The 227,684-nt window shown below is 62.5% G+C and carries 211 protein-coding genes and 3 pseudogenes (2 of these 214 cut by a window edge); 76 read left to right on the forward strand and 138 right to left on the reverse strand.

Annotated features, from left to right (window positions below; genetic code table 11):
- The 6 genes from AC07VY_RS03020 to AC07VY_RS03045 all read right to left on the reverse strand — a co-directional run.
- Positions 1–424, reverse strand: the beginning of a protein-coding gene (locus tag AC07VY_RS03020; RefSeq protein WP_495096242.1) for an ABC transporter permease. 491 nt of this gene lie to the left of the window's left edge; the window shows 424 of its 915 coding nt (coding positions 1–424); the start codon lies at positions 422–424; the stop codon falls past the left edge of the window.
- A complete protein-coding gene (locus AC07VY_RS03025) occupies positions 411–1,214 on the reverse strand; it encodes an ABC transporter ATP-binding protein (protein WP_495075705.1) in 804 nt (267 codons plus the stop codon). The genes AC07VY_RS03020 and AC07VY_RS03025 overlap by 14 nt, the downstream gene beginning before the upstream one ends.
- Positions 1,215–1,352: 138 nt before the next feature.
- Positions 1,353–2,342, reverse strand: coding sequence for a response regulator (locus AC07VY_RS03030; RefSeq protein WP_495075704.1), 990 nt, complete (start codon positions 2,340–2,342; stop codon positions 1,353–1,355).
- A gap of 3 nt (positions 2,343–2,345) precedes the next feature.
- The gene (locus tag AC07VY_RS03035; RefSeq protein WP_495096243.1) at positions 2,346–6,725 is read right to left on the reverse strand and encodes a response regulator; all 4,380 of its coding nucleotides are present in this window, start codon (positions 6,723–6,725) and stop codon (positions 2,346–2,348) included.
- 204 nt (positions 6,726–6,929) lie between these two features.
- Positions 6,930–7,472: a single-stranded DNA-binding protein gene (gene ssb / locus AC07VY_RS03040; RefSeq protein ID WP_495075702.1), complete on the reverse strand. Its 543-nt coding sequence runs from the start codon at positions 7,470–7,472 to the stop codon at positions 6,930–6,932.
- A gap of 24 nt (positions 7,473–7,496) precedes the next feature.
- Positions 7,497–8,663 (reverse strand): MFS transporter, encoded by a 1,167-nt coding sequence (locus tag AC07VY_RS03045; protein WP_495075701.1) that lies wholly within the window; start codon positions 8,661–8,663, stop codon positions 7,497–7,499.
- Here AC07VY_RS03045 and AC07VY_RS03050 point away from each other — a divergent pair.
- Positions 8,605–8,772: a hypothetical protein gene (locus tag AC07VY_RS03050; protein ID WP_495096418.1), complete on the forward strand. Its 168-nt coding sequence runs from the start codon at positions 8,605–8,607 to the stop codon at positions 8,770–8,772. The two genes, AC07VY_RS03045 and AC07VY_RS03050, sit on opposite strands and share 59 nt — an antisense overlap.
- A 91-nt stretch (positions 8,773–8,863) precedes the next feature.
- Positions 8,864–11,797: an excinuclease ABC subunit UvrA gene (gene uvrA / locus AC07VY_RS03055; protein ID WP_495096244.1), complete on the forward strand. Its 2,934-nt coding sequence runs from the start codon at positions 8,864–8,866 to the stop codon at positions 11,795–11,797.
- Positions 11,798–11,863: 66 nt separating this feature from the next.
- Here the strand turns inward: uvrA and AC07VY_RS03060 are convergent, their stop codons facing one another.
- The 5 genes and pseudogenes from AC07VY_RS03060 to AC07VY_RS03080 all read right to left on the reverse strand — a co-directional run.
- Entirely contained in the window at positions 11,864–12,193 is a 330-nt protein-coding gene (locus AC07VY_RS03060; RefSeq protein ID WP_495096245.1) for a YqjK family protein, read from the reverse strand.
- On the reverse strand, positions 12,174–12,575 hold the full coding sequence (locus AC07VY_RS03065) for a phage holin family protein (RefSeq protein ID WP_495075698.1): 402 nt from the start codon (positions 12,573–12,575) through the stop codon (positions 12,174–12,176). The genes AC07VY_RS03060 and AC07VY_RS03065 overlap by 20 nt, the downstream gene beginning before the upstream one ends.
- 29 nt (positions 12,576–12,604) lie before the next feature.
- Entirely contained in the window at positions 12,605–12,916 is a 312-nt protein-coding gene (locus AC07VY_RS03070; RefSeq protein WP_490591984.1) for an ElaB/YgaM/YqjD family protein, read from the reverse strand.
- 107 nt (positions 12,917–13,023) lie between these two features.
- Positions 13,024–14,649, reverse strand: a complete 1,626-nt coding sequence (locus AC07VY_RS03075) for a methyl-accepting chemotaxis protein (protein WP_495096246.1) — start codon at positions 14,647–14,649, stop codon at positions 13,024–13,026.
- Between the two features lie 182 nt (positions 14,650–14,831).
- Positions 14,832–15,234, reverse strand: a pseudogene (locus AC07VY_RS03080) (methyl-accepting chemotaxis protein); the annotation flags it as partial.
- Between the two features lie 74 nt (positions 15,235–15,308).
- On the opposite strand from AC07VY_RS03080, the gene AC07VY_RS03085 reads away from it, so the two are divergent.
- On the forward strand, positions 15,309–15,500 hold the full coding sequence (locus tag AC07VY_RS03085) for a hypothetical protein (RefSeq protein WP_495075696.1): 192 nt from the start codon (positions 15,309–15,311) through the stop codon (positions 15,498–15,500).
- A gap of 56 nt (positions 15,501–15,556) precedes the next feature.
- Here AC07VY_RS03085 and pyrF read toward each other — a convergent pair whose 3' ends face one another.
- From pyrF to tsaB, 4 genes are read right to left on the reverse strand one after another with little or no spacing between them, the layout of a single operon-like run.
- Entirely contained in the window at positions 15,557–16,384 is an 828-nt protein-coding gene (gene pyrF / locus AC07VY_RS03090) for an orotidine-5'-phosphate decarboxylase (RefSeq protein WP_495096247.1), read from the reverse strand.
- 33 nt (positions 16,385–16,417) lie between these two features.
- Positions 16,418–17,230, reverse strand: coding sequence for a uracil-DNA glycosylase (locus AC07VY_RS03095; RefSeq protein ID WP_495096248.1), 813 nt, complete (start codon positions 17,228–17,230; stop codon positions 16,418–16,420).
- Complete coding sequence (gene rimI / locus AC07VY_RS03100; protein WP_495096249.1) at positions 17,227–17,712, reverse strand: ribosomal protein S18-alanine N-acetyltransferase; 486 nt, start codon at positions 17,710–17,712, stop codon at positions 17,227–17,229. Before rimI ends, AC07VY_RS03095 begins: the two co-directional genes overlap by 4 nt.
- Entirely contained in the window at positions 17,709–18,416 is a 708-nt protein-coding gene (gene tsaB, locus AC07VY_RS03105) for a tRNA (adenosine(37)-N6)-threonylcarbamoyltransferase complex dimerization subunit type 1 TsaB (protein WP_495096250.1), read from the reverse strand. The genes rimI and tsaB overlap by 4 nt, the downstream gene beginning before the upstream one ends.
- 103 nt (positions 18,417–18,519) lie before the next feature.
- Here tsaB and dacB point away from each other — a divergent pair, with 103 nt between their 5' ends.
- The 3 genes from dacB to AC07VY_RS03120 all read left to right on the forward strand — a co-directional run bounded on the left by dacB (position 18,520) and on the right by AC07VY_RS03120 (position 21,963).
- Positions 18,520–19,959, forward strand: a complete 1,440-nt coding sequence (gene dacB / locus AC07VY_RS03110; protein WP_495096251.1) for a D-alanyl-D-alanine carboxypeptidase/D-alanyl-D-alanine endopeptidase — start codon at positions 18,520–18,522, stop codon at positions 19,957–19,959.
- Positions 19,960–20,072: 113 nt separating this feature from the next.
- A complete protein-coding gene (locus AC07VY_RS03115) occupies positions 20,073–21,269 on the forward strand; it encodes an SGNH/GDSL hydrolase family protein (RefSeq protein WP_495096252.1) in 1,197 nt (398 codons plus the stop codon).
- Between the two features lie 25 nt (positions 21,270–21,294).
- Positions 21,295–21,963, forward strand: coding sequence for an OmpW/AlkL family protein (locus AC07VY_RS03120; protein WP_495096253.1), 669 nt, complete (start codon positions 21,295–21,297; stop codon positions 21,961–21,963).
- Between the two features lie 65 nt (positions 21,964–22,028).
- On the opposite strand, the gene AC07VY_RS03125 is transcribed toward AC07VY_RS03120, so the two are convergent.
- From AC07VY_RS03125 to purE, 4 genes are all read right to left on the reverse strand, one after another.
- The gene (locus AC07VY_RS03125) at positions 22,029–22,985 is read right to left on the reverse strand and encodes an SGNH/GDSL hydrolase family protein (protein ID WP_495075688.1); all 957 of its coding nucleotides are present in this window, start codon (positions 22,983–22,985) and stop codon (positions 22,029–22,031) included.
- A gap of 62 nt (positions 22,986–23,047) precedes the next feature.
- Entirely contained in the window at positions 23,048–24,052 is a 1,005-nt protein-coding gene (locus AC07VY_RS03130) for an L-threonylcarbamoyladenylate synthase (RefSeq protein WP_495096254.1), read from the reverse strand.
- A gap of 2 nt (positions 24,053–24,054) precedes the next feature.
- Positions 24,055–25,215 (reverse strand): 5-(carboxyamino)imidazole ribonucleotide synthase, encoded by a 1,161-nt coding sequence (locus AC07VY_RS03135; protein ID WP_495096255.1) that lies wholly within the window; start codon positions 25,213–25,215, stop codon positions 24,055–24,057.
- Complete coding sequence (gene purE / locus AC07VY_RS03140) at positions 25,212–25,715, reverse strand: 5-(carboxyamino)imidazole ribonucleotide mutase (protein WP_495075685.1); 504 nt, start codon at positions 25,713–25,715, stop codon at positions 25,212–25,214. The genes AC07VY_RS03135 and purE overlap by 4 nt, the downstream gene beginning before the upstream one ends.
- 74 nt (positions 25,716–25,789) lie before the next feature.
- Between purE and trxA the strand changes: the two genes are divergently transcribed.
- Positions 25,790–26,749 (forward strand): thioredoxin, encoded by a 960-nt coding sequence (trxA, locus tag AC07VY_RS03145; RefSeq protein ID WP_495096256.1) that lies wholly within the window; start codon positions 25,790–25,792, stop codon positions 26,747–26,749.
- A gap of 10 nt (positions 26,750–26,759) precedes the next feature.
- Complete coding sequence (locus tag AC07VY_RS03150) at positions 26,760–27,266, forward strand: hypothetical protein (protein WP_495096257.1); 507 nt, start codon at positions 26,760–26,762, stop codon at positions 27,264–27,266.
- Between the two features lie 77 nt (positions 27,267–27,343).
- On the opposite strand, the gene AC07VY_RS03155 is transcribed toward AC07VY_RS03150, so the two are convergent.
- From AC07VY_RS03155 to AC07VY_RS03195, 9 genes are all read right to left on the reverse strand, one after another.
- A complete protein-coding gene (locus AC07VY_RS03155) occupies positions 27,344–27,709 on the reverse strand; it encodes a ribbon-helix-helix domain-containing protein (RefSeq protein WP_495096258.1) in 366 nt (121 codons plus the stop codon).
- A 62-nt stretch (positions 27,710–27,771) separates the two neighbouring features.
- Positions 27,772–28,353: a DJ-1/PfpI family protein gene (locus AC07VY_RS03160; RefSeq protein WP_495096259.1), complete on the reverse strand. Its 582-nt coding sequence runs from the start codon at positions 28,351–28,353 to the stop codon at positions 27,772–27,774.
- A gap of 91 nt (positions 28,354–28,444) precedes the next feature.
- The gene (locus AC07VY_RS03165) at positions 28,445–29,722 is read right to left on the reverse strand and encodes a glucarate dehydratase family protein (protein ID WP_495096260.1); all 1,278 of its coding nucleotides are present in this window, start codon (positions 29,720–29,722) and stop codon (positions 28,445–28,447) included.
- 12 nt (positions 29,723–29,734) lie between these two features.
- Positions 29,735–30,655 carry an aldose 1-epimerase gene (locus AC07VY_RS03170; protein ID WP_495096261.1) on the reverse strand — a complete coding sequence of 307 codons (921 nt, stop codon included), beginning with the start codon at positions 30,653–30,655 and terminating at the stop codon, positions 29,735–29,737.
- A complete protein-coding gene (locus AC07VY_RS03175; RefSeq protein ID WP_495096262.1) occupies positions 30,648–31,844 on the reverse strand; it encodes a mandelate racemase/muconate lactonizing enzyme family protein in 1,197 nt (398 codons plus the stop codon). Before AC07VY_RS03175 ends, AC07VY_RS03170 begins: the two co-directional genes overlap by 8 nt.
- 38 nt (positions 31,845–31,882) lie before the next feature.
- Complete coding sequence (locus AC07VY_RS03180) at positions 31,883–33,601, reverse strand: ABC transporter ATP-binding protein (protein ID WP_495096263.1); 1,719 nt, start codon at positions 33,599–33,601, stop codon at positions 31,883–31,885.
- A gap of 2 nt (positions 33,602–33,603) precedes the next feature.
- Positions 33,604–34,752 carry an ABC transporter permease gene (locus AC07VY_RS03185; protein ID WP_495096264.1) on the reverse strand — a complete coding sequence of 383 codons (1,149 nt, stop codon included), beginning with the start codon at positions 34,750–34,752 and terminating at the stop codon, positions 33,604–33,606.
- A gap of 6 nt (positions 34,753–34,758) precedes the next feature.
- On the reverse strand, positions 34,759–35,745 hold the full coding sequence (locus AC07VY_RS03190) for an ABC transporter permease (RefSeq protein WP_116608440.1): 987 nt from the start codon (positions 35,743–35,745) through the stop codon (positions 34,759–34,761).
- A 108-nt stretch (positions 35,746–35,853) separates the two neighbouring features.
- The gene (locus AC07VY_RS03195) at positions 35,854–37,812 is read right to left on the reverse strand and encodes an ABC transporter substrate-binding protein (RefSeq protein WP_495096265.1); all 1,959 of its coding nucleotides are present in this window, start codon (positions 37,810–37,812) and stop codon (positions 35,854–35,856) included.
- Positions 37,813–38,042: 230 nt separating this feature from the next.
- On the opposite strand from AC07VY_RS03195, the gene AC07VY_RS03200 reads away from it, so the two are divergent.
- Complete coding sequence (locus tag AC07VY_RS03200; RefSeq protein WP_495096266.1) at positions 38,043–38,963, forward strand: dihydrodipicolinate synthase family protein; 921 nt, start codon at positions 38,043–38,045, stop codon at positions 38,961–38,963.
- Between the two features lie 24 nt (positions 38,964–38,987).
- Positions 38,988–39,743 (forward strand): FadR/GntR family transcriptional regulator, encoded by a 756-nt coding sequence (locus tag AC07VY_RS03205; protein WP_495096267.1) that lies wholly within the window; start codon positions 38,988–38,990, stop codon positions 39,741–39,743.
- 38 nt (positions 39,744–39,781) lie between these two features.
- Here the strand turns inward: AC07VY_RS03205 and AC07VY_RS03210 are convergent, their stop codons facing one another.
- The 6 genes from AC07VY_RS03210 to AC07VY_RS03235 form a co-directional block, all read right to left on the reverse strand.
- Positions 39,782–41,017: a cytochrome P450 gene (locus tag AC07VY_RS03210; RefSeq protein WP_495096268.1), complete on the reverse strand. Its 1,236-nt coding sequence runs from the start codon at positions 41,015–41,017 to the stop codon at positions 39,782–39,784.
- On the reverse strand, positions 41,014–41,706 hold the full coding sequence (gene bioD, locus AC07VY_RS03215; protein WP_495096407.1) for a dethiobiotin synthase: 693 nt from the start codon (positions 41,704–41,706) through the stop codon (positions 41,014–41,016). Before bioD ends, AC07VY_RS03210 begins: the two co-directional genes overlap by 4 nt.
- A 64-nt stretch (positions 41,707–41,770) precedes the next feature.
- Entirely contained in the window at positions 41,771–42,988 is a 1,218-nt protein-coding gene (gene bioF, locus AC07VY_RS03220) for an 8-amino-7-oxononanoate synthase (protein ID WP_495096269.1), read from the reverse strand.
- Complete coding sequence (gene bioA, locus AC07VY_RS03225; protein ID WP_495096270.1) at positions 42,954–44,315, reverse strand: adenosylmethionine--8-amino-7-oxononanoate transaminase; 1,362 nt, start codon at positions 44,313–44,315, stop codon at positions 42,954–42,956. The genes bioF and bioA overlap by 35 nt, the downstream gene beginning before the upstream one ends.
- Before the next feature lie 13 nt (positions 44,316–44,328).
- On the reverse strand, positions 44,329–45,222 hold the full coding sequence (locus tag AC07VY_RS03230) for a phosphoribosylaminoimidazolesuccinocarboxamide synthase (protein WP_495096271.1): 894 nt from the start codon (positions 45,220–45,222) through the stop codon (positions 44,329–44,331).
- A 118-nt stretch (positions 45,223–45,340) separates the two neighbouring features.
- The gene (locus AC07VY_RS03235) at positions 45,341–45,976 is read right to left on the reverse strand and encodes a LysE family translocator (RefSeq protein ID WP_495096272.1); all 636 of its coding nucleotides are present in this window, start codon (positions 45,974–45,976) and stop codon (positions 45,341–45,343) included.
- Positions 45,977–46,062: 86 nt separating this feature from the next.
- On the opposite strand from AC07VY_RS03235, the gene AC07VY_RS03240 reads away from it, so the two are divergent.
- Positions 46,063–47,028 (forward strand): helix-turn-helix transcriptional regulator, encoded by a 966-nt coding sequence (locus tag AC07VY_RS03240; RefSeq protein ID WP_495096273.1) that lies wholly within the window; start codon positions 46,063–46,065, stop codon positions 47,026–47,028.
- On the opposite strand, the gene metW is transcribed toward AC07VY_RS03240, so the two are convergent.
- The 3 genes from metW to AC07VY_RS03255 form a co-directional block, all read right to left on the reverse strand.
- Complete coding sequence (metW, locus tag AC07VY_RS03245; RefSeq protein WP_495096274.1) at positions 47,009–47,593, reverse strand: methionine biosynthesis protein MetW; 585 nt, start codon at positions 47,591–47,593, stop codon at positions 47,009–47,011. The genes AC07VY_RS03240 and metW overlap by 20 nt on opposite strands.
- The gene (gene metX / locus AC07VY_RS03250; protein WP_495096275.1) at positions 47,590–48,711 is read right to left on the reverse strand and encodes a homoserine O-succinyltransferase MetX; all 1,122 of its coding nucleotides are present in this window, start codon (positions 48,709–48,711) and stop codon (positions 47,590–47,592) included. Before metX ends, metW begins: the two co-directional genes overlap by 4 nt.
- Positions 48,712–48,889: 178 nt before the next feature.
- A complete protein-coding gene (locus tag AC07VY_RS03255) occupies positions 48,890–49,504 on the reverse strand; it encodes a glutathione S-transferase C-terminal domain-containing protein (protein WP_495096276.1) in 615 nt (204 codons plus the stop codon).
- 120 nt (positions 49,505–49,624) lie between these two features.
- Between AC07VY_RS03255 and purB the strand changes: the two genes are divergently transcribed.
- Both purB and AC07VY_RS03265 read left to right on the forward strand, forming a co-directional pair.
- Positions 49,625–51,028: an adenylosuccinate lyase gene (gene purB / locus AC07VY_RS03260; protein ID WP_495096277.1), complete on the forward strand. Its 1,404-nt coding sequence runs from the start codon at positions 49,625–49,627 to the stop codon at positions 51,026–51,028.
- A 69-nt stretch (positions 51,029–51,097) separates the two neighbouring features.
- Positions 51,098–51,658, forward strand: a complete 561-nt coding sequence (locus AC07VY_RS03265) for a YaeQ family protein (RefSeq protein WP_495096278.1) — start codon at positions 51,098–51,100, stop codon at positions 51,656–51,658.
- Between the two features lie 172 nt (positions 51,659–51,830).
- On the opposite strand, the gene AC07VY_RS03270 is transcribed toward AC07VY_RS03265, so the two are convergent.
- Complete coding sequence (locus AC07VY_RS03270) at positions 51,831–52,256, reverse strand: DUF3717 domain-containing protein (protein WP_495075660.1); 426 nt, start codon at positions 52,254–52,256, stop codon at positions 51,831–51,833.
- A gap of 383 nt (positions 52,257–52,639) precedes the next feature.
- Here AC07VY_RS03270 and AC07VY_RS03275 point away from each other — a divergent pair, with 383 nt between their 5' ends.
- Together AC07VY_RS03275 and AC07VY_RS03280 are read left to right on the forward strand one after the other, a co-directional pair.
- Positions 52,640–53,335 (forward strand): TerC family protein, encoded by a 696-nt coding sequence (locus AC07VY_RS03275; protein WP_495075659.1) that lies wholly within the window; start codon positions 52,640–52,642, stop codon positions 53,333–53,335.
- Between the two features lie 33 nt (positions 53,336–53,368).
- Positions 53,369–53,704 (forward strand): phage holin family protein, encoded by a 336-nt coding sequence (locus AC07VY_RS03280; protein WP_495096279.1) that lies wholly within the window; start codon positions 53,369–53,371, stop codon positions 53,702–53,704.
- A 27-nt stretch (positions 53,705–53,731) separates the two neighbouring features.
- Here the strand turns inward: AC07VY_RS03280 and AC07VY_RS03285 are convergent, their stop codons facing one another.
- The gene (locus AC07VY_RS03285; RefSeq protein WP_495096408.1) at positions 53,732–55,213 is read right to left on the reverse strand and encodes a M48 family metalloprotease; all 1,482 of its coding nucleotides are present in this window, start codon (positions 55,211–55,213) and stop codon (positions 53,732–53,734) included.
- Between the two features lie 77 nt (positions 55,214–55,290).
- Positions 55,291–56,049 (reverse strand): TfpX/TfpZ family type IV pilin accessory protein, encoded by a 759-nt coding sequence (gene tfpZ, locus AC07VY_RS03290; protein WP_495096280.1) that lies wholly within the window; start codon positions 56,047–56,049, stop codon positions 55,291–55,293.
- Between the two features lie 56 nt (positions 56,050–56,105).
- Here tfpZ and moaC point away from each other — a divergent pair, with 56 nt between their 5' ends.
- Together moaC and AC07VY_RS03300 are read left to right on the forward strand one after the other, a co-directional pair.
- On the forward strand, positions 56,106–56,594 hold the full coding sequence (moaC, locus tag AC07VY_RS03295; protein WP_495096281.1) for a cyclic pyranopterin monophosphate synthase MoaC: 489 nt from the start codon (positions 56,106–56,108) through the stop codon (positions 56,592–56,594).
- A 60-nt stretch (positions 56,595–56,654) separates the two neighbouring features.
- Positions 56,655–57,737: an adenylate/guanylate cyclase domain-containing protein gene (locus tag AC07VY_RS03300; RefSeq protein ID WP_495096282.1), complete on the forward strand. Its 1,083-nt coding sequence runs from the start codon at positions 56,655–56,657 to the stop codon at positions 57,735–57,737.
- Between the two features lie 12 nt (positions 57,738–57,749).
- Here AC07VY_RS03300 and AC07VY_RS03305 read toward each other — a convergent pair whose 3' ends face one another.
- The 9 genes from AC07VY_RS03305 to sucC form a co-directional block, all read right to left on the reverse strand.
- Entirely contained in the window at positions 57,750–59,279 is a 1,530-nt protein-coding gene (locus tag AC07VY_RS03305) for a PglL family O-oligosaccharyltransferase (protein WP_495096283.1), read from the reverse strand.
- A 9-nt stretch (positions 59,280–59,288) separates the two neighbouring features.
- The gene (locus AC07VY_RS03310; RefSeq protein ID WP_495111282.1) at positions 59,289–60,899 is read right to left on the reverse strand and encodes a PglL family O-oligosaccharyltransferase; all 1,611 of its coding nucleotides are present in this window, start codon (positions 60,897–60,899) and stop codon (positions 59,289–59,291) included.
- Between the two features lie 219 nt (positions 60,900–61,118).
- Positions 61,119–61,547: a pilin gene (locus AC07VY_RS03315; protein WP_495096285.1), complete on the reverse strand. Its 429-nt coding sequence runs from the start codon at positions 61,545–61,547 to the stop codon at positions 61,119–61,121.
- Positions 61,548–61,739: 192 nt separating this feature from the next.
- Positions 61,740–62,528, reverse strand: a complete 789-nt coding sequence (locus AC07VY_RS03320) for a 3',5'-cyclic-nucleotide phosphodiesterase (protein ID WP_495096286.1) — start codon at positions 62,526–62,528, stop codon at positions 61,740–61,742.
- 116 nt (positions 62,529–62,644) lie between these two features.
- On the reverse strand, positions 62,645–63,325 hold the full coding sequence (locus tag AC07VY_RS03325) for an FHA domain-containing protein (RefSeq protein WP_495096287.1): 681 nt from the start codon (positions 63,323–63,325) through the stop codon (positions 62,645–62,647).
- Between the two features lie 46 nt (positions 63,326–63,371).
- Complete coding sequence (locus AC07VY_RS03330; protein ID WP_495096288.1) at positions 63,372–64,157, reverse strand: Stp1/IreP family PP2C-type Ser/Thr phosphatase; 786 nt, start codon at positions 64,155–64,157, stop codon at positions 63,372–63,374.
- Between the two features lie 237 nt (positions 64,158–64,394).
- Complete coding sequence (locus AC07VY_RS03335; RefSeq protein ID WP_495096289.1) at positions 64,395–65,093, reverse strand: TerC family protein; 699 nt, start codon at positions 65,091–65,093, stop codon at positions 64,395–64,397.
- Positions 65,094–65,182: 89 nt separating this feature from the next.
- Positions 65,183–66,079, reverse strand: a complete 897-nt coding sequence (sucD, locus tag AC07VY_RS03340; protein ID WP_495075646.1) for a succinate--CoA ligase subunit alpha — start codon at positions 66,077–66,079, stop codon at positions 65,183–65,185.
- Between the two features lie 9 nt (positions 66,080–66,088).
- The gene (sucC, locus tag AC07VY_RS03345; RefSeq protein ID WP_495096290.1) at positions 66,089–67,255 is read right to left on the reverse strand and encodes an ADP-forming succinate--CoA ligase subunit beta; all 1,167 of its coding nucleotides are present in this window, start codon (positions 67,253–67,255) and stop codon (positions 66,089–66,091) included.
- Positions 67,256–67,380: 125 nt separating this feature from the next.
- Here sucC and argC point away from each other — a divergent pair, with 125 nt between their 5' ends.
- Positions 67,381–68,292 carry an N-acetyl-gamma-glutamyl-phosphate reductase gene (gene argC, locus AC07VY_RS03350; RefSeq protein WP_495096291.1) on the forward strand — a complete coding sequence of 304 codons (912 nt, stop codon included), beginning with the start codon at positions 67,381–67,383 and terminating at the stop codon, positions 68,290–68,292.
- An 80-nt stretch (positions 68,293–68,372) separates the two neighbouring features.
- On the opposite strand, the gene recX is transcribed toward argC, so the two are convergent.
- Both recX and recA read right to left on the reverse strand, forming a co-directional pair.
- A complete protein-coding gene (gene recX, locus AC07VY_RS03355; RefSeq protein ID WP_495096292.1) occupies positions 68,373–68,837 on the reverse strand; it encodes a recombination regulator RecX in 465 nt (154 codons plus the stop codon).
- A 54-nt stretch (positions 68,838–68,891) separates the two neighbouring features.
- Positions 68,892–69,995, reverse strand: a complete 1,104-nt coding sequence (gene recA / locus AC07VY_RS03360) for a recombinase RecA (RefSeq protein WP_495096293.1) — start codon at positions 69,993–69,995, stop codon at positions 68,892–68,894.
- Between the two features lie 148 nt (positions 69,996–70,143).
- Here recA and AC07VY_RS03365 point away from each other — a divergent pair, with 148 nt between their 5' ends.
- From AC07VY_RS03365 to fusA, 3 genes are all read left to right on the forward strand, one after another.
- Positions 70,144–70,617 carry a MarR family winged helix-turn-helix transcriptional regulator gene (locus AC07VY_RS03365; RefSeq protein WP_495096294.1) on the forward strand — a complete coding sequence of 158 codons (474 nt, stop codon included), beginning with the start codon at positions 70,144–70,146 and terminating at the stop codon, positions 70,615–70,617.
- Positions 70,618–70,651: 34 nt separating this feature from the next.
- A complete protein-coding gene (locus tag AC07VY_RS03370) occupies positions 70,652–71,326 on the forward strand; it encodes a response regulator (protein ID WP_495075640.1) in 675 nt (224 codons plus the stop codon).
- 439 nt (positions 71,327–71,765) lie between these two features.
- Complete coding sequence (fusA, locus tag AC07VY_RS03375; RefSeq protein WP_495096295.1) at positions 71,766–73,772, forward strand: elongation factor G; 2,007 nt, start codon at positions 71,766–71,768, stop codon at positions 73,770–73,772.
- A gap of 86 nt (positions 73,773–73,858) precedes the next feature.
- On the opposite strand, the gene AC07VY_RS03380 is transcribed toward fusA, so the two are convergent.
- Positions 73,859–74,524, reverse strand: a complete 666-nt coding sequence (locus tag AC07VY_RS03380; RefSeq protein WP_495096296.1) for a pyridoxamine 5'-phosphate oxidase family protein — start codon at positions 74,522–74,524, stop codon at positions 73,859–73,861.
- Positions 74,525–74,774: 250 nt separating this feature from the next.
- On the opposite strand from AC07VY_RS03380, the gene pdxR reads away from it, so the two are divergent.
- Complete coding sequence (gene pdxR / locus AC07VY_RS03385; RefSeq protein ID WP_495096297.1) at positions 74,775–76,226, forward strand: MocR-like pyridoxine biosynthesis transcription factor PdxR; 1,452 nt, start codon at positions 74,775–74,777, stop codon at positions 76,224–76,226.
- A 1-nt stretch (position 76,227) separates the two neighbouring features.
- Here pdxR and AC07VY_RS03390 read toward each other — a convergent pair whose 3' ends face one another.
- The 7 genes from AC07VY_RS03390 to AC07VY_RS03420 form a co-directional block, all read right to left on the reverse strand.
- The gene (locus AC07VY_RS03390) at positions 76,228–77,292 is read right to left on the reverse strand and encodes an ABC transporter ATP-binding protein (protein WP_495096298.1); all 1,065 of its coding nucleotides are present in this window, start codon (positions 77,290–77,292) and stop codon (positions 76,228–76,230) included.
- 25 nt (positions 77,293–77,317) lie between these two features.
- The gene (locus tag AC07VY_RS03395; protein ID WP_495096299.1) at positions 77,318–78,145 is read right to left on the reverse strand and encodes a carbohydrate ABC transporter permease; all 828 of its coding nucleotides are present in this window, start codon (positions 78,143–78,145) and stop codon (positions 77,318–77,320) included.
- The gene (locus AC07VY_RS03400; protein WP_495096300.1) at positions 78,138–79,001 is read right to left on the reverse strand and encodes a carbohydrate ABC transporter permease; all 864 of its coding nucleotides are present in this window, start codon (positions 78,999–79,001) and stop codon (positions 78,138–78,140) included. Before AC07VY_RS03400 ends, AC07VY_RS03395 begins: the two co-directional genes overlap by 8 nt.
- 82 nt (positions 79,002–79,083) lie before the next feature.
- Complete coding sequence (locus AC07VY_RS03405) at positions 79,084–80,400, reverse strand: extracellular solute-binding protein (RefSeq protein WP_495096301.1); 1,317 nt, start codon at positions 80,398–80,400, stop codon at positions 79,084–79,086.
- A gap of 20 nt (positions 80,401–80,420) precedes the next feature.
- Positions 80,421–81,335, reverse strand: a complete 915-nt coding sequence (locus AC07VY_RS03410) for a dihydrodipicolinate synthase family protein (protein WP_495096302.1) — start codon at positions 81,333–81,335, stop codon at positions 80,421–80,423.
- Between the two features lie 42 nt (positions 81,336–81,377).
- Complete coding sequence (locus AC07VY_RS03415; protein ID WP_495075630.1) at positions 81,378–82,058, reverse strand: GntR family transcriptional regulator; 681 nt, start codon at positions 82,056–82,058, stop codon at positions 81,378–81,380.
- Entirely contained in the window at positions 82,058–82,483 is a 426-nt protein-coding gene (locus AC07VY_RS03420; RefSeq protein ID WP_495096303.1) for an RbsD/FucU family protein, read from the reverse strand. Before AC07VY_RS03420 ends, AC07VY_RS03415 begins: the two co-directional genes overlap by 1 nt.
- Positions 82,484–82,655: 172 nt before the next feature.
- On the opposite strand from AC07VY_RS03420, the gene AC07VY_RS03425 reads away from it, so the two are divergent.
- From AC07VY_RS03425 to AC07VY_RS03435, 3 genes are all read left to right on the forward strand, one after another.
- Positions 82,656–83,258: a TetR/AcrR family transcriptional regulator gene (locus AC07VY_RS03425; protein WP_495096304.1), complete on the forward strand. Its 603-nt coding sequence runs from the start codon at positions 82,656–82,658 to the stop codon at positions 83,256–83,258.
- Between the two features lie 73 nt (positions 83,259–83,331).
- The gene (locus AC07VY_RS03430; RefSeq protein ID WP_495075627.1) at positions 83,332–84,219 is read left to right on the forward strand and encodes an alpha/beta hydrolase; all 888 of its coding nucleotides are present in this window, start codon (positions 83,332–83,334) and stop codon (positions 84,217–84,219) included.
- Positions 84,220–84,304: 85 nt separating this feature from the next.
- The gene (locus tag AC07VY_RS03435) at positions 84,305–85,789 is read left to right on the forward strand and encodes a M20 family metallopeptidase (RefSeq protein ID WP_495096305.1); all 1,485 of its coding nucleotides are present in this window, start codon (positions 84,305–84,307) and stop codon (positions 85,787–85,789) included.
- 69 nt (positions 85,790–85,858) lie between these two features.
- Here the strand turns inward: AC07VY_RS03435 and AC07VY_RS03440 are convergent, their stop codons facing one another.
- The 3 genes from AC07VY_RS03440 to pyk form a co-directional block, all read right to left on the reverse strand.
- Entirely contained in the window at positions 85,859–86,380 is a 522-nt protein-coding gene (locus AC07VY_RS03440; protein ID WP_495096409.1) for a YidB family protein, read from the reverse strand.
- A gap of 45 nt (positions 86,381–86,425) precedes the next feature.
- Complete coding sequence (gene fba / locus AC07VY_RS03445; protein WP_495075625.1) at positions 86,426–87,490, reverse strand: class II fructose-bisphosphate aldolase; 1,065 nt, start codon at positions 87,488–87,490, stop codon at positions 86,426–86,428.
- Positions 87,491–87,771: 281 nt separating this feature from the next.
- Positions 87,772–89,205 (reverse strand): pyruvate kinase, encoded by a 1,434-nt coding sequence (gene pyk / locus AC07VY_RS03450; RefSeq protein ID WP_495096306.1) that lies wholly within the window; start codon positions 89,203–89,205, stop codon positions 87,772–87,774.
- Positions 89,206–89,467: 262 nt separating this feature from the next.
- On the opposite strand from pyk, the gene AC07VY_RS03455 reads away from it, so the two are divergent.
- Together AC07VY_RS03455 and AC07VY_RS03460 are read left to right on the forward strand one after the other, a co-directional pair.
- Positions 89,468–90,574, forward strand: coding sequence for a fatty acid desaturase (locus tag AC07VY_RS03455; protein WP_495096307.1), 1,107 nt, complete (start codon positions 89,468–89,470; stop codon positions 90,572–90,574).
- A gap of 128 nt (positions 90,575–90,702) precedes the next feature.
- On the forward strand, positions 90,703–91,293 hold the full coding sequence (locus AC07VY_RS03460) for an OmpW/AlkL family protein (RefSeq protein WP_495096308.1): 591 nt from the start codon (positions 90,703–90,705) through the stop codon (positions 91,291–91,293).
- 65 nt (positions 91,294–91,358) lie between these two features.
- Here AC07VY_RS03460 and AC07VY_RS03465 read toward each other — a convergent pair whose 3' ends face one another.
- From AC07VY_RS03465 to AC07VY_RS03475, 3 genes are all read right to left on the reverse strand, one after another.
- The gene (locus tag AC07VY_RS03465) at positions 91,359–92,660 is read right to left on the reverse strand and encodes an ABC transporter ATP-binding protein (protein WP_495075621.1); all 1,302 of its coding nucleotides are present in this window, start codon (positions 92,658–92,660) and stop codon (positions 91,359–91,361) included.
- Between the two features lie 9 nt (positions 92,661–92,669).
- Positions 92,670–94,403 carry an ABC transporter permease gene (locus AC07VY_RS03470; protein WP_495096309.1) on the reverse strand — a complete coding sequence of 578 codons (1,734 nt, stop codon included), beginning with the start codon at positions 94,401–94,403 and terminating at the stop codon, positions 92,670–92,672.
- A gap of 131 nt (positions 94,404–94,534) precedes the next feature.
- On the reverse strand, positions 94,535–95,725 hold the full coding sequence (locus AC07VY_RS03475) for a phosphoglycerate kinase (RefSeq protein WP_495096310.1): 1,191 nt from the start codon (positions 95,723–95,725) through the stop codon (positions 94,535–94,537).
- Between the two features lie 129 nt (positions 95,726–95,854).
- On the opposite strand from AC07VY_RS03475, the gene AC07VY_RS03480 reads away from it, so the two are divergent.
- Positions 95,855–96,448, forward strand: coding sequence for an RNA polymerase sigma factor (locus tag AC07VY_RS03480; RefSeq protein WP_495096311.1), 594 nt, complete (start codon positions 95,855–95,857; stop codon positions 96,446–96,448).
- 19 nt (positions 96,449–96,467) lie between these two features.
- Complete coding sequence (locus AC07VY_RS03485) at positions 96,468–97,250, forward strand: anti-sigma factor (protein WP_495096312.1); 783 nt, start codon at positions 96,468–96,470, stop codon at positions 97,248–97,250.
- Between the two features lie 12 nt (positions 97,251–97,262).
- On the opposite strand, the gene AC07VY_RS03490 is transcribed toward AC07VY_RS03485, so the two are convergent.
- The 4 genes from AC07VY_RS03490 to def are packed head-to-tail and all read right to left on the reverse strand — an operon-like array spanning position 97,263 to position 99,818.
- Positions 97,263–97,601, reverse strand: coding sequence for an AzlD domain-containing protein (locus tag AC07VY_RS03490; RefSeq protein ID WP_495096313.1), 339 nt, complete (start codon positions 97,599–97,601; stop codon positions 97,263–97,265).
- Positions 97,598–98,332 carry an AzlC family ABC transporter permease gene (locus AC07VY_RS03495; protein ID WP_495096314.1) on the reverse strand — a complete coding sequence of 245 codons (735 nt, stop codon included), beginning with the start codon at positions 98,330–98,332 and terminating at the stop codon, positions 97,598–97,600. The genes AC07VY_RS03490 and AC07VY_RS03495 overlap by 4 nt, the downstream gene beginning before the upstream one ends.
- The gene (gene fmt, locus AC07VY_RS03500) at positions 98,332–99,297 is read right to left on the reverse strand and encodes a methionyl-tRNA formyltransferase (protein WP_495096315.1); all 966 of its coding nucleotides are present in this window, start codon (positions 99,295–99,297) and stop codon (positions 98,332–98,334) included. The genes AC07VY_RS03495 and fmt overlap by 1 nt, the downstream gene beginning before the upstream one ends.
- Positions 99,297–99,818: a peptide deformylase gene (gene def, locus AC07VY_RS03505; protein WP_495096316.1), complete on the reverse strand. Its 522-nt coding sequence runs from the start codon at positions 99,816–99,818 to the stop codon at positions 99,297–99,299. The genes fmt and def overlap by 1 nt, the downstream gene beginning before the upstream one ends.
- Positions 99,819–100,089: 271 nt before the next feature.
- Between def and AC07VY_RS03510 the strand changes: the two genes are divergently transcribed.
- Genes AC07VY_RS03510 through AC07VY_RS03520 form a run of 3 tightly spaced genes read left to right on the forward strand, consistent with a single transcriptional unit; the run spans position 100,090 to position 103,010 of the window.
- A complete protein-coding gene (locus tag AC07VY_RS03510) occupies positions 100,090–101,304 on the forward strand; it encodes a LysM peptidoglycan-binding domain-containing protein (RefSeq protein ID WP_495096410.1) in 1,215 nt (404 codons plus the stop codon).
- Between the two features lie 11 nt (positions 101,305–101,315).
- On the forward strand, positions 101,316–102,461 hold the full coding sequence (dprA, locus tag AC07VY_RS03515; protein ID WP_495096317.1) for a DNA-processing protein DprA: 1,146 nt from the start codon (positions 101,316–101,318) through the stop codon (positions 102,459–102,461).
- A gap of 45 nt (positions 102,462–102,506) precedes the next feature.
- A complete protein-coding gene (locus AC07VY_RS03520) occupies positions 102,507–103,010 on the forward strand; it encodes a Smg family protein (RefSeq protein WP_495096318.1) in 504 nt (167 codons plus the stop codon).
- 22 nt (positions 103,011–103,032) lie between these two features.
- Here AC07VY_RS03520 and AC07VY_RS03525 read toward each other — a convergent pair whose 3' ends face one another.
- The 6 genes from AC07VY_RS03525 to AC07VY_RS03550 form a co-directional block, all read right to left on the reverse strand.
- Entirely contained in the window at positions 103,033–105,465 is a 2,433-nt protein-coding gene (locus tag AC07VY_RS03525) for a DUF1631 family protein (RefSeq protein WP_495096319.1), read from the reverse strand.
- 14 nt (positions 105,466–105,479) lie between these two features.
- Positions 105,480–106,430: a protein translocase subunit SecF gene (gene secF / locus AC07VY_RS03530; protein WP_495075609.1), complete on the reverse strand. Its 951-nt coding sequence runs from the start codon at positions 106,428–106,430 to the stop codon at positions 105,480–105,482.
- A 12-nt stretch (positions 106,431–106,442) separates the two neighbouring features.
- Positions 106,443–108,323 (reverse strand): protein translocase subunit SecD, encoded by a 1,881-nt coding sequence (gene secD / locus AC07VY_RS03535; protein WP_495075608.1) that lies wholly within the window; start codon positions 108,321–108,323, stop codon positions 106,443–106,445.
- 27 nt (positions 108,324–108,350) lie between these two features.
- A complete protein-coding gene (gene yajC / locus AC07VY_RS03540; RefSeq protein WP_495075607.1) occupies positions 108,351–108,686 on the reverse strand; it encodes a preprotein translocase subunit YajC in 336 nt (111 codons plus the stop codon).
- Between the two features lie 195 nt (positions 108,687–108,881).
- A complete protein-coding gene (locus AC07VY_RS03545) occupies positions 108,882–112,430 on the reverse strand; it encodes an indolepyruvate ferredoxin oxidoreductase family protein (protein WP_495096320.1) in 3,549 nt (1,182 codons plus the stop codon).
- Positions 112,427–112,582: a hypothetical protein gene (locus tag AC07VY_RS03550; protein ID WP_495096321.1), complete on the reverse strand. Its 156-nt coding sequence runs from the start codon at positions 112,580–112,582 to the stop codon at positions 112,427–112,429. Before AC07VY_RS03550 ends, AC07VY_RS03545 begins: the two co-directional genes overlap by 4 nt.
- A gap of 130 nt (positions 112,583–112,712) precedes the next feature.
- On the opposite strand from AC07VY_RS03550, the gene AC07VY_RS03555 reads away from it, so the two are divergent.
- Positions 112,713–113,183 (forward strand): Lrp/AsnC family transcriptional regulator, encoded by a 471-nt coding sequence (locus AC07VY_RS03555; protein ID WP_495096322.1) that lies wholly within the window; start codon positions 112,713–112,715, stop codon positions 113,181–113,183.
- 192 nt (positions 113,184–113,375) lie between these two features.
- Positions 113,376–113,684 carry a BON domain-containing protein gene (locus tag AC07VY_RS03560; protein WP_495075604.1) on the forward strand — a complete coding sequence of 103 codons (309 nt, stop codon included), beginning with the start codon at positions 113,376–113,378 and terminating at the stop codon, positions 113,682–113,684.
- 108 nt (positions 113,685–113,792) lie between these two features.
- Here AC07VY_RS03560 and AC07VY_RS03565 read toward each other — a convergent pair whose 3' ends face one another.
- From AC07VY_RS03565 to hppD, 5 genes are read right to left on the reverse strand one after another with little or no spacing between them, the layout of a single operon-like run.
- Positions 113,793–115,043: an amino acid aminotransferase gene (locus tag AC07VY_RS03565; protein ID WP_495096323.1), complete on the reverse strand. Its 1,251-nt coding sequence runs from the start codon at positions 115,041–115,043 to the stop codon at positions 113,793–113,795.
- 9 nt (positions 115,044–115,052) lie between these two features.
- A complete protein-coding gene (locus AC07VY_RS03570) occupies positions 115,053–115,757 on the reverse strand; it encodes an SDR family oxidoreductase (RefSeq protein ID WP_495096324.1) in 705 nt (234 codons plus the stop codon).
- Between the two features lies 1 nt (position 115,758).
- Positions 115,759–116,646 carry a phenylalanine 4-monooxygenase gene (phhA, locus tag AC07VY_RS03575; RefSeq protein WP_495096325.1) on the reverse strand — a complete coding sequence of 296 codons (888 nt, stop codon included), beginning with the start codon at positions 116,644–116,646 and terminating at the stop codon, positions 115,759–115,761.
- Complete coding sequence (locus tag AC07VY_RS03580; protein ID WP_495096326.1) at positions 116,643–116,984, reverse strand: 4a-hydroxytetrahydrobiopterin dehydratase; 342 nt, start codon at positions 116,982–116,984, stop codon at positions 116,643–116,645. The genes phhA and AC07VY_RS03580 overlap by 4 nt, the downstream gene beginning before the upstream one ends.
- Positions 116,981–118,069, reverse strand: a complete 1,089-nt coding sequence (gene hppD, locus AC07VY_RS03585; protein ID WP_495096327.1) for a 4-hydroxyphenylpyruvate dioxygenase — start codon at positions 118,067–118,069, stop codon at positions 116,981–116,983. The genes AC07VY_RS03580 and hppD overlap by 4 nt, the downstream gene beginning before the upstream one ends.
- Positions 118,070–118,331: 262 nt before the next feature.
- On the opposite strand from hppD, the gene AC07VY_RS03590 reads away from it, so the two are divergent.
- Positions 118,332–118,931 (forward strand): SIS domain-containing protein, encoded by a 600-nt coding sequence (locus AC07VY_RS03590; protein ID WP_495096328.1) that lies wholly within the window; start codon positions 118,332–118,334, stop codon positions 118,929–118,931.
- 107 nt (positions 118,932–119,038) lie between these two features.
- On the opposite strand, the gene AC07VY_RS03595 is transcribed toward AC07VY_RS03590, so the two are convergent.
- Positions 119,039–120,382 carry an MFS transporter gene (locus tag AC07VY_RS03595; protein ID WP_495096329.1) on the reverse strand — a complete coding sequence of 448 codons (1,344 nt, stop codon included), beginning with the start codon at positions 120,380–120,382 and terminating at the stop codon, positions 119,039–119,041.
- A gap of 166 nt (positions 120,383–120,548) precedes the next feature.
- Here AC07VY_RS03595 and cyoA point away from each other — a divergent pair, with 166 nt between their 5' ends.
- From cyoA to AC07VY_RS03630, 7 genes are all read left to right on the forward strand, one after another.
- Entirely contained in the window at positions 120,549–121,622 is a 1,074-nt protein-coding gene (cyoA, locus tag AC07VY_RS03600) for a ubiquinol oxidase subunit II (RefSeq protein WP_495096330.1), read from the forward strand.
- A gap of 87 nt (positions 121,623–121,709) precedes the next feature.
- Positions 121,710–123,713, forward strand: a complete 2,004-nt coding sequence (gene cyoB / locus AC07VY_RS03605) for a cytochrome o ubiquinol oxidase subunit I (protein ID WP_495096331.1) — start codon at positions 121,710–121,712, stop codon at positions 123,711–123,713.
- Positions 123,706–124,341 (forward strand): cytochrome o ubiquinol oxidase subunit III, encoded by a 636-nt coding sequence (gene cyoC / locus AC07VY_RS03610; RefSeq protein ID WP_495075594.1) that lies wholly within the window; start codon positions 123,706–123,708, stop codon positions 124,339–124,341. Before cyoB ends, cyoC begins: the two co-directional genes overlap by 8 nt.
- Positions 124,338–124,757 carry a cytochrome o ubiquinol oxidase subunit IV gene (gene cyoD / locus AC07VY_RS03615; RefSeq protein ID WP_495075593.1) on the forward strand — a complete coding sequence of 140 codons (420 nt, stop codon included), beginning with the start codon at positions 124,338–124,340 and terminating at the stop codon, positions 124,755–124,757. Before cyoC ends, cyoD begins: the two co-directional genes overlap by 4 nt.
- Positions 124,758–124,759: 2 nt before the next feature.
- Positions 124,760–125,551, forward strand: a complete 792-nt coding sequence (locus AC07VY_RS03620) for an SURF1 family protein (protein ID WP_495096332.1) — start codon at positions 124,760–124,762, stop codon at positions 125,549–125,551.
- An 8-nt stretch (positions 125,552–125,559) separates the two neighbouring features.
- Positions 125,560–126,891 carry an ATP-binding protein gene (locus AC07VY_RS03625; protein ID WP_495096333.1) on the forward strand — a complete coding sequence of 444 codons (1,332 nt, stop codon included), beginning with the start codon at positions 125,560–125,562 and terminating at the stop codon, positions 126,889–126,891.
- Positions 126,881–127,417, forward strand: a complete 537-nt coding sequence (locus AC07VY_RS03630; protein ID WP_495096334.1) for a response regulator transcription factor — start codon at positions 126,881–126,883, stop codon at positions 127,415–127,417. The genes AC07VY_RS03625 and AC07VY_RS03630 overlap by 11 nt, the downstream gene beginning before the upstream one ends.
- A 54-nt stretch (positions 127,418–127,471) precedes the next feature.
- Here the strand turns inward: AC07VY_RS03630 and AC07VY_RS03635 are convergent, their stop codons facing one another.
- The 10 genes from AC07VY_RS03635 to AC07VY_RS03680 form a co-directional block, all read right to left on the reverse strand.
- Positions 127,472–128,677 carry a DUF2252 domain-containing protein gene (locus AC07VY_RS03635; protein WP_495096335.1) on the reverse strand — a complete coding sequence of 402 codons (1,206 nt, stop codon included), beginning with the start codon at positions 128,675–128,677 and terminating at the stop codon, positions 127,472–127,474.
- 125 nt (positions 128,678–128,802) lie between these two features.
- Positions 128,803–129,156 (reverse strand): H-NS histone family protein, encoded by a 354-nt coding sequence (locus AC07VY_RS03640; RefSeq protein ID WP_495096336.1) that lies wholly within the window; start codon positions 129,154–129,156, stop codon positions 128,803–128,805.
- Positions 129,157–129,300: 144 nt separating this feature from the next.
- The gene (locus AC07VY_RS03645; RefSeq protein WP_495096337.1) at positions 129,301–130,215 is read right to left on the reverse strand and encodes a helix-turn-helix domain-containing protein; all 915 of its coding nucleotides are present in this window, start codon (positions 130,213–130,215) and stop codon (positions 129,301–129,303) included.
- Between the two features lie 124 nt (positions 130,216–130,339).
- Positions 130,340–130,702, reverse strand: coding sequence for a helix-turn-helix domain-containing protein (locus AC07VY_RS03650; RefSeq protein ID WP_495096338.1), 363 nt, complete (start codon positions 130,700–130,702; stop codon positions 130,340–130,342).
- On the reverse strand, positions 130,699–131,535 hold the full coding sequence (locus AC07VY_RS03655; protein WP_495096339.1) for an alpha/beta fold hydrolase: 837 nt from the start codon (positions 131,533–131,535) through the stop codon (positions 130,699–130,701). Before AC07VY_RS03655 ends, AC07VY_RS03650 begins: the two co-directional genes overlap by 4 nt.
- A gap of 236 nt (positions 131,536–131,771) precedes the next feature.
- Entirely contained in the window at positions 131,772–132,767 is a 996-nt protein-coding gene (locus AC07VY_RS03660; RefSeq protein ID WP_495096340.1) for an SLAC1 anion channel family protein, read from the reverse strand.
- Positions 132,757–133,164, reverse strand: coding sequence for a DoxX family protein (locus AC07VY_RS03665; RefSeq protein WP_495096341.1), 408 nt, complete (start codon positions 133,162–133,164; stop codon positions 132,757–132,759). The genes AC07VY_RS03660 and AC07VY_RS03665 overlap by 11 nt, the downstream gene beginning before the upstream one ends.
- Positions 133,164–135,047, reverse strand: coding sequence for an amidohydrolase (locus AC07VY_RS03670; RefSeq protein ID WP_495096342.1), 1,884 nt, complete (start codon positions 135,045–135,047; stop codon positions 133,164–133,166). The genes AC07VY_RS03665 and AC07VY_RS03670 overlap by 1 nt, the downstream gene beginning before the upstream one ends.
- Positions 135,048–135,106: 59 nt before the next feature.
- Positions 135,107–135,760 (reverse strand): isochorismatase family protein, encoded by a 654-nt coding sequence (locus AC07VY_RS03675; RefSeq protein WP_495096343.1) that lies wholly within the window; start codon positions 135,758–135,760, stop codon positions 135,107–135,109.
- Between the two features lie 171 nt (positions 135,761–135,931).
- Positions 135,932–136,633 (reverse strand): pirin family protein, encoded by a 702-nt coding sequence (locus AC07VY_RS03680; protein WP_490591959.1) that lies wholly within the window; start codon positions 136,631–136,633, stop codon positions 135,932–135,934.
- Positions 136,634–136,815: 182 nt separating this feature from the next.
- On the opposite strand from AC07VY_RS03680, the gene AC07VY_RS03685 reads away from it, so the two are divergent.
- The 4 genes from AC07VY_RS03685 to AC07VY_RS03700 all read left to right on the forward strand — a co-directional run bounded on the left by AC07VY_RS03685 (position 136,816) and on the right by AC07VY_RS03700 (position 143,589).
- On the forward strand, positions 136,816–137,751 hold the full coding sequence (locus tag AC07VY_RS03685; RefSeq protein WP_495096344.1) for a LysR family transcriptional regulator: 936 nt from the start codon (positions 136,816–136,818) through the stop codon (positions 137,749–137,751).
- A 111-nt stretch (positions 137,752–137,862) separates the two neighbouring features.
- Complete coding sequence (gene hsdR, locus AC07VY_RS03690) at positions 137,863–140,346, forward strand: EcoAI/FtnUII family type I restriction enzme subunit R (protein ID WP_495096345.1); 2,484 nt, start codon at positions 137,863–137,865, stop codon at positions 140,344–140,346.
- A gap of 67 nt (positions 140,347–140,413) precedes the next feature.
- Positions 140,414–141,883 (forward strand): type I restriction-modification system subunit M, encoded by a 1,470-nt coding sequence (locus AC07VY_RS03695; protein WP_495096346.1) that lies wholly within the window; start codon positions 140,414–140,416, stop codon positions 141,881–141,883.
- An 8-nt stretch (positions 141,884–141,891) separates the two neighbouring features.
- Positions 141,892–143,589: a restriction endonuclease subunit S gene (locus AC07VY_RS03700; RefSeq protein ID WP_495096347.1), complete on the forward strand. Its 1,698-nt coding sequence runs from the start codon at positions 141,892–141,894 to the stop codon at positions 143,587–143,589.
- A 2-nt stretch (positions 143,590–143,591) separates the two neighbouring features.
- Here the strand turns inward: AC07VY_RS03700 and AC07VY_RS03705 are convergent, their stop codons facing one another.
- From AC07VY_RS03705 to dnaA, 5 genes are all read right to left on the reverse strand, one after another.
- On the reverse strand, positions 143,592–144,083 hold the full coding sequence (locus AC07VY_RS03705) for a PIN domain-containing protein (RefSeq protein ID WP_495096348.1): 492 nt from the start codon (positions 144,081–144,083) through the stop codon (positions 143,592–143,594).
- A complete protein-coding gene (locus AC07VY_RS03710) occupies positions 144,080–145,138 on the reverse strand; it encodes a helix-turn-helix domain-containing protein (RefSeq protein WP_495096349.1) in 1,059 nt (352 codons plus the stop codon). Before AC07VY_RS03710 ends, AC07VY_RS03705 begins: the two co-directional genes overlap by 4 nt.
- Before the next feature lie 93 nt (positions 145,139–145,231).
- Entirely contained in the window at positions 145,232–147,847 is a 2,616-nt protein-coding gene (gene gyrB / locus AC07VY_RS03715) for a DNA topoisomerase (ATP-hydrolyzing) subunit B (protein WP_495075576.1), read from the reverse strand.
- Between the two features lie 110 nt (positions 147,848–147,957).
- Positions 147,958–149,064: a DNA polymerase III subunit beta gene (gene dnaN, locus AC07VY_RS03720; protein WP_495096350.1), complete on the reverse strand. Its 1,107-nt coding sequence runs from the start codon at positions 149,062–149,064 to the stop codon at positions 147,958–147,960.
- Positions 149,065–149,227: 163 nt separating this feature from the next.
- Complete coding sequence (dnaA, locus tag AC07VY_RS03725) at positions 149,228–150,640, reverse strand: chromosomal replication initiator protein DnaA (RefSeq protein WP_495075574.1); 1,413 nt, start codon at positions 150,638–150,640, stop codon at positions 149,228–149,230.
- Between the two features lie 377 nt (positions 150,641–151,017).
- Here dnaA and rpmH point away from each other — a divergent pair, with 377 nt between their 5' ends.
- From rpmH to mnmE, 5 genes are all read left to right on the forward strand, one after another.
- Positions 151,018–151,152 (forward strand): 50S ribosomal protein L34, encoded by a 135-nt coding sequence (rpmH, locus tag AC07VY_RS03730; RefSeq protein WP_092757190.1) that lies wholly within the window; start codon positions 151,018–151,020, stop codon positions 151,150–151,152.
- A gap of 63 nt (positions 151,153–151,215) precedes the next feature.
- Positions 151,216–151,662, forward strand: a complete 447-nt coding sequence (locus tag AC07VY_RS03735; RefSeq protein WP_495096351.1) for a ribonuclease P protein component — start codon at positions 151,216–151,218, stop codon at positions 151,660–151,662.
- Positions 151,659–151,922 (forward strand): membrane protein insertion efficiency factor YidD, encoded by a 264-nt coding sequence (yidD, locus tag AC07VY_RS03740; RefSeq protein WP_495075572.1) that lies wholly within the window; start codon positions 151,659–151,661, stop codon positions 151,920–151,922. Before AC07VY_RS03735 ends, yidD (AC07VY_RS03740) begins: the two co-directional genes overlap by 4 nt.
- Before the next feature lie 8 nt (positions 151,923–151,930).
- Positions 151,931–153,637, forward strand: coding sequence for a membrane protein insertase YidC (gene yidC, locus AC07VY_RS03745; protein ID WP_495096352.1), 1,707 nt, complete (start codon positions 151,931–151,933; stop codon positions 153,635–153,637).
- Between the two features lie 95 nt (positions 153,638–153,732).
- Positions 153,733–155,106 (forward strand): tRNA uridine-5-carboxymethylaminomethyl(34) synthesis GTPase MnmE, encoded by a 1,374-nt coding sequence (gene mnmE, locus AC07VY_RS03750; RefSeq protein ID WP_495096353.1) that lies wholly within the window; start codon positions 153,733–153,735, stop codon positions 155,104–155,106.
- A 20-nt stretch (positions 155,107–155,126) separates the two neighbouring features.
- Here the strand turns inward: mnmE and AC07VY_RS03755 are convergent, their stop codons facing one another.
- On the reverse strand, positions 155,127–155,681 hold the full coding sequence (locus AC07VY_RS03755; RefSeq protein ID WP_495075569.1) for an adenine phosphoribosyltransferase: 555 nt from the start codon (positions 155,679–155,681) through the stop codon (positions 155,127–155,129).
- A 64-nt stretch (positions 155,682–155,745) separates the two neighbouring features.
- Entirely contained in the window at positions 155,746–157,731 is a 1,986-nt protein-coding gene (locus AC07VY_RS03760) for a monovalent cation:proton antiporter family protein (protein ID WP_495075568.1), read from the reverse strand.
- Between the two features lie 74 nt (positions 157,732–157,805).
- Between AC07VY_RS03760 and AC07VY_RS03765 the strand changes: the two genes are divergently transcribed.
- From AC07VY_RS03765 to AC07VY_RS03780, 4 genes are read left to right on the forward strand one after another with little or no spacing between them, the layout of a single operon-like run.
- Positions 157,806–158,804 (forward strand): KpsF/GutQ family sugar-phosphate isomerase, encoded by a 999-nt coding sequence (locus AC07VY_RS03765; RefSeq protein ID WP_495075824.1) that lies wholly within the window; start codon positions 157,806–157,808, stop codon positions 158,802–158,804.
- On the forward strand, positions 158,804–159,352 hold the full coding sequence (locus AC07VY_RS03770) for a KdsC family phosphatase (protein WP_495096354.1): 549 nt from the start codon (positions 158,804–158,806) through the stop codon (positions 159,350–159,352). Before AC07VY_RS03765 ends, AC07VY_RS03770 begins: the two co-directional genes overlap by 1 nt.
- Entirely contained in the window at positions 159,349–159,975 is a 627-nt protein-coding gene (gene lptC / locus AC07VY_RS03775) for an LPS export ABC transporter periplasmic protein LptC (protein WP_495075566.1), read from the forward strand. The genes AC07VY_RS03770 and lptC overlap by 4 nt, the downstream gene beginning before the upstream one ends.
- Before the next feature lie 4 nt (positions 159,976–159,979).
- Complete coding sequence (locus AC07VY_RS03780; protein WP_495096355.1) at positions 159,980–160,774, forward strand: SDR family oxidoreductase; 795 nt, start codon at positions 159,980–159,982, stop codon at positions 160,772–160,774.
- A 79-nt stretch (positions 160,775–160,853) separates the two neighbouring features.
- Here the strand turns inward: AC07VY_RS03780 and rbp (AC07VY_RS03785) are convergent, their stop codons facing one another.
- The 11 genes from rbp (AC07VY_RS03785) to AC07VY_RS03835 all read right to left on the reverse strand — a co-directional run bounded on the left by rbp (AC07VY_RS03785) (position 160,854) and on the right by AC07VY_RS03835 (position 172,833).
- Positions 160,854–161,393, reverse strand: coding sequence for an RNA-binding regulator (rbp, locus tag AC07VY_RS03785; RefSeq protein ID WP_495096356.1), 540 nt, complete (start codon positions 161,391–161,393; stop codon positions 160,854–160,856).
- Positions 161,394–161,654: 261 nt separating this feature from the next.
- Positions 161,655–162,014, reverse strand: coding sequence for an RNA-binding regulator (gene rbp, locus AC07VY_RS03790; protein WP_495075563.1), 360 nt, complete (start codon positions 162,012–162,014; stop codon positions 161,655–161,657).
- 220 nt (positions 162,015–162,234) lie between these two features.
- Positions 162,235–162,444: an anti-sigma factor family protein gene (locus tag AC07VY_RS03795; protein ID WP_495096357.1), complete on the reverse strand. Its 210-nt coding sequence runs from the start codon at positions 162,442–162,444 to the stop codon at positions 162,235–162,237.
- Positions 162,441–163,010, reverse strand: a complete 570-nt coding sequence (locus AC07VY_RS03800; RefSeq protein ID WP_495075561.1) for a sigma-70 family RNA polymerase sigma factor — start codon at positions 163,008–163,010, stop codon at positions 162,441–162,443. Before AC07VY_RS03800 ends, AC07VY_RS03795 begins: the two co-directional genes overlap by 4 nt.
- 11 nt (positions 163,011–163,021) lie before the next feature.
- Positions 163,022–165,844, reverse strand: a complete 2,823-nt coding sequence (locus AC07VY_RS03805) for an ATP-binding protein (protein WP_495096358.1) — start codon at positions 165,842–165,844, stop codon at positions 163,022–163,024.
- Positions 165,845–165,848: 4 nt separating this feature from the next.
- Positions 165,849–166,529, reverse strand: a complete 681-nt coding sequence (locus AC07VY_RS03810) for a hypothetical protein (protein ID WP_495096359.1) — start codon at positions 166,527–166,529, stop codon at positions 165,849–165,851.
- Positions 166,526–167,860 (reverse strand): hypothetical protein, encoded by a 1,335-nt coding sequence (locus AC07VY_RS03815; RefSeq protein ID WP_495096360.1) that lies wholly within the window; start codon positions 167,858–167,860, stop codon positions 166,526–166,528. The genes AC07VY_RS03810 and AC07VY_RS03815 overlap by 4 nt, the downstream gene beginning before the upstream one ends.
- 2 nt (positions 167,861–167,862) lie before the next feature.
- The gene (locus tag AC07VY_RS03820; RefSeq protein ID WP_495096361.1) at positions 167,863–168,573 is read right to left on the reverse strand and encodes a 16S rRNA (uracil(1498)-N(3))-methyltransferase; all 711 of its coding nucleotides are present in this window, start codon (positions 168,571–168,573) and stop codon (positions 167,863–167,865) included.
- Positions 168,574–168,786: 213 nt separating this feature from the next.
- Positions 168,787–170,592 carry an ATP-binding protein gene (locus AC07VY_RS03825; protein ID WP_495096362.1) on the reverse strand — a complete coding sequence of 602 codons (1,806 nt, stop codon included), beginning with the start codon at positions 170,590–170,592 and terminating at the stop codon, positions 168,787–168,789.
- Complete coding sequence (locus AC07VY_RS03830; RefSeq protein WP_495075823.1) at positions 170,519–171,655, reverse strand: ABC transporter substrate-binding protein; 1,137 nt, start codon at positions 171,653–171,655, stop codon at positions 170,519–170,521. Before AC07VY_RS03830 ends, AC07VY_RS03825 begins: the two co-directional genes overlap by 74 nt.
- Positions 171,656–171,744: 89 nt before the next feature.
- Entirely contained in the window at positions 171,745–172,833 is a 1,089-nt protein-coding gene (locus AC07VY_RS03835) for an aminoglycoside phosphotransferase family protein (RefSeq protein ID WP_495096363.1), read from the reverse strand.
- 87 nt (positions 172,834–172,920) lie between these two features.
- On the opposite strand from AC07VY_RS03835, the gene AC07VY_RS03840 reads away from it, so the two are divergent.
- The 3 genes from AC07VY_RS03840 (at position 172,921) to rsmA (ending at position 177,571) form a co-directional block, all read left to right on the forward strand.
- Positions 172,921–175,308: an LPS-assembly protein LptD gene (locus AC07VY_RS03840; RefSeq protein WP_495096364.1), complete on the forward strand. Its 2,388-nt coding sequence runs from the start codon at positions 172,921–172,923 to the stop codon at positions 175,306–175,308.
- 72 nt (positions 175,309–175,380) lie between these two features.
- Entirely contained in the window at positions 175,381–176,766 is a 1,386-nt protein-coding gene (locus AC07VY_RS03845) for a peptidylprolyl isomerase (RefSeq protein ID WP_495096365.1), read from the forward strand.
- A 13-nt stretch (positions 176,767–176,779) separates the two neighbouring features.
- Positions 176,780–177,571, forward strand: coding sequence for a 16S rRNA (adenine(1518)-N(6)/adenine(1519)-N(6))-dimethyltransferase RsmA (gene rsmA, locus AC07VY_RS03850; protein ID WP_495096366.1), 792 nt, complete (start codon positions 176,780–176,782; stop codon positions 177,569–177,571).
- Between the two features lie 70 nt (positions 177,572–177,641).
- Here the strand turns inward: rsmA and AC07VY_RS03855 are convergent, their stop codons facing one another.
- From AC07VY_RS03855 to AC07VY_RS03895, 9 genes are all read right to left on the reverse strand, one after another.
- Entirely contained in the window at positions 177,642–177,848 is a 207-nt protein-coding gene (locus AC07VY_RS03855) for a hypothetical protein (RefSeq protein ID WP_490591848.1), read from the reverse strand.
- Positions 177,827–178,249 carry a barstar family protein gene (locus tag AC07VY_RS03860; protein ID WP_490591847.1) on the reverse strand — a complete coding sequence of 141 codons (423 nt, stop codon included), beginning with the start codon at positions 178,247–178,249 and terminating at the stop codon, positions 177,827–177,829. Before AC07VY_RS03860 ends, AC07VY_RS03855 begins: the two co-directional genes overlap by 22 nt.
- Positions 178,250–178,296: 47 nt before the next feature.
- The gene (locus tag AC07VY_RS03865) at positions 178,297–178,701 is read right to left on the reverse strand and encodes a guanyl-specific ribonuclease (protein WP_495096367.1); all 405 of its coding nucleotides are present in this window, start codon (positions 178,699–178,701) and stop codon (positions 178,297–178,299) included.
- Positions 178,702–178,859: 158 nt separating this feature from the next.
- Positions 178,860–181,193 carry an NADP-dependent malic enzyme gene (locus AC07VY_RS03870; protein ID WP_495075550.1) on the reverse strand — a complete coding sequence of 778 codons (2,334 nt, stop codon included), beginning with the start codon at positions 181,191–181,193 and terminating at the stop codon, positions 178,860–178,862.
- A 121-nt stretch (positions 181,194–181,314) separates the two neighbouring features.
- Complete coding sequence (infA, locus tag AC07VY_RS03875; RefSeq protein WP_092757223.1) at positions 181,315–181,566, reverse strand: translation initiation factor IF-1; 252 nt, start codon at positions 181,564–181,566, stop codon at positions 181,315–181,317.
- A 48-nt stretch (positions 181,567–181,614) separates the two neighbouring features.
- Entirely contained in the window at positions 181,615–181,860 is a 246-nt protein-coding gene (locus tag AC07VY_RS03880) for a hypothetical protein (protein ID WP_495111281.1), read from the reverse strand.
- Positions 181,861–182,148: 288 nt separating this feature from the next.
- The gene (locus AC07VY_RS03885) at positions 182,149–183,534 is read right to left on the reverse strand and encodes an aminopeptidase P N-terminal domain-containing protein (protein ID WP_495096369.1); all 1,386 of its coding nucleotides are present in this window, start codon (positions 183,532–183,534) and stop codon (positions 182,149–182,151) included.
- An 11-nt stretch (positions 183,535–183,545) separates the two neighbouring features.
- Positions 183,546–184,274 (reverse strand): N-acetylmuramate alpha-1-phosphate uridylyltransferase MurU, encoded by a 729-nt coding sequence (murU, locus tag AC07VY_RS03890; protein ID WP_495111280.1) that lies wholly within the window; start codon positions 184,272–184,274, stop codon positions 183,546–183,548.
- Positions 184,275–184,346: 72 nt separating this feature from the next.
- Positions 184,347–184,721 carry a tautomerase family protein gene (locus AC07VY_RS03895; RefSeq protein ID WP_495096371.1) on the reverse strand — a complete coding sequence of 125 codons (375 nt, stop codon included), beginning with the start codon at positions 184,719–184,721 and terminating at the stop codon, positions 184,347–184,349.
- Between the two features lie 243 nt (positions 184,722–184,964).
- On the opposite strand from AC07VY_RS03895, the gene tkt reads away from it, so the two are divergent.
- The 3 genes from tkt to AC07VY_RS03910 all read left to right on the forward strand — a co-directional run bounded on the left by tkt (position 184,965) and on the right by AC07VY_RS03910 (position 189,112).
- Positions 184,965–186,968, forward strand: coding sequence for a transketolase (gene tkt, locus AC07VY_RS03900; RefSeq protein WP_495096411.1), 2,004 nt, complete (start codon positions 184,965–184,967; stop codon positions 186,966–186,968).
- 69 nt (positions 186,969–187,037) lie between these two features.
- Positions 187,038–188,036 carry a type I glyceraldehyde-3-phosphate dehydrogenase gene (gene gap, locus AC07VY_RS03905; RefSeq protein WP_116607738.1) on the forward strand — a complete coding sequence of 333 codons (999 nt, stop codon included), beginning with the start codon at positions 187,038–187,040 and terminating at the stop codon, positions 188,034–188,036.
- Between the two features lie 113 nt (positions 188,037–188,149).
- A complete protein-coding gene (locus tag AC07VY_RS03910; RefSeq protein ID WP_495096372.1) occupies positions 188,150–189,112 on the forward strand; it encodes a hypothetical protein in 963 nt (320 codons plus the stop codon).
- 116 nt (positions 189,113–189,228) lie between these two features.
- On the opposite strand, the gene AC07VY_RS03915 is transcribed toward AC07VY_RS03910, so the two are convergent.
- Together AC07VY_RS03915 and AC07VY_RS03920 are read right to left on the reverse strand one after the other, a co-directional pair.
- Positions 189,229–190,761: an amino acid permease gene (locus AC07VY_RS03915; protein ID WP_495096373.1), complete on the reverse strand. Its 1,533-nt coding sequence runs from the start codon at positions 190,759–190,761 to the stop codon at positions 189,229–189,231.
- Between the two features lie 34 nt (positions 190,762–190,795).
- Positions 190,796–191,563: an SDR family NAD(P)-dependent oxidoreductase gene (locus AC07VY_RS03920; protein WP_495096374.1), complete on the reverse strand. Its 768-nt coding sequence runs from the start codon at positions 191,561–191,563 to the stop codon at positions 190,796–190,798.
- A gap of 123 nt (positions 191,564–191,686) precedes the next feature.
- Here AC07VY_RS03920 and AC07VY_RS03925 point away from each other — a divergent pair, with 123 nt between their 5' ends.
- From AC07VY_RS03925 to AC07VY_RS03965, 9 genes and pseudogenes are all read left to right on the forward strand, one after another.
- Positions 191,687–192,676 (forward strand): helix-turn-helix domain-containing protein, encoded by a 990-nt coding sequence (locus tag AC07VY_RS03925; RefSeq protein WP_495096375.1) that lies wholly within the window; start codon positions 191,687–191,689, stop codon positions 192,674–192,676.
- Positions 192,677–192,776: 100 nt separating this feature from the next.
- Positions 192,777–192,881, forward strand: a pseudogene (locus tag AC07VY_RS03930) (Lrp/AsnC family transcriptional regulator); the annotation flags it as partial.
- A gap of 116 nt (positions 192,882–192,997) precedes the next feature.
- The gene (gene rarD, locus AC07VY_RS03935; RefSeq protein ID WP_495096376.1) at positions 192,998–193,876 is read left to right on the forward strand and encodes an EamA family transporter RarD; all 879 of its coding nucleotides are present in this window, start codon (positions 192,998–193,000) and stop codon (positions 193,874–193,876) included.
- Positions 193,877–194,038: 162 nt separating this feature from the next.
- Positions 194,039–195,001, forward strand: a complete 963-nt coding sequence (locus AC07VY_RS03940) for a TerC family protein (protein WP_495096377.1) — start codon at positions 194,039–194,041, stop codon at positions 194,999–195,001.
- The gene (locus AC07VY_RS03945; RefSeq protein ID WP_495096378.1) at positions 195,001–195,579 is read left to right on the forward strand and encodes a DUF2062 domain-containing protein; all 579 of its coding nucleotides are present in this window, start codon (positions 195,001–195,003) and stop codon (positions 195,577–195,579) included. The genes AC07VY_RS03940 and AC07VY_RS03945 overlap by 1 nt, the downstream gene beginning before the upstream one ends.
- A gap of 115 nt (positions 195,580–195,694) precedes the next feature.
- Entirely contained in the window at positions 195,695–195,838 is a 144-nt protein-coding gene (locus AC07VY_RS03950; protein WP_495096419.1) for a hypothetical protein, read from the forward strand.
- Between the two features lie 129 nt (positions 195,839–195,967).
- Positions 195,968–197,161: an efflux RND transporter periplasmic adaptor subunit gene (locus AC07VY_RS03955; RefSeq protein ID WP_495096379.1), complete on the forward strand. Its 1,194-nt coding sequence runs from the start codon at positions 195,968–195,970 to the stop codon at positions 197,159–197,161.
- A 50-nt stretch (positions 197,162–197,211) separates the two neighbouring features.
- Positions 197,212–199,158, forward strand: coding sequence for a MacB family efflux pump subunit (locus tag AC07VY_RS03960; RefSeq protein WP_495096412.1), 1,947 nt, complete (start codon positions 197,212–197,214; stop codon positions 199,156–199,158).
- Positions 199,155–200,519 (forward strand): efflux transporter outer membrane subunit, encoded by a 1,365-nt coding sequence (locus AC07VY_RS03965; protein ID WP_495096380.1) that lies wholly within the window; start codon positions 199,155–199,157, stop codon positions 200,517–200,519. The genes AC07VY_RS03960 and AC07VY_RS03965 overlap by 4 nt, the downstream gene beginning before the upstream one ends.
- 204 nt (positions 200,520–200,723) lie before the next feature.
- Here the strand turns inward: AC07VY_RS03965 and AC07VY_RS03970 are convergent.
- The 7 genes and pseudogenes from AC07VY_RS03970 to AC07VY_RS04000 form a co-directional block, all read right to left on the reverse strand.
- Positions 200,724–200,918: pseudogene (locus AC07VY_RS03970) on the reverse strand (bestrophin family protein); the annotation flags it as partial.
- 150 nt (positions 200,919–201,068) lie between these two features.
- Positions 201,069–201,440, reverse strand: a complete 372-nt coding sequence (locus tag AC07VY_RS03975; RefSeq protein WP_495096381.1) for a hypothetical protein — start codon at positions 201,438–201,440, stop codon at positions 201,069–201,071.
- A 16-nt stretch (positions 201,441–201,456) separates the two neighbouring features.
- Entirely contained in the window at positions 201,457–201,930 is a 474-nt protein-coding gene (gene yidD / locus AC07VY_RS03980) for a membrane protein insertion efficiency factor YidD (protein WP_495096382.1), read from the reverse strand.
- A gap of 122 nt (positions 201,931–202,052) precedes the next feature.
- Entirely contained in the window at positions 202,053–202,619 is a 567-nt protein-coding gene (locus tag AC07VY_RS03985; protein ID WP_495096383.1) for a hypothetical protein, read from the reverse strand.
- A gap of 77 nt (positions 202,620–202,696) precedes the next feature.
- Positions 202,697–202,993, reverse strand: coding sequence for a hypothetical protein (locus tag AC07VY_RS03990; protein ID WP_495096384.1), 297 nt, complete (start codon positions 202,991–202,993; stop codon positions 202,697–202,699).
- Between the two features lie 263 nt (positions 202,994–203,256).
- A complete protein-coding gene (locus AC07VY_RS03995) occupies positions 203,257–203,709 on the reverse strand; it encodes a DUF6678 family protein (protein ID WP_495096385.1) in 453 nt (150 codons plus the stop codon).
- A 314-nt stretch (positions 203,710–204,023) separates the two neighbouring features.
- Positions 204,024–204,320: a cupin domain-containing protein gene (locus AC07VY_RS04000; RefSeq protein WP_495096386.1), complete on the reverse strand. Its 297-nt coding sequence runs from the start codon at positions 204,318–204,320 to the stop codon at positions 204,024–204,026.
- Positions 204,321–204,561: 241 nt separating this feature from the next.
- Here AC07VY_RS04000 and AC07VY_RS04005 point away from each other — a divergent pair, with 241 nt between their 5' ends.
- Positions 204,562–204,942, forward strand: coding sequence for a VOC family protein (locus AC07VY_RS04005; RefSeq protein ID WP_495096387.1), 381 nt, complete (start codon positions 204,562–204,564; stop codon positions 204,940–204,942).
- A 477-nt stretch (positions 204,943–205,419) separates the two neighbouring features.
- Here the strand turns inward: AC07VY_RS04005 and AC07VY_RS04010 are convergent, their stop codons facing one another.
- Genes AC07VY_RS04010 through AC07VY_RS04035 form a run of 6 tightly spaced genes read right to left on the reverse strand, consistent with a single transcriptional unit; the run spans position 205,420 to position 211,855 of the window.
- Positions 205,420–206,196, reverse strand: a complete 777-nt coding sequence (locus AC07VY_RS04010) for an ABC transporter ATP-binding protein (protein WP_495096413.1) — start codon at positions 206,194–206,196, stop codon at positions 205,420–205,422.
- Between the two features lie 29 nt (positions 206,197–206,225).
- Positions 206,226–207,092 (reverse strand): ABC transporter ATP-binding protein, encoded by an 867-nt coding sequence (locus AC07VY_RS04015; protein WP_495096388.1) that lies wholly within the window; start codon positions 207,090–207,092, stop codon positions 206,226–206,228.
- Positions 207,093–207,103: 11 nt separating this feature from the next.
- Positions 207,104–208,003, reverse strand: a complete 900-nt coding sequence (locus tag AC07VY_RS04020; protein ID WP_495096389.1) for an ABC transporter permease — start codon at positions 208,001–208,003, stop codon at positions 207,104–207,106.
- The gene (locus AC07VY_RS04025) at positions 208,003–209,004 is read right to left on the reverse strand and encodes an ABC transporter permease (RefSeq protein ID WP_495096414.1); all 1,002 of its coding nucleotides are present in this window, start codon (positions 209,002–209,004) and stop codon (positions 208,003–208,005) included. The genes AC07VY_RS04020 and AC07VY_RS04025 overlap by 1 nt, the downstream gene beginning before the upstream one ends.
- A gap of 57 nt (positions 209,005–209,061) precedes the next feature.
- A complete protein-coding gene (locus AC07VY_RS04030) occupies positions 209,062–210,663 on the reverse strand; it encodes an ABC transporter substrate-binding protein (RefSeq protein ID WP_495096390.1) in 1,602 nt (533 codons plus the stop codon).
- A gap of 37 nt (positions 210,664–210,700) precedes the next feature.
- Positions 210,701–211,855 carry a mandelate racemase family protein gene (locus AC07VY_RS04035; protein ID WP_495096391.1) on the reverse strand — a complete coding sequence of 385 codons (1,155 nt, stop codon included), beginning with the start codon at positions 211,853–211,855 and terminating at the stop codon, positions 210,701–210,703.
- Between the two features lie 183 nt (positions 211,856–212,038).
- Between AC07VY_RS04035 and AC07VY_RS04040 the strand changes: the two genes are divergently transcribed.
- The 3 genes from AC07VY_RS04040 (at position 212,039) to AC07VY_RS04050 (ending at position 215,583) form a co-directional block, all read left to right on the forward strand.
- A complete protein-coding gene (locus tag AC07VY_RS04040; protein WP_495096392.1) occupies positions 212,039–212,815 on the forward strand; it encodes a FadR/GntR family transcriptional regulator in 777 nt (258 codons plus the stop codon).
- Between the two features lie 261 nt (positions 212,816–213,076).
- The gene (locus AC07VY_RS04045) at positions 213,077–214,132 is read left to right on the forward strand and encodes a porin (RefSeq protein ID WP_495096393.1); all 1,056 of its coding nucleotides are present in this window, start codon (positions 213,077–213,079) and stop codon (positions 214,130–214,132) included.
- Positions 214,133–214,500: 368 nt separating this feature from the next.
- Positions 214,501–215,583 (forward strand): GTP pyrophosphokinase, encoded by a 1,083-nt coding sequence (locus AC07VY_RS04050; RefSeq protein WP_495096394.1) that lies wholly within the window; start codon positions 214,501–214,503, stop codon positions 215,581–215,583.
- 44 nt (positions 215,584–215,627) lie between these two features.
- Here the strand turns inward: AC07VY_RS04050 and mltA are convergent, their stop codons facing one another.
- The 5 genes from mltA to AC07VY_RS04075 all read right to left on the reverse strand — a co-directional run bounded on the left by mltA (position 215,628) and on the right by AC07VY_RS04075 (position 224,462).
- Complete coding sequence (mltA, locus tag AC07VY_RS04055; protein ID WP_495096415.1) at positions 215,628–216,854, reverse strand: murein transglycosylase A; 1,227 nt, start codon at positions 216,852–216,854, stop codon at positions 215,628–215,630.
- 110 nt (positions 216,855–216,964) lie between these two features.
- Entirely contained in the window at positions 216,965–217,591 is a 627-nt protein-coding gene (locus AC07VY_RS04060; protein ID WP_495096395.1) for a response regulator transcription factor, read from the reverse strand.
- Positions 217,592–217,603: 12 nt separating this feature from the next.
- The gene (locus AC07VY_RS04065) at positions 217,604–219,598 is read right to left on the reverse strand and encodes a two-component system sensor histidine kinase NtrB (RefSeq protein WP_495096416.1); all 1,995 of its coding nucleotides are present in this window, start codon (positions 219,596–219,598) and stop codon (positions 217,604–217,606) included.
- Positions 219,599–219,603: 5 nt separating this feature from the next.
- Positions 219,604–220,419, reverse strand: a complete 816-nt coding sequence (locus tag AC07VY_RS04070) for a carbon-nitrogen hydrolase family protein (protein ID WP_495096396.1) — start codon at positions 220,417–220,419, stop codon at positions 219,604–219,606.
- Positions 220,416–224,462 (reverse strand): YhdP family protein, encoded by a 4,047-nt coding sequence (locus AC07VY_RS04075; protein WP_495096397.1) that lies wholly within the window; start codon positions 224,460–224,462, stop codon positions 220,416–220,418. Before AC07VY_RS04075 ends, AC07VY_RS04070 begins: the two co-directional genes overlap by 4 nt.
- 34 nt (positions 224,463–224,496) lie before the next feature.
- Here AC07VY_RS04075 and glnE point away from each other — a divergent pair, with 34 nt between their 5' ends.
- Together glnE and AC07VY_RS04085 are read left to right on the forward strand one after the other, a co-directional pair.
- Complete coding sequence (gene glnE, locus AC07VY_RS04080; protein ID WP_495096398.1) at positions 224,497–227,271, forward strand: bifunctional [glutamate--ammonia ligase]-adenylyl-L-tyrosine phosphorylase/[glutamate--ammonia-ligase] adenylyltransferase; 2,775 nt, start codon at positions 224,497–224,499, stop codon at positions 227,269–227,271.
- Positions 227,272–227,393: 122 nt separating this feature from the next.
- On the forward strand, positions 227,394–227,684 hold the 5' portion of the coding sequence (locus AC07VY_RS04085; protein WP_495096399.1) for a sensor domain-containing diguanylate cyclase. The gene runs 1,353 nt beyond the window's last position; only the first 291 of its 1,644 coding nucleotides appear in the window; the start codon lies at positions 227,394–227,396; the stop codon falls past the right edge of the window.

Raw genomic sequence — 227,684 nt, forward strand, 5'->3', positions numbered from 1 at the left:
AAGCCACGATCCAGGGCATCAGGGCCTTGTCCAGCGTGCGGGAGTGCACGATGCCGGCGGACAGCAGCAAGCCAAACAACGTGCCCATCACAAAGCCCAGCAAGCTGGACTGGGCGGTAACGGCCACGTGGTACAGCAAATTGCGTGGCGAATCCACCGGCCAATCGACCAGGCTGGACCAGAAATCCAGCGCCACCTGCTGCGGTGCGGGCAGCACCGGGCGCTGCATGGACAACGTGGTCTGCACCAGATCGGTCCAGGTCCAGCTGACGCCGGGCGCCAGGCGGGGCGTGATGACGCGCTCGATAGCACCGGCTGCGTTCAACCACACAGCGCCTGCGTACCAAAGCAAGATCACCGCCAGCAGCACGGTGGCAATGGGTATGCCGCTATCGAAAGCGGAGCGGCGTTTAATGGTGGCCATCTGCCAGCGACTCCCGCACGGCGTGCGCCAAGGCCATGAATTCCGGCGTGTCGCGCAAGCCCAGGTGGCGTGCATCGGGCAGGGTGGATTCGATCACCTTCACGATGCGCCCTGGCCGCGGCGACATCACCACGATGCGGGTCGACAGGTACACCGCCTCGGCAATCGAGTGGGTGACGAAGACCACGGTACGGCGCTCGCGCTGCCAAAGCTGCTGCAGCTGCTCGTTGAGCCGGTCGCGGGTGATTTCATCCAATGCGCCAAAGGGCTCGTCCATCATCAGGATACGTGGCTCGAAAGCCAGCGCACGGGCGATGGACACGCGCTGCTGCATACCGCCAGAGAGCTGCCAGGGGTATTTCTTCTCAAAGCCTTTCAGGCCCACGCGCTCCAGTTGCTCCAGCGCGATGCGCTGGCTCTCGGCCTTGCCGCGGCCCTGTATCTGCAGCGGCAGCACCACATTGGCCAGCACCGTGCGCCATGGGAACAACGCCGGGGCCTGGAACACATAGCCATAGGAGCGGGCCAGGCGCGCATCATGCGGGCTGACGCCGTTCACCAGCATGGTGCCGGAACTGATAGGCTCCAGGTCTGCAATGGCACGCAGCAAGGTTGTCTTGCCGCAGCCGGAGGGGCCAATCAAGGAGACAAATTCCCCCTGGCGCACCGTCAGGTCGATGTCCTGCAATGCATGCACCGGCGCATCGGCGGCGGGGTAAACCACGTTCGCCTTGCGCACCTCTACGGCGGGCAGGACGGCAACGCCGACGGAAGGATCAGATGGCTTCATGGATACGTGGCTAACTGATGGATGGACATGGGAACCCACTATAAAGCTAACCAAACGGTCAGCTTCTTGGGGTTTAAGCTAGTTTTGTGCCAGTTTCTGGCCGTCCATTGCACCGCCCGGGTGCATACGCCACGTAAATTAGCCAGCCTCTACCCGCATCCAATGGGCCCGAATGTCCAGCAGCTCTGGGAGAACGCTCTTGAAGGCCCGCACGATCTCCGGGTCAAAGTGGCATTCGGCGTCGGCATGGATGTAGTCCAGGATCTGCTCCACCGTCCAGGCTTCTTTGTAGGGACGACGCATGCACAAGGCATCGAACACGTCGGCCAGGGCCACGATGCGCGCGGACTGGGGAATTTCACGCCCGCGCAAGCCACCGGGGTAGCCGCTGCCGTCCCATTTTTCATGGTGCCGCAATGCCACCTCGGATGCCAGCTGGAACACCGGCGCGTCGCTTTTACTGAGGATGTCGTAACCAATCTGGGGATGGGTCTTCATGACCTCCCATTCCTCATTGCTCAGCGGCCCAGGTTTGCGCAGGATGGAATGCGGTATACCCAGCTTGCCTGTGTCGTGCATAGGCGCAGCCAATTCCAGCTGCATGCTGCTTTCGGTATCCCAGCCCACGGCCTGGGCCAAGGCACGGGCGTACGCCGCCATACGCCAGATATGGGAGCCAGTATCGGTGTCGTTGTAATGCCCGGCCTGGCCCAGCATCAATACGGCTTCGCGGTAGCTCTTTTCCAGCGCAGTAGCCCGCACCAAAGACAAATGTGCGGCCACACGGGCTCGCACAATCGGCGGCGACACCGGCTTCACGATGTAGTCCACGCCACCGGCATCAAAGCCTGCAGCCTCGTGCGCGACATCGGTATAGCCCGTGACAAAGATCACCTGCACCGCATGGGTGGGGTCGGTTTGCTTGATCTGCCGACACAGGTCGTAGCCATTGGTATCCGGTAAACCCACGTCCAGCAACACCATGGCGGGCAGGTGCTTTTGCACCGCCGCCAGGGTCTCCATTCCATTGCGTGCAAACACCAGCTTGTAGCTGCTGGCCAGGATATCGCGCATCACGGCCAAATTGCCGGGTTCGTCATCCACAACCAGAATGGTGGGTAAAAGCATGGCCTACTCCTTCAAAGGAATACCCTGTACCCGGGCCAAGGTGTAGACGGCGGCCTCGGCTCCTCGAAAATCGAATCCCTGCACGCAGGCCTGGATTTCTTCCAGCGCATGGGCTGGCATTTGTTGCGCCAATTGCGCCAGCAACGGCTCCACAGGCGTGGGGTCATCAGCATCCAGTGCCACCAATATTGCCCGGAACATATCTTTCAGATTGAGCTCGCCCGCTGCCGATGCTGCGGCCTGCGGCACGATCTTGGCCGGCACCACAGGCGGTACAAAGCGGCCAATCGCATACACCGCGTCTTTGATCGCCTCGTCCAGGCGGGCCAGCACGTGGGTGGGGTCGTAGCCAGCGGACAGTACGCGCTCGGCCTCACCCGCCAGACGGGCGGTTTCGGGCAACGCCATGTTCGCCGCCGCCCCCATCAGTTTGTGCGCCAGAGCGGCGGCGGCGGGACGGTCCGCAATTGCCAGGCTGGCATTCATCACGGCAACAGCACCACCGTAGCTGTCCACAAAACGCCGCAGGTAGCCCCGGTAAATATTGACGTCAGACCAGAGCTGCAGTCCCTGGGCAACATCCATCACATTCAAAATCGCAGGTGCGGGCATTTCGGTATGCACAAGCAGAGGAACTGCTGCGGCATCGGTATCAGCAGGCTTGCGCAACTGCGGGCGGCGACGCAGCCGCTGGATCAAGGCAATGGTGGACGGTACGTCAAAGGGCTTGCTGATGAACTCTGTCATACCCGCAGCAAATGCCGCTTCCTGCTGCGATTTGAAGGCTCCCGCCGTCAGCGCCACCACCGGCAAGTCCTTGAAATGGGGAACACGGCGCAGCCTGCGTGTAGCCTCGATCCCGTCCATGACGGGCATTTGCACGTCCATCAGCACCAGATCCACCTCGTCGGGGTGTGCCATGAGCCACTTCAACGCTTCCTCGCCGTCTTCGGCCAGTGCCACGATGGCACCCTGGTCCGCCAGAATGCGCTGCGCGACCTCGCGGTTGATGTCACTGTCGTCCACCACCAGCACCCGCACGTCCACCAGATTGCGCCCCTCCGCCTGCTGCATCGCATGCGGTATGCCCACTGTGGCAGCCCGCCGGCGCTGCGCTTCGATGACGGCGTTGTACAGGGTCGAGGTAGTCACAGGCTTGTTCAAGATCGCATCCACCAGTTCTGCTCCCGGTTGGCTGGCCAGACTGGACAGAGAGTAGGCGGTGGCCATGATCACAATGGGGCATTCGTCGGGCGGCACGCTGGCCCGTATGGCGCGCGCAGTGGCCAGCCCGTCCAGACCCGGCATCTTCCAGTCCAAGACCACCACATGGGGAAGCTTGCCACTCTTGCGCTCCAGCACCTGCGACAGCACGGCCTCGCCAGAGTCCATCGCATCCACCTGCCAGCCAAGGCCCTGGGCAATCGCCACCACGGCCTGCAAGGCGATCTCGCTGTCATCCGCCACCAGGGCATCTATGCGCACCATGTCGGGCGACGAAAAGTCGGTATGGGGCACCTGCTGCATAGGCAATGTGAACCAGAATTCACTGCCCTCCCCTGGCGTGCTGGTCAGCCCAATCTCGCCACCCATCAAGCCCACCAGTTGGCGGCAGATGGTCAGCCCCAATCCAGTACCGCCATAGCGGCGCGTAGTAGAGCTATCGGCCTGGGTGAAGGCAGAGAAAACGTCTTTTTGCAATGCCGGCGCAATGCCTATGCCGGTGTCCTTGACGCAAAAATGCAGGACGAGCTTGTTGTCATACATGGACAACAACTCGGTACGCACCTCGACCCTGCCCGCATGGGTGAATTTGATGGCGTTACTGGTCAGGTTGGTTAGCACCTGCTCCAGCCGCAAGGCATCGCCTTTGACGACAGATACGCCAGGAGGCAGCGGCTGAATCACCAATTCGATATTTTTGTCCCCGGCATTGATGCCCATGGTGCCGGCCAGGTTGTCCATCACGTCACCCAACCGGAATGGCGTTTGCTCAATCACCATATGGCCGGCATCGATCTTGGAGACGTCCAGGATGTCGTTGATGATGCCCAGCAGCGAGCGCCCGGAGCCGCGTATCTTGCGCACCATGTCCAGCGCGTCTTTCTCCAGCCGCCCCTGCTCCAGCAGGTAGGCCAGGCCCAGGATCGCATTCAGCGGCGACCGTATTTCATGGCTCATATTTGCCAGGAATTCAGCCTTGCTGCGGTTTGCCGCCTCTGCCACATCGCGGGCCTGCAACAGTGCTGCCTCCGCCTGTTTCTGGGCCGAAATATCCTGGGCGAACACCAGCGTGGCCGGCCCATCGGCCAGGTCAACGCGGGTTGTGGTCTTGAATACCGATACCAACCGTCCGTCCTTACCCAGGCTCATTGCCTCAAACATCTGCTCTATGGGCGAATCCTCGTTAACGCGGGCTTCCTCGACCAGCAGGTCAGCCCGCGATTTCGGAGCAATCATGGTGCTCCACATAGAGCCGACAAGGTTGTCCGAATCCTCGTAGCCATGCAAACGGCGGTAACGCGGATTCGCGTAGATAAAGCGACCCGCCCGAAGAATCGCAATCGCCAGTGGCGCATCTTCAATCAAGGTTCGGAACCTTGCCTCGCTCTCCCGCAGGGCATTGGTCAGCCGACGTTCCGTTGTGTCGTGGCAGGTCAGGATTAGCTGGTCAATCTGCTTCGCCTCGTCCAGGATAGGCGCCGAATTCAGCTCCATATAGATCGCTTTGTCCGAGCCTTTGCGCTGAATTTTCATCTGGAAATCCTGCACATACTCACCATGGAGGCCGCGATGGCTGGGCCACTCTGCTGGAGAAAGTATGTCGCCGTTGGGCAGGAATACGTCAATGCTCGTAATCAGCTCTTCAAATGGCGTGTCCTCGTCAAATAGACCCCACAGCGAACGCGCCGCGCGGTTGCTGCGCACCAGTTGGTGCTGGCGATCCAAGACATACACAGCGTCGGCCATGTTCTCGAACACGGCCTGCAATTCATTGCGGGTGCGCAAGACCTCTTGCTCGGCAAGCTTGGCCGCCGTGACGTCCATGTGCGTTCCCATGATGGTGATGGCCCGGCCATCACCATCCCGTGCAATCGCCTGGGCCCGGCACATCACCCAAACCCAGTGACCCAGCTTGTGCCGGATACGGTAAGTCACCTCAAAAAAGGGCACACTGCCGTCAATGCAGCGCTCCTTCGCAGCCATATAGGCCGGCAAATCCTCTTCACAAATGCGGCTGCGCCAAAAGTCCGGGTCCTTCTCCATGTCCTGTGGAGAGTGCCCCAACATGGCAAAGGAGTTCGCATCAAAAGTACGTGCGAAGGTAGGCACATGGAAACTCCATAGCCCCAAGTTTGCCCCACGCAAGGCCAGCTTCAACCTATCGGCCGCCTCCAGGCGTTCACGGTCACGCTCGGCCTCCATCGTTTCTATACGCGCTCTACGCAGCTGGGTCCAATACAGCGCCATGCTGCACAAAAAAACCAGGGCGGCATAAAACACACCATAGACGATGGCCTGGCGCCTTAGCGGTTGCGCGATCACCGCCAACTCACGGCTGACGCCGACGACCAAAGGCTTGTCCATATCCAGCACCGCCGGCTGCACGGTATAGGTGGCGACCTGCCGCTCCCCGCCCCCTGGAAACAAGGCACCAGTCAACTCACTGCTGATATGGCCACTCTGCAAGTGCTGGCTGAAGAGACTGCCCGCTGAGGTGAAATTCGAGCTTTGAAAACTCTTTACAGGCGGATAGCTGAGCAAAGGCAGGCCACCGCCGTGAATTACAAAAGACAACACATCCGGGGCATACATGATCGGCCGAAAAATGCCTGCAAAGTAAGCCGGGTCCAGGGTAGCAAAAACCACGCCCATGAACTGTCCCTCGGCATTCGGCACCATACGAGCCAGAGTGATCACCACCTCTTTCTGGACGGACACGAACGGCGCTGAAACATATAGCGTAGATACACTGGGTTGGTCGCGCACAGTCTTGAAAAAATCCCGGTGGCTGAGATCCATGCCCACGTACTCAGTGCGGTGGGCCGCAATGGACATGCCGCTGGCATCCAGTACCACCATGGATCGAACGCCCGGCATGGCGTCAACCAAGGCCCGCAAACGCATAGCAAGCTCTTGACTACGCACCGGCCCAGGCCCCGTCATGTAGTCCTTGATAACCTCTTGCAGAGCAAGGCTAGCCACCGTCAAATTGCCCTGGATGTCATTGGCGACCACATTGGCCTGCGTGCGTAAGCGCTCACGCTCCGTCGCATTGACGCGGTCTGCTTCGGCTGTATAGATATAGGCAATGAAAATGCCGACCAAGCCCAGCACCACCACCAAGGAGCGCCATTCAAAGGCCACACGTCGTGAAAGCAAGCGGGGTGTAGAAGGTGCCATTAACTTCATGCTATCGCCTCCACCACACCCGCACAATCAGGGATGTAATACCGTGCTCTGCGCTAAGTTTAAACATCCACCATTTGTGGGACAGATGCAAAAATAAACACACAAAAAAAATGCCCGTACGCTATGAGCACACGGGCGATTAAAAGTTGAGCTTGGGTGCCGCAACAGAACTGGTTAGAACGGGATATCGTCGTCCATGTCATCGAATCCGCTCGAAGAGCGCGCAGCGGGTGCTGGCGCGGGTGGACGTGACGGAGGAGCCATGGCAGGTCGGGCGGCGGGTGCCATTGGGCGACGGGCCGGAGCTGGCGGCGGGCTGTTGTCGTAGCCACCGTCGTCATAGCCGCCATCATTGCCACCACCTTGGGGGCCACCCATGCCCTGGCGACTGCCCAGCATGGTCATTTCGTTGGCGATGATTTCAGTGATTGACTTCTCCATACCGGAGGCGTCGTTGTACTTGCGGCTGCGGATGGAGCCTTCGACATACACCTGCGAACCCTTGCGCAGATATTGCTCCACGATGCCGGCCAAACCGCCACGGAACACCACACGGTGCCATTCGGTAGCCTCGCGGCGTTCGCCGGTTTGCTTGTCTTTCCAGGTTTCGGTAGTGGCAATGGTGACGTTGGCGACCCGGTCGCCACTGGGGAAGGTGCGCACTTCGGGGTCTCGACCCAAATTGCCGACGATGATGACTTTGTTGACGGATGCCATGGTGATTTCCTCTAAGGGGGTAGATTATGCTTTGCCAGGAGCCTGCATAGGCCAGGCAAGCAGCAACCAGACCAGCATAGCCACGCAGCAAACCGCAAACAAGCCCTGGGGCCCGGCGTGCTTGAGCAAGGCCCCGCCCGCCAGTCCTCCGACAAAAAAACCGAGAGATTGCAACGTGTTGTACACCCCCAATGCCGTACCACGCACATGGGCCGGCGCCAAACGTGACGCCAGGCTGGGTTGGCTGGCCTCCAGCACATTGAAACCACAGAAAAACAGAAACAATAAAGTCGCCAGGCTGCTGACCTGCGGCGCCTGAGCCGCCCACAGCAAGCCAAGCTGTACCAACGCAATCAGGCCAATCGCCAGCAAAAACACGGCCCGCAGATAACCACGCCGTTCCAGGGGAAACAGCCCGCCCCCCATGACCACGAACGAGCCCAGCACCGCTGGCAGATATACCCACCAATGGTGCACCTTGCCCAGCCCGGCCTGCACCAGCAAAGCCGGCACCGCCATCCACATGGCCAGCTGCACCGCATGCAAGATGAATACCCCCGCATCCAAGCGCAGCAAGCCCGCATGCGATAACACTTCAGACAATCTGCCGCGCGGCTGCAATGCATGCTGCAAAGGCTCTGGCGGCACGACCCACAACACCACCGCTGTGCCGATCAGGGCCAGGCAACCCGTCAAGACAAATAGCCCACCCAAGCCAATCACCGCATCTAGCGCCGGCGCCAGCACCAAAGACAGCGCAAACACCAACGCAATACTGCCGCCGACCAAGGCCATGGCCTTGGTGCGCACCACGTCACGGGTCTGGTCGGCCAGCAAGGCGGTTACGGCGGCCGAGATAGCCCCCGCACCCTGCAGAGCTCGGCCCAGCGTCAACGCAGTCAGGCTATCGGCCCAGGCGGCGACAAAACTACCGGCGGCAAACAGCAACAGCCCCAACACGATCACACGCTTGCGGCCAAAGCGGTCCGACGCCATGCCAAACGGCAGCTGCAGCAAACCCTGGGTCAGCCCGTAAATCCCCATGGCCATGCCCACCCGGGCAGGGTCATCGCCACCGGGGAACTTGGCGGCTTCCAAGGCAAATACCGGCAGCACCAGAAACAGACCCAGCATGCGCAAGCCAAAAATGCATGCCAGCGACACACTGGCACGCCGCTCCAGCGGTGTCATGGCGGCAGACGCAGCAGACGTTGAAACAGAAGGAGAAATGGAAGCAGAAGGCTGGGACACGCAAGACACCATGGACAAGAGCAAGCACGAAGTGTGCGATTCTCTCTGATCTTCACTATCATGGCGGGTTTACTCTCGCTCTCAGGCTCCATGGGCGCAAGCCCTGGCCTGCAACTGATCTCTCCCAAGGCCGGCCCACTTTGAACCCAGCTCACCCCGAAGTCTCGTCTGAAGGCACTTATTTGCGCAATGCCTTGCAGCTGCAACGCATCAGCATCCGTGGTGCCCGCACGCACAACCTGAAGAACATCGACCTGGACATCCCCCGCAACCAGCTGGTGGTGATCACCGGCCTGAGCGGCTCGGGCAAGTCCAGCCTGGCCTTTGACACCCTGTACGCCGAAGGCCAGCGCCGCTATGTGGAGAGCCTGAGCACCTACGCCCGCCAGTTCCTGCAGCTGATGGACAAGCCGGATGTGGACCTGATCGAAGGCCTGAGCCCGGCCATCTCCATCGAGCAAAAAGCCACCAGCCACAACCCGCGCTCCACCGTGGGTACGGTGACCGAGATCCACGACTACCTGCGCCTGCTATTCGCCCGCGTCGGTACGCCCTACTGCCCCGACCACGACCTGCCGCTACAGGCCCAGACGGTCAGCCAGATGGTCGATGCCGTGCTGGCCCTACCGGTAGACACCCGCCTGATGGTGGTCGCCCCCATCGCCCGCGAGCGCAAGGGCGAATACGCCGACGTATTCACCGAAATGCAGGCCCAAGGCTATGTGCGCTTCCGGGTGGATGGGGAAACCTTCGAGTTCGACCAGCTGCCCAAGCTGAAAAAGACCGAGAAGCACAACATCGACGTGGTGATCGACCGCGTCAAAGTGCATGGGGACAGCGAGCCCCAGGCCGTGGCCGCGCAGCGCCAGCGTCTAGCCGAAAGCTTTGAAGCCTCGCTGCGCCTGGCCGAGGGCAAGGCCATCGTGGTGGAGATGGCGTCTGGCCAGGAACACCTGTTCAACGCCAAGTTCGCCTGCCCGGTGTGCAACTACTCCATCGCCGAGCTGGAGCCGCGCCTGTTCTCGTTCAACTCACCCGTCGGCGCTTGCCCCACCTGTGACGGGCTGGGCATGCAGGAGCTATTCGACCCGACACGGGTCGTGGCCTTCCCGTCGCTGAGCCTGGCCAGTGGCGCCATCAAGGGCTGGGACCGGCGTAACGGCTATTACTTCGCCATGCTGGAAAGCCTGGCCAAGCACTACCAATTTGACATCGAGGCGGCTTTTGAATCACTGCCTACACCCGTACAACAGGCCCTGCTGTATGGCTCGGGTGAAGAGGAAATCAAGTTCAGCTATGTGATGGACTCGGGCGCGTCCCAAGGCAAGAAGGTCAGCAAGAAGCACCCGTTCGAAGGCATCATCCCGAATATGCAGCGGCGCTACCGCGAGACCGACTCCAACCTGGTGCGCGAAGACCTGGCCCGCTACCGCACCAGCCAACCCTGCGCCGGCTGCAATGGCTCGCGCCTGCGCCGCGAAGCGCGCCACGTCAAAGTGGGTGAAGGCACGCAAGCACGCGCGATATTTGAGATCAGCCACACCACGCTGCGCGAAAGCTTCGAGTACTTCAACCAGCTGACCATGGGCGGCGCCAAGGGCGAGATTGCCGGCAAGATCGTGCGCGAAATCGGCCTGCGCCTGAAGTTCCTGAACGACGTAGGCCTGAACTACCTGAGCCTGGACCGCAGCGCCGAAACCCTGAGCGGCGGCGAATCGCAACGTATCCGCCTGGCCTCGCAAATCGGCTCAGGCCTGACAGGCGTGATGTACGTACTGGACGAGCCCAGCATCGGCCTGCACCAGCGCGACAACGACCGCCTGATTGCCACGCTGCAGCACCTGCGCGACATCGGCAACAGCGTGCTGGTGGTCGAGCACGACGAAGACATGATGCGCGCCGCCGACCATGTGATCGACCTGGGCCCCGGCGCCGGCATCCACGGCGGCCGCATCATGGCCCAGGGCACGTTTGACGAAGTCAAGGCAAACCCGGATTCGCTGACCGGCCAGTACCTGGCAGGCACGCTGAAGATCGAGGTCCCTACCGAGCGCCACACCCAGAAGCAGCCCGCCCCGGGCGAGGGCTGGCTGTCCATCGTGGGCGCCAAGGGCCACAACCTCAAGGGCGTCAACGTGGACTTCCCCGTGGGGCTGCTGACCTGCGTGACCGGTGTGTCGGGCTCGGGCAAATCCACCCTGGTCAACGACACGCTCTACACCGCCGTGGCGCGCCAGCTATACCGCGCGCACAACGAGCCCGCCGAGCATGAGGAAATCATTGGCATCGAACAGTTCGACAAGGTCATCAACGTGGACCAGTCGCCGATTGGCCGCACGCCACGCTCGAATCCAGCCACCTATACCGGCCTGTTCACGCCCATCCGCGAGCTGATGGCCGAAGTGCCCATGGCGCGTGAACGCGGCTACGGCGCAGGCCGCTTCAGCTTCAACGTAGCCGGCGGCCGCTGCGAAGCCTGCCAGGGCGACGGCATGGTGAAGGTGGAGATGCACTTTCTGCCCGATGTGTACGTGCCCTGCGACGTGTGCAAAGGCCAGCGTTACAACCGGGAGACCTTGGAGGTGCAGTACAAGGGCAAAAACATTGCGCAGATCCTGGAGCTGACGGTCGAGGCTGCGTACGAATTCCTGAAGGCCGTGCCCACCATCGCCCGCAAACTGCACACCCTGCTGGACGTGGGTCTAAGCTATATCAAGCTGGGCCAGTCGGCCACTACCTTGTCGGGCGGCGAGGCCCAGCGCGTCAAGCTGGCGCTGGAACTCAGCAAGCGCGATACCGGCCGCACGCTGTACATCCTGGACGAACCGACGACCGGCCTGCACTTTGCCGATATCGCCCTGCTGCTGAAAGTGCTGCACCAACTGCGCAGCGCGGGCAACACCATCGTGGTGATCGAGCACAACCTGGACGTGATCAAGACTGCCGACTGGCTGATCGACATGGGGCCCGAAGGCGGCGCCGGTGGCGGCACCGTGGTGGGCGTGGGCACGCCGGAGCAGATAGCTGCCAATCCCGCCAGCCATACCGGCAAGTACCTGGCGCGCATCTTATAGATAAAAAATGCCCCCAGCGCAAGTAACACCTGCGCTGGCAGCTATTTATTTAATAGCAAAAGTAGATTAGATGAAGCGGCGCAGCAGCTGCAGCAAAGTGCCGGGCTGCCACTGTTGCACCACACGCCAGCCACGCCAGATGGCGAAACCGCGTTTGGCCCAACGCCAAGCCATGCGCGGCTTGAACACCAGCACGACGGCAGCGACGGCCCCCAGGGTCAATGGGTTCTGCCGCGCAAAAGACAACAACTCGGCCGCCAACCCCGCCAGGTGATCACCCTTTTGGGCCACGCGCTGCAGCGGAGCACACTCGCGCGCGAGCAAGCTGCGCTGGTACTGGATGCGTTCCAGCAAGCGCCCGCGCTCGTAAGCCAGCTCAGTGTGGGTCTTGCCCATGGCCCGCTTCGGCTTTGAGTTGGCGCAGGTCTTCCTGCAGTTCGGCCAGGCTGGCTGCAAACATATTGTCGGACACCACGGTAGAGCGACGCAGCATGGCATAACAAGCGACCGCCAGCCCCACAAACAACACGGACAAGCAAGACAGCACGATCACCCGTTGGTCCCACAGCAAACTCAGTACCAACACCACGGCCAACACGATGCCCAGACCCGCAAAGGCCACCATGGCCAGCACCAGACTGAGCTCACGCAATACATGGAGTTTGGCGGTCTGCAGCTCGTTGCCGAATAGCTGCAGACGCGTTCGTACTACGGTCAGCAAGGTGACCGGAATACCTTTCAAAGCGGCGTACAGCCCGCCGCCGAACACGTTACGCATGGAAATCCAGGCCCGCAGCGGGCCGGGATTCAGCGGCGGCCAATGATGAGACCAACCAGCAGGCCTACACCAGCGGCCACGCCCACGGCCGTCCAGGGGGACTCATGCACGTAGTCGTCGGCGGCACGGGCCGCTACCTTGGTGTTGTGGCGCAAAGCCGCTTCAGCGTCGATCAGGCGTTCACGGGCGTCGCTCAGGCGGGCCTTGACCCGGGCACGCAGGCTGGCGAGCTTCTCACCGGTCTGGTCGGCAGTCGCGCTGAGCATGTCTTCAGCGTCTGAGATGACCGACTTGATATCACTGACCAGTTGCTCTTGGGATTCGATGCTGGTTTTAGCCATGGCGGTTCTTTCAAGTAGGTTGTACGAATAAAGGTTATCAGATTGGTAAGGGCAAATCCGACAATCACAAGCGCCTTATGACATTTTGAAACACTTTACCGTAGGCCTCAGGCGATACGTAGCGGCCTGGCGCCTTCCATAACCCTCTCGGCAGGTGCAGACACTGCTGCAGGTCGCCCGTGCACGCCATGCCCCAGCTTGAAGACCGAAACTGCCGACACCAGCTCTTCGGCCTGGGTCCGCATGCTGTTGGCTGCCGCTGCCATCTGCTCCACCAGCGCGGCGTTCTGCTGGGTCGTGTGATCCATCTGTGACACCGCCTCTCCCACCTGAGAGACTCCCTGGCTCTGTTCGCTGCTGGCGGCGCTGATTTCGCCCACGATGTCGGTCACGCGGCGGATGGAACTCACCACCTCGGTCATGGTGATACCGGCCTTGTCGACCAACGCCGTGCCCTGCTCCACGCGCTCCACGCTGGTAGAAATCAGTTGCTTGATTTCCTTGGCCGCGTCGGCGCTGCGCCCGGCCAGGCTGCGCACCTCGCCAGCAACCACCGCGAAGCCCCGGCCTTGTTCGCCTGCCCGGGCGGCTTCCACGGCAGCGTTCAGCGCCAGGATATTGGTCTGGAAGGCAATACCATCAATGACGCCGATGATGTCACTGATCTTGCGGGAGCTTTCGTTGATGCCCTTCATGGTGCTCACCACCTCGGCCACCACGTCGCCACCTTGCATGGCCACCTTGCTCGCGCTCAAAGCCAGCTGATTGGCCTGCTGCGCGTTATCGGCGTTTTGCCGTACGGTGGAGCCCAGCTCGTCCATGGAGGCCGCGGTTTGCTGCAAGGCGCTGGCCTGCCGCTCGGTGCGGTCGCTCAGATCATGGTTGCCCTGGGATATTTCGGCGCTGGCGGTCGCCACCCCATCGGAGCCCTGGCGTACCGTGCTGACAACACTGGCCAAGCTTTGCTGCATGCGCTGCAACTGGGCCATCAGGCTCGTGCTATCGCCATCCCTGAGATGGATGGGCACGGTCAAATCACCCTGCGCCACAGCGCGGGCCAAGTTGGCGGCAACACCGGGCTCACCACCCAGTGCGCGGACCAGGCTGCGGGTAATGAAAAAGCCCATGCTCAGGGCGGCCGCAATCGCCAAGGCACCGGCCAGCAAAAGCAAGGTGCGTGCACGGGTATAGCCGCTGCCTTCGTCCAGGCCTCCTGTGCTGCCGCCCTGGCTGGCTTTCACCAAAGCCACTAGCAGCGGGCGGCATTCCTTGTTGATCATGGCAATCGCCTCTTCGGTCTTTCCGTCTACCGCCAACTGGGTGATTTTCAAAGCCACGGGTCCGTACAAACCTTCAATACGGGTCATTTCGGCCACCATGCGGACATCGTCAGGATCTGGGCTTGGGTTGCTCCGGATGGCGTCATTGAGCTTGGCCATGAATTCCTGGGTGGCTTGGTGCGACTTGACCACTTCCTTGTATTCCAGGTCCTTGTCTTCCGGGGTGCTTGCCAGCACCAGGTTGCGCGCCGCGATCGCCCGGGCGCTGATGGCGGCCCGGAGCTGGTCCACCAACTTGTTTTGCGTCACCACATCGTTGTTGTAGTGCGTGAATTTGTCGTGGGCGCTATCAAGTGAACTGAGCCCTACGGCAGCCACCACCAGCACCAGGGCGACCAACAATCCAAACGCCCAGGACAGCTGGTTTTTGACCGTCATATTGTTGAAGCTCATCAAATGTCCTTTCAATATTTCCCAACGACCACGATGCCTGTTACATGGAATTTTCAAAGCATGCGCCCGCTACGCAAACGCTGTAAAGCGTGAGCCCACGGCAGCATCCTCCATATTGAGGAAGGGTTTTCCTGAAGCTTCGCGGCCTGGATAAACCAGGCTTGGCAGCCGTCTTTTCGGAGTCAATGGCGGGCAGAAAAAGCCAGCCGTACATGGGCTGCCACCGATGACAGCACACGCTGTGTCACGCCTTGCCCCAACTTGAAAACAGACACGGCGGGCACCAGTTCGTCCGCCTGGCCCTTGATGCTGCTGGGTGGCATTGTCCATCTGGGGAACGGCTTCGCCGATTTGAGACACGCCGGCACTTTGCTCGTTGTTCGCGGCACTGATTTCGCCCACCACCTCGGTCCTGGTGGCACCGGCCTTATCGACCAGTGCCGTACCTTGCTCGCCCACGCGCGCTGCTTCGACCACCGCATTCAACGCCAGGAGATTGGTCTGAAAAGCGATGCTGTCGATGACACCGATGATTTCGCTGATCTTGCGGGAGGATTCGCTGATGCCGTGCATGGTGCTCACCACTTAAAAACAGCTCAGCACAAACCGCTGAAAAATTGCCGGCAGCGCACTACACTTCGCAAAAGAAGAGGCCCCCTATGCCAAACAGACCGCCGGAACGATTTTGGGAAGTAGACCTGCGCGTACTACTGCTGCAGTGGTGGAATGACATTGCCGCGTTCGCCATGACCACGCTGATGTTTTGCGCACTGTCGCTGCCTGTGGTCATCCCCACCCTGATCCTGTGGTTCATGTTGGCCAACGACATCAGCTTCCAAGCCACACCCTGAGCTTGGAACAAAAACGGCTCTAGCGCAGGCGTTATCTGCGCAAGAAGCTATTCTTTTTATAGTACCCGTGCTGCCTGCAACTGGTCGCGGGTCTGTTGCGCGGCACTGCGTGCGGCATCGGCGAAGTCGCCGCCGGACGATGCATACAGCACGGCACGCGAAGAGTTGACGATGAGCGGGCCGTTGGCGGTCCAGCCGGCTCGCACCGTGGCATGGGCATCGCCGCCCTGTGCACCCACGCCGGGCACCAGCAGCGGCACAGTAGGTGCCAAGGCGCGCACACGGGCGACTTCCGCCGGGTAGGTCGCTCCCACCACCAAGCCGAGCTGGCCGTTCAAGTTCCACGGGCCTTGGGCCAATTGGGCGATGTGCTCGTACAACAAGGGCTGGCCGGGCACACTGGCCAGGCGCTGGTTTTGCAGGTCGTCACCACCGGGGTTGGAGGTGCGGCACAGCAGGAAAGCGCCCTTGCCGGGGTATTTCAAATAGGGCTGCACCGAGTCAAAGCCCATGAAAGGCGACAGGGTGACGGCGTCGGCCTGGTAGCGCTCGAAGGCTTCAACGGCGTACTGCTCGGCAGTGGAGCCAATGTCGCCGCGCTTGGCGTCCAGGATGATGGGCACATGCGGCGCAACACGGCGGATATGGGCCACCACACGTTCCAGCTGGTCTTCGGCGCGGTGCGCGGCAAAGTAGGCGATCTGCGGCTTGAAGGCGATGGCCAGGTCGGCCGTGGCGTCCACGATGCGGTTGCAAAAGTCGGCAATCTTGCTGGCGTCGCCACGCCATGCGCCCGGAAAGCGGGCCGGATCGGGGTCGAGCCCCACGCAGAGCATGGAGGCATTGCGCTGCCCAGCGTTTTGGAGCATGTCTAGAAAGGTCATGCTCCGATTTTACGGGCCGACGTTAGAACGTATTTACGCTGAAGCCGACATCGCCAGGCACAGGTCGGCCCAGGCCTTGGCCTTTTCAGCGGGATTGCGCAACAAGGTGGCCGGAGCGTAAGACACCACCACCGGCACCCCTTGGTAACGGTGCACCCGGCCGCGCAGCTGCCCCAAAGGCGTGGCGTCGCGCAGCAGCAGCTGGGCTGCGAACGGGCCCAGGGCCAGGATCAACCGGGGCTGCAGCAGGCGCACATGGCGCTCCAGGTAAGGCGCATTGAAGGCCAGGGGGTCGGCATCAGGCTGCTCCGCAGGGCGCATTTTCACCACGCTGGTCAGCTGGGCCGAGCGCAGTGGCGTCTGGGCGCGGATGCCCACCGCACGCAGCATATTGTCCAGCAGCACGCCGGCATCGCCCACAAACGGCGCGCTGGCAGAGTCGTCGCTGATGGCCAGCGCTTCGCCCAGCACCAGCCAGTCTGGCGACGCGCCGGCCGCAGCCCCCAGCGCGCGGCTGGCCTGGCATGCGCTCCAGGCCGCACGCAGGGCCGCCATGTCAGCATCACCCAGATCGGCGCCAGAAGATTCTGAGTCTTTTCCGGCTCCAGCGCTGGTAAAACCTGCGCGGGCAGCTATTAATTCAGGAGCATTCTGCATGGCCTCGGCCAGGCTGTGCATGCCACTGCGGGTGGGTGCCGGTGCCTCCGGCGCGGGGGCGGCCACCGCTACAGGCGGCGCTGCCCGCGCCGGTGCTGCGGCAACGGGCACTTCTGCGGCCGGCCACCAGACCGGCACCTGCATTTCGGCCAGCATGGCGCGCTGGCGGGCGTCCAGGTCCAGGCTCATAGCGGCAGACTCATCACCACCGCGTGCTCGCGCTGGCCCGGCCCGTTGGGGTAGTAGTCCTTGCGTAGGCCAACGCGGCTGAAGCCGAACTGGGTGTACACATGCAGCGCCCGCAGATTGCTGACGCGTGCCTCCAGCCACAGCCACTGCGCACCCTGGCCGCGCGACCACAGGGCCAGCGCGTCCAGCATCAGGTGCGACCAGCCCTGGCGCAGGTAAGGGGGGGCAACGGTGATGTTCAACAGATGCACCTCATCCACCCCTTTCATGGCCACGAAGTAACCCAGGACGGTGCGCCCGGCCAGCAAAATTTGGCATTCATAGCCGGCGGCCAACGTGTCCTTGAAGTTGGTAAGCGACCAGGGGTGGGCATAGGCGGTCTGCTCTATGCGCACGATCTCGTCCAGCCACAGCTCGGTCAAAGGCTCGAAGCTGACCTCGGTCGGCTCCGGTGCTTGTGGCACTTGCAGTTGGGCGCTCATGACAGCAACGCCCCGGCCGCCGCCTTGGCGGCCATGCGCTCGTCGGTGGTCTGGGCCACTTTGTCGCGGATATAGCGTGGCAGGGCCCGGTCGGCGGCCACGGCCTGGCCGGCGGCCAGCAGCACTGGGGCCAGGCGCAGCATGGCGCTGGCCGTGGGCAGGGCCGCACAGCGCAGGCCACTGGAGGCGGTAGCGGCAGGAATGCGGTCGACATAGACCGCCAGCGCATTGCCGGCCAGGGCCCAGCCCTCCTCCTGCACCACGGCTTCTGGTCGCAGCAGCTGGAAGTCGGCGCGTTGCTGCCAGCGGCCTTGCGCATAGGCATAGAAGCCGGTGTAGATCTCGTCCATGCGCGCGTCCAACAGGGCCTGCACCTGCTCCACGCCGTGCTGCACGCGGGCCTCTTCGGCCACAGCCATCAGCGTGTCGATGGGCAGCACCGGCTTGCCGGCGCCAAAAGCCAGGCCCTGCGCCACCGAACAGGCGGTACGCAGACCGGTGAACGAGCCCGGGCCGCTACCAAAAGCGATCGCATCGAGCTGGTCCAGCCGCAGCCCGGCCTGGGCCAGCAACGCCAGGATGGCCGGGATCAGCGTGGTCGATGCCTGGGCGCCGCCCGCACCGCTGTGCAACCACACCTGAGCACCATCGCCCACGGCGATGGAAAGGGTGTCGGTGCTGGTGTCAAAGGCAAGAAGCGGCATGGGCAATAAGTTACACAAGAAATAGGTGTGCGGCGCAGGATTATCCTGCGCAAGCTGCTACTATTTCTATAGCTATTTTGATAAATATCTGCAGATCGGAACCATGGCTATTTTCACTCCTATTAAAGCGGCGCTGGCGGCCCTGGCTTACAGCACGTTGTTACTGGCCTTGCCCAGCCAGGCGCAGCGCCTGCCACCCGACATCGCCACAGCCCTAGCGCGCGCCAAGGTACCGCCCGATGCCGTCAGCCTGCTGGTACAGGCTGCCGACGGCAATGCCCGGCCGCGCCTGAGCCACCGGGCCGAGGTATCCGTCAACCCGGCTTCGGTGATGAAGCTGGTCACCACCTTTGCCGCACTGGACCTGCTGGGGCCCGACTACACCTGGAAGACCCGCTTCTACGCCGATGGCCCGGTGCGCGACGGCGTGCTGTACGGCAACCTCTACATCCGGGGGGGTGGCGACCCCAAGCTGGTGCTGGAACGCATCACCGCCATGTTCCAGGCCCTGCAGGCGCGCGGCGTACAGAAGGTACGCGGCGACATCGTGCTGGACCACAGCTTCTTCGAGCCGGTGGCGCGCGACCCGGCGGCCTTTGACGGCCAGGCCCTCAGCCCCTACAACGCCACGCCGGACGGACTGCTGGTCAACTTCAAGTCGCTGATCCTGAGCTTTACGCCCGAGCCCGGCAGCCGCACGGCGCAGGTGCGCAGCGAGCCCCCGATGGCCGGCGTGAGCATAGACGCGCAGGTGCCGCTGGACAGCCAGGTCTGCGGCGACTGGCGCGGCAGTCTGCAGGCCGACTTTTCCGACCCCAACCAGGTGCGCTTTCTGGGTAGCTACCCGGTGCGCTGCGGCGAACGCAGCTGGCCCGTGGCCTACAGCGACCCGGCCAGCTTTGCGCGCCGGGTGCTGCAGGCCCTGTACCTGGGTGCCGGCGGCACGCTGGACGGCATGGTGCGCGACGGCCGCACGCCGCCCACCGCCGAGTGGCTGATGGACGCACCGTCTCAACCGCTAGGCGAGCTGATCGCCGACGTCAACAAGTTCAGCAACAACGTGATGGCGCAACAGGTCTTTCTGACCCTGGGCGCGCACGACGACCAGCCCGGCAGTTTTGCAGCTTCCCGCGCGGTCATCGCCGCCTGGTGGCCGCGCGCCATCGGCCGTGAGGTGCCCGCGCCCACACTGGAGAACGGCTCCGGCCTGAGCCGCGAAGAGCGCACCAGCGCCCGCGCCCTAGGCCAGCTGCTGCGCCGCGCAGCCAGCCATCCGAATGGAGCGGTGTTTGCCCAATCCTTGTCCATCGCCGGGGTGGACGGCACCACGCTGCGCATGCGCGAGCGCGGCCTGGCCCCTGAAGCCATGGGCCGCGCCCAGCTGAAAACCGGCACGCTGGACGGCGTCGCTTCGGTAGCCGGCTATGCCACCGGACGCAGCGGGCGGCGCTATGTGGTGGTGGGCATCGTCAACCACGCCAACGTGGCCGCCGCTCGGCCGGCACTGGATGCGCTGGTCGAATGGGCAGTGAAAGAGGAATAAATCACATATGGATACCCGATTTATCCGTACTAACCCTTTGGGAAGTTTTAAGCGACCCGCGTAACATCCAGCACAAACGAACGACCGTTCTTTTTTACTACAGGAGCCCCCCAATGCATTGGAATCCCACAAAACTCGCCGCCGTGACTGCGGCCCTGCTCTTGTCCGCTTGCGGCGGCGGCGGCAGTGAAACCAGCACCAAAGTTACCTTCACGTCCTTGGTGTCCTTCGGCGACAGCCTGAGCGATGTGGGTACGTACAAAGTAGGCACCATTGCGGCCGTAGGCGGTGGCAAGTGGACCGTCAACGACAACACGTCCACCGCGTCGCGGAACTGGACCGAATTCCTGGCTGGCCAACTCAACCTGAGCGCACCTTGCGCAGCAGAAACCGGCATATTGCCGAGCTCCGCTTTTGTCACAGCGGGCATTGTTTCGGTCGCCGTCACTGAACACACCAGCTGCACCAACTACGCACAAGGCAGTGCCCGGGTAACGTCCACCTTTGCCCCCAGCAGCGTCGGCCTGCAAAGCCTGGGCCTCTCCACGGTGGGCCTGCTAGCCGTACCAGTCAAGACCCAGATCGCCAACCATTTGTCGCGCGTCACCCAGTTCTCGGGCACCGAGCTGGTCACCGTGCTAGCTGGTGCGAATGACGCCTTCATGCACCTGAACGCTGTCTCGGCCGCCACCACGCTGCTCACTACCGACAACACGACCACCCGTACGGCCGCCCTGGGCGCCGCGATTGCCGCGGGCTGGTCCACCACCATGCAAGCGACCATCCAGAGCGGCACCGCCGCCGCTGTCGCCTCGGCCGCACCGACCGAAGCCGTCACCGGCATGGCCACTGCCGCAGCAGAATTGGCCGGCTACATCACAACCTCGGTGGTGGGCAAGGGCGCCAAATACGTGGTGGTAGTGAATGTGCCCAACATTGTGCAAACACCCAGAGGCCAAAGCCTGACCGCTTCGGGCCAAACTCTGCTGGGCACCATGGTCACCACCTACAACAGCGCCCTCAAGGCCGCCCTGCCCAGCAGCGTGGTGCTGGCAGATGCTTACACCCAAGGTATGGACCAATACGCCAACCCAACGCAGTACGGTCTGACCAATGTCACCACCCCCACCTGCTCTGCCACCGGCAACATATTGGCCGGCTCCTCCTTGGTGTGCAATTCCAGCAACCTGACTTCAGGCGTAGACGTCAGCACCTACCAGTTTGCCGACGACGTGCACCCCACACCCGCGGGCTACAAGCTGCTGAACCGCTTCGTCGCCCTGAAATTGGCCGCCGCTGGCTGGCTGTAACCCGTCAAGATAGAAGGACAACCCCATGAAATTCCAAACCACCTGCCTAGCAGCAGCCTTGCTGCTGCTGGCTGGCGCAGCCCAAGCCCAAACCGCAGGTACCTGGATGGTGCGCGCCGGTATTACCAACATTACGCCGGCCGTGGATAGCGGTGATCTGTCGGCCTCCAGCCTGCCCCATACCAAGATCGACTCCAATGGCAACACGCAGCTAGGCGCCGGCATCACCTACATGGTGGACGACCACTGGGCCGTGGATCTGCCTCTGGCGACACCATTCACACACAATCTGTATGGCGCAGGCGCCATCTCCGGTGCCGGCAAGATCGGTGAGACCAAGGCGCTGCCCATGTCTTTGTTTGGCCAGTACCGCTTTGGTGAACCCAACGCCCAGTTCCGACCTTACATCGGCGGCGGCCCCACCTATGCCAAGTTCTACAAGGAAAAGGGCACGGCTGTGCTGACCGCCATCACGGGTGGTTCGTCCAGCAACCCCACGACCCTGTCGCTGGAATCCAAGCTGGGACTGACAGTGCAGGTGGGTGGCACGGTGACCTTGAATGAACGCTGGTTCATCGACGGCATGATTGCCAAGACCTTCGTGAAGACCCGCGGCACGCTGTCTACCGGCCAGACCATCGACGTGACGCTGAACCCGGTGACCGTCGCGGTCGCCGTCGGCTACAAGTTTTAAATAGCTGAGCCCAACAAAAAGCCGACCCTAGGGTCGGCTTTTTTACGTCTGGATTATCTGCAAGCTTACCAGCGTGCGTGCACCTTGCCATAGGCATACACACCGAACAGACGCTGCACGGTCGGGGTGACGTACAGGCGGTCAGCGAACATATACAGATCGTAGGTCGTGCCCGCCGAATTGGCCGTGATCGCAGCAATCGTGGAGGTGGTGCACAGGGATGAATTGACCTGGCCCGTGCCGGTGCCAATGCCAGCACCCGAATCCGTAGAGGTACACGCCAAGTCGGTGCTATTGGACAGCCCGTACGACGAGGGCGTGGCCTGCACCAGGTTGAAGTAATAGGCCGCGTCCACGTATAGCACTGTTTCACCCAGGTCCACGATGGACACCAGCATGGCCTCATTAAAGGCACTGCTAGCGCTCTTCAGCAAGTCGTTCTGACCGATCGCCGTCGCCCAGGGGCTGACACCCAGGTTGTAAGGGCCAACCACCACCACGTGCTTGCCGCCGGCATTCACCAGGCGTCGCACTTGCGCGCCCAAGTCTTTACCGTATTGCTTGGCGTTGGCCAGCATCGTGTCAGAGGTCTCCGTACCCGCAGTGACGGCCGCCATTTCGACCACCAAGTCGCTGATACCGCCGTTGATCACCACCACATCCTCCGAACCCAGGGAATTGGCGGCCAAGAAGCTGTCTACCTGCTGCGCCACGGTCAAGGTACTGCTACTGCCGGCCGCGTCGGGTGTGGCACTGATGCGGGCATTGCCTTGCGCGTACACCAAAGAGGTATCCAAAGTCTTGCCATAGCTGGAGGCGAATTGCGTCAACCAGGTATTGATAGCCGAGTCATTCACCGTATAGCTGGCACCAGACTTGACCACATTGAACGCATCGCCAAAGCCGATGATGCGCGACGGCGTGAGTTGCGACTCCACCGTGCTGGAACCGCAGGCGGTCAGCAGCGTTGCTGAGGCACATGCCAGCCACACAAAGGCCCGGCGCAAACTAGAAATAGCCATGAGGACTCCAAAAATCAATCGGGTAGTTTAACGAGGCACGGGTAACGGAGCGTAAAGACAGGTCAAGCCGCTGCGGCACGCTGTAAACGGTCGCGCACGCCTTCCCATTCCGGGGTATCTGGCGGGGTTTCTATCCAGATCAGCCGCACACCTTGTGCATCGAAATTGCGCAGCGCGGCAAACAGCTCTTGTGCCGCCGCCGCCGCATCGTCCGGCATAGAACGCAGCAGAGCCTGGCGCGAATGGTTGTGCAACGCGCTGCGCGCATACACACCGATCGAGCCGGGCACGCCGTCCTGCACCTGGCCCAGCAGGTCCAGCGCGGTCTGCAGCACCTTGGTGTCCATCAGCCGCACCTTGGCGCTGGGTGCGTAATGCGCCTCCAGCGTACCCGACGCACGCGGATCGGGCGCTGCCAGGTCTTCCTTGGAGCGCAGCGGCTGGCCGCAGGCCTGCTCAATCTGGTCACGGCTGATGCTGCCAGGGCGCAGCAGCACCGGCACGCCACGGGTGCAGTCCACGATGGTGGACTCAATCCCCATGGCGCAGGGCCCGCCGTCCAGCACCAGCAGGCCGTCTTCAAACTCGGACTGCACATGGGCCGCCGTGGTCGGGCTCACGCGGCCAAACTTGTTGGCGCTGGGCGCCGCCACGCCAGCCACGCCCAGGGCCGCTGCGGCACGGAACACCGCTTGTGCCACCGGGTGCGAGGGGCAGCGCAGGCCGATCGAATCCTGCCCGCCCGCTGCTGCCGCACCCACGCCTTCGCGGCGCGGCAGGATCAGGGTCAGCGGGCCGGGCCAGAACGCATCCATCAGCTGCTGGGCGAATGCTGGCACCTGGCTGGCGAAATGCGCCACGCCAGGGCCGTCAGGCGCGATGTGCACGATCAGCGGGTGGTCGCTAGGTCGGCCCTTGGCGGCGAATATCTTGGCCACCGCAGCGTCGTTCGACGCATCGGCCGCCAGCCCGTACACCGTCTCGGTGGGCAGGCCCAGCAATTCGCCATCGGCCAGCGTCTGTGCAGCTTGCTGGATGGCGGTCGGGTCGCGTCCGTCCAAAAGCATGGTCAAAACGCTTCTATGCCCAGCAGCGCCGCTGCCTGCAAGGCGGTGGCACGCACTGCTTCCACCGAAGCGCCGGTGATGGTCAAGTGGCCCATCTTGCGGCCGCGCTTGGCGGCGGTCTTGCCGTACAGGTGCAGATGCGCACCGGGCAGGGCCAAAATTTCAGCCCAGGGGGGCGTGGCGGCTTTTTCAGAGCGCACAAACCACAGGTCGCCCAGCAGATTCAGCATCAGCGCCGGGCTGTGCTGGCGCGGCTGCACCAGGGGCAGGCCAGCCAGGGTGCGCACCTGCAGCTCGAACTGCGACACATCGCAGCAGTCCATGCTGGCGTGGCCGCTGTTATGCGGGCGCGGCGCGATCTCGTTGACCACCAGGCTGCCGTCGTCCAGCACGAAGAACTCCACGCACAGCACGCCCACATAGTTCAGGCCGTTTGCTATGGATTTCGCAGCTTCCAGCGCTTGTTCTGCTTGCGCTGCAGGCATGTTTTCTTCATAAACTTCGGTGACGGCCAGAATCCCGTCGCGGTGCAGGTTGCGCTGCACTGGCAAGTTGACTATCTGGCCATCGGCGCCGCGCGCCACGATGACCGAGCACTCTGCGGCCAGCGGCAGCATCTTCTCTAGCACGCAGGGCACGCCCTTCAGGTCCAGCCAGGCCTGGGCCAGCTCGGCGTAGCTGGAAACGCGCACCTGGCCCTTGCCGTCGTAGCCCATGCGGGCGGTTTTCAGGATGCCGGGCAGCAGCTCGTCGGTCACGGCGGCCAGCTGGGCCGCAGTTTCAATCACCGCATAGGGTGCGCAAGGCACGCCGCAGGCCACAAAGTGGGCTTTCTCCTGCGCACGGTCCTGGGCGATGGCGACGGACGCGGCCGCGGGCGACACCGTGGTGTACACCGCCAGACGGGCCAGGGCCGGCGCCGGCACGTTCTCGAACTCGGTGGTGATGGCGTCGCAGGTCTCGGCCAACTGGCCCAGGCCGGGGGCGTCCATGTAGTCGGTGGCAATGTGGTGGTGGCTCACACGGCCAGCGGGGCTGTGGGCATCGGGGTCCAACACGGCGGTGAAATAGCCCATGCGCTGAGCCGCGTGGATGAACATGCGGCCCAGCTGGCCGCCGCCCATCACGCCCAGCGTGGCACCGGGTAGTAGGACCTGGCTCATAGGGCGTGGGGCGCGGGTGGCAGGGTCATATTGCGCGCCACTTCGGTCTGGGCGGCACGGAAGGCCTCCAGCTGCGTGCGCAGCGCCGGGCTCTCGTTGGCCAGCAGGGCCACGGCGAACAGCGCCGCGTTGGCCGCACCGGCCGTGCCGATGGCAAAGGTGGCCACGGGAATGCCCTTAGGCATCTGCACGATGCTGTGCAGCGAATCCACGCCCTGCAGATGGCGGCTGGCCACCGGCACACCCAGCACCGGCACCGTGGTCTTGGCGGCCAGCATGCCGGGCAGGTGGGCGGCGCCACCAGCGCCGGCGATGATGGCTTTCATGCCCCGGCCGGCGGCGGCTTCGGCGTAGGCGAACATATCATCGGGCATGCGGTGGGCGGAAACCACCTTGGCCTCGAAGCTGATGCCAAACTGTTGGAGAATCTGCACCGCGTGCTGCATGGTGTCCCAGTCGGAGCTGGAACCCATCACCACACCAATTTGAATGGAAGTCATAGGGCTTTGTTCTAAGAGCGCCCACGATGGGCGCCAAAACCTCGATTTTACTTTTTGCCCCCAGAGACCCCACCATGATCAACGTCACCGTCGAAAACTTTGAAACCGAGGTCATTGCCGCCTCCATGTCCACCCCGGTGCTGGTGGACTTTTGGGCCCCCTGGTGCGGCCCCTGCAAGGTCATAGGCCCGCTGCTGGAAAAGGTCGAGGCCGAATACGGCGGCCGCTTCAAGCTGGTCAAGATCGACTCCGACCAAGAGCAGCAGCTGGCCGCCGCCTTTGGCATCCGCAGCATCCCCACCTGCATCCTGCTGATCAACGGCCAGCCGGTAGACGGCTTCCAGGGTGCGATTCCCGAAGGCCAGATCAAGGAATTCCTGAACAAGCATGTGCCCGAAGGCGAGCCGCTGGACGCCGAACCCACGGAAGCCGAGCAAGCCCAGGCCCTGCTGGAATCCGGCGACACCGACGCCGCCCTGCACAAGCTGCACGAAGCCCTGGCGCTGAACCCGGCCAACGACGACGCCCGCTATGACTATGTGCGCCTACTGGTCGAAACCGGCAACCTCGAAGAAGCCGAGGCCGCACTGCAGCCCACTCTCAAATACATCCCGCTGCAGCTGCGCTTCGAAGCCCTGTCGCAATGGATTGGCGCTCTCAATTTCGCAGCTAGTGACGAAGCACAGGCCAGCGGCATAGCCGGTTTTGATGCCCAAATCAGCACCAACAAACGCGACTTTGACGCCCGCTTCGCCAAGTCCCAAATCCTGATGGCCCTGGGCGACTGGACCGCCGCCATGGACGAGCTGCTGGAAATCATCATGCGCGACAAGAAATGGAACGATGAAGCCCCGCGCAAGCTCTTCGTCGCCATCCTGGAACTGCTGACCCCGCCCAAGCCCAAGGCCAGCGCCGATGCCGGCACCAAGAGCGCCGGCGGCATCGAAATCTCCGGCAAATCCGTCACCGAGCAAGACCCGCAGGCCCAGTTGGTATCCACCTACCGCCGCCGCCTCAGCATGATGCTGAACTGAGCGAAACGCCATGAAATCCGCGTGGATCGCCCTGCTGCTGGCCGCCCTGTGCGGCCCCAGCTGGGCCGTCGTCAAATGCCAGGACGCCAAGGGCAGGATCACCTACCAGCAGACCACGTGCCCGGACAGCCTGCAATCCCAGTCCATCCCCACGCTGCCGCGCGCGCCACGCACAGTCACGCTGGACCCGGCCCTGCTGTCGATGGAAAAAGACGCGTCACCCACCCTCACCCCGGACCCATCCGCGCTGCCCGCGCCGGTCGCTACGGCCAAGCCGGGCCTGGAGCCAGAGGGCGATATGTGCCTGGAATATCTGAAGCCACTGCTCAAAGACCCTGGCAGCCCGTACTACCGCAATTTGCAGAAAGACGGCACCGTGCTGTCCATGGAGCTGTTTGCAAAAAACACCCTGGGCGGCTACACCAGCAAGCCCGCCGCCTGCGAGATCAAGAACGGCCGGTTAGACGACGGCTGGACCAAGATCCACCTCAAACGCCTGGGCTGGGCAATCCAGTAGCCCTGAGGGATTTATAAGAAATCCGCCTCCAGCGCAGGTACGACCTGCGCCAGCAGCTATCTTTTGCATAGCGGCCCTCAGGCGGCACGCGCCAGCAGGCTGCGGTGGCCCTCGGTCGCCAGCACCTGCGGCGCGTTCAGGCTGCGGATGGAGATCGAGGTGTCCTGCGGAATCCCACCCGACAGCTGCAGCGCCAGGTAGCGGCCGCAGCTGACGCGCAGGAACGAGGCGAAGTTGTCCACCTCGCCGCGCTGCGCCACCAGTTCGTCGTACAGCTTGGCGCACAACTGCGGCACGCCCATGCCGTCCCGCTGGGCGATTTCATCCAGCACCTGCCAGAACAGGTTTTCCAGCTTGATGCTGGTGGCCACACCGTGCAGGCGCACCGAGCGGGCGCGGCTGTCGTAGAGGGTGGGGTCGGCGCTGATGAAGACTTGGCACATGGTGGATTCCCTGGATGCAGCCCCACATCATCGGAGGCTGCATACCCAGCGTCAATGCCTGGTCACAAACTGACACGCGTGCCCAGCAGGGCCAGGAACTGGGCGATCCAGGCCGGGTGCGCGGGCCAGGCCGGGGCCGACACCAGATTGCCCTCGGTCACCGCTGCATCGATGGCGATCTCGGCATAGGTACCACCGGCGATCTCCACTTCGGCGCGGCAGGCCGGGTAGGCCGAGCAGGTACGGCCTTTCAGCACGCCGGCGCCGGCCAGCAGCTGAGCACCATGGCAGACGGCCGCCACCGGCTTGTTGGCCTCAAAGAAATGCTTGACCGCCGAAACCACCGCCGGGTAGGTGCGCAGGTACTCGGGGCCGCGGCCGCCGGGGATCACCAGCGCGTCGTAGCTGGCCACATCCAGGCCGGCAAAGGTAGCGTTCAGGGTGAAGTTGTGGCCGGGTTTTTCGCTATAGGTCTGCGCGCCTTCAAAATCGTGGATCGCCGTCTTGATCGAGTCGCCGGCCTTCTTGTCCGGGCACACCGCATGCACTGTGTGACCCACCGCCAGCAGCGCTTGGAACGGCACCATGGTCTCGTAGTCTTCGCAGTAGTCGCCGCACAGCATCAGAATTTTTTTTGCCGCCATATTCGTCTCCTCAAGGGTGGTTGGGAGTTCATTGTTGGCCTGCGGCGCACGTGCTGGGTGTTAGCCGGCTACTACATGCGGGACGGTTAGGCTAGAACCGGGGGCACTGGGGGTTGAAGTCGGGTTGGTGCTTGCGCATTTCTTTCGCATCGTCGCGCTTGCGGATGCCGCAGTCCAGGTAGTTCTGGTGCAGTCGGGCCAGCGCCTGGCGGTCCAGGGTGACGCCCAAGCCGGGGCCTGGCGGAGGTGCCAGCACGCCGTTGCGGATAGACAGCTTGCCACCTGCAATCACTTCGTCTTCCTGCCAGGGGTAGTGGGTATCGCAGGCATAGCTGAGGTTGGGCAGCGTGACGCCGACATGGGTCATGGCGGCCAAGCTGATGCCCATATGCGAATTCGAGTGCATGGAAATGCCGATGCCGAAAGTGCGGCAGAGGGTCGCCAAGTGCTGGGTGGCCCGCAGGCCGCCCCAGTAGTGGTGGTCGGACAAGATCACCTGCACAGCATCCAGCTGAACCGTTTTGGGGATGTGGCCAAAAGCCACGGTCACCATATTGGTCGCCAGGGGCATGGGCGAGAACTGGGCCACTTCGCCCATTTCCTCCAGCGTGCTGACGGGGTCTTCCAGGTATTCCAGCAAGCCTTCGGCAGCCAGCAGGGGCATGATGCGGCGCGTGGTTTCCACCGACCAGCCTCCATTGGGGTCGATCCGCAAGGGGTAACCCGGGAAAGCGGCCCGCAAGGCCTTCAGGCCGGCAATTTCTTCTTCGGGTGGAAACACACCCGCCTTGAGCTTGATGGAGCCAAAGCCGTAGCTGTCAATCATGCGGCGGGCTTGCTGCACCAGCTGCGCTGGCGTGAGTGCCTCGCCCCAGTCGTCGGTCGGGTAACCGGGGTCTTCCTTGTGCTGGGCAAACTTGTAAAACAGATAGGCGCTATAGGCTACGTGGGGGCGAACCGCTCCCCCCAGCACCTGGTACAAGGGACGGTCCAGAATCTGGCCCTGCAGGTCCAGGAAGGGCACCTCAAATGCGGCCAGTGCACTGGCACGCGCCTTGTCGCCTTCGGGTGCGAATGTAGCGCCGGTATCGGGGTTGTTGCCCACCAGGCCGTAGACCACGCGGGTCAGGGCGTTGAGATCAAAAGGGTCCAGCCCCACAAGCTGCGGCGCGATCTTTGCCAGGTGCTCCAGTGTTTCCAGATTGCCATAGCTTTCGCCCAGGCCCACGCGGCCATCGGCGGTTTCAAGCTCGATGATGCTGCGCAGTGCCCAGGGTTCATGCACACCGGCCACATTCAGCAGCGGTGGGTCACGGAACGCGATGGGGGTCACACGGGCCGCCAAGATGCGGGTGGTCGACAGGCTCATTCCAATATCCTTTCAGGGGCGATTTGGCAGGGTCGCAAAGCGTATCTCGCCGCTCAGGCTGCCTCCAGGTTCCAACAGATGCATGCCGGTGTCTGCTACCCCGCGGGCCGCGAGGTTGAAGCCGTCTGCCACATGGCTGACAGGCTCCAGGCACAGATAAACAGGCGGGTCTGGCCGGTGCACCACCAGGTGGCCAAACAAGGGGTCGGCCTGCATGCTGATTAGCGCACCCTGTGGCAGTTCGACCAGCGCCGTGCCATCCCATCCCCCCAGGTAGGCGTTCACAGCCCCCTGCGGCAAACGGCGTGGCGTTGCATGCTGTTCATCGGCCCGCAGTGGCCGCGCGGTACCGGCCAGGTAGTCCGGCGTCACCGGCCATAGCTTGGTGGCGCGGTAGCTGAGCTGCGCTGCAGGATGGTGCCGAAAGAAGGGGTGCAGACCCATGCCGGCCGGCATGCTGCGCTGGTCTGCATTGCGCAGCGTCAGGCCGACGCGCAGCTGCGAAGGCGTCAGTTCGAAGCGCAGGCTGGCGGTGTAATGCCAGGGCCAAGCCGGACCAGCTGGGCTGTCCAGAGTCAGAGTGGCGGTGTCGGGGCCTGATTGCGCGGCCTGCCAGGGCTGCGCGTGGGCGTTGCCGTGCAGGCTGTGGGGCATGGCACCGGGGTGCGGGCGCAGGGCATGGGTTTCGCCCTGCACATGCAGCAGTGCGTTGGCAATCCGGTTGGAATACGGCATCAGTGGATAAATGCCGCCTTTGGCCCACGCTATGGGGTCGAAGAAGTCTTCGGGGTACGGGTGAAGAACGTCCACCGCCTCGCCCCCGCCGCTTTCCAGGCGCAGTGCGGACACCCGTCCGCCCGCATGCGGAACAAGGCGGGCGGATGCGCCACCTGCGTGCAAGGTGATGACGGGGTGCAGGGCGGCTTCAGGCATAGCCGGTCGAACCGTCCGGCTTGACCGGCACCTTGCGTTCCCAGTGGATGTATTCCTCGGTACCCAGCAGTTCCTCGTTCATCTCGACCCCCCAACCCGGACGATCCGGGCGCAATTCGAGGTAGCCGTCCTTGGGCAGATACGGATCTTTCACGTACCAGGCGCCTTCATCGCGGCTTTCTGCGCTGACGGCGGCCTCGGTGCCGTACACATAGCCGGCACCCTGCGGCAGGCGGTACTCCAAAATGCGGAAGTTGGTCTGGGCGGCGCTGAAATGCACATTGATGGCGGTGGCCAGCGGGCCCATGGGGTTGTGCGGCGCAATGGTCACAAAATGGGCTTCGGCGAGCGCGGCAATCTTGCACATCTCCAGCAGACCACCCACGACGCACACATCGGGCTGGATGATGTCGCACCCGCGGACCTGCAGCAGCCGCAGAAACTCAAAGCGGCTGTACAGCGACTCCCCCGTGGCCAATGTGCACTGCAGACCCCGCTTGAGCTCGCCCCAGGCCTCAAAGTTCTCGGGCCGGATCGGCTCTTCAAAAAACAGCGGGTCGTAGGGCGCGAGTGCGTTGCCTAGCTGCATGGCCTGGGCCGGCTCGAAAATCTTGGCGTGTGCGTCAAAGGCGATTTCATACTCGGACTTGACCGTTTCGCGCAGGGTGCGGAAGTAGTCTGCCGAGGTCTTGACCACCTCGCCCCAGCGATGGCGGTGCATGTCAATGCGGTAAGGGCTGAGCTTGAATGCCTTGAGCCCCCATTGTTCGTTGAGCGCGTCCATTTCGTCGCGCGCCTGGGCCGCGTCGGGCGCGGTGTACATACCCGCGTAGACCTGCACCCGGTCCCGCACGTGGCCGCCCAGCAGCATGTACACAGGCACGTCAAGGGCCTTGGCCGAAATGTCCCACAGGCAGTGGTCAATCGCCGCGATTGCGGCCAGACCCAATGCGCCCGGTGGAAAGCGCGTCTGCTGCATCAGATAGTGCACCAGAAACTCGATGCGGCGCGGGTCCTGGCCCTTGAGAAAGGTGACCAGGTAGTCAAACAACGGGAACAGCGCCTTGTCTGGCCCGTGGTTGTAGCACTCGCCCCAGCCGGTGATGCCCTCGTCCGTGTCCATCGCCAGAATGACCCGTGGCCGGTTCTTGTCGCGCGACATGAACACGCGCAATCGGTCAATTTTCATGCTGTATCTCCGTAATGAAAAAGGGCACCCGCGCAGTACTAGGCTCCTGTGTAGCGAAACCGCATGTGCATGCTGCGCGCACGCGGGTCAGGTTTCGGTATGGCCGATAGCAGGGCTTGCGTGTAGGCATGGGTCGGTGCATCGCACACCTGCTCGGTAGGGCCGGTTTCCACCACCTTGCCCCGGTACATCACGGCAACCCGGTCGCAGAAGTAACGGATCACCGCGATGTCGTGGCTGATAAAGATAAAGGACAGGCCCAGCTTGTCCTGCAGGTTCAGCAGCAGATCCAGCATCTGGGAACGCAAGGACACGTCTAACGCCGCCGTGGCCTCGTCGGCCACGATGATGCGCGGATTGAGCGCAATGGCGCGCGCAATGCCGATGCGCTGGCGCTGGCCGCCCGAGAAGGCATGGGGGTAACGCTCGCGCCAGGCCGGCTCCAGCCCCACGCTCTGCAGCAGGTCGGCCACGCGTTCATCCAGCTCCTTGCCAGTGGCCAAGCCATTGACCAGCAGTGGTTCACCCACAATTTGTGCGACCGTCATGCGCGGGTTGAGGGAGCTCACCGGGTCCTGAAAAATCATCCGCATTTCACGCCGGCACTGCTTGAGCATATGTTTGTCTGCCGTCACCAGATCGATCACGGTGCCGTCGGGCTGGCGGTAGTTGATGGCGCCCGCCGTCGGGTCGTAGACCCGCAACAGGCAGCGGCCCATGGTGGTTTTACCGGAGCCAGACTCGCCCACAATGCCCAGTGACTCCCCCGGCATGAGACTCAGCGACACCCCGTCCACGGCCTTGGTGGAAGATTTGGGGCCACCAAAATGCATGCTCAGATCGTTCACCTCCAAAATGGGCTGCTGCGCAGGATCTGGTGCCTTGCGCCGCACCCGGATATCGGCCTTGCGCCCCAGTTTGAGCACGGAGCCGATCAGCATGCGGGTGTAGTCGTGCTGCGGCGCATGGAAGATCTGGTCCACCGGGCCGGTTTCCACGATCCTGCCGTTGTGCATCACGATGACCTGGTCGGCAATCTCGGCCACCACGCCCATATCGTGGGTGATGAACATCACCGCCATACCGTGGCTTTTCTGCAGGCGCTTGATCAGGTCCAGAATCTCGGCCTGCGTGGTCACGTCGAGCGCGGTGGTTGGCTCATCCGCTATCAAAAGTGATGGATTGCAAGCCAGGGCCATGGCAATCATCACGCGCTGGCGCATGCCGCCCGAGAACTCAAAGGTGTAGCGGTCCACGGCCTTGTCGGGGTGGGGAATCTCCACCTGCGCCAGCAGCTCGATGCAGCGGGCCCGTGCCTCGAGCTTGCCCATCTTGATGTGCAGCCGCAGTACCTCGATGATCTGGTTGCCCACGGTATGTACCGGCGACAGCGATGACATGGGCTCCTGAAAAATCATGGCGATCTCGGCACCCCGCACGGCTCGGATTTCTTTGCCGCGTGGATGGAGCTTGGCCAGGTCCACGCTGGAACCGTCGGCCCGGTTCAGCACCATGGAGCCGCCAGCAATGCGCCCGGGCTCGTCGACGATCTGGAGGATGGAGCGGGCGGTGACACTTTTGCCACTGCCGCTTTCGCCCACCACACACAGCGTACGGCCGCGCTCCACATTGAACGAGATGCCGTCCACGGCCTTGATGCTGCCGTTGCGCACGGCGAAGTGCGTACTCAGGTTACTGACCTGCAGCAGAATGGGCGACACGCTGGTCGCGCTTGGGGTGGAAGTTCCTGGAGTCATGGTCATTTGTTGTACGGGTCGGAGGCGTCACGCAAACCGTCCCCCAGAAAGTTGAGGGCAATCACGGCCAACACCACGGCAGCACCGGGTGCAAACAGCCAGGGCGCTGTGGCGATGGAACGGATGTTCTGGGCTTCACGCAACAGCACGCCCCAGGAAATGGTGGGCGGCTGCAGGCCCAGGCCCAGGAAGCTGAGCGAGGTTTCGGCCAGAATCATGGCCGGAATGGCCAGGCTCACCGAGGCAATGACGTGGCTCGAAAAGCTGGGCAGCATATGGCGGAAGATGATGCGGCCTTCAGATGCGCCATCCAGCCGTGCAGCGGTCACAAATTCTTCGGTGCGCAAGCTCAGGAAGCGTCCGCGTACTACGCGTGCCAGCTGCGCCCACCCGGTCAGCGACAAGATCAGGGTGATCATCATGTAGTTCAGGGTGGCGGGCCAATCCTGCGGCAGGGCCGCCGCCAGCGCCAACCAGATCGGGATGGTGGGCAGAGACAGCACCAGCTCGATAACGCGCTGGATCGCAAAGTCGATGCGCCCGCCGTAGTAGCCGGAAATACCGCCCAGAATAATCCCCAGCGTGAGCGACAGAATCACGCCCAGCAAACCGACCGACAGCGAAATCTGGGTCCCCACCATGATGCGGCTGAACACACAGCGCCCCAACCGGTCGGCGCCAAACAAGAACAGCGGTTGGTCGGCATCCTGCGTGGCAAACAGATGGATGCGCGAGCTGAACAGGCCGAACACCGAATATTCGTAGCCCTCACCAAACATGCGCAGGGGCACCTTGCGCTCCTTGTCCTCCTGGTACACCGATGCCAGCGTGACCGGATCACGCTTGAGTACGTAAGGATGAATGTAGGGATGGATCGACCAGCCATCCGCACCGGTATCGATGAAGTGCACGGTCTGCGGCGGATAGAACACGGCACGCCGGTTCTGTTGCGATGGATCGTTGACCGCAAAGAAGCCGGGCACCACGGCAATCACGTACAGCCCGATAGTGACAAACAGGCCCACCATGGCCAGCCGGTGGCGTTTGAAGGCCCACCAGACCAGTTGCCATTGGGATGCAACGGCAAGTCGGCTGGCCGTCTGTCCGACTATGCCGTCGATGACGGGGGAAGATGCAGCAGGGGTGTTCAAGATGCGTTACTCAAGACGGATGCGCGGGTCCACCAGCGCCAGAAGAATGTCACTGATCAACGAGCCCGTAACTGTCAGCACGCAGATCAGCAGGATGAAGGCTCCGGCCAGGTACATGTCCTGGCTCATCAGCGATTGCAGCAGCAGGGGGCCGGCCGTGGGCAGGCTCAGCACGATGGCCACGATGATGGAGCCCGAAACCAGGTTGGGCAGCAGCCAGGCGATGGTGGAGATAAAGGGGTTGAGCGCCATGCGCATCGGGTACTTGACCAGCAGCGTGAACTCCGACAAGCCCTTGGCGCGGGCCGTGGTCACATAGGGTCGGTTCAGCTCGTCGAGCATATTGGCGCGCATCACGCGGATCAGGCTGGCCGTACCCGACACGGCCAGGATGATCACCGGGATCCACAAGTGCTGCATCAGGTCCACCACCTTGGCCATGCTCCAGGGCGCCGTCAGGTACTGGTCTGAAAACAGGCCACCCACGTTCTGCCCGAATTCGACCGCTGCGACATACATCAGCACCAGGGCCAGCAAAAAGCTCGGCACGGCCAGGCCGAGAAACGAAAGAAAGGTCACCACATAGTCGCCAATCGAATATTTCTTTACCGCAGAGAACACGCCGATGGGCAAGGCAATACCCCAAGTCACCAGCAGCGTCGAGAAGGTGAGCAACAACGTCAAGGCCATGCGCTCCCAGATCAGATCCCCTACCGGCTGCTGCCACTCGAAACTCAGGCCGAAGTCACCGTGCAAAACGATGTTGGAGATCCACTTCCAGTACTGGATGATCATGGGCTGGTCCAGGCCAAACCGGTTGCGCAGATCTGCAGCCGTGGCCTGGTCCACCACCTCGTTGGAGGCCGCCAGCGTGGCGATGTAGGTGGTAACGTAGTCGCCGGGTGGCAGCTGGATCAACACGAACGATAGAAAGCTGATGGCCAGCAGAAACGGCAGCATCCACAGCATCCGCTTGACGATGAAAACGAACATATCGGTATCCCTTGAAAGCGGCGCACGAACCTGCCGGTGGCGTCAACCACCAGCCGGCTCGCTGCCTGTACACGTCCCGGGTGTCGGCTGCAAACGCGGTGTGCCGGGTCAAGTCCGGGTGAAGAAGAACTGCTGTGGCAGCGCAGGCCCCGGGTTGGGCCAGGTCCACGAATTGGGATACTTCTTGGGCACGTTTTGCAGATTGTTCTTGACGATGCCGAAGGTGTTGACGGCAAGGCAAACGCCAATGGTTTCATAGGCATCCGCACACAGGTCGAACACCTTTTTCATGGCCTCGCCACGTTTCTTCAGGTCGGCGGTGGCCAGCGCTTCGTCAAATAGCTTCTTGCGCTGCTTCTGGCTTTCGGGCGGCTCCTGGCCGTCTTTGCCATTGGAGGCAAACCAGATGGTCCAGGGAATCGCATAGCGCGAGCCCTGCGGGTGCTGTGCAAAATAATCACGGGGGTCCAGCATCGGGTCCAGTCCACCCGGGCCGGGCCACGTGGCGCCGTCATGGTCATTGTTGTCGCCACGTGTGTAGAACAAGGCGCGCTCAATGGTATTAACCTTCATGTCTACGCCAATGTCGGCCCAGTGCCGCTTCACCAGCTCCAGCGTGTCCACAGCATCTGGGTAGAGCGTGGGGATCACGTCAATCGAGAAGAAAACCCGCTGGCCGTCCGGGCGCAGGCGGAACTTCTGCGCGTCACGCTTGGCATAGCCAATCTTGTCCAGAATATCGTTGGCCTGTTTGGGGTCGAAGTTGGTGAACTGGCGGGACAGCTTCTCGTTGTACCAGGGGTGGCCGGGGCGAGGACCGGTCTGGAAAGGTTCGGACTGGCCGAGGTACACCAGATCAATGATTTCCTTGCGGTTGATGCCCAGCGACAGCGCCTGGCGGAACTGCTTGTTGCCGAACATCTCGCGCATCTTCGGGTCTTTGTGCGTCAAGTTCAGGTAGATCTGCACCTGCTGGGCGCTGGTTGCCTCCAGCTCCACCAGACGGTAGCCGCCTTTTTGCTGGTTTTGCGACAGTGTAGGCTTGTTCTGCAGCGAGTCGATATGGCGTTCTTGGATGTCCAGCTTGCCCGACAGGGCGTCCAGCATCAGCGACTCCACATCTTGCGCAATGCTGAAACTGAGCTTGTCGATGTAGGGCAGTTGCTGGCCGCTTTGGTCCACCTGCCAGAAGTAGGCGTTGCGGTCCATCACCACACGCGTCACGCCGCCGGTATAGGCTTCGGTCACAACCCAGGGATCCAGCGTAGGCTTGTCCACATTGCCCCAGCGCGCCGGGATTTCGATGTCGCCACATTTGCTGCGGAACAGGGCCGTCCAGTCCGACAGGTTGGCCGCTTTGGCTTGTGCTGCCACGTTGCTGTTGTACTTTGGATGGAATTGGCTGGCGTAGTGTTTGGCGTACAGCGTGGGGTATTGGCCCAGTGGCGTGGCCAGCTGCTCCAGAAACATGGCGTAAGAAGCGGGGAATGTGAACTTCACCGTGGTCTCGTCGATTTTGCTAGCCACCACGGGCTTGCCCGAAATCACCAGCGTGCCCGGAGGCGTCTTGAACAAATCGGTGTTTTTGGCGCAATCCTCAATCGAAAAAACGACATCGTCGGCCGTGAAGGGCTTGCCGTCCGACCACTTCATGCCCTTGCGCAGATAGAAAATGAACTCGGTGGAAGTGGCATTGACCTCCCATTTTTCGGCCACGTTGGGCAAGACTTCGGTGAAGGCCAGGTTCCAGCGCACCAGTCCCTGGTTGCCTACCAGCCGCAAGATGCCGTTGTGGTCGGCACTGCCGCGCAACCCCCGGCGCAGGGCGCCACCGTAAACGCCCACTTTCTCAGCCTGGATGACCAGCGGTGTGGCAGGCAGACGCTGGGCCAGCGCAGGCAATTTTCCGTCGGTCACCAGCTTGGCCAGTGCGGGGGCTTCCTTGGCTTGCTGGGCAAACGCTGACTGTCCCATGCCCGCCAGGGCCGCGGCGCCTGCAAAACCCTTGAGCACAGTGCGTCGGCCTGCACGTATGCCACCCAAGCTTGTCTTTGTCTCTTCTTTCATGGCTTGTCTCCGAATAAATGTTCGAACCCCGACCAACACCACTTTGTCAGACGAATTTTTGCTTGTCAATCCTGCTTTACTCGGGGAAATGTGAAGACAAGGCCATCAGCAGAAACCAATAAAAACAAATTTGCCTGACAAATTCAGAAGATTCCATACAATCTAAAGCGCTTTTGACCATCCCCATGGGACGCTTACCCGCCCTGGAATCACCACATCCCGAGGTATCCATGAACATCGCCCCCCTGCATGTTGACGAGTTTTCCACCTCCGTTCTGGCCGTGCCGCCGCTGGCCCGGCGTGCCGACTTGTCGATTGACGAGGCGCAGAACCGCCAGCTCATCCGCCACATCGAGGCCGGTGGCATCCGCACTCTGCTCTACGGTGGCAACGCCAACCTGTACCACACCTCGATGGGTGACTACGCCTTGCTGCTGGAGCAACTGGCCGATAGCGCGTCCGACACCACGCGGGTGATCCCGGCCATTGGCCCTGACTTTGGAAAAATGATGGACCAGGCCCAACTGCTGCGTGGCAGCCGCTACCGCACGGCCATGGTCCTGCCCATGCAGGGCTTCACCACGCCCGAAGGTGTGGCCGAGGGCATCTCGCGTTTTGTCGACACCGCGGGCATCCCCGTCACGCTCTACATCAAGAGCGAGCAGTACCTGGATGTGGCCACCTTGGGCCGGCTGGTGGACAGTGGGCGGATTCTGGCCGTCAAGTACGCCATCGTGCGCGACGACCCGGTCAACGATCCTTACCTGCGGGCCTTGGTGGAACGCATCACGCCGGCCCGCATCGTCAGTGGCATGGGAGAACGACCTGCGCCTGCGCATGTGAGCCAGTTTGGCCTGGCCTCCTTCACCACGGGTTCGGGCTGCATTGCGCCCAAGGCCTGCATGGCCTTGCTGCAGGCGCTCAAACATGCTGACACGGCACGCGCGCAGACCTTGTACGACGCCTTCATGCCTCTGGAAACCCTGCGTGACTCGATCTCGCTGATCCGCGTGCTGCACGATGCCGTCACGCTCAGCGGCGTGGCCGACATGGGTGCGCACCTGCCGCTACTCAGCGCCTCGCCCGCAGACCGGATGGCCGAGATCAGGACCGTCGCGGCCGCTCTTCTGGCCAGCGACCAGCGGCTTTGAAAACTTTACCTGCCTGCATCCGCCATGACTGACCGCCCGACTACCAGCCTCGTTGATCGCGTTTACCGCGAAATTCTGGGCAGCATCATGCGCGGCGAGTTGACCGAGGGAGGCCTGCCTCCTGCCGACCCGACATTGGGCGAAAGTCGCTCGACGCGGCCCACCACCAGCCGGCACAACCGGCTGCCCACCGAGCAAGCGCTGACTGAGCGTTTTACGGCATCGCGCCCCACCATCCGCGAGGCCTTGTCGCGTTTGCGGGCCGATGGCATCATCACCAGCCGCCAGGGTTCAGGCACCTTTGTCACCCGGCTGCCCGACCCGAACATCCCCCGTTTTGCGCCACTCGAATCCATCTCCGACCTGCGGCGCTGCTTTGACTTCCGCATCGTTGTGGAGTCGGGTGCGGCCGCGTTGGCCGCCAAACAAGTGGACGACGCCAGTCTGGCGGAAATCGAGCGCGCCTACGCCCAACTCAACACCGTGGTGGCCGAGCAGGCACTGGGGGCGAATGAGGACTTCGAGTTTCACCTCGCCGTGGCCAGGGCCTCGAAGAACCAGTTCTTCGTCTCGGCCATTGCATCCATGCAAGAGCAGTTGCTGTTCAGCATGAACATGATGCGCAATCTCTCGCTGCTCAAGAGCAGGGACCGCCAGAAGACGGTGCAGGCAGAACATGAAGCCATCCTGCATGCTCTGCAGCGCCACGACAGCGGAGCGGCAGAATTGGCCATGCGCCAGCACCTGACGAACGCTTGCGACCGCATGTTCGGCAAGTGAGCAGATTTCCGGCTAGAGGCAAGATCTCTCGCCAGCGTTCAAGAGCCACCCACATTCACCGGCAACGCCACTACTCCCCGATAAGCCGGATTCGCCACCCAATGCACTGCAGCTTCACCCAATCGCAGCTGGGGAAACCGCTGCAACAGCAGCCTGAAAGTGATCTCCGCCTCCACCCGCGTCAACATGGCGCCAATGCAGACATGCGGGCCCGAACCGAAGGACACCGAACCACCGTCGCGCCCCACCACGTACAGCCGGTCCGGCTCGGGATGGCGCGCCGGATCGCGATTCGCCGCGCCTATTAGCGGCACCACCAGTTCGCCGCGGCGCAGCTGCTGGCCGTGCAATTCCATATCCGCAGCAACACGGCGACCGGTGTACTGCACCGGGCTGTCGAAGCGCAGCAGCTCGCGCACGGCGCCGGGCAACAGCGCCGGGTCTTGCTGCAGACGCTGCCATTGATCGGGGTTACTCAGCAAGGCATACAGGCCATTGCCCAGCAGATTCCGCGTCGTCTCATGGCCGGCGAACAGCAGCATCGCGCACTGGGCCAGCAGCTCGGCCTGGCTGTGGATGTCGCCCGCGTCTTCGGCCTGCAGCAGGCGGCTGACCAGATCGTCGCCCGGATCAAGGCGGCGCTGCGCCACCAGGGTTTCGAAATAGCGGCCCATGGCCAGCAGACTGGCCTGGGCGCGGCGCGCCTGGGCGTGGGTGGCCAGCGGGGCGCCGATGAATACCGCCAGGTCGTCGGACCAAGTGACGAAGTCGGCGTTGGCCGCGTCGTCTATGCCCATCATCTTGGCGATGACGCGCACCGGCAGCGGACGGGCCACGGCCTGCATGAAGTCGAAGCTGGGCTGGTCGGCCACCGCATCCAGCAGCTGGTTCACCGTGTGCTCAATGTGCGGCACCAGGGCCTGGATCGCCTCAGGTTTGAAGCCGGCGTTCAGCACCTTGCGGATGCGGGTGTGGTCGGGCGCGTCCAGGAACAGCATGGCGCGGGCGAACAGCTGCTGGAAGCCGGCCAGCTCGCCTTTCTCCTGCTCGCGGTCCGTCACCCAGCCACCGGTGCGCTGGGCCGAAAAGCGCGGGTCGCGCAGCACCTGCTCGACATCCGCATGGCGGGTCAGCAGCCAGGCGCCGCCGAAGAATTCGGTGCTCCAGTGGATGGGGCCGGCCTCGCGCAGGGCCTGGTAGGCCGGGTAGGGGTTGGCGTAGAAGGCTGCGTCCACGAAGGGCGCGCAGGGCTCCAGGGTCGGTGCCAGGCTCATAGGGCGAACACGGCGCGCAGGGCTTCGGCGTCCAGATAGGCGGCCACGGCGGCCGGGCTGGGGGCGGCCAGGCGCGGCACCAGGCCCAGGCAGGGCGCTTGGTAGCGGCGCATGAACTCGTGGCGCAGCGTGTCCAGGTTGCCCGATATATGTTCCATACCGGGGTCCAGCGTGTTGGCCACCCAGCCAGCCAGTGGCAAGCCGCGCGCGCGGATGGCCTCGGCCGTCAGCAGCGCGTGGTTGATGCAGCCCAGCCGCAGGCCCACCACCAGCACCACGGGCAGATGCAGGGCCTGGGCCAGGTCGGCGGTATCGAAGTCCGGCCCCAGGGGCACGCAGAAGCCGCCCACGCCCTCCACCACCAGCACGTCGGCGCGCTCAGCCAAGGACTGCGCATGCTCCACCAAGGTTTGCGAATCGATGGTGTGGCCCTCCAGCGCGGCGGCGATCTGCGGCGCGCAGGCAGCGCGGAACTGCAGCGGGCCGACCTCGGCATGGCTGAGCAGCAACGAGCTGGCGTCGCGCAGGGCGCGCACGTCTTCGTTCACGCCCCGGCTGTCCACGCCGGCGGCCACGGGCTTCAGGCCGGCGCTGCGCCAGCCCTGCTGGGTGCACCAGTGCAGCAGGGCCGCGCTAATGCTGGTTTTGCCGATTTCAGTGTCGGTGCCAGTGACAAAGCAACCACGCATGGTGTGGCCCTGGCGGTCGCGCAGAAATACGGGCTCAGTGGCGGCCACGGGTGCGGGAATGGATTCAGGCAGAGGTTCTGTCATACAAGTCTTTGGCAGCCAGCGCCAGGCCGTCCAGCAGGCGCTGTACGTCGGCGGCGCTGTGGGCGGCACTGAGGGTGATGCGCAGGCGGGCTGTGCCTACCGGTACGGTCGGTGGGCGGATGGCGGGCACCCACAGGCCCTGTGCGTCCAGCGCAGCGGACAAAGCCATAGCGGCGGCGTTGTCGCCCACCACCAGGGGTTGGATGCCTGTGGCCGAATCGGCCAGCTGCCAGCCGGCCGCCGGGTAGGCCGCCATCAAGGCCGCCAGGCCCGCACGCAGCTGGGCCACGCGCTGCTGCAGCTGGGCGCGGCGCTGCTCGCCCTCTGCGCTGGCGATCAAGGCCAGGCTGGCGCTGACGGCGTGGGCAATGGCGGGCGGCGCGGCGGTGGTGTAGATGTAGGGGCGGGCGGTTTGCACCAGCCACTCGACGATGGTGGGATGGGCGGCCACAAAAGCGCCGCCCGCGCCCACGGCCTTGCCCAGCGTGCCCATGTAGATCAAGCGCTCGCTGCGCAGGCCGAAATGGGCCAGGCTGCCCCGGCCCTGGGCCCCGAGCACGCCAAAGCCATGGGCATCGTCTACCACCAGCCAGGCGTCATATTGCTCGGCCAGGGCCAGCATGGCGGGCAGGTCGGCCAGGTCGCCGTCCATGCTGAACACGGCATCGGTCACGATGAGCTTGATGGGTGTGTCACATGCCCCCAACTGGCGCTCCAGCACCGCCAGGTTGCGGTGGGCGTAGCGTTGGAATGGGGCCTTGGACAGCAGCGCGCCGTCCACCAGCGAGGCGTGGTTCAGCTTGTCTGCAAAAATCGTAGCACTCTGCGCAGATAGCGCCTGCACCAGAGCCACATTTGCCATATAGCCGGTGCAGAAGTACAGGGCACTCGCGTTGGGGATATGCGGGGCCAGCCAGGTGGACAGCTCAGCTTCCAGCTGGGCATGCGCGTGGGAATGGCCGCTGACCAGGTGCGAGGCCCCGCTGCCCACGCCATAGCGGCGGGCGCCTTCGGCCAGGGCGTCGATCAGCACCGGGTGCTGGGCCAGGCCCAGGTAGTCGTTGCTGGCAAAGGCCAGCATGTCGCGGCCGTTTACCCGCTGCTGCGGCGCGCAGGGCGTCTCGGCGCTGCGGCGCGTACGCGTCAGGCTCTGGGCTGCGCGTTCACGCAGTTGGCGGTTCAGGTGGTCTAGCAGCATCTTCAGGTATTTGGTTCAGCACATCGTCCAGCGTGGCCATGACTTGCCCGGCCAGCCAGGGCGACAGCGTGTCGTCCAGCAAGTAGGGTGGCAGCAGGTAGACGGTGCGGCCTATGGGGCGTATCAGCAGCTCGCGGGCGCGGCCGGCCAGGTGGAAGCGCTCGGGAAAGCGCGCCCCCACCAGCGGCTCCTTCACGTCGAAGGCCCAGATCATGCCGAGGTGGCGGAAGTTCTCCACGCGCGGGTCGGCCTGCAGAGGTGCCAGCGCGGCGCTGAGGCCTGCGGCCTGCTGGCGGTTGCGGGCCAGCACATCGTCGTGTTCAAAGCGGTCCAGCACGGCCAGCGCGGCGCGGCAAGCCAGGGCGTTGCCGGTGTAGGAATGCGAATGCAGAAAGCCGCGCGCCACGTCGTCGTCCAGAAAGGCCTCATAGACGCTGTCGCGCGACAGCACCAGCGACAAGGGCAGGTAGCCGCCGCTGATGCCTTTGGACAGGCACAGCAGGTCGGGCCAGATAGCTGCGTGTTCACAGGCGAAGAAGCTACCGGTACGGCCGCAGCCGACAGCGATCTCGTCGGCAATCAGCAGCACCTGGTGCTGGTCGCACAGCGCGCGTGCTGCCTGCAGATAGGCCGGGTGGTATATGGCCATGCCGGCGGCGCCCTGCACCAGCGGCTCCAGTATCAGCGCGGCGATGTGGCCGCTGCGCGCTTCCAGCAAGGCCTGCAGCTCGGCGGCGGCGCGGCGGGCCACGTCGGCAGCGGACTCACCGGGCAAGGCCTGGCGCGCGTCGGGCGACATCACCTGGTGCGACTGCATCAGCAGCGGGTCGTAGGCGTCGCGGAAGATCTGCACGTCGGTCACCGCCAACGCGCCCAGGGTTTCGCCGTGGTAGCCCTGGCGCAGGCAGACAAATTCGCGCTTGTCGCCCAGCCCCCGGTTGCGCCAGTGGTGGAAGGCCATCTTCAGCGCGATTTCCACGGCAGACGCGCCATCGCTGGCAAAAAAGCAATGGCCCAGCACGCCGCCAGTGAGGGCGGACAGGCGCTCGGCCAGCTCCACCGCCGGGGCGTGGGTACAGCCAGCCAGCATCACGTGCGGCAGGCGGTCCAGCTGGTCTTTCAGGGCGGCGTTGATACGCGCATCGGCGTGGCCAAACAGATTGACCCACCAGGAGCTGACGGCATCAAAGTAGCGCTTGCCGTCTTCGTCGTACAGCCACACGCCCTGGCCGTGGCTGATGGCCAGCGGCGGCACCTGGGCCGCGCGCTGCATCTGGGTACAGGGGTGCCAGATATGCGCCAGGCTGCGCGCCGCAAGGGTGGCCATAGGGGGCGGGCGCTCAGGCCGTAAGGCGTTGCAGCGCTTCCTGGTACTTGGCGGCGGTCTTGGCGATGACCTCTTGCGGCACGCGGGGGGCGGGCGGGGTCTTGTTCCAGGGCTTGCCGTCGATCTGCACCTGCTCCAGCCAGTCGCGCACGAACTGCTTGTCATAGCTGGGCGGGTTGGTGCCTTCCACATAGCCTTCGACGGGCCAGAAGCGCGAGGAATCGGGCGTCAGCACCTCGTCCATCAGCACCAGCGTGCCGTCGGGATCCAGGCCGAACTCGAACTTGGTGTCGGCAATGATCACGCCCTTGGCCAGGGCAATCTCGGCGGCAGCGCTGTAGATCTGGATGCTCAGGTCGCGGATGCGGGTGGCCAGGTCCAGGCCGATCATTTCCACGGTCTTGTCGAAGGTGATGTTCTCGTCATGGTCGCCCACCGCGGCCTTGGCTGCCGGGGTGTAGATGGGCACGGGCAGCTTGGAGGCGTTTTGCAGGCCGGCTGGCAGCACGACGCCGCAGACGGCGCTGTTCTCCTGGTATTCCTTCCAGCCGCTGCCGGCCAGGTAGCCACGCACCACGGCTTCGACCGGAATCGGCTGCAGACGCTTGACCAGCATGGAGCGGCCCGCCACCTGGGCGATTTCGTCAGGCTGGACCACGCTCTCGGGGGCATCGCCGGTCAGGTGATTCGGGCAGATATGGCCCAACCGTTCGAACCAGAACAAGGCCATTTGCGTCAGCAAAATGCCTTTGCCAGGGATGGGCTCGCCCATGATCACGTCAAAAGCGCTCAGGCGGTCGCTGGCGACCATCAGGATGCGGTCCTTGCCTACGGCGTAGTTGTCGCGCACTTTACCGCGCGCCAGCAGGGGCAGGCTATGGATGGAAGAGGTGTGAACTGTGGTCATCAGGGCGTTCTCAAAAGGGAATTAGGCGGGAATTAGGCCCGCCGTAGCGGCGACATCGCACGCATGCCAACCCTAGAGTGTAAAACGCCGGGGTCCTGCCCGCTTTCACCCCGCCGCGCTAGACGGCATTCCAACCCTGCACCGCCGTCCACGCCGCTCCCAGCACCAGCACACCGCCGACCAGCCGCGCAACCGCCGCACCCGCTTGGGGCCGGGCCACCAACCAGTCACGCGAACCACCTGCAGCCACGGCCCAGAAGCCGTAGACCCCGGTTTGCGTCAGCGCGATGATCAGGCCCAGCACCACCGCCTGTATCCATACCGGCCCGTACTCCCGACGCAAAAACTGCGGGAAGATGGCCAACATGAACAAATAGGCCTTGGGATTCATCAGGCAGGTCAGCGCCGCGCGGCGGAAGATGACCCAAGGTGGTGGCGTGCCCACGGCGGGCAAGGCACCCAGGGCCGACTGGCTGCGCAGCACGGCCACGCCAATCCAGGCGATGTAGACAGCCCCGCCCAGCAACATGGCCTGCATCAGCCCTGGCACCAGGCGCAGCAGCAAGCCTATACCTAACGCACCCGCCACCACGTGGCAGATGCCCCCGGCCACGATGCCCGCCACGGCGAACAGGCCCGCCCTGCGCCCACCCACCAGGGCGTTGGACAGCACAAAAGCCATGTCCATGCCTGGCAAGGCGATGATGCCTAAAACCATCAAGAAAAATAGCCAGAGGTGGGCGTAATGGGTCATGGTGCGGACGTTCCGTAGCTGAAAACCCAGACTCTAAAACTCCATCAGGGCGGAATCGGTCCGGATAAAACCCTAAACTTGCCGCCATGTACTCACCCACCACCCGCGTGCTGACCGTGCTGGAGCTGCTGCAAAGCCACGGCAGCCTGAGCGGCCCCGAGCTGGCGCAGCGCCTGGGTGTGGACGGGCGCACGCTGCGCCGCTACATCGGCAAACTGGAAGACCTGGGCATTCCCATACTGGCCGAGCGCGGGCGCTATGGCTGCTATCGCCTGATGCCCGGTTTCAAGCTGCCGCCCATGGTGTTTACCGACGACGAAGCGCTGGCGGTGTCCCTGGGCCTGCTGGCCGCGCGCGGGCTGGGCCTGGCGGAGGCCACACCGGCGGTTGAAAGCGCCCAGGCCAAGCTGGAGCGGGTGATGCCCAGCGCCTTGCAACAGCGCGTGCGGGCCTTGGGCGAAACCGTGGCACTGGACCAGCCACGCGCCGTGCCGGTGCCTGACAACCAGGCTCTGCTGGCCCTGAGCCTGGCCGCCTACCGGCACCAGCAAGTGCATCTGGACTACCGTGCAGCCGACCAGACCACCAGCGCGCGGGACTTTGACCCCTACGGCCTGGCGCACCGGGGCGGGCGCTGGTACGTGGTGGGCCACTGCCATCTACGGCACGCGCTGCGCTCGTTCCGGCTGGACCGGGTGCAGGCCGTGGCATTCAACGAGCGCCACTTTGTGCCGCCGGAGGACTTTGATGCGGTACGCCACTTGGCCCTGGGCGTGGCAAGCCTACCGCGCGCCATACAGGTGGAGGTGTTGTTGAAAACCGATCTGGACACCGCCCGCAAAGCCTTATTTGACAGCATGGGTTTGCTGCAACCGCTGGCAGATGGCGTGCTGCTGCACAGCCAGGTCGACGATGTGCACTGGCTGGCCCGTGAGCTGGCGCGACTGCCATTTGATTTTGAAGTGCAGCAGCCGCCAGCCTTGCGAGAGGCATTGCACACACTGGCCACCCGTTTGCACGGGCTGGCGAATCTCAGCCCCGCTGGAACTTGAACACGGCCGTACCGGCCAGCGCGTTCGGCCAGAAGCGTACCTCGCGGCCTTCCTGCAGGCCAAAGGCGTCCAGGATATGCAGGTCGTTCTTCTCGGCCAGCACCTCGAAGTCCTTGAAGGTGCCGACGCGGATGTTCGGCGTGTCGTACCACTGGTAGGGCAGGCGCTTGGTCACCGGCATGCGGCCGCGCAGAATGCTCATGCGGTTCGGCCAGTGCGCGAAGTTGGGGAAGGCCAGCACGCCCATGCGGCCCACGCGCGCGGTCTCGCACAGCATGACCTCGGCATTGCGCAGATGCTGCAGGGTGTCGATCTGCAGCACCACATCGAACGAGGCGTCGTCGAACATGGCCAGGCCCTCGTCCAGGTTCAGCTGGATTACGTTCACACCGCGCTGCACACAGGTCAGCAGCTTGGCGTCGTCGATTTCAATGCCATAGCCCGAACAGCCGCGCGTGGCCTGCAGATGGGCCAGCAGGGCGCCGTCGCCGCAGCCCAGGTCGAGCACGCGAGAACCCTGGGGCACCAGGCGGGCAATGGATTCCATCATGGTGTGCGCGCTCATGCAGCCAACTCCTGTGCAACGCGGTCAAAGTAGGCCCGTACCGTCGCCATGTAGCGGGCATCGTCGAGCAAAAAGGCATCGTGGCCGTGCGGCGCATCAATCTCGGCGTAGCTGACGGTGCGGCGATTGTCCAGCAGGGCCTTGACCATCTCGCGGCTGCGCTGGGGCGAAAAGCGCCAGTCGGTCGTAAAGCTGACCAGCAGGAACTTGGCCTGCACCTGGGCAAAAGCCCCCGTCAGGCTGCCGCCAAAATGCCGCGCCGGATCGAAGTAGTCCAGTGCGCGGGTGATCAGCAAATAGGTATTGGCGTCGAAGTAGTCGCTGAACTTGTCGCCCTGGTAGCGCAGATAGCTTTCGATCTGGAACTCAGCGTCTTGCGTGCTGTAGCGGTAGCCATCACCGATCAGCTGGCGGCCAAACTTGGTGTTCATCACGTCATCACTCAGGTAGGTGATGTGGCCGATCATGCGGGCGATACGCAGGCCGCGCTGCGGCACCACGCCATGCTGGTAAAAATGGCCGCCGTGGAAGTCCGGGTCGGTGACGATGGCGCGGCGCGCCACCTCGTTGAAGGCGATGTTCTCGGCCGTCAGATTGGGCGCGCTTGCGATCACCACCGCATGCCCCACACGCTCTGGATACTGTAGCGTCCAGCCCAAGGCTTGCATGCCGCCCAGGCTGCCACCCATCACAGCAGCGAGCTTGCGGATGCCCAGCTGATCGAGCAGCAGTGCCTGGGCGTTGACCCAGTCTTCCACCGTCACCACGGGGAAGTCTGCGCCATAGACCTGGCCGGTATCAGGGTTCACATGCATGGGCCCGGTGGAACCAAAACAGGAGCCCAGGTTGTTCACGCCGATGACGAAAAAGCGGTCGGTGTCCAACGGCTTACCCGGGCCCACCATGTTGTCCCACCAGCCGGCCGACTTGGGCTGGTTGGCGTACACGCCGGCCACGTGGTGCGAGGCGTTCAGCGCGTGGCAGACCAGCACGGCATTCGACTTGTCGGCGTTCAGCGTGCCATAGGTTTCAAAAGCCAGATCGTAGGCACGGATGGACCCACCGCCCTGCAAGCGCAGGCTATCTGGAAAGTGTGCGGACTGAGGTGTAGCGATCAAGCGCGCTCCCATACGAAAAGATACGGAAATAAAAAACCCGGCAACGCTAAAAACGAGGCCGGGCTGGTACAGGAGCGGTCCGTCTTTAGCTGTATTTATAAAGCGCCCGCAAGCTGGAGCAAATTGGCGCTGAGGGGAAGTATAGCAATCGGGACTGCCACCGGACAAGCTGCGCGGACTACTGCGGCTTGGTATCCACAAAGCTCTGGCGCTGCGCCAGCTTTTCCTGCAGCTTGGCCAGATTGGGGTGATTGGAGCGCCAGGCCAGGTCCGGGAAACGAAAATCCAGCCAACCCAGGGCGCAACCCACCGCGATATCCGACAGGCTGAAATGGATGCCGCTGCAGAAGGCCTTGTCACCCAGGCCGCGGGCCATGGCCTTGAGGCCGGACTCCACCTTGGCCATTTGGCGGTCTATCCAGGCCTGGCTGCGCTGCTCGTTCGAGCGCTCCACCCAGGTGGATTCCATACGGGCCAGCACGCCGGCGTCGCAGACGCCATCGGCCAGGGCCTCCCAGGTCTTGACCTCTACCCGTTCGCGGCTTTGCGCAGGGATCAGCTTGCCCACGGGCGACAGCGTGTCCAGATATTCCACGATGACGCGCGAGTCAAAAATGGCCTCGCCGGCCTCCATCACCAGGCATGGCACCTTGCCCAGGGGGTTGGACTCCCCCACCTGGCTACCGGCAGTCCAGACGTCGTCCAGCACAAACTGGTAATCAAGTTTTTTTTCAGCCATCACCACGCGCACTTTGCGCACGTAGGGGCTGCTGAGGGATCCAATGAGTTTCATGGGCAATAGAACAGAGACATGGCCTGGAACAGGCGGCTTGGTTGAGGCCCATTCTATCGATTCACCCCCGCGCAACAGCGTTCTGACGACCGGGCGTGGCGTGGCACCTACAATTCGCTTATGACTTTATCCACCATTTCGGCTCTGTCGCCACTGGATGGCCGCTACGCCGCCAAACTCGCCGCCCTGCGCCCTTTAATGAGCGAACTGGGCTATATGCAACGCCGCGTCCAGGTCGAAGTGGCCTGGTTCATTGCCCTGAGCGATGCCGGGTTCGCCGAATTCAAGCCGCTGACACCCGGTGCACGTACTTATTTGCTGAATCTGGTGAAGAACTTCAGCGAAGCCGATGGCAAGGCCATCAAAGAAATCGAAAAAACCACCAACCACGACGTCAAGGCGGTGGAGTACTGGATCAAGTCCAAGTTCGAGGCCCGGCCCGAGCTGGAGCACGCCAGCGAGTTCGTGCACTTTGCCTGCACCAGCGAAGACATCAACAACACCAGCCACGCGCTGCAGCTCAAGGGCGCACGCAGCCAGGTACTGTTGCCCGGCCTGGACGCGCTGATCACCAAGCTGCGCGAAATGGCCCACGCCTTTGCCGATGTGCCCATGCTCAGCCGCACCCACGGCCAGACTGCCAGCCCCACCACCGTGGGCAAGGAAGTCGCCAACGTGCTGGTGCGCCTGAGCAAAGCGCGTGACAAGATCGCCGACGTGCCGCTGATGGCCAAGATGAACGGCGCCGTGGGCAACTACAACGCCCACCTGTCCGCCTGGCCCGACTTCGACTGGGAAGCCTTCAGCCGCAAGGTCATCGAAACGCCAGAGCACGGCCCCGACACCGGCATCAACCCCTGGGGCCTGGGCCTGACCTTCCAGCCCTACAGCATCCAGATCGAGCCGCACGACTACATGGCTGAACTGTTCGACGCCATCGCCCGCGCCAACACCATCTTGATCGACTGGTCACGCGACGTGTGGAGCTATGTGAGCCTGGGCTACTTCAAGCAGCGACTGAAGGCCGGCGAAATCGGCTCCAGCACCATGCCGCACAAGGTCAACCCTATCGACTTCGAAAACGCCGAAGGCAATCTGGGCCTGGCCAACGCCATGCTGCGCCACCTGAGCGAAAAGCTACCCATCAGCCGCATGCAGCGCGACCTGACCGACTCCACCGTGCTGCGCAATATGGGCGTGGCCGTGGGCTATGCCGCGCTGGCCTACCAATCGCTGATGACCGGCCTGAACAAGCTGGAACTCAACGAAGAAGCCCTGGCCGAAGATCTCGACAGCTCATGGGAAGTGCTGGCCGAGCCGATCCAGACGGTGATGCGCCGCTTTGGCGTGCAAGGTGCCTACGAAAAGCTCAAGGAAGTCACACGTGGCAAGACCGTCACCGCCGAGGCGCTGCACGGCCTGATCGGGTCGCTGGAGATCCCCGAAGCCGAAAAGCAACGCTTGCTGGCCATGACGCCGGGCTCGTACATCGGCATCGCTGCCGATCTAGCCCGTCGCGCATAATTTAATAAAAAGAAGGCTCTAGCGCAGGTATTGCCTGCGCTAGCAGCTACAAAAAGAATAGTAATCAGCATGGCTCTCAAGTCCACGATCTTTAAAGCCAATCTGCAGATTGCCGACATCGACCACAACTACTACGCCGACCACGCGCTGACCCTGGCGCGCCACCCCAGCGAGACCGATGAACGCATGATGGTGCGCCTGGTGGCGCTGGCGCTGAACGCCTACCAGCTCAACAGCGTGTGCAAGGGCGACGGCCTGCTGGCCTTTGGCGCGGGACTCAGCAACCCGGACGACCCGGATGTCAGCCTGCGCGATTTCACCGGCCAGACGCGGCTGTGGATTGAAGTCGGCCAACCCGAAGACAAACCGCTGATCAAGGCCTGCGGTAAATCCGACCAGGTGTTGCTGTACCCGTTCAGCTCCTCGGCGGACATCTGGTGGCGCGGCATGGAATCCAAGCTGTCGCGCCCGCAGAACCTGCAGGTCTGGCGCGTGCCCACTGAAGCCTCTCAGGCCCTGGCCAGCCTGGCGGAACGCAGCATGCAGCTGCAAGCGACCATCCAGGAAGGCGCACTGACGCTGAGCAGCAATTTAGGCAGTGTGGATGTCGAATGCCTGCGCTGGAAGTAAATAGAGGCACACCCCCAGGCTACACGCTACGCGTTTTCGCCACCCCCCTTGCAGGGGGCGATACCAGTGGCCCGGCAGAGCCGGTTCCACGGTATCCCTGAAGGAGTAGCTATCCGTTGGGTTCTTGAACTTTTAGGCCCCTAGCGCTTATTTTGTCTGCGCCAGCAGCTATTTAATCAATAGCAGGTATGCGCCCTTCGGCGGCGCGCTCGGCGTAACGGTTGAAGCGCCAGGAGTCGCCTTCCAGAGTGATGCGGCGCCAAGTCACACGCTTTTCTGCCGGGCCCATGGCGGGCCAAAGCTGGACCTCTTCAAACGTGCGGCCACAGCCCTTGCACAGGGCGTCGCCCTGGAAGGTGGAGCAGATGGCGATGCAGGGCGTATCGGGCGTAGTCTGGTACCAGCCCAGCCAGGCGTCATAGGCCTTGGGCGGCATCGAGGCTTCGTCCGCCTCGTCCTCGTGGTGGTACACCATCAACGCATACACCTCGGCCAGTGCGCGCAGTTCGGCACACAGGGTCACACCATCGGTTGACGGCTTGCGGGCCCGCCAATAATTGATGGCGGCTTCGATGTCAGTGATGTGGATTCCGGCCATGGGGGCGTGAAAGGCTGCTGCGGGTGTCGCGTGAGTCGCAACGGAGGGGGATGGATCATAGCCCCGTTTCCCCCCCTATGCCCTTGCCTGGATCTCAAGAAATACATCTGCCAGTTACATCTTTGCTATGGTCTAATTGGGGGTTGAAGGGGAGTAGCTCCCGCCCATGGCACAGCCTGTGGGTATCCACCCGTCGTCAACACGTTGCCCTAGCGGCATCCGGCGCGTGGGGCATGGTCCCAGGACCCGTGCCGAGCAAGACCTTCGAGACCCACCGGCAATGGCGGGGATCGAAGCGTGCTTGGCGGCCATTTACTCCATCCACTCCCGATCTTCCCGTTTGCGCTTACCCAACGTGACAGTTACGGCAATGGAGTGTTTTTATGGAATTTTTATCAGCCCCTTGGTGGTCCGCCCTGCTGGCCATCATCCTGATTGACCTGGTGCTGGCGGGGGACAACGCCATCGTGATCGCGCTGGCCGCACGCAGCCTGCCCCAGCATCTGCAAAAAAAGGCAATTGTCTGGGGCACGGTCGGCGCCATCATCGTGCGCTCGGCCATGACCATCGGCGTGGTCTGGCTGTTGAAGATTCCCGGCCTGATGCTGGTCGGCGGCCTGGGCCTGCTGTGGATTGCCTACAAGCTGCTGGCCGACCAGGGCAGCGAAGACGCCCATGACGGCCCGGCAGTCACCACCTTCTGGGGCGCCATGAAGACCATTCTGATCGCCGACGCGCTGATGGGCATTGACAACGTGCTGGGCGTGGCCGGCGCCGCGCATGGGGCGTTTGACCTGGTGATCATCGGTCTGCTGGTCAGCGTGCCTATCGTGGTACTGGGCAGCACGGTGGTGCTGAAACTGGTGGAACGCTTTCCCATCATCATCCAGCTGGGTGCTGCTGTACTGGCCTTCACCGCGGCCAAGATGATCGTGGGCGAGTCCCTGCTGGCATCGGTGTTCGGCCCGACGGCGCCCTGGAGTACCGCTGCGCATTGGGGCCTGTATGCCATCGCCATCGCCGGCGTGCTGGCCACGGGCAGTTGGAGCGCCCGGCGTAAAGCCCAGCCGTCGGCTTAAAGCAGGCACGCTAATCGGCGTATCCTTGGGGCCATGAAACTCCTACTCAAATGGCTGCTGAGTGCAGCCGCCTTGCTTCTGGTGGCCCATTTGTACAGCGGCGTGCAAGTGCAAAGCTTCACGGCAGCGCTGGTCGCCTCTCTGGTGATCGGCCTGCTGAACACGGTACTGCGCCCGGTGCTGGTGGTGCTGACCCTGCCGGTCACCATCCTCACGCTGGGGCTGTTCCTGTTCGTGGTGAACGCGCTGATGTTCTGGTCGGCGTCTGGGCTGCTGGTGGGTTTTCACGTAACCGGGTTCACAGCAGCCTTGATCGGCTCCTTGCTGTACTCGGCGCTGGGCATCGTGATCGACGCCGCAATCTCCTAAGCATCCCAACCACACCGCCGCGCAGGCTTATTTTTCCTGCGCCAGCTCTTTCAGGTGCGCCTGGACCTGGCGGGTGCGGGTGTCAATGATGGACGCTTCGATGTCATCCACGGGCCCGCTACCCGGCGGGGGATGACGCACCATGTCCTGCGCCGCACGGAAGCGGTCCAGCGCGCCGTTGTAGTCCAGCCGGGCCACCTGCATCTCGGCCTCGGCGCGGATCGCGCGCAGGGTCTGGCCCTGGGCGTTGTAAGCCGACGCCAGCAGCTGCCAGGCCGTGCCATCGCGCGGATGCAAGGCCACCCAGGGCTGCAGCCGGGCAATGGCCTCGGGCGCCTGGCCCAGGCGGGTGCGCACCTGGGAGCCCAGCAGCAATTCAGGCCGGCCCGGTGCCTGCAGGTCCAGCAAGGCCGCCGTGGCCGCCGCATCCCCCGCGTTCCATTCGATTTCAGCTGCCAGCAAGCGCGCCAGGCGCGCGGCTGCGGGTTCGGGTGCCACCAGGGCCTGCAGCCTTTCCGCCAGGCTGCGTGCCTGCGCAAAGTCGCGCTGGCGCAGAGCCGCCAAAGTACCCGCATACAGCACGGCAGCGGCACGGGTGTCCATGGCCGGGCCGGTGGGGCGCAGCATTTTTGCTTCACCAACCCAAGCGCGCAGCAAATCCACGCCGGGACTGCCCAGCACCCGGGCGCGGGCGGCCATCATGGGATGGACTGCACTGGGCGGACGCGGCGCCGGGCGCGCATCCAGGGCCTGGCGCGACTGCATGTCGGCAATGCGCTCGGTAGTCAACGGGTGGGTGCGCAGGTAGGGAAAAGAGCCGTTGTCACTCAGGCGCGAGGCCTGCTGCAGCTTTTCGAACATGCTGACAAAGCCCAGCGGGTCGAAGCCGGCCTGGGTCATCACGCCGTAGCCTATGCGGTCGGCCTCGCGCTCCATGTCGCGCGAGAAGTTCAGCTGGTTCTGCACCGCGGCCGCCTGCCCGCCGACGATCACAGCATTGGCCGCATCCGGGCTTTTGCTGGCCGCCAAGGCGCCCAGAATCATCGCACCGATCAGCCAGGGCGTGGTCCGACCCTGGGATTCCATCATGCGGGAGATATGCCGCTGGGTAACGTGGCTAAGCTCATGCCCCAGCACCGAGGCCAGCTCGTCCGGGCTTGTGACAACACCCACCAGACCCAGGTGCAGGCCCAGGTAGCCGCCAGGCAGGGCAAAAGCATTGATGGTGCGGTCGGCGCCCATCAGCACCTCCCAGGCGAAGCGCTGGTCCATCTCATCGGTGAGTTCGCCACGCTGGCGGGCCGCGTCCAGCAAGGGCTGCCAGATACTTTGCACGTATTCGACCAGCACCGGGTCGTCGATGTAGTCCGGGTCGCGGTACAGCTCACGGGCGATGCGCTCACCCAGGCGCCGCTCGGCACTGGTGCTCATGCTGCTGCCGTCGCCCAGGCTGGGTAATTGGGAACCCCCAACGCCCTGCGCCTGGGCCACAGCAGGCCAGGCCATCATCACATTGGACGCTATCAAAAGATGAGCTATTGGCGCACGTAATACCTGCGCCAATGGCCTATTTTGTCTGTATTTTTTCAAAATGAATCCAGCGGCAGAAAGGCCACCACCTGGGCGGTACGGGCATCGACAAACACGGTCCAGAAACTTTTTCGCCCCACCATCTGCAGATAGAGCGTGTTCTGCACAGTATGCCCGGCGGCGGCCAGCACCTGGTCGATGGCAGCGGCCTGGTCGGGGAAACGTGTCTTGAGTTCCGCAGTCGGCTTGCCAAACTTCAGCACGCCGGCCTGGCCGGCGGCATAGCTTTGCCACAGGTCGGGGCGTGCCGCCTCGTCCACACCGCCCATGGCAGCCAGGGTGACGTCAATTTTTTCGTTGTTGTCCTTGAAGGGCCGCACAGATAGCAGGCTGGGACCATCCAGGGGACAGGCACGTATACCAGGGGGCGTTTTGTCCAGCAGCACCTCAGGTACATCTACTGCGTGCACGACCTGGAAGCGGCTGATATCAAACACCAGGTGCACCGGCCGCGCCAGGTACACCGTCCACAAGCCATAGCCCAGGCCCGCCAGCTGGAACAGGGCAATAACGACCAAGTCACGCCGCAGCACGCGCCAGGGCTTGCTGCGGGTGAAGATGGCGAAGGTCAGCAGCGGGCCCAACACCACGTCCACCGCCACCACCAGCATAAACAGCTCACGCCCGCCAGAGATCTCGCGGTACGGATAGGGGTACCACACGCCCAGCACCAGCAAGCCCGCCAGCAAGGCGACGCATAAGCAAAGACCCAGATGGATGGCCGAAGCCCTGAAACGATCTTTCCAATAAAGCATGGCCGTATGATCCGCGAAATGAGTGAACACTTTGTAAATCGTAGCGGAGGCCGGCCATGCCCTCTTTGACGCATTTTGATGCGCACGGCCAAGCCCATATGGTCGATGTGGCCGCCAAGGCCCATACCCATCGCACGGCAGTGGCCAACGGGCGCATCGCCATGCAGGCCGCCACGCTGGCGCTGATCGAGAGCGGCAACGCCAAAAAGGGTGATGTGCTGGGCATCGCCCGCATCGCCGGCATCCAGGCCGCCAAGAAGACCAGCGATCTGGTGCCGCTGTGCCATCCGCTGGCGCTGACCCGGGTGGCCGTGGACTTCGTCTGCCATGCCCAACCACCGGCGGTGGAGTGCCGTGCCACCGTGGAAACCGTGGGCCCTACCGGCGTGGAAATGGAGGCGCTGTGCGCGGTCCAGGTCGCGCTGCTGACCATCTACGACATGTGCAAGGCGGTTGACCGCGGCATGGTGATCGAGGCGGTGCGGGTCCTGCAAAAAGACGGCGGCCAGTCCGGCAGCTACCGGGCGGATGCGCCCACCGCATAGGATTGAATGGCACGGCTTGGTTCTGCTATTCTGGTCTGTCGCTGAACTGCGGGAGTCACCATGTGGCACGTCGATCGGAAACAACTTGCCGCCAGATTGGTCGAAATATTCGACCCCGGCAATCCCCAATCTCCACAAGGTGATGCAGCCCGCCTGCAGGCCGTCAACGAGGCGATTAACCGTGCCGCGGCCCACGCCATAGACAGCGAAACCCGGCAGGTAACGATTCTGCTGTCCGACCTGCGTGGCTTCACTGCCATGGCGGAAGCCTGTAGCGCCATGGACATGGTGACCGCCCTGAACCGCTACCTGGAACGCATGACCCAAATCATCCTGCACCACGGCGGCAGCATCGACAAATTCATGGGCGACGGCATCATGGTGCTTTTCGGCGCGCCCAAGGCGCTGGACAACCCGATCGAGGCGGCGCTGGCCTGCGCCATCGAGATGCAGCTGGCCATGGACGACATCAACGCGCAAAACCAGCACCTGGGCATGAGTCCGCTGTACATGGGCATAGGCATCAACACCGGCGACGTGGTGGTGGGCCACCTGGGCTCGCCGCTGTACACCGAATACACCGTCATCGGCGACCAGGTCAACCTGGCGTCCCGGGTCGAGTCGCACAGTCTGCGCGGGCAAATCCTGCTCAGCGAAAGCACTTACCAGCTGGCCAAGGATTACATCGACGTCGGCGACATCAACGAGGTACAGGTCAAAGGCAAAAAAGGCAGCGTGCGCATGGTCGAGCTGCTGGCGCTGCGCGGCAGCCACCCGATGACCACGCCGCGGCGCGAGGTACGTACCAGCCCGCGGGTTGAGGTGGATATGCCCCTGGCCTTCCAGGTGCTGGATGGCAAGTCCGTCATTCCCCGGCAGTACGCGGGCCGCATCGTGGACCTGGGCTATGGCGGGATGTTTGTCCTCAGCCCGGTGCCCCTGCTGCCGTTCGACGATATCAAGATGGCGCTGTCGCTATCGCTGCTCAGCGGCGAGCTGACCGATATCTACGCCAAGGTGCTGCGCGTGACCGAGGTGCAGGGCGCCTACAAATGCCCTGTGGAGTTCACCTCCATCGACAGCAAGGCGCAACAGGCCATCAAGGAGTTTGTGGACGGCATTGTGGAGCTCAACACCGACTAGCCAGACAGGCTCCTAGGGCCGTGGTGGCGCCCGGTGCGCAGCCATCCACTCGGCATAACCCTCCGGAAAAGCCGCCTGGTAGCGCGCCAGATGGAAGACCGCATCCCGGTCCCGCCCCAGCAGCAAGGCGGCGTCTATCACCCGCTCTATGACGCGTTGTTCGGGCGAGAAATGCAGCATCTCCAGCGCCATGCGGTACTGCTCAGGCGCATTGGCCAAGGTCAGCTGCGTAATCGACAGCTCGGCAAACTCCACCTGGTCATGGAACATCCAGCTCGCATGCAGCTTGTCCAAGGTGTCCATGCGGTAAGCAGGATCACGGTCATCAGGTGACAAATAGATCTGGCTGATGCGGTGGTAATCCCAGGCCACATAGCCGCAAATTGCTATCAATACAGTAGCTAGCAAAGCACAGATTAACTGCGCCAGAGCCCGACTTCTTTCAAATAACGATGGGCCTCGCCAAAGCAACAGTACGCACAGGCCAGCCGCGATCTGGAACGGCCCGTACCACAGCGGATATTCCAACAGGCTATGCAGTCCGATCACCGCCAGCACCGACCAGGCAAGCTGACGTGTGGCATCCGTTTCTGCCCAGGGTCTCGACCGCAGCACCCAATACAACAACAGGCCGCATGCAATCAACGCCGCAGGGATGCCCAACTCCACCGCCAGGTGCAGGGGCAGGTTGTGCGCGTTGTCCAGGATGTCGCAAAAGCGCGGGCCATCAAACAGGGTGATGTAGTGCGCGTAGTTCAGCCCGCCCCAACCCCAGCCGCCCCAAGGGTGCAAGGAAATCAGGGTCAACACGTTATGCCACAGCGTCAACCGGCTGGAGCACACCGCATCCCCCGCCTGCAAGCGCGCCCAGGCCCCGCTGGACCATGGATCCAACCCAATGAGGACCGGCAATAGCATCAGAGCCGCCGCGTAGGCCAGCAGATAGACCAGCACCACCCGGCGCAGCTCCAGCTGGCGCCAGCCACCCCACAGCAGAAACAAGGCCAGCAGCAGCACGATCTGGAACAAGCCGGTACGCGAAGAAGACACCGCATTCCCAGCTGCCAACAACACCGCCAAGCCCAGCTGCACCCCACGCAACAGCGCCACCTGGGCCGCCGGCCGGACCTGCACTACCCACCACAGCAAGGCAGCAAAGGCAATACTGGTCAAACTCGCATACTGGTTGCGCTGGCGCAAATTGCCAAACGCCTCGCCCAGCTGCGTGGCGTTCACCCAGGGTGTCAGCTGCGAACTCAGTCCGAAATACTGAACCAGGCCAATCACACTGCTGATGGCCCCAGCCTGCAGCCAGGTGCTGGCAGCGATGCGGGGCCAGGGCTTATCTGTGGCGGGGGCGATGGCCTGCAAACCCAGCACCAGGGCCACCGCACAGCAGGCGAAAAGCCAGGGGATTACCGCAGATGTAGGGCCGGGGGCGAAGGGGTTGAGCCAGGGTAAAACGAAAATGGCCGTTACCAGGAAAGCGCTTGTCGCCCAAGTCGTCGTACCGCGCATTACAGAATCAGAGGTATAGCTCAAAAGGCACCATCATTGAACGCCGAGCGTGCTGGGCGCTGAACTGCGAGGCTCGAAATGAGGCCACTGAACGGCAGCCATCGCTGGCTGCGTCTTGGCCTGGCTATCCCAGATGCGCCGCAAGTCGCGGTCAAAACCGTCCGGCTGCACTCTTTGCATTTTTTGAATCCACGCGCTGGCCTCTTCTGGCCGATGGCGGTAAGCCAAGGCTTTGGCAACGTTAAACATATTGGATGGCGTGGGCGAGATGAAACATACCTTGCGTAAGCGCTCCAGCTCATCTTCGCTGATATCGGGCTCTACGCCTAGACGGGCATAGCGAATGGATTCACGCATATCGTTCAAGATAAGCACGTCTGGCGGACCGCCCGGCGGCTGGCGACCAATATGGGCTGCATCCAACTTGAGCCTGCGCATGCTGGCATCCACATTGAAATAATCACGCACGATGAGCCCCAGCACAATGCAGGCACCACATAACAGCCCCAGTAGCACCCACTTGCCGCAACTCCACACAACGCGGCGACGCGACCGCTGATTCAGCATGCCCATGACCAACCCGGTTGGCAGCAAAAAATAGGCATGGTGCAAAGGCAATTCAACCATAGCATGCAAACCGATGACCGCCACAAAGAGCACTAAAACTGCATCTTCAAGGTTGGACACTCGCAACAAAGTGCGAGTGAACCACACCACAATGGACAAGGACACCAGCACGCCGATAGGAATACCGCACCACAGTACCAAGTCCAAAAACAAGTTGTGCGAATGCATAAAGAAGGAAGCTAGGCTGGCGTGGTTCTGGGCAACTGCCAGCTGTGCCACAACCAGCTGGTTCCAACCATAGCCCCACCAGAGTTGGTGCCGGATCGCATCCAAAAACAAGATGTAAGCTTCCAGACGTAACTGGGAGGACTCCCCCCCCAAAGTAGCCGACCGAATCTGTATACCCAACCCCATCCAATCACTCAAAGTCTGCAGCGACAAGGAGCACGCCACAAAGTACAGCAGCAATAACATGGCAACCCAGGGAGCCCGAGCAGGCAGCCAGCCCCTCCACATCCAGGCTGCACAAGTCAAGGCAAACAAAGCAATCGACGCAATCCGCGACTGCGTCAAGGCAATACCAAACAACAGAAAAACGGCAGCAAAAGCTACAACCCTTCCACGGATTTTTTGTCGCGCCATTCCCCAGACACAAGCCAACAAGCCCCACAACAGCAGGGTCGCCAACTGGTTGGGTTGCCCCAAATTGGCAGACGGTCTGCCGGGAGAAAACTGCTCTGCCCATATTTGCATGACCTCAGTGAAATCGCCCAACTCCAACCACTCACGCAGCTGCAAACCCACTGACACGAAGGCCGCAATACCAATGGCAAAAAACAGACCATCTGCCGCCCGCCCAGGCGTCGCGGACTCCCAGCGCGCTCCTACTAAGAGTGCTAAAAGCAAGCCAAGCACAAATAGCGTACTCACCCAGACCTGACCACTGAAAAATAGGATGCCTGTTGCGTACTGCAGTAATGGCGTCAACGCCAATAGCGCAATCAGGGTTGTGAAGGCATGCCATTGCACAGCCTCCCGAAATCTCACGACGACAGCAACGGAGGCCAGTGCCAGCATGGCTGCCACCCAGGCATCGGTATGGAATGTAGGCCAGGGATAGTAGTGGTTGGGCAGCAACCATCCCAACGCCAGTAACGGCACCCATAGGCTAAGCCATAGCGGTGGAAGAGGATCTTTAGCAATCAATGGTTTCAGAACCTAGAAGTTCAGCCAGATATATAAGGTTTGTACGGCCCATAAAAAAAGCCCCCGAAGGGGCTTTAGATGCCATGGATTTTACTGGCAGCTGGCAGGGCGGTACTTGGTAGCAATGGAACCACCGCAAACCCAGGTAACCTGGCTGGTCGTGGCATCCACCGTTCCCGTCAAAGTAATAGTCGAACCGCTGATCTTCGCTTCACCTTGCGCCGTAGCAGTAATTAAGCCTGTGGTGGTAGCAGAAGACGTGTAACCCACCGACTGCACATACTTAGATGACTGGCTAGAAATTGAAAAACTAGCAGTTGTAGGCATGCCCCCGTTCACCTGGGCCATCTCCGAAACGGCAGTACGACCGGATGATGCAGCCAAAATAACTTCCGAAACCTTCGCACGCACAGTGTAGTCCTGGTATGCAGGCAACGCCACAGCAGCCAAAATACCAATGATCGCCACAACGATCATCAGTTCGATAAGGGTGAAACCTTGTTGGATTGAACGCTTCATCAAAAGCTCCTAAAAGAAAGTGTTGAGACAGTCATACCCAGCACATAGCGTGCCAGAGGAATATGTCACGGATTGCAGCCAACCATGCTTGTTTTGGTCAAAAAAGCGCCCAATCACTGACAGCAATGTCACTTCATTACAACCTCACAGCAGGAATGACATTTTTGGCAAGAGTGTCCCAGCTTTGTAAATCTAGACCGCAAACACCTGTCCCGCCTGCAGCCAGCGGATGTCATGCGGAATATTCTGGCCTACGGGCAGCACGGCTTCGAACTGGGCAATCTCGTCCATGATGAGCTCGGTCTCGAAGGGCTTGGTATGGGTGATGTAGATCGGGAAGCGCTGCGTGCCTATGCCCTTTAGCTCCTCCGCCAGGGTCTCGGGGGACAAATGCAGGCTACGACGGGCCAGATCTTTTTCACGGTTGCTGAACGCAGTTTCAATCACCAGAGCGGCTACATCCAGCTGCGCCAAGCGCAGCCAGAATGCGGGGTTGCGCTCCGTGTCGCCTGTGAATACCCAGCTTGGCCCATCCGCGGATACGGCGTAACCCACGGCGGGCACAGAATGTACGGCAGGCAAGGCCTCAATACGCTTGTCACGAACATGCACTATCTGGCCCAGGCTGATTTCGTTGAAACGGATAAATGGCTCAGCCACTGAGGGAATCACGCTGAAGTCCGGCCAAATCACGTTATTGAAAATATGCGCTTTGAGCGCGGCAATGGTGCCAGCCAGCGCATAAATCTGAAATGGTCCGGTTCGCTGAGAAGCCACAGCGTCCACCATCAAGGGCAGCGCTGCAACGTGGTCCAAGTGGGAGTGGGTCAGGAAGATATGGTTGACTGCACACATTTCATCCAATGTGAGATCGCCAACGCCGGTACCGGCATCAATCAAGACATCAGAATCAACCAAAAAGGACGTGGTTCTGCAGTCTTTGGCAATGGCTCCAGAGCATCCCAGCACACGGACCTTCATGACCAGACCCTTTGATTCATTTTGAAAATGGGCCGCGCCATCCCATCGGTGTCAGCTACGGAAGTAGGCTTCTTGAAGCAGCGCGGTGCCCATGCTTCAACCAGACACCGGTTTTGTCAAGGCTGCACAAACTGCATTTGTGTGCCAGCCAACTGCAAGAGATCGCCATTTTTCAGCGCCACCGGCGTGGCCCCTATCGCACTGCCATTGAGTACGGGCTGGGTATCACCTTCTACATGCACCACAACATAGCCGTGCGGGCGGCGCGTAATCGCAGCAACAGCAATGCCAGGCTTACCCAAAGTCGTTACTATTTTGGTCAAGGTGACTTCACGCCCTGCCGCTGCACCGGACAACACGCGTATGGCGGCCGTAATATGCGGCGCTATTTCAGCCCCCACCAGCGGCATGGATGCCGAATGGTGCGACACACGGCGTACCTGTTGACCCACACCACCGGCCAAAGGGCTGGGCCGAGAAGCCATGCCGGGTTCGAAACCCGAATCCATGCCGTCGCCCACAAACTTGAGTTTGTATTTGCCGACTTCAATCAGATCATTGTTCTGCAAAATTTGCTTGCGGGCAGCCTTACCGTTGATGTAAGTGCCATTGGTGCTGTTCAAGTCCTCCAGATGGACTTCATTGCCCACCATCAGTACCACCGCATGCTCACCACTGATCGCCAGGTTATCGATCACGATATCGTTATACGGCCTACGGCCCAGCGTCGTGCGGTCTTTGGTCAACTGCACCTCTTTGATGACTACGCCGTCGATTGAAACAATCAGTTTTGGCATGGTCAGTTACCGTGTCTATTCATGGAATTGGCACCTGTGAATGGATCTAGCTTCCCAATAGCCGGGATACGAGTCCCCGCTTCTTGGCGCCGGCCACCGCTTGGACAAGCAGGACCGTAATATTATCTCGCCCACCATGCGCATTGGCGATGCTAATCAGCTGTTTGGCCTTTTGCGCAAGTGGAGCGTCGGTCTCCATGATACGTGCGATCGGCGCATCATCGACCATATCCGAGAGCCCGTCCGAACACATCAGGTACAGGTCACCTTCTTCCACCCCATGCTCATGCACCTCCAGCAGCACGCTGTCATCTATCCCCAAGGCACGTGTCACCAAATTTTTGTTATTGGATGTCGCAGCCTGCTGAGGCGTAATCAGTCCTGCATCCAGTTGCTCCTGCAACAAAGAATGGTCCTTGGTGATTTGCTGCAATACATTGCGCCGAAAACGATAGCACCGTGAATCGCCGATATGGCCCACCAACACGCGGCTATCTTGAAAGATGCCCACCACCAAGGTCGTGCCCATGCCCGCGTAATGCTCATTCACGTTGGCTGCGGTGTACACCGCCAAATTGGCGTTGTGCACGCAAGCATCCATGGCGCGGCGAAGATCCCGGCCACTCGCCTGGGACCCTGCCTCTAACAGCCACCGCGCCAACTCGGTGTGGACAAACGTAGTCGCCATACTGCTGGCGACCTCGCCTGCGTTGTAGCCACCCATACCGTCCGCCAATACCGCCAACCCGCTGGGCTCGTCAAAAGCCGCAGCGTCTTCATTGTTTTCGCGCAAAAGACCAGGGTGGGTCTGCGTACAGAACTCGTAAATCATCTTGTTGTCGAACTGAGCTCGTGAAATTCCAATGCAATAGGCGGCTTGCGGGATATGAACCGGCTAGGTCTAGTTTGCCACGACCTTGAGCCTGAGCACATAAATGATCCGCCTTTCGCCTCTGCGCATCAGATGCAGACCTCTATTTCCGCTGTATTTTGTTACAACTAGGCGGCAAAAAAAGCCCGCAGCGGGGCAGTTTTTCACGTCACATCCTAAAAATAGAGGGTGTGCGAATCAAACTGACGTGGAATTGCTGCGCTTTTGCAACCAAGTACCCAAAGCAACCACCAATACGGCGCCGATCACACCGGCAAAATTCACGGTCTGCTCCTTGGTTTCGCCAAACTGGGTCACAACGGCTGGATCCGTCAACAGCATTTCACCCGCCAAAAATCCCAAGAGCGCCGCACCAATCGTGATGATGATAGGAAATCGCTCCATCACCTTGGTCAGCAAAGTGGCGCCAAACACGATCAAGGGAATGCTCACCAACAAACCCAGCACCAACAAAGGAACATTTCCGTTGGCTGCTGCTGCCACGGCCAGCACGTTATCGAGACTCATGACCAGATCGGCAATCAAAATAGTCCGAATGGCCGCCAGCAACCCATGGATCTGCTTGCCATGCCCGCCATCGCCTTCGCCCTCGTCCTTGAGCAGATCCACCCCGATATACACCAGCAAGGCCGCGCCCAGCAACTTCAGAAACGGCATAGCCAACAATTTGATGGCCACCACCGTCAGCACAATCCGCATCACGATGGCGGCAGCGCTGCCCCATACGATGGCTTTCTGCTGCTGCTCTGGCTTCAAAGTGCGGGCTGCCATGGCGATTACCACGGCGTTGTCGCCGCTCAGGACGATATTGGCCAAAACAATCGAGCCAAACGCGCTCCAGAACAGGGGCGAGGTGAAATCAAGTCCAAAAAACATATACCGCCCTCTACAAGCACGTTAAAACAACGCCGGGCACCCTAGGTGCCCGGCATGGATTCGAAGGCTGCCTGTAGCGGCAACCTCTATTACTTCAGCAAAGCTTTCAGCAGCTTGCCCATTTCGGATGGATTACGTGTCACGGTGAAACCGCACTCTTCCATCACAGCCAGTTTGGCATCCGCCGTGTCGGCGCCACCGGAGATCAGCGCACCTGCATGGCCCATGCGCTTGCCGGGGGGAGCGGTCACGCCAGCGATGAAGCCAACGATAGGCTTCTTCATGTTCAGCTTGCACCAGCGAGCGGCTTCAGCTTCGTCCGGACCACCGATTTCACCGATCATGATGACCGCATCGGTATCTGGATCTTCGTTGAAAGCCTGCATCACGTCGATATGCTTCAGACCGTTGATCGGGTCGCCACCGATGCCGACGGCGCTGGATTGACCCAGACCGATTTCGGTCAGTTGCGCCACAGCTTCGTAGGTCAGCGTGCCGGAACGGCTGACCACGCCAATCCGACCCTTGCGGTGGATATGGCCGGGCATGATGCCAATCTTGATTTCGTCAGGAGTGATCAGACCGGGGCAGTTGGGGCCCAGCAGCAGGGTCTTCTTACCGCCAGCGGCTTCCTTGGCCTTCATGCGGTTGCGCACTTCCAGCATGTCTTTGACGGGGATGCCTTCGGTAATACAGATCGCCAGGTCCAGATCGGCTTCAACGGCTTCCCAGATCGCGGCAGCAGCGCCGGCTGGCGGCACGTAGATCACCGACACGGTTGCGCCGGTTTCCGAAGCCGCTTCCTTGACGGAGGCGTAGATTGGGATATTGAAAATCGACTCGCCGGCCTTCTTGGGGTTCACACCCGCGACGAAAGCGTTTTTACCGTTGGCGTATTCCTGGCACTTTTCAGTGTGGAACTGGCCGGTCTTGCCGGTAATACCTTGGGTGATGACTTTGGTGTCTTTGTTGATATAGATGGACATGACGATTCCTTAGCGGGCGTTAACGGCTGCGACAACTTTTTCGGCCGCTTCAGCCATGCTGTCCGCACTGATGATGGGCAGACCGGACTCGGCCAGCATCTTCTTGCCCAGGTCTTCGTTAGTGCCCTTCATGCGCACGACCAGAGGCACAGACAGGTTCACTGCCTTGCAAGCCGTGATCACGCCGGTGGCGATGGTGTCGCACTTCATGATGCCGCCGAAGATGTTGACCATGATGGCCTCAACTTTGGAGTTCTTCAGCATGATCTTGAAGGCTTCGGTGACCTTCTCGGGGGTGGCACCGCCGCCCACGTCCAGAAAGTTGGCCGGCTCGGCGCCGTACAGCTTGATGGTGTCCATGGTCGCCATGGCCAGGCCAGCGCCGTTCACCAGGCAGCCGATGTTGCCGTCCAGGCTGATGTAGGCCAGGTCGAACTTGGAGGCTTCCACTTCGGCAGCGTCTTCTTCGTCCAGATCGCGGTAGGCGACGATTTCTGGGTGGCGGAACAGCGCATTTGGGTCGAAATTGAACTTGGCGTCCAGGGCCATCAGGTTGCCCTTGGAGTCGCAGTTCAACGGGTTGATTTCCACCAAGGACGCATCGGTGTCCATGTAGCACTTGTAGATCTTGGCGAAGATGTCTACGGCCTGGTCAATAGACACGCCGGTCAAGCCGATGGCTGCAGCCACCTTCTTGCTCTGCTCGGGGGTAATGCCGGTCAGCGGGTCGATCATCTCGGTGACGATTTTCTCGGGCGTGGAATGCGCCACTTCCTCGATGTCCATACCGCCTTCGCTGGAAGCGATCAGGGCCACCTTCTGCGTGGCGCGGTCGGTCACCAGGGACACATACAGTTCGTTCTTGATGTCGGCGCCGTCTTCGATGTACAGGCGGCGAACTTTCTGGCCTTCAGGACCGGTCTGGTGCGTCTTCAGCTGCATGCCCAGGATTTCACCGGCCAGCTTCTTCACGTCGTCAATGGTCTTGGCAACCTTGACGCCGCCGCCCTTGCCACGTCCGCCAGCGTGGATCTGTGCCTTGACAACCCACACTGGGCCGCCGAGTTTTTGGGCGGCTTCCACCGCTTCTTGCACCGTGAATGCCGGAATGCCCTTCGGCACTGGCACACCAAAATTACGCAAGATTTCCTTGCCTTGGTATTCGTGAATCTTCATGAGGGCTCTCTCAGGAATGGATGGGGTTCTGCCCGTCTGTCTTGTATAAGACTTGCGAGCTGCGTTCTGTCAGCCCGCGAATGTATCATGCTGCAACGCACAACACCTTACAGCATAGGCTCACCATGTCCAAAGTCTTCATCGATGGCGAAGCCGGTACCACCGGTCTGCAAATCCGCGAACGCCTGCAATCCATGCCGCAGATCGAGTTGGTCAGCATCGCCCCCGAGCTGCGCAAAGACCCCGCCGCCAAGCGCGCGCTGATGGCCACGGTGGACCTGGTCATCCTGTGTCTGCACGACGATGCCGCGATCGAATCGGTAGCCATGATCGACAGCCTGCCCGGCAAGAAGCCCAAGATCATCGACGCTTCTACGGCCCACCGTACGGCGCCGGGCTGGGTCTTCGGCTTTCCCGAACTGGTAGCTGGGCAGCAAGAAGCCGTGGCACAGGCTGACCGCGTGGGCAACCCCGGCTGCTACGCCACCGGCGCGATTGCGCTGATACGCCCGCTGGTGGATGCCGGCCTGCTGGACCCCGACGCCGCGCTGGCCCTGCCCTCGGTTAGCGGCTACTCGGGTGGCGGACGCAGCATGATTGAAGCCTATGAAAAGGGCGAGGCGCCGCTGTTTGAAATCTACGCACTGGGCCTGCAGCACAAGCATTTGCCGGAAATCATGCGCTACACCGGGCTGACCCGCCGGCCGATTTTTGTGCCGTCCGTGGGCAACTTCGCCCAGGGCATGCTGGTGCAGCTGCCGCTGCATCTGGACCTGCTGCCCGGCAAGCCCACCGGCCAAGACCTTCACAACGCCTTGGCCAAGCACTACGCGGGCAGCGAATGGGTCACGGTCGAAGCCCCTGGCGACAGCGGCAAACTGGACGCCCTGGCGCTGGTCGACACTAACAAGATGGAGCTGCGCGTGTTCGCCAACGAAACCCACCGCCACGCGGTGCTGATCGCCCGTTTGGACAACCTGGGCAAGGGCGCCAGCGGTGCCGCAGTGCAAAACCTGAAGCTGATGCTGGGCCTGTAAAACCAGGTTACTACACTTTTTATAGCTTCCAGCGCAGGTGGTATCTGCGCCAGCGGCCTAAAAAGCTTGTAAACCTATTCTCAGCAATCGTCGTCACTGCCGGCCACCACGCGCCGCACGGCGTCCGACGAAAAGCCCCGCGCCAACAAAAAGCGCTGCTGCTTGGCGCGTGCCGCAGCGTCCACCGGCGGGCTGCCGAACTTCTTGCGCCAAACGTCGCGGGCACGCTCCAGCTCCGTGGCTTGCAAACCGGCTACTGCATCCAGCACGGCAGACGGGTCCAGGCCCTTGTTTTGCAACTCCTGGCGGATGCGCGAGGCGCCCAACTTGCCGGCGCGCCGGTACAGCACAGAATCCAACACGCGCTGCTCGTTGATGAAGCCCTTGGCCTGCAGCTCGTCCAGCGCCTGGGCCAGCTCGCCCGGGGTTTCTTCAAACGCCGCGAGCTTGCGTTCCAGCTCTACCCGCGAATACTCGCGGCCGCTGAGCAGGCGCAGGGCACGGCCCTTGAGGCTGATGGGCGCGGAGGCCGATGGAAACGCCATGCGCTATCTCTTTAATAGCTACCAGCATAGGTACTAGCTGCGCTGGCAGGCACTTTATGCCTCGACCTTGGCCTTCTTGCCTTCTTTCACTTCCTTGGCTTCTTCCACCACAGGGACCAGAGGAATGCCCAGGGACTCGCGCACCTTGTTCTCAATTTCGATCGACAGGCCGGGGTTCTCGCGCAGGAATTCGCGGGCGTTGTCGCGGCCCTGGCCGATTTTTTCGCCGTTGTAGGCATACCAGGCGCCCGACTTTTCGATGATCTTGGCTTCCACGCCCATGTCGATGATTTCGCCATGGCGGCTGATGCCTTCGCCGAACAGGATATCGAACTCGGCCGTCTTGAACGGGGGCGCGACCTTGTTCTTCACCACCTTGACCTTGGTTTCGTTACCGATGGAGTCGTCGCCCTTCTTGATGGTGCCGGTGCGGCGGATGTCCAGGCGCACGGAGGCGTAGAACTTCAGCGCGTTGCCGCCGGTGGTGGTTTCGGGCGAGCCGAACATCACGCCGATCTTCATGCGGATCTGGTTGATGAAGATGACCATGCAGTTGGCCTTCTTGATGGTGGCGGTCAGCTTGCGCAGCGCCTGGCTCATCAAGCGGGCTTGCAGGCCGGGCAGGCTGTCGCCCATTTCGCCTTCCAGTTCGGCCTTGGGCGTAAGCGCCGCCACCGAGTCCACCACGATCAGGTCGATGGCACCGGAGCGCACCAACGAATCAACGATTTCCAGGGCCTGCTCGCCAGTGTCGGGCTGGCTGATCAGCATTTCCTGCAGGTTCACGCCCAGGTTTTGCGCGTATTGGGTGTCGAGTGCGTGCTCGGCATCGACAAAGGCGCAGGTGCCGCCCAGCTTTTGCATCTCGGCAATTACTTGCAGGGTCAGCGTGGTCTTACCGCTGGACTCTGGGCCGTAGATTTCGATGACCCGGCCACGTGGCAGACCGCCGACGCCCAGCGCCACGTCCAGGCCCAGCGAGCCGGTGGAAACCACCTGGATGTCCTCGATCACCTCGCCCTCGCCCAGGCGCATGATGGTGCCCTTGCCGAACTGCTTTTCAATCTGTGCCAGAGCGGCTTGCAGGGCTTTGGCTTTTTCAGCCAGGGCAGCGGGGGTGGGGGCGACAGCGGGAGCGCGGGCAGCGGTAGGGTTCATGGCGGTGTCTTTCAAAATCAAGGGGTCAAGAGTTAGTGGGCCTGCATGGCCTGCTATTAACAACAGGCTGGATGCTTGAACAGTAGTTTAAAGCTCTGTTTTAAACCTGCAAAGCACATTTTTAGTCAGTTTGCCTTACCATTAATCCATGGCTTCCATCACGACAGACCAGGCTTGGCGGGAAACCCATTTGGGGCGGCGGCTGGATGCTGCCCTGCGCCAGTTCGACACGCGCGTGCTGGAGCTGATGGCGCGCAATATCGAGGTACCGCTGGCCCTGGGCAACCTGGCGGCGCGCGCGCAAGTGGGCGCCGCCCACATCCACATCACCCGGCACCTGCCGCTGCAGGGCTCACGGCTGACCGAACTGGCCGCGCAGGCCGGCATGAGCAAACAGGCCATGGGCGACCTGGTGGACCAGTGCGCCGCCTGGGGCATGGTGGCGCGCGAACCCGACCCGCTGGACGCCCGCGCCCGCCGGGTGGTGTTCACCGCCACCGGCCTGGCCTGGCTGCAGGCCTATCGCGACGCCGTGGCTCAGACAGAGGACGAATTCCGCGCTGCTGTCGGCCAGGACGTAGCGACGGTGGTCTCGCTGGGCCTAGAAGCCTACGCGGCCTAGAATTGATCGAAGAAAACCTATAAAGGGGACACGTATGCGCATTCTCATTGCGGAAGACGACCAGGTATTGGCCGACGGCCTGTTGCGCGCGCTGCGGGCCTCAGGCGCGGCGGTGGACCATGTGTCCAGCGGCAGCGAGGCCGACGCTGCTCTGCTGACCAACCGCGAGTTCGACCTGCTGATCCTGGACCTGGGCCTGCCCAAGATGCATGGGCTGGAGGTGCTGAAAAAGCTGCGCGCCCGCGGCTCCTCCTTGCCGGTGCTGATACTGACGGCCGCCGACAGCGTGGAAGAACGCGTCAAAGGCCTGGACTACGGCGCCGACGACTACATGGCCAAACCCTTTTCGCTGCAGGAGCTGGAAGCCCGGGTGCGCGCCCTGGCGCGGCGCGGCGCGGGCGGCGCCAGCAGTAGCATCCAGCACGGCCCGCTGGTCTACGATCACGCCGGGCGCATGGCCACCATAGACGGCAAGCTGGTGGAACTATCGGCACGCGAGCTGGGGCTGCTGGAGGTCTTGCTGCAGCGCGCCGGGCGCCTGGTCAGCAAGGAACAATTGATCGAGCGCCTGTGCGAATGGGGCGAAGAGGTCAGCGTCAACGCCATCGAGGTCTACATCTACCGGCTGCGCAAGAAGATCGAGAAAGGCCCGATACGCATCGCCACCGTGCGCGGCCTGGGCTACTGCCTGGAAAAGATTGCGCCGTGATTTACGCCGTAATGTGTGCCTTGAATGTTACATAGCACATTACTATTGAAACATAAGCCCCCAAAGACAAAACCTACAAAACTTTTTATAATTGCGTCCATGCGTATGTCCACCCAAGCTTTGATCCTCTAGAAACCTTCCGATTTTTCGGAGGGCTTATGCGCCTTGCCGGAACCCACACAACCCCGGCAATTTGCGCGGGGTTTTTTGCTTTCTGGACCCGTGTTTTTAAGGAATTTCCATGCACACCTTTGACAAACTGATCGCCGCAATTCATCCGCACCAGTGGATGGTGGGCTTGCGCTCGTCCATTGGTGTCGCTGCCGACGCGCAAGACATAAACCGCTAGCTGCGGGATTTTTTCAAGGCTGTGGAACAGCCGTTGAAACCCCTGGCCAGCATTGAGCAGGCCAGGGGTTTTGTCTTTAAGGAACATAGTATGAACACGCGACAACTTCGCAATATCGGCATCATCGCCCACGTCGACGCTGGCAAAACCACCGTCAGCGAACGGGTGCTGTTCACCACCGGCGAAATCCACCGTACCGGTGAGGTGCACGACGGCAACGCCACCATGGACTACGACCCGCAGGAGCGGGCGCGCGGCATCACCATCAACAGCGCCGCCACCACCGTGGCCTGGCGCGGTCACCAGATCAACCTGATCGACACGCCCGGCCACATCGACTTCAACATCGAGGTCAGCCGCTCGCTACGCGTGCTCGACGGCGCGGTCGTGGTGTTCGATGGCGTGGCCGGCGTAGAGCCGCAGACCGAGACCAACTGGCGCCTGGCCGACCAATACCATGTGCCGCGCATCGCCCTGGTCAACAAGCTGGACCGCACCGGCGCCGACTTTGCGCGCGTGGTGGCGATGATCGCCGAGCGCCTGGGCGTCAAACCCCTGGTGCTGCAGCTGCCCATAGGCACGGAAGCCGAGTTCAGCGGCGTAGTCGATCTGCTGACCCAGCAAGCCCTGACCTGGCCGCCCAATGCCCAAGGCAAACCGACGCTGGAACGCAGTGCCGTGCCCGCCTATATGCAGGCCGCCGTGGAGTCTGCGCGTCGCACCCTGGTAGAGACCGCCGTGGAGCAAAACGACGCGCTGCTGACCGCCTATCTGAACGGTGAAGACATCTCGGAAGCGCAGCTGCGCGCGTGTATCCGCCAGGGCACACTGGCCGGCGCCTTTGTGCCCGTGCTGGGCGGCGCCGCGCTGAAGAACAAAGGCGTCGAGCCGCTGCTTGATGCGGTGGTGGACTACCTGCCCGCGCCCGAAGACCGCAACACTGACCTGCCACCGGGTGACGGCTTTGCTGCGCTGGTGTTCAAGGTGGTGCACGACGAACACGGCACGCTGAGCTATCTGCGCGTTTACCGTGGCGAAGCCCATGCGGGCAGCCAGGTGCTGAACGCCAACACCGGCCAGCGCGAACGTCTGTCGCGCGTGGTGCAAATGCACGCGGACCGGCGCGAAGAGCTGGCACTGGCGCAAGCCGGTGACATCGTGGCCGTGGCAGGGCTCAAGGCCAGTAAGACCGGCCACACGCTGAGCGACCCCGCACAGCCCCTGGTGCTGGAGGAAATCCATGCGCCCGAACCTGTCATTTCGATGGCGGTGGAGCCGCACTCGCGCGACGAGCAAAACAACTTCTCGCGCGGCCTGCACACGCTGGTGGACGAAGACCCCAGCCTGCGCCTGGGCCAGGACGCCGACACCGGCCAGACCCTGCTGTCCGGCGTAGGTGAGCTGCAGCTGGAAGTGACGCTGGAAAAGCTGCGCAGCCGCTTCGGCGTGACGGTGCACACCGGCCCGCCCCAGGTAGCCATGCGCGAGACCATTGCGCGTGCGGCCAGCGTGCGCTATCTGCACAAGAAGCAGAGCGGCGGCCCTGGTCAGTATGCGGAAGTGGCGCTGCGCGTGGAGCCGCTGGAGCGCGGCGCAGGTCTGCGTTTCGAGAACGCCATCACCGGCGGTGTGATCCCCAGGGAATACATCCCCAGTGTGGAACAAGGCGTGCGGCGCGCGGCCCTGGCCGGCGTGCTGGCCGGCCACCCGGTGGTGGATCTGTTGGTCACGCTGGAGGACGGCAGCTTCCACGAGAAGGACTCGTCCACGCTGGCGTTTGAGGTGGCCGGTGCGGCCGCCTTCACCCAGGCGCTGCGCGAGGCCGGGCCGACGTTGCTGGAGCCGGTGATGGACGTGGAAGTCACCACGCCGATGGACCATGTGGGCGACGTGATCGGCGACCTGAACCGCCGGCGCGGCCATGTGCGCAGCCAGGACCAGCGCGGCAACGCGGCGGTCGTGCGCGCCATGGTGCCGCTGCAGACGCTGTTTGGCTACATCGGCAGCCTGCGCGCGCTGACCGCCGGGCGCGCCAGCTACACGATGCAGTTCGACCACTACGCCGAGGCGCCGCGGCAAGTGCCGGCACACGCCTGAGCCTGAAAAGGGCGAACCGCAAGGTTCGCCCTTTTTTATGCATGAAATCAGCAACTAGCGCATATTCCACCTGTGCCAGAAGCTATCTAAACAGTAGCAGAGCCCTGCCACTGCTGTACATAGGCCGGCACGTCGCCGGGCCCGGGTGCGTCTTCCACCGGCGCAGCCTGGGTCTGCACCAGCGGCAGCACACCCGTCCACACCGGAATGTCCATGTCCTCCGCATCATCGATGGGCGGGCCGGTGCGCACCTTACACACAGCTTCCGTCAGCGCAATACGCATCACGGTGGTGGCGGCGAACTCTTTGTCATTGCCACGGCGGATGTCCGCATTCCGGCCCGGCGCCAGCTTGTCCATGAAGGCATCCAGCGCGGCGCGTTTGGCAGCGTCTTCCGCCACCCGCTCGAAGCTGCCGTAGATGACGGCCGAGCGGTAGTTCATCGAATGGTTGAAGGCCGAGCGCGCCAGCACCAGGCCGTCCACATGGGTGATGACCACGCAGGCCTGGGTGCCGCCGGCCAACAGCTTCAGCAGGCGGCCGCCGTTCGAGCCGTGGATGTACAAGTGCTCGCCTTCGCGCCAGCAGGCGGTGGGGATGTTGTGCGTGCCCTTGTCGTCCACAAAGGCGATGTGGCACACATAGGCTGCATCGATGATGGCGTGCAGCGTGCTGCGCTGGTAGTCGGCGTTCTCGGCAATCCGGCGGATGCGGGTGCGTGCGCTGGGCGGCGCAACGGCGGTGTCGGTCATGGGGCAGGTTTCCAAAAGAAGAGTGAAAGGCAGCGCACTATAATTTTTACTGGCTCTAAAAATAGAACCAGAAGTCATTAATTTTCTAGAACCACGATTCATTAATAAACCCCAATGACGTGCGCCACGGCTCTCACTCCAGGAACCCATGGGGCCGGCTTTGCCGGACCATCGGGTTCGCCCCCTGAAGGGGGTTGGCGAGAGCGACACGAAGTGCGCGAAGCCTGGGGGGGAACCATGTAAGGCCACGATGGACTACGCCGTACTGTTTGCGCAATTCAGCCAGGCCCATGCGCAGCAGGGCTGGCCGCGCCAACGCCTGCTGCATGCCTGCCTGCGCGCGGCCATCCGCAGCGGCACTCTGGGCGCCGGCACGCGCCTGCTGGCGACGCGGCAGTTGGCCAACGACCTGGGTGTGTCGCGCAACACCGTGCTGTACGCGTACGAGCAGCTGGCCACCGAAGGCTATGTGCAGCCGGATCGGCGCGGCACGCGGGTGGCGGACATCGCCGTCGCCCGCCCAGCCGCACGGGCGCGTCCGGCCCAGCCGCCACCCAGCCTGTCGCGCCGTGCCCAAACGGCAGAGCCGCTGCCCGAAGCGCATCTGATGGGCGCCTTCGTGCCCGGTGTGCCCTCGCTGATCGACTTTCCGCTGCCGGCCTGGCAGCGGCTGATGGACCGGGCCTGGCGTGCCACCTCTACCGTGCAGCTCAACTACGGCGGCCCGGCCGGCCAGCCGCTGCTGCGCGAAGCGATTGCCGAGCATCTGCGTGCCTCGCGCGGCGTGGTCTGCGAAGCGCGCCAGGTGTTCGTCACCGACGGCACGCAAAGCAGCCTGGACCTGTGCGCCCACGCCTTCGCCGACGCCGGCGACACCGTGTGGCTGGAGAACCCCGGCTACCGTGGCGCGCTGACGGCGTTCAAAGCTGCCGAGCTGCGGGTCCACGGCATTGCGGTGGATGCCGAAGGCATGGCGCCCAGCGCCGCCGACTGGCGCCTGCATCCACCCAAGCTGGTCTATACCACACCGTCGCACCAGTACCCGCTGGGCAGCGTACTGAGCCTGCCGCGCCGGCTGGCGCTGATCGCCCAGGCCCAGGCTGCGGGCGCGCTGCTGATCGAGGACGATTACGACAGCGAATTCCGCCACGATGGCCCGCCGCTGGCCGCGATGCAAGGCCTGCTGCCCGACGCGCCGGTGCTGTACCTGGGCACCTTCAGCAAAACCATGTTCCCGGCGCTGCGCATCGGCTTCATCGTGGTGCCGCAGAACTTGGTGGAGCCGCTACAGCGGCTGGTGACGCAGTCGGTACCCCGGGGCCGCGCCGCAGACCAACTGGCCCTGGCAGAGTTTTTGCGCAGCGGCCAGTTCGCCACCCATTTGCGCCGCATGCGCCGTCTCTACCGGCAGCGGCGCGATGCCCTGCGCAGCGCGCTGGAACGGCAACTGGGCGATGTAGGAAGCGTGCACGGTGGCTCGGCCGGCATGCATCTAGCGCTGGTGCTGGACGCCGCGATTTCCGACTTGGCCGTCAGCACCCAGGCGCTGCAAAAAGGCATCGAGGCCCACCCCTTGAGCGCCCACGCCGTAGGCAGTGGGCCAGTGTGGAACGGCCTGATGCTGGGCTATGCCCAGGTGCCGGTGGAGCAGATGGAGGCAGCGGTGAAGAAGCTGGCGGCCATCGTCCGCAAGCTGGGCTGAGCTACAAGCGCTGCTGCGTGGCCTCGTCAAACACATGGACCCGCTCAGCAGGAATCGCCAGCGTGATGTTGTCGCCAGACTTCACCAGCAAGCGGTCATGCACCAGGGCCTGGATGGGCTGACCCTGGGCTTCGCAGGTCAGCAAGGTGTCGGCACCGCTGAACTCGACCACCTTGACTTCGCAGGGGATGCCATGAGGCTCGCCGGCCGGGCGCACCTGCAGATGCTCGGGCCGCAGGCCGAGCAGCACCCGGCGCTGGCCCAGGTTGGCAAACCGGTCTTCCAATAGGACTTGACCACCAAAATCGGCTCTGGCGCAGGTATTGTCTGCGCTAGAAGCTACTATATTCATAGCAGGCGAGCCAATGAAGGTGGCCACGAAGCTGTTGCACGGCCGGTCGTACAGCTCGGCCGGGGTGCCGATCTGCTCCACCTTGCCGTCGCGCAGCACGATGATGCGGTCGGCCATGGTCATGGCTTCGATCTGGTCGTGGGTGACGTAGATCGAGGTGGTCTTCAGGCGCTGGTGCAGGGCGCGGATTTCGGTGCGCATCTGCACCCGCAGCTTGGCGTCCAAGTTGCTCAGCGGCTCGTCGAACAGAAACACCTGCGGATCGCGCACCATGGCCCGGCCCATGGCCACGCGCTGGCGCTGGCCGCCAGAAAGTTGACGCGGCAGGCGGTCCAGCATCTTGTCCAGGCCCAGCATCTTGGCAGCACCGGCCACCTTGCTGGCGATGGTGCCCTGGGGGGTGCCGGCAATCATCAGGCCGAAGCCCATATTCGCCTCGACCGTCATGTGCGGGTACAGCGCATAGGTCTGAAACACCATGGAAATGCCGCGCTCCTTGGGCGGCAGGTCGTTGACCACCTTGTCTCCTATGCGGATCTGGCCTGCGCTGGGCGCGTCCAGCCCAGCCAGCATGCGCAGCAGGGTGGATTTGCCGCAGCCGCTGGGGCCGACGAAGACGGCAAATTCGCCGTCGCCGATAGAGATGTCCACGCCCTTGATGACGGGCACGTTGGCAAAGGATTTTTCGATGCCGGAGAGGGTTACGGATGCCATGGATTGTGTTCTCTGCGAAAAATGGTTAACCGCCCTTGACACCGCCGGCGGTGAGCCCGCCAACGATCTCTTTCTGGATCAGGAGTGTGAGGATCAGCACCGGCAAGGTGACCAGCAAGGCCGCCGCCGCCAGCGGGCCCCAGGCGATCTGCTCGAAGGTCAGCACGTTGTAGATGGCAACCGGCAGGGTGCGCGTCTCACGCCCGGCCAGCACGGCGCCGAAGATGAAGTTGTTCCACGAAAAGATGAAGGCCAGAATGCCCGCCACCGTAATGCCAGGCCGCGCCAGCGGCAGGGCAATATGGCGAAAGCGCTGCCAGGGCGAGCAGCCATCGACCACCGCAGCCTCTTCCAGTTCGATGGGCAAGGTCTCGAAATAACCCGACACGATGTAGACCATGATGGGCACGGTGATCACCAGGTGGGTGATGATCACCGGCGCCAAGGTCCCGGTCAGCCCCAGCGCCTGGAACAACGTGAACAGCGGGATCAAGAAGCTGATGGCCGGCGTCATGCGGGCGATCAGGATAACCATCAGCAGCTTACGCGCCTTCATTCGGGCCACGCCGTAGCCGGCAGGCACACCGATCAGCAAGGCCACGATGGTCGCCGTACCCGACACCATGATGCTGTTCAGCAGGTACTGGAAGAACGGCCCGCTGTCGAACACCTTGACGAAGTTGGCCAGCGTGGGCGGGCTGGGGATGAACACCGGCGGGTAGGCCAGGTTGTCCACCTCGTTCTTGAATGCCAGCGACAGCATCCACACAAAGAAGCTGATGGCGGGCGACACCAGCAGGAACACGCACAAACCTAGCAGCAGCTTGTCGCGTAATTTTTGGGTGTTATTCATAGTATTTCGAACGCTCGCGCAGCCAGAACAGCAACATGGAAAGAGCCACCACCAGCACAAAAAACACCACCACCACGGCCGAGGACTTGCCGATCTGGTAGAAGGAAAAAGCCTGCAGGTAGAGGTAGATATTGATGGTCTCGGTCGATGTACCCGGCCCACCCTGGGTGATCACGTAAATGGTGTCGAAGGTCTTCAGAGCATCGATCAGCCGCACAACAGCAGCCACCAGAATGAAGGGCAACAGCAGCGGAAAGGTGACGTAGCGGAAGGTCTGCCAGCGGCTGGCACCTTCCATGTAGGCGGCCTCAAACGGGTCGGTGGGCAAGGAGGCCAGGCCGCCCAGCACGATCAGCATCACCAGCGGTGTCCACTGCCACACATCCACCATCACCAGGCACAGAATCGCCAGCTTGGGCGAGTACACCCATTCGCTCGGGCCTATGCCAACCAGGGACAGCAGGTAGTTCAGCACGCCTTGCTGCGGGTGGAACATCATCACCCACACCAGCGCAATGGCCACCGGCGTGGCCATCATGGGCAGCACAAAAGCACCGCGCCAAAAGCCGCGCCAGGCGAACTTCTGGTTGAACACCAACGCGGCGGCGGTGCCCAGCACCAGCGGTGCGGCCACGGCCAGCGCGGTGAAGATCAACGTGTGGGCAACCGACTCCAGAAAGCGCGTATTGCCTATCAGCTCGGCGTAATTGCCCAGGCCGGCAAAAGTGGCTTTGGAGCCAATCTTCCAGTCGAAAAGACTCATCCACAGCGTGAACATCCAGGGGAAGACGATCACCGCCGTGATGACCACTACGGCGGGCAGGATGAACCATAAAAAAGGCGAAAGCTTGCGCATGCCAACAGACTCCACGTGCGCCGCAAAGAGCGCACACAAGGGACAGGTGAAAACAAGCCGCGCCAGGGCGCGGGCTGTCGGATCAGGCGTCGGCTTTGGCCGCCACCGGGGCGAAGTCAGCCGTGGCCTTCTTCAGTTCGGCCGCCACATCGCCGCCGCTGAGCATGTTGCTCAGCGCAATGCCGAACACATCGCGGAACTCGTTTACCGGCTCGATGATGGGCAGGCCGGGGCGGGCAATCTTCAGCGAACCCGCCACTGCAGACAGCCACTCTGGCGGTACCTTGAGGTTGGCAATCGCCTCGGCATTCGAGTAAGCCGACAAGCGCACCGGCGCGCCTGATGCGGTTGCCAGCATGCGGGCCTGCATGGCTTTGCCGGTGGCCCATTGGATGTAGTACCAGGCCGGGCCCTTTTTGCTGGAATAGGCCGACACGCCAATGCCGTCACCAAATGTGGGCGACACCTGCAGCTTGGGGCCGGGCGGCAAGATGCCGTAGCCCACCTTGCCCACCACCTTGGACTTGGCCGCATCTTCCAGCGGCGGCGCGAAGCCGGAGCCATCGATCCACATGGCGGCCTTGCCCTGCAGGAACAGGCTTTGCGCCTCGTTCCAGTTGTAGCCGGCCACACCGGCCGGGCCGGTGTTCTTCAGCAGGTCGCGGTACATATTTGCCGAGGCCAGGGCCTCCGGCGAGTCAGTCAGCAGCTTGCCAGAGGCATCAAAAAACTGGCCGCCAAAGCCCAGGAAAAAGCCGGTCCACAAAGGCACGTTGGCGTTCTTCAAACCGCGGCCGACGAAGCCCACCACGCCATTGGCAGGGTCGTGCAACTTCTTCGCCGCGTTCACAATGTCGGCATAGCTGGTGGGGTAGGCCACGCCCTTGGCGGCGAAGAGTTCCTTGTTCCAGTACAGCACCCAGGGGTCGAGGTTGAACGGCAGGCTGTCGATGCGGCCGTCGCTCTGGGTGGCGTAGAACATGCCGCCGGCGGAGTAGTCCTTCAGATCGAAGTCGGGTGCAGCGGCGGTGTTGAACAGACCGCGCAAATCCTCCATCCACTTGCCCTTGGCAAACTGGCGTTTCTGCACGTGGTAGCTGAGGTGCACCACGTCGAAGCTGGTCTTGCCGGAGTTGAATTCGATCACCGTCTTCTGGCGCGACTGCTGCTCGGGCACCTGCTCGGCACCGACCTTGATGCCGGTCAGGTCTTCGAACTCCTTCTGGTACTTCTGCAGCAGCTCGCCACGCGGGCTTTTGATCAGATGCACCTCGATGCTCTGGCCGCTGTAACGCTTCCAGTCGAAAGCGCCCTGGGCCTGAGTAGTTGGGAAGCCGGCCAGCGCGGTTGCACCGGCTGCGGCCTGCAAGACGGTGCGGCGTGGAATGGAACGGGTCATGTTTGTCTCCTAGTTTTTCTCTACAGGGATGCTGCGTTCTGACCTAGCGCACGATACGCGGCACGCACTGCCTGCGCCTCGGTGTTATCCAGCGGGGTCAATGGCGCGCGCACGTTCAGCCAGGTGTCGTCACCGGTCTGCTCGGCCAGGGCGGTCTTGTAGGCGCTGACAAAGGGCATGTTCGGCAGCAGGCTCAGCAGCTTCAGCAGATCCACGATCAGCGCCTCGTCGGCTGCGGACACGGCCTCGGGGTTGCGCATGACGCGGCTGATCAAATGCGGTGCCAGATTCGATAGGCCATTGATCGAGCCCGGGCTGCCGATACGCATGGCGGTGGCGATATGCGCTTCCGAGCCCACCAGAATTGCCAGCTTGGGAAAGGCCTTGATGATGTCCAGCGAATGCGCCAGGTCCCCCGCGCTGTCTTTGAAGCCAACCACCTGCTTTGGATGCAAGCGCATCAGCTCAGCCACAACCGCGTATGTGAAGGTCACGTTGCTCAGCGAGGGAAAGTGGTACAACAGCACGCGCAAATCGTCCGAGCCTATGCCGCGGATGACCTGGCTGACGGCGGACACCACGCCCGCCTCGCGCGGGTGGTTGAAGAAGAAAGGCGGCATCAGCAACTGGCGCGTGCAACCCAGCGCGATCGCATGGCGGCCCAGTTCGATGGCCTCGGCCAGTGCGCAGGCAGAGATGGTGACAACGATCTGGTCGGAGCGTACGCCGCTGGCCAGCACTGCCTCCAGCAAGCTCTTGCGCTCGGCCTGGCTGAACGACAGGCCCTCGCCGGTGGTACCAAACAAGGTCACACCATCACAACCTGCGGCCAACATGCGTTGGATATGCGCCAGGGTACGCGGCAGATCGACCTGGCCGCTGGCATCAAAAGGCATCAACAAGGCGGGCCATAGGCCCTTGATAGCGTGTGTCAAAAAAGTGCTCCTATGTAGGTTGTGGGGAAAGACGTTGCGGGACTAAAGGACGGGAAGGTCCACCGTCAGCACGCGGTGGCGCGCGCTGTCCAGATGCGCCTCCAGCAGTTGCTCGGCTGCGGCAGCATCACGCTGCTGCAGGGCGGCGATAAAGCGCAGGTGTTCCTGCATGGCAGGGATCAGGCGGGCCGGGGTGATCACGCTTTGCTCCAGCTTGATCAGGCGCACGCGCAAGCTGTTCACGCGGTAGATCTCGGAGATGATTTCGTTACCCAGCGCATCCACCATGCGGTCGTGCAGGCCCCAGTCCACCGCCTGGGCGTCGTCGAGCAAAGTGGCATCGGGCTGGTCGGCACTGGCGCGTTGCAGGATGTCCTGGTGGCTGGCGGTGATCGCCTCCAGCTCGGCCGCACTGACGCTGGTGGTGAAATGCCGCACCGCCTCGCGCTCGATCAGGCTGCGCACCTGGAAGGCATTGCGCACCAGCTTCAAGTCCACATGGGCAATCTGCAGGCCGCGCTGGGGCACGGTCTTCACCAGGCCACCAGCTTCCAGGCGGGGGATCATCTCGCGCACCGCGCCCAGCGGCATGTCCAGCAGGGTCATCAAGGCCCGCTGGGAAATGAATTGCCCGGGCCGGATGCTGCCGCTGAGGATTTGCTGGGTAAAGCCCTGGTAAGCCCGCGCACGCTGGCTGGTGGGTTCTAAGCTGACGGTTGCCATCACGAAGCCACCACGCCTTTTTTGAGCAAGATGTTGCCGTACAACCGGGTTTCGCCAGTGGCCACGACCGCGAAGGCCTGGGCTGCGCGGGCATAGAACGCATAGCGCTCCAACGAAGCGGGCGGCTGCTCGCCGTGGCGCTGCAGGGTTTGGGCGAAATCTTGCACTGCGGGCGGCACGGCGCTGGCGTCGCCCACCACCTGCATGGTGAAGGCCGCGTGGGGCTCAAAGCTGTCCAAAGGTAGCACCGACAAAACGGCATCCAACACCCGGGTCGCGTCCACACCGGGCAGGCGCACCAGACGCTTGGCGTTGGTCGCCGCTGGAAAATTGGCGTCAGCCAGCACGATCTCATCACCATGGCCCATGGAGGCCAGGATGTGCAGCAGGTCGGCAGACAGCAGGGGCGACAGGTTTTTAAGCATGGAGCGAAGGGCGGCGAATGTAAAACGGGATCTGCTTGCGCACTAACATGTCAGTTGTGTGCTACGTCACTATAGGTACGACGGGCAGAAGCGGTACCGGTACAAACCCGTGCGGGCAAACACCTAATTCCGTACCCATTCAAATTTCGCACAGTCGTGCTAATATTTTGGAATGGATGCAAAAACCCAGAAGAGCGAACTCACCCGCGCCACCATCGTCGGCGCCGCTATGGAACTGGCGGCCGCCCAGGGCCTGGAAGCAATCAGCCTGCAAACCGTAGCGGACCGCGTCGGTCTGTCCAAGAGCGGCGTGTTTTCGCGCATAGGCTCGCGCGAGGCATTGCAAAAAGCTGTCGTCGACGAATACGGCCAGCGCTTTGTGGCCGACGTGTTTACGCCCGCCATGCAACAACCCCAGGGCCTGCCCCGGCTGCACGAGATCATGCGGCGCTGGAGCCTGCGGGTCTGCCAGGTGGAGGTGCGCAGTGGCTGCATCTTTACCGCTGGCGCCTTCGAGCTGCACGACCGTGAAGGCGAGCTGCGCGACCACCTGGTGCAGGCCATCAGCATCTGGCGCGCAGCACTGTGCCGCACGGTGCAGCAAGCCATTACGCTAGGCCAGTTGCGGGCCGATACCGATCCCGACCAGTTGGTGGGCGAGCTGTACAGCCTGGTCATCGGCCTGCTGCACGACGCCCGCTTCCTGCGCGACCCGCGCGCCATCGAACGCACACAGACCAGCTGGACCCGGCTGATCGCCAGCTACCAAGTCTGAACCCTGCGTGGGTGCCTGTTTTTTTATTCAAATTTCGCACAACTGTGCTATTTATTTCACCAAGGAGCTCACCATGACCGATGCCACGTTGCCAGCCGCTTTGAGCTATTACGACACCCATGCCATGACCCGTTGGCTGCGCTGGGGTTTGCGCGCCATGCAGCAGGTTTCGCCGTCGCTCGCGTTGCACTCGGCCTACCGCTTGTTCGGCACGCCACTGCCGCTCAAATGGCTGGGCCGCAAGCACGCTTGGGGCCCAGGCTGGCAGACCGAACATTGGGCCTTTGAGCAGGCCAGCCTGACGGTCTACAGCCTGCCAGCCGCCGCCGACGCGTCCTGCGTGTTGCTGCTGCACGGCTGGGGCGGCCATGCGGCCCAGATGCTGCCGTTGGCCCAGGTACTGGCGGAGCAAGGCCTGCGCCCGGTGCTGGTAGAGATGCCAGCCCATGGCCGCAGCGCCGGCCAGACCAGCAATCTGCCACAGTTCACCCGGGCCATGGAATATGTCAGCGCCCGCCTGCAACAAGACGGACAGCTATTGCAGGCAGTAGTTGCGCACTCGCTGGGCGCCAATGCCGCAGCATTTGCGCTGGCGCGCGGCCTGCCGGCGGCCAAGCTAGTGCTGCTGGCGCCACCGGCTTCGCCCCGCCAATACACCCACCAGTTCGCCCGGGTCTTTGGCCTGCGGGAAACCGTGCGCGCCAGGCTGGAGCAACGCCTGGAAGCCCGTGAAGGCATTGTGCTGACCCAGCTGGAACCGGCCGCGGTGGGTCCACGCATCCGCGCCCAGACCCTGGTGGTGCACGACCGCGGCGACCGGGTCAACCGCTTTGCCGACGGCCTGGCCTATAGCCAGGCGATCCAAAATGCCCGCTTGGTAGCCACCCAGGGCTTGGGCCACCGGCGCATTCTGCAAGACCCGGCGGTGCTGGCTGAGGTCGCTGCATTCGTGACCGCGTAAGCACCCAACCGGGCAACAAGTGCCACGGCTGCGCTGGCGCTGGCATTGTGGTGCAATACGGCTTTTGCTGCCTGCAGGAACTGCCATGAATGCCCGCGTCGCTCCTTCTACCCTCAATCCGGCACAGGCCCTGGCCCAGGTGAGCCAGCGCTGGGACGAAGCCATCGTGCCGCAACTAAGTGACTACATTGCGATTCCGGCCAAGTCACCGGCTTTCGATGCCGATTGGGCGGCCCACGGCCACCTGGAAACCGTGCTGCGCAATGCCGCCAGTTGGGTCGAAGCACAGAAGGTAGAAGGCCTGAAGCTGGAAATCATCCGCATGGAAGGGCGCACACCGGTGCTGTTTTTCGAAGTGGCCGCCAGCCAGACTGCAACACAACAAACTGTGTTGATGTATGGCCACCTGGACAAACAGCCCGAATTCAGCGGATGGCGCAACGACCTGGGGCCGTGGACGCCCAAATACGAAGACGGCAAACTGTACGGCCGGGGCGGTGCCGACGATGGCTACGCCATCTACGCCAGCATTGCTGCCGTGCAAGCGCTGAAAGAACAGAAGCTGCCGCACCCGCGCATCGTGGGCTTGATCGAGACCTGCGAAGAAAGCGGCTCCTACGACCTGCTGCCCTATGTGGATGCGCTGCGTGCGCCCGACAACAACCGCCTGGGCGACGTGGCCCTGGTAATCTGCCTGGACTCGGGCGCCGGCAACTACGACCAGCTATGGCTGACCAGCAGCCTGCGCGGCATGGCCAGCGGCGTGCTGAAGGTGGAGGTGCTGACCGAAGGCATCCACTCCGGCGATGCCAGCGGTCTGGTGCCGTCCAGCTTTCGCATCATGCGCCAGGTGCTGGACCGGCTGGAAGACAGCGCCACCGGCCGCCTGCTGCCCGCCAGCTTCCACTGCGAAGTGCCCGCCGACCGGCTAGCCCAGGCCCAGGCCACCGCCGCGATCCTGGGCGATGAAATCTACAAGCGCTTCCCCTGGGCGCATTACGACTGCGGTGGCGCCACGACCTTCGCCCTGCCCACCACCACCGACCCGGTGCAGGCCCTGCTGAACCGCACCTGGGCTCCGACCCTGAGCGTGACCGGCGCCGAAGGTCTGCCAGAACTGAAGAACGCCGGCAATGTGCTGCGCCCCTACACCGCCTTCAAACTGTCGCTGCGTCTGCCACCGCTGGTCGATGCGCCGCAAGCCGTACAAGAACTGAAAACCCTTCTGGAAGACAACGCACCCTACCAGGCACGTGTTACCTTCCACCCCGAAGGCGCCGCTACCGGCTGGAACGCGCCCAGCACCGCACCCTGGTTCGAACAGGCGCTACATGCAGCCTCGCAAGCCCAATTTGGCGCGCCCTGCGGCTACATAGGGCAGGGCGGCACGATTCCGTTGATGAATATGCTGTCGCAAGGCTTTCCGACAGCCCAGATGATGGTTTGCGGCGTGCTGGGCCCAAAAAGCAATGCCCACGGCCCGAATGAGTTCCTGCACGTACCCTACGCCAAAAAGCTCACTGCAGCCGTAGCACAGGTGGTAACCAGCTTCGCAGCGCAAGCCGTTTAGGCCGCTGTAGCGGCCTGCAGGTTTATATACAAAAATGACCGCCAGCGCACGTAATACCTGCGCGAGCAGTTATAGTTTTTGTAGCATTCCGCTCAGCGCGCCCATCAGGTCACCGCTGTCGCCCAGCCCTTCTTGCGGAGCTTGCCCGGCAGGGGTGAGATGGTCTACCAGGCCTGGCAACACCTGGGCCAGTTGGCCGGCTGCCTCGGATGGGTCCACACCCAACTTGGCCGCCAGACCAGACAGCGCATCCGAGCCCAGCACGCTGGAGAGTTGATCGGCCGAAATGGGCTGGTTCTGCCCGGTTCCGATCCACGAACCCACAACATCGCCCAAGCCGGCTTGTTGGAATTTCTCCACCAGGCCACCCAAGCCACCGAGCTGGCTGTTATTGCCCAGCATGCCGGTCACCGCCTGGATCAGTTGAGGGTTGCTGGCCAGCATGCCAATAATGCCGCCCAACCCGCCGCCCTGGGGCTGTTGTTGCTGTTGGCCGTTGTTCAAAACCGCGCCGAGAACCGAGTCAAGTAAGCCCATGGTGTTTCCTTCGAAGGAGTTGAGTCTGCCTGCAACCGCAGCGGTCGCAGGCAGATTGTCGGCGATACAGCCTTCTGCGTCCCCGGGCTACAGGGTGCTTCAGTGCACCACTTGGGCCAGGCGTCCCTCGGCGTAGTGGCTGGCCACCACCACCAAATTGTCGCCCTTGATGCTGGCGGCTTGACCTTCGCAGCCGAACTCCAGGTAACGCTGCTTGCACAGCTGCTTGGCGGCTTCGCGTGCGGGTTTAAGGTAGTCGCGCGGATCGAACTTGTCGGGGTTTTGTGTGAAGTACTTGCGGATGGCCGCCGTCATGGCCAGGCGCACATCGGTGTCGATATTGATCTTGCGTACGCCGTACTTGATGGCTTCCTGGATCTCCTCCACCGGTACGCCATAGGTTTCCTTCATGTCGCCGCCGTGTTCGCGGATGATGGCAAGGAACTCCTGCGGCACGCTGGAGCTGCCGTGCATCACCAGGTGGGTGTTGGGAATACGGCGGTGGATTTCCTTGATGCGCGAGATCGCCAGAATATCGCCCGTGGGCTTACGGGTGAACTTGTAGGCGCCATGGCTGGTACCGATGGCGATCGCCAGGGCATCGATCTGGGTGCGCTTGACGAAGTCTGCGGCCTGCTCAGGGTCGGTCAGCAGCTGGTCCATGGTCATGGTGGCATCGGTGCCGTGGCCGTCTTCCTTGTCGCCCTTCATGGTTTCCAGCGAGCCCAGGCAGCCGAGCTCGCCTTCCACGGTCACGCCCACCTTGTGGGCCATGGCGGCCACCTTGGCGGTAACTTCCACGTTGTAGTCGTAGCTGGCGATGGTTTTACCGTCGGCATGCAAAGAGCCATCCATCATCACCGAGCTGAAACCCAGGTTGATCGCGCCCTGGCACACGTCAGGGCTTTGGCCGTGGTCCTGGTGCATGACCAGAGGAATGTGCGGCCAGGTTTCCAGCGCCGCCTGGATCAGATGCTTGATGAAGGGCTCACCCGCATATTTGCGCGCACCCGCGCTGGCTTGCAGAATGACGGGAGCACCCACTTCGTCCGCAGCCGACATCACGGCCTGGACTTGCTCCAGATTGTTGACATTGAAAGCCGGGATGCCATAGCCATTTTCGGCGGCATGGTCCAACAATTCACGCATAGAGACGAGTGCCATAGGGTGCTTCCAGAGAGTTAAGAATCAGGACAAGGCGGCCAATCGAGGCTGGTACGGATACCAATTTCTCCGTAACCGCTTGGTAACTCTGTTAATTTTAGCCTTGCCCCTGCGCCAAAGGATTCGCAAAACACGGGCCAACCCTGGCAAACACCCGATTTTTTCATTTTGAAACAACAGTTTTACAGCCGAACTAAACCGACTGGTGCCTGGAAACACAAACGCCCGCATGAAGCGGGCGTTGGACCGGGTTAAAAACCCGGCGGCAGGGCGGGAGAGGTTTAGCCGACCTGGCAGATCTTCAGCATATTGGTGCCGCCAGGAGCACCCATGGGTTCGCCGCAAGTAATGGCGTAAATGTCGCCGCGCTGTACGATGCCGCGCTGCGTCAAATGGCGTTCAGCCTGGCCCAACGCCGTGTCACGGTCGCTGCTGGCGTCCATCAGCAAAGGCAGCACATTGCGGTACAGGCACATCTTGCGCTGGGTGGCCAAGCGCGGCGTCAGGGCATAGATAGGCACGTGGATACTGTGGCGGCTCATCCACAAGGCGGTAGAGCCGCTATCGGTCATGGCCACAATCGCCTTTGCACCCAGATGCTGCGCGGTGAACAATGCGCCCATGGCGATGGACTGGTCGATGCGTTCAAAAATCTTGCCCTTGAAGTCGGCTTCCAGCTCGCCATATTCGGCCTTTTCGGCTTCGTGGCAGATATTGGCCATCTCCAGCACGGTTTCCAGCGGGAATTTGCCGGCAGCGGTTTCCGCGCTAAGCATCACCGCATCGGTGCCGTCCAGCACAGCATTGGCCACATCGCTGACCTCGGCACGGGTGGGCACGGGGTTGGTGATCATGCTTTCCATCATCTGGGTGGCGGTAATCACCACCTTGTCGCTGGCACGTGCCATACGGATCATGCGTTTTTGCAGCGCTGGCACGGCGGCATTGCCCACTTCCACAGCCAAGTCACCGCGCGCCACCATGATGCCGTCGCTGGCATCCAGAATCGATTGCAGCAGCGGAATGGCTTCAGCTCGCTCAATCTTGGCAATCATGCCGGGTTTGTGGCGGTATTCGGCAGCAGCCACATTGCACAACTGGCGCGCCATTTCCATGTCGGTCGCATTCTTGGGGAAGCTGACGGCCACGTAATCGGCCTGGAAAGACATCGCGGTCTTGATGTCTTCCATGTCCTTGGAAGTCAGCGCCGGCGCGGTTAATCCGCCGCCCTTTTTATTGATGCCCTTGTTGTTGGACAACTCACCCCCGAGGTTCACCACCGTGTGCACGGCTTCACCGCGCACAAACTCCACGGTCATGACAATCAGACCGTCGTTCAGCAGCAGTACATCGCCAGACTTCACCTCGCGTGGCAACTCTTTGTAGTCCAGGCCTACGCCATTGATGTCACCGGGCTCGGCGCGCGCAGCGTCCAGCACGAATTTCTGACCGGGCTCCAGCATCACCTTGCCTTCGGCGAACTTGGCAACGCGGATCTTTGGACCTTGCAGGTCGGCCATGATGGCCACCTCCACGCCTGCGCGCTTGGCGGCTTCACGCACCATCATGGCGCGATCGATATGGTCTTGTGCCTTGCCATGGCTGAAATTCAGCCGCACAACGTTCACGCCTGCACGGATCAGTTGCTCCAGTATTTCCGGGCTGTTCGAGGCTGGGCCCAAGGTGGCAACGATTTTGGTAGCAAGGCGGGGCATGGGATAAGTCTCCGGATATGTAATTTAGTTTCGATTTTTACATGAAACAAGTTACCAAAAGGTTACAGCCTGAGCCCCCGTCAGCGGGCACTCAGCTATTGCCATTCGGCTCGCTCAAATTGGGCGCATCAACTCTATTGCACACAGTATTGATCCTGGTCAGAGGCATTTCACCCCGCGCGGTTAGCATCATGGCACGCAACTTTTGCGTGTGCCGCCGCCACTGCGTGCCGCGTGTAGATTCCTGACCCGTGTTTTCCCTATGACCTCTTCCATCCACAGTACGCCCCTCCTTCCGAGTCCGCTCCCTCCGGGCGAGCCACTGCCGCACCGCAAAGTCATACGCTCCTGGCTGATTCCACTGTCCCAGCGTACAACCCTGAGGGCCTTGTTCCTGCTCGCGCTGGACTACGCCTTGCTCGCGGTGGCACTCAGTGCCACCGTGCTGCTGGCATCGCCCTGGCTGAAGCTGCTGTGCGGTCTGGCAGCAGGTTTCGTGATTGGGCGTCTGTTCATCATCGGCCACGATGGCTGCCACCAGAGCCTGACACCCCACCGCCGCCTGAACAAATGGCTGGGGCGCATTGCCTTCCTGCCGTCGCTGACGGCCTATAGCTTGTGGGATGTAGGCCACAACGTGGTGCACCATGGCTTCACCAACCTCAAGGGCGTGGACTTCGTCTGGGCGCCGCTGACACCCGAGGAATACCAGGCCTTGTCGCCCCGGCAGCGCTTCATGCAGCGCATCTACCGCAGCGGCTGGGCACCGGGCCTCTACTACATCGTGGAGATATGGTGGCGCCGCATGTTCTTTCCCAGCAAGTCCAGCATGGGTACGCAGCGCCCCATCTTCACCTGGGATTGCGTGCTGATTTCCAGCTTTGGACTGCTGTGGCTGGCAGCCATTGCCACGGCCGCATTGGTGACGCAGCAATCACTGGCCCTGCTCATCGCCACCGGCTTTGTCGTGCCACTGCTGTTCTGGTTCTCCATGATCGGCTTTGTGGTCTATGTGCACCATACCCACACCAAAGTGTCTTGGCATGGCGACCGCGCCACCTGGGCCAAGGCACAGCCTTTCGTATCGACCACGGTGCACCTCACCTTCTCGTTCCAAATTGGCGCACTGATGCACCACATCATGGAGCACACGGCCCACCACGTGGACATGAGCATTCCGCTGTACCGTTTGAAAGAAGCCCAGAGAACGCTGGAAGAGCTGCTGCCGGGACGCATCATCATCCAGGCGTTCTCCTGGCGCTGGTACTTTCAAACCGCCCGCAGCTGCAAGCTATATGACCTGACGCGCAATTGCTGGACCGATTTTGCCGGCAACTCCACCAGCACCCCACGCCACGCTCTCACCTGAATGGGCCCACATTTGATATAGCGCAAGCAGGGCCCGCAGCCATTTTGACCGGGCGCAAAGTGGCCAGCGATAACCTCTTTTGTAATCAGGGCTGGGAATATCCCCGCTACCGTGATCGAAAGAAAATCATGAAAAAAACCCTGCTTGCTGCCGCCCTGTGTGCCATGGTTTCGGCCTCGGCTTTCGCCCAATCCGCAACCGAAGGACCTTGGCTGGTACGTGCACGTGCCGTGTACCTTCAAAGCAGCAATGGCGACAACACACCGCTCTCGCTAAGCATCAATGACAAATGGCTGCCCGAAGTAGACATCAGCTACTTCTTCACACCCCAGATAGCCGCCGAGCTGGTGCTGACTGTTCCACAAAAACAAACCCTGAGTGCCGGCAACACCGCGATTGGCAGCTTCAAGCACCTGCCGCCCACCCTGACGCTGCAGTACCACTTCAACACCGCAGGCTTCAAACCTTATGTGGGTGCGGGCCTCAACTACACCCGCATCAGCGCAGTCAATCTTCCAGCCGGCGTCGATGTGGATCGCAACAGCTTTGGCCCCGTGCTGCAAGCGGGTATGGACATCCCGCTGGCCAAAAATATGTATTTGAATTTTGACGTGAAAAAGGTCTACATTCGCACCGATGTGAGTGCCGGCGGCGCCAAGCTAGGCACTTTCAAAATTGATCCGGTTCTGTACGGTGTCGGCCTGGGCTGGCGCTTCTAAGCCCCCATGAAAAAGCGCCTGTCAGGGCGCTTTTTTCTTGACAGAAAAGCCTGCCGCGCCGCAGCTCAATCCTCGGACTGCTCTGGCAAGGTCAATCGACCCGTGTGGTAGTCATAGCTGTAGACCTCGCCATAACGCCCCCATTCGATGGCCACCTCCAGCACGCGCTTGGCCTTGTCGGCCTCCATGAACTCCTCCAGCAGATCCAGAAAGCGCTTTTCGGTCAAGCTTCCAGAGGGCTCGTCTTCCAGGCTGCGCCGGATATGCGCCGCCAAAGGCACGTGGGTCAGCAACTGCTGGCCGAAAATTTCCTGCTTTTGGGCCTGGTCCGCCTCCACATAGTTGCGCCCCAGCGCGGTCAGCATGATGTCGCCCTTGTCCACATGGGCCAAACCCAGCATGCCCAAGGCCTCGTAGGTGGGGAACAGCTCTTCGTCGGCCAGCTCGGATTCCTCGGCCAACTGCGGCAAATCAGCATGACCGTCAAACGGTGTATCGGCCAGCAAGTCCAGCACCCCTTCGATGCGGGTAATGTCAGTTTCCGGCAAGCGATAGCCCAGATGCAAGGTGGTCGGCATGCCAGGCGCCACTTCTTGTGCCGGACGCATAGTCATCAGGCCATAAACCTCGTCGATCAAGGCTCGGACTTCGACCCCGTCCACATCGCGCGGGCGCGGCAAATCAATTTTCACCTCGACACGGATACGGCCCGGGTCGCTGGACAGGATGATGACGCGGTCGGCCATCATCACAGCCTCTTCGATATTGTGCGAAACGATCAAAATGCCCTTGGTCGGGATCTTGTCGCCGTCCCACAGCTCCAGCATGTCGTTGCGCAGGGTCTCGCCGGTCAATACATCCAGGGCAGAAAAGGCTTCGTCCATCAAAAGTATGTCGGGGTTGGTCACCAGCGCGCGCGCAATCCCCACGCGCTGCTTCATGCCGCCAGACAGCTCGCGCGGCAAGGCACCACCAAAACCGGCCAGGCCGATCATTTCCAGCACCGCATCGGCACGCTTTGCACGTTCGTCGGGCGCCACGCCCTGGGCCTCCAAACCCAGCTCCACGTTCTGCTGCACCGTCAGCCAGGGAAACAGTGCAAACGACTGAAAAACCATGGCGATGCCCGCCACCGGGCCATAAATAGGCTTCTGGCGGTAGCTGACCTGGCCGTGGTCGGCCGGAATCAGGCCGGCCATGATGCGCAGCAGAGTCGATTTTCCCGAGCCGGATTTGCCGAGCAAGGCGACAATTTCGCCCTCGGCCAGCTGGAAATCCACCCTGTCCAGTACCGTGCGGGCCGTACCGTCGGCAGCCTGGAATGACTTGGCGACACCGCCCAGTTCAATGAGTAGGTTCTTGCCCATCTTGGCTCCTCAGCGGCTGCGGTCTTCGGCCAGCAAGTACAGCTTGCGCCAGAAGAAGCGGTTTAAAAACATCACAAAAATACACATCACACCAATACCCAGCGCAATGCGGTGGAAGTCGCCGGCATCGGTCATTTGCTTGATATAGCTGCCCAGGCCATCGGCTACCAGCGTGGTCTTGCCCCAGGTGACGTACTCGGCCACGATGCTGGCATTCCAGGAGCCACCACTGGCGGTAATGGCACCCGTAAGGTAGCTGGGGAACACTGCGGGCAGGTAGATGCGCTTCCACTTCAGCCAGCCCTTGACGCCCAGGTTGTCTGCCGCCAACCGCAGCTCGTTGGGAATGGTTGCCGCGCCGGCCACCACGTTGAACAGGATGTACCACTGGGTACCAAACACCATCAAGGGGCTGAGCCAGATATTCGGGTTCAAGCGCAGCGTCACCAGTACGAACACCACCAGTGGGAACATCAGGTTCACCGGAAATGCCGCCAAAAACTGCGCCACCGCCTGCACCCGCTGCGAATACTGGGGCCGCAAACCGATCCACACGGCGACTGGCACCCATACGACGGAAGCCAAAGCGATCAACAGCATGACCCGCAACAAGGTAATGCAGCCCAAGACCACCACATGGCCGGCCTCGCCCCAACCCACATCGCTGTGCACAAACACCACCAGACGGTACACCGCTAGCAAGGCAACCAGCAGCAACACGCCATCCCAAATACGCGGCCACAGCGGGTTCTGGACCCGAGGCCGCGCATCAACCGCCGTGCCATCGTGGCGCACACTGAACCAGCCCAGCGCACGGCGCAGCAAGCTCCAGCCTGCGGCGCTCAGCGCGCTCATCCAGCGGCTGCGGCGCATCCAGTCCAGCAGCCAGGATTGCTGCGCGGTGTCGCCTTGAGATTCTTCAAAGCGGAACTTGTCGGCCCAGGCCAATAAAGGCCGAAAGAACAGCTGGTCGTACAACAGAATGCCCGCCAGCATCGCCCCAATCGCCCAGGCAATGGCCCAGCCGTTTTCTGCCTCAATGGCCACCGCAATATACGAGCCGATACCGGGCAGCTTGATATCCTGGTTGGCCACCGAAATGGCTTCGGCCGCCACCAGAAAGAACCACCCCCCGGACATGGACATCATCATGTTCCACAACAGCCCCGGCATGGCAAACGGCAACTCCAGACGCCAGAAGCGCTGCCAGCCCGACAGCCGGAATACCCGCGCCGCCTCCTTGAGTTCTTCGGGCACGGTGCGGATCGACTGGTACAGGCTGAACGCCATATTCCAGGCCTGCGAGGTGAAGATGGCGAAAATCGCCGCACATTCCACACCCAGCAGGCTGCCTGGGAAGAGCGCGATAAAAGGCGCAATCGCAATCGCCTGAAAGCCCAGAATCGGCACCGACTGCAGAATATCCAGGATAGGGATCATGGCCTTCTCGGCCGTACGGTACTTGGCGGCTATCGCGGCGAAGACAAAGCTGAACAGCAGCGAAAAGCCCAGCGCAATGAACATGCGCAGGATCGTGCGCAGCAGGTAATAAGGCAGATAGGCCGGGTCCAGCGAGATTTCCAGCGCTTCGCCCATCGCAAAAGGGCGCGCCATCTGCGATGCACCAAACGCCAGCGCCAGCAGAATGGCCAGCACCAGTGGCAGCAGCGCCAGGTCCCAGCGATTGGGTTTTTTCGCGAACACATTGCCGCCACGCGCCTGCGGATGAAAAAGCTCAAACATGTCTAGCAATCCCTCAGCGCGGGAAGTCAAGTTTCAGTGTATTGCGAGCGAGTAGAACACCACCATGTGTCCGCATTGTGAAACTCCACCCCGGTATTCAAAAATACCGGGGCGGTTGGCGCATGCGCAGATCAGGCTGCGCGTTTTTGCAGGATTTCGAAGGCCGGCAAGGTTTTGCCTTCCAGGATTTCCAGGAAAGCGCCGCCGCCGGTGGAGATGTACCCCACCTGCTTTTCAATGCCGTATTTGGCGATAGCGGCCAGGGTATCTCCACCGCCTGCTATAGAAAACGCAGCACTTTCAGCGATCGCACGGGCGATGGTTTCGGTGCCATGGGCAAATGCGTCGAACTCGAACACGCCCACCGGACCGTTCCAGACGATGGTGCCCGCAGCCTTCAGCTGGGTCGCCAGGGCGGCAGCGGTTTGGGGGCCAATGTCCAGGATCAGGTCGTCATCTGCCACATCGGTCGCGGCTTTCACCGTAGCCACCGCATCAGCGGAGAAGGCCTTGGCCGTCACTACATCGACCGGGATCGGCACAGCGGCGCCACGGGCCTTCATGGACTCGATCACGGCCTTGGCCTGGTCCACCAGATCGGGTTCGGCCAACGACTTGCCGATCTTCAGGCCGGCGGCCAGCATGAAGGTGTTGGCGATACCGCCGCCCACGATCAACTGGTCGACCTTTTCAGACAGGCTCTTCAGAATGGTCAGCTTGGTCGACACCTTGGAGCCCGCCACGATGGCCACCAACGGACGTTGGGGATGGGCCAGGGCCTTGGTGATGGCGTCGATTTCCGCAGCCAGCAGCGGGCCGGCGCTGGCGATCTTGGCGTATTCGGCGATGCCGTAGGTCGTACCCTCGGCACGGTGGGCGGTGCCGAAGGCGTCATTCACGAAGATGTCGCACAGGGCGGCCATCTTCTTCGCCAACTCGGGGCTGTTCTTCTTTTCGCCGACGTTGACGCGGCAGTTCTCCAGCAGCACCACCTGGCCGGGGGCGACCGTGACACCATCCACCCAGTTGGCCAGCAGCGGCACTTCACGGCCCAGCAGCTCACCCAGGCGCTTGGCCACCGGAGCCAGCGAGTCCTCGGGTTTGAACGCACCTTCGGTGGGGCGGCCCAGGTGCGATGTCACCATCACCGCAGCGCCAGCGGCCAGCGCCATCTGGATGCAGGGCACGGAAGCACGGATGCGGGTATCTTCGGTGATGGCACCGTTATCGTCCTGCGGCACGTTCAGGTCGGCACGGATGAAAACACGTTGGCCAGAGGCTTTGCCTTGGGCGCAGAGATCGGAGAAACGGATGACGTTCATGGCAGTGCTGGGTTGGTTGTGAAAAAAGTCGCGTGGCGCATTCTAAAAGCCTGCCTGCATCCAATATGCAATTTGCCGCGTATCCACCGCTAGACTGCATCCAGCATTTCCGCCTGACACTGTCGCCCCATGAACGCCACTGCCCTGTCCCATTCAACCAACCCGGACCATGCTTTGATGGTCTTGCTGGACCGCATTGCAGCCCAGGAGGCGCCCGCGCTCAAGGAGCTGTACGCGCACACCTCGTCCAAGCTCTACGGACTGGCGATGCGGGTCGTGGGCAAACGGGAATGGGCCGAGGACGTGCTGCAGGAGGCGTATATGACCATTTGGCGCTCGGCCGGTAGCTACCGGGCGTCGCTGAGCCCGCCCCTGGCCTGGATGGGCCTGATCGTGCGCAGTCGTGGACTGGACTTTTTGCGCCGCCGCACAGCAGACCGAAGCAACATCACCCAGGAGCTGGACGAAGTCATGGCCGACACGCTGGACGGCGAAAACCCCAACCCTATGGACACGGCCCAGGCCAGCCAGCAGGCCTGGGCGCTGCACCAATGCATGACGCGCCTGGACAAGCGCCAGCGCGAGCTGGTCAGCCTGGCCTATCTGCGCGACCTCAGCCACAGCGAACTGGCGGAGCAGTTGCGCCTGCCGCTGGGCTCGGTGAAGAGCTGGATACGCCGTGGATTGGAACAACTGCGCATCTGCATGGCACGTTTTGCCTGAGTCGCCTGAGAACTGGACCATGCATCTTCCCCAACACCCCGAACTTCTGGACCGCCTGGCGGCCAGCTACGCCCTGGGCACTCTGCGCGGAGGCGCGCGCCGCCGCTTTGAAACCCTGGCGCGCGAGCAGGCACCCGTACGCGCCGCCGCGCTGATCTGGCAGTCCCGCCTGGGCAGTGTGGCCGAACTCCAGCAGCAGGCTCCACCGGCAGCCGCCGTCTGGACGCGCATAGACAATCTGCTGCGCGCCGAACAGGAGCAACAAGCCATGCGGAACGCTCGCATCCCCGCCGCAACGCCAACAGGCCCCGGCGGCTGGCTGCGCAATCTGCTGCTCTGGCGCGGCGCCACTTTTGCCGGGGTTGCTGCAGCGGCGGTGGCCGTAGTGGTGGGTCTGAACCAGCAGCAACACCTGACCGACCAGATCGCATCCCTACAAACGCAAATACGGTCCGCACCGCAAATCGAGTACGTGGCGGTACTGCAAGACAACGCCGCAGCCGCATCCATGCTGGTGACCTTCGACCCCAAAAACCACAAGCTGGTGTTGCAGCGCGTGGGCAACTTCCAGGAAGCCGGCGACAAATCTCTTCAGCTGTGGGCTTTGCCACCGGCGGGCAGCCCGCGCTCCTTGGGCGTACTGGGGCGCGACAAGCTGCTGCAGCTGACGGCCGGCGAGGGCGATGTAAAGGAAATCCCCACCCTGGCCATCAGCCTGGAGCCCAAGGGCGGTGTACCAGGACAGGGGGGGCCCACCGGCCCCGTGCTATTCAAAGGGTCATTGATTCAGAAGGTGATGTAGCACCGCTGGGGTTTACCAGCCCAGGCCCAGATGCAGCGGCAGATACACGGCCATGCCAACCACGATGGTCAGCAACACGTCGCGCCGCCAGAAATACAGCAGCGCGCCGGCGACCGCGCCAAAAACGCGGGCGTCCATCCAGGTAGTGATCAGATGGCCTTGCGCCATCACGATCTCGGGTAGCACCACGGCCGACAGGGCGGCTATCGGCGCATATTGCAAGCCCCGCAGCATCCAGGCTGGTAGGCTCCAACTCTTGCTGGACAGGAAGAAAAAGCAGCGCGCCAACACGGTCACGCAGGCCAGGCCGCAGATGATGGCCAGGGTATGGAAGTCGATATCCGCATTCATGCGGCGGTCCCGACAGGTGCTGGGCGCAGTTTCTCCGCCCCCAGGCAGATCAATACCGCCACCGCAATTGCCACCACGATATTCAGCTTGAACGGCAGGGCATAGGCAACCACCGCCGCAATCGCAGCCACCGCCGCCGACAGCAAACGCAAGCGTGTGGTTGCCAGCGAGCACTGTATGCCCAGCAAACACAAAATCCCGGCAAAACCCAGCCCCCAGGCGGTGGGGATGAAGTTGGCCAACACCACGCCGACGATGCTGGGCAGCATCCAGCTGACCCAGGTGACGCTATTGCTGCCCGCCAAATAAGCCTCCTGGGCGCGCCGCCCGGCGGCGTCCGTCGCCGGGTGCTGGAAGCGCCGGGTGAACAGCACGTAGGTCATGTCGGTGGTCAGGTAGCCGTGGCTGATGCGTTCCAGCCAGGGCAGATGTGCCAGGTAGGCCCGCAGGTGCAGGCTGAACACCACGAAGCGCAGGTTGACGCAAAACGCCGTGGCCAACACCACCCAGGCCGGCGCGCCGGCAACCAGCAGGGGCGTGGCCGCCAGCTGAGAACTGCCCGCAAACACGGTCAAGGCCATGAACAAGGCCTCCAGCATGCCCATACCGGATTTGGCCATGGCCACACCGGTCATCAGGCCCCAGGCCGCCATGCCGGGCGCCTGCGGCCACATTTCGGCAGCCCCCACCCGGAACTCGGCGTGGACGCGGTTCGCACGCTGCAAGAACATCAGGCGGCCACCGCCTCAAACGCCATGCCCAGCTGCAGATCGGCCCCGCGCAGGAACTCGGCCACCGGCAGGCGCTTGCCGCCCGGGCGCTGCAGTTCATGGATATTTACTACAGAATTCATAGCTACCACCGCAATGTATTCCTGCGCCAGAGTACAAATTGACCCACAAGCCTGGCCCGCGGGCGCAGGTGCATTCGACACCGAGGCCGACCAGACCTTCAGGCTCTCGCCGCCCAGCAGCGTCGCCGCGCCGGGGAAGGGGTTGAAGGCGCGGATACGGCGAACAATGGTCTGTGCGCTTTGCGTCCAGTCGATCGCGGCTTCGCGCTTCTCTATCTTGTGGGCGTAGCAAACGCCCTCTTCCGGCTGCACTGTACGAACCAGGGCAGGCTGCTGCGCCAGCGCCTGCACCACCATACGTCCGCCCAGCGCGGCCAGCTTGTCGTGCAGGCTGCCGGTGGTATCACTGTCCAGAATGGGCAGGGACTCGACCAGCAACATATCTCCGGTATCCAGTCCGGCATCCATCTGCATGATGGTCACGCCGGTAACGGTATCGCCCGCCTCGATGGCCCGGTGGATAGGCGCCGCGCCGCGCCAACGCGGCAACAGGCTGGCGTGGATGTTCAGGCAACCGGTGCGTGGCAGGTCCAGCACCCACTGGGGCAGGATCAGCCCATAGGCCACCACCACCATCACGTCGGCCTGCGCGGTCTGCAACAAGCGCTGGGCTTCGGCCGCATCTTCGGGGTATTTACCATCCAGGCGCAGACTACGCGGCTGAGCCACGGGAATGCCATGGGCTACTGCATGCTGCTTGACCGGTGAGGCCTGCAATTTCATGCCCCGGCCTGCGGGGCGGTCCGGCTGGGTCAGCGCCAGCACGACCTCATGGCCCGCCGCCAGCAAAGCCTCCAGGGCCACCCGGGCGAATTCGGGCGTGCCCGCAAAAATGACGCGCATCAAGCTACGTCCGACTTGCCCAGCGTGCGCCGAGTCTTGAGCATCTTGCTCTTGATGCGATTGCGCTTGAGCGGCGACAGGTATTCCACAAATACCTTGCCCTTCAGGTGGTCCATCTCATGCTGGATGCACACGGCCAGCAGGCCCTCGGCCTCGATGGTGCGCAACACGCCCTCGCCGTCCAGAGCCGACACCTTGACCTGGGTGGAGCGCTCCACCCCGTCGTAGATACCCGGCACGGACAGGCAGCCTTCGTCGTTCACCACGCGCTCTTCGCTGGCCCAGACGATATCCGGGTTGATCAGCACCAGGGGCTCGTTGCGCTCTTCGGACACGTCGATCACGACCAGGCGCTCGTGCACATTCACCTGGGTAGCCGCCAGGCCGATGCCATTAGCGTCGTACATGGTTTCAAGCATGTCCTGGATCAGGGAGCGGATGCGCGCATCCACCGCAGCAACCGGTCGTGCTAAGGTGTGCAGCTTGGGATCTGGATATTGGAGAATTGAAAGTAGCGCCATGGAATCTCACCGAAAATGTCGAAGACATGCTGAAAGCCAGGCTGAAGAGCCCGGGGCTGTCCAGTCTGGCATTCGGCATGTCGTGTGTCGCTATTTTCGCTACTTTTAGGATATGGGGAGCGGCCCCTGCCGGATATTCGTTGCCCAAGCAGGGGCTTGGGCGCAGAATCGCGCGTAATTTGTCTAAGTTTTCCGTTATGCAAGGGAGCCGCTCCATCCGGGGCAGCAACCCATCAAACGGGCATTTGTGGTGCAACAACATATGAAATACATGATGGCGGGAGTGGGGGCACGTTGGGCCTTGGCATCGACGGGAATGGCGCTCTGCGCCGGCATGCTGGGCACCACGGCACAGGCACAGAACTACCCCATTTCACCCACCCAGCAGGCCACCGCCAACGAGGTTGCCCAGGCGGGCGTGCCGCTCAGCGCTCTGGCCCCCAATGCTCCGGACCGCTACACCGTAAAGACCGGTGACACGCTGTGGGCCATTTCTGGCCTGTTCCTGACCAGCCCCTGGCGCTGGCCCGAACTGTGGGGCATGAACCAGCAGGAAATCCGCAACCCGCACCGCATCTACCCCGGCCAGGAACTGCGCCTGGTGAAGAAAGATGGCCGCGCCCTGCTGCAAGCCGGCGCGGTACCGACCGGCGACGTGGCCCAGACCGTGCGCCTGTCACCGCGCACGCGCAGCGAGCTGCTATCGGACAACGCCCTGCCTACACTCAAGACCCATTTGATCGAGCCCTTCCTGGCCGAACCACTGATCATTGACGCCACCACGCTGGAGCTAGCCCCCCGCATCGTCGCCACCCAGGAAGACCGTGTGCTGCTGAGCCGTGGCGACCGCGCCTATGCACGCGGCCCGGCCAATGCCCCGCTGAGCGACGCGCGCGGCAAGCCGCTGAACTTCCGCGTGTTCCGCAATGCCACCCCCCTGCGGGACCCTGGCACCCAGGAAATCCTGGGTTACGAAGCCCAGTTCGTGGGCAAGGCCGCACTGCTTTCCAGCGAAAGCACGCTAGTCTCCAAGGACAAGGACCGTGACGGCAAACCGCTGCTGGATGTCGTCCCCGCCAGCCTCGACATCGTAGCGACCAAGGAAGAGATCAGCACCGGTGACCGCCTGGTACCCGAACCCGAGCGTGAGCTGCTGAATTTCGTGCCGCGGGCGCCCTCCAGTGTTGTGGACGGCCGGATTGTCTCGGTCTATGGCAGCGCTGTGACCAATGCGGCGCAGAACCAGATCGTGGTTATCAACCGTGGTACCAAGGACGGCATAGAGCGCGGCCATGTGCTGTCCCTGCTGTCCGACGGCCCGCGCATGCAGGACAAAACCGACCCCAGCAAAACCGACATCAAACTGCCCGACGAGAACAACGGCCTGCTGATGGTGTTCCGCCCCTTCGAGCGGCTGTCCTATGGGCTGATCCTGCAAATCAAGTCAGGCGTCAAGATTGGTGATCGCGTAACCACGCCGCACTAAGCACAGCACGCATGGAGCGGGAAGAACTGGCGGCATGGCTACGCCTGGTGCTGACACCGGGCATAGGCAACGAAACCGCACGCCGCCTGCTGGCTGCCTATGGCCTTCCCCAGGACGTTTTCACACAGTCCCGCGCCGCGCTGGAACAATTCGTCACCCCGGCGCAAGCCAAGGCCTTACAGCTGCCACCGCCCGATGCCGTAGCCCAACTCGAAAGCACCGAAAACTGGCTGGCACAGGCCGACCCGGCCCAGGGCCAGCGCGCCGTCATCACCCTGGGGGACGCCCTCTACCCGGAATCGCTGCTGGCCATGGCCGACCCGCCGCTGCTGCTGTTTGCCCTGGGCCGCATCGACCTGTGGGAAACCGTCAGCCAGCGCAGCATCGCCATAGTCGGCAGCCGCAACCCCACAGCCCAGGGCGAAACGCATGCCCAGCAGTTTGGCCAGGCTTGCGCACAGGCAGGCTGGACCGTCGTGTCCGGCTTGGCGCTGGGTGTAGACAGCGCCGCCCACCTCGGGGCACTGGAGGGCGCACACGCCGACCAACTGGCCACGGTGGCGGTAGTCGGCACCGGCCTGGACCGGGTCTATCCCAAACGCAACCTGGCACTGGCTCACCGCATTGCCCGGCATGGCGTATTGCTCAGCGAGTACCTGCTGGGCACACCGCCGCTGCCGGCCAACTTCCCCAAGCGCAACCGCCTGATCGCCGGGCTGACGCAAGGTACGCTCGTGGTCGAGGCCGCGCTGCAGTCAGGTTCGCTGATCACCGCCAGGCTGGCAGCCGAACAAGGTAAAGAAGTGTTTGCGATTCCCGGCTCCATCCAGTCGCCACAGGCCCGCGGCTGCCATGCGCTGATCAAGCAAGGCGCCAAGCTGGTGGAGAACATTCAAGACGTGCTGGAGGAGCTACAACCCCAGATTGCTTCCAAAACCATAGCTACCAGCACAGATGGAACCTGCGTCGCAGAGGAAAATGATGCAGAAGATTCTCTGCTCAACGCGCTAGGTTACGACCCAGTCAGCCTGGACGCATTGGTGGCACGCACGGGCATGGATACCGCCAGCCTACAGGTTCAGCTGCTGGAACTGGAACTGGACAACCGCGTCGCGCGTCTGCCGGGCGGGCTATTCCAGCGTATGGCTGCGGCCTGATTGCTCGCGCCGTCGCGCGGCACCGATCTGCGCTATATTGGGTCCATGTTTGAAGTACTTGTTTTCGTTTATGAGAACTACTGGCGGGGCGATGCCTGCCCCGAAGCCCCCCTGCTGGAGCGCAAGCTGAGCGCGGTGGGTTTTGCTGCAGACGAAATCGCCGAGGCCATGCGCTGGCTGGATGGTCTGCAACTGGCCGCAATGGGCACAGACCCGGCCCTGATCGCCCGCACGCCGGGCACGCTGACCAACTTGCCACCCACCGTTTCGCCCACGCTCGACAGCATGCGCATCTACTCCGTGGCCGAACAAGACAGGCTGGGTGCAGACTGCCTGGGTTTCATCCGCTTTCTGGAAGATGCCGGTGTGCTACCAGCGGCCATGCGGGAAATTGTGCTGGACCGTGCCATGGCCACAGGCGATAACCCTGTGTGCCTGGACGACCTGAAAATCATCATCCTGATGGTCTACTGGAGTTTTGGCGAAGAACCCGACGCCCTGGTGTTGGACGAACTCTGCGACGACGCATCGGAGCGTATCGCGCACTGACTGCCCGCGTGGCGCCTCGGAATTAGGCCAACAGGCGTTCAGGATTAGCGTCCAGCTTGTTCAGGGCGTCGCGGGTGGCGCGCAAGGTCAAGGTCTCATCTTCCTGCGGCACTAGCAGGCCAGCCTGCAGATAAGCCGCCAGGCGACGCGCCTGGATCAAATAGCTATGCCCGTCCATGGAGGCAAACAAATGCAGTTGCTTGCGCTCGCTGCGCCAGGCAAATTGCACACGGTTGACTTGGCGGTTGTGGTCCAACACAAACCAATGGCCCAGTTGCAGCTCTTGCGCCCAGGCCAACATGGCCTCACTGGGCTTGGAGCCGCCATCGGCAATCACATCGATGCTGGAGGCATCCATGCCCAGCATCATTTCGATATTTTCGGCATCCAGCGGCAGGTCACCCAGATCGTCGTCGCTGAAGAAATCTTCCAGATTCGCCAGGTGTACCGACATGGCTTCCAAGCGCGACTGCGGAATGGCCTCGGTCTTGGACATGAAGGCGTCGGCCAAGGTATCGCTGATACGCTTGATATGCCCTTCCTGCGCGGCCGTATCCAAGCCCAACAGACCCATGCCCTGGCGCAGGCGCTGCAGCAGCATGGGTAGGCTCTGGATTACACGTGCGCGGTCGGCCCGGTTCGGCTTGGCGCTGGCCGACCAGACCAGCTCTGAGGCCGCCTTCTTCAAAGCCACGGTTTCCTCATGCTGCCGGCCGTTGCGTACAGCAGCCATGGCCAGAGCCTCGGCCCAGACCTTGAACAGGAACTCGCGGATCTCCTCGCGCACCGGCATGTCCTTGAGCATATTGCGCAGCTCAATGGTGTACTGGATGGCCAGAGTTTCTTTTTGCTCCACCTGCTGCGCCAGCGTCACCAGGCGCTGGGTACTGCCTTTTTCGGTCAAATGCTTGGACAGGAACAGGACGAATTCGTCGTAAACCAGTTGGAACACGCGCCGGCCCGTTTCAGGGTACTGTTCGATCACCTGCACCACGCGCCGAATCTCGGACTCCAGCGCGGTGCCGCCAATCGCGCTGGCATCAAAGCCCATGACGCAAGAACCCATACGGTCGATCAACTGGCGTGCCGGGTGATCCACCGTGCCAAAAAACTCGGGCTCGGCCAGCGCCACGCGCAATACCGGTAGCTGCAAACGGGCAAACCAGACGCGCGCCGACGGAGGTATGCGCTCTTCGGCCAGGATGCTCTGAAACATCAGGGCCACAATCTCAATGGTGGCCTTTTCCGAGGCGGTGGCGGCTTTTTGTTTAAGCTGGTTGGAGCGCTCGCGCAAAATGCCCGCAGCCTGGGAAACATCCGCCTGGCCATATTCGTAGCGGCCGGTGGACATCAGCCCAATAGGCAAGGGACTGGTACTGCCTCCATCTTCGGGGCGCGCCACGGCGCGCGCCAAAGCGGGTGAAATCGGTTGCGCCACCGTGGCATCAAAACCACTCACATGGTCACTCAACATGCGCTTCAAATGGCCCATGACGCCCTGGGCACGACGCCGCGCCCGCAACATGGGCGAAGCCACTGTCATCATGCGGGTTTCGTCCGCTGGATGGCGCCCACGCTGGACAGACCCCTGGTTATTCGCCCCACCGCCCTGAGCGGCGTTGCCTGGAACACCCTCAGTGCCAAACGGCCTCATGGGGGGAGTTCCTGGGCCACGGGCATTCGTGAATCCACCTCCGGAATAAGAAGACGGCGCAATTTGCATTCCGTCCCATTCGGAATCCTCATCTCCCGGGCGGAATTGCGGCTCCTTGGTGAAACGCGGGGCATCTGAAGCTGAACCGGAGGCCGTACGCTTCACCCGGCCCCGCAAATCTGACGTGACCTGCACGCCGCTGGACAACAAGAACGCATTGCAAGCCGCGTAGGCTGCCAGCAGATGCGTGCCAAGCTCACGTTGCAAGACGTCGGTGACCAGTAGCAATATATTGCGCGGCAGACCAGAGCCCGCCCATTGCTCAACCAGCCAGAGCATCAGCACCTCGGGACGCAAAGGGTCCTGCGCAGCGAGTTCGCCACGTCCTTCCAGCTGCTGGATGGCGGCACTGGCATTCGCATAGGGTTCGGCCAGTCGATCCTGGATGGACAGGGACAGACGCGATGCCAGTATCTTGTTCTCGACCACATCGTCGCCCATCAACTCGAACTGCATGGACGAGCTACGTACCGGCAAAGCCGGCGCCTGGGGTTTCAGAGCCTGGCGCCAGGCATTGGCTGTCGCCTGCTCCCACACGCGGCCCTGGCGCTGGAATGCGGTCCAGGCATCACGCCGTTCCTGCATCTCGCGTGCCGGGCGAACTTCCTCGATCAGGGCCGTCAACCGGGCGCCGACCACGCGTCCAGTGACCTCCAGGCCCTGACATGCCTCCGTGACAAAGCGCTCGCGCGCTGTGCGGGCGAGTTGCAGGTCAGCAGAAGAAGGAGCGGCTGCAGCCATACGTCAATAGCAGGTCAGACAGTCGCACCTGCGTTGGGATCGTTCGGATCTTCTTTCTTGGAGGACGACTTCACTAGATCTTCTCGCTGGATACCAAGCCACATGGCAATCGCCGCGGCCACGAACACGGATGAGTAAATACCGAAGCAAATACCAATAGTGAGCGCAAGCGCAAAGTAATGCAAGGTCGGGCCGCCGAACAGCAACATGGACAGCACCATGATCTGGGTCGAACCGTGGGTAATGATAGTGCGGCTGATGGTAGAAGTGATCGCGTTGTCGATCACCTGCATCGGCGTCATCTTGCGCATGCGGCGGAAGTTCTCGCGGATACGGTCAAAAATCACCACCGATTCATTCACCGAGTAACCCAGCACGGCCAATACCGCCGCCAGCACCGGCAACGAAAATTCCCACTGGAAGAAGGCAAAAAAGCCCAGGATGATGACCACATCGTGCAAGTTGGCGAAGATGGCCGCCACGGCAAACTTCCACTCGAACCGGACGGCCAAGTACAGCATGATGCCCACGACCACAAAGGCCAGGGCCTTCAGGCCATCCACCGCCAGTTCGTCGCCGACTTGCGGGCCGACAAACTCGGTGCGCTTGAGCTGCACCGATGCGTCTTCGGTTTTCAGCGCGGTCAGTACCTGGTCGCTTTGCTGGGCCGAGGTCACACCTTTTTGCACCGGCATGCGGATCAGCACATCCTGCGAGGTGCCGAAGTTCTGCACCTGCACATCCTGCAGGCCCAGGCCGGCCACCACCGTACGCACCTTGGTCAGGTCGGCCGGCTGGGAATAGCTGACCTCCATCAGAGTGCCACCAGTGAACTCCACTGACAAATGCAGGCCGCGCGAGAACAGGAAGAACACCGCCGCCACAAAGGTGAGGAAGGAAATGATGTTGAACACCAGCGCATGCCGCATGAACGGGATGTCGCGGTGGATCTTGAAAAACTCCATGGTGTCGCGTCCTTACTTGGCGTTGGTTTCAACGGCGGCATCGGGCCGCCACACGGTGCCGATGGACACGGTCTTGAGCTTCTTCTGGCGGCCATACCACAGGTTGACCAAGCCACGTGAGAAGAACACGCTGGAAAAGATACTGGTCGCAATACCCAGCACGTGCACCACCGCAAAGCCGCGCACCGGGCCGGAGCCAAATGCCAGCAGGGCGATACCCACGATTGCGCTGGTGATGTTCGAGTCCAGAATCGTCGCCCAGGCGCGGTCAAAACCGGCGTGGATAGCGGCCTGCGGCGAGGCGCCGGCACGCAGCTCTTCACGCACGCGTTCGTTGATCAGCACATTGGAGTCAATCGCCATACCCAGCACCAGAGCCATCGCCGCCATACCGGGCAAAGTCAAGGTGGCTTGCAGCATGGACAGCACGGCCACCAGCAGCAGCAAATTGAAAGCCAGCGCAATACTCGAGAACACGCCAAACAGCATGTAGTAGCCGCACATGAAGGCCGCCACGGTCAGGAAGCCCCACAGCACGCTGTGGAAGCCCTTGGAAATGTTCTCCGCACCCAGGCTCGGGCCGATAGTGCGCTCTTCGATGATTTCCATCGGTGCAGCCAACGAGCCGGCGCGCAGCAGCAACGCGGTGTCGCTGGCTTCCTGGGTCGTCATGCGGCCCGAGATCTGCACCCGGCCACCGGCGATTTCGGAACGGATCACCGGCGCGGTCACGACCTCGCCCTTGCCCTTTTCGAACAGGATGATGGCCATGCGCTTACCGATGTTTTCACGCGTCACATCCTTGAAGATGCGCGAACCTTTGGCGTCCAGCGTCAGGTTGACGGTGGGCTCCTGGGTCTGACTTTCAAAGCCGGGCTGGGCATCGGTCAGGTTTTCACCTGTCAGCACGACCTGCTTCTTGACGATCACCGGCTGGCCGCTGCGCTCCAGGTAGCGCTCATCGCCAAACGGTACGGCGCCATTGCCCACGGAGGCAGCGGCGGCTTCGGTGCTTTCGTCCACCAAGCGCACTTCCAGGGTAGCGGTACGGCCCAGGATGTCCTTGGCCTTGGCGGTGTCCTGCACGCCCGGCAGTTGCACCACGATGCGGTCCAGGCCCTGCTGCTGGATCACCGGCTCGGACACGCCGAGTTCGTTGATACGGTTGTGCAGGGTGGTGATGTTCTGCTTCAACGCCTGGTCCTGCACGCGGCGCGCGGCCTCGGGGCGGATAGTGGCGGTGAGCTTGTATTCGGTGCCGTCGGGCGCGTCGGTGGTGATCAGGTCGGGGAACTGGTCTTGCACCACGGCCTTGCCGGCGGCCAGGGTTTCGCTGTCGCGGAAGCGCACTTCGATGGCCTGGCCATTGCGGCTGATGCCGCTATGGCGCACATTCTTGTCGCGCATGCTGGAGCGCAGGTCGCCGGTCAGCGACTCGGCCTTCTTGCTCAGCGCGGCCTGCATGTCCACCTGCAGCATGAAGTGCACGCCGCCACGCAAGTCCAGGCCCAGATACATGGGCACGGCACGCAGTGCGGTCAGCCACGAGGGCGAACGCGACAGCAGATTCAGCGCCACCACGTAGCTGGCGTCGTTGGCATCGGGCACCAGCGCCTTTTGCACCACGTCCTTGGCCTTGAGCTGGCTGTCGGTGGAATCAAAACGGGCCTTGACCGAGTTGCCGTCGATCTCGACCAGCGTGGGCGCCAGACTGTTGGCAGCCAGGGCTTCTTGCACCTTGGCCAGGGTGGTGCTGTCGATCTTGACCGACGAGCGAGCCGCCGAGACCTGCACCGCGGGTGCTTCACCAAAGAAATTGGGCAGGGTGTAAATGGTCCCCACCAGTAGCGCGACCAGAAGGATCACGTACTTCCATACCGGGTATCGATTCATGATCGCGCTTGCGCTTCCAGCTTCTAATTATTTAACCGTGCCCTTGGGCAGGACTTGGACGACAGCGCTGCGTTGCAGCTGTACTTCAACGCCGTTGGCGATCTCCAGGCTGACAAAGCCGTCGCCCAGCTTGGTGACCTTACCCAGCAGGCCGCCGGTGGTGACGACTTCATCGCCCTTGGCCAGCGCGTCGATCATGGCGCGGTGCTCTTTCTGCTTTTTCATCTGGGGGCGGATCATGACGAAGTACAGCACCACGAACATCAGGATCAGCGGGAGCATGCCCGTAATGGACGACATCATGTCACCACCGGCGGCTGCAGCAGCGGGGGCAGTTTGGGCAAAAGCAGAGGAAATGAACACAAATGGCTCCAACTTCGAAATACAAAATAAAACCCGCAGGCAGGGCGCGACGAGCGCCGACCCGCCAGGCGAGGGCAACGCCGATTGTATGCGGCAGTATTGCCACGCCCAAACCGAACACAGGCTGGGCGTGTGCGGCCCAGGGATGCTATATTTAATATAGCTTACAGCGCACGTATTACCTGCGCCAGAGGCCTATTTTGCACTGGAGTTAAAAGCAGCCGTCTGCGCCACCCATTCAGCCCGGGCGGCCACCAGATGCCGCTGCTTGATGTGGCCATAGCCCCGGATGCGCTCCGGAACACGGGCCAACGCCAGCGCCGCCGCATGGTTGGCCGGCGCCAAAACCGGTAGCAGTTGGGCGATGCTGGCCCGGTATTCATCCACCAGGGCACGCTCGGCACGGCGCTCGGCCTGGTAGCCAAACGGATCGAACGGCGTGCCGCGCAGGCCTTTTAGCCGGGCCAGCCAGCGCAGCAGCAAGCCAGTGGCCGGGCCGAACTTGCGCTTTTGCAACTCGCCCTTGGCGTTCTTGCGCGACAGCAGCGGCGGCGCCAGGTGGTAGTGCAGACGGAAATCGCCCTCGAACTGCTCGCCAATCCGGGCCAGGAAGGCCGGATCGGTCTGCAGCCGCGCCACCTCATACTCGTCCTTGTAGGCCATGAGCTTGAACAGGTAACGGGCCACGGCCTCGGTCAGTGGCAGGCGCGAATCCAGCGGCTGCTCGGCCTGGCGCACCTGGGCAACGAAAGCACGGTAGCTGTCGGCGTAGGCGGCATTCTGGTAGCCCGTCAGGAACTCCACCCGGCGCTGGAGCATCGCGTCAAGCGATTCGCGCTGATGCCAGGTGATGGGCTGGGCAGGCGTCGCCACGCTGGCCGGGTCCAGCGCGGCGCGGCGCCCCCAGGCGAAGGCGGTCTTGTTGGCCTCCACCGCCATATTGTTGAGCTCGATGGCGCGCAGCAGCGAATCCAGCTGCAACGGTACCCAGCCCTTTTGCCAGGCGTAGCCCAGCAGCATGGGGTTGGCATACAGGCTGTCGCCCATCAGACGGTTGGCGGCGGCATCGAAGTCGAAGCTGCTCACCTCGCCAGCCCCCGCCGCTTGCAGAATGTCGGCCCCACAGGCCTCGCCGGGGTTGGTCCAGTCGGCGTTGTGCACAAAGGCCGCCGTGGGTGCGCTGTGCGTGTTCAACACCACCTGGGTACGGCCCGGGCGCATGCGCAGCAGGGTTTCCGCTGCGGCGGTGACCACCGGGTCGCAGCCCAAAATCAGGTCGGCCGCCGCCTGGCTCACACGGGTGGTGCGGATGCTGTCCTGCGTGTCGGCGATCAACACATGGCTCCAGGTGGCGCCGCCTTTTTGCGCCAGGCCTGCCGCGTCCTGGGTGACGATGCCCTTGCCCTCCAGATGCGCGGCCACACCCAGCAACTGGCCTATGGTGATGACGCCGGTGCCGCCCACGCCGGCCACCACAATGCCCCACACCGTGGCGGTGCTGGCCAATTGGGGCTCGGGCAACAGGCCGCCGCTGAAGGGCGATGCCGCCTGGTCGCCGCGCTTCTTGCGCAGCTGCCCGCCTTCCACCGTGACAAAGCTGGGGCAGAAGCCTTTCACGCAGCTCAGGTCCTTGTTGCAGCTGGACTGGTTGATCTGGCGCTTACGGCCAAACGGGGTTTCCAGCGGCTCCACGCTCAGGCAGTTGCTCTGGTCGCCGCAGTCGCCACAGCCCTCGCAGACCAGCTCGTTAATGACCACCCGCACCGCCGGGTCCACCAGGGTGCCGCGCTTGCGACGGCGGCGCTTTTCAGTGGCGCAGGTCTGGTCGTAGATGATGATGGTCGTGCCTCGGATCTCCCGGAACTCGCGCTGGATATCGTCCAGCAAGTCACGGTGCTTGACCTCCACGCCGGGCGCCAGCGCCACGCCCTGGTACTTCTCGGGCTCGTCCGTCACCACTACGGTTTTGATAGCACCCTCCGCAAGCACAGACTGCGCTATCTGCACAACCGAGTGACCTTCCGGGCGCTCACCGACCTGCTGGCCACCGGTCATGGCCACGGCGTCGTTGTACAAAATCTTGTAGGTGATGTTCACCCCTGCGGCAATGGCCTGGCGTATCGCCAACAGACCGCTGTGGAAGTAGGTGCCGTCGCCCAAGTTGGCGAAGATGTGTTGGTCGGTGGTGAAGGGCTGCTGGCCTACCCAGGGCACGCCCTCGCCGCCCATCTGGGTGAAGGCAATCGTGCTGCGGTCCATCCAGGTGGCCATGAAGTGGCAGCCTATGCCGCCCATGGCGCGCGAGCCCTCGGGCACCACGGTGCTGGTGTTGTGCGGGCAGCCCGAGCAGTACCAGGGCAGGCGGGCCACCGGCGCATGGCGCTGGCTGAGCGCGCGCAGAGCGCTGTCCTGCGCATCCAGCACGGCCAGGTGGGCGTCCATACGGGCAGCCACGTCGGCATCCACGCCTAGCTTGTGCAGCCGCTGGGCGATAGCGCGGGCGATCAGCGCGGGCGACAAGTCGGCATTGGCGCGCAGCAAGGTGTTGGCCGTGGGGTTGGCCATGGACCATTCCCCGCCGCTGAGGTCGCCTTCGGGCTCGTTGAACTTACCCAGCACATTCGGCCGCACATCGGCGCGCCAGTTGTACAGCTCTTCCTTGAGCTGGTATTCGATGACCTGGCGCTTTTCTTCCACCACCAAAATCTCTTGCAAGCCGGTGGCGAACTCGCGCGTCAGCTGGGCCTCCAGCGGCCAGACCACGGCGACCTTGTGCAGGCGCAGGCCGATGCGGCGGCAGGTTGCGTCGTCCAGGCCCAGGTCGAGCAACGCCTGGCGCGTGTCGTTATAGGCCTTGCCGCTGGCGATCACGCCGAATCTATCGTTCGGGCCCTCGATCACGTTGTAGTTCAGCCGGTTCGCGCGGATGTAGGCCAGGGCGGCATACCACTTGTAGTGCATCAGGCGCGCCTCCTGCTCCAGCGCGTGGTCGGGCCAGCGGATGTGCAGGCCGCCTGGCGGCATCACAAAGTCGGTGGGAATTTGGATGTCCACCCGCCCCGGGTCCACCCACACGGTTGCGCTGGACTCGACGATTTCCTGGATGGTCTTCATGCCGGCCCAGACGCCGGAAAAGCGGCTCATGGCAAACGCGTGCAGGCCCAGGTCCAGTATCTCTTGCACATTGGTGGGGAAGAACACCGGCAGCCCACAGGCTTTGAAGATATGGTCGCTCTGGTGCGCGGCGGTGGAGCTTTTGGAAATATGGTCGTCGCCGGCCACCGCGATCACGCCGCCCAAGGCCGTGGTGCCGGCCATGTTGGCGTGCTTGAACACATCCGAACAGCGGTCCGCGCCCGGCCCCTTGCCGTACCAGATGCCGAATACGCCGTCAAACTTGTTGGTACCCGGGGGGGAGAAGCCCAGCTGCTGCGTACCCCATACAGCGGTGGCGGCCAGCTCCTCGTTCACGCCGGGCTGGAACACGATGTTCTGCGCCTTGAGGTATTTCTCGGCCTTCCACAGCGCCTGGTCGTAAGTACCCAGCGGCGAGCCCCGGTAGCCGCTTATGAAGCCCGCCGTGTGGTGGCCGGCCTGCACATCGCGCAGCTGCTGCAGCATGGGCAGCTTGACCAGGGCTTGCACCCCGCTCATGAAGGCGCGCCCGTGGTCCAGGCGGTATTTGTCGTCGAGGGTGACCGTCTCCAGGGCCTGCAGAATGTGTTCGGGTAGCGGGGCGTTCATACCGTACCTCCTGGCTCGACGCCAAATTCCGTGCGTCCGGCTACGCCGCCCGCGCTGTATTTGTGCCTTCGGCGCAAGCCGCTATGCGGCTTGTCGTCCAGGGACGCGCTTTCCAGGGCCTTGCGGATGCTGTCGGGCAACGGTGCATTCATCGTGCTTGTCTCCAACGGAGTGGGCTCCGCTTTGAGAAAAAGTGTATGCCTGCATGCGCGGTAAGTGTTTGCGTTCTTTGCCTCGTTTCCCCTACTTCGCGAAAGGATCTTGCGCAGATACAGTGAATACATGCTGGATAAGTTTGACCTCACCATCCTCGATGCCTTGCAGGCCAATGCACGGCTGACCAATGCCGAGCTGGCCCAACGCGTGGGCTTGTCGGCCGCACCCTGCTGGCGGCGCGTGCGGGCGCTGGAGGAGGCTGGCTATATCCGCGGCTACCGCGCCGAGATCGACCGCCACAAAATCGGCCTGGACGTACTGGCCTTTGTGCGGCTGGACGCGGTGCAAAACAGCGGCCCGGCGCTGCAGGGGCTGGAGGAGGCGATACGCAACATCCCCGAGGTGGTGTCCTGCCACTACATCAGCGGCACCGGCACCTTCGAGCTGCAGGTGGTGTCGCGCGACCTGAATACCTTCAGCCAGTTCGCCCGGCAGGTGCTGGTGAATTTGCCCAATGTGAAGGACCTGCACACCAGCTTTTCATTGGGCGAAGTGAAGGGCCATGGCGTATTGCCGCTGGGGCATCTGGTTTCATAGGCTTTTTAGGCCTCTAGCGCAGGTAATCTCTGCGCTGATAGCTATCCATTTCATAGCATTTCAAATGCCTAGGGTTTCACCCTAGATTGCAGATGTAATACGGCTCGCGCGCTGTCGCAACACAAAACATGGCCTGGCTTGGGAAGATCACCCCATCGCACTGAAAACGGTGCCACAACACAAGGATCCACCATGACACGCACTTTCAACCGCATTGCCGCTTCCGCCCTGTTCGCACTGGCTGCGGGTGCCTTCCTGCCGGCCCATGCCGCCGCCAATACTGCCGACCTGGCCGGTGCCGTGCAATCCGCGCTGGACAGCAGCATGGGCGACGCTGCCAAGAAGGTGACCGTGACCGCCGAGGGCAGCACGGTGACTCTGCACGGCTGGACCCAAGGCCCACGTGAAGAGTCCAAGGCACGCTATGTAGCCAGCCAAGTACCTGGCGTGGTGAATGCCTACAGCACCGTCCGTACCTTCTCCAACGACAGCAACGATTGATGCCACGGCGGCTCCCGCTGGAGCCGCAATGGGCGCGACCGGATGCGGTTTGAAACGCCGGTCTTGGGCCTGTCCCCTGGTACCCAGCGGTACCCGACAAGCCCAAGATTAGCCAGACTGCATCAGGCCGCGCCTATGGGTTTCTTTTTGCCATGTCCGATTTACTGCCCCTCGATGCACGGCCGCTATCGCGCTAGCCACTCGGTCCAGGTTGGCTGCATTCAAGCCCGAGATGCACAAGCGGCCTGAATCCACCAGGTAGATGGCGTGTTCTTCACGCAAGCGCTGTACCTGCTCCGCGCGCATATTGGTATAGCTGAACATACCGCGCTGGCGCAGCAGATAGTCGAAATCCCCTCCACCCAACTTGCGGGCCAGCGCAGCATGCAATTGCACGCGCAGGCCCCGAATGCGCTCGCGCATGGCCGACACTTCACAGGCCCACGAAGCCCTCAGCCCCGGATCACCGAGGACTTGGGCCGCAATCTGTCCACCATGGGCCGGAGGACTGAAGTAGTTTTGGCGTACGGTGAACTTCAGTTGCCCCAGCACGCAGTCAGCCTGCTGCGGGTCGGCGCACACCACGCTGAGAGCTCCACAACGCTCGCCATACAAACCCATGCTTTTGGACAAGGTATTCGCCACCAAAAAAGGGATGCCCGCCTGGGCCAGCAGCCGCACGGCAAACGCGTCTTCTTCAATGCCCTCGCCAAACCCCTGGTAAGCCAGGTCCAGAAATGGAATCAAGCGATGCGTCTGGATGATCGGCACCAGTTCTTCCCACTGGGCGGGGCTCAGATCCACCCCGGTGGGGTTGTGGCAGCAGGCATGCAGCAGCACGACACTGAAAGGGGGCAGCGACCGCAAGGCGGCCGACATGGCGTCAAAGCGTAGCCCGTTTACGGGGTCGTAATAGGGATAACTTCCCACCGCGATGCCCGCGCTTTCAAACAGGCTGTGGTGGTTGTCCCAGCTGGGGTCGCTCAACCACACGCCGCTGGACGGAAACCATCGCCGAATGAACTCGGCGCCCGCCTTGAGGCCGCCGCTGGAGCCCACCGTCTGGATGGTGGCCACCCGGCCACTGGCCAGCGCTTCATGCCCCTCACCGAAAAGCAAGGCCTGCATGGCGTGGCGGAAGTTGGCCGCCCCTTCCATCGGAAGATAGGGTTTGGGCCGTCGGGCGGCCGCGATCTGTGTTTCGGCTTGGTGCACCGCGTCCTGGGCCGGCACGCGCCCTTCCTCGTCGCAATAAATGCCTATCGACAAATTCACCTTGTGGGGTCTGGAGTCCTTTTGAAAGCTTTCATTCAGACTGAAGATGCGGTCGCCCGCGAAGGCCGGGATATGTTGGAACATGGCAGGCCTTCAGCTCAATCCGGTCACGGGCAAGGCCGCTCCGTGCACTGCGCTGGCCGCGTCCGACGCCAGGAAAGCCACCACGCTGGCCAGCGCCTTGGGGGCCACCCAGCGCGTGGGATCTGCATCAGGCATCGCCGCCCGGTTGTCCGGGGTGTCGAGGATGGTGGGCAGCACGCAGTTGACGTTGATGTGCTGCTCGCGCAGTTCTGCGGCCATGGTTTCCGTCAGGCGGATGACACCGCTTTTGGCGCTGCAATAAGCCCCCATGTAGGCGGCTCCGCGCTGGGCAGCGTAGGCACCCACATTGACGATCTTGCCACCACCGTGCTCCAGCATATGCGGCACCACGGCGCGGGCCATATTCAGCAGCGTACGGATATTGATGTCCTGCACGAAGTCCCATGTACTGGCCGGAGTGGCATGCACCGCGTCGCCCATGCGAAAGCCGCCGGCCAGGTTGCACAGCACATCAATCCGTCCGAAGCGGGCCATAGCGGCCTGCATGGCGGTTTGCACCTGCTCAAGGTCCAACAGATTGGCCGGCGCAAACAGGCGGCCGTCGCCCTCCAGGCCATAGCGCGACTCCAGATCTTCGCGCCGCATGTCAAGCAGCACCAGATTAGCGCCGCTGTTGGCGAATACGTCCGCCACGGCGCGCCCCAGGTTGCCAGCGGCACCGGTCACCATCACGGTGCTACGGGATGCCTGCATATCAGTGCGCTCCTCGTTTGGCCTGGTGGTAGCTGCCGGTGCCATGTGTCAGCACCAGGTCGCCGTCCAGCAACTGGCCTGGTTGGCATTCGGGCAGTCCTTGTATCTGGGCGTACAAAGGGCCAAAGTCGATGTGGGCCAGCTCCAACAGCTCATCCAGGTTTTGGATGACGAAATAGGTTTCCTGGAAATCGTCGATGCGGTAGTGGGTGCGCATGACGCGCGGCAGATCAAAACGCACGCGGTTGGGTGATGCGCTGTCCAGCGAAAAAACGCTCTCCGACGAAGACGATGCAATGCCCGCGCCATAAATGCGCAAACCATCTTTTTGCTGCACCAGGCCAAACTCCACCGTATACCAGTACACGCGCGCCAGCTTGTCCAGCACGCCCAGCTTCTGCGCCCGCAGCCCGCCCACACCATAGGCCTGGATGTAGTCGGCAATCGTGGGATTCATCAGCATGGGCACATGGCCAAACACGTCGTGGAACACGTCGGGTTCTTCCAGATAGTCCAGCTCGTGCGGCTTGCGGATGAACTGCCCCGCCGGGAAACGCCGGTTTGCCAGATGTTCGAAGAACACCTCGTCGGGTACCAGCCCGGGCACCGCCACCACTTGCCAGCCGGTACGCTGCATCAGCACTTCGCTGAGCCGCCGGAAATCGGGTATCTGGTCCGCGCCGATGGACAGGTCGCGCATGCCCTGCACAAACTCATCGCAGGCGCGGCCGGGCAACAGCCGGGTCTGGCGCTCGTAAAGGGTTTTCCAAGTGGCGTGTTCTTCGGGACTGTAGTTGTCCCAGCCTTGGTCTATGGTCCAGTCGACCCGCTCGGGAGGGTGGGCGTCACCTGCGGCCAAGCCATGTTTGGTATTCGAAGTTGGGTTCATGCTGGTAGATGAGAGGTAAAGCCTAGGTAGGCCGCATCCGCATGGCGTGCCAGCGCCAGGTCGCGTTGCGACAGTCCTTGCACGTCGTGCGTGGTGAGGGTGATTTCCACCCGGTTGTACACATTGCGCCACTCCGGGTGGTGGTCGCACTTTTCGGCCACCACAGCGAGCTGGGCCATGAATCCAAAAGCTGCAGCAAAGTCCGCAAAGACGAACTCGCGCACCATCAGGCCGCCACGCTCGGTACTGAAGCGCCAATGTTGGAATTCAGGCTGCCATTCGCCAAATGTCTGCGGGTCTAATTTGTGCACGGCACTTACGTCAGGGCTGGCTTTCATGCGGTTTCCAGCGCGCCGCGGCGAATCTGGTCGCGCTCCAGCGACTCGAACAAGGCCTTGAAATTGCCCTCGCCAAAGCCCTCGTCCCCCCGGCGTTGGATGAATTCAAAAAACACCGGTCCCAGCTGGGTCTGCGAAAAGATCTGCAGCAGCAGGCGTGGAGTCCCGCCCTCAGTGCTGCCGTCCACCAGGATGCCCCGGGTTTGCAGGGCGCCCACGTCCAGGCCGTGGCCGGGCAGGCGGCTGTCCAGCATTTCGTAATACACCTCGTTGGGCGCCGTCATCAGCGGCACACCGGCCAAGGCCAGTTTGTCCACAGCCGCCAGCAAGTCGTCGCAGATGAGGGCGATGTGCTGTATGCCTTCACCGTTGAACTTCATCAAATATTCTTCAATCTGCCCGCCCCCCTGGCGCGACTCTTCATTGAGCGGGATACGGATCTTGCCGTCCGGCGCAGTCAGGGCCTTGCTGGTCAGGCCGGTGTATTCGCCCTTGATGTCGAAGAAGCGTATCTCACGAAAGTTGAACAGGCGCTCGTAAAAATCGGCCCAGAAAGCCATGCGACCACGGTAGACGTTGTGTGTCAGGTGGTCGATCAGCTTCAGACCGTGGCCCACCGGGTGGCGGTCTACACCGTCGATGAAGTTGAAGTCGATGTCATAGATGGACTTGCCATCTTCATACCGGTCTATCAGGTACAGCGGCGCGCCGCCTATGCCCTTGATGGCGGGTAGGTTCAGCTCCATGGGGCCGGTGGGGATTTCGATCGGCTGCGCACCCAGCTCCAAGGCACGGCGGTAGGCGTGGTGCGAATCTTTCACGCGAAACGCCATGCCGCAAGCGCTGGGACCATGTTCCGCCGCGAAATAACCAGCCACACTCTTGGGCTCGCGGTTGACGATGAAATTGATGTCGCCCTGGCGGTACAGCAACACGTCTTTGGAGCGGTGTGTCGCCACCAGCGTAAAGCCCATGTGCTCGAACACCGACTCCAGCAGGCCCGGCGTGGGCGAGGCGAACTCTACGAATTCAAAGCCCATCAGGCCCATCGGGTTGTCGAATAAATCTCCTGCTGCTGTATGCATGACGTAGCTCCTTGAACACGGTTTTGAAAAGCTTGATTGTGGAGATTTGGACGTGCAGGTGCTCTGCAAATTGCCCCCGCATAGCGCCTGAAAACACATATTTCATGCGTAATTTTTCAATATTTTGAATATTCAATCATCCGTATCGTCAAGTACGCATTTTTTTGCACTGCAACACGGCACAGACACCCTCCAGTCTCGTAGGACCTTCCCACACCGCGCCGCACCAGCGGTATAGTCCAGCGCCACCACCGGAAAGCCCATGCAAAACCACATCACATCCAGCCTGAACGAGGCCCAGGCAGCACTAACCGCACTGCTGAGCAACCCAGCGGCGCTGGCCACCATCGAAGATGCGGCCCGGTTGCTGATACGCGTGTTCGAAAACAAGGGCCGCGTGTATTCCTGCGGTAATGGCGGCTCGATGTGCGATGCCATGCACTTCGCCGAGGAGCTGACCGGCCGCTACCGCCTGGACCGCCCCGGCCTGGCCGCCACCGCGATCAGCGACGCAGGTCATATGACCTGCGTCGGCAACGACCTGGGCTACGAGCAGGTGTTCTCGCGCTATGTCGAGTCCCATGGCCGGCCCGGCGACTGCCTGGTGGCCCTGAGCACCAGCGGCACCAGCAAGAACGTGGTACGCGCCGCCGCCGCCGCCCGCGCACTGGGCATGGAGGTCATCATCCTCAGTGGCAAGCGCAGCGAAGCGCTGGAGGCCCTGAGCACGGTCTATATCTGCACACCCGGTGGTCAGTTCGCCGACCGGGTGCAGGAACTGCATATCAAGGTGCTGCACATCCTGATCGAGCTGATTGAGCGAAAGCTGTTTCCACAGAACTACGCCAGCGCTGCGGCCTGACTTTTATAGCTACAAAAAATATAGCTGCTAGTGCAGTTAATTTCTGCGCTAGCAGCTATTTTTGTGCTTGAACCGAGCGCAGTGATGGCGCCCAGTTCGTATGCCCCTCAATCGCGGTCGGCCAGCACCCTGTTGACGCGCAACGCGGCCAGGGTACAGATCGCGCCCGACAGCAGATAAATGCTGACATAAGCCAAGCCAAAGCGCGCCGACAAGCCCAATGCCACCAAGGGTGCAAAGGCGGCACCTATCAGCCAAGCCATGTCGGTCGTGAATGCCGCTCCGGTATAGCGGTACTTGGCGCTGAAGTTGCTGGTCATAGCACCTGCTGCCTGGCCATACGACAAGCCCAGCAGCGCAAAGCCGATCAGGATGAAGGCATCCTGCATGGCCGGGCCGCCGTCCAGCAGAATGGGCGCAAACACGCTGAACACCGCAATCAGGCAGGCCAGCAGGCCCAGGGTGCTACGTCGGCCGATACGGTCGGCGATCAAGCCCGAGGCGATCACACCGACGATGCCAATGGCGCCGCCGAAGATCTGCACCAGCAGCACGCTGTTCACCGGCTGGGAGGCATGCAGGTTGATCCAGGACAGCGGGAACACCGTCACCAGGTGGAACAGTGCGTAGCTGGCCAGCGCAGCAAACGCGCCCAGGAACACGTTGTAGCCTTCGGCGCGCACCAGCTCGATGGTGCCGGCAGGTTCCAGCTCGCGGTCTTCCAGCAGGCGGGTGAACTCATCGGTCACCACCAGTTGCAGGCGCGCAAACAAGGCCACCACGTTAATGGCAAAGGCCACGTAGAAGGGGTAGCGCCAGCCCCAGTCCAGGAAGTCCACCGAGGACAGGCTGGAGTGCAAATATAGATACAGGCCACTGGCGGCCATGAAGCCGATAGGCGCGCCTAGCTGGCCCAGCATGGCGTACCAGCCACGGCGGTTTTTCGGTGCATTCAGCGCCAGCAGCGAGGGCAGACCGTCCCAGGAGCCACCCAGTGCAATGCCCTGCAAAAAGCGCAGCACCGACAGCATCACGATGGCGGTAAAGCCCAGGCTGGCATAGCCCGGTAAAAACGCCATGCCCGCGGTCGAGATACCCAGCAGGAACAGCGCCGTGGTCAGCTTGACACCACGCCCCCAGCGCCGCTGGATGGCCATGAACAGGGCCGAGCCTATGGGGCGTGCAATGAATGCGAAGGAAAAGATGATGAAGGAATACAGCGTGCCTTCCAGCCGTCCATCGAACGGGAAGAACACCGAGGGGAACACCAGCACCGAGGCCAGGCCGTACACAAAGAAGTCGAAGTACTCGGAGGTACGTCCTATCACCACACCCACAGCGATGTCGCTGGGGGCCACGTGTCCCTGATTTTCGGGACCAAGAGTATGGGCTGACGACTCCGAAGTGCGTATTGGCGTGGAGGGATATTCTTGCGCGATGCTTGGCACCATACTTGCTCCTTGCTATATTGAAGCGGCGCGAAGGACGGGTGTAGCCAGATCGCGCCGTTAGAGACATGTTGCCACAGGCATAGGACAAAATGTCCCAGTTCATGGCTCCATATATCAGGGAAAATACTTAACCCTTTTGTGTTCTCGCTTTTTCTACCTGCCTGGCATGCCATCACTCAAAAAACTCCGCGCACTGCTTCTGTTGCCGGCCATCGCTCTGCTGGCCGGATGTAAAGCAGTACTCATGAGCCCGTCCGGCGACATCGCCGTACAGCAACGGGACCTGATCATCGTCTCCACCCTGTTGATGCTGGTGATCATCGTCCCGGTGATCATCCTGACGCTGTTGTTTGCCTGGCGCTACCGCAAAAGCAATACCGAAGCCACCTACGACCCCGAGTGGCACCACTCCACAAAGCTGGAACTGATGATCTGGGGCGCACCGCTGCTGATCATCATTGCCCTGGGCGCCATCACCTGGATCAGCACCCACACGCTGGACCCCTACCGCCCGCTGCAGCGCCTGGACGCCGACCGCGTGATCCCCGCCGACGCCAAACCCCTGGTGGTGGAAGTCGTGGCGCTGGACTGGAAGTGGCTCTTCATCTACCCCGAGCAAGGCATTGCCGTGGTGAACGAGCTGGTGGCACCGGTAGACCGCCCCATCAGCTTCAAGATCACCGCCTCTTCGGTAATGAACTCCTTCTTCGTGCCCGCGCTGGCCGGCCAGATCTACGCCATGCCAGGCATGGAAACCAAGCTGCACGCTGTGATCAACAAGGCGGGTGAATACGAAGGCTTCTCGGCCAACTACAGCGGTGCCGGTTTTTCGGGCATGCGCTTCAAGTTCCATGGCGTGAACGAAGCCGATTTCGAGCAGTGGGTCAAGACCGCCAAGGCTGGTGACGGTGGCGCGCTGGGCCGCGACGCCTACCTGAAGCTGGAACAACCCAGCAACCGTGACCCGGTGCACCGCTATGCCTCCGTGTCCGAAGACCTGTATGACGCCATCCTGAACCGCTGCGTGGAAAGCAACCGCATGTGCATGAAGGACATGATGGCCATCGATGCCCAGGGCGGCGTGGCCGGACCGGAAGGCAAGTACAACATTGCCTCAATGGATGCCGCGACCCGTAGCCGCATTGGTGTGGACGCCACCAACCGCAAATATGTGGGCGCCATGTGCACGGTCAATGATCCTCTGGGCACGACGGCTAGCGCCACGACCCAGCCGATCTGAGGCATAGCCCAGCCAGTTCTTTCTCTCCGCGCCGCTCATACCGGCATTTCGGCCTGAGCCGTTTATTTTTTGGCATCCGGAATCACGATGTTCGACAACCTCGACCTAACAAAGCTCATATTCGGCCGTCTCACCTGGGACGCCATTCCATTCCACGAGCCGATTCTGCTGGCCACCTTTATCGCCGTGGCGATCGGTGGCGTGGCAGTGCTGGGCGCGCTGACCTATTTCCGCCTCTGGGGTTACCTCTGGCGCGAGTGGTTCACCAGCATCGACCACAAACGCATCGGCATCATGTACGTCATCCTCGGCCTGGTGATGCTGCTGCGCGGCTTTGCCGACGCGGTGATGATGCGTGCACAGCAGGCTTTGTCTTTCGGTGACAACGCCGGCTTCCTGCCGCCGCACCATTACGACCAGGTGTTCACCGCCCACGGCGTGATCATGATCTTCTTCGTGGCCATGCCCCTGGTGACCGGTCTGATGAACTTCGTGGTGCCGCTGCAAATCGGCGCACGCGACGTAGCCTTCCCGTTCCTGAACAACTTCAGCTTCTGGATGACGGCCAGCGGTGCCGTGCTGGTGATGATGTCGCTGTTCGTGGGCGAATTCGCCCGCACCGGCTGGCTGGCCTACCCGCCGCTGTCCGGCCTGCTCTATAGCCCCGACGTGGGGGTGGATTACTACATCTGGTCGCTGCAAATCGCCGGCGTGGGTACGCTGCTATCGGGTATCAACCTGCTGGCCACCATCGTGAAGATGCGCGCACCCGGCATGAAGATGATGAACATGCCCGTGTTCACCTGGACCGCACTGTGCACCAACGTGCTGATCGTCGCCGCATTCCCCATCCTGACCGCCGTGCTGGCACTGCTGTCACTGGACCGCTATGTCGGCACCAACTTCTTCACCAACGACTTCGGCGGCAACGCCATGATGTACGTGAACCTGATCTGGATCTGGGGCCACCCCGAGGTTTACATCCTGGTGCTGCCGGTGTTCGGCGTGTTCTCCGAAGTAGTCGCCACTTTCTGCAGCAAGCGTCTGTTCGGCTACGCCTCCATGGTCTATGCCACGGTCGTGATCACCATCCTGTCCTACCTGGTCTGGCTGCACCACTTCTTCACCATGGGTTCGGGGGCCAGCGTCAATTCGTTCTTCGGCATCACGACCATGATCATCTCCATCCCCACCGGGGCGAAGATCTTCAACTGGCTGTTCACCATGTACCGTGGCCGCATCCGCTTTGAAGTCCCCATGCTGTGGACCATCGGCTTCATGATCACCTTCGTGATCGGGGGCATGACCGGCGTGCTGCTGGCCGTGCCTCCAGCCGACTTCGTGCTGCACAACAGCCTGTTCCTGATCGCCCACTTCCACAACGTGATCATCGGCGGCGTGTTGTTCGGCTTGATGGCCGGCATCACCTACTGGTTCCCCAAGGCCTTCGGCTACAAGCTGGATTCGTTCTGGGGCAAGTGCTCGTTCTGGTTCTGGTTCATCGGCTTCTACTTCGCCTTCATGCCGCTGTATGTATTGGGCCTGATGGGTGTGACCCGCCGCATGAGCCACTTTGAAGACCCCTCGTTGCAGATCTGGTTCCAGATCGCGGCCTTCGGCGCGGCACTGATCGCCATCGGCATTGGCTGCTTCCTGATCCAGCTGGTAGTCAGCTACATCCGCCGTGAATCGCTGCGCGACCACACCGGTGACCCATGGCAAGGCCGTACGCTGGAATGGGCGACCTCCTCGCCACCGCCCGCCTACAACTTCGCCTTCACCCCCGTGGTGCATGACAACGACGCCTGGTGGGACATGAAAAAGAACGGCTATGTTCGCCCCACGGACGGCTTCATTGCCATCCACATGCCCAAGAACACCGGCGCTGGCGCCATCCTGGCAGGCCTGAGCACGGTATTTGGCTTCGCGGCAATCTGGCATATGTGGCCGTTGGCCATCCTGGCCTTCCTCTCCCTGGTGGTCGCCACGATCGTGCATACCTTCAACTACAAACGTGACTACCACATCAGCGCGGACGAAGTCGTCCGTACCGAAGCCGTCCGTACCCGTCTGCTTGCCCAACATGTCTAACACCACCGCCCACACCTCCGCCGCAGGCGCGTCGGACAAATACCGCTACTACCTGCCCAACGAGCACCACGTCGAGAACAGCACGGCGCTGGGCTTCTGGATCTACCTGATGAGCGACTGTCTCATCTTCGCCTGCCTGTTCGCCGTGCACGCGGTAGTGGGCCGCAGCTACGCGGCCGGCCCTTCGGGCGCCGAGCTGTTCGATCTGCCCCTGGTGGCGGTCAACACCTCCATGCTGCTGCTGTCCTCCATCACCTATGGCTTTGCCATGCTGGAGATGCAGAAGAACAAGGTCAGCGCCACCCTGGGCTGGCTGGCCATCACCGGCCTGTTCGGCGCGGTCTTCATCGGCCTGGAGCTGTATGAATTTGTGCACCTAATCCACGAAGGCGCAGGCCCGCAACGCAGTGCCTTCCTGTCCTCGTTCTTCACGCTGGTCAGCACCCACGGCTTGCACGTGACCTTCGGCATCATCTGGCTGATCACACTGATGGTGCAGGTCGGCAAGTACGGCTTCACCGCCGCCAACCGCCGCCGCCTGATGTGCCTGTCCATGTTCTGGCACTTCTTGGACGTGGTCTGGATTGGCGTATTTACCTTTGTCTACCTGATGGGAGTGCTGGCATGAGCGCACACAACGATAGCCACACCGATACCCACATTTCCCACGCTCACGGCGCAGACGACCATGGCCACGGCCATGACGACGGTGCAGCGCACAGCACTTTCGGCGGCTATATGACCGGCTTCGTGCTGTCCATCATCCTGACGGCGATTCCGTTCTGGCTGGTGATGGCCAAGGTCTTCGACAAGCCCGCCACCACCGCCTTTGTGGTGCTGGGTTTCGCCGCCGTGCAGATCGTGGTGCACATGGTGTACTTCCTGCACATGAACACCAAGTCCGAAGGCGGCTGGACGCTGCTGGCACTGATCTTCACCGTCATGGTCGTGGTCATCATGCTGGCTGGCTCGCTGTGGGTGATGTACCACCTCAACCACAACATGATGCCCGTCTCCGCACATGAAATGAAGAACATGCCTTGAGCATGGCGATACACACCACCGCAGCGCCCGGACGTGGTCCGCGCCCTGCCGGGGCCCTGGCCGCGCTCGCACTGTGCGCGGCCTTTTTATTTGTCGGCTTCCTGGCACTGGGCACCTGGCAGATCGAACGCCGCGCCTGGAAGCTGGACCTGATAGCCCGAGTGGAACAGCGTGTACATGCCACGCCCACGCCAGCCCCCAGCCAGGCGCAATGGCCGCAGGTCAATGCCGCCGCCGATGAATACCGCCACGTGACGCTAAGCGGCCGCTACCTGCACGACAAGGAAACCCTGGTACAGGCCAGCACCGTGCAAGGCACCGGCTTCTGGGTGCTGACCCCTTTGCAGCTGGCCGACGGCAGCCTGGTTCTGGTGAACCGGGGCTTTGTGCCGCCCGAGGCACGCGAACGCGCCAGCCGGCGCGATGCCGGGCCGCAGGGCAACACCATAGTCACCGGGCTGCTGCGCCTGACCGAGCCCGGCGGTGGATTTCTGCGCCGCAACAATGCCGCTGACGGCCGCTGGTACTCGCGCGATATACAGGCGATTGCAGCCGCCCGTGGCCTGGCGCCGGTCGCCCCTTATTTTGTGGATGCGGACGCCCAGCCTGGCGACTCAGCCAGCGCTGCGACCCTGCCGGTGGCGGGGCTGACGGTCATCAACTTCCACAACAGCCATCTGGTGTACGTGCTCACCTGGTACACCCTGGCCTTGATGGTGGCGGGTGCCAGCTGGTTCGTGGGGCGCGTAGAGTGGAAGCTGCGGCGCGCAGCAAAGGGTGTTGCGCTATCCTGACTCTCGCCATGAAGCCCGCCCCCACCAGTATCAGTCCCGCACCCGCCAGCAGCGCCGAACTGGACGACAGCGCAGACATCATGAACATGCAGCAGCTGATACAGCTGCGCTGGTTTGCCGCCTTTGGCCAGGTGGCCACCATCTCCATCGTGCACTACGGCTTCGGCATCCATCTGCCGCTGCAGCCCATGCTGGCCGTGCTGGGCTGCCTGCTGCTGTTCAACCTGACCAGCCTGCTGTACTGGCGTACCCACCGCGATGTGTCCAACGGCGAGCTGTTCATTTCCCTGCTGGTTGATGTGGGTACGCTGACGGCCCAGCTCTACCTCAGCGGCGGCGTCAGCAACCCGTTTACTTTTCTGTATCTGCTGCAGGTCACGCTGGGTGCTGTGCTGCTGCGCACCTGGGCCACCTGGACCATGGTGGCGATTACCGCGGCCTGCTTTGCGGGCCTGGCCGTGTTCGCCCAGCCCCTGCCGCTCCCCATGGCACACGACCTGGGCCTGTACAGCCCCTACGTGGAAGGCATGCTGGTCTGCTTTGCGCTGAACGCCATCCTGCTGGTGGTGTTCATCACCCGCATTGAGCGCAATCTGCGCCAGCGTGACGCGCGCCTGGCCAGCCTGCGCCAGCGCGCCGCCGAGGAAGAACACATCGTGCGCATGGGCCTGCTGGCATCCGGCGCCGCGCATGAACTGGGCACGCCGCTGGCCACGCTGGCGGTCATCCTGGGCGACTGGAAACGCATGCCTACCTTCACCAACGACCCGGAGCTGCTGCAAGAGGTCGGCGAAATGCAGGCCCAGGTAAAGCGCTGCAAAAGCATCGTCAGCGGCATCCTGCTGTCGGCCGGCGAGACCCGTGGCGAAGCGCCCGCGAAGACCTCCATCTGCACCTTTCTGGACGAACTGGTAAGGGAATGGCGCGCCACCCGCTCGGCCACGGCCCTGGTCTACGACAATCAGCTGGTGCAAGACTTACCCATGGTTTCCGACTCCACCATCCAGCAAATGGTTTGCAATGTGCTGGACAACGCCTTTGAGGCCTCGCCCCGCTTAGTACGCCTGGAAGCCTCTTGCGATGAAGAGACCTTGACCCTGCGCGTCACCGACGCCGGCCCCGGCTTCCCGCCGGCCATGCTGGAGCATGTGGGCAAGCCCTACCAGTCCACCAAAGGACGCGCCGGCAGCGGCCTGGGCCTGTTCCTGGTGGTCAACGTAGCACGCACCCTGGGCGGCACGGTGTCGGCCAGCAACCCATCGATAGGTGGTGCCGAAGTCCGCATCCGCCTGCCGCTCTCGTCCATTGTGTTGCAAGGGGGCACCGCACATGTCCACTGAGCGCCAGTTGCTGATCATCGAAGACGACGCCGCCTTTGCCCGCACGCTCAGCCGCTCCTTCGAGCGCCGGGGCTACCAGGTACGGCAGGCCAGCAGCCTGGAAGAGGTCAGCACCCTGCTGCAAACCCACACCCCCGGCTATGCGGTGGTGGACCTGAAGCTGAATGGCGATGCCTCCGGCCTCGCCTGCGTACAGATGCTGGCCACCCACGACCCGACCATGCTGATCGTGGTGCTGACCGGCTTTGCCAGCATCGCCACCGCAGTGGAGGCCATCAAACTGGGCGCCTGCCACTACCTGGCCAAGCCGTCCAACACCGACGATATCGAGGCCGCCTTCGAGTCCACCGCCGGCAATGCCGAGGTGCAGCTGACCAACCGCGCCAGCACCCTGAAAACCCTGGAGTGGGAGCGCATCCACCAGACCCTGGCGGAAACCGGCTTCAACATCTCCGAGGCCGCACGGCGCCTTGGCATGCACCGCCGCACCCTGGCGCGCAAGCTGGAAAAGCAGCAGGTCAAATAAGATTTGCTACCAAATAAATAGCAGCCTGCGCAGGTATCTTCTGCGACGGCAGCATTATTTCCATACACGGAAAGCGCCGTCCGCATAGGCCTGGGCATAGCGTTGGTAGTCACGCTGCACCTGCTTGCTGCAGTCCGCAGCGGCCTCCAGCAGCTTGGTCTGCCACTTGCGGCCCTGGGCAAAGGCGATGAGTTCGTCGGCCGTGGCCGAACCCTGCCGTCCGCCGCTGCGCAGCTGGCCCCAGGCCACGATCTGGCCCATGGTGGCCATCACCTTCTGGATATCGACCAGCGACTGCCGGGCGCGATCCAGGCTGACCCTGTCTTCGGTGGGCTGCAGCCCGCGCAGCACATAGGAGGTGCGCCCCCGCACCACGGGCTGCAAAAACGCCATGGACACCGCCTGCACGCGCCGCTGCAGTTCCACAATGCGCGCCGCCTGTGATGGCCAGGCCGGCTGTGCACAGGGCACAACCGCCTGCAGAGCCGAGGGCAGGGCCTGCTTCAGGTCCAGCAGGTAGTTGCCGTCTGGCGAACCCTTGCCCTGCACCAGCACTGCGTAGCGCTCCACGCCCAGGCTGCCGGTGCCGGCCACACGGCGTGCCACGTCCAGCACCTTGTAGAAGTGGGGTTCGGCCTGGGTCGCCGCGAAGGCGGCCATCTGCTCATTGACCTGCGCCCGCTGCTCACGGCTGGCGGGCAGGGTCTTTTTGCGGCCACCCTTGAATGTGCGCTTCTTGCCGGTCACCGGGGCATAGGCATCCAGCAATTCCGGGCGCTGGCGATTACGCAGTCCGTCCAGCAGGTCGCCCACCAGACCGCGCGCAGTTTGCGTTTCCACCCAATAGGCTTTGCCCTGCGACAGGGTGCTGACGTAGCTGTGCAGAAAGCCCTCGCACAGCTGCTGCGCCTCGTCTGCGCGCAGGTCCAGGCTGTGCGCGCCCACCTGCAGGCTGGTCAGCATGCGCACCAGGTCCCAGCTGGCGGGCGCCAGAATGGCTTCGTCGAAGTCATTCATGTCGAAATACGCCAGCCGGTTATCGCCCTTGTAGCTGCCGAAGTTCTCAAAATGCAGGTCGCCGCAAGACCACACCGGCGGCGCCGACTTGAACACCCCCTTGCACGCCAGCTGCTGGTAGAACAGATGGCAGCTACCGCGCAGAAAGACAAATGCATCGGCCTGCATCTTGTCGTACTTGATCTGCAGGCGCTCGGGCTCGCGGCCTGCATTGAAGTCCAAAATCTGCTGCACTACATCCATGCGGCCTCCCATCCATCCACACAGGCGCTACAAAAACAAGAGCAGCCAGCGCAAGTGATACCTGCGCCAGAGTCTTATTTTTTATAAATCATTGCGCCAAAGAACTGCAGGTGCAGGCAGTGGGATCAGGACTTCACCAGCAGGTCTTCGGCCGTCTTGCCGCTTTCCAGCGCGGCCTTGAACCAGCCAGGGCGCTTGCCGTGCCCGGTCCAGCTATGGCCCGCTTCGTCCCGGTACTTGATGACACGCTCGGCCTTGGGCTTGGCAGCCGCTTTTGCTGCCGGGTCCACGGCCTTGCGCCGCCCCCGTGTTTTGGCGGCAGGCTTGGCGCCAAAGAGATCGTCCACGGTCAGGCCGTAAAAGGCGATGGCACTTTGTATGCGCTCAATCACGCCGCCGACTTCTTTTGCACGGATCGCAGTTGCTTCTTTTTGAAGTTTGTCAATTTGACGCTGAATGCTTGCCAAAGTTTTTGCCATGAAGATTTCCAAGGTAACGTCGTTAACAGACTGGAACCACCGCTGCGGTGGCGTAGAGACAATCTAACCTCTTTTTATTCCAGCGTCCGCATTTTCGCGCCAAGTTGGCCGCCTTGCGCAAAAAACCGGCAATCGCAAGCGCGATTAACCGTGCCTCCGCCGCCAAGTGCCCGGCGGCGTGCCTATGTGTTGGGTGAAGACCCGGGTGAAATGGCTCTGGTCGGCAAAGCCGCAGCCAGCGGCAATATCGGCCAGTGACTGTGCGCCTTGCGCGAGGAGTTCGCAGGCCATGTCCACGCGCTGCTTCATCAGCCACTGGTGCGGCGTCTGGCCCAGGGTGTCGTGGAAGGCGCGGATGAAATAGCTGCGTGACAAACCGCAGGCCTGGGCGATGTCGCTGACCGACAGCTTGCCGTCCAGACTGCCCAACAGCATCTCCTTGGCGCGCGCCTCGTGCTGCCGCGACAAGCGCCGGTTCGGGCGCAGCGGGCGCGTCACCGCACCGCCGTACCGCTCAATCAGGTAGGTGCCTATGGCCACGCTCATCTGGTCCACAAACAGCGTGCTGGCTTCATGCGGCCGCGCCAGCGTGGGGGCCATGGCGCGAGCCAGGTTGGCCAGTACCGGGTCGTGCATGCCGGTCACACACTCCAGGCCGGTGACACGCCGGCCGTCACGCTCATCGGTAGCGCTGTCGAAAAATTCACGCGAAATCTCTACCAGCAAAAAGTCGAATGGCCCTTGCAGATCGGCCCGGTAATCGTCGGCAAAATTCCGCACATACACCGCGCTGGCTTCAAACTCGTGCGAGGAGGTATGGTGCCCATGGAAGATGCGGCGGCGGTGGCCCCCGTTCAACGAGATGCCTACTAGGTAACCGCGGTCGCTGGCCGGGGTGAAGACGGGGCTCAGGCCGGGGTTTTCGACGCGTTTACGGTAGAAGCGCGCCCCCGCGCCGGCCAGCTCCTGGTCCTGGTGCAGCCGGCTGGCCACGCAACCCAGGGAGTCCTTGGCTTGTACCAGGGGCGGCGGCACAGCGGGCGCATGCTCAAGCCGCATTGCGCGCCTTTGAGCTCAAGCGGGTGAACAGACCGGAAGAGAGTTGAACAAACATAGGTATTTGCACGGTAGCACTTTTTAGTGGCAAGCGGCCACACAACCGGCCGTGGCGGGTGGGTATCGCCTAGCGCGGAGGAACGCCCATCACGCGACGGAAACTGCGCGAGAAATGGCGCACGTCCTTGAAGCCGCATGCGGCGGCAATGTCGGCCAGCGACATATCGCTCTGCAGCAACACCACCGACAGCGCCAGCCGGTGCTGCAAAGCCCGCTGCTGCTGCGGCATGCGGCCAAGGTAGGCAGTGCCCACCTGCGCCAGCACATGGGTTTGCAGCGCCCGCAGCAATTGCCCAATGAACGGGCTGTCGATGGGATACGGAGCCTCCAATGCCGCCAGCAGGGCCTCCACCAAAGCCTGCAGAATGGCCTCATGCTCCTGCTCCGGCAATGTGGGCGCCCCCGGTGGCAGGGACGCCTGGCGTATCACGACTGCACAAAAGCCAGCAAGTCTGGATTGATCACGTCGGCCTGGGTGGTCAGCATGCCGTGGGGGTAGCCTTGGTAGACCTTGAGTGTGCCGTTCTTCAAGAGCTTGGCAGCCTTCAGGGCGGAGTCCGCAATCGGTACGATCTGGTCGTCATCGCCGTGCAGGACCAGCGTGGGCACGGCGATCGCCTTCAAGTCCTCGGTTTGGTCGGTTTCCGAGAAGGCCTTGATACCCTCGTAGTGCGCCTTGGCGCTACCCATCATGCCTTGGCGCCACCAGTTCTGGACCACGCCCGGATAAACCTTGGCCCCCGGGCGGTTGAAGCCGTAGAACGGCCCTGCAGGCACATCCAAGAACATCTGTGCACGGTTCTCGGCCACGCCCTTGCGAAAGCCGTCGAACACTTCCATGGGCAGGCCCTCGGGATTGCTGGCCGTCTTCAGCATCAATGGCGGGACCGCACTCACCAGCACCGCCTTGGCAGTGCGGCCGCTGGGCTGACCGTGCTTGGCGACGTAGCGCGCGACCTCGCCCCCGCCGGTGGAGTGACCGATGTGGACCACGTTCTTCAGGTCCAGCGCCTCCACCACCGCAAAGGCATCGGCAGCATAGTGGTCCATGTCGTGACCCTCGCTGACTTGGGCCGAGCGCCCGTGGCCGCGCCGGTCGTGCGCGACGACGCGGTAGCCATGCTGTAGGAAGAACAGCATTTGCGCATCCCAATCGTCACTGGACAATGGCCAGCCATGGTGGAACATGATCGGCTGCGCGCTTTTGGGGCCCCAATCTTTGTAGAAGATCTGGACGCCGTCTTTGGTCGTAACACTGGACATGCTTGAAATATCTCCGAGGGTTGCTGCAGCGGCTCCTGCTGCGGTTGAGAAAAGAATGGAGAAGGGCAAGGACCTAGTACTGCACCCCGGAAGTAACGAAACATGAAAGCGCGTCTTCGTCCCCATGGCGTCGTTGCAAACCTTGCGAAGGCGTACAGCCTTCGCTGCGGCTTGCGCCTAACCCTGAGAACGAATCCATCACTTTCATTTTGTTCCGCTACTTCCGGGGTGCAGTACTAGTCTTCGCGGAACGCTGCACCGCTGGCCATATGCAGAACGGTACGAACCACGACCCATGACACGATCAAGGTGGCGGCCGTCAGTGCCACGGCAGCAATCACCAGGGTGTAGGTCGTGGGGCGTGCAAGGTAGTAGCCCAGGGTGGCGCCGGCCCAGCCATCGGCCGGAAAAGTCATGGCCCACCAGCTCATGAAAAACGCACCGTGCGCCAGATGCCGGCCCAGACTCGCCAACAGAATGGCGATAAACAAAGCCAGGCAGTACAGCATGTCGCCCAGTGCCCCGGGCTGCCCACCCGTAAAGGCGAGGTAGGCTGACAAACCAATCGACGGCGGCGCCAGCAAAATGAACAGCGTGGGCATGCTGCGCTGGCTCATCGTCGGCACAAACAGCACGCGGTGCAGCACGATGGTGAAGAACGACAGCCAAAGAATCAGGCCGATGGAGAAGAAGAACCAACTGATCTCCACATGGCCCAGCGGCACGCCGCCCACCGGCACCAGGATGTTGCCCACCACCGGGATGAACCAGGCCGGCGTCAGCACGCCTTCGTCCTGGGCATGCAGTATCCAGCGCCGAATCAGGGTCACGGCGAATGTGAAATGCATGCTTGCGCCTATCCACCACAGCGCATCCGCCAAGGCCCAAGAGTAGGCCCGCAGACCGATGGACAACACCACGGTCGCCACCGATACAGCCGGGAAGAAGCTGGACCGCACCGGGTGCGCAAACTCCTCCATCACCTCGGCAAAGCAAAACTTCAGCTTGGCCAGGTGCAGCAGCACCAGCACAACGAAACTGAGCACGGCGATGAACAACAAGATTTGGCTGATGACCAAGGGCAGACCAAAAACCCGGTGCGCACCCGCCCAGGCATTGGCCAGGCCGCCAATGCCCATCACCATGGAAAACATGGAAATCGACAAGCGCGCCAACAGCGGTTTCTCCGCTGCGGGTGCCAGCGTAGGGGCGGAGCTTGCTTCAGATACCACTGTGACCTCCCAGGTCGTACCAGGCAACCACGATGAAGCCCCCGACCAAACCCCAATGTTCGAAAAATGCATTCGCCACCACGCGCTTTTGCGCACCGTCTGTGGACCAGAAGCGGTCCGCCAGGCAATTCGCCAGCGCCGTGAAGGCCGCCAACATTACAGCCCCCAGCCAGCGGTAATAGCCAGTCAGCACCATGGCCGAAGCTCCGAATTCAAAAGCGATGGTGAGGGCCGCCAAGGGTGCCGCCGGCGCCAGGCCAAAGCGCCGCATCTCGGCTGCTGCCGCAGGGAAGTCACGCGCCTTGTCGAATGCGCCCTGCAGATAGGCCGCGCACAGGCACAGCAGCGCCAGCCAATGCACCCAGGGCGCGATGAATAGTTGCCGCAGCGCGTCCATCAAACGGCCCAGCAGGCGCAGCCCAGCGCGCCCCAGAAGCTCTTCAGGTCGGCAATCGGCAGCTTGCTGCTCCAGGCGGTAGCGTGCTGGTGGCCGTGCACATTGCAGTCGTTGGCACAAGCACAGGCCGCTGTGGCTTGCCGCATCACAGCTTGCATGGGCGCGCCCTGTTCACCCCAACCCGCGTAGCCACCAAAGCGGCGCACCGGCGACCAGTCGGGCATGGCCGGCGGCAATGGGTTCTCGTCATGCGTAGCGAAATCGCCCGCGCCATACACCACCTTGCCGCCGACGATGGTGAGCAGCGCCGTGGTGTCGGCAATGTCGGATTCGGCGCAGGCGAAGAAGTCGCGGTCGGGCACCACCAAGTCGGCAAACTGGCCGACTTCGATCCGGCCCTTCTTGCCGACCTCGTTGCTGAACCAGGTCACGTTCTCGGTCCACATGCGCAGGGCGGCTTCGCGGTCCAGGCAGTTGCGTTGCGGGTACAGCTGCATGCCGCCCACGGTCTTGCCGGTGACCAGCCAGGACAGCGAGACCCAGGGGTTGTAGGAGGCGACGCGGGTGGCGTCGGTACCGGCGGAGACCTTCACGCCTTTCTCCAGAATTTTCTTGACTGGCGGCGTGGCCTCGGCCGCACCATGGCCGTAGCGCTCGACAAAGTATTCGCCCTGGTAGGCCATGCGGTGCTGCACGGCGATGCCACCACCGAGTGCGGCAATACGGTCGATGGACTGGTCCGAGATGGTTTCGCAGTGGTCAAAGAACCAGTTCAGGCCTTGCAGCGGTACATCCTGGTTGACCCGCTCGAACACGTCCAGCGCACGGCTGATGGTTTCATCGTAGGTGGCGTGCAGGCGCCAGGGCCAGCGGTTCTGCGCCAGCAGGCGCACCACTTCTTCGAGCTCGCCTTCCATCTCGGGCGCCATATCGGGGCGCGGCTGGCGGAAGTCTTCGAAGTCGGCGGCGGAGAACACCAGCATCTCACCCGCACCGTTGTGGCGGAAGTAATCTGTGCCCTGCTTGTATTGCGAGATCGCGGTCCAGTTCAGGAAATCGGCCTTCTCTTGCTTAGGCTTTTGGGTGAACAGGTTGTAAGCCAGGCGGATGGTCAGCTGGTCGGCCTTGGCCAATTCCTCAATGACCTGGTAGTCGTCGGGGTAGTTCTGGAAGCCGCCACCGGCGTCGATGGCGCCGGTCACGCCCAAGCGGTTCAGTTCGCGCATGAAGTGGCGGGTGGAATTCAGTTGGTATTCGTACGGCAGCTTCGGGCCTTTGGCCAGCGTCGCATAGAGGATGGAGGCGTTGGGCTTCGCCAGCAGCAAGCCACTCGGGTTGCCCGCGCTGTCGCGCACGATCTCGCCACCGGGTGGTGCAGGCGTGTCCTTGGTATAGCCCACAGCACGCAGTGCAGCGCCGTTGAGCAAGGCGCGGTCGTACAGGTGCAGCAGGAAAACGGGTGTGTCGGGCGCCACTGCATTCAACTCGGCAATGGTGGGCAAACGCTTCTCCACGAACTGGTGTTCGGTGAAGCCCCCCACCACCCGCACCCACTGCGGTGCGGGCGTGATGTCCACCTGGCGCTTGAGCATGCCCATGGCATCGGCCAGGCTGCGCACACCGTCCCAGCGCAGCTCCAGGTTGAAGTTGAGCCCACCGCGAATGATGTGCAGATGGTTGTCTATCAGGCCTGGCAGTACACGCCGGCCACGCATGTCGATAAGCTTGGTGTTCGGCCCCGCAAGCGGCATGACTTCGTGGTCACGCCCCACATGGGTGAAGCGGCCATCCCGGATCGCCACCGCACTGGCCGTCGGGTTGGCGCGGTCCAGCGTGGTGAACAGGCCGCGGTGCAGGATCAGGTCGGGGTATGCATCAGCCATGGAGAAGTCTTTCAGTGAAGGGCTGTGGAAAAAATGCGCTAGCGAGATGGCTTGCCCTCTCAGCCTTCGTGCGCACCAAACATGGCGCGGGCGTAGTTGATGCCGATACCGTAGCCGCCGCCAAACTTCTTCGCAATGCCGGTGGTCATGTCGTAGGTCTCGGTACGCGCCCAGTCGCGTTGCAGTTCCAGCAGGTACTGCAGCGAGGTCATGGGCTGCGCGCCGGCCTGCACCATGCGCTCCATGGCGCGGTTGTGGGCCTCATTGGAAATATCGCCACAGGCATCGGCAATCACATACACCTCGAAGCCCTGGTCGATGGCCGACAGGGCCGGGCCGACGATGCACACGCTGGTCCACAGACCCGCCAGCACGATGCGACTCTTGCCGATGGCGTTGATGCGCTTGATCACAGTCGCGTCTTCCCAGGTGTTCATCGAGGTGCGATCCAGCAGGGCCTGGCCGGGGAAAGGTGCTGTGACTTCTTCAAACATCGGGCCAGAGAAGCTTTTCTCTGCCACCGTGGTGAGGATGGTCGAGGCACCGAAACCGGCGGCGGCGCTGGCCACCAGGGCCGCATTGGAACGCAGCAGCACCGGGTCGATGGAGTTGGTGGCAAACGCCATTTGCGATTGGAAGTCGATCATGACCAGGGTGTGGTCATGGGGGGTGAGCAACTTTGCGCCTGCGGCGGGCGTAGCGGTAATGGCCATGGTGGGAACTCCTTGCATCTGAAAAATGTGTATTGCGAACGACTAGGTACGTACCCGGTGCACGTTAGATACGCAGAGCCGCAGCAGATAGATGGTTTGCGCTATTTTTTGAACAAATGTGTGCTGGCAGTGCAAGAGCTTGTTACAAGCCCTTGCAGCGTCGCCCCACACTTAGGGTGCGGTGTCCACCAGCACCAGCTCGGCATCGGCGATGGCCGTGACGCGGATGGTCTCCACGTCGCTGATGGCGGCACCGTCGCGGGCCAGCAGGCGCACGCCGTCCACTTCCACTTCGCCAATAGCTGGCACCAGGTAGGCGCGGCGGTTCTTACCCAGGTGGTACTCCGCCGTTTCACCGGCCTTCAGCGTGGCCCCGGACACCCGTGCGTTGGTACGAATGGGCAAGGCCCCTTCATCACCTGGCAGGCCGCTGGCCAGTGCCACAAAGCTGCCGGAGCGGTCGCCCTTGGGAAAGGGCTTGGCACCCCAGGAAGGTGGCAGGCCGCGGCCGTCGGGCATGATCCAGATTTGGAAGATCTTGGTCACGCCGGGTTCCTGGTTGTATTCCGAGTGGCGGATACCGGTGCCCGCGCTCATCACCTGCACGTCGCCCGCTTCGGTGCGGCCCTTGTTGCCCAGGTTGTCCTGGTGGGTGATGGCACCTTCACGGACGTAGGTGATGATTTCCATATTGGCATGGGCATGCGGCGGGAAGCCGGTGCCGGCGGCAATCGTGTCGTCGTTCCACACCCGCAGGGCACCCCAGCCCATGCGTGCCGGGTCGTGGTATTCGGCAAACGAAAAGTGGTGCTTGGCATTGAGCCAGCCGTGGTCTGCGCCGCCGAGGGAATCGAAAGGTCTGCGTTCAATCATGGTGTTTCTCCGAGAAGTTGTGTTGCGATGGAGAGACTTTATGATTCGGCGATCAATAAGAGAATAGAAAAGATGGAAAACAATCCATTCCAAAATCTACATGCCCCACGCTCATCGCTGCGCGTATCGCTGCCCCCCGAGGGGGCGCTCAGTGGCCTCGGGCGGCCGGGCGCCACTGACACATGACCAGACTGCCTGACTTCGAAGCCTGGGCCATCTTCGCCAAGGTGGCCGAAACCGGCTCTTTCGCCAAGGCGGCCGCCGAGCTGGGCATCTCGCAACCCACCGTGTCCAAGGCGCTGACGCGTCTGGAGGGCCGGCTCAAAACCACCTTGTTCCACCGCACCTCGCGGCGCATGTCGCTCACCGCCAGCGGCCAGGCCTCGCTGGAGCGTGCGGCGCGCATCCTCAGCGAAGGCGAGGCCGTGGAGGCCGAAGTTACGGAGCAATCCAAGAACCTGCGCGGCCCCATCCGCATTGCAGCGCCCATGTCGTTTGGTGTGTCGCACCTGGCGCCCGCTCTGCCGGAGTTCATGGCCCTGCACCCCGACGTGGCCCCGGACCTGCATTTCAGCGACGAGCTGATCGACATGGTGGCCGACGGGTTTGACGTGGCACTGCGCATCTCGAACCTGCCAGATTCCAGCCTGCTGGCGCGCCGCCTGTGCACCGTGCGGCTGCTGTTGGTGGGTGCCCCCGCGTACTTCGCGCAACATGGCCGCCCCAGCCACCCGCGTGACCTGGCCACACACCGTGCGCTGCGCTATGTGCACACCCGCACCGGCGAAGCCTGGCGCTTCCAGCACGCGCGGCTGGGTGAGTTTTCACAGGTGGTCCCGGCCACGCTGCGCGCCAACAACGCCGAAGGCCTGATCCCCGCGCTGCGGGCCGGCCTGGGCCTGGCGCTGCAGCCCGAGTTCCTGGCCTGGCAAGACCTGCAATCGGGGCTGCTAGAGACCGCGCTGGACGACTGGCAAGTACCCCCCATCGCCCTGCACATCGTCACCCCACCGGGCCGCGCGCGGCCGGCGCGGGTGCAAGCGCTCATCGAGTTCCTGGCCAGCCATTTCGCGCAGGCGCCGTGGGCCCAGGAGCCGGAAGCAAAAGCAGGGCGCTAACCTCCCGGCCACGCGATCGATGTCCGTCGCACGAATGGCAAAATCAAGCTTCATCCACCCGTGACGCGTTCCACCGGGTGAACGCAACGCACCAGGGAAACACCCAGCGGCATGGATAAAAAATCGCTTTCCGAGAGTGACATTTGCGATAAATGCATCCGCCCCGCCATGGAGCGCGCAGGCTGGCACCCGCTAGACCAGATCTACCGCGAACTCCCCCTGCGCGCTGGTCGCGTCGTGGTGCGCGGCAAAACAGCCCGGCGCGATGCCAGCACCGTGCTGCGCGCCGACTACGCCCTGTTCTACAAACCCAACATTCCCCTGGCCGTGGTGGAGGCCAAAGACAACCGCCACGCCGTAGGCGCAGGCATGGCCCAGGCCATTAACTACGCCACGCTGCTAGACGTGCCCTTCAGCTTCTCCAGCAATGGCGACGGCTTTGTGTTCCGCGACGCCACCCTGGCCACCGGCGTTTTAGAGCAGACCCTGTCGCTCGACGAATTCCCGTCCCCGCAAGAACTGTGGCGCCGCTACTGCGCCTGGAAGGGCTGGAGCGATGCCGTGCGCCACGTGGCCGAGTGGGAATACGCGCCCAGCAAAGTACCACGCTACTACCAGCTCAACGCCATCAACCGCACGGTTGAAGCCATCGCCAGCGGCCAAACCCGCGTGCTGCTGGTCATGGCCACCGGCACGGGCAAGACCTACACCGCCTTCCAGATCATCCACCGCCTGTGGAAGTCGCCCTGGCGCGCCAACAAGGCCAGCGGCCAAAAGCGCATCCTCTTCCTGGCCGACCGCAACATCCTGATCGACCAAACCATGGTCAACGATTTCCGCCCCTTCAAGGGCGCCATGGCCAAGCTCAGCCCCAACGCCAAAGGCGTGGAGCGTGTAGACGCGCAGGGCCAGGAGACGGTGGAAGATGTGGCGCTGGCCGTCAACAAAACCACCAAGCTGGTAGACAAAAGCTACGAAATCTACCTGTCGCTCTACCAGGCCGTCAGCGGTACCGAAGACGAGCAGAACATCTACAAACAGTTCAGCCCCGACTTCTTCGACCTCATCGTGGTGGACGAATGCCACCGGGGCAGCGCGGACGAAGACTCCGCCTGGCGCGAAATCCTCACCTACTTTGCCAGCGCCACCCAGGTGGGCCTGACCGCCACGCCCAAAGAGACCAAAGACGTCTCCAACACCGACTACTTTGGCGCGCCCATCTACACCTACAGCCTGCGCCAAGGCATTGAAGATGGCTTTCTGGCACCCTACAAAGTCATCCGCGTCGATCTGGACCGCGACACCTTCGGCTGGCGCCCCACCGCCGGCATGACCGACAAGCACGGCCACCTGATCCAAGACCGCATCTACACCGGCACCGACATGAACCGCAAGCTGGTGCTGGAACAGCGCGACACTGCAGTCGCCGCCCGCATCACCGAATACCTGCACGCCACCGACCGCTACGCCAAAACCATCGTCTTCTGTGAAGACATAGACCACGCCGCCCGCATGCGCCAGGCGCTGAGCAATGCCAACGCCGACATCTGCACCACCCACCCCAAATACGTGGTGCAGATTACCGGCGACAACCCCGAGGGCAAGCGCGAGCTGGACAACTTCATCGACCCCGAGAAGACCTACCCCGTCATCGCCACCACCTCCAAGCTCATGAGCACCGGCGTGGACGCGCAAACCTGCAAGCTCATCGTGCTAGACCAGAACATCAAGTCCATGACGCTGTTCAAGCAGATCATCGGCCGGGGCACCCGCCTGCGCGAAGACCTGGGCAAAACCTGGTTCACCATCCTCGACTTCAAGCGCGCTACCGAGCTGTTTGCTGACCCGACCTTCGACGGAGACCCGGTGCAAATTTACGAGCCCGGGCCCGGCGAGCCCATAGACCCACCCGTACCCGTTGACGCCTCGGGCACGCCACCCGGCGGCGACCATCCGCCCGCCGATGGCCCCACCACCACCGGCCCAGAGGAAGGCGGCGGCACACAGCCCAAAAAATACGTCATAGGCGGCATGGTCACCGTCAGCGTGGCGCGCGAGCGCGTGCAGTACCTCAACGCCCAGGGCCAGCTCATCACCGAGAGCCTGCGCGACTACACCCGCATCAACCTCACCAAGCAATACGACTCGCTGGACAAGTTCCTGCAAGCCTGGAACGACGCTGACCGCAAGGCCGCCCTGCTGCAAGAGCTGGAAGCCCAGGGCGTGCTCATCGAAGCCCTGGCCGAAGAAGTCGCCAGCGCCGGCCTGCAAGACCTGGACCCCTTCGACCTGCTGCTGCACGTGGCCTACAACCAGCCCGCCCTGACCCGCCGCGAGCGCGCCAGCCGCGTCAAAAAGCGCAACGCCAAAAACGACCTCTTCACCCAGTACGGCCCGGTGGCCCGCAAAGTCATAGACGCGCTGCTCGACAAATACGCCGACGAAGGCATCGTTACCATCGAGGCCCCCAACATCTTCAGCGTGCAGCCCTTCACCCAGATGGGCAGCGCCAGCGAACTGGTCCAGAGCTTCGGCGGCCGCGCCCAGTATTTGGACGCCCTGCACACCCTGGAACGCGCGCTGTACGCTATCTAATATGTAGCTGCTTGCGCAGGTAATACCTGCGCTAGAGCCCGATTTCATTCATAAAAATAGAGTTTTCATGTCCAACCTATCGAGCGCCATCAAATCCATCCAGGACGTGATGCGCCAAGACAGCGGAGTCGACGGCGACGCCCAGCGCATCTCCCAGCTCACCTGGCTCTTGTTCCTCAAAGTATTCGACGCGCTGGAAGAAGAGCTGGAGCTCACCCGCGACCACTACGCCAGCCCCATCCCCGAGCCGCTGCGCTGGCGCAACTGGGCCGCCAACCCCGAAGGCCTCACCGGCGAAGACCTGCTGCTCTTCGTCAACAACCAGCTCTTCCCCGGCCTCAAAACCCTGCGCGGCGATGCCCACCGCAACGCCCGTGGCTACGTGGTGCGCGGCGTGTTTGAAGACGCCTACAACTACATGAAAAGCGGCCAGCTGCTGCGCCAGGTCATCAACAAGCTGGGCACCATCAACTTCAACCGCCAAAGCGAACGCCACCAGTTCAACGACCTGTACGAAAAAATCCTCAAAGACCTGCAAAGCGCCGGCAACGCGGGCGAGTTCTACACCCCCCGCGCCGTCACCCAGTTCATGGTCGATATGGTCAACCCGCAACTGGGCGAAAAGGTGCTGGACCCGGCCACCGGCACCGGCGGCTTCCTGGTCTGCGCCATCGAACACCTGCGCAAACAGGCGCTGACGCCGGCGCAAGATGTCGTGCTGCAAAACAGCATCCAGGGGGTCGAGAAAAAGCAGCTCCCCCACATGCTGTGCGTTACCAACCTGCTGCTCCACGGCATCGAGGTGCCCAGCCTCGTCACCCACGGCAACACCCTGGCCCGCCCACTGCGCGAAGTCACCCAGGCCGACCGCGTGGACGTGGTGCTCACCAACCCGCCCTTCGGCGGCGTGGAAGAGCCCGGCATCGAGCAAGGCTTCCCCGCCGACGTACGCACCAAGGAAACGGCGGACCTGTTCCTGGTACTCATCAAGCACATCCTCAAGGCCCACGGCCGCGCCGCCCTGGTGCTGCCCGACGGCACCCTGTTCGGCGAGGGCGTCAAAACCCGCATCAAAGAACAGCTGCTGACCGAGTGCAACCTGCACACCATCGTGCGCCTGCCCAATGGCGTGTTCGCGCCCTACACCGGCATCAAAACCAACCTGCTGTTCTTCACCAAGGGCACGCCCACCCAGCATGTCTGGTACTACGAGCACCCCTACCCGCCGGGCGTGAAGAACTACAACAAAACCAAGCCCATCCGCATCGAAGAATTCGACGCTGAAAAAGCCTGGTGGGGCAGCGAGGCCGATGGTTTTGCCAGCCGCGTGGAAAACGAGCGCGCCTGGCGGGTCAGCATCAACCAGATCAAGGCCGCCAACTACAACCTCGACCAGAAGAACCCCCACGCCGTAGATGCCGTCAGCCACGACCCCGTCCAACTGCTGGCCGACTACGCCCGCCTGCAAGCCGAGGCCCAGGCCCTGCGCGACGAGCTGAAGAACATATTGGCCAAATCGCTCGCCAGCGCAGGTTAATCAAGCGCATGCTGCTATCAAATTTGAATTTATTGGCCACCGCTCCCGGTGGCGTGGCGCGTCTGCGCGAACTGATCTTGACCTTGGCGGTGCAGGGCAAGCTGGTGCCGCAAGACCCGAGCGATGAACCGGCGAATGTGCTGCTAAAGAAAATTCGCTCGGAGAAGGACCGGCTGATCGCTGAGGGCAAGATCAAGCGGGACAAGCCGCTGGCGGAGATTGGGGAGGAGGAGAAGCCGTTTGAGTTACCGAAGGGGTGGGAGTGGGTGCGGTGCTCCGATTACTTTATTGAGCTTTGCACTGGCCCGTTTGGTTCGGTCATTCATCAAGAAGATTACGTGCGTGACGGCGTACCACTCATTAATCCATCGCACATGTTGGAAGGACGTATCGTTCATAACCCACGGGTAACGTTGAATCCAAAGGATGCCGAAAGACTTTCAGCTTATGCATTGAGTGCGGGCGATTTGGTACTGGCGCGACGTGGCGAAGTTGGGCGTTATGCTTTGGTTACTGAGCGTGAGCAGGGTTGGCTATGCGGGACAGGCAGTTTCTTCGTTCGCTTGCACCAGACCTGTAATCGAGAATATCTAGGCCTTCTCTTCACTGACAGTCGTTTCCGCCGTCACTTGCAGGGTCAGTCGGTTGGCACGACCATGACTAACCTGAATCAGCGCATCTTGCTCGATGCGCTGATTGCCTTGCCACCCCTCGCCGAACAATCCCGCATCGTCACCCGCGTCGAAGAACTCATGCGCCTGTGCGACGCGCTCGAAGCCAAAGGCCAGCTAGAAGCCACGCAACACGCCCAACTCGTCAGCACCCTGCTGGCCACGCTGACTGAGAGCGATACGCCCGCACAACTGGCCGACAACTGGCACCGCATCGCCACCCACTTCGACCTGCTGCTAGACCGCCCTCAGGCCGTAGACGCCCTGGAGCAAACCATCCTCCAACTCGCAGTGCGCGGCCTGCTCGTCCCCCAAGACCCGCAAGACGAACCCGCCAGCGTGCTGCTGAAGAAAATCCGCGCCGAGAAAGACAAACTCATCGCTGAGGGCAAGATCAAACGCGACAAACCCCTGCCGCCGATTGCGGAGGAGGAGCAGCCGTTTGCGTTACCGCTGAGGTGGGAGTGGGTGAGGGTTGGGCAGGTTTCTGGTCGAGTGCAATATGGCGTTACCGCATCGGCTGACCATACGCTTGCGGCCCCAAAGTTTGTGCGCATTACTGACATCCAAAACGACAAGGTGAATTGGGAGACGGTGCCCGGTATGCAAGGTGTTACGTCCGACGTCTCGGACCACTACCTTGAGGCCGGTGACCTATTGATTGCGCGCACAGGAGGCACGATCGGTAAGAGTTTTCTCGTTTCCACAGTGCCGATTAATGCGGTGTTTGCGTCCTATCTGATTCGGATTTCTCCGGTAGTAGGGATGGACTCAAATTATTTGAAAATTTTTGCGTCTTCTGGGCATTACTGGCAACAGCTTTACGCTAAATCAATGGGAACGGGGCAGCCAAACGTAAACGGAACCGCACTATCTGAATTGACGTTACCCCTCCCACCCCTCGCCGAACAATCCCGCATCGTCACCCGCGTAGCCCAGCTGCGCCGCCTGTGCGCCGACCTGCGCCAGCGCCTGGCCACCAGCCAGTCCACCCAATCCCATCTGGCCGAGGCGTTGGTTCAAGAGGTGGCGTAGGTTCAGGCTTGCCAAGCTTTTAGCCGAGCCTGGCATTCCGTGCCGGGTAGCCGTGCGCCGCATTCCAGCATGCTTGTAAGCCCTTGTGCGGCGGCTTGAGGCGTTGTCACCTGGTGGCTTACCAATTGGTCTAGCAGCCACAGAGCACCATGCACTTGCAAGCCGTCATGGATGGCCTGTTTGCGCAGACGGCCATCGCCCGTGAGCAAGGGGTGGCCGGTATCTTGTGCCAGCAGGTAACACGACACATCCGCCAGGGAGCTGTTGTTGTGTGCGGTCATCAAAGCAAACAGGCGGGCAGTGGCACTTGCGTCCAGGGTGTGCACAACCAGGCCGCGTTGCAACAAGGCATGAGGATCAAAGTCTTGCAGTTCAGCGAGCACAAAGTCGGTGCTACACAACTGAAAAGGCAGGTCAAACAGCGTATCGAGCAAACCCGCATTGCGGAAGTCGATCCAGATATTGGTATCGCTGATATAGACCGGTTGGATCATGCAGATTCCGGCAGGCGGCTAAGCGTAGGGTCCAGTTCATCTACTCGGCACTGCATAAATTCTGCTGCACGCGAGGGAGTGAACAGGTCGGAGGCCAAGCCGCGAAACACCAGGGACTCGAAGCGCCGGGGTTGCTCTGGACGCAATGGCTCTGGCTCTGCACTGCGCCAACCGTTACTGCTGAATTCAATGCAGGCATGGCGATAGCCCGCATCCGTCAGCAAATGCAGGTCTTTCAGACGCCGTAAGGCAACCTGCATCGAAACCCCATAACGGCGCTTGGCGTTGAGCAGCTCTGCGGCATACACGCGCCAACGCTTGTGTGAACCAAAGTCCATCAAAACCCTGTCCGAAGGGTATAGAAAAGCGCCAGCAAACCGATGGCAAGCGCTTTCTCTGTCGGCCTCGGACATTGCGTCAGGAAACGCCATAACCCAATGGCCAAGCTCGTGCGCAGCAGTAAAGCGCATACGTTCGCCTGGGCGGTTACGGTTGAGTGCGATGAGTACGTGCTGTTCATCGTCGGTTGCGGCACATGCGCCATCAAAGTCGTCCACGCCATCGAGCAAAGCCACTTTGATGCCTTGTTCCTCCAGCAGTTCGGTGAGGTGCGCTACGGCATCGCTACCGATTTGCAGGCGGTCTCGCAAGCGTTGGGCTGCCACTTCGGCCTCGTCAATGCTGTTGATGGGCATTGATCGCGGGGGTAGCTGTTGTACTTTGCCGTCAACCGCGTCGAAACAACGCTCTAAGGCAACATAGCGCTCTAGGTGTTCGCGCATTTGCTCGGCAACTTGTTGCTGGCGGAACTTGGGCATCTTGGCCAGCTTGCGAAACTCAAGCGGCGCAAGTTGAATGGCATCAGCCCGAAAGAAATATTCGGGCTTGACGTCGAGTGCCTTGGATAGTTGCAGGATACGAGTCGAGTTGGGCAAGCTTTCGCCCTTCTCGAATTTATTCAAACCCTGCTTGGTGATATCGCCGAGGCGCTGCGCGAGTACTTCTAGACTGAGGCCCCGCAGCACGCGCGCTCGGCGGATACGATCGTGAATCATCGTGACCTCCTGGTTGACAAGTCTTCGATAATATCAAAACTTGTCAACCAACTACGGCCTCAGTCAATATAGGCCCTCAAGGCCAGGGGGAGATCAAACGTCGATATTCCCCGCCCGCAAGGCGTTGGTCTCGATGAATTCCCGCCGTGGCTCCACCTCATCGCCCATCAGCATGGTGAACACGCGGTCAGCTTCGATCGCGTCGTCGATCTGTACGCGCAGCAGGCGGCGTACGGTGGGGTCCATGGTGGTTTCCCACAGTTGCTCGGGGTTCATTTCACCCAAGCCTTTGTAGCGCTGGCGGCTGGTGGTGCGTTCGGCCTCAGAAATGAGCCAGGCCATGGCCTGGCGGAAGTCGCCAACTTTTTCTTCCTTCTGGCGCTCGCCTTCGCCGCGCTGCACCTTGGCACCTTCAGACAGCAGGCCTCGGAAGGTGTTGGCAGCTTCGGCCAGGGCGGCGTAGTCGGCGCCGTGCACGAAGTCTTGGGTGAGCACGCTGCTCTTGATGTTGCCGTGGTGGCGGCGGCTGATGCGCAGAATGGGCTTGTCGGTGCGCACGTCGAATTCGCCGGCCACTTCGGCGCCACTGCCCAGCTCCAGCAGGCGCTTTTGCAGCGCGGCGGCAGAGACTTCGGCATCGGCCACGGTGTCCAGGTTCAGGGCCACGCCGTCGGCAATGGCGCGCAGGGCTTCGGCATCCATGAAGGCTTGCAGACGGGCGATGACGGCCTCAGCGACCTGGTGCTTGCGCGCCAGCTCGGCCAGGGTGTCGCCGCTCAGGGTGCTGCCGTTCTCGCCACCGGTGTAGACCGAGGCATGGACCAGGGCGATGCGCAGCAAGAAGCCATCCAGGGCGCTGGCGTCTTTTAGGTACAGCTCTTCCTTGCCGGCCTTGACCTTGTAAAGCGGTGGCTGGGCAATGTAGATGTGGCCGCGCTCGACCAGCTCGGGCATCTGGCGGTAGAAGAAGGTCAGCAGCAGCGTGCGGATGTGGGCGCCGTCAACGTCCGCATCGGTCATGATGATGATGCGGTGGTAGCGCAGCTTGGCGACGTTGAAGTCGTCGTTGCCTGTGGTGCCGCCGGCCTTGCCGATACCGGTGCCCAGGGCGGTGATCAGCGTCAGGATTTCATTGCTGGTCAGCAGCTTTTCGTAACGGGCTTTTTCCACGTTCAAGATCTTGCCGCGCAACGGCAGGATGGCCTGGAACTTACGGTCGCGGCCCTGCTTGGCGGAGCCGCCGGCGGAGTCACCCTCGACGATGTAGATTTCGCAGCCTGCGGGGTCTTTTTCCTGGCAGTCGGCCAGCTTGCCGGGCAGGCCCATGCCGTCGAGCACGCCCTTGCGGCGCGTCATGTCGCGGGCCTTACGGGCGGCTTCACGGGCGCGGGCGGCTTCGATGATCTTGCCGACGATGATCTTTGCATCGTTGGGACGTTCCTGCAGGTAGTCGTACAGCAGCTTGCTAACGATGTCTTCCACCGGGCCGCGCACTTCGCTGGAAACCAGCTTGTCCTTGGTCTGGCTGCTGAACTTGGGCTCGGGTACTTTCACGCTCAGCACGCAAGTCAGGCCTTCGCGCATGTCGTCGCCGGTGACTTCGACCTTGGCTTTTTTTGCGACTTCGGTGTCGTCGATGTACTTGTTGATGATGCGCGTCATGGCCGCACGCAGACCTGTCAAATGGGTGCCGCCGTCGCGCTGCGGAATGTTGTTGGTGAAGCACAGCACCTGCTCGTTGTAGCCGCTGTTCCACTGCATCGCCACTTCCACGCCGATGTTGGTGCCCTGGTCGCTTTGGCGGTCGCCCATGGCGTGGAAGATGTTGGGGTTCAACACCGACTTGCCCTTGTTGATGAAGTTGACAAAGCCCTGCACACCACCTGCGCCGGAAAAGTCGTCTTCCTTGCCGCTGCGCTCGTCCTTCAGGCGGATCTTCACGCCGTTGTTCAGGAAGCTGAGTTCGCGCAGGCGCTTGCTCAAAATCTCGTAGTGGAAGTCGTTGTTCTCTTTGAAGATCTCGGTGTCGGGCAGGAAGTGCACCTCGGTGCCGCGCTTCTCAGTGTCGCCAATCACGTGCATGGGCGAAACCTCAACGCCGTCCACAGTGTCCAGCAGGCGGTTTTGCACAAAGCCTTTGCTGAACTCCATCACATGGATCTTGCCGTCGCGGCGGATGGTCAGGCGCAGCATTTTCGACAGCGCGTTCACGCAGCTCACGCCCACGCCGTGCAGACCGCCAGACACCTTGTAGCTGTTCTGGTTGAACTTGCCGCCGGCGTGCAGCTCGGTCAGGGCGATTTCAGCGGCCGAGCGTTTGGGCTCATGCTTGTCGTCCATCTTGATGCCGGTGGGAATGCCACGGCCGTTGTCGACCACACTGATCGAGTTATCGGAATGGATGGTGACCAAGATGTCGTCGCAGTGGCCCGCCAAAGATTCGTCGATGGAGTTGTCCACCACCTCAAACACCAGATGGTGCAGGCCGGTGCCGTCGGACGTATCGCCGATGTACATGCCCGGGCGCTTGCGCACCGCTTCCAGGCCTTCCAGGATCTGGATCGAACCTTCGCCGTAGGCTTCGGTGGCGCCGGCCTGGTTGGTGTCGATCGTGGGCTGGAAGTTGGAGCTGTCAACCGTGCTGTCGCCGGTGTTCACGGCGTCCATGGCATCGGTGGCTGCGGGGACGGGCTTGTTTTCTTCGGTCATGGCGTACTGTGCGAGTCAGGGGGAAGCCCCCAGATGCCGCAATATTTATAAGGTAAATCTGCCTCTGGCGCAGATGGATAGTGCGGAAGTAGCTACGTTTTATGTAGCAGTTAAATCCGCATGGGCATGACCACGTATTTGAAGGTCTCGTTCTCGGGGATGGTCAACAACGCAGAGCTGTTGCCGTCGCTGAGCGAGATCGTCACCATGTCTTGCGCCATATTGGCCAAGGCATCGATCAGGTAGGTCACGTTGAAACCGATCTCGATGGTGTCACCACCGTAGTCGATGTCGAGCTCGTCCACGGCTTCTTCCTGCTCGGCATTGTTCGAGGCCACGCGCAAGCTGCCAGGTTCAACGTTCAGGCGCACGCCCTTGAACTTGTCGCTGGTCAGAATGGCGGTGCGCTGCAGGCTGGACAGGAAGGCCTGGCGGCCCAGGGTGATGTGGTTGTGGTGGTTCTTGGGAATCACGCGGTTGTAGTCGGGGAACTTGCCTTCGACCAACTTGGTGACGAATTCCATGCCGTCAAAGCTGAACTTGGCCTGGTTGCTGGCGAACTGCATCTCGATCGCGCCTTCGGCGTCGCTCAGCAGGCGCTGCATTTCCAGCACGGTCTTGCGCGGCAAGATGACTTCTTGCTTGGGCACTTCCACATCCAGCGCGGCCGAGGCAAAGGCCAGGCGGTGGCCGTCGGTGGAAACCAGGCTGAGCTGGTTGCCTTCAGCAACGAACAGAATGCCGTTCAGGTAGTAGCGGATGTCGTGCACGGCCATGGCGAACGACACCTGGCTCAGCAGGGCCTTCAATACTTTTTGTGGCACGCTGAACACCGGGCCGAAGCTGGCGGCTTCTTGCACCAGCGGGAAATCTTCAGACGGCAGGGTTTGCAGTGTGAACTTGCTCTTGCCACCCTTGAGGATCAGCTTGTTCTGGCTGGATTCCAGGCTCACGGTCTGGTCTGCGGGCATGGTACGCAGGATGTCGATCAGCTTGCGGGCGCCCACGGTGGTGCTGAAGTCGCCGGCGTCGCCGTCCAGTTCGGCATTGGTGCGGATCTGGATTTCCAAATCGCTGGTGGTCAACTGCACGGCGCCGCCAGTTTTGCGCAGCATCACGTTGGCCAGAATCGGCAAGGTGTGGCGCCGTTCAACGATGCCGGCCACCGACTGCAGAACCGCGAGCACTTTGCTTTGTGTTGCCTTCAAAACGATCATGTCAACCCCGTGTGTTTATAAATAAGCTTTGCGAGAAACCAGCGTGTCGATTTCGACCAAGGCGTGATTTTCCCTGTTTTTACCTGCACTTTTGGCTAGCCTTCAGGACTTACGCAAGTCCCCTGTGCGCCCAGAGGGCAGCATAGGGGACGCTGCGTAAGTTCTAACCCTTTAATGTTTGCTCCAGCACGTGCAATTGCTGGTTCAATTCGGTAAGCTGTTGGCGTTCACCACCAATCTTGCGCACCGCGTGCAGCACCGTGGTGTGGTCGCGCCCGCCGAACAGTTCACCGATCTCGGGCAGGCTCTTTTGCGTCAGCTCCTTGGCCAGGTACATCGCAATCTGGCGCGGCCGAGCGATCGAGGCCGGGCGTTTCTTGCTATACATATCCGCGACCTTGATCTTGTAGTAGTCGGCCACCGTCTTCTGGATGTTCTCTACCGAAATCTGCCGATTCTGGATGGACAGCAAGTCACGCAAGGCTTCGCGCGCCAACTGGATCGACATTTCCTTCTGGTTAAAACGCGAGTAAGCCAGGCATTTGCGCAGCGCGCCTTCGAGCTCGCGCACGTTGGAGCGCACGTTCTTGGCGACGAAAAATGCCACTTCCTCGGGCATTTCTGTGCCCTCGGCACGCGACTTGTTGATCAGAATCGCGACTCGCATCTCCAGCTCGGGCGGCTCGATGGCCACCGTCAGGCCGGAGTCGAAGCGCGACACCAGGCGCTCGTGGATATCGGCCAGCCCCTTGGGATAGGTGTCACTGGTCATCACAATGTGCGACTTCTTGGTCAGCAGGGCTTCGAAGGCGTTAAAGAACTCTTCTTGCGTGCGATCCTTGTTGGCAAAAAACTGCACGTCGTCAATCAGCAACAGGTCCAGCGAGTGATAACGCTCCTTGAATTCGTCAAAAGTCTTGCGCTGGTAGGCTTTAACCACATCAGAAACAAATTGTTCCGCATGGATGTAGAGAACTTTGGCATCCGGCCGATCGGCCAGCAGGCGATTGCCCACGGCGTGCATCAAATGGGTCTTGCCCAGACCCACGCCGCCGTAGATGAACAGCGGGTTGTACAACTGGCCGGGCGTGCCGGAAACATGCATGGCCGCAGCCCGCGCCATGCGGTTGGCTGTCCCCTCCACCAAGGTGTCAAAGGTCAGGGCGGTGTTCAGTCGGTTCTTGAATTGCGCCTGCGCGGGGTCTTCACCCACCACTACGACCGGCTCGGAAACCGCCCCAACGCCTTGAGGCACCAAGGCAGCGATGGATGTGCGCACCTGCGCTTCACGAGGAGTAAGCGCTAACTCGAGCGGAATAATCTGGCCATACAGCTTTTCCAGTAAGGCACTGATACGGCCTACGTATTGCGCACGGATCCAGTCCAGCTTGAAGCGATTCGCGACAAACAAGGTCACTTTGGAGAAGTCGTCAGTCACCTGCGCCACCAAGGGCTTGATCCAGGTATTGAACTGCTGCTCTGGCAGTTCCTGTGCCAGCTGTTCTACGCAGGCTTGCCAGAGACTGTGCCCGGCACTACTTCCTGCGCCAACATGGGCATGGGTTCCCTCGGTCATTATTCTGTTTCTACTTCTGTGGATAAATTAGGGATCGGCGAACCGACCATTGTAATTTATCCATCCCTTATCCACAATTTCGCCAATATGAGACAGGCATCCCACCCCTCCGCCCTCGATGCAGCAGTGTATTGCCAGACGGCCGATTATTTGCCATAATGCCGGGTTTCCCTGGCCAAATTCGCCTTAGGTTATTTTTGCGGCTGCACGCAAAAACCCTAGAAGGCGGACCAGCGCAGTCCCCAGCAGTGCTTGCAAAAGCCCGGCGTGGGTTGCGCTTCAGGGGCCACCAAGGGCGTTAAGCCCTCTTTTTTTAGCGATGTACCTCGGGTTTACCTTGGGGGAGTTGCTGTACCGAACTCTTCTAGGAAGTCATCATGAAACGCACTTATCAGCCATCGAAAATCAAGCGTGCCCGTACCCATGGTTTCATGGTCCGCATGAAAACCCGCGGTGGCCGTGCCGTCATCAACGCACGTCGCGCCAAGGGCCGCAAGCGCCTGGCTGTCTAAGCCTGCGCCCCGGTTGGCGCGCACCTTCGCTCCCGATTTTTCTACTTCGGCCCAACACCTGACGTGCAGCGACTCAAAACGCGAGCGCAGTTCCAGGCTGTATTGGCAGGAAAAACGGTTGCACGGACAGCCCATTTCGCGCTGCACCGTGCAGCATTGGATGCGCGTCCAGTGCCAACTTCCATGGCCAGCACATCACCGCCACCTCCATTAGGGCCCGAGTCGTCACGACCGCAGGCCCTTTTTGCTATGGACGGCGTGTGGCTGGGCGCCATGGTGCCCAAGCGTTGGGCCAAGCGGGCCGTGACCCGCAACACCATCAAGCGCCAGATTTACCAGGTGATCCAAGTTTTTGAGCCGCGCTTTCCGCATGCCGCCCATGTGGTGCGGTTGCGCAGCGGCTTTGACCGCAAGGTTTTCAGCAGCGCAACGTCCGACCAGCTCAAGCACGCCGTGCGGACCGAGCTGGAGCAACTCTTCGACAGGGCCGTCGCCGGTGCTATGCCATGATGCGCGCTGCCTTGATCACGCTGGTACGTGGCTACCGTCTGCTGCTCAGTCCCTGGCTGGGATCGGCCTGCCGTTTCGAACCCACCTGCTCCGTGTATGCATTGCAGGCCTTGGAACAGCACGGAGCATCCGCAGGAACTTATCTGACGTTACGGCGTCTGGCACGTTGCCATCCTTGGTGTGACGGCGGCTTGGACCCTGTGCCGCAAAAACGTCCTGCGCTATTCGCCCATCTGCTTTCCTCTTCCTCACATAAGTAGTCCTTTACATGAACGATATTCGCCGGACCATCCTATGGGTGATTTTTGGTTTCTCCATGGTCTTGCTGTGGGACCAGTGGCAGGTCTACAACGGCCATAAAGCCACCTTCTTCCCGACGCCTGCATCCAAGGTTGCTCCGGCAGCTGTCGCCCCAGCGTCTGGCGTGTCCAGCGTTCCGACCCCAGTGGCCGCCGTGCCAGCCCCCCCTGCTGCAGGCCAGCTCCCCGTGACCGCCAGTGCTCCAGCAGCAGCCAAGGAACGCGTGGAAGTAGTGACTGACGTGCTCAAGCTGACCTTCGATACCGAAGGTGGCAACCTGGTCCGCTCCGAGTTGCTGAACCAGGTGGACATGACAGACAAGTCGAAGAACTTCGTCTTGCTCGACGACAGCAAGGAACGCGTGTACGTGGCCCAAACCGGCCTGATCGCCGGCGCTGGCTCTGCCGCAGGCGCCACGCTGCCCAGCCACAAAACGGTCATGACGCTGGTACCTGGCGACCGCAGCCTGAAAGACGGCGCGCAAAACCTGGTGCTGCGCTTCGAATCGCCTGATGTGGGCGGCGTGAAACTGGTCAAGACCTTCACCCTCACCCGCGGCTCCTACGTATTGGACGTGAAGCACGAAGTCGTCAACACCGGTACCACTGCCGTGTCGCCCCAGTTGTACCTGCAACTGGTACGCGACGGCAACAAGCCCGTGGGCGAATCCTCCTTCTACTCGACCTTTACCGGCCCAGCGGTCTATACCGAAGCCAAGAAGTACGAAAAGGTGGACTTCAAGGACATCGAAAACAACAAGGTCGACATCGAAAAGCAATCCAGCAACGGCTACGTTGCCATGGTGCAGCACTACTTTGCCAGCGCCTGGCTTCTGGGAGACGGTATCCAGCGCGACCTGTTCATGCGCAAGGTGGACACCAATCTGTATGCGGTCGGCATGATTACCCCCATGAACGACATCGCACCGGGTGCCAGCAAGACAGTGGAAGCCCGCATGTTCGTGGGTCCTGAACTCGAAAAAGTACTGGAAAAGCTCTCGCCCGGTCTGGAACGTGTAAAAGACTATGGTCGCTTGACCATCCTGGCCCAGCCTTTGTACTGGCTGCTGGACCAGTTGCACAGCGTGATCCAGAACTGGGGCTGGTCCATCGTGGCCCTGGTACTGCTGCTAAAGATCGCTTTCTACTGGCTGAATGCCAAGGCCTACGCCAGCATGGCCAAGATGAAGGCCATCAACCCGCGCATCACCGAAATGCGTGAACGCCTGAAGGACAAGCCGCAGGAAATGCAGCAGGCCATGATGAAGATCTACCGCGAGGAAAAGATCAACCCCATGGGCGGCTGCTTCCCCATCATGATCCAGATCCCGGTGTTTATCGCGCTGTACAACGTGCTGCTGTCCAGCGTGGAAATGCGCAACGCACCCTGGGCGCTGTGGATCCACGACTTGTCTTCGCCTGATCCGTACTACATCCTGCCCATCGTCATGGCTTTGACGACCATGTTGCAAACCTCGCTGAACCCCGCACCGCCGGATCCACTGCAGGCCAAGATGATGTGGTTCATGCCGCTGGCCTTCTCGGTGATGTTCTTCTTCTTCCCGGCCGGTCTGGTGATGTACTGGATTACCAACAACGCCTTGTCCATTGCCCAGCAATGGATCATCAATACCCGCATGGGTGTGCCACCGAAGTTCCACCTGCCCAAGTTCTAAGGGCGGTGCGGGTCGCAGATGCGCAGCCCGCTTGACATGCAAAGGCCGCTTCAACCTCCGGGTTGAACGGCCTTTTTTCTATAAGCTGCTATTCCATGCCTGCCCACCACGACCATCCCATCGCCGCCATCGCCACCGCTCCCGGACGTGGTGCGGTCGGCATTGTGCGGGTCAGCGGCAAGCAGATCGCGCCTATCGTGGAAGCCCTGTGCGGCCGCCCGCTGAAAGCCCGCGAAGCCACTTACCTGCCATTCCGCGACGCGGCCGGCCAAGCCATAGACCAAGGCCTGGCCATCCACTTCCCGGCACCGCATTCCTATACCGGCGAAGACGTGCTGGAGCTGCAGGCCCATGGCGGGCCAGTGGTGCTGCAGCTGCTGCTGGCGCGCTGCCTGGAAGCCGGCGCCGCCATGGGCATACGTCCGGCCCAGCCGGGCGAATTCACCCAGCGCGCTTTTTTGAACGATAAGATCGACCTGGCCCAGGCCGAGGCGATTGCCGACCTGATAGACGCCAGCACTGAGGCCGCCGCGCGCAGTGCCACACGATCCCTGTCTGGCGAGTTCTCGCAGGAGATCCACAGCCTGCGCGATGGCCTGGTACACCTACGCATGTTGGTCGAGGCCACATTGGATTTTCCCGAGGAAGAAATTGACTTCTTGCGCAAGGCGGACGCGCACGGGCAGCTATCAAAACTGCAGCAGCGCCTGGCCGCGGTAATGCAGCGAACACGCCAGGGCGCACTGCTGCGCGAGGGTATCAAGGTAGTGATTGCCGGCCAACCCAACGCGGGCAAGTCGTCGCTGCTGAATGCGCTGGCAGGGGCAGAACTGGCCATCGTCACCCCCATCGCTGGCACTACCCGCGACAAAGTCGCGCAAACCATCCAGATCGAAGGCGTGCCCATCCATATCATCGATACCGCCGGCCTGCGCAGCAGTGATGACGCCATCGAAACCATAGGCATTGAACGCGCCTGGGCGGAAATCGCGGCGGCCGACGCGGTGCTGTTCCTACACGACCTGACCCGCGCCCAACTAGCAGACTACCAGCAAGCAGACGCCGCCATTGGCGCCGAACTGGCACAAAAACTGCCGTCCCGCGTACCGGTCGTCGATGTCTGGAACAAATCGGATGCAGCCACCTCCACCGGTACAGACGCGCTGACCCTGTCTGCCAAGATCGGCACCGGGCTGGACCAACTGCGCCACAAACTGCTGGAAGTGGCCGGATGGCAAACCTCGCCCGAGGGGGTTTTCATCGCCCGGGCTCGCCATGTGCACGCCTTGCAGCATGTGGACGAGCACATCGAGATGGCGGTGGCGCATCTGGCCAGCCAAGCCCAGTCGCTGGACTTGCTGGCCGAAGAACTGCGCCTGGCGCAGAACGCCCTGAACGAAATCACCGGAGCCTTCAGCGCCGACGACCTGCTAGGCGTGATCTTTTCGCAGTTCTGTATCGGCAAATAAGCCGGGTTCTGAGCAGACTTTCAGTGCCCGGCGAAATCCACCAGGGTGAACAATGGAAGCCCGCTTTCCTGCAGCTTGGTAGAACCGCCCAGCTCGGGCAGATCCACAATGGCTGCGCCTTCAACCACGGTGGCACCGAGCTTTTCCAGCAGCTTCTTGCCGGCCATCATGGTGCCGCCGGTGGCAATCAGGTCGTCGATCAGCAGGACGCGGTCACCTGCCTTGACAGCATCGGTGTGCAGCTCCACCGTGGCGCTGCCGTATTCCAGTTCATAGGTTTCTTCCACCGTGGTGAACGGCAGCTTGCCTTTTTTGCGGATGGGCACAAAGCCGATATTCAGCTCGTAAGCCACCACCGCACCCAAAATAAAGCCGCGCGCGTCCAGCCCGGCCACCACGTCCGGGCGCAGGGCAGGGTCCATGTAGCGGTGCACAAACGCATCGATCATCACGCGAAACACCTGGGGGTTTTGCAGCAAGGGAGTGATGTCCCGGAACTGCACGCCCGGCGCAGGCCAATCAGGCACCGTGCGCATATGGGCCTTAAGGTAGGCGTTGACGCTAAAGCTTGTCATGGGAAATCAACCAAAAATGGGGAGGGCCGCTATTGTGCCTTGCGCGGCTGCGCCGCCTTCCGGTTTAACCCTTTTGAAACTTCTCTTCCGCCAACGCCAGGGTCTCCGCCTTGCCGGACAAGACCAGGGTGTCACCGTCTTCCAGCAGCACATCGTCTCCGGGTAGCTCGGTTTTGCCACTGTGCCGGCGCAAGCTGACCACCCGCACACCCATCGCGTGCAGAGCCAGACGACCCAGCGGTTTGCCTAGACACTTGGCGGCGATGGTCAGGGTCACGGTCGTCAACCGTTCGTGGCGCAATTCGTCCACGCCGTCATCGTCGGCCCCGTGAAAGTAGCCACGCAGCAGGTTGTAGCGTGCGTCTCTCTGGTCCTGCACTACCCGTATCACCCTGCGCATGGGCACGCCCACCAGGGCTAGGGCATGGCTGGCCAGCATCAGAGATCCCTCGATGGCCTCGGGCACCACTTCGGTGGCGCCTGCATTGCGCAGCTTTTCCAGGTCGTGATCGTCCTGGGTGCGCACAATCACCGGCACCTGGGGTGCATGGGTATGGGTGTTGGCCAGCACCTTCATGGCACCCGGCACATCCAGGTAGGTGATGACCACCGCGCTGGCCCGGGCCAGGCCGGCGGCCATCAAAGCCTGCAGCCGAGCCGCATCGCCGAACACCACAGAATCGCCAGCCGCGGCAGCCTTGCGCACCCGGTCCGGGTCCAGGTCCAGCGCCATATAGGGAATGCTCTCGCGCTCCAACATACGCGCCAGGTTTTGCCCGCAACGCCCATAGCCGCAAATGATCACGTGCTTGTTGGCATTGATGGACTTGCGGGCAATGGTGGTCATCTGCAGCGACTGCTGCAACCATTCGCTGCTCACTAGCTTCATCACGATACGGTTGCTGTACATGATGATGAACGGGGTTGCCAGCATGGATAGCACCATGCTGGCCAGAATCGGGTTCAACAGCGAGGCCGGCACCAGCTTGTTTTCCTGGGCCAAGGTCAGCAGCACAAAACCGAATTCACCCGCCTGGGCCAGATACAGGCCAGTACGCAAGGAGACACCCGCCGTGCCGCCCAGCGACTTGGACAGCGCCGCAACCAGAACCAGCTTGAACAACACCGGCAAGGTCACCAGCAACAGCACCAGGGACCAGTGCTCCAGCACCAGGCGCCAGTCCAGCAGCATGCCGATGGTGATGAAAAACAAGCCCAGCAGCACGTCGTGGAACGGCCGTATGTCAGTTTCCACCTGGTGCTTGTATTCGGTCTCTGAAATCAGCATGCCCGCAATAAACGCCCCCAGGGCCAGACTCAGGCCCGCCAGCTCGGTCAACCAGGCCAGGCCCAGGGTGATCAGCAATAGGTTCAGCACAAACAGCTCTTCGCTCCGCCGTCGCGCCACGATCGTCAACCACCAGCGCATTCCCTTCTGCCCGCCGACCAACAACACGGTAATCAGTGCCGCCGCCTTGATGGACGCCAGAGCCAGTGACATCAGCAGTTCTTCAGGCGATGCACCCAAGGCCGGAATCAAAACCAGCAAGGGCACCACGGCCAAATCCTGGAACAGCAGCACACCCATCACGCGCTTGCCATGCTCCGACTCCAGCTCCAGCCGCTCGGCCATCAGCTTCACCACAATGGCCGTGCTGCTCATGGCCAGCGCGCCCGAAAGCGCCAAGGCAGTACGCCACTCCATGCGCCATAGCGTGGGCGCCATGGTGGCAAACATCAGTGAGGCAAACGTGGCGATCAGCATGGTGCCGGCCACCTGGAACAAGCCCAAGCCAAACACATGACCGCGCATGGCGCGCAGCTTGGGCAGGTTGAATTCCAGCCCGATGACAAACATCAGAAACACCACACCGAACTCACCCAGGTGCTTGATTCCCTCAGAGTTCTGCGCCAGCGCCAGCGCATTCGGGCCGATGAGCACACCCACCACCAAATAACCCAGCATGGGCGGCAGCTTCAGCGAGCGGAACGTCACCACCCCCAGCACGGCGGCCAGCAGGTACATCAGTGTCAATTCCAGAGCGGTCATGCCAGCATGCTAACAAGGGAAATGCGCATTCCCTCGAAAAGAACGGCAGCATGCGCGCCGATAGAATCGGCGGCATGACATCCGTACTGCCGACCACTGCTTCCTTCGATCCCGCGCGCGCCTTACTCAAAGCTTTTGACACCCTGGATATCGAAGCTGCAGCCGTCACGGACCTGAAGCGCCGCCTCACGGACTCCTTCGCCCGATCGGTGCAGATGATCCTCACACTGCGCGGCCGCGTCGTCGTCATGGGCATGGGCAAAAGTGGCCATGTGGGCCGCAAAATTGCCGCCACACTCGCGTCCACCGGCACGCCCGCGCTGTTCGTGCATCCGGCTGAAGCCAGCCACGGCGACCTGGGCATGATCCGCGCGATGGACATCGTCCTGGCCATTTCCAACAGCGGTGAAAGCGCAGAGATCACCGTCTTGCTGCCTGTGCTCAAGCGCCAGGGCGTGCCCCTGATCGCCATTACCGGCAATTTGCAATCCACACTGGCCCAGCATGCTACCGAGATATTGAACGGTGGCGTGGACAAAGAAGCCTGCCCGCTGAACCTGGCGCCCACAGCCAGCACCACCGCCCAGCTGGCCCTGGGTGACGCCTTGGCCGTAGCCCTGCTGGATGCACGTGGCTTCAAGGCCGAAGACTTTGCGCGCTCTCACCCTGGCGGTGCGCTGGGCCGCAAACTGCTCACCCATGTCAGCGACGTGATGCGCTCAGGTGACGCTGTGCCCAGCGTCGCACCAGACACCGCTTTCAGCGACATGATGCGTGAAATGAGCGCCAAGGGAGGCATCACCGCAGTGGTAGACGCCCAACAGCAGGTGCTGGGTGTATTCACCGATGGAGATTTGCGACGCTTGATTGAAAACGGCGTTGATCTGCGCGCCATGCGTGCCCAAGACGTGATGCATCGCCACCCACGCAGCATTCGGCCCGATGCGCTGGCCGTAGAAGCCGCCGAGCTGATGGAACAACACCGCATCACCTGCGTACTGGTCGTGGATGCAGAGGACACGTTGGTTGGCGTAGTGCATATTGGCGACCTGATGCGGGCCAAAGTCATCTGATGGCCGCCGTTGCCATCGCATTCGCGCCAGAGCTGCTGTTGCGCGCCCAGAACGTCCGCGTCGCCTTCTTCGATGTTGACGGCGTCTTGACCGACGGTGGCCTGTATTTTTCAGAGACCGGTGAAACCCTCAAGCGCTTCAACACACTGGACGGCCACGGCCTGAAGCTGTTGCAGAAAGCCGGCATCACGCCCGCCGTCATCACCGGGCGTGACTCCCTGCCGCTGCGCAATCGGCTGCAGGCGCTGGGCATCACCCACGTACATTTCGGCACCGAGGACAAGCGCCCGGCGGCTGAACAAACGCTGGCAGCACTCGGCCTGGACTGGTCACAGGCTGCGGCCATGGGCGACGACTGGCCCGACCTGCCCGTTATGCGCCGTAGCGCTATCGCCTGCGCCCCAGCAAATGCCCAAGCCGAAGTACTGGCAGCGGCGCAATACACCACCCAGCGTTCCGGTGGCCAGGGCGCGGCCCGCGAATTTTGCGATCTGCTGCTGGTGGCCAGCGGCCACTATGCGCGCCTACTGGAAGAGTACACAGCGTGAAATCCCTGCTGCGTGCCGCCTGGGAGCAGGTTTCCATTTACCTGCCCGTTCTGTTGATGGGTGTTTTGGCGCTGGGCACCTATTGGCTGGTGCGCAATACACCCATCTTTGCGCCAGCAACTGCACCGGTTGCGGCCACCCACGAACCCGATTACTTCATGCGAAAATTTTCGGTCAAAACCTTCGATTCCACCGGACGCTTGAAAAGCGAAGTCATGGGGGTGGAAGCCCGCCATTTTCCAGACACCGACACCATCGAAATCGACAAAGTCCGGATCCGCTCAGTCAACCCGGACGGCCTGGTTACCACGGCCAGCGGCGACCGAGGCCTCAGCAATGGCGACGGCTCAGAAGTACAGCTCTTTCAAAACGCCATCGTGGTCCGTGACGCCGCCACCGACAAGAGCGGTGTTGTCCAGCCGCGCCTGGAGCTGCGCAGCGACTTCCTGCACGCCTATCTGAATACCGAGCGCGTCCGCTCCAACCTGCCGGTGGTCATCACCCGTGGCACAGACACCTTCACGGCCGACTCCATGGACTACGACAATCTAGACCGCGTGATGCAACTCCAGGGGCGCGTGCGTGGCCTGTTGGTACCCGCTCCCGCACCTTCCAATAAGTAAACCGATGTCCTCGTCCCCACTGGCATTCATTACCGGAGCGTCCAGCGGCATTGGCCAGGCTCTGGCACTACGCTACTTCCAGGCCGGCTATCGCCTGGCCCTGGTTGCCCGTCGCACTTCAGTCATTGAATCATGGGCTAGCGCAAATGGAATCAGCACAAGCAGCTATCAAATATATAGTGCAGACGTTTCAGTAACAGACAGCATCGTAGCGGCCGGCAAGGCCTGCATCGCCCAGCAAGGTGTGCCAGACGTGGTGGTCGCCTGCGCGGGAGCCAGCGTCGGCGTAGACACTGCGGTGTACGAAGACCTTGCCATCATGGCGCAAACTTTTGCCACCAAAAACGTAGGCACAGCAGCCACTTTTCACCCCTTCATCCATGCCATGCAGCAACGCGGCAGCGGGGCGTTAGTTGGCATAGGCAGTGTGGCCGGCATCCGCGGTCTGCCTGGCCACGGCGCCTACTGCGCCAGCAATGCAGGCGTCATCAGCTATTGCGAAAGTCTGCGCGGTGAGCTGCGCGGGAGTGGGGTCAAAGTTGTCACCATTTGCCCCGGCTATGTGGATACGCCGCTAACCCAGAAAAACGGCTATGGAATGCCGTTCCTGATGCAAGCGCAAGACTTTGCGGACAAGGCATTCCAGACCATCCAGGCTGGCAATAGCTACCGTGTCATTCCCTGGCAGATGGGTGTCGTCGCCAAAGTCCTGCGCCTGCTGCCAAACGCGGTATTTGATAAATTATTGGTAGGTCGTGCACGCAAACCTAGGCAGGCAACGCCCCCAGAAAATCCCTAGTGCGCTTTCGCGCTTTCAATAGGCAACAAAAAAGGCTCCATAAGAGCCTTTTTCAATTCTGCAAAGTGCAGCCGATATATTAGTAGCCGCCGCGGCCACCGCCGCCATTGCCACCGCCACCACTGCGGGGACCGGAACCGTAGGGGCTACGGAAACCACCGTCACCACCGCCGCCACCGCTGCGACCGCCGCCGCCGCCGTAACCGCCACCCTCGCCACCACGGCCACCACCGCCGCCGTAACCGCCACCGCCGCTACGACCACCGCCGCCGCCACCGTAACCACCGCCGCCTTCGCCGCCACGGCCGCCGCCGTAACCACCACCGCCGCCGCCATAACCACCGCCGCCACCGCTACGGGGAGGACGGGCTTCCATGGGGCGTGCTTCGTTCACAACGCAGCTGCGGCCACCCAGAGGCTGGCCATTCATACCATTGATAGCGGCTTGTGCTTCGGCATCGCTGCCCATTTCCACAAAACCGAAACCCTTCGACCGGCCCGTATCACGCTCCATCATCACTTTGGCGCTGGTGACACTGCCAAACTGGCTGAAAGATTGCTCCAGATCGTTGTCGCGCACTGAGTAAGGCAGGTTGCCGACGTACAGTTTGTTGCCCATCAAGGGACTCCTCAAAAACACATTAATAAAGCGATGGAGTTCCGAAAACGCAATCAACCGAAAGCAAGGACGCGAAACTGACCGACACCGCAAACTTGTGTGGATTTTGAACCCACACTTTTGCATTATGCGACTAGATCAAAAGATTTCAACTAAAAAATACAATGGCTGTAAGTACGAAAATGCGCAGGCAATAAAAAAGGGCCCAGAGGGCCCTTTTTCAAATTTGCGAAAGGAGGCAAAACCTCCTGTTGGCAAGATTTAGTAGCTGTTGCGGCCACCGCCGTAACCACCACCGTTGCCGCCGCCGTAGCCGCCGCCACCATTGCCACCGCCGTAGCCGCCACCGCCGCCGGTGCGGGGAGGACGAGCCTCCATCGGACGGGCTTCGTTGACAACCAAGTTACGGCCGCCCATGGACTGACCGTTCATGCCCTTGATAGCAGCTTGTGCTTCAGCATCGTTGCCCATTTCGACAAAGCCGAAACCCTTGGAGCGGCCGGTGTCACGTTCCATCATGACCTTGGCGCTGGAGATGGAGCCGAACTGGCTGAAAGCCTGTTGCATGTCTTCATCGCGGAAAGAGTAGGGCAGGTTGCCCACGTAAAGTTTGTTGCCCATGAAAGGACTCCTCAAAAAAACGCAAAACGCGATGGAGTCCGATAACCGCAATCAACAAACCATTGAAGACTAAAGCAGACGCGAAACTGACCATTCACCGCAAACCCGTGCAGCCGTTGAAGCGGCTGAACCAATTGATTATGCTACATCTGGCCCATAAGCACAAAAATACTTGTGCAGCTGTTGCAGGCGGGCCCATACAGGGGGCAAATTCTGTCGCCTAAGCGTCGGTTTCCACGTCGTCCGCATAGTGGCGCCATTGCCGCATGGCATTGCGCATGGTGAGCAATTGACGCTCAAAACGTGGACAGGCTTTGCACGCCATCAAATGCAGGCGCAAAGCCACACTGTCAGGCAGGGTGATGGCGCGGTCCTCACGGGCGATCAGAATGGCTGCAATTTGCTTGCAGGTGCGCCGTAGCGGGATCACGTGGCCTCCTTTGATGTGCCAAACCAGTTGAGCTCCAGACATTCACGCAACCGTAAACGGGCACGGTGCAACTGGACGTAAAGATTGGTCGGCGTCAGGCCAAGATCCTTACAAATTTCTTCGCTGGACAGCTCCAGCCACTCGCGCATCAGGAACACACGACCCAACACCGCCGGCAATTTATCGGTGCACGCCTCCAGCACCAGAAAAAACTGCCGCGAATGCAGGTCCTGCTCGGGGTTGCCCCAGTCTGCGGGCGTCTGCGCGAAATGTCCGTCGGCCTTGAACACCAAGTTCTCCAGCTCTTCCGCGCCAGTCTCTTCGCCCTCGCTGTCCAAACACACCTCGCGGGCATGGCTGCGAAACAGGTCCAGCACCTTGTGCTTGAGGATGCCGACCAGCCAGGTCTTGAGCTGTGACTTGCTGCCAAAGGACTGCGGCTTGCTTAAAGCGGCCAGCAGCGTCTCGGATACGGCATCCTCGGCCCAGGCATCGTTGCGCAGCTGCAGACGCGCAAAGCGCAGCAAATACGTGCGGTGGCTGGCGAGTTCGTTTTGGAAATCCATGGCGGCAAGTATTACACCGGAGCCGGAATCCCCCGCCGCTTGGCCACCGCGATTGGCGGTGCCCATTTGGCGTTCTTTGGCTTTTTGCTGGTGATCAGGGTGATCTCGGCGGGCTCGAAGACTTCCAGGTTGTGGGTGATGGGCGTGGTCAGCACGTACTGCGCCTGGGTGGAGCGCAGGAAGTGGCCGACCAACTGGATGTTGCGCACGTCCAGGTGGGCAAACGGTTCGTCGATGAAGACAAAGCCGCCGGAGGCGGTTTCGTCGTCCTTCAGCAGGGCCACCAGCAGGATCAGCGACTTGATGACCTGCTGGCCACCCGAGGCCTCGCCGTCGTTCATGCCGATACTGCCCTTGCCGTCGAAGTTGAAGTGCACCTTCAGGCCGGCCTGGGCCAGCACGGTGTCGCTGTTTTCCAGCGCAGGCAAGTCGGCATTCACGGCCACGCCGGCGAGCTCGCCGAGTTCCTGGATGTTCTTGCGGTAGCGGCGCACGGTGGTGCGCAGCACCTCGATATAGCTCTCGCGGGCGTTGTGCACGGCAATGGCGGCCTGCGCATTCTTGGCCTGGTGGTCGCCCAGGTTCAGGCCCTGCTCGCGCACCAGCACCTCCATGCGGCGGTAGCGTTCTTCCACCGTGGCGTCTTTTTCCCAGGTGTCGAGTTGCAATTCCTCGTGCACCGACTGCAGGCGCAGGCGGGCTTGCGTGTCGTTCTGGTAATTCTTCACCAGGGACTGCAGCAACTCGGGCGTACGCCACTGCGGCGGTATCTGGCCGCGCCGGGTATTGGAGTTGTCCACATCCACGGTCAGCTGCTTGCGGCGCTGCGCCAGCTCGGCGATCAGACGGTCGGCCTCCTGGTGCTTCTGGCGCAGGGTCTGCTCGGTCTGGCGGTACTGGGTATCGATCTGCTGGTACTGGGTCTTGGCGTCGCCATAGGCCTTGTCCAAGGTCTGCCAGTGCTGGGCTGCGGCGATGCGGGCCTGCTTGGCGCCAGGCCAGGCTTCACGGGCGGCGGCGAACTCTTCGCTGCGGCGGGCCAGCTCTTCGGCGGCGCTATGGCCTTCCAGCGATTTCTGGATGTCTTTGACTTGGCGTTTGACGGCCATCAGCTCCTGCGTCAGCGGGCCGAGCTCGCCGTCCAGGCGGCGCAGGTCGCGCTCCAGGCCGTCGCGGCGGGCGACCAGGGCGGCGGCACCGAACTGGTGGTCGCGCGGCTCCACCCACACCGAGCGCGCACCGCGCCCGTCAAAGCTATAGGCCTGCGGGGTGATCCAGCTGCCACTGGTCTTGCGGCCCTCGGCCGGGTTGTCCACGCAGCGCAGGTTTTGCAGCTGCTGGATCAGCCAGCGCGGCAGCTTGGCATCGAACTTCGTCTGCGCCAGCAGCGATTGCGCGTCAGCCGTCGGCACCGGGTCGCCGGGGGCGGTGATGTAGTGGCGGTAGCGGTCGGCGCTGGCGATGGTATCGACCTGGGCCAGGTCGTCATTTTTCTCCAGCAGCACCATCCAGCGCAGCGGGCGCAGCACGCCTTCGACCGCGGCGCGCCAGTATTCGTCGCGCACCTCGACCACCTCGGCCAGGAAGCTGTGGCCGATCTTGGCGGCCTGCAGACGCTGGCGCAGCCGCCGGGCGTCTTCCGGGTGGGGAGGAGTGTTTTGACCTTCCAGCGCAGACAATGCCTGCGCAACCAGCTCTCTTTTTTGTAGCACAGCGCTGTGCTTGGCCTGTAGCGCGGCCTGCTGGCTGTGCAGGGTGTTGAGGTGGGCGTTCAGCGCCTCGGCGTCGCTTTCCTTGTCCACCAGGGCCAGCAGCTCGGTTTCGCGCTTGACCAGATCTTCCAGCGGACGCTCCAGGTCGCGGCAGCTTTCGCGCTGCACATTGGCCGCATCGCGCTCGCGCAGCAGGCGGGCTTCATTGTCTTCGGCCTGACTGCGTTGCTCCAATAAAGAGAGCAGCTTGTCATTATCCTGCTTGCGCTGGGCGATGTTTTGGCTTGCATGCTGGCGCTGGCGGCGCTGCTCGCGGCTGCGCTCGGTGAGCTTCTGGCGCTGGATATGCCATTCCAGCACCGGCACCACCTCGGTGGCTAGGCGCTCGTGCTCCTGCACCTTGTGCTGCCAGTTCTGGTAGTTGCTGACGCGGCTTTGCAGCTCGGCCAGCTGGGCCTTGCTGTGGTCCAGCTCGTGGCTGGCCTGCTCCATCTCGCGCGCCAGCTGCTGCTGGTGTTCGCGGGCAGTGTCGTAGTGGTTCAGCACCTCCTGGTCGCCAAACACGTCGAACACCAGGCGCAGCAGCTCGCGCGGGCTGAATTCACACAACCGGTCGGTCTGTCCCTGCTCCAGCGACAGCACCTTGGCAATCGCGGGCGACAGACCGGCGGCCGACAGGGTTTTGCCCCAGGCCTCTATGCCCATGGTGGCAAGCTCTTTCTCGGGTTTTTCGCTGAGCTGCTCGATGCTGACGTCGCCTTCCAGCACCATGTAGCGGCGCTGCCAATCGCCACCGTTGCGTTCGATGCGACAAGCCAGGGTGACCTGGTCGCTGTACAGCAGGCGCTTAGCAAACGGGCGGCTGCTGGTCTGGCGGTTGTGCGGGCGGTTGTCCACCACGGCGCGCAGCCAGGCTACGTTGGCACCGGCGTGGCGGGCGTAGGTTTTGAAGTCGCGCGGCGACGAGCATTTCAGGCCCAGCAGGGTGCGCAGTGCGTCCAGCAGGGTGGTCTTGCCCGAGCCGTTGGGGCCGGCGATGGTAATGATGGACGCGTCCAGCGGCAGGCTGACGCGTTGGCAGTAGTCCCAGTGGACCAGCTCAAGGCTTTGCAGATGGAACATGGGCTCAGTCTTCGGTAGGGTTTTCGGCAGCCAGCTGGGCTTCAGCGGCCAGGCGGGCGGCTTGCTCGCGGGCCAGCACGTCGGCCAGGGCGCCGTCCAGGATGCGCGGGGCCATGATGTCGTAGTCCAGCAGCACGTCAAGCAGCGGGCCTTCGGCGATGTCGTCTTGCCGGCGCAGGATGAAGCCGTGGCGCTCCAGCAGCTTCAGGTTGCCGTCGAGCCGGGTCTTTTTGCCCAGCTGCGTGCCGTAGTCTTCCAGCAGGGCTTTGTACGACAGCACCGGGCTGACATCGCGCACCGGTGGCAGCGGCTTGCTGCTGGCGAACATGTCGTTCTGCGTCTCGGCGACCGGGGCGCGGCTGGTCTGGCGTTCGCGCTTGGGCAGGATGATCAGCGCCCACAGCACGACCAGCAGAGCCTGGCCGTCGCGCGGCAGCTCCAGGTTGTTGTTGGCGTTCAGGCCGGCCTCGCCCATCACAGTGCTTTGCGCGGCAGGCAGCAGAGCCAGGCTGACGTGTTCGGCGTAGATGTTGTCCATCCAGCGCAGGCCGATGTCGGCCAGACGCTGTTCCACCTGGGCAAACAGCTCGGCGTTGACCAGGGCTTTGCGGACGCGGGGGTGGGTGCGCGGCAGGCTGCGGCGGGCCAGCAGCTCGGCAACCAGCAGGGCGGCTTCGTCGGTCATGGGGAGGTCTTCTCAATAGATTCGTTCGGGGGCAGCACCGGGTGCAGCGCGCCGGCGCTGACCTGGGCCAGCACGGGGTGCTGCAGGTCCAGCAACTCGGTACTCCATTCCACGCGCCAGGGCTGGCGCGCCAGATCACCGGTGGCACCGGGCAGCAGGCAGGCCTGGGCGTCGCCCAGCAGCGGCAGCAGTTGGGCCTTGTAGGCCACCTCGGCATAGGCGGCTTCAAGAGGCTCGGCACCCAGCAAGGCCTGGACGGCGGTGCGTGGCTCGCTGCCGTCGGTGTTCCAGCTGGCCAGCAGCTCGGACAGATCGGCCAGCGCCTGCGGCAGGGCCACGGCGCTGAGTTCGCCAAGCGGCGCGGCCTGGGATACCGGCAGGGCATCGGGTAGGGCCAGCGTGGGGCGGTCGCGTTCAAATTCTGCTTCGGTCACATCCAGCAATTCATGGGGGGCAAGCATGACGGGCGCGACCGGGCAGGCCAGCGCGTCCTGCAGCAAATGTTCGGGGGCGGCAACGGTCTGCAGCCAGCGTTTCACGTCGGTGCTGGTAATACCGGTGGTGCCCAGGGTGACGCGCTGGCGGTCCACCTGTTGCAGCGCGCGGTTGAACTGGCTGGCCATGGCCAACAGCCGGCTCTGCGCCTGGCCCAGCGCCCGGGCGGCGCGCTCCATCACCACATGGCCGTGGGCGTGGCTGATGATGGCGGTGATGGCGGTGGAGGCCTTGTCGATCAAGCGCGCGGCGCGGTCGTAGCGTTTGCGCGCCTCACGCAGGCGGAATTCGGAGCCGCTGGCAATCGCGTCCTCGAACTCGGCATGCAGGCGGCCCAGCTGGGCTTGCAGCATCTGCACCTGGGCGGCGTCCAGCGTGCCGAGCTGGTCGGCGCCGACCACCTGGCTCAGCAAGCTGGCCAGGTCGCCGTCTTCGCCATCGGCGGGCGGTGCGGTATTCAGCACGCCCAGCATGGCGGACAGTTGCTGTGCCAGCGGGGTCAGGCTGGTGCGGCGCTGGGTTTCGTCCCACAGCAGCAGGCCGGTGTCGCGGAAACGTTTGAACACGGTGTCCAGCGCTTCCGGGCGCACGGCGTGGAACAGCTCGTTGATGTCATCACGGCTCAGGCTGGCTTCGCTCTGGCCCAGCAGGCCCATGAAGACCCACAGGCGCAGGCGCACCAGACCGGCCGGGCCGTGGAACAGGGCGCGCAGAGCGTCGATCAGCGCGCCCTGGGCATCGATGCGGAAGGCCAGCAGGGATTCGGCTGCAAAGTCAGCATCACGGAAGTAATCCGACAGCGTGGTGTCGCTGTCGGGGAGCGTCGTGTCGTCCATCGTCAGAACTGGAGTTGGGCCAGCGCGGCCAGGGGCGCGGTCTCGGCGCGCAGCACGCGGTTGGCCAGGGTCACCGGCTGGTAGCCACGGGCGATGGCCGCGTCTTCCTCAGCGGGGCTGAGGCCGCCCTCGGGGCCGCTGAGGAAGTGGATGGGGCCGCTGGCGGGCACTGCCTGAACTGCAGTTGCCAGCGGCTGGCTGCCAGGCCGCAGCGACAGCAGCAGCCCGGCGTCGGCCGTGGCCACCCAGTCGGCAAAGCTGCGCACGGGGTAGACCTCGGGTACGCGATTGCGGCCGGATTGCTCGCAGGCGGCTACGCCCACGGCAAACCAGTGGGCACGCTTTTTGTCGGCGCGTTCACCGTTCAAGCGCAGCACGCTGCGTTCGGCCACCAGGGGCTGGATGCTGACCACCCCGAGCTCGGCAGCTTTCTCGACCAGCCAGTCCATGCGGTCATTGGCGGGCATGGCCAGCACGATGTGCACAGCGCGCGCGGCTTCGCGTTCCACCGGGTCGTGGCTGGCGACCGTCACGGCCACGTCGCTGCGGCCCATGCGTTCAATCACGGCTTCAAACTCGCCGCCCTGGCCGTTGAACAGGGTGATGCTCTGGCCGGGCTGCATGCGCAGCACCTGCACATGGCGGGCCGGGCCGGCGGGTAAATCAAGAACAGCCCCGGTCGCCAAAGGGGCAGGGCAGTAAAAACGGGGCATACAGGTAAACGCTATTATTTATGTAGCTATAAAGCTCTATTGGATGTTCGGGAATGCCATTTTCAATGGCGAGTTCAAATACCAGAAACTGGCGCAAAAAACTTGGCGTGGGCAGCGCCCCTCAGACCCCGAGGATTGGGTTTGTAGCGGCTTGCATGTTGCGAGAGGGGGTAATTATGCGGTTTCCCGGTCTGGCGCTGGCGCGGCCCTTGTTCACACCACTTCCGAATGTGCTTCCGCCCGTGCGGAAACGGCATTCCGCGGTAGCAGCACCTTGAAGGTGGCGCCTTTTCCGGGCTGGCTTGTCACTTCAATCTGTCCACCATGCCGGCTGACGATGCCGTAGGAGATAGAGAGGCCTAGACCGGTGCCCGTGCCAACAGGCTTGGTGGTGAAGAAGGGGTCGAAAATGCGGTCCAGATGCTCAGGAGGTATGCCGTTGCCCGTGTCCTGTATCTCGACCCAGACATTTTCGGCATCCTGGCCGGTGCGCAAGGTAATGCGGCCGTGCTCTTCGATCGCCTGTCCGGCGTTGATCAGCAGATTCATGAACACCTGGTTGATTTGCGAGGGGATGCACTCGATTTCCGGGATGGCGCCGTATTCCTTGACCACCTCGGCCTTATCCTTGAGCGCGCTCCACACCACGTTCAATGTGCTGTCCAGGCCAGATTCCAGGTTAGCCCATTGTTTATCTGTCTCGTCCACATGGGAGAAGTCCCGCAGATCCTGCACGATGCGTTTGACCCGCTGCAAACCGTTCACCGATTCGGCCATGAGACTACCCACATCTTCACGCAAATAGACGATGTCGACCTCCTGCTTCAAGTTGTACATGGTCTTTTGGGTGGCGGGGCTCAACTCCTTCTCGCCCTGTTCGTATGCAGCCAGAATTTTGAAAATATCCTCCACATAGCCTTGCAGGGTGCCCAGGTTTGAGTTCACGAAAGCGATGGGATTATTGATTTCGTGCGCCACGCCAGCAGCGAGCTGCCCAATAGAGGCCAATTTTTCCGATTGCAGCAACTGGCTATGGGCTTGCGCAAGCTTGCGGATGAGTTCTTCTTGCCGGGCTTTTTCGACCAGCAGCGCAGCGTTGGCCAAGGCCAGTTGTTGGCGGTCCTCCTGGAACTGCTCAACGGCGCGCGCCATGGCTCCAATCTCATCACTGCCTTGTACTGGAACGACAAACCGTCCCTCGCCCACCTCGGTTTTGCGCAGACTTTTGCTAACCAATTGCAGACGCGCCAGCACATGTTTGCCAAGAAAACTTTGCGCTACCAGCCAAGCCAGCAACAAGCTGGCTGACAGTAATACCGTGACCCAGCGCTGATTCTTCTGGGAGGTTTCTGCCAATGCCAGCATGGCATTTCGGTAGTCCTGCGTGACGCGGTCAGATTGGGCCTGGGTTGTTTCCACCATCTGACCCGCTTGATTGCGCAGTTCCGTGTGGAACTGTTGGTCTGCTTCGGCGCTGGTTTTAGGTGGTGCTTGCCCAGTAGTTTGCAGCTTGCTTTCTTGCAATTGCCCAACGATATTCACGGTATTGCGAAACAACTGGCTGGACTCGTGCAAGTCAAGTACGCCAAGATCGTCGTCGGCCGCGGCGAGACGGTCTATGGTGTGGTCGAACAACTCCAGCTGCTTGAGAACATCGGCATAGCTCTCGCGCATCTCGTCGACAGATTCAGCAGCGGTCAATTGGTAGGCTTCGCGCTCGATGAGCAAGGTGCGCCTGACGAGGTCTTGCGCATCCCGCATCTGCACCAGACGCTTTTCGGCCAATAACTGGGTGGCATTGGTATTGACGCGCAAGGCATACACAGCAGTCACACCGCCCGCCAAAACCAGCAGCGCCAGTGCTGAAAGGGCCAGTATGAACTGGTTGCGCAGAGACCGGGGTAGCCGTAAGTGCATATTCAGCAATAAATTCCGGCGTGTGTTCTTAACGTTTCCAGATGCGCCGGTAGATGTTGCGGTAACCGTTGTCAGGGTCGTATTGGCGCTGTGCGCCGCCATCAAAGGCGATGTTGTCGGCCGTGACCAAATGCACAGGAACGATATAGCCGCTGACCGGCTGTCGAGCCAACAGGCGATTCAATTCGTCCACCAGCTGCCAGCCATGGAGATTCAGTGGTTCGGAGACCGTGCCGGTCTGGAACGTGCCTGCCCGGATGCGCAGGAAGGCGGCGGCGCTGCCATCGCCAGCAGAAAGCATGTTGACACTTTTGCTGGATTTTCCGGCATTGGTCAGCTCTGGCGCGGCATAGTCAAAATAAATATCGTTGATGGCCAGCGCATGGGTCCACTGCGTGCCATAGCGTTTGAGCAGGTCTTGCGTCGCGGCAGGCATCAATTCGGCACTTTTGGAAATCGCTACGTCCTTGATTTCCAGCAAGCGACAGCCCTTGCAGGCACGTATGACATCCGCCATGGCATTGGACTTGGCCATGGCGATTTCGAAGTTGCTATCGGTGAAGACCACTACACTTGCCCGCCCCTCGGACGCGACTACCGCCGCCATGGCAGTGATACGCGCCACATCCAGCGGGTTGGTGGATACGTTCATGGCGATCGGACTGCCGACAATCGGGCCGGCATTGGGGCCAACATGCCAGCCCACCATAGGCACTTTACGTTCTTCAAATGGGGCCAGTTGGGCTTGAATTTCTTTGACATCGATGCCGACCAGGATGACGCCATCCGGCTTCAAAGCCAGCGCTGAGGAAAGAGCCTTGGCGCGCCCTGCAGGTGTTCCTCCCGCGTCGTAAATCTTGGTGTTCCAGCCGATTGTTTTTGCGGCTTCCTGGATACCCTTGCCGACGCCGAGAATACCCCCATTGCGCAGATCTTCACTGACTATCGCCACGGTGGCCCCTGCGTACGCAACCGGACCGGATTCGGGTCCGTTCCAGGGAGCACCGTGCTTGCTTGCATCGGCAACCAACTGTCGCATGGCGTCCAAGCTCTGCTCCACAGCTGCCGCTGGCTTGCTCGGCGGGGGGGCTGACTGTGCGTATACCGGAAGCGCTACCACCAGACAGAAACCTAAGACCGAACACATCCGGGTACCGTATGCCATAGTCGAAGCTCCGTGAAAAATTGCTACCACTTTATACATGCGAATCGCCAAAGGCACCATGTATAAAGTAGCGCCAAACCAGTCGCTGGCTACATCCTTCCGTAGGCAAAACCCGTAGTCGCCTGTGTGCCTTCGATTTTGTCGACAAGGCGAAGCAAAGGCGTCAGCTCTCGGTAACGGCCGGCGGTGGCGCGGATGTAAGCGATGAAACGGGGCGTATCGGCCAGATATTTGGGCTTGCCATCGCGCAGGGTCAGGCGGGCGAAAATGCCGGCTACCTTCAGGTGGCGCTGCAGACCCATCCATTCCACGCTGCGGTAGAAGGCGCCGAAGTCGTCGCCCACTGGCAGGCCGGCCTTGCGCGCCTTTTGCCAGTAGCGGATGGTGACGTCCAGCACAAAGTCTTCTTCCCAGCTGTGGAAAGCGTCGCGCGTCAGGCAGGCGATGTCGTAGGTGATGGGGCCGTAGAGCGCGTCCTGGAAGTCCAGTACGCCCAATTTCTCGCCACCGACCATGAGGTTACGCGGCATGAAGTCGCGGTGCACATAGACGCTGGGTATGTCCAGGTTGTTGGCGACGATCTGGGCGAATACCTTGTCCAGCGTGGCGCGCTGGCTGTCGTCCAGGGTGATGCCGCGGTGCTGGGCGATGTACCAGTCGGGGAACAGCGCCAGTTCGCGCTGCAGCACGGCCGCGTCGTACACCGGCAGCACGCTGGGCTGGGAGGCCAGCTGCAGCGTCACCAGGGTGTCGATCGCCTGGGTGAACAGGCCGGCAGCTGGCGGGGGCGTGTCGGACTGCAGGGCCTGCAGCATGGTCTGCGTGCCCAGGTCGCTGAGCAGCATGAAGCCCTGGGCCTGGTCCCAGGCCAGCACCTCGGGCACGCGCAGGCCGGCCTGGGCAAACAGGCTGGCGATGCGCACAAAGGGCTCACAGTTTTCCTTGTCGGGCGGCGCGTCCATGACGATGCAGCTGCCGTGGGCGCTTTGCAAACGAAAGTAACGGCGAAAACCGGCATCGGCTGCAGCCAGCTGCAGGGTCTGCGCTTGCAGCTGGTGGGGGCCAGCGATCTGCTCCAGCCAGGCATGGAAGGCGCTTGCGCGCGCGGCATCAGCCCAAATGATGGGACCGGAATCGGGTAAAGAAGCGGGAGACGCTGGAGTGGAGGTAGGGCTCATGGATAATCCATTCTACAAATCCGGCTTATCTGGATAGCTGGCCCGCCTCTGTGTACAACCTTTTCGCCCGACCGATCCACCTCTTTCATGCCTGCCCTGATGCCTGAATTCCAGCGCAGCACCCGCCGCGGCCGCTTTACCCTGACGCCTGTGGCACTTGTCGCCGCCGTGCTGTGTTCGGCCACGGCACGCGCCGAGGACGCCCAACCGCCCCTGGTCCTGAAGTCTACGCCCCTGCTGCAGGAGCAGATTCCCCAAGAGATGCGGGAGCAGATGCCCAGCTTCTTCTCTGGCGACCACACTCTGGGCCGGCCCGACCTGGACACCGTGATCGATGGCAATGCCGAGATGCGCAAAGGCGATATGGTGCTGAAGGCCGACCGGGTGGAGTACTACCAGCCCGACGATCTGGTCAAGGCGCGCGGCAATGTGCGCATCAACCGCGCTGGCAATATCTACGAAGGCCCGGCGCTGGAGCTGAAGGTGGATTCGTTCGAGGGCTTTTTCGTCCAGCCGCACTACCAGTTCATCAAGAACGGCGCTTATGGCGAGGCCGACCGCGCCGATTTCGTGGACGACAACCGCATGGTGCTGCAAAACGCCACCTACAGTACCTGCCGCCGCCAACCCGGCCCGAGCTGGCTGCCCGACTGGATACTGCGCGCCACTTCAATCAGCATAGATACCGAGGAAGAAGTCGGCGTGGCCGATGGCGCGGTGCTGCGCTTCAAGGACGTGCCCATACTGGCATTCCCAGCCATGAGCTTTCCGCTGACGGACAAGCGCAAATCGGGCTTTTTGCCGCCCAGCATAGGTTTGGACAGCACCAACGGCGCGGAGCTGACGGTTCCCTACTACTGGAACATCGCGCCCAACCGCGACGCCACCATCACCCCCACGGTGATGACCAGCCGGGGCGTAAATCTGGACGGCGAGTTCCGTTACCTGGAGCCGGAATACAAGGGTCAAGTCAAGGCCAATTACCTGCCCGGTGACAAGCTACGCGGCGAATCCCGTTGGGGCATTGCTGCGACGCATTCGGGAACCGTCCAGACCGGAATTTCCGGTATCGGCGGCTTAGGCTTAAACGTGGCATTGAACCGGGTCAGTGACGATAACTACTGGACCGACTTTGGCAGCTCGTCTACCACGCTGACGCAGCGCCTGCTGTCCAATGACGCAACCCTGAGTTGGGCCAAAGACAATTTCAGCGCCAGCGTGCGCACGCTGAAATGGCAAACCCTGCAGAGCACCAGTTCAATCATTGTTCCGCCCTACGACCGGCTGCCCGAACTCAACGCCAAATACTCACGTTACGACGTGGGCGGCATAGATGCATCGCTGGAAACCGACTACACCGAGTTCTCGGCGGACCGCACGCTGACCGGGCAACCCAATGCCAAGCGTGGCTATGCGCTGGGACAGATCAGCCGCCCCTGGGTGGCGCCAGGCTGGTTTGTGACGCCCAAGGTCCAGCTGCATGCCACCAGCTACCAGTTTGACGAAGCCTTGAGCAATGGCGCCACCTCGGCCAGCAGCACAGTTCCGACCTTCAGCCTGGACAGCGGCCTGGTGTTCGAGCGCTCCGCCAATTTCTGGGGCAAGGCCCTCACCCAGACCCTGGAGCCGCGCGCGTTCTATGTGAACACGCCCTATCGCGACCAGAGTATGTTGCCGGTCTACGACACCGGTCTGAACGACTTCAACTTCGCTACGGTCTATACCGAAAACTCGTTTTCCGGAAATGACCGCATTGCCGACAACAATCTGCTGACCCTGGGTGTGACCACCCGCTTCCTGGAGCCCGACACCAGCGAAGAGCTGGCCCGTTTCAGCTTCGCCCAGAGGCTTCGCTTCAAGGACCAGAATGTGACGCTGCCCGGTGGCACGACCGTGACCGACCGTTGGAGCGACTTCCTGGTCGGCACCCAGCTGAACTGGGACAAGCGTTGGGCTTTCGACACCACCATCCAGTACAACCCGCAAACCGGGCGATCTGAACGCTCCACCATCGGCGGGCGCTGGAATCCGGGCGACTTCCGCGTCATCAGCGCCAATTACCGGTACCAACGCGATTCCACGTCAACGGCCACCGATGGCAGCGAACAGATCGACCTGGGCTGGCAATGGCCGATCAGCGATTTGTGGAACGGCAAGAACAGCTCCGGACAGACTGAGGGGCGCTGGTACAGCGTGGGTCGCCTGAACTACAGCATGTATGACCGCAAGATGGTCAACGCGGTCATGGGCTTTGAATATGATGCCGGCTGCTGGGTTGGCCGCGTGGTGCTGGACAGAACCCAGACCAGCACCACTACATCCACCCAGAAAATTTCCTTCCAGCTGGAGTTTGTCGGCTTTACACGCCTGGGCGTTGGCAACAACCCCTTGTCGGTCCTGAAGGAAAACATCCCCCGTTACCAGTATCTGCGCGAGCAGATCACCACCCCCAGCCGCTTCAGCCAATACGACTAACCACCGACCTGCACCAGCAGAGGAAGGCCACGCCTTCTCCGCGAAGCAAGTCCACTCACTTCCACCCCAACCATGAACCACCGTTTATTTCGCACGACGCTCCTGGGCTTGGCGGCACTGGCGGCCTTGTCCGTATCTGCCCAAGGCCTGCGCCCTGCGTCGCCATCCGGCACCGGATTGACCGGCAGCAGCAGCGTCCCCCTGACGGCCCGTGCACCCGAAGGCCCCCGTCAGGCCGATTTCATTGTTGCTGTGGTGAACTCTGAGCCCATTACCAATAACGAAGTCCGCGCCCGGGTGGGCCGCGCCTTGCAGCAGATGTCGCAACAAGGTGAAGCTACCAACCCAACACCCGAACTGGTCCGTCAGGTATTGGAACGGTTGATCGTTGAAAAAGCCCAGCTGCAGCTGGCGCGCGAAACCGGTGTAAAGGTCGATGATGCGGCCGTTGACGCGGCAGAAGAAAACGTGGCACGCCAAAACCAGCTAAGCGTGACCGAGCTGCGCCGCCGCCTGGTGCAGGACGGCATGGTCCCCACCCAGTTCCGCGAGGAGCTGCGCAACCAGATCCTGATCACCCGTCTGCGCGACCGCGAACTGGACAGCCGCCAGCGCGTGAGCGACGCCGAGGTGGACCAATACCTGCGTGACCAGCAAGGCAAAACCGACGCGTCGGCCCTGGAGCTCAATCTGGGTATGGTGCTGGTGGAAGTACCTGAAAACGCAACTCCCGAACAAGTCGCAACACTGCAGGCCAAGGCCGAAAAAATCCGCGAACGTGCGCTGGCAGGCGAAGACTTCGCCGCCCTGGCCCGCGAACTGTCGGACGCCCCTGACCATGCCAAGAACAGTGGCGTACTCGGCCTGCGCAGTGCAGACCGCTACCCGGAGCTGTTCGTCAACGCAGTGCAAGGCCTGGATACCGGCGCCATCAGCCCGGTGCTGCGCTCTGGCGCAGGGCTCCACGTGCTCAAGGTGCTCGACAAGCGCCAGGGTGGCGTGGCCACGGCCGTCGTCCAGCAACATGCCCGACACATCCTGCTGCGCACCGGCCCACGGCTGACCGAGGCCGCAGCCCTTGAACGCCTGAACGACTTCAAGAGACGTATCCAGAACAAGCAGGCCGATTTTGCCCAGCTGGCCAAGGAAAACTCAGCCGATGGCAGCGCCGCACAGGGTGGCGACCTGGGCTGGGCCAGTCCCGGCCAATTCGTGCCGGAATTTGAAGAGGTGCTCAACAACCTGACGCCCGGCCAGATTGCCCCGCCCTTTGTGTCCCGCTTTGGCGTGCACCTAGTGCAGCTGCTGGAACGCCGCACCGCCACACTGTCGCAGCGTGAACAGCGCGAAATGGTCCGTGGCCTAGTGCGCGAGAAGAAATTGGATGAGGCCTACGCCCGCTGGATCGACGAGCTGCGCTCACGCGCCTATGTCGAATACCGCGAATCCCCGCAATGACATTGAATACGCCGTGAAGCACATCCCCCGTAAACGCTTCGGCCAGCATTTCCTGTCCGACAACGGCATCATCGACGCCATCGTCGATGCGATTGCCCCCCAGCCTGGCGACAATATGGTGGAGATCGGCCCCGGCCTGGCGGCATTGACCCAGCCCCTGGTTGAACGACTGGGCCACCTGACGGTGGTGGAGCTGGACCGCGATCTGGCCCAGCGCCTGCGCCAGCACCCCCAGCTGACGGTGGTGGAATCTGATGTATTGAAAGTGGACTTCACGCAGTTTCTACCAGCACCAACAGCTACTGATTCCATAGCAAGTCCAGCGAAGAAAGTCAGGGTAGTCGGCAACTTACCCTACAACATCTCCACCCCCATCCTGTTCCACCTGCTGGATGCGGTCCATGTCGTCGAAGACCAGCACTTCATGCTGCAAAAAGAAGTCATCGACCGCATGGTGGCGCGTCCCAGCACCGCCGCCTATGGCCGCCTCAGCGTCATGTTGCAATGGCGCTACGCGATGGAAAACGTGCTGTTTGTACCACCCGAATCCTTCGATCCGCCACCGCGCGTAGACAGCGCCGTGGTGCGCATGGTGCCCCTGACCAAGCCCGCATCTGTGGACGTGCAGTTGCTGAGTGAGATCGTTCAGGTGGCGTTCAGCCAGCGCCGCAAAATCATGCGCCACACCCTGGGACAATGGCTGGAAACCAAGGCCTTCAGCGGCAGCTTCGACGTCAAACGCCGCGCCGAAGAAGTCCCGGTGGAGGAATATGTGACACTGGCAAGCAGCCTGGCACACACATAAAAAAGCCCGTCATAGACGGGCTTTTTTGATGAAAGCGACTGCAGCTTACAGCATGCAATGCGCCTCCGAATCAGGCTGCGGCCAGCCAGTAACCCGCATTAAACGGGCTGCTCATACGCAAGGCCAAAGGCGATACATCTACCAACTTGTCGGTAGGCATCTTCTCGCCGGATTCACTGTTCAATTCAATGCCCGAGACGGCATCGCTGCCTGCCTCGTTCGCCCGTTCTGCTTGGCTGTTTTGTGCAGAACGGGCTACAGAAAAGAATAGAAGCATCGGAACGGAATCTTCCGGTCCCCCCAATAGTCTGCGGCATCGCGGAAGATGTCGAGCAGTTGCTCACGGGCTTCCTTGTCAAACTTGGCGTGCGCAGGAATTTGCTCCAGCACCACCACAAATCCAGGTTGTGGGCCCGATTTATGCAACGGGTCTGTCATGCAGTCGTACAGCGCATCAAAATTCTTGCCGAAATGGGTCGGAAAGGTGAACTGCTGGGCGATCATGTCCAACACATCCTGCTTGCTCTGGGCGTTCGCCAGGTTCGCGTACAGAAAATGCTGGCCCAGACCCAAAGCAGCATCTTGCAAATCTTGCACCCTGAAGGCACGAATAGACTGCACGATATTGGTTCTTACATTGCGAAGAGGCATATCCGTCTCCGCTTTCTTTTCAATCATCTAATTTACCCCGGCTTCAAAATTCTGAGGGAGCAGCCTCTTACGCTCTATTCGACAATGCGACGAAAGCTGGCGTAATGGTCACTGGTATAAAAACATGCATCTGGCGTTCTGGCAGGCCCGCCACAAACAATTCGCTTAGCACCCCGGTTACCGGCACCCACCGTTTTCACGGTGTACTCCCGGTAATATCCACGCTTCTGGAGCGGCAAAATACGTTCACGGTTCCCAAAGACCACGCCATCCTTATCAAAAGGAAACGGACCGCCCAGCTTGATCAGCGCATATGTTGCCTGGCCTTGCGAGGGCAGTGCCGAGAGTCCGATGACCTCACCAATTTCCTGCGGAGCAGCCTGACGCGCATGCCCCAATGGGGTGCACAAGACAGAAACAGCCAACAGCAGGAAAGCAAAAACACGCCTGCATGCAGAGCCACGGACATTTAGAACCATGCGGGAATAAGCCTTTGGAGAACTTCGGGTTAACCCGTAAATTTCAAGGCGTAAGTGTGCCGTATGTGCACCAAAAAAGCAAGGGGCTGCCCAAAATTTGGGCAGCCCCTCACAAGTCTTTACACCAACAAAGTTAGCACTTGCTGGCGAATTAGGCTTTATCGAACCACGTTAGCGTCGGCTACCGTCAAAGCCGTCATATTCACGATACGGCGCACAGTGGTGCTGGCGGTCAGAATATGCACGGGTTTAGCCGCTCCCAGCAGCACGGGGCCAATCGCAATATTGCCGCCCGCCGCCATTTTCAACAGGTTGTAGGCAATATTGGCCGCATCGATATTCGGGAATACCAGCAAGTTGGCGTCACCTACCAGCGGGCTGTTCGGCATAGTAGCGGCGCGGGCTGCACCATCCAGCGCGATATCGCCGTGCATTTCACCGTCCACCTCCAGCCATGGAGCCTCTGTCTGCAAAAGCTCCAGAACACGGCGCATCTTGACCGCGCTGGGTTGATTACTTTGGCCGTAGTTGCTATGCGATAACAACGCAGCTTTGGGTTTGAGACCAAAGCGCAACATTTCTTCGGCCGCCATGACCGTGATCTCCGTCAACTCTTCCGCCGTGGGGTCGTAGTTGACGTGGGTATCCACCAGGAACACCTGGCGGCCCGGCAGCATCAGGCCGTTCATGCAGGCATAGATGGGCACATCTTGTGGAGTGCTGGGGCAACCGCCTGCGCGCTTGCCGATCACCTGGTCGATGTAGTGCAAATGGATGGAGGTGTGGCCCCAGGTGCCACAAATCATGCCATCCACTTCGCCCTTGTGCAGCAGCATGCTGCCAATCAGCGTCAAGCGACGGCGCATTTCGATTTTGGCCATTTGTGCCGTCACGCCCTTGCGTTCGGTCATGCGGTGGTAGGTCTGCCAGAAATCGCGGTAACGGTGGTCTTGCTCGACGTTCACCACGTCGTAGTCCAGTTCTTCGCGCAGACGCAGGCCAAATTTCTTGATCCGCTCGGCGATCACGGCCGGACGCCCGATCAGCGTGGGGCGAGCCAGACCTTCGTCCACCACGATCTGGGCGGCCCGCAACACGCGCTCTTCTTCACCTTCGGCGTAGCAGACGCGTTTCTTGGCTGCATTTTTGGCCGCGTCATAGATCGGCTTCATGGTCGTGCCGGAAGCGTAGACAAAGCTTTGCAGCCGATTGCGGTAGGCGTCCATGTCCTCAATGGGACGCAGAGCCACGCCGCTGTCTGCAGCGGCCTTGGCAACGGCAGGCGCAATCTTGATCATCAGCCGCGGATCAAACGGCTTGGGGATGATGTATTCGGGGCCAAACGCCAGCTGTTCGCCGGCATAGGCGGCGGCCACCACTTCGCTTTGCTCGGCCTGGGCCAACTCGGCAATCGCATGCACGGCGGCAATTTCCATCTCCAACGTGATGGTGGAGGCACCCGCATCCAAAGCACCTCGGAAGATGTAGGGGAAGCACAAGACGTTGTTGACTTGGTTCGGGTAATCGGTGCGACCGGTGGCGATGATGGCATCGCTGCGCACAGACTTCACGTCTTCAGGGGTAATTTCGGGGTTGGGGTTGGCCAACGCAAAAATCACAGGCTTGGCCGCCATCTTGGCAACCATTTCTTTTTTCAGCACACCACCAGCCGACAGTCCCAGGAACACATCGGCTCCTTCGATGATCTCAGACAGAGTGCGCGCCGAAGTGTTCTGGGCGTAGATGATCTTGTCTTCATCCATCAGCTCGGTACGGCCCTCATAGACCACGCCGGCCAAGTCGGTCACGTAAATGTTTTCGCGGCGTATGCCCAGCTTGACCAGCAAGCCCAGGCAGGCCAGTGCAGCAGCACCGGCGCCAGAGGTCACCAGCTTAACGTCTTTGGGGTCTTTGCCGACCACCTTCAGGCCGTTTAGCAGGGCCGCGCCCACGCAGATCGCCGTGCCGTGCTGGTCGTCATGGAACACGGGGATCTTCATGCGTTCGCGCAGCTTGCGCTCGACGTAGAAGCAGTCCGGGGCCTTGATATCTTCGAGGTTGATGCCGCCGAAGGTGGGCTCCAGCGAGGCGATGATGTCCACCAGCTTGTCGAGGTCGTGCTTTTCATCGATTTCGATGTCGAACACGTCGATGCCGGCGAACTTCTTGAACAGCACGCCCTTGCCCTCCATCACCGGCTTGGACGCCAGTGGCCCTATGTCGCCCAGACCCAGCACGGCCGTACCGTTGCTGATCACGGCGACCAGGTTGCCCCGGCTGGTGTACTTGAACGCGTTGTTCGGGTCCTTGACGATTTCCTCGCAAGGAGCTGCCACACCGGGCGAGTAGGCCAGCGCCAGATCATGCTGGTTGACCAACTGCTTGGTCGCCGCAATGGCTATTTTTCCGGGGCTAGGAAACTGGTGGTATTCAAGGGCTGCACGCCGTAACTCAGCGCGTTTTTCTTCGGCATTCACCGTGGTATTGCTCATCTGGCGTCTCCTGCCATGGCCGCCGACTGGAAATATGCCGGGCAGTCACTGTGTCAAAGGGACTGCGATTGTAGGGGCCGTCCAACGACGGCCTCCGTACGGGGTTTTGCGTACGCCGGTATCAGGCGAAACGCGTAGACGTCGGAGCGCGGCCGGCAATGTGACGGAAGGTGATGCGGCCCTTGGACAAATCGTAAGGCGACAGTTCCAGCGACACATGGTCACCCGCCAGGATACGAATGTGGTTCTTGCGCATCTTGCCGGCGGTGTAAGCGATGAGTACGTGGCCGTTTTCCAGCGTCACGCGAAAGCGCGAGTCGGGCAAGACTTCGGACACAAGGCCCTTCATTTCGATCAGTTCTTCTTTTGCCATGGATAAATTCCTTGAGGATGAGACAGTATCTAAGTAACTAACTAATTTTTAGGCGTGTGCGGCGCTCGGATTGGCGTGGCGCGCACGCACCCACTGCAAACCTTGCTCAACTGCGTATTGTGTCGCGGTTGTGGCATCGTCGAACAGGGCCACGAAACGCATGACGCGGTCGTGCGAGCCATTACGGATCGACACGGAGGAGCCAAAACGGCCATCGGCCTGTTCACGGGTCAGCGGCGAGAGCAAATATTTGCCGGCAGCAATCGAATTATTTTTATTCATTATGGAAAACAAGGCGGCCTTACTAATGGGCGCGCCAGAAATACGTCTTGTCACACTGCGGGTTTTAGACCGGCTTCCGATGGAATTGCACTGGAGGCAGGTCTTGCGCAGCACCCGGTGGGGAGGGGTTTTGCGCGCAAAGCACTTGGAGCCCTGGGTCCGCACAGCATGACAGGGTGCGGACAAACTCGGGGGTGCAGGCTCGGCGTGGTGGTGCGATGTGTTGGGTTGCATCGCGGAGCTCCATGGCGAAGCCCATCTACCGAGATCACCATTATAGCGTAGAGCCGTAAAAGCTGCTTAATCCCGCATCAGAGCCTCGATCGCGTCTGGATCCACCGGTACGCCGCGGCTAATCAGTTCGCAGCCGGTGGCGGTGACGATGGCATCGTCCTCGATGCGGATGCCGATGTTGTGGAAGGCCTCGGGCACGCCGGGCGCGGGGCGCACATAGATGCCGGGCTCGATGGTCAGCGCCATGCCGGGTTGCAGGATGCGACTCGGCCGGTTGGTGATGGTCTCGCCGCTCAGCGGGTCCTTGCGCTGGCTGCTGGCGCCGACTTCCGACGCCTCCACATAGCTGCCGCAGTCGTGCACATCCATGCCGATCCAGTGGCCAGTGCGGTGCATGTAGTAGGCAAAGTAGGCGCGGCTGGCGATCACGTCGTCCACGGTGCCGACCTTGTTCTTGTCCAGCAGGCCTACGTCCAGCATGCCCTGGGCCAGCACTTTCACGGTGGCGTCATGCGGGTCGGTGAAGCGGGCGCCGGGCTTGGTGGCGGCGACGGCCGCATCCTGGCTGGCCAGCACCAGCTCGTACAGCGTGCGCTGCGGGCCGCTGAACTTGCCGTTGGCCGGGAAGGTGCGGGTGATGTCGCTGGCATAGCCGTCCAGCTCGCAGCCGGCGTCGATCAGCACCAGCTCGCCGTCGCGCACCGGGGCCTTGTCGGCGCGGTAGTGCAGCACGCAGGCATTCGCGCCGGCGGCAACGATGGAGCCATAGGCCGGGTACTGCGAGCCCTGGCGGCGGAACTCGTGCAGCAGTTCGGCGTCCAGGTGGTACTCAAACACGTGCTGGCCGGCGCGCAGCATGCGGGCCGACAGCTGCATGGCGCGGATGTGGGCGCCGGCGCTGATCTGTGCGGCGCGGCGCATGGTGTCCTGCTCGCTGGCGTCCTTGAACATGCGCATCTCGTCCAGCACGCTGCACAGGTCGCGCTGGGTATCCGGGCACAGGGCGCCGTAGCGGACCCGCGCGCGCACCTTGTTCAACCAGCCATCGACACGGCCTTCCAGCCCCTTGTGGGTGGCGAACGGGGTCCAGACGGCACTGCGGTTTTCCAGCAGGCGCGGCAGTTGGGTGTCCAGGTCTGCTACGGAAAATGCAGCATCCACCGCAAGCGCTGCGGGCGCTGCGTCCGGCCCGAGCCGGAAACCGTCCCAGATTTCGCGCTCCAGGTCCTTCGGCGCGCAGAACAGGGTGGACTGGCCTTCGCCGGTCACGACCAGCCAGGCATTCGGCTCGGTGAAGCCGGTCAGGTAGTAGAAATAGCTGTCGGCACGGTACAGAAAGTCGCTGTCGCGGTTGCGCTGCTGCTCGGGCGCGGTGGGGACGATGGCGATGCCGCCGGGACCGATTTCACGGGCCAGTTGGGCGCGGCGTTGGGCGTAGATGTGGGTGCTCATGGTGTGTCGCTTCAGTGGAGTTCGGCCAGTTGTTCGGGGGTGCCCACGTTGTGCCAGGGGCCGTCAAAACGGGATGCGGTGATGCGCTGCTGGCGTATCGCGTCAAACAGCAGCGGGCCCAGCGCGGCCTTGCTGCCCAGGGGCACGGCGCGGCACAGTTCGGCGCGCACCAGGGCCAGGCTGCTATAGGTCCAGCGCTGGCCGTCGGGGCCGGGGCCGTCCAGCGCCAGACCGTTGTCGGCAATGCCGAAGTCGCCGCGCGGGTGGTAGGGTGGGTTAGGCACCATCCACAGCTGGGCCAGGGCGCTGCTGCGGGCGAAGTCATTGGCGGCACTGGCGTCATAGCGGAAGCTTGGCGCATAAATATCGCCGGCCACCACCCAGAAAGCATCTCCCAGCTGCGGCAACGCCTTGCGGATACCACCGGCGGTTTCCAGCGCACCGCCGTGGTCGCGGCCTTCCATGGAATAGCTGATCTGCAGGCCCCAGCGCGAGCCATCGCCCAGCGCGGCGGGGATCTGCTCTTCCAGCCAGGCGGTGTTGATGACGACGTAGCGCACACCAGCTGCCGCCAGCGCTTCCAGGTGCCAGACGATCAGCGGTTTGCCTTGTACGGGCAGCAGCGGCTTGGGCGTGTGGTCGGTCAGCGGGCGCATGCGCTCGCCGCGGCCTGCGGCGAGCACGATGGCATGGGTAATCAGGGGGTGGGCGGGCATGGTGTGGATTATCGGGCGGGTCATGCTAGGGCTGCATTTGCTATTGAATAAATAGCTGCTGCCGCAGATGGTTATTGCGCTAGCGGCCTAAAAGGCTTAAGCCTTGGGTGTGGTGTCTGAGGCCGGTACACCCAGCACGCACCAGCTTTCCTTGGGTGGCTCGGTCAGCACCACCAACACGTCCAGCGGCGCAACGCCGAGTGTGCCCAAGCGCTGCACGATGCCCTGGTACAGCGTGCGCTTGGCGTCGATGCTGCGGCCGGGGAACATCATCACTTCGACCAGGGTGTAGTTTTCGGTCTTGCCGGGTGCCACCCAAAAGTGCTCGGGGCGGTGCTCGATGTAGCGCACCTGGCGGTCGTCTTCCGGCACTTTCAGGGCTTCGCGCATGGACAGGTAGACCGCCTCCATCAGCGCGGCAACTTCGGCAGCAGGACGGCTGCGGCGGACTTCAATTTTGGCAAGCGGCATGGCGGTTATGGGGTGTGGGCGAGGGGTTGTCTATTGTGCTGTCTTTGCCGCACCCGCTCCGGGTTACCAGGGCAGCACAAGGCGCAAGGTGTCAGCCCCGTAAAATAACGGGCTTACCAAAATATCCACCCCGAACTTTCTCCGGAGCTGACCTCGATGGCCGACACCCCCCTGAACGAAAACACCCCCGAAGTGGCGGTTCTTCCTGCTGCGGCTCCGGCTGCTGCAAAGCCCACCACCGCCATGGCCAACGCCATCCGCGCGCTGGCCATGGACGCGGTGCAACAGGCCAACTCCGGCCACCCCGGCGCGCCCATGGGCATGGCCGACATGGCTGTCGCCCTGTGGGACGAGCACCTGCAGCACAACCCCAAGAACCCGAACTGGCTGAACCGCGACCGCTTCATCCTGTCCAACGGCCACGGCTCCATGCTGCTGTACGCGCTGCTGCACCTGACCGGCTACAAGCTGCCAATAGCTGAGCTGAAGAACTTCCGCCAGCTGCACAGCAAGACCCCAGGCCACCCCGAATTCGGCTACACGCCTGGTGTGGAAACCACCACCGGCCCTCTGGGCCAAGGCATCACCAATGCCGTTGGCTTTGCCCTGGCGGAGAAGCTGCTGGCGCAAGAGTTCAACCGCGAAGGCCATGCCATCGTCGACCATCACACCTACGCCTTCCTGGGCGACGGTTGCCTGATGGAAGGCATCAGCCACGAAGCCGCGGCCCTGGCCGGCGCCTGGAAGCTGAACAAGCTGGTCGCGCTGTACGACGACAACGGCATCTCCATCGACGGCCAGGTCGCGCCCTGGTTCATCGACAACAGCGCGCTGCGCTTTGTGGCCTACGGCTGGAACGTGCTGGGCCCGATCGACGGCCACGACACCGCCGCCGTGTCGCAAGCCATCGCCGATGCCAAGAAGTCGGCCGACAAGCCCACGCTGATCATCTGCAAGACCCACATCGGCAAGGGCAGCCCGAACCGTGCCAACACCTCCAAGGCGCACGGCGAACCGCTGGGCGCCGAGGAAATCAAGCTGACCCGCGAAGTGCTGAACTGGCCTTACGCCCCGTTCACCATTCCCAAGGACATCGCTGCCGCCTGGGACGCCAAGAGCGCCGGCGCCGCCCGCGAAGCCGCCTGGAACACCCAGTTCGCTGCGTACAAGGCCGCCTTCCCCGCCGAAGCCAAGGAACTGCTGCGCCGCATGAAGGGCGATCTACCAAAGAACTTTGCCCAGACCGCCGTGGACACCGTGATCGGCGCCCACACCAAGGGCGAAACCGTGGCCTCCCGCAAGGCATCGCAGCTGGCGCTGGAAGCCTTCACCGCAGCCCTGCCTGAACTGCTGGGCGGTTCGGCCGATTTGACCGGTTCGAACCTGACCAACACCAAGAGCACGCCCAGCCTGCGTTTCGACAGCCACACCGGCGTCGGCAACGGTGGCCGCCACATCAACTACGGCGTGCGCGAATTCGGCATGGCCGCCATCATGAACGGCGTGGCCCTGCACGGCGGTTTCATCCCCTACGGCGGTACCTTCCTGACCTTCAGCGACTACAGCCGCAATGCCATCCGCATGGCCGCGCTGATGAAGCTGCGCGTGGTGCACGTGTTCACCCACGACTCCATCGGTCTGGGCGAAGACGGTCCGACGCACCAGTCGGTCGAGCACGCCGCCAGCCTGCGCCTGATCCCGAACCTGGACGTCTGGCGTCCGGGCGACACGGCCGAAACCGCCGTGGCCTGGGCCGTGGCGCTGGAAAACAAGAACCGTCCTTCGGCCCTGCTGCTGAGCCGCCAGAACATCGCCTACGCCGCCAAGGCGGACCTGGGCGAGATCAGCCGCGGTGCCTATGTGCTGTCCGAACCCGCCGCCGTTGGCATCAAGAAGAAGGCCCAGGCCGTCATCATCGCCACCGGCTCCGAAGTGCAATTGGCAATCGCTGCCCAGGCCCTGCTTGCTACCAAAGGCATAGCTGTCCGCGTAGTCTCTATGCCCAGCAACACGGTATTTGACCGCCAATCCGAAGCCTATAAAACCGAAGTGCTGCCGGCCAATCTGCCGCGCATCGCTGTCGAAATGGGCGTCACCGACGGCTGGTGGAAATACGGCTGCGCAGCCGTCGTCGGCCTGGACACCTACGGCGAATCGGCCCCCGCACCAGTGCTGTTCAAGCACTTCGGCTTCACCTCCGAGAACGTGGCGATGACGGTCGAAAAAGTCCTGCGTAAGAAGAAGTAAACGGCGTAGGCCCGGTGCACACCGGGCCTACCATCGCTGGGTTGAGATTTAACTACTGGAGATAAGACAATGGCAATCAAGATCGGTATCAACGGTTTCGGCCGTATCGGGCGCATGGTGTTCCGTGCCGCCATCCAAAACTTTGACGACGTGGAAATCGTCGGCATCAACGACCTGCTGGAGCCTGACTACCTGGCGTACATGCTGCAGTACGACAGCGTGCACGGCCGCTTCAAGGGTGAAGTCTCGGTGGACAACGGCGTGCTGATCGTCAACGGCAAGAAGATCCGCCTGACGCAAGAGCGCGACCCCGCGAACCTGAAGTGGGCCGAAGTCGGTGCCGACATCGTGGTCGAATCCACCGGCCTGTTCCTGACCAAGGAAACCGCACAAAAGCACATCGACGCAGGTGCCAAGAAGGTCATCCTGTCCGCTCCTTCCAAGGACGACACCCCCATGTTCGTGTTTGGCGTGAACGACAAGAGCTACGCTGGCCAAGCCATCATTTCCAACGCCTCCTGCACCACCAACTGCCTGGCCCCGCTGGCCAAGGTGATCAACGACAAGTTCGGCATCAAGCGCGGCCTGATGACCACCGTGCACGCCGCCACCGCCACGCAAAAGACCGTCGACGGCCCTTCGAACAAAGACTGGCGCGGCGGCCGCGGTATTCTGGAAAACATCATTCCTTCCAGCACTGGCGCTGCCAAGGCCGTGGGCGTGGTGATTCCTGAGCTGAACAAGAAGCTAACCGGCATGGCCTTCCGCGTGCCGACCAGCGATGTGTCGGTGGTGGACTTGACGGTCGAGCTGAACACCTCGGCCACCATCGCCGAGATCAACGCCGAACTGAAGGCCCAATCCGAAGGCGCCCTGAAGGGCATCCTGGGCTACACCGAAGACAAGGTCGTTGCGACCGACTTCCGTGGTGACAGCCGTACCTCGATCTACGACGCTGAAGCCTCCATCGCCCTGGACGGCACCTTCGTCAAGCTGGTCAGCTGGTACGACAACGAATGGGGTTACTCCAACAAAGTGTTGGAAATGGCCCGCGTCGTGGCCAAGTAATCGGCTTCTCAGCCCCCAAGAAAAACGCGCCCTCGGGCGCGTTTTTTACATCCGGCCGCAACGTTTAGTGCCGAAAATAAAACCACGTGGACATACAAAACAAGGGAGATGGCATGTTGAATACGAAATGGTGCGCGGGCCTTTTGCTTGCGCTGGCAGCTCTGCTCACCGGGTGCGCGGGCACGGTGCAGCGGGAAGGCGGCAAGACCACAGCCCCGGGCAGCATGCTGGGGCTGAGCTACAACCACGTGGAACTGGCGCTGACGGAAGATGCCCGCAAGCTGCAGGCCGACAACCCGCAATTCAGCACCAAGGAGTTGGGCAGGTATATAGAAACCCGCCTGGACGCCAACAACCTGCTGCGCAGCGACGCGCCTTACAGAATCAATATCACCATCGAGGACTTCCGGGTGCGCTCGGCCGTATCGGCGGTGCTGCTGGGCATCCTGGCAGGCACCGACTCCATGAGTGGGCGGGTGCAGATCGTGGATGCCGCCGGACGCCAGCTGCACGCATTCAAGGTCAATGCCTCCTACGGTTTAGGCGGCTGGGGCGGCGGGCAAGACAGCATGCGCATGAACTGGATGTACGAAAAGTTTGCCGAGCTCACGCTGAACGAGCTCACGGGCAATACCAAAACGGCGGACCTGGATAAATCGACGGCACGTGCGCAACAAAGCCTGGTGATCGCGGCCAAACCCGCGGCATCGGGCACTGCTGCTGCCCCCGCGACCAAGATGACGGGCATTGCCTACCTGGGGAGTGGCTTCGCCAACATCGACGACGTAGACGCCATTCCCTACATTGACGACAAGGCGCGTGAACAGTACCGGGAGTGGTTGAAGAAGTCTGCACCGCGCGCCTTTGCGCTGTCCATGTCCGGCAAATATGCCTGGGCCAATGGCATGCGCTCCGTTGACGGCGGCCCACTGCAAGACCCGGCTGAGCGGGTGATGGCTAACTGCAACCGCATCAGTACCGAACCCTGCCACCTGTATGCCATCAATGGCGTCGTCGTCTGGAAAAAAGAAGACGATGCAGCAGCCAAACCCTTGGCGGCAAGCACTACGCCCTGAGCCTAAGAGCCCCCAATAAAAACGCGCCCCAGGGCGCGTTTTTCATGTACATCATTTTGGCTGCTAGCGCAGTGAATACCTGCGTTAGAAGCTACTTTTAATATAGCAAAATAGCCTCAACTCTCCTGCGTGGCGAACTCGGCTTCGATCTCACCCATGTGGGACTGGCGCTCGGCAATGCGTTTGCCGAGCGGTGGACCGGCGAAGTGCTTGCGCACGCCGAAGACGAACCAGATCACCAGCAGCGCGACCAACAAGGCCACGGTCACATACGCCACCTTTTCGTTCGGTGGCTGCATGCCCACATAGGCCAGGACCAGCGCACCCACGGTGCCCAACAAGGCAAAGGGCTTGGACCAGGCGCCGAGGTTGAACGGGCCTTTCTTGGTCCAGGTCTTGCCCTCGGCGAACACGCCGGCGGCGATGGGCATGGCGTAGGAGATGAACAGGAACACGGCGCTGCCGGCGCTGAGCACGGTGAAGGCGTCGCCATACAGCGTGATCGAAATCGCCAGCACGGCGGTGACCCAGATGGCAGTGCCGGGCGTGCGCTGCACATGGTGCACCTGCTTGAGCCAGCGCGAGCCGGGCAAGCCGCCGTCGCGGGCGAAGGCGTACATCATGCGCGAGCAGGAGGTGACGGCAGCCAAGCCGCAGACGAAGTTGATGAAGAACATCAGCACCTCGATGGTGACACGCAGCGCGGTGGGGATAGGCGCCAGGATGGCCTCGAAGAAGCCGGTACCCATCTTCATGCCCGCCGTCAGGTCGGGCATGACCAGCACGAAGCTGCACACCATCACATAGCCAAACAGCACCGACCACAGCACCGAGCTGATGATGCCCTTGGGCACGTTCTTGGCGGCGTCGCGGGTTTCTTCGGCGGTATGGGCCGAGGCGTCAAAACCGGTGATGGTGTAGGCCGTCAGCAGCAGGCCGGACAAGAAGGCCATCACCAGCGTCTGCTGCGGCCAGGCGCTGCCATCCGTACCGGTGAGGTTGGTGAAGGTGTACAGGCGGCTGAAGTCCAGCTTGCCGGGCGCATAGGCGACCAGCGACACCACCAGCACCACCGTGACCACGAAGATCAGGTAACCCGACAGGTCGGTGATGCGGCTGGCCAGCTTGATAAAGCGGTGGTTCAGCAGCGCCTGCAGGCCGGTGATGACGCTCAAAAAGATCGTCTGGTGCACCCAACCCAGCGACTCGGGTGCTACGCCGAACATGGGCGCAATCAAGGTCTTGAAGAACGGGTCGTAGGTGCCGAAGTTGATCGCCGCCACCACGAACACCAGGCCCAGCAAGTTGAACCAGGCGGTGATCCAGCCCCAGGCCTTGCCGCCCAGGATGGAGCCCCAGTGGTACAGGCCGCCAGCGGTGGGGTAGGCCGAAGCGATCTGCGCCATAGACGCGGCCACCACCATGGCGAACAGGCCGCCCAACGGCCAGCCCAAGCCAATGGACGCGCCACCAGCGGCCGACAGGCCCATCTGGAAGGACGTGATGCCGCCCGACAAGATGCAGATCAAAGAGAACGACACAGCGAAGTTGGAGAAGCGCCCCATGCGGCGCGACAGCTCTTGGGCATAGCCCATTTCATGCAGGAGTTTGACGTCCGCATCCATGGCGGGAGGAGAGATGGCACTCATATGAACCTACCTTTCTGCAGTGGAATGAAAAAAATTAAGCAGCGGTGAAGCAGTTGTCGACGAACAGGTGCGCGCCGTTGACGAAGCTCGCGTCGTCGCTGGCCAGAAACAGCGCGGCCTTGGCCACCTCTTCGGGCTGGCACAGGCGGCCTTGCTGGACCGACAAGGCCTCGACCGAGGCGTCGAAGCCGTACGCGGCCAGGGCCTTGATCTCGCGCTGGCCGTGCGGCGTGTCGATGAAGCCGGGGCAGACCGCGTTGCAGCGTATGCCGCGGTCGCGGTACTCCACCGCTACTGCGCGCGCCAGCATCGCGCAAGCGCCCTTGGTCATGCAGTACAGCACCTCCAACGGCGTGGCGGCTACGGACGAGATGGACGCAGTGCAGACGATGCTGCCCTTGCCGGCGGCCAGCATCTGCGGCAGCACGGCGCGGGTCACCATGAACATGCTCTTCACATTGATGTCCATCAAGCGGTCGTAGTCTTCGTCCGTGGTGTCCAGAAACGGCTTCACGGTGATGGTGCCGGCATGGTTGAACAGCACGGAGATAGTGCCGAAGCGCGCGCTGGCGGCCGCCACGGCGATCTCCACCTGGTCGCGCCGCGATACATCGGCGGCAAAGAATGCGGCCTCGCCGCCCGCAGCGATGATCTCGGCCACCACCGCTTCACCGGCGGCTACGTTGATGTCGACCACCGCCACGCGCGCGCCTTCTGCCGCGAACAACTTGGATGCCGCACCGCCCGCGCCGGTAGCGCCACCGGAAATAAGGGCCGTCTTGCCCGCCAATCTGCCTGCCATGGAATAACTCCTTTAAGTCGAATGAAATGCTGGTTCGCCCCAGTCTAAAAATTCCGTGGCGATGGCACTATCCCGAATTGGCAAAAGACTTGCTTAATCTTTTAGGCCACTTCTTTCGCACCCATGCACCCCGCTGCCACCCCGCACTTCCAGGTTTTCCGCTGCCGCGACACCGATGAGCAGGCGGCGGTGCTGCACGGCTGGAACCAGTCCTACTGCCAGCTGTCGCCCGGCGCCTTCGACGGCAGCGTGACCGCCATAGACACCGGGGCGGTGCACATCGTGGTCGAAAACCTGAACCGTGCTGTGCTGCAACGTGGTGCACTGTCGCCCGGCTGCGTGGCCATCGGCGTGCCTTTGCAGCTAGAAGGGCATTCGCTGCTGTGCGGCCAGCGCAGCCATCTCAACGGCCTGCATGTGTTCTCGGGGGCCGACGGCTTCGAGTTCCGCTCGCCCGAAAAGCATGTGGTGGTGGATATCGAGTTCTACCCGCAGCGTTTTGCCAACCCGGCGCTGCGCGAGGCCCTGGCCCGCATCGCCGGCAAGCTGGGTGTGCGGGCCACCGTGCTGGACATGCCCGGCGAACGCATGGACGCGCTGCGCCAGCTGCTACGCGCCATGCTGGACGCGGTGGGCAAAGACCCGGATTTACTGGACAACCCCCAGGTCTGCGAAGCCTTCGAGAAATCGCTGGTCTACAGTCTGCTGGATCTGCTGGAGGCCGAGCCGCTAAGGGAATCGGCCACTCCGCCCAGCGCCAACCGCAACTGGCGCCTGGCCCAGGCAGCGCGCTCGCACATAGAGCAATCGGCCCGTGACTGCCCGCTGTCGGTGGCCGAGCTGGTGGCCCTGCTGGGTGTCAGCCGGCGCTGCCTGCAGTACGCCTTCCAGGATGCGCTGGGCCTGAACCCGGCGTCCTACCTGCGGGCCGAGCGGTTGAACCGCGTGCGCCAGATCATGGGCGAAGCCGATTCAGTGACCGAGGCGGCCACGCGCTTTGGCTTCTGGCATTTCGGCCACTTTGCCAACGACTACCGTGCGCTGTTTGGCGAGCGGCCATCAGACACCTTCCGGCGCCGACACGGGCAGGCGGTACCGACCCGGTTGAGCTAAGACCCCAGGCTTGATCTGCTGGAGCTGATACGGAGGTGGGCCGACGCTCAAACAGCAGGCCGATGGCCCATCGGAAACCCCGATGCAACTCGACAAGAAGGACCTGCAGCGCGTGGTGGATGCGCTGGCGGTACATGGTGCGGTGACCACGTCCCTGGTGCTGTCCAGCCCGGTGCGCAAGTTCGTCACCATCCAATCTGTGTAAGAAGCAAGCCCCCAGCACAGATAAATACTGCGCAGGTAGCTACAATTTATGTAGTGGTCTGCGGGCCAGTCATTTTGGGTAACCACGCTACCCACCGTCTTTTACCCCCCTTCGCCATGCATCCCGGAATCCTTTACGCCACCCTGGCCTACGCAGCCTGGGGCCTGTTCCCGCTGTACTTCCACCACCTGAACCAGGTGCCAGCGCTGGAGATGGTGCTGCACCGCACGCTGTGGTCGCTGGTGTTTGTGCTGCTGCTGCTGGGCGTGCTCAAGCGCTGGTCCTGGATGCGCGCGCTGCGCGGCCAACCCAAGGTGCTGAGAGCATTTACGCTGTCGGCGCTGCTGCTGTCGGGCAACTGGCTGGTCTATGTCTGGGCGGTGCAGCACCAGCACATCGTGGACGCCAGCCTGGGCTACTTCATCCTGCCGCTGGTCAGCGTGGCGCTGGGCTTTGTGTTTCTGGGTGAACGGCCCCGGCCCGGCCAGTGGCTGGCGGTGGCGGTGGCCGCCGGTGGCGTGCTGTGGCTGACGGTACAGACCGGGCACCTGCCCTGGATCTCGCTGGTGCTGGCGCTGACCTTTGGCTTCTACGGCCTGCTGCGCAAGGTGGCCCACCTGGGCGCGCTGGAAGGCCTGGCGCTGGAGACCATGCTGCTGGCGCCGATCGCTGCCGTCATGCTGGGCTGGGCAACCTGGCAAGGCCAGGGCGTGCTGGCGCAGGGCGACAGCGCCACCATCGCCCTGCTGGTGTTTGCCGGGCCCATGACGGCCGTGCCTCTGCTGCTGTTTGCCGCTGGTGCGCGCCTGATCCCGATGTCCACCATGGGCATCCTGCAATACATCTCACCCAGCCTGCAGTTCGCCACCGGCGTGTGGCTGTTCCACGAGCCCTTCGAGTTATCGCGTCTGGCGGGCTTTGGCATGATTTGGGCCGCGCTGGTGGTGTACAGCCTGGAAGGCTGGTGGACCAGCCGGCGCACCGTAGCCGCATAAGCGGGGCAAACCACCAGGCGGTGCCGGCCGCACATTTCGTAATTTCCGAAGATACGCTATGGTTTAAGCATGTTTTCTCGGAAGTAGCCTACCCCTAGACTTACGCCCTGGCGCCCGGCAGATCTGCACGGGGTCTGGCATACGAAGAAAGGAAGCAGCGGCATGGAAACAATCGGAACCTGGTGGATGTGGGTCGGCTTTGCCGTCTTTGTGGTGGTGGCCATTGGCATCGACCTGTGGGTGATGGAGCGCCAGGGCGCGCACCAGGTCACCATGAAAGAAGCCGCCGGCTGGAGTGTGCTGTGGTTCTCGCTGGCCTTTGTGTTCGTGGGCCTGCTGTGGGCCTACCTGGACTACAGCCAGAGCCGCACGGTGGCCAATACCGTGTCCATGCAGTTCATTACCGGCTACCTGGTGGAAAAGAGCCTGTCGGTGGACAACATCTTTGTGTTCCTGATGATCTTCAGCTACTTCGGCGTGCCAGCCCAGTACCAGAAGCGCGCGCTGATCACCGGCATCATCGGCGCCATCGTGCTGCGCGCCATCCTGATTTTGGCCGGCGCCTGGCTGCTGGCCACCTTCCACTGGCTGCTGTATGTGTTCGGCGCCTTCCTGGTGTTCACCGGCACCAAGATGTGGCTGGCCGCCGGCAAGGAGCCGGACATTGCACAAAACCCGGTGCTGCGCTTTCTGCGCGGCCGCATGAAGATCAGCAACGAGTTTGACGGCGAGAAGCTGTCCACCCAGGTCAACGGCGTCAAGTACTACACGCCGCTGTTCGTGGTGCTGGTGCTGATCGGCACCACCGACGTGATTTTTGCGGTGGACAGCATCCCCGCCATCTTCGCCATCACCAGCGACCCGTTCATCGTGCTGACCGCCAACATCTTCGCCATTCTGGGCCTGCGCGCGCTGTACTTTCTGCTGGCCGACCTGGCGGACCGCTTCCATCTGCTGGCCTATGGCCTGGCCCTGGTGCTGGTCTTCATCGGCGGCAAGATGCTACTGATCGACCTGGTGAAGATCCCGATTGGCTACGCCCTGCTGGTGACGGCGCTGCTGATTGCCGCGTCCATCGTGGCCTCGCTCATCACCTCGCGCAAACCCGGCCCGCCGGCGCACTGATGGCCAGTTACGCGCATACCTTGCGCCATTGGCTGCGCGGCCTGGAGCCCCGGGTGCTGGCCCATCTGCACGGGCCGCTGCTGCAGCGCATGCGGCCCTGGCTGGACCGGCGCGAGGTGTTCAACTTCAACCGCCGCCCGTTGACCCTGGGCGTGGCCATAGGCATGTTCTGCGGGCTGATCCCTGGCCCGCTGCAGGTGCCCGCCACTTTTGCCGCTTGCGCTTGGCTGCGCGGCAATGCGATTGCCGGTGCCCTGGCTACCTGCTACACCAACCCGCTGACCATCGTGCCACTGTATTTGCTGGCCTTTCAGATCGGCCAGTGGGTGCTGCCCGGCACGCAAACCCTGCCGCCACTGCCCAGCATGGGCGATGGCGCCGCCGACTGGATGCAGGGCCTGCTGGGCTGGGTGCAGGCCATGGGCTGGCCGCTGCTGGTGGGTCTGCCGCTGCTGGGCGCCGCCTTGGCGCTTACGGCCTACGGAGCCATGCAGGCCCTGTGGCTCAGCCCAGCCATCAAGCGGACCTGGCAGCAGGCCCGACGCAAGCACAAGGCGTCACACGCAAAAACCGCATAGCCGGCCGAGTCGCCCGATGGCAAGGCCTTGTTCATCAACATCCAACACCCGGATGAGAACACCGCCAACATCGGCGACCCCAGCAAGTACAAGGGCCACTGGCCCGGCCACAGTGATGATCACCAAGAACGATGGTGGCGTGATCGGTTTGCAAGCGCGTACCTTATCAAAAATTAGTCCTTTTTTGATAGCTGCCAGCGCAGGTTATACCTGCGCTAGTGGGCTATTTTCTTGTATGAGTTTTTCGCAAAAACCATAGCGCAGTAGCAAGCTCAAGCGCGCCGGGGCAAACCTCCGGCCTTTGCTTTACAAAGGCTTTGCCGGGGCTTGGCAGGCATGTGACGGGGCTTATGTAAAGTAAGCCGCTGCTACCACACACCCTCACTCCATGCCCAAGTCCCGACTTCTGCGCTACGCGCTGGCCGCCATTTTTCTGCTGGTGCTGGCCGTCGCCGCCAAACTGGTCTTCTTCCCCAGCGCCAAAAAGCCCGACTACGTGACCGCCACCGCCGGCCTGGCCGACATCGAGCAGGCGGTGCTGGCCTCGGGCACGCTGCAGGCCTTCAAGCAGGTCAGCGTGGGTGCGCAGGCATCCGGCCAGATCAAGTCGCTGAAAGTAGCGCTGGGCGACGTTGTCAAAAAAGGCCAGCTGGTGGCCGAGATCGACTCGCTGACCCAGCAAAACAGCCTGCGCACCGCCCAGGCCGCGCTGGCCAATGTGCAGGCCCAGCTGCTCTTCAAGCAGGCCACGCAGAAGCAGGCCGAGCTGGCCTTCCAGCGCGCCCAAACCCTGCTGGCGGCCGACGCGGGCTCGCGCGCCGACTTTGAAACCGCCGACGCCGCGCTGCACACCGCCCGCGCCGATGTGAGCGCGCAGCAGGCGCAAGTCACCCAGGCGCAGATCGCCGTCAACACCGCCCAACTGAACCTGGGCTACACCCAGATCCTGGCGCCCATGGACGGCGTGGTGGTCGCCCTGGTGGCACTCGAAGGGCAGACCGTGAACGCCAACCAGAGCACGCCCACCATCATCAAGCTGGCGCGGCTGGACACCATCACCGTGAAGGCGCAAATCTCCGAGGCCGACGTGGTGCGCGTCAAGCCCGGGCAGAAGGTCTACTTCACCATCCTCGGTGCACCCGACAAGCGCTACAGCACCACCTTGCGCACGGTGGAGCCCGCACCCGACTCCATCCTGACCGACACCACGACCAGCAGCAGCACCTCGACCACCACCAGCGCCACCGCCATCTACTACAACGGCCTGCTGGACGTGCCCAACCCCGACGGCCAGCTGCGCATCTCCATGACGGCCCAGGTCAACATCGTGCTGGATGAGGCCAAGCAGGTGCTCAGCATCCCTTCGGCCGCGCTGGGTGAGCGCGACAAGCAGGGCCGCACCATGGTGCGCGTGCTGGGCCCAGACGGCCAGGCCACACCGCGTGCCGTGAAGGTCGGTTTGAACAACAACATCCACGCGCAGATTCTGGAAGGCCTGAAGGCCGGCGACCAGGTGGTGGTCAGCGAAGCTGCTGCTGGTAGCACTGGCGCTCCCCGCATGCGTCCCCCCATGGGCATGTAGGCATGGCCAGCAACCACACCGGCGCACATGCCGGCGCAATTACCGGAGCAATTGCCAGCCCGCTGCTGGAGCTCACCGCCTTGCGGCGCGAGTTCCCCGCGGGCGAAGAGACCATCACCGTCCTGAAGGACCTGAACCTGCAGATCCATGCGGGTGAAATGATCGCCATCGTGGGCGCGTCCGGCTCGGGCAAGTCCACGCTGATGAACATCCTGGGCTGCCTGGACCGGCCCACCACCGGCTCTTACCGGGTGGCTGGGCGCGAGACCGGCCAGCTGGAGCCCGACGCGCTGGCCGAGCTGCGGCGCGAACACTTTGGCTTCATCTTCCAGCGCTACCACCTGCTGGGCGACCTGAACGCACTGGGCAATGTGGAAGTGCCCGCCGTCTACGCCGGCAAAGACAGCACCGCGCGCCATGACCGCGCCGCTGCACTCTTGACCCGCCTGGGCATGGCCGACCGCATGCGCCACAAGCCCGGCCAACTGTCCGGCGGGCAGCAGCAGCGCGTCAGCATTGCGCGCGCGCTGATGAACGGCGGCAGCGTGATCCTGGCCGACGAGCCCACCGGCGCGCTGGACAGCCACAGCGGCGCCGAGGTGATGAAGATCCTGCAGGAGCTGCACGCCGAGGGCCACACCATCATCCTGGTGACGCACGATATGCAGGTGGCCGAACATGCCCAGCGCATCATCGAAATCAGCGACGGCGAGATCATTGCCGACCGCCAGGTGCGGCCCGCCAGCGTGGCGCCCGTGCTGGCCGCAGCACCTGCGGGCGGCGCCGGCTGGGGCGCGGTGTGGGGCCGCTTCACCGAAGCCTTCCGCATGGCCGTGCTGGCGCTGCGCTCGCACCCGCTGCGCAGCTTTCTGACCATGCTGGGCATCATCATCGGCATCGCCTCCGTGGTGTCGGTGGTGGCGCTGGGCGAGGGCTCGCGCCAGCAGGTGCTGAAGAACATCAGCTCCATCGGCACCAACACGATTGAAATCTTTTCCGGCGCCGGCTTTGGCGACCAGCGCGCGGCGCGCGTGCGCACCCTGGTGCCGGGCGACGCCGACGCGCTGGCCCAGCAGGTATATGCCGACAGCGTGACGCCTACTGCCTCCAGCTCGGCCACGCTGCGCTTCGGCAACGTGGCGGTGACCGGCAACATCAACGGCGTGGGCGAGCAGTACTTCCGCGTCAAGGGCGTGCAGCTGGCGCAGGGCCGCTTCTTCAACCCCGCCAGCATCACCAACCTGGCGCAAGAGGTGGTGATAGACGACAACACCCGCAAACAGCTGTTCCCCACCGACCCCAACCCGGTGGGCCAGGTAGTGCTGCTGGGCAGCGTGCCCTTCCAGGTGGTCGGCGTGGCGAAGAAGGCCGAGTCCGGCTTCGGCAATGCCGAAGCGCTGAACGTCTACATCCCCTACACCGCCGCCCTGCGCCGGGTGTTGGGCCAGAGCTATCTGCGCTCCATCACCGTGCGCGTCAGCGACGATGTATCCACCAAGGCCGCCGAGGCCGGCATCAACAGCCTACTCAAGCAGCGCCACGGCGTGGTGGACTTCTATGTGCTGAACACCGACACCATCCGCCAGACCATTGAAAGCACCACCCAGGTGCTGACCCTGCTGGTCTCGGCCATCGCGCTGATCTCGTTGGTAGTGGGCGGTATTGGCGTGATGAACATCATGCTGGTGTCTGTGACCGAGCGCACCGGCGAGATCGGCGTGCGCATGGCCGTGGGCGCGCGGCAGAGCGATATCCGCCAGCAGTTCCTGATCGAGGCCGTGCTGGTCTGCCTGGTGGGCGGCGTGCTCGGCATAGGCCTGTCGCTGGCCATAGGCTGGGGCTTCAGCCTGGCCGGCACCAGCTTCCAGATGGTCTATTCCACGGCCTCCATGGTGGCCGCGTTTGTCTGCTCCACCCTCATCGGCATCGTGTTCGGCTTTCTGCCGGCCAGTAACGCCTCTCAGCTCAACCCCGTCGAAGCACTGGCCCGCGAATGAAAACCCGCCTCCTTCCATCCACCCTGGTGTGCGCCCTGCTGCTGGCCGGCTGCGCTACCGGCCATCAAGCCGCCTACACGCCGCCGGCCACCACGGTGGCCGCGCAATGGCAGTACGCCCCTGCCAGCCAAGCCGTCAGCAACGACGCCTGGTGGAAGGCCTTCCACGACCCGGTGCTGGACCAGCTGGTCGCCCAGGCCCTGGCGCGCAACAACAACCTGGCCGCCGCCACCATCAAGCTGCGCGAAGCCCAGCTGCAGGCCGGTCTGGCAGAAAACCGCCCCGTCTTCAGCGGCAGCCTCAGCGGCACAGCCACGCGCACGCTGGACACACCGCAGCAAGTCACCCACAGCAGTGGCACCAGCCTGGGCGTCAGCTACGAGCTGGACCTGTGGAACAAGCTGGGCAGCCAGCGCGACGTGGCCCTGTGGGAAGCCCGCGCCACCGAGCAAGACCGTGCCAGCACCGCGCTAACCCTGGTGGCCACCACCGCCCAGCTGTACTGGCAACTCGGCTATGCCCAGCAGCGCCTGGCCGCCAATCTGCAAAGCATTGCCAATGCGCAGAAGACCCTGACCTTGGTGCAAGCCCAGGCCAGCGCGGGCGCCACCAGCGGGCTGGAGCTGGCCGAGGCCCGGCAAAGCCTGCTGAACCTGCAGGCGACGCAAACCACGCTGCAGCAGAACGTGGTCACCGCCAACACCGCCTTGGCCCTGCTGTTCGACGCAGCCCCCCTACCCGCCGCACCCCAAACCCTGCCCACCAGCCCGCTGCCCGAAGTGGCCGCCGGCCTGCCCGCCGAACTGCTGGCGCGCCGCCCCGATCTGCGCGCCGCCGAGCTGCGTCTGCGCGAAGCCCATGTGCAGATCGACGCGACCCGCGCCAGCTACTACCCGGCGCTCACACTCACCGGCGCGCTGGGCACCTCCAGCACCTCGCTGGCAAACATCCTGCAAAACCCGTTTGGCAGCCTGGGCGCGGCCCTGAGCCTGCCCTTCCTGAACCAGCAGACCATGGACCTGAACATCCAGGTCGCCCAGGCCCAACGCGACCAGGCCGTGGTCAACTTCCGCCAGACCCTGTACACCGCCCTGGGCGATGTGGACAACGCCCTGTCCGCCCGCCAGCAGTACCGCCAGCAAGCCGTCTTGCTGCAGCAGGCACTGGACGCCGCCACCCGGGCCGAACGCCTGTACGAAGTCCGCTACCGCGCCGGCTCCGTCGCCCTGCGTCCCTGGCTGGACGCGCAAGACAGCCGCCGCACGGCCGAGATCGCCGTGGCCGAGAACCGCCTCAACCAGTACGTGAACCACGCGACGCTGGTGCTGGCTTTGGGGGGGAGTGCGGGAGCGGTGCAGTAAGCCCGGCTCCTCGCCCTTTCTTGATGGTTGGTTGATGGAAACCTCACCATACAAGCTTGTCGAAGGGCTCCATTACCAGCAGGCCCTTCGACAAGCTCAGGGCGAACGGTAGTAGCGACACGTCTGAGGTACAAATCCGATCAGATCCAATCAGCCTTCGGCGCAGGTACTATCTGCGCTAGCCGCTATAAAAAGCAGATCACATCAGCTCAGCCGAAAGTCCACCGGCAGCAGGGGCGGGGGAATATCGGTGTCGTCTAGCGACTCGCGCAGATTGATTTCCAGGCCACGGCAAATCGCGTCCAGCGGCAGGTCGTTGGGCTCCAGGCCAAACGGCTCTTCGATCTCGTCGCCCAGGGCGTCCAGGCCGAAGAAGGTGTAGGTGACGATGGCCACCAAGCCCTAACGCTATCAGTACAACGATCGGTCCGACGAGAAGTTCAACCATGGGTGTGCCCGGAGCTCGGTGGAGAACGACAACTTACCGTTTACCGTTGGCGCTCCGGTTAAGTGATCGGTTTAGCGCCAGCGCCCGCGGCATGGTGTGCATCATTGACAAGTGGTTGTAAGCGGGATAGGGCCAAAGACAGTTTGCGAACCGGCGAAACCGCCGAGCTGCAAAACGAACGCTGAGTTTGAGGGGCTATGAATGAAGAGCATGTAGTTGTAGCCGTCGTGTACCAGCGGACCGCTTGCGCGAAGTTGAACAGCGGCAAGAAGCTCCTTGTCTGGAGGCAGCTTCGCAGCCACGGGGATGGTGCGGTCAACGCCCACCATAGTGAAGCACGGAGATAGACGCTTCTGCACTGATTCAACGAAAACCCTCTCGTTTGCAGTGCGTGGCTCGATGGCCTTTTGAGCTTTGGCGCTCACAGCAAGAAGCGCAACCGAAGCGAAAAGCAGGTGGCGGGCGATCTGCATAGCTGGTGTAGAAAAATTAGGCATCGCTGTGCGTGCCTTGACGCGAGTTCGGTTCAACGCGACTCCGCGCCTTTGGTGGGATGTAGACATACTTTTCTTGCTCCCCGGATTTATCCCGCCGCTGCGGCCAATCGCACCCACTGCAATCGCACCAGCTAGCGAGATCACAGGCGTCCTTTAAGAAGTCGCCACCAGGCAAGTGACAACTTGCATCGCATGGTACGTCGCAGCCTACATCGCAAAAGCCACCTTGCGTACGGCTTGGTCGACCGCCAGCCTGACGATGCCGACGACAAGCAACACCGCACAAATAAGTTCTTTGCCGGATGAGTACCAGGCCGCCGAAAACGCCGTGGAGGCGCACCGCTCGGTAGCCAAATGCAGAGCAACTGGCGCGACCTGTGTGCTTACCGTATGCGCAGCAGAAGCCTTTGTACGGAGAAACGTACTTCTGATAGGCACGAATGGAGGCTAGTAGCACACGGCGCATGTACGGCGATGCCTAACGTCTGAATTCACCGGCCTGCGCGGCTTTTCGCGCAGTTCCGGAGGAATGATGGGTTGGGCCGCAGGAAATTCTCGACTGTGGCTCGTTGTTGCCTTGGCAAGTAGTCAATGAAAGACGATAGCTCCATCACTAGCGCACATGGAAAACGCCTTCATCCAATCTTGATAGGACGTACGAAAGTACTCATCAGAATGCTTTAAGGCGGCGTCTTGATACTGAAGAAAGTCCTTGTAAACACGCTTGCACACAACGGGGCCAATTACGCCTTCGGCGTCGGAGAAGTCAATAAGCTCCCAAAATGCGCCCCTCTTGATTTTCCAAACCGTAGCGTCGTACCGAAGCTCAGTCTTGCCGTTGAACGATTTGTACGGCGTCTGCTCATTGCCTGCGAGCTTTGCCAACTCGTTTCGCCAGTAGTTGTAGCCAGAATAGGAACCCGCCCTGAAGTCAAAGGCCGACTCGTAGCGATATACCTTTCCCGCTATCAAACCATCAAAGCGTTCCGCGAATTCCACTGGGGCCAGCTTGACTTGATTAGGTCCCAGTGGTTCCCCATCGCTATCAAATTGCGGTGATGGGAAGATGGTGAGTCTTTCGTAGGCTGTTACGTCCAGGCCGGCATTTACAGCAACTGGCCATAGGAATATTGCGATGAGTAACTTACGAAGCATGAATATTCCTAAGGTCCAGCATCCAGGTTAACCGGCAAAAATGTGGAGCATTTTTGTTCGCCTTGAAAATGTTAGACCTATGGTTTAGCACGCAACTCACCGAATTGAGTCCTCTCGACATGAACACCGTGACAATCAGGAACATGGGGTAACGATATTGGGTATTCGGACAAGTAGTCTTCGGGCTCAAAAACGGGAGCATCGAAATCGAATTCATGGTTGCGAGACACGTAGTAGTTCACAGATAGGTCTTCAGGAGTAAGCGTGAAGCTCCATACATCCAGGCGATTGCCGGGAATTCTCGATGCATCGTGTGCTACCCAAAATTCTGGCATTAGTAGCCGAGAAGCATTTTCGGCGACCAGGATGGCCATCTGTATTTCGTCATAAGCATGATCGAACATACTCTCAGCCAACGCTACGCATTGACTCTCAGGCATTTCAGGGCGGCTCCGCACCCAAATTAGCCTGGTTCCTACTTGAAACTCTAACGTGACGTATCCGTTGCAAATGGGGTACCGGCCTAACATCGTAGCTTTACTTAGAGTATTCATAGGCTTAGCGTTGGCGCTGTCCGGTACGCAGCAAGCGCCGCAAAACGGCAATCTGATGCTGTGCGTCCAAAACAAGCAACCTGTTAAGCCGGTGGATTTTTATCAAAGCCTTCTGTATTTCGGGGTGCATACGCAAATACCCGGAACATATTTTTACCCCGCACATAGTCAAGGCCGATACGTGCCAGAATCGTCTCAACTTCAGCGGAGTGGTCTTTGATTTTTTGAACGACCACAGTCTTCCGTGTAACCGGATCCCGAGTAATGTATTCCCTGCAAAAGATGTCAATCCACTCGATGGCAGAAAACGGATAGGGCAGAGCCTCCCATTCATAATCCCAATCACAAACGTAATTGCCGTCGATGCATTTGCATCGATATTGTGGACCAATCCAACTCAAATCGCGACATGCGCCAATGAGTTCTATCCACTTTGTGTCACTTGCCAATCCACCAAGTCCTAGTTCACCAGCAAGTCTTCGCAGCTTTACTCGCTCAGCGTCTGGGTTCGGTTTGTGCAGTCGATGCTTGGCCATATGCAAATGAGGCTTCAAAGCAATATAAACCGCAAAACCTGCGGGATAAAAATGTCGCGGCGGTAACTATCGGTCATCAAAATCCCCAGGAAGTGGCTTGCAGAATGGCTCTCTAGCGAGGTATTGGGACAAACATCCTATGCCAAGCGATGAACCACTATAGCCCGGGAAAACCGATAGGCGCCTGATCCGCAGGCATCCTTCCTTTAAATGGTCTAGTTGCCCAGCGCTCTATTTTTCATAGCTTCTCGCGCAAATGGAATCTGCGCTAGAGTCACTTTTCATTTGAAGATTCCGATACGCAAATTGAGCCGTCACTGGTCGATGATGACCAGCGTGCCCTGGCTGCCTGCTGCCACGGCGTGGGCTTGCCCAGCGGGCACCAGGAAGACTTCGCCGGCTTGCACGCGGATCAGCTGGCCGTCGATTTCCAGGTTCATGTGGCCGTCCACGACCAGCAGGGCTTCGACGAAGGGGTGGGTTTCGGGCGGATAGGCAGAGGCGTCCATACGCAGCACTTTGATGTTGGCGCCGGCGGCCCTGCCGAGCACGGTGGATCGCCAGGGAATGGGCAGGCGACTCGCCTCTGCGCTGAGATTCAGTTTGGACATTGGGGGGGTGGATGTGGGTCTATACGAAGGGCCTGTATTGCCCGGTGCAAACGAGGAAGCACTATAGCCCGGCGCTGCATTTTTCATAGCTTCTCGCGCAGGTGCTATTTGCGCTGGAGACTGTTTTTATTTCAGCACCCAAGCTGCATCGCCGACTGGTAGTTTGCCAACTTGGCGCCTATGCTAAGAAAGCGCTGATCGCCTTGCACCAGCGCCAGCCGCTAGAGCGAAAGGACTACATATGCTAGCCAATGCTTCTGTGACAACCATGCTCCCGGTGATCGATATCGAGCGGGCGCGAGCGTTTTACGAACGCTGCCTGGGATTGACGCCCAGTGGTTTCCGACCCGACGGCAAGTGCATCTACCAGGTGGGCGGTAGCACGCTGGCTCTGTTTCCCCGGCCGGAGGGTACCAAGGCGGAACACACGGCGATCAGCTTTCAGGTGCAGGACATCGCCACCAGCGTGGTCGGGCTGAAGGAGGCCGGCGTAGTGTTCGAGGACTACGATCTGCCTGGATTCAAGACCGTGGACCATGTGTGTGTGCTGGGTGCGGAGAAGGCAGCCTGGTTCAAGGACACCGAGGGCAACTATCTTTGCATCCACCAGGACATTGGCTGAACGCAGGCCCTGGTTTTCGTCAGATATGCAGCTGCAAAGCGCTCTACTTTCTGAAGCTTCTTGTGCTTGTGGAGTTTGCGCTGAGTGCGTCTTTTGATTTGAAGATTTTTATGCTGCGTAGTGTGGTGCGGATCGCTGTGGGCGTCTCTGCGATCCCCGGCCGGGATATGCGCCCGGCAGGGGATACCAAAGGCATCAACCCTTTTAAAAGGTTAAACCCAATCGGCCGCTAGCGCATGAAATACCTGCGTCACCAGCTATCAATTTGAGAGTGGGCGTCTACCCGCCCCTGGGGTCAGAGCCGAAATGCGGATAGACGTCGTGGACTCCGATAAGCGGACTGAGCGCAATTCGGATCTGACCCCATGGCCTTGCGCGCGGGGTTACCGAGAACCGCATACAAACCAAACGGCCAGCGACCCCACCAAGGAGGCGGCAAGAACATGGCGGCGGTTCAACACCAGTGGCTTCCTTGTCTCACGCTGCAGCAGCCAGTGCGTCTGCCGCGTTACGGCTGTACGAGTGGCTGGCTTCCACCAGCATGCGGGTGTAGGGGTGCTGGGCGGCGCCGCTGCAGAGTGCATCCACGCTCAGCGATTCGACGATGCGGCCGTGCTGCATCACCGCCACCTGGTCGCACAGGTGGGCCACCACGCCCAGGTCGTGGGTGACCATCAGATAGGTCAGGCCGTCGCGCTCGCGCAGGTCGGCCAGCAGGTTCAGGATTTCGGCCTGCACGGATACGTCGAGTGCCGATGTGGGCTCGTCCAGCAGCAGCACGCGCGGCTCCAGAATCAGTGCGCGGGCTATCGCCACACGCTGGCGCTGGCCGCCCGACAACTGGTGCGGGTAGCGGAAGCGGAAGCTGCTGTTCAGCCCTACCTTGGCCAGGATGCTGTCGATGCGCTCGCGCTCCCGGTCCATGCCGTGGATGCGCAGGGGCTCGGCCAGCACGGTGTGGATGGTGTGGCGCGGGTGCAGCGAACCATAGGGGTCCTGGAACACCATCTGCACCTCGCGGCATTGGGCCAGCTTAGGTGCGCGGCCCAGCTTGTGGTCCAGCGGATGGTTGCCAATGCGGGCGCTGCCGGTCCAGTGGCTGTACTGCCCGGCCAGGCAGCGTAGCACCGTGGTTTTGCCGGAGCCGGATTCGCCCACCAGGCCGAAGGACTGGCCCTGGCGTACCTGCAGCTGTACATCGTTGAGCACATTCACCGCACCAAAGGCAAGGTGCAGTCCGTTGACGTCGATCATGGCCATGGAATAGTCCTTTGCGTGCCGGTTCAGGTGGTGAGCCAGGCCGGGTCGCGTTGCAGTACGGGCAGGCGGGGGCGGCGTTGCTCCAGGCTGGGCAGAGCGCCCAGCAGGCCGCGGGTGTAGGGGTGTTCGGCGCGGTCCAGGTCGGCGGCGGCAATGCTTTCGACCACGCGGCCGGCGTACATCACCAGCACGCGGTCGCAGAAGTGGCGCACCAGGTTCAGGTCGTGGCTGATGAACAGCAGGCCCAGGCCGCGCTGGCTGACCAGTTCGTCCAGCACCGCCAGCACCTGCAAACGCACCGACACATCCAGCGCCGAAGTGGGCTCGTCGGCAATCAGGATCTCGGGCTCGGTGATGAGCATCATGGCGATCATGATGCGCTGGCCCATGCCGCCCGAGACCTCGTGCGGGTACAGGTTGAAGACACGCTGCGGTTCGCGGATGTGTACCGATTCGAGCATGGCCAGCGCGCGCTCATAGGCCTCGGCACGCGGCACCTTGTGGTGGGCCAAATAGGCCTCGGCGATCTGCTGGCCCACGCGCACCACCGGGTTCAGCGAGTACTTGGGGTCTTGCATGATCATGGACATGCGCTGGCCGCGTATGCCCTGCATGGTCTTGGGGCTGGCGTTCAGCAGATCCACGCCGTCGAAGGCTAGCTTGCGGGCTTCGATGCGCGCGCTGCGCGGGTGCAGCTTGAGCAGGGCGCGGCCCACGGTGGACTTGCCCGAGCCGGACTCGCCGACGATGGCCAGCTTTTCGCGCGACAAATTGAAAGACACGCCGCGCACCGCGTGCATGGGGCCTTCGGGCGTGGCGAAGTGGATGTGCAGGTCTTCAACCTGCAGCTTGGGGGCCACGGACAGCGCGGCGGCAGGGGGGTTGTACATATGCATGGTCCTTATTCGCTGCGCGGGTCGAGCACGTCGCGCAGGCCGTCACCCAGCAGGTTGAAGGCCAGGCTCACCAGCATGATGGCGGCGCCGGGTGCGGCGACCAGCCACCAGCATTCGATCATGTAGCGGCGGCCGCTGGAAATCATGGTGCCCCATTCGGGCAGCGGCGGCTGCGCGCCCAGGCCCAGAAAACCCAGGCCGGCAGCGGTAAGGATCACGCTGGCCATGTTCATGGTGAGGCGCACCACCACCGACGACATCAGCATGGGCGCGATATAGCGCAGCAGGATGCGGCTGCTGGAAGCACCTTGCAACTGCGCGGCCACCACGTAATCGGCGTGGCGCAGCGACAGGGTTTCGGCCCGCGCCAGCCGGGCAATCGGCGGCCACGCGGTGAGCGCGATGGCGATCACCGCGTGGTCCAGCCCAGGGCCCAGCGCGGCCACGAAGGCCAGGGCCAACACCAGGCTGGGGAAGGAGATGAAGATGTCGGTGATGCGCATGAACAGGTTGTCCACCCAGCCGCCGAAATAGCCCGCCATGCTGCCCACGGCCAGGCCGACCGGGCCAACGATCACCGTCACCAGCAGGATGATGTAGAGCGAGATGCGCGAACCATGTACCAGGCGGCTAAAGATGTCGCGCCCGTATTCATCGGTGCCAAACCAGTGCGCCGCAGATGGCGCCTGCAGCGCCTGCTTCAAATCTTGTAGCAAAGGGTTGTGCGTGGCGATGACCGGGGCGAACAGCGCCACCAGCAGCAGCAGGGCCACCACCACCATGCCGGCGACGGTCATGGGATTGCGCAGCAGCCGGCGGGTGCCGCGGGCCAGGTTCTGCCGCAGCGCCTGGGCGGCAGATTCCGGTGTCGCGTTATGTGTGGGGTCGTAGGTAAGCGTGGCCATCAGCGTGTTCTCGGGTCAAAGACTTGGTACAGGGCGTCGGAGACCAGGTTCAGGGTGACGAAGATCACACCCACTACCAGCACGCAGCCCATCACGGCATTCATGTCGCCCAGCAGCAGGCTGCTGGTCAGGTACTGGCCGAAGCCGGGCCAGGCGAACACGGTCTCTATCAGCACCGCACCCTCCAGCAGGCCGCCGTAGGCCAGGGCCACGATGGTCAGCAGCTGCACCAGGATGTTGCGAAACGCATGGCGCCAGACCACACTGCGCTCCGACAGGCCCTTGACCCGCGCCGTGGTGATGTACTCCTGCGACAGCTGGGCCAGCATGAAGCTGCGCGTCATGCGGCTGATATAGGCCATGGAGTGCAGACCCAGAATGCTGGCCGGCAGGATGAGGAACTTGAGCGCGCTGCGGAACACCTCCCAGTCGCCGGCCAGGGCCGAGTCCAGCAGCAACAGGCCGCTGCGCGTGGGCACGATGCCGTCAAACGCCAGGTCCACCCGGCCCGCGCCGCCAGCCCAGTCCAGCCAGGCATAGAACACCAGCAGGCCCATCATGCCGAACCAGAACACCGGTGTGGAGTAGCCAAACAGGCTGATCACACGCACCACATGGTCGGCCAGTTGGCCACGCCGGGTGGCGGCGTACACACCCAGCGGAATGCCTATGCAGGCGCCCAGCAGAATGGCCATGGTGGCCAGCTCCACGGTGGCGGGCAGCACCCGCACCAGGTCTTCGGTGACCTTGTGGCCGGTGAGCATGGCCTTGCCCAGGTCGCCATGCAGCAGGTCGCGCAGGTAGTAGCCGAACTGCACGGTCAGCGGCCGGTCCAGCCCCAGCTGTTTGTAGACCTGCTCATAGGTGGATTTATCGGCATCGAGGCCGACGATGGACAGCACCGGGTCCAGTGGCATGACCCGGCCAATCACAAAGGTCAGCAGCAGCAGGCCGAGCAGCGTCAGCACCACGCTGAAGGCGCGCTGGCCTAGCGCCCGCAAGAGCTTGGAAGTTTTGGAAGAGGACAAGAGCATGTCTCCGGAATAAGAGGGCTGGGCTCAACGCTGCTTGTAGACGTCACGCAAGCGTGTCGTCGCCGATGGATGGCCCTGGTAGTTGCGCAAGTCCTTGCGCACCACCACGGTGTCCACCATTTGCGAGATGGGCTGGATGGCGCCGACCTCGGTTTCATACAACCGCTGCACCTTTTCGTACTCGGCGGTCTGCTTGGCTTCGTCGGGCTCGACCTCGGCCTTGGCGATCAGTGCGTTCAGCTCGGGGTTGAAGAACGATGTGCGCCAGCCCTGGAAGTTGGTGAGCTTTGCCGCGTCGCTGTTGTCGGGGTTGAGCACCAGGGCGCGCAGGCTGCCGTGCGGGTGCGGCTCCACACCGCCGCCGCCGCGCCCCACCAATATTTCAAACTTGCGGTCGCGCATGGCGCCGTAGACCTGGTTGCCGGTGCCCGACAGCACGCTGGCATCAATGCCGGCCTGCGCCAGTGTGGACTGCAGGCTGGTGGCGATGTTGATGAAGGGCGGGTCGGCCAGCACGCGGATGCTGGTCTTGAAGCCGTTGGGGAAGCCGGCCTCGGCCAGCAGCTTCTTCGCGCCGGCCACGTCCAGCACATAGGCCGGGCTGGGCAATGTGGCGGCCAGGCCCAGCTGCACCGGGCGCTGGTTGGGCACGCCATAGTTGGGCATGACGGCACTGTTGATGCCGTCGTAATCGATCAGCTTGCGCAGCGCCAGGCGCACACGTTGGTCGGCAAACTTGGCGTCCTTCATGCTCAGCGCCACGTAGTACAGCGTGCCGCGGCGCATGGCCTGCACCACCGCGTCGGGGTTGTGCTTCATGGCTTCCAGATCGGGCACCGACATGCCCGAAGCCACGTCCAGGTCACCACGCTGCAGCATCAAGCGCAGCGACTGCGATTCGGTCATGTGGCGCATCACCACCCGCTTCATCTTGGCCGGGCCGCGCCAGTAGCCGTCGAAGCGGTTCATGATCAGCGTGTCTTTGGCGCGCCATTCGGACAAGGAGAACGGGCCGGAGCCGGCCGCGTGCGTGGTCAGCCAGGCCGCGCCCATATCGCCGTTCACCTCTTGCGCCATCACGGCCTTGCGGTCCAGCACCACGGCGCTGACCGAGGTGGCCAGGGTGAACAGCACCATCTTCGGGTCGGTGGGCTTGGGCAGGTCGATCACCAGGATTTGCGCGTCGGTGGCGCGCACCATCTTCTCCACATTCTTGGCGCTGAAGCCGTAGCTCTTCCAGGGCGAGGCCATGGCCAGGTTCAGCTTGAGCACGCGCTGCAGCGACCAGGCCGCGTCTGCAGCGGTCAGCATATTGCCCGACTGGAACTTGACGCCGGAGCGCAGGTTCAGGGTGATGCTGCGCCGGTCGGGCGCGACCGTCCAGCGCTCGGCCAGGCCGGGCTGGATCTGGCCCACGTTGTTGGCGTCCAGCTCGATCAGGTAGTCGTACAGATTGGTGTTGATTTCCACCACGTCGTTGCCGGTGGCGGCGGCCGGGTCCAACGACAGCAGATTATTCATGCTGAAGCCGACGATCAGCTGGTCCACCGGCGTTTTAGCCCCGGCGCCGGTGACCAGCAGGCACAGCGCCAGCGCTGCGGGGCACCACCATTTATTGTTATGCATTGACTTGTCTCCTCGGGATTGACGGGCCGGCGGCGCGTCAATACTTCAGGCGTGTATGGGCTTCGATGTAGTCGAAGTTGATGTCTTCGCCCAGGCCCGGCAGCTGCGACAAATGCACATAGCCCTCGGCGTCCATCGGGTCGGCCAGGGTGTTCAGATAGGCCGGCACTTCGTCGTAATCCAGGAAGGGGTGCAGCAGGCCGCGCTCGTACCAGCGGCAGTTCTTGATAGCCGCGCACACCGCCAGGTTGGCCGCGCCGTTGCCGTGCACCTCGCACTGCATGCCAAACGATTCGGCCAGGTGCGCCACCTTCAGCGTGGGCGAGATGCCGCCCACGCCCGGCACGCCGGCGCGCAAGATGTCGCAGGCACCGGCCTTGACCCAGTCGGCACGGCTGTGGTGCTTGCCGGACAGGCTTTCCGGGCCAACGATGGGGATGTCCAGCTGGTCGGCCAGCCAGGCATACGAGGCCATGCTTTGCTCGTTCATCATTTCCTCGAACCAGGTGAAGTTGAGCTTCTCCAACGCGCGGCCGATGGTGAGTGCGTCCATGCGGCTGTAGTCATGGTAGCCATCCAGCATCAGCGGGATGTGCGGGCCCACGGCTTCGCGCACCGCGGCGCAGGCCTTGATATCCATCGCCACGCTGGGCGCGAACGACACCGGCGGCATCCAGGTGTGCAGCTTCAGCGCCTTGTAGCCGCGCGACACCAGCTTCTCGGCAAAGGCGGCGTATTCGTCGGGGGTGGACAGGCCGCCTTCCAGCTCGTCACCGCACATGGTGCTGCCATAGGCCGGCACCTTGTCGCGGTAGCCGCCGATCAGGCGGTAGACCGGCTGGCCCAGCGCACGGCCGGCCAGGTCCCACAGCGCCTGGTCCACGGCGGCCAGGGCCCGGTCGGTCAGCTGGCCGGCGCTGCCGCGTTGCCAGTGCTCCAGGCCCTGCCAGAGGTATTCACGCTGGAAAGCGTTCTGGCCGATCAGCACCTTGCGCACAAAGGCTTCGAGCACATGGGGGCGAATCACTTCGGGTGGCGCGAACGCGTAGCCGCTATGGCCGTCATCGGTGGTGATGGTCAGCATGGCCATCTTGCCCAGACCCTCGGGGCCGGGATGGGAATGGCCCGCGGAATCCACCGAACGGCGGGTGGGGAAGCTGAACTCCGTGCCGTGCACGCTTACGATTTTCATATCCATCCTTTTGATTCATCAGTCGTCAGACTTTGTGCAATTCTAGGCAACACGTCTGACGTGTATTCCTGGTACAAACCCTTGGTCTCTCTGTAAAACCTGCTCTTGGGGCTTGTGCATCAGTCGTCAGGCGAGCCACACGGCAGCGTTATAGTTGCCAGCTATCCACCCGAGCGCCCGTCCATGAGCACCCTGCTGCAAGAACAACCCCTGCGTGCCAAAAGCCAACCACAGCGCGTGGTGGACGGCGTCTCCGAACGCATACACAGCGGCGCCCTGAAGCCCGGCGACCGGGTGCCGCCCGAGCCCAGCCTGATGCGCGAATTCAATGTCAGCCGCACGGTGGTGCGCGAGGCCATGTCGCGCCTGCAGGCCCGTGGCCTGGTCGAAACCCGGCAAGGCGTGGGCACGTTCGTGCTGGCCACTCCGGCGCCCGAGCCGCTGCTGGCCATCGCCTCGCGTGATGTGCAGGTGCGCCAGAAGCTGGCCATGCTGGAGCTGCGCATCAGCCTGGAATCCGAAGCCGCCAGCCTGGCCGCCATGCGCCGGCGTGACGAGCACCTGCAGGCCATGCGCGCCGCGCTGGACGCCTTCGATGCGCAACGCCGCGTTGGCGGCAGCACCACCGAACACGACTTCCAGTTCCACGTGCAGATTGCCGCCGCCACGGGCAACGAATACTTTGAAGAAGTGCTGTGCAGCCTGGGCAACGCCACCATCCGCCGCAACCCGTCCGACGGGGCGGTGGCGACCAACAGTACAAATGTCGACAAGACCGCGGCCCGCTTCGGCGAGGCCCAACCCCTGCTGGAAAGCGGCAAAGCCATCACCCAGCGCGAGCATGAGGCCATCTATGACGCCATCGCCCGCGGCGATGCCGCTGCCGCCCGCGCCGCCATGTTCATGCACCTGAGCAATAGCCGCGAGCGCATGCGCAGCAGCTACGCCGTCCAGGACTGAAAGTCGCCCAGGGATGCTCTGCATAACTTTGGCGAGGATGTGGTGCCACAACCGCCGGGAGTTATGCAGAGCATTCCTAGGTTTTAGGCAGGTTTTCACGCTCTGAAACCACGACCGGGCAGCACGCAGGCTGCCAAGGCATCTGACGTTCAGGGTTTTTACCGATGGGCATGTTCTTTATTCGTTCTTAGTATCGCCCAAGTCATCTGACGACTGACGTACTACCAATTCGAATAACTTTATCCATCGGAGACAAGGTTCATGCAAGCCAAATTACTAGCCACCCTGGTTCTAACCAGCCTCGCCGGCGCCGCCTCGGCCCAATCCAGCGTCACCCTGTACGGCATCGTCGATGCCTGGGTGGGCCAGACAAACCACAAGGTGGGCGCCACCCCGCCCGGCACGGGCTCGGTGGTGGACAGCGGCGGCGCGCAGGCCAGTCGCTGGGGCCTGCGCGGCTCCGAAGACCTGGGCGGCGGCCTGCAGGCCAGGTTCGTGCTGGAGCAAGGCATCAGCATCGACAATGGCAGCGTCAGCAAGGTCTCCAACTCGGACAACGGCTTTAACCGCGCGTCCTACGTGGGCCTGGCCGGTGACTTTGGCGAGCTGCGCCTGGGCCGCATGCTGACCGCGTTTGACGCACTGCGCGGCTCCACCAACCAGCTGTACGACTCATCGGGCTTTGCCTCGACCGGCCAGGTCTGGGGTGCGGGCAGCACCGCCGCCAACAGCCTGCCCGCCGTGACCGGTAGCGACTACCTGGCGCGCGGCAACAACACGGTCTACTACGCCAGCCCCTTCATTGGCCCGGTCAAGGGCTCGCTGAGCTACAGCGCCCCCGAAGGCGCCACCACCGCCACCGATGCGCCGCGCATGCTCACCGGCCACGTGGAATACACCTCGGGCCCGCTGCGCATAGGCTATGCGCGCCAGCTGGAGCACTACACCACTGGCGCCAACAAGTTCCATTTGGTCGCCGGCCACTACAACTTCGGCCCGGCCCGCCTGGTCGGCGCCATGCAACGCCAAAGCGACGAGCGCGCCACCGGCACGCAAAAATCCAGGGAATGGCAGCTGGGCCTGGACGCCCCGTTTGGCGCAGCCACCGTGGCCATAGGCTACGCCAGCGCAGTGACCGATAGCGGCGCGGGCCAAAAGGTGGTGGACGCCAGCGGCCTGAGCCTGATGGGCACCTACGATCTGTCCAAAAGCACCCGGCTGTACACCGCCTACCGCAGGCTGAAAGTGGATCACGCAGACGGCAGCGCTACGCTGGACGCATCGCGCCTGGGCGTGGGTGTGACTTACAAGTTCTGAGCGGCTCGCCGCGTTTTCAAAAATGGGCCTCCAGCGCAGATGGAACCTGCGCTGAGGCCTCTTTTTTCTTCCAGATACTTCTATGCGGTTTGAGGTGATGTGGATGCTTCTGACGCCCATGCGATCCCTGGCCGCATATCCCGGCCAGGGATACCTATGGCGTCCACAAGCCAAGCAGCGCCTACAAACCCAATCGACCGCTAGCGCAGAAGATAGCTGCACAATCAGCTATTAATTTAAGAGCAATAATCGATCCGCCCCCCGTACCATGCAGCGCCTGGTACGGGGGGCGAAGCCATGGGTTCTATGATGCGGGCACGCATCCACAATACACCTGACCGTGACCATCACGTTCCCATTTCTTGACCATGGCATCACTCCAATTTGACCAGGAAGAACAGCTCTTCACGGCGTTCTATTCCAACCAGGCGTCCCTGCTCGACACCATGTGCCAGAGCTTGCAAAGCCGCATCGCCGAGTTGCTGGGCGGTGCTGGCGGTGTCCAGGGGGTCAAGGTGGAGGGGCGGATCAAAGACCGCGATGAGTGCCTGCGAAAATTCACCAACAAATACCGTTATGCGTTGGAAGAGGCCAACCAGCCCTATGCGATCCAGGACCATCTGACGGATCTGATTGGTATCCGCGTCGTGTGCCTGTATGAAGACGAAATCTGGAAGATTGCAGAACAGATACGGCCCAGCTTCAGCGTGATCGAAATCTCCGACAAGATCGCCAAGGTGGAGGGCACCGACGATTCCTTCGGCTACAAGGGCCTGCACCTGGACCTGGGTTTTCGGGCCGAGGATGTGGGCCTGGCGCCCGACGCCACGCTGCATATCAGGCAGTTTGAGTTGCAGGTGCGCACCATCATCCAGGACTCCTGGAGCGTGCTGGACCACCAGATCAAGTACAAAAAATCGATCCCCAGCCCGCTCAAGCGACGCATCAATGTTTTAGCGGCGTTGTTCGAACTGGCCGACCGCGAGTTTCGGCAGATCCGCGATGAAACGGAAGCCGGCCTGCAGTCCGCCCCGGATGAATCGGCCGTGGCGGAAGCAACCCCCGACACCCGCGCCCCCACGCGCGACGGCCATGCGCAGAGCGAGCTCAATGCCTTCACCTTTCTGAAAATCGTGAACCACTTCTTCAAAGACTTTAGCTTTGAGCCGGCCAAGGTGGACAGCTTTGTGGAGAGCATCAAGTCTTGGTCGCCCAAGATCAACCGCAGCGAATTCAACTCCATCGTGCGCCACCAGATCGGGACGGTAAAGAAGTACAAGCTGTATTTCGAGGACCGCAACGACAGCCTCAAGTTCAACCCCTACACCGTGATCCGCCACTGCCTCTACCTGAGCGACAAAGACACCTACGAACTGGCCCTGCGCCGCAACGCCAAGGAGGCTTTTGATACCTGGTTGGCGCAAAACGCCCCGCCTGCGGCAGGGGTGTGAAATATGAGCCCCCGAACGCAGCGCGGCGATCGCAATGCACCGGCCTACTTAGGCCACAGCACCCATAGCTTCAGCGGCTGCTTCAGGCGGCCAGCCAGCTCGCCCGCCTCGGGGCCCCAGCCAGCGAAGTAGTCGGCGCGCACCGCGCCGACGATGGCGCTGCCGGTGTCCTGGGCCAGCACCAGCTTTTGCAGCTGCACGTTGGGGCCGCTGGAGGCCAGCCACACGGGGGTGCCGTAGGGGATGCTGGCCGGGTCCACCGCGATGGATCGGCCAGGGGTCAACGCCACACCCTGGGCGCCACGCGGGCCGAAGGCGGCATCGAATTCAGACAACACCTCTTCGCGGAAAAACACCATGCGCGGGTTGCTCCACAGCAGCTCGTTGACACGCTGCGGGTTCTGGGCGATCCAGGCCTTGATGCCGGGCCAGGTGGCGTCGCGCACCAGGCCCTGGTCCAGCAGCCAGCGGCCCACGCTCTTGTAGGGCTGGTCGTTGGTGCCGGCATAGGCCAGGCGCACCAGACGCTGGCTGCCGTCGGCCTCGGTGATGCGCAGCCGGCCCGAGCCTTGGATCTGCAGCACCAGCGCGTCCACCGGGTCGGCCAGCCAGGCGATGGCGCGGCCGGCCAGCTGGGCCTTGGCCTCGGGCAGGGTGTCCATCTCTTGCCGGGTGTACCAGGGCTTGCGCTGGCCCAGGGTGGCGGGCGGGCGGTACAGGGGCACGGCAGAGGCGCTGGTGGGGTTGCGGGTGGCATCCATCAGGGGCTCGTAGTAGCTGGTCAGCAGGCCCTCAGAACTGCCCTGCAGGGGCTCGACGCGGTAGGGCTGGAAGCGGGCCACCATCCAGGCGCGCTGTTCGTCGCCCGTGCCTATGCTGAGGCGGCGCACGTCCTTGCACAAGGCGGCGTGTACCGGGCTGGGGCGTTCGCAGCTTTTGATCCAGGCGTTCCAGGCCTCAAACAGCGGGTCTTGGGCGAAGCCGGGCAGCTCGGCCCAGCGCACGGGGGTCCAGCGGCTCTTGCCCTGCACGATGGGCGCGGGCAGCGGGCCGGTGTCGCCCGGTACCACGAAGGGCGGCGCTTCGGGCGCAGTCGGGGTGGCGGGCGGGCTGGGCTCAGGGGTGTAGTCGGGCATGCGGGTGGCGCAGGCGGCCAGGGTTCCTACAATCGCGGCCATCACAGATTGCTGAAGGAGTCGGTTCATGGTGTTGCTATTGCTTGAAGCGCTAGGGGCGGGCTTGTTACTGGTGCTGATAGTCTGGTGGACTATGTTCTCGGGCCGCAGCAATGGGGAAATAAGGGAGATTATCCAGCCCCCCAGCGAGCCCAAGGACTCTGAGGAAAAAAGGCCTCCAGCGCAGGAATAATCTGCGCAAGCAGCTACATCTTCTGTAGCAAGTTGGCCAATTCGACGGCCGACTTCACTTCCATCTTGTCGAACACCCGGGCGCGGTGCACCTCCACCGTGCGCACGCTGATGTCCAACTGATCGGCCACCAGCTTGTTCGGCAGGCCCTGCACCACCAGGCGCATGACGTCGCGCTCGCGCTCGGTCAGCTCGTCCACCCGGGTCTGCAGCTGGCTGCGGCTATGCAGCCGCTGCAGATGCTGGGCCGACTGCTGCAGCGCCTGCTCGATGCGGTCCACCAGCGCGTTGTCGGAAAACGGCTTTTCGCAGAAGTCAAAGGCTCCGCGCTTGACCGCGTCCACCGCGGTGGGCACATCGGCATGGCCGGTCAAGAAGATCACCGGCATGGCCGTATGCAGGCCCCGGGCCACCAGCTTGTCGAACAAGGCCAGGCCGCTCATGCCGGGCATGCGCACGTCCAGCAGCACGCAGCAGGCCTGGCGCGGCGTGAAGTCGGGGCCCAGCATGGCGTCGAACACTTCGGCGCTGGGAAAACTCTCGCTGAACAGGCGGCGCGAGCGCAACAGCCAGGACAGCGCGTCGCGCACGCTGGTGTCGTCGTCCACAATGAATACGGTGGCGTCTTGTATGGGTTGCATGGCGGGCTCCGTTTACTTCACCGTGGGCAGGGTGAATCGGAACACGGTACCACGCGGATAGTTGGCCTCGAATCCCAAGAATCCCCCATGCTGCTCCACCACCGTACGGCACAAACTCAGGCCCAGGCCCATGCCTTCCAGCTTGGTGGTGAAGAAGGGTGTGAACAGGCGCTGGGCCACGTCTTCGGGGATGCCGTCGCCCTGGTCCAGCACGGCGAACTCCAGCCAGCCGCTGGGCTGGGAGGCACGCAATGCCGCCCCGGCCAGGCTGACGCGCAGCACCAGCAGGCGCTGGCTAATGTTCGGCTGGTCCATGGCCTGCATGGCGTTGCGGGCCAGGTTCAGCAGCACCTGCTCGACCATGGTGCGGTCGCACAGCACGGCGGGCAGATGGGCCGGCAGCTCGGTCTGTACCTGCACGCCCAGCTTGCGGGCCTGCAGCTCCACCAGGGGCATGATGGCGTCCAGCAAGGTCTGCGGTGCCACGGCCTCGCGCGACTCGGCACGGCGGCGCACGAAGTCGTGCACGCTGCGTATCACCTTGCCTGCGCGCTCGGCCTGCTCGGCAATGCGGCGCATGGCCATGGCCAGGTCGGCGCCGTCCAGCGCGTCGGCCTGCAGCAAATTCAGCGAGCCGGTGGCGTAGCTGGAGATGGCGGCCAGCGGCTGGTTCAGCTCGTGGCTGAGCAGGGATGCCATCTCGCCCACGGTGGCCAGGCGGGCCGTGGCCTGCAGCCGGTCCTGGCTGGTGCGCGACAGCTCTTCGATCCGGCGCTGCTCAGTCAGGTCCACCACCGCGCTCATCCAGCCGGTTTGCGTGCCCTGGGCGTCGATCAAGGCGGCCTCGATGATCAGCACCGGGAAGCGGGTGCCGTCCTTGCGCATGAAGACCGAGCTGAAGCCCTCGCGCGGCGGCGCATTGCCGGCCAGGCGCACTTCCTGGCGCTGCTGGTATTCCTCGGCCAGGTCGGGTGGCCAGTAGGGGGCGGGCATGGCGTGGTCGGCCAGCTCTTCCACGCTGAAGCCCACCATCTGGCAAAACGCCGGGTTGACGTAGGTGATGCGGCCCTGCAGATCGCGCGCGCGCAGCCCGGTCAGCAGCGAATCCTCCATGGCCTTGCGAAACGCCAGGGCCTCGGCCAGGCCGCGCTCGGCGCGCTGGCGCAGCCGCGTGTCGCGCGCCAGCAGCACGGTGACAGTGATCAGCGCCAGCGACATCAGCGTCACCAGGGCCATCATCAGGTTGGGAAACACGCCGGGCGCGCCGCGCCAGCTGTCCAGCCGCACCACCAGGGTGTTGCCAGGCAGGTCCAGCAGCTGGCGGGCGGTGAACACCGGCGTGCCACGCCGCGCCACGCCGTTCAGCGCCAGGCGCGCGCCATCGGCCTCGGCAAACGACACTTCCTGGCTGCGCGTCAGCTGCCGGCCCACCAGGCCGGCCAGAATCTCCGGCAGCGAATAGGTGGCCACTACATAACCCGTGATGCCACCGCCCGCGGCCAAGGGCAGGCAGACCTCCATCACCTCCATACCCAGGCCGTCCTTCTGGGGCAAAAAGTAATTGGTGGAATAGGCCGCGCCATTGAAGCGGCGGGCCGTGGCGCAGCCCAGGGCTACATCGGCCTGGGCATAGCCACGGCCCAGCATGTCGAACGCGGGCGGACGAAACGGCGAATCCACTGCGGCCAGGGTGTCCATCGCCGGGGTGCGCCACTCCACGCGCAGCAGCTCGCGGTGCTCGCCCATGAACTGGGTGGCGTTGTCGGTCCAGATACTCGGTGAAGGATCGCGCGCATGCAGGGCCTGCAGGCTTTGCACATTGCGCGTGAGGCCGCTGCGGATATCGTTGACCACATCGGCGGCGTCGCGCTCCAGCTTTTCCTGCACCTGGCTGGCTTCAAAGCGCCCGGCCAGCCACACCAGGGTGACCAGCAGCAGCAGCATCAAGCCCAGCAGCAGCCCCCACAAGAACCAGCGGTGTCCCGCCGGGCCGCGTGGCCAGCGCAGGGCTTTCACAGAACCCGGTGCTCCAGCGCCGGCAGCTGGCGGCGGTAGCTGTCGCGTTGCGCGGCGTCCAGCAGGCCAGCCACCACGGCCTCGCCCTCGGCATGCTGGGCCAGCACGGTTCCCCAGGGGTCCACCAGCATGCTATGGCCCCAGGTGCGGCGGCCGTTCTCGTGCAGGCCGCCCTGGGCCGGGGCCAGCACATAGGCCAGGTTTTCCACCGCGCGGGTGCGCAGCAACAGCTCCCAGTGGGCCTGGCCGGTGGTGTGGGTGAAGGCGCTGGGCACCAGCAACACATCCGCGCCCTGGGCAGCGTAGCGCCGGTACAGCTCGGGAAAGCGCAGGTCGTAGCACACGCTCAAGCCGATGCGCCAACGCTGGCCGTCGCGCGCCACCAGCTCGAACAACACAGGCTCGCTGCCGGGCTCCAGCACACGCGACTCGTCAAAGCGCTCCTGCCCGTTGTCGAAGCGGAACAGATGGATCTTGTCGTAGCGCGCCACGCAGGCACCCGTGGCGTCGAACACCAGGCTGCTGTTGCGCACCCGGCTGCCGTCACCGATGGTCAACGGCAGCGTGCCGCCCACGATGCACATGCCCAGCTGGCGCGCGCTGCGGGCCAAAAAGTCCTGGATGGGGCCGCTGCCATAGGCCTCCTGGATCTGCAGCTTGTCGGTGTCCTTGCGGCCCAGCAGGCAAAAGTACTCGGGCAGCACGGCCAGCTCGGCGCGACCGGCCGCCGCCTCGGCCAGCAGTTGGCCGGCACGCTCCAGGTTCGCCGTCAGGCTGGTGCTGGAGACCATCTGGATGGCGGCGACTTTCATGGCGTGGTTCCTGGCTTGGGTGGCAGATCGGCTTTGCTTTCCGAGATCTTATGCGGCACCTTGGTGATTTTCGGGTCGGCCCAGGTGCCGTCGATATGGAATTCCTGCGTGGCGGCCTCGGTCAGGGGGCGGCGCAGGAACCACTGGGCCAGGAAGGAACCTATGCCGATGGCCGGGTTGATGACGGTGGCCACCAGCGAAGCCGTGCCGGCGTTGATCTCGGGCACCACCACCACCTTCAGGTTCTGCGTTTCGTTCGGGATGCTGGCGCTGCCTTCCATCAGCACGGCGGCGTTCACGCCCTTCATCTGCAGGTTGTTGGTGCTGGCCGTGCCCTGGTCTATGCGCACATCGCCACGGATGAAGTCGAACGCAAAGCCTTCGCTGAACACATCGCGGAAATCCAGCGTCAACCGGCGCGGCAGGGCCTGCAGGTTCAGCACGCCCAGCAGCTTGGCCAGGCCGGGGTCGGCCTTGAGGAACTGGCCGTTTTCCACCTCCAGATTGAACTGCCCGCCCAACGAGGGGTAGTCCAGCGACAGGGGCGAGCCTACCCAGGCCACCTGGCCCTCCATCTGCCCCTTGCCACGCCGGATCACACCGGCCATGCCCAGGCGGGTGAGCAGGGCACCGGCATCATTGATGTCCAGCTTGAAGTTCATTACCGAGCGGTGCGGCATATAGCCCGATGCCAGGCCCGGCGCCGCGGGCAGGGCCGCGCTGGCCAGCGCCGTCCAGTTGCCGGTGGCGCTGAGCTGGGCCTCCGGGGTGGTGATGATGAGCTTGTTCAGTCGCCAGTCGCGCATGCCGCGGTTGACCGCATCCACCTCCACCCGGCCCAGCTTCTTGCCCTTGAGCTCCAGCTCATCCACCACGATGTCCAGCGCCGGCACGCTCTCGGTGGGCTCGTCGAACAAGGTGTTGACCTCGGTGCTGGCGCTGGGCGTCAGGGTCAGGCGGGCCAGGCGGGCGTAGACGCGGCCGGGGCTACCGCCGCCAGGCTGGCGAAATTCCACATAGCCATTGAGCTCCTCGGCATCCACATTCCCATGCCAGGTCGTGCCCTGGCGGGTGCTATCCAGCACCAGGCGGTGCAGGGTGCGGCCATGGGCGGTGAGCGTATTGGCGCGCAAGTTCAAGGCTGTGGGCAGATAGGCGATCGCGTTCGGGTCCACCGCAGCCAGGCCGGTGGCGCCAGGGGTGGAAGCCAAAATACGATCCCAGGCATCGGTGTTGATGCTGTCCACGCGGATGTTCGCGGCCACGCCTTCTTCCGGCATGGCCACCGTCTCGCCCGCTGGCAGGCCCACAGCCATGCTGCCGCGCAGCACCCGGGGCTCGGGTCCGCTCACATCACGCACATAGGCCACACTACCGATACCGGCCAGGTCCAGGGACAGGCGGTCGCGCAGCGTGCCAGCCGGGCTGGGCAGCAGGGCGTTTTCAAACCGCAAGGGCATGGCAACCTCGGCCGACTTTTTATAGGGCGCAGGCAGGTCCAGGGCCATGCCTTGCAGCGTGCTGTTGACGGCCACTTCCAGCACCTGCTGGCGCAAGCCCAGCACCGCGGAATAGGCTGTGCTGCCGCTGATGCGAGCAGTCAAGCGCGACAAGCTACCCAGCCCCGGGGCCTGGCGCAGGCCGTCGGCCGTGGCCACGCCCTGCACGCGGAATTGCAGGCCCACATCGCGCGAGGCCACAGCGGCAGTCGGGTTGTTAGCCGCCGCCGGCGTCCGCGTGCCTCCGTCAATACGCGCCTCGCCCCCGAGCAAACGCGCCTGGCCGCCCGCCACGGTAAAGCCCGACTCGGTGAAATTCACCACGCCGCGCACCTTCTCCAGGCCCACGGTGCCGGGTACCACCTGCAAGTCGTTGCCGTTCAGCACCAGGCTGCCCTGGATCTTGCTCTGCTCGATCTTGTCTATCGGCAGCTGCAGCTGCAAGCGGATATCGGCCATGCCGGTGCCGCTGGCGCGGTCCAGTGCATGCTCGGTCAGCGCCGCCAGCGGGGAGCGCGCCATCGCGCCCAGCATATCGGGCAGGGGGCCGCGCCCCTGGCCCTTGAACACCACCACGGCATACTCCACATCGGCAATCTGCACCTCGGCCTGGCTGATGCGCAGGTTCGGCGCACCGGCCAGCACCGCGGTAGCCCGGTTGACCTGCAGAGAGCTGCGGTCCAGCACCAGCTCGCCCGACAGCTGCTCCAGCGCCGGCCAGGGCAGGCTGCCCGCGGGGTGCAGGCTGGGCGGCGAGTAGGCGTAAGTGGCGTTCTTTACCTCGGCCACCACGCGGAACTCGCCCTGCTGTGGCTTCAGAAAGGGGAAGTCGTGCAGATCCCCCTTGACGCGGAACTTCACCCGGTCCGAACTGCCGGCCACCAGGGCTTCGCGCAAGTAGTGGCGCGTCTCGGGCAGCGACAGCGGCAGGTAGCGGTGCACGCGTGCACCCTCGGCCCGGCTCAGCTGGCCTTGCAGGTCCAGCACGCCGGGGAAGCGCGAACGGCTGCCGGAGCGCGCCGGGTCGCTGGTGTGCCAGCTGGCCTGCAGCGTGCCTTCCAGGTCGGGGTTGGCAAAACGCATATCGCTGACCTGCACAGACAACGCCTTGCCATCGATCTTCCAGGCCAGGCCGGCCGACAACTGGTCCACCGGCAGCACGGGTTCTTCAAACACGCCGGGCAGCTCCAGTGCGCCCTGGGCGATCTGCAGACTGGCCTTGCCTGCGGCCTGGTTCACGTCAAAGTCCAGAGTGGCGCCACGCACGCCCAGCACCGCAGCACCACCCACGTCCAAGTTCGTCGCACGGCCCTTGGCCTGGAACTGCGTGGGCGCCGCCACATCGCCCTGCCAGCTGGCCTCGATGCGCTCAACCAGGCCTTTGGGGGCATAAGTATCCAGCGCCGTATGGACATCCGGGCCCAACGGCAGGCGCTCGGCAATCTGCGCCAGGGTCGCCAGGTCCAGGCGGTCGGCGCGCAGCTGGCCCTGGTTTTTTTGCACCCGGGCAAACACATTGCCGCCGGACCACTGCACGCCCGCGTCGGTAGTGAACTGCAGACCCTCGGTGCTGAACTCGACGCCGCCAGCCAGGGGGCGCCCGGCCAGGCGGCCCTGCAGCTGCTGCAAGGCCAGGGGCTGCAGATCGGCCCCCAGTTGAACGCGCACATTGGCCAGGGCCACGTCGGCCGTGGCGGCCTGCAGCTTGCCGTGCTGCAACTCGGCCCATAGCCGCAAAGCCCCCACACCCTGGGCCACGTCCAGGCCCAGGTCGGTGTATTGCCGCAGCTGCGACACATCCACCCGGGGCAGGCTGGCGTACACCGGGCCATCCCATTCCTTCCAACGGCCCCGGTGCACACTCAACAGCGGCTGACGGAACTGGGCCATGGCGCTGAAGCGCTCACCCCATTCGGCCGGCGGCGACGCGTCCAGGCGCAGGCTGTGGCGCAGGCCCTTGTTGCGCATCACAAAGTCCACCGCGCTCAAAGCCAGCGGTGGGGCGCCGCGCTGCTCGTCGGTCCAGCGCACGGTGCCACCGCGCACCACCAGCTCGGTCTGGGAAAACAACCAGTCCAGCGCCCGGGTGTCCTGGCTGTCGCCGCGCGACACATCCAGCCCGGCCACCAGCAGGCGGCCATCGGCGCTGCGGCGCACATCCAGTTCGGGCTGGTCTATCACCAGTTGTTCAAACCCCAGCTTCAGCAGCGAGGCGGGCGACAAGGCAGCCAACACGCGCGGCAAGCGCAAGGCTTCACGGCCCTGCGGGTCCAATATGGCCACGTCGCGCAGCTCCACCGACGGTATCCAGCCCGTGGAATGTGCAGAAATCGAGCCTATGCGCACCGGCAACCCCACAGCCAGGCTGGCCTGCGCTTCCAGCTGCGGGCGAAACTCGCCGATTCGCGGCACAATCCAGCCGTGCAAGGCCCCCCAAGCGATGGCCAACACCAACCACGCCGCCGCTACCAGGCCCAGGCCCCAGGGCGCTGCCTTGGCAGCCAGTCGCAGCAGACGCGTAGGTTGGGGCTTAGATTCAGTCATTGGACACATGGATGCAACAAGAATTATCACTCCCATGCTTCGCCCCCCTGTGGCGCAGCCCAAGCGAAACGGTGAAGTTTTGTTAATAAGCCAGCCCCCCACCTCCCCTCTGTCGGAGCATTCGCGCTTTGTGCAGCGCCTGCGCCGCCGTTATGCCGATCAGCTGGACCTGCTGCCGCCCGGCCCGCCGACCTACGACAGCATGCAATACACCCTGGCTGCCCTGTTGGCCCAGGGCCTGGAACTAGGCGCCGCCCTGCGCAGCCTGCGCCAGCTGGTGATGGAGCGCCTGGTCAGCCTGGACTGTGACGAACAGGCTCCGCTGGCCGTGGTGACCCACGCGGTCACCGTGCTGGCCGAAATCGCCCTGGACGCCGCCTGCACCTACGCACAGCAGACCCTGGACGCCCAGCACGGCATGCCCCTGGGCCCGGACGGCCAGCGCGCCCAGCTGTGGGTCATCGGCATGGGCAAGCTGGGGGCGCGCGAGCTGAATGTGTCCAGCGACATCGACCTGATCTACATCTACAACACCGAGGGCGAAACCGCCGGCACACCCGAGGGCCGGGGCCGCATCTCCAACCACGAGTACTTCGGCAAAGCGGTCAAGACCATTTACGCCCTGGTGGGTGACACCACCGAGCACGGCTTTGTGTTCCGCGTGGACCTGGCGCTGCGTCCGCATGGCAACTCCGGCCCGGTGGCCTTGTCGCTGGACGCACTGGAAGACTATCTGCAGCAGCAAGGCCGCGAATGGGAGCGCTTTGCCTGGCTCAAAAGCCGGGTGGTGGCGCCGCGCGCCTGCATCCAGGACGCCTGCGCGCTGCGCGGTGTGGTGCTGCCCTTCGTGTTCCGCCGCTACCTAGACTACAGCGTGTTCGACGCCCTGCGCAACCTGCACCAGCAGATCCGCGAACACTCGGCGCGGCGTAGCGCCGGCCGGCCCGAACGCGCCAACGACGTGAAGCTGTCGCGCGGCGGCATACGCGAGATCGAATTCACCGTACAGCTGCTGCAGGTGGTGCGCGGCGGCCAGTTCCCCGAGCTGCGCACCCGCCCCACGCTGGATGCGTTGCAGCGCCTGGCCCGCGCCGGCCTGATGCCCCAGGCCACCGCCGACGCACTGGCCCAGGCCTATTCTTTCTTACGCCGGGTGGAGCACCGCATCCAGTACCTGGACGACCAGCAAACCCATGTGCTGCCCACCGCCGACGAAGACCTGGCCTGGATCGCCCACACCATGGGCTACCCCGACTGCTGCGCCTTCCTGTGCGAGCTGGATAGCCACCGTGAACGCGTGGCGCAAGAGTTCGACACCCTGCTGGGCGGCGCGGGCAAAAAAGAATGCAAGGGCGGCAGCTGCAAAGGCGCCAAGAGCATGGGCAGCAACGACCTGGGCAATGTCCCGGACCTGGCCACCCTGGCTGAACAATTGCAAGAACCTCTGCGCGCGCGCCTGCTGCAATGGGCCGAAAACAGCCGCATCCAGGCGCTGCGTGACGCTCCCCGCGCCCGCCTGTCGCGCCTGGTGCAGCGCACCGCCGGCTGGCTGCGCGACGGCACGGCCAGCGAAGAAGGCGCGTTGCGCTGGATGGACTGGATCGAATCCCTGCTGCGCCGTGAAAGCTACCTGGCCCTGCTGCTGGAGCGCCCGGCCATCCACCAGCGCCTGCTGCGCCTACTGGGCGCGGCCCGCTGGCCGGCCCGCTACCTGCAGCAACACCCGGGCGTGATCGACGAACTGGCCGCGGACACCATGCTGTCCGAGCGCTTTGTGCCCGCCGAATTCGAGGCCGAACTCGAAGCCCGCCGCGCCGCCCTAAAGTCCACCCAGGAAGACGACGACGAAACCCTGCTCAACCTGCTGCGCCGCGCCCACCATGCCGAGCTGTTCCGCACCCTGGCGCGCGACGTGGAAGGCCGCACCAGCGTGGAACAGGTGGCCGACGACCTGAGCGCACTGGCCGATGTGGTGCTGCGCGTCACCGCCCGCTGGTGCTGGCAGCGCCTGAAAAACCGCCACCTGGACGAACCGCGCTTTGCCGTCATCGGCTACGGCAAGCTGGGCGGCAAGGAACTGGGCTACGGCAGCGACCTGGACATTGTTTTTGTCTACGAGGACGAGGACGACCGCGCCCCCGAGGCCTATGCCAACCTGGTGCGCAAGCTGATCAACTGGCTGAGCGTGAAGACCGCCGAGGGCGACCTGTTCGAGATCGACACCGCGCTGCGCCCCAACGGCAACTCTGGCCTGCTGGTCACCACCTTGAACGCCTACGCCAGCTACCAGCAAGGCCGTGGCAGCAACACCGCCTGGACCTGGGAACACCAGGCCATGACGCGCGCGCGCTGCGTGCTCGGCCCGGCCGATATGCACCAGCGCTTCGACGCCGTGCGCCAGGCCGTCATCACCGCGCCGCGCGACCTGCCTGCGCTGCAGGCCGAGATCGTGGCCATGCGCAACAAGGTACGTGGCGCCCACCCGGTGCGCGGCGGCCAGTTCGACGTGAAGCACAGCCCCGGCGCCATGGTGGACGCCGAATTCGCCGTGCAATACCTAGTGCTGGCCCACGCGGCCCAACACCCGGCACTGCAGGACAACGTGGGCAATATCGCCCTGCTACAGCGCGCCGAAACCGTGGGCCTGCTGCCCCCTGGCGTAGGCATGGCGGCCGCCAATGCCTACCGCGTGCTGCGCAAGGTACAGCACCACGCACGCCTGAATGAAACCCCCACCCAGGTAGCACCCGAGCCGCTGCAGGCCGAGCGGGACGCGGTGCTGACGCTGTGGCATGCGGTGTTTGGCTAAGCACCGTTCAAGACCTCTGAGCCCTGAATCCGGCGGCCCCTCCCGCCAGATTTTTGTCCGCATTGCTATGCCCCCGATACAGCGCTAAGCTGTGCCGCTATGCATACCTTCGCGTTTGCGCCATGGGCCCATTGAGACAAGGTCCGCTTGCTCGGCTGGCCCAGAGCGGGCTTGGTATAGGCCCGCGCATCGTCGCCCTGTTTGTGCTGGTATTCGGGCTGATGGGCGGGCTGGGCCTGATGCTGATGCAAAGCAAGCTGCTGCCCGCCTTCGACGCCATCGAAAAGCACTTTGCCCAAGACAGCGTCAAGCGCGTGGCCAGCGGCTTTGACGAGCAGCTCGCAGCCCTCAGCATCCTCAACCACGACTGGGCTTTCTGGGACGAGCTGTACAGCCACATGCAGCAGCGCAGC

The sequence above is a fragment of the Rhodoferax sp. GW821-FHT02C08 genome, assembly GCF_059421805.1.

Bases quoted from the DNA above. Each gene is read 5' to 3' on its own strand.
- AC07VY_RS03025 (WP_495075705.1), bottom strand. From the start codon at position 1,214: ATGAAGCCATCTGATCCTTCCGTCGGCGTTGCCGTCCTGCCCGCCGTA.
- AC07VY_RS03030 (WP_495075704.1), bottom strand. From the start codon at position 2,342: ATGCTTTTACCCACCATTCTGGTTGTGGATGACGAACCCGGCAATTTG.
- ssb (WP_495075702.1), bottom strand. From the start codon at position 7,472: ATGGCATCCGTCAACAAAGTCATCATCGTCGGCAATTTGGGTCGAGAC.
- AC07VY_RS03050 (WP_495096418.1), top strand. From the start codon at position 8,605: ATGCGCAAGCCAAAAATGCATGCCAGCGACACACTGGCACGCCGCTCC.
- AC07VY_RS03045 (WP_495075701.1), bottom strand. From the start codon at position 8,663: ATGACACCGCTGGAGCGGCGTGCCAGTGTGTCGCTGGCATGCATTTTT.
- AC07VY_RS03060 (WP_495096245.1), bottom strand. From the start codon at position 12,193: ATGGGCAAGACCCACACTGAGCTGGCTTACGAGCGCGGGCGCTTGCTG.
- AC07VY_RS03065 (WP_495075698.1), bottom strand. From the start codon at position 12,575: ATGCGTAACGTGTTCGGCGGCGGGCTGTACGCCGCTTTGAAAGGTATT.
- AC07VY_RS03070 (WP_490591984.1), bottom strand. From the start codon at position 12,916: ATGGCTAAAACCAGCATCGAATCCCAAGAGCAACTGGTCAGTGATATC.
- AC07VY_RS03075 (WP_495096246.1), bottom strand. From the start codon at position 14,649: ATGAGCTTCAACAATATGACGGTCAAAAACCAGCTGTCCTGGGCGTTT.
- AC07VY_RS03085 (WP_495075696.1), top strand. From the start codon at position 15,309: ATGCCAAACAGACCGCCGGAACGATTTTGGGAAGTAGACCTGCGCGTA.
- pyrF (WP_495096247.1), bottom strand. From the start codon at position 16,384: ATGACCTTTCTAGACATGCTCCAAAACGCTGGGCAGCGCAATGCCTCC.
- AC07VY_RS03095 (WP_495096248.1), bottom strand. From the start codon at position 17,230: ATGAGCCTGGACCTGGACGCCCGCCAGCGCGCCATGCTGGCCGAAATG.
- rimI (WP_495096249.1), bottom strand. From the start codon at position 17,712: ATGAGCGCCCAACTGCAAGTGCCACAAGCACCGGAGCCGACCGAGGTC.
- tsaB (WP_495096250.1), bottom strand. From the start codon at position 18,416: ATGCCGCTTCTTGCCTTTGACACCAGCACCGACACCCTTTCCATCGCC.
- dacB (WP_495096251.1), top strand. From the start codon at position 18,520: ATGGCTATTTTCACTCCTATTAAAGCGGCGCTGGCGGCCCTGGCTTAC.
- AC07VY_RS03115 (WP_495096252.1), top strand. From the start codon at position 20,073: ATGCATTGGAATCCCACAAAACTCGCCGCCGTGACTGCGGCCCTGCTC.
- AC07VY_RS03120 (WP_495096253.1), top strand. From the start codon at position 21,295: ATGAAATTCCAAACCACCTGCCTAGCAGCAGCCTTGCTGCTGCTGGCT.
- AC07VY_RS03125 (WP_495075688.1), bottom strand. From the start codon at position 22,985: ATGGCTATTTCTAGTTTGCGCCGGGCCTTTGTGTGGCTGGCATGTGCC.
- AC07VY_RS03130 (WP_495096254.1), bottom strand. From the start codon at position 24,052: ATGCTTTTGGACGGACGCGACCCGACCGCCATCCAGCAAGCTGCACAG.
- AC07VY_RS03135 (WP_495096255.1), bottom strand. From the start codon at position 25,215: ATGAGCCAGGTCCTACTACCCGGTGCCACGCTGGGCGTGATGGGCGGC.
- purE (WP_495075685.1), bottom strand. From the start codon at position 25,715: ATGACTTCCATTCAAATTGGTGTGGTGATGGGTTCCAGCTCCGACTGG.
- trxA (WP_495096256.1), top strand. From the start codon at position 25,790: ATGATCAACGTCACCGTCGAAAACTTTGAAACCGAGGTCATTGCCGCC.
- AC07VY_RS03150 (WP_495096257.1), top strand. From the start codon at position 26,760: ATGAAATCCGCGTGGATCGCCCTGCTGCTGGCCGCCCTGTGCGGCCCC.
- AC07VY_RS03155 (WP_495096258.1), bottom strand. From the start codon at position 27,709: ATGTGCCAAGTCTTCATCAGCGCCGACCCCACCCTCTACGACAGCCGC.
- AC07VY_RS03160 (WP_495096259.1), bottom strand. From the start codon at position 28,353: ATGGCGGCAAAAAAAATTCTGATGCTGTGCGGCGACTACTGCGAAGAC.
- AC07VY_RS03165 (WP_495096260.1), bottom strand. From the start codon at position 29,722: ATGAGCCTGTCGACCACCCGCATCTTGGCGGCCCGTGTGACCCCCATC.
- AC07VY_RS03170 (WP_495096261.1), bottom strand. From the start codon at position 30,655: ATGCCTGAAGCCGCCCTGCACCCCGTCATCACCTTGCACGCAGGTGGC.
- AC07VY_RS03175 (WP_495096262.1), bottom strand. From the start codon at position 31,844: ATGAAAATTGACCGATTGCGCGTGTTCATGTCGCGCGACAAGAACCGG.
- AC07VY_RS03180 (WP_495096263.1), bottom strand. From the start codon at position 33,601: ATGACTCCAGGAACTTCCACCCCAAGCGCGACCAGCGTGTCGCCCATT.
- AC07VY_RS03190 (WP_116608440.1), bottom strand. From the start codon at position 35,745: ATGTTCGTTTTCATCGTCAAGCGGATGCTGTGGATGCTGCCGTTTCTG.
- AC07VY_RS03195 (WP_495096265.1), bottom strand. From the start codon at position 37,812: ATGAAAGAAGAGACAAAGACAAGCTTGGGTGGCATACGTGCAGGCCGA.
- AC07VY_RS03200 (WP_495096266.1), top strand. From the start codon at position 38,043: ATGAACATCGCCCCCCTGCATGTTGACGAGTTTTCCACCTCCGTTCTG.
- AC07VY_RS03205 (WP_495096267.1), top strand. From the start codon at position 38,988: ATGACTGACCGCCCGACTACCAGCCTCGTTGATCGCGTTTACCGCGAA.
- AC07VY_RS03210 (WP_495096268.1), bottom strand. From the start codon at position 41,017: ATGAGCCTGGCACCGACCCTGGAGCCCTGCGCGCCCTTCGTGGACGCA.
- bioD (WP_495096407.1), bottom strand. From the start codon at position 41,706: ATGCGTGGTTGCTTTGTCACTGGCACCGACACTGAAATCGGCAAAACC.
- bioF (WP_495096269.1), bottom strand. From the start codon at position 42,988: ATGCTGCTAGACCACCTGAACCGCCAACTGCGTGAACGCGCAGCCCAG.
- bioA (WP_495096270.1), bottom strand. From the start codon at position 44,315: ATGGCCACCCTTGCGGCGCGCAGCCTGGCGCATATCTGGCACCCCTGT.
- AC07VY_RS03230 (WP_495096271.1), bottom strand. From the start codon at position 45,222: ATGACCACAGTTCACACCTCTTCCATCCATAGCCTGCCCCTGCTGGCG.
- AC07VY_RS03235 (WP_495096272.1), bottom strand. From the start codon at position 45,976: ATGACCCATTACGCCCACCTCTGGCTATTTTTCTTGATGGTTTTAGGC.
- AC07VY_RS03240 (WP_495096273.1), top strand. From the start codon at position 46,063: ATGTACTCACCCACCACCCGCGTGCTGACCGTGCTGGAGCTGCTGCAA.
- metW (WP_495096274.1), bottom strand. From the start codon at position 47,593: ATGAGCGCGCACACCATGATGGAATCCATTGCCCGCCTGGTGCCCCAG.
- AC07VY_RS03255 (WP_495096276.1), bottom strand. From the start codon at position 49,504: ATGAAACTCATTGGATCCCTCAGCAGCCCCTACGTGCGCAAAGTGCGC.
- purB (WP_495096277.1), top strand. From the start codon at position 49,625: ATGACTTTATCCACCATTTCGGCTCTGTCGCCACTGGATGGCCGCTAC.
- AC07VY_RS03265 (WP_495096278.1), top strand. From the start codon at position 51,098: ATGGCTCTCAAGTCCACGATCTTTAAAGCCAATCTGCAGATTGCCGAC.
- AC07VY_RS03270 (WP_495075660.1), bottom strand. From the start codon at position 52,256: ATGGCCGGAATCCACATCACTGACATCGAAGCCGCCATCAATTATTGG.
- AC07VY_RS03275 (WP_495075659.1), top strand. From the start codon at position 52,640: ATGGAATTTTTATCAGCCCCTTGGTGGTCCGCCCTGCTGGCCATCATC.
- AC07VY_RS03280 (WP_495096279.1), top strand. From the start codon at position 53,369: ATGAAACTCCTACTCAAATGGCTGCTGAGTGCAGCCGCCTTGCTTCTG.
- AC07VY_RS03285 (WP_495096408.1), bottom strand. From the start codon at position 55,213: ATGATGGCCTGGCCTGCTGTGGCCCAGGCGCAGGGCGTTGGGGGTTCC.
- tfpZ (WP_495096280.1), bottom strand. From the start codon at position 56,049: ATGCTTTATTGGAAAGATCGTTTCAGGGCTTCGGCCATCCATCTGGGT.
- moaC (WP_495096281.1), top strand. From the start codon at position 56,106: ATGCCCTCTTTGACGCATTTTGATGCGCACGGCCAAGCCCATATGGTC.
- AC07VY_RS03300 (WP_495096282.1), top strand. From the start codon at position 56,655: ATGTGGCACGTCGATCGGAAACAACTTGCCGCCAGATTGGTCGAAATA.
- AC07VY_RS03310 (WP_495111282.1), bottom strand. From the start codon at position 60,899: ATGCTGGCACTGGCCTCCGTTGCTGTCGTCGTGAGATTTCGGGAGGCT.
- AC07VY_RS03315 (WP_495096285.1), bottom strand. From the start codon at position 61,547: ATGAAGCGTTCAATCCAACAAGGTTTCACCCTTATCGAACTGATGATC.
- AC07VY_RS03320 (WP_495096286.1), bottom strand. From the start codon at position 62,528: ATGAAGGTCCGTGTGCTGGGATGCTCTGGAGCCATTGCCAAAGACTGC.
- AC07VY_RS03325 (WP_495096287.1), bottom strand. From the start codon at position 63,325: ATGCCAAAACTGATTGTTTCAATCGACGGCGTAGTCATCAAAGAGGTG.
- AC07VY_RS03330 (WP_495096288.1), bottom strand. From the start codon at position 64,157: ATGATTTACGAGTTCTGTACGCAGACCCACCCTGGTCTTTTGCGCGAA.
- AC07VY_RS03335 (WP_495096289.1), bottom strand. From the start codon at position 65,093: ATGTTTTTTGGACTTGATTTCACCTCGCCCCTGTTCTGGAGCGCGTTT.
- sucD (WP_495075646.1), bottom strand. From the start codon at position 66,079: ATGTCCATCTATATCAACAAAGACACCAAAGTCATCACCCAAGGTATT.
- sucC (WP_495096290.1), bottom strand. From the start codon at position 67,255: ATGAAGATTCACGAATACCAAGGCAAGGAAATCTTGCGTAATTTTGGT.
- argC (WP_495096291.1), top strand. From the start codon at position 67,381: ATGTCCAAAGTCTTCATCGATGGCGAAGCCGGTACCACCGGTCTGCAA.
- recX (WP_495096292.1), bottom strand. From the start codon at position 68,837: ATGGCGTTTCCATCGGCCTCCGCGCCCATCAGCCTCAAGGGCCGTGCC.
- recA (WP_495096293.1), bottom strand. From the start codon at position 69,995: ATGAACCCTACCGCTGCCCGCGCTCCCGCTGTCGCCCCCACCCCCGCT.
- AC07VY_RS03365 (WP_495096294.1), top strand. From the start codon at position 70,144: ATGGCTTCCATCACGACAGACCAGGCTTGGCGGGAAACCCATTTGGGG.
- AC07VY_RS03370 (WP_495075640.1), top strand. From the start codon at position 70,652: ATGCGCATTCTCATTGCGGAAGACGACCAGGTATTGGCCGACGGCCTG.
- fusA (WP_495096295.1), top strand. From the start codon at position 71,766: ATGAACACGCGACAACTTCGCAATATCGGCATCATCGCCCACGTCGAC.
- AC07VY_RS03380 (WP_495096296.1), bottom strand. From the start codon at position 74,524: ATGACCGACACCGCCGTTGCGCCGCCCAGCGCACGCACCCGCATCCGC.
- pdxR (WP_495096297.1), top strand. From the start codon at position 74,775: ATGGACTACGCCGTACTGTTTGCGCAATTCAGCCAGGCCCATGCGCAG.
- AC07VY_RS03390 (WP_495096298.1), bottom strand. From the start codon at position 77,292: ATGGCATCCGTAACCCTCTCCGGCATCGAAAAATCCTTTGCCAACGTG.
- AC07VY_RS03395 (WP_495096299.1), bottom strand. From the start codon at position 78,145: ATGAATAACACCCAAAAATTACGCGACAAGCTGCTGCTAGGTTTGTGC.
- AC07VY_RS03400 (WP_495096300.1), bottom strand. From the start codon at position 79,001: ATGCGCAAGCTTTCGCCTTTTTTATGGTTCATCCTGCCCGCCGTAGTG.
- AC07VY_RS03405 (WP_495096301.1), bottom strand. From the start codon at position 80,400: ATGACCCGTTCCATTCCACGCCGCACCGTCTTGCAGGCCGCAGCCGGT.
- AC07VY_RS03415 (WP_495075630.1), bottom strand. From the start codon at position 82,058: ATGGCAACCGTCAGCTTAGAACCCACCAGCCAGCGTGCGCGGGCTTAC.
- AC07VY_RS03420 (WP_495096303.1), bottom strand. From the start codon at position 82,483: ATGCTTAAAAACCTGTCGCCCCTGCTGTCTGCCGACCTGCTGCACATC.
- AC07VY_RS03425 (WP_495096304.1), top strand. From the start codon at position 82,656: ATGGATGCAAAAACCCAGAAGAGCGAACTCACCCGCGCCACCATCGTC.
- AC07VY_RS03430 (WP_495075627.1), top strand. From the start codon at position 83,332: ATGACCGATGCCACGTTGCCAGCCGCTTTGAGCTATTACGACACCCAT.
- AC07VY_RS03435 (WP_495096305.1), top strand. From the start codon at position 84,305: ATGAATGCCCGCGTCGCTCCTTCTACCCTCAATCCGGCACAGGCCCTG.
- fba (WP_495075625.1), bottom strand. From the start codon at position 87,490: ATGGCACTCGTCTCTATGCGTGAATTGTTGGACCATGCCGCCGAAAAT.
- pyk (WP_495096306.1), bottom strand. From the start codon at position 89,205: ATGCCCCGCCTTGCTACCAAAATCGTTGCCACCTTGGGCCCAGCCTCG.
- AC07VY_RS03455 (WP_495096307.1), top strand. From the start codon at position 89,468: ATGACCTCTTCCATCCACAGTACGCCCCTCCTTCCGAGTCCGCTCCCT.
- AC07VY_RS03460 (WP_495096308.1), top strand. From the start codon at position 90,703: ATGAAAAAAACCCTGCTTGCTGCCGCCCTGTGTGCCATGGTTTCGGCC.
- AC07VY_RS03465 (WP_495075621.1), bottom strand. From the start codon at position 92,660: ATGGGCAAGAACCTACTCATTGAACTGGGCGGTGTCGCCAAGTCATTC.
- AC07VY_RS03470 (WP_495096309.1), bottom strand. From the start codon at position 94,403: ATGTTTGAGCTTTTTCATCCGCAGGCGCGTGGCGGCAATGTGTTCGCG.
- AC07VY_RS03475 (WP_495096310.1), bottom strand. From the start codon at position 95,725: ATGAACGTCATCCGTTTCTCCGATCTCTGCGCCCAAGGCAAAGCCTCT.
- AC07VY_RS03480 (WP_495096311.1), top strand. From the start codon at position 95,855: ATGAACGCCACTGCCCTGTCCCATTCAACCAACCCGGACCATGCTTTG.
- AC07VY_RS03485 (WP_495096312.1), top strand. From the start codon at position 96,468: ATGCATCTTCCCCAACACCCCGAACTTCTGGACCGCCTGGCGGCCAGC.
- AC07VY_RS03490 (WP_495096313.1), bottom strand. From the start codon at position 97,601: ATGAATGCGGATATCGACTTCCATACCCTGGCCATCATCTGCGGCCTG.
- AC07VY_RS03495 (WP_495096314.1), bottom strand. From the start codon at position 98,332: ATGTTCTTGCAGCGTGCGAACCGCGTCCACGCCGAGTTCCGGGTGGGG.
- fmt (WP_495096315.1), bottom strand. From the start codon at position 99,297: ATGCGCGTCATTTTTGCGGGCACGCCCGAATTCGCCCGGGTGGCCCTG.
- def (WP_495096316.1), bottom strand. From the start codon at position 99,818: ATGGCGCTACTTTCAATTCTCCAATATCCAGATCCCAAGCTGCACACC.
- AC07VY_RS03510 (WP_495096410.1), top strand. From the start codon at position 100,090: ATGATGGCGGGAGTGGGGGCACGTTGGGCCTTGGCATCGACGGGAATG.
- dprA (WP_495096317.1), top strand. From the start codon at position 101,316: ATGGAGCGGGAAGAACTGGCGGCATGGCTACGCCTGGTGCTGACACCG.
- AC07VY_RS03520 (WP_495096318.1), top strand. From the start codon at position 102,507: ATGTTTGAAGTACTTGTTTTCGTTTATGAGAACTACTGGCGGGGCGAT.
- AC07VY_RS03525 (WP_495096319.1), bottom strand. From the start codon at position 105,465: ATGGCTGCAGCCGCTCCTTCTTCTGCTGACCTGCAACTCGCCCGCACA.
- secF (WP_495075609.1), bottom strand. From the start codon at position 106,430: ATGGAGTTTTTCAAGATCCACCGCGACATCCCGTTCATGCGGCATGCG.
- secD (WP_495075608.1), bottom strand. From the start codon at position 108,323: ATGAATCGATACCCGGTATGGAAGTACGTGATCCTTCTGGTCGCGCTA.
- AC07VY_RS03545 (WP_495096320.1), bottom strand. From the start codon at position 112,430: ATGAACGCCCCGCTACCCGAACACATTCTGCAGGCCCTGGAGACGGTC.
- AC07VY_RS03550 (WP_495096321.1), bottom strand. From the start codon at position 112,582: ATGAATGCACCGTTGCCCGACAGCATCCGCAAGGCCCTGGAAAGCGCG.
- AC07VY_RS03555 (WP_495096322.1), top strand. From the start codon at position 112,713: ATGCTGGATAAGTTTGACCTCACCATCCTCGATGCCTTGCAGGCCAAT.
- AC07VY_RS03560 (WP_495075604.1), top strand. From the start codon at position 113,376: ATGACACGCACTTTCAACCGCATTGCCGCTTCCGCCCTGTTCGCACTG.
- AC07VY_RS03565 (WP_495096323.1), bottom strand. From the start codon at position 115,043: ATGTTCCAACATATCCCGGCCTTCGCGGGCGACCGCATCTTCAGTCTG.
- AC07VY_RS03570 (WP_495096324.1), bottom strand. From the start codon at position 115,757: ATGCAGGCATCCCGTAGCACCGTGATGGTGACCGGTGCCGCTGGCAAC.
- phhA (WP_495096325.1), bottom strand. From the start codon at position 116,646: ATGAACCCAACTTCGAATACCAAACATGGCTTGGCCGCAGGTGACGCC.
- AC07VY_RS03580 (WP_495096326.1), bottom strand. From the start codon at position 116,984: ATGAAAGCCAGCCCTGACGTAAGTGCCGTGCACAAATTAGACCCGCAG.
- hppD (WP_495096327.1), bottom strand. From the start codon at position 118,069: ATGCATACAGCAGCAGGAGATTTATTCGACAACCCGATGGGCCTGATG.
- AC07VY_RS03590 (WP_495096328.1), top strand. From the start codon at position 118,332: ATGCAAAACCACATCACATCCAGCCTGAACGAGGCCCAGGCAGCACTA.
- AC07VY_RS03595 (WP_495096329.1), bottom strand. From the start codon at position 120,382: ATGGTGCCAAGCATCGCGCAAGAATATCCCTCCACGCCAATACGCACT.
- cyoA (WP_495096330.1), top strand. From the start codon at position 120,549: ATGCCATCACTCAAAAAACTCCGCGCACTGCTTCTGTTGCCGGCCATC.
- cyoB (WP_495096331.1), top strand. From the start codon at position 121,710: ATGTTCGACAACCTCGACCTAACAAAGCTCATATTCGGCCGTCTCACC.
- cyoC (WP_495075594.1), top strand. From the start codon at position 123,706: ATGTCTAACACCACCGCCCACACCTCCGCCGCAGGCGCGTCGGACAAA.
- cyoD (WP_495075593.1), top strand. From the start codon at position 124,338: ATGAGCGCACACAACGATAGCCACACCGATACCCACATTTCCCACGCT.
- AC07VY_RS03620 (WP_495096332.1), top strand. From the start codon at position 124,760: ATGGCGATACACACCACCGCAGCGCCCGGACGTGGTCCGCGCCCTGCC.
- AC07VY_RS03625 (WP_495096333.1), top strand. From the start codon at position 125,560: ATGAAGCCCGCCCCCACCAGTATCAGTCCCGCACCCGCCAGCAGCGCC.
- AC07VY_RS03630 (WP_495096334.1), top strand. From the start codon at position 126,881: ATGTCCACTGAGCGCCAGTTGCTGATCATCGAAGACGACGCCGCCTTT.
- AC07VY_RS03635 (WP_495096335.1), bottom strand. From the start codon at position 128,677: ATGGATGTAGTGCAGCAGATTTTGGACTTCAATGCAGGCCGCGAGCCC.
- AC07VY_RS03640 (WP_495096336.1), bottom strand. From the start codon at position 129,156: ATGGCAAAAACTTTGGCAAGCATTCAGCGTCAAATTGACAAACTTCAA.
- AC07VY_RS03645 (WP_495096337.1), bottom strand. From the start codon at position 130,215: ATGCGGCTTGAGCATGCGCCCGCTGTGCCGCCGCCCCTGGTACAAGCC.
- AC07VY_RS03655 (WP_495096339.1), bottom strand. From the start codon at position 131,535: ATGTCCAGTGTTACGACCAAAGACGGCGTCCAGATCTTCTACAAAGAT.
- AC07VY_RS03665 (WP_495096341.1), bottom strand. From the start codon at position 133,164: ATGGACGCGCTGCGGCAACTATTCATCGCGCCCTGGGTGCATTGGCTG.
- AC07VY_RS03670 (WP_495096342.1), bottom strand. From the start codon at position 135,047: ATGGCTGATGCATACCCCGACCTGATCCTGCACCGCGGCCTGTTCACC.
- AC07VY_RS03675 (WP_495096343.1), bottom strand. From the start codon at position 135,760: ATGGCCATTACCGCTACGCCCGCCGCAGGCGCAAAGTTGCTCACCCCC.
- AC07VY_RS03680 (WP_490591959.1), bottom strand. From the start codon at position 136,633: ATGATTGAACGCAGACCTTTCGATTCCCTCGGCGGCGCAGACCACGGC.
- AC07VY_RS03685 (WP_495096344.1), top strand. From the start codon at position 136,816: ATGACCAGACTGCCTGACTTCGAAGCCTGGGCCATCTTCGCCAAGGTG.
- hsdR (WP_495096345.1), top strand. From the start codon at position 137,863: ATGGATAAAAAATCGCTTTCCGAGAGTGACATTTGCGATAAATGCATC.
- AC07VY_RS03695 (WP_495096346.1), top strand. From the start codon at position 140,414: ATGTCCAACCTATCGAGCGCCATCAAATCCATCCAGGACGTGATGCGC.
- AC07VY_RS03700 (WP_495096347.1), top strand. From the start codon at position 141,892: ATGCTGCTATCAAATTTGAATTTATTGGCCACCGCTCCCGGTGGCGTG.
- AC07VY_RS03705 (WP_495096348.1), bottom strand. From the start codon at position 144,083: ATGATCCAACCGGTCTATATCAGCGATACCAATATCTGGATCGACTTC.
- AC07VY_RS03710 (WP_495096349.1), bottom strand. From the start codon at position 145,138: ATGATTCACGATCGTATCCGCCGAGCGCGCGTGCTGCGGGGCCTCAGT.
- gyrB (WP_495075576.1), bottom strand. From the start codon at position 147,847: ATGACCGAAGAAAACAAGCCCGTCCCCGCAGCCACCGATGCCATGGAC.
- dnaN (WP_495096350.1), bottom strand. From the start codon at position 149,064: ATGATCGTTTTGAAGGCAACACAAAGCAAAGTGCTCGCGGTTCTGCAG.
- dnaA (WP_495075574.1), bottom strand. From the start codon at position 150,640: ATGACCGAGGGAACCCATGCCCATGTTGGCGCAGGAAGTAGTGCCGGG.
- rpmH (WP_092757190.1), top strand. From the start codon at position 151,018: ATGAAACGCACTTATCAGCCATCGAAAATCAAGCGTGCCCGTACCCAT.
- yidD (WP_495075572.1), top strand. From the start codon at position 151,659: ATGATGCGCGCTGCCTTGATCACGCTGGTACGTGGCTACCGTCTGCTG.
- yidC (WP_495096352.1), top strand. From the start codon at position 151,931: ATGAACGATATTCGCCGGACCATCCTATGGGTGATTTTTGGTTTCTCC.
- mnmE (WP_495096353.1), top strand. From the start codon at position 153,733: ATGCCTGCCCACCACGACCATCCCATCGCCGCCATCGCCACCGCTCCC.
- AC07VY_RS03755 (WP_495075569.1), bottom strand. From the start codon at position 155,681: ATGACAAGCTTTAGCGTCAACGCCTACCTTAAGGCCCATATGCGCACG.
- AC07VY_RS03760 (WP_495075568.1), bottom strand. From the start codon at position 157,731: ATGACCGCTCTGGAATTGACACTGATGTACCTGCTGGCCGCCGTGCTG.
- AC07VY_RS03765 (WP_495075824.1), top strand. From the start codon at position 157,806: ATGACATCCGTACTGCCGACCACTGCTTCCTTCGATCCCGCGCGCGCC.
- AC07VY_RS03770 (WP_495096354.1), top strand. From the start codon at position 158,804: ATGGCCGCCGTTGCCATCGCATTCGCGCCAGAGCTGCTGTTGCGCGCC.
- AC07VY_RS03780 (WP_495096355.1), top strand. From the start codon at position 159,980: ATGTCCTCGTCCCCACTGGCATTCATTACCGGAGCGTCCAGCGGCATT.
- rbp (WP_495096356.1), bottom strand. From the start codon at position 161,393: ATGGGCAACAAACTGTACGTCGGCAACCTGCCTTACTCAGTGCGCGAC.
- rbp (WP_495075563.1), bottom strand. From the start codon at position 162,014: ATGGGCAACAAACTTTACGTGGGCAACCTGCCCTACTCTTTCCGCGAT.
- AC07VY_RS03800 (WP_495075561.1), bottom strand. From the start codon at position 163,010: ATGGATTTCCAAAACGAACTCGCCAGCCACCGCACGTATTTGCTGCGC.
- AC07VY_RS03805 (WP_495096358.1), bottom strand. From the start codon at position 165,844: ATGTTCCATCTGCAAAGCCTTGAGCTGGTCCACTGGGACTACTGCCAA.
- AC07VY_RS03810 (WP_495096359.1), bottom strand. From the start codon at position 166,529: ATGACCGACGAAGCCGCCCTGCTGGTTGCCGAGCTGCTGGCCCGCCGC.
- AC07VY_RS03815 (WP_495096360.1), bottom strand. From the start codon at position 167,860: ATGGACGACACGACGCTCCCCGACAGCGACACCACGCTGTCGGATTAC.
- AC07VY_RS03820 (WP_495096361.1), bottom strand. From the start codon at position 168,573: ATGCCCCGTTTTTACTGCCCTGCCCCTTTGGCGACCGGGGCTGTTCTT.
- AC07VY_RS03825 (WP_495096362.1), bottom strand. From the start codon at position 170,592: ATGGCGGCGCACAGCGCCAATACGACCCTGACAACGGTTACCGCAACA.
- AC07VY_RS03830 (WP_495075823.1), bottom strand. From the start codon at position 171,655: ATGGCATACGGTACCCGGATGTGTTCGGTCTTAGGTTTCTGTCTGGTG.
- AC07VY_RS03835 (WP_495096363.1), bottom strand. From the start codon at position 172,833: ATGAGCCCTACCTCCACTCCAGCGTCTCCCGCTTCTTTACCCGATTCC.
- AC07VY_RS03840 (WP_495096364.1), top strand. From the start codon at position 172,921: ATGCCTGCCCTGATGCCTGAATTCCAGCGCAGCACCCGCCGCGGCCGC.
- AC07VY_RS03845 (WP_495096365.1), top strand. From the start codon at position 175,381: ATGAACCACCGTTTATTTCGCACGACGCTCCTGGGCTTGGCGGCACTG.
- AC07VY_RS03855 (WP_490591848.1), bottom strand. From the start codon at position 177,848: ATGCTTCTATTCTTTTCTGTAGCCCGTTCTGCACAAAACAGCCAAGCA.
- AC07VY_RS03860 (WP_490591847.1), bottom strand. From the start codon at position 178,249: ATGATTGAAAAGAAAGCGGAGACGGATATGCCTCTTCGCAATGTAAGA.
- AC07VY_RS03865 (WP_495096367.1), bottom strand. From the start codon at position 178,701: ATGGTTCTAAATGTCCGTGGCTCTGCATGCAGGCGTGTTTTTGCTTTC.
- AC07VY_RS03870 (WP_495075550.1), bottom strand. From the start codon at position 181,193: ATGAGCAATACCACGGTGAATGCCGAAGAAAAACGCGCTGAGTTACGG.
- infA (WP_092757223.1), bottom strand. From the start codon at position 181,566: ATGGCAAAAGAAGAACTGATCGAAATGAAGGGCCTTGTGTCCGAAGTC.
- AC07VY_RS03885 (WP_495096369.1), bottom strand. From the start codon at position 183,534: ATGAGCACCCACATCTACGCCCAACGCCGCGCCCAACTGGCCCGTGAA.
- murU (WP_495111280.1), bottom strand. From the start codon at position 184,274: ATGACCCGCCCGATAATCCACACCATGCCCGCCCACCCCCTGATTACC.
- AC07VY_RS03895 (WP_495096371.1), bottom strand. From the start codon at position 184,721: ATGCCGCTTGCCAAAATTGAAGTCCGCCGCAGCCGTCCTGCTGCCGAA.
- tkt (WP_495096411.1), top strand. From the start codon at position 184,965: ATGGCCAACGCCATCCGCGCGCTGGCCATGGACGCGGTGCAACAGGCC.
- gap (WP_116607738.1), top strand. From the start codon at position 187,038: ATGGCAATCAAGATCGGTATCAACGGTTTCGGCCGTATCGGGCGCATG.
- AC07VY_RS03910 (WP_495096372.1), top strand. From the start codon at position 188,150: ATGTTGAATACGAAATGGTGCGCGGGCCTTTTGCTTGCGCTGGCAGCT.
- AC07VY_RS03915 (WP_495096373.1), bottom strand. From the start codon at position 190,761: ATGAGTGCCATCTCTCCTCCCGCCATGGATGCGGACGTCAAACTCCTG.
- AC07VY_RS03920 (WP_495096374.1), bottom strand. From the start codon at position 191,563: ATGGCAGGCAGATTGGCGGGCAAGACGGCCCTTATTTCCGGTGGCGCT.
- AC07VY_RS03925 (WP_495096375.1), top strand. From the start codon at position 191,687: ATGCACCCCGCTGCCACCCCGCACTTCCAGGTTTTCCGCTGCCGCGAC.
- rarD (WP_495096376.1), top strand. From the start codon at position 192,998: ATGCATCCCGGAATCCTTTACGCCACCCTGGCCTACGCAGCCTGGGGC.
- AC07VY_RS03940 (WP_495096377.1), top strand. From the start codon at position 194,039: ATGGAAACAATCGGAACCTGGTGGATGTGGGTCGGCTTTGCCGTCTTT.
- AC07VY_RS03945 (WP_495096378.1), top strand. From the start codon at position 195,001: ATGGCCAGTTACGCGCATACCTTGCGCCATTGGCTGCGCGGCCTGGAG.
- AC07VY_RS03950 (WP_495096419.1), top strand. From the start codon at position 195,695: ATGATCACCAAGAACGATGGTGGCGTGATCGGTTTGCAAGCGCGTACC.
- AC07VY_RS03955 (WP_495096379.1), top strand. From the start codon at position 195,968: ATGCCCAAGTCCCGACTTCTGCGCTACGCGCTGGCCGCCATTTTTCTG.
- AC07VY_RS03965 (WP_495096380.1), top strand. From the start codon at position 199,155: ATGAAAACCCGCCTCCTTCCATCCACCCTGGTGTGCGCCCTGCTGCTG.
- AC07VY_RS03975 (WP_495096381.1), bottom strand. From the start codon at position 201,440: ATGCAGATCGCCCGCCACCTGCTTTTCGCTTCGGTTGCGCTTCTTGCT.
- yidD (WP_495096382.1), bottom strand. From the start codon at position 201,930: ATGCGCCGTGTGCTACTAGCCTCCATTCGTGCCTATCAGAAGTACGTT.
- AC07VY_RS03985 (WP_495096383.1), bottom strand. From the start codon at position 202,619: ATGCTTCGTAAGTTACTCATCGCAATATTCCTATGGCCAGTTGCTGTA.
- AC07VY_RS03990 (WP_495096384.1), bottom strand. From the start codon at position 202,993: ATGGCCATCCTGGTCGCCGAAAATGCTTCTCGGCTACTAATGCCAGAA.
- AC07VY_RS03995 (WP_495096385.1), bottom strand. From the start codon at position 203,709: ATGGCCAAGCATCGACTGCACAAACCGAACCCAGACGCTGAGCGAGTA.
- AC07VY_RS04000 (WP_495096386.1), bottom strand. From the start codon at position 204,320: ATGTCCAAACTGAATCTCAGCGCAGAGGCGAGTCGCCTGCCCATTCCC.
- AC07VY_RS04005 (WP_495096387.1), top strand. From the start codon at position 204,562: ATGCTAGCCAATGCTTCTGTGACAACCATGCTCCCGGTGATCGATATC.
- AC07VY_RS04010 (WP_495096413.1), bottom strand. From the start codon at position 206,196: ATGATCGACGTCAACGGACTGCACCTTGCCTTTGGTGCGGTGAATGTG.
- AC07VY_RS04015 (WP_495096388.1), bottom strand. From the start codon at position 207,092: ATGTACAACCCCCCTGCCGCCGCGCTGTCCGTGGCCCCCAAGCTGCAG.
- AC07VY_RS04020 (WP_495096389.1), bottom strand. From the start codon at position 208,003: ATGGCCACGCTTACCTACGACCCCACACATAACGCGACACCGGAATCT.
- AC07VY_RS04030 (WP_495096390.1), bottom strand. From the start codon at position 210,663: ATGCATAACAATAAATGGTGGTGCCCCGCAGCGCTGGCGCTGTGCCTG.
- AC07VY_RS04035 (WP_495096391.1), bottom strand. From the start codon at position 211,855: ATGAAAATCGTAAGCGTGCACGGCACGGAGTTCAGCTTCCCCACCCGC.
- AC07VY_RS04040 (WP_495096392.1), top strand. From the start codon at position 212,039: ATGAGCACCCTGCTGCAAGAACAACCCCTGCGTGCCAAAAGCCAACCA.
- AC07VY_RS04045 (WP_495096393.1), top strand. From the start codon at position 213,077: ATGCAAGCCAAATTACTAGCCACCCTGGTTCTAACCAGCCTCGCCGGC.
- AC07VY_RS04050 (WP_495096394.1), top strand. From the start codon at position 214,501: ATGGCATCACTCCAATTTGACCAGGAAGAACAGCTCTTCACGGCGTTC.
- AC07VY_RS04060 (WP_495096395.1), bottom strand. From the start codon at position 217,591: ATGCAACCCATACAAGACGCCACCGTATTCATTGTGGACGACGACACC.
- AC07VY_RS04070 (WP_495096396.1), bottom strand. From the start codon at position 220,419: ATGAAAGTCGCCGCCATCCAGATGGTCTCCAGCACCAGCCTGACGGCG.
- AC07VY_RS04075 (WP_495096397.1), bottom strand. From the start codon at position 224,462: ATGACTGAATCTAAGCCCCAACCTACGCGTCTGCTGCGACTGGCTGCC.
- glnE (WP_495096398.1), top strand. From the start codon at position 224,497: ATGCTTCGCCCCCCTGTGGCGCAGCCCAAGCGAAACGGTGAAGTTTTG.